The organism is Streptomyces sp. A01, assembly GCF_059026195.1.
Genome location: NZ_JBWLKN010000008.1, coordinates 113,500 through 339,610, shown reverse-complemented (window position 1 = coordinate 339,610; position 226,111 = coordinate 113,500). Strand labels below are relative to the sequence as shown.

Genomic DNA, 226,111 nt, shown 5'->3' with positions numbered 1-226,111 from the left:
CTCGGCCTTCGGCCGCCCCGTCCGTGCCATGAGACTAGCCTATACATCTGAACAGAGTTCCTGACTCAGAAGACTAGAACGAGACGTCGAAGTAGTCGATGTCGGTGAAGGCGACTTCGAGGTCACCGGCGCGGCGTCCACCGTCCTTGAAATAGATTTCCTGGAGCCCTTCGGCGACGATGGCGCGCATGTGCTGGTCACCGGCGCCCTGCTGGTGGGCCGTGAAGAGGCGGTCCGCGTACACGGGAGGCAGGTGCACAGTCAGGCGGCGCATCCGCCCATCGTCCGTGGTACCGACCGGGGCGGTGTAACCGAACCGGGCCCGGGTCTCCACCGTGATCCCGGTACTGGACGCGGCCTGCTCACGGCGGCGCTTGCGGACCTGGGGCTGCCAGCGGGCGCGGACGGCCGCCTCGATGCGGTCGGCGATGTTCTTCGGCGGATGCTTCCGCTCGCCTGTGCGGTAGCGCTCGACCGAGCGCTGGGTGACCCCGAGTTCCTGGGCCACGGCCTTGGTCGTCTTCAGCTTCCCCAGCAGGAAGTTGATACGGGCCTTCAGGCTCGTGGGCGGGTTGCGGGTGAAGGTCTCGCGGTCCGCGCGCTCCAGGGCGTCGTCGATGTCTCCCACCGGCCTACTCCCCCTCGTCGAGGACGGCGTCGCCGCCCTTGATATGGCGGGCGGGGTTCATGCCCTGCTCCATCAGGTCCACCGCCCACAGCATCTCCTGCACCCCTTCGACTTTCACCAGACCGGGTGTGGGGCCCAGCCGGAAGGTGCCGGGCAGCGGCTCGCCGGAGGGGGTGGTGGGCAGAAAGTCCAGCGGCGAGGGGCCGGGTGAGGCGTAGACGACGCAGTCGGACAGGACCGCGAGCGGGTACTGGCCGGTGGCCGCCGCCGTCTTGAGCAGCTTGCGGTGCAGGTTCACCCGCGCCTTGGCGATCACTGCCGCCCGGATGTCGGGGCGCCAGGTCGGGCGTTCCAGGGCTGCCCAGCGCTGCCCGTCGGTGTAGTGGCGGCCCTGGGGGCGCTCGCGGAGCTTGCCGACGCCGCCCTTGACGGTGGACTTGATCGCCGCGAGGACGGCGGCCAGGCCCGCGTCGTGGTGCTTGTGGTCTTCCATCGCGGCCAGGAACTGGTGGTCGTCCAGGTCCTTGGTGACGCCCAGGTCGGCCATGGTCTGGTTGTAGGCGGCCTTGAGGCGGTCGTGCCACGGGTCGAGGTAGGCGCCGGTCTCGCGGCGCAGGTACGCCTCGATCGGCTGGACGTCGTGGCCCAGTTCCACTGCGTAGGCCACGGTGTGGGTCTGGTACCAGGCCGGGCCCTGGGGGGGTTGGCCGGACGGGGTGAACGGTGAGGGCAGGCGCGGGTCCAGCTCGATGTGGGAGAGGTCGACGTACCAGGAGCCGGGGATCTTCTTGTCGAACACCGGGTGCTGGACGTACTGGGGCCCGCTCAGGCCGACGACCAGACGCGCGGCCGCGGCGAGGAAGGCGGTGTTGATGTCCAGGCCGATGGCGAAGGGCCGCAGGCACTCCTCATCGGTGAGCAGCTTCGGGTCGCGCACCCACTGGTAGGCCTCCTCATCGAGGAAGCCGCCCTCCCAGCCCTGTGCGACCGGGTGCTCGATGGGGGCCTCCGGCGGCGCAGGGTCGACCGGCTGCGTACCGAGGGAGCCCGGGTTGTAGCCGGGCACCCACGCACCGGTCCGCTCGTCTTTCACGGCGCGGGTGGGGGGGCGCAGCGCGGTCATCAGCTCCAGGCCGTTGACGGCTGTGGAGCCGCGCGGGGTGATGACGCGGGTGGCGTACACGCCCAGGACGCGGGCGAGTTCGGGTGGGGGCAGGTGGCTGGCGTGGGGCCAGGCGCGGGAGTCCAGCGCGTCCCAGGGCAGGATGGCCAGTTGGACGCACTGGCGCTGGCCGGCCGTGGCGGGGCGGTAGATCCTCGCCCAGGGGCCGAAGCCGCGCTGGGTCAGTTTCCACTTGGCGCGGGTGAGCTGCTTGATGACCGGGTGGTCGTCGTCCAGGCGCAGTGAGCGGCGGGCCTGGAAGCCCTCCAGCCGTGGGGGCAGGCCGAGCTTCTCAGCCGCCGACGCGGTCAGCACGATCAGCGGATCGGAGTCCTTGCCGTTGCGGTGCAGGCGGGGCGCGCCGATCCCGGACTCCCTCAGGGCCCACTCGACCAGGTGCGCGATGGTCGTCGCCGGGCACTCCAGCAGCATGCCGTCCGGGCAGTACGCGGTGCCGTCGCCGTCCAGGACGGCGAGGGGGCCGTGGGGGAAGCGCGGGTCGGTGGCGGTCTGCTTGTTCGGGGCGGTGTTCCTCGCGGCCGGGCGGCGGGGCGTCGACGTCGCGGCGATGCTCGCCGGGCGGGCGGGGGCCGCAGCCGCCGACGCGGTCGCGGCGACTGCGGTCGCGATGGCCTTTGTCGCGGCGGCGGGTTGGGCGGGAACCTGCGGCACCGACGCGGGTGCGGGTGCGGTCGGCTCGGAGACCGTGGCGGGCGCGGCGGGTGTCGTCGACGCGGAGTCCGTGGCCGTGGCCGTGTCGGGTGCGGCGGTGTTGGCCGGGAACCGGTCCGCGAGTCCTTCCAGGAGCCGGGCGTACGCGGCGCGCTTGGGCGGCCGGGGCTCGCTGCGGCCGGATTCCCAGTTCCCGACCGACTCGCGCCGGCTCTTGAGGGCCTTGGCGATCTGATCCTGGCTCAGCCCGGCCGCCTCCCGCAGCCGCTTGCGTTCGGCGGGCGGCGGCAGCGGGTCCTGCGCGACCTGTTCCAGCAGGGCGTCGACCGCACTGAACAGCGTCTGTTCATCATGGGGCACAGAGGTCACCTCCGGACCCATATGCTACCTGAATCGCTCGTTGTTTCCGCACGGATTCAGCGTGGATGACTCACACGGTGTGCGGCTCCGGGCCGGGAAGCCGCCGTGGACGAGGGTGTCGTGGCAGGTCCCGCGGTGCTCACTACAGTCGCGGGATGGCCATACGCGACGAGCTCCTCATCGATCTGATCAACCGTACCGAGATGGAGGACGGCGGTCCGCGCATCACGGTCGTGGCCCAGGGCGTGGTGATCACGGGCCGCCTCGCGGCGCACCGGCACTGGGCGACCCGCGTCGCGGGCCGGCTCGACGACGCCGCTGTGCCCGACGAACGCTTCGCCGAGGACTTCGCGCGCGAGGCGGAGGAACCCCTGGCGTATCCGCCGGCGTTCCTCCACCTCCAGGGCTGCCAGCTGATCTCCGGCGCCAGCAGCCTTCCCGCCGCGCTGGGCGAGTTCTTCCGCATACCGCTGTCCGCGGTGAGCGCATGGAGCGTGCGGTGAGCGCGTAGCGGCCCGGGCCGCTACGCGCTCACCGGCCAGGAATCTTTCGCGGTGCCCCCGGTGGCGCCGCCGCCCGCGGGCGGGCATCGCCTGGTCACCACCGCGCCGCAGGTCGCGCGCGCCGGCCCGGTGCCCCACCACGCGGCGTGTGTTCCTGCGGCCTGTCAGGCCTTGGCGAGTTCCGCGGCGCCGAAGGAGACATTGAAGCGGTCGCACCAGATGCTCACGCTCGTGTACTGGGAGAGGTTCACATCCGCGGGAAGGACATAGTTCTGGTCGCCCCTGTTGCCCTTGAGCTTGCCCAGGCTGACGTACTTGCCGTCGTCGAAGACTCCCCAGCCCCCCTTGCCCTTCTTCACCGGCGCGTCGGTGAGCCACACGTGCAGGTCGGGGCCGTTGCTGGTGTCGAGGTTCTCCAGCCGCAGCGTGTGCGAACCATCCGCCAGACGCAGCATCTTCACCGTGCCCCTCGTGCTGTGCTCATGGCTGATCAGCTGCCCCATGGAGACCGTCTGGAGGTCCGCGGGCGCGGTCGGCGCCGTACCCGTACCCGGCTCGGCCGGCGCGGTGGCCGTTGCGGAAGGCAGCGCCTCGCGCACGGTCTCGTCCTGCCAGGCTTTCCAGGGCCGAAACAGGTACATGCCCACGCTGACCACCGCGACCGCGACCACCGCGACCGTGAGAACGACCGGTCTGCTCGCTATCCGTCCACGCCCCATGTACTGACTCCCCCTTGCGCCTTTGCGCCCTTGCGTGCGCATCCCCGCCCGAGAACAGCCTCGTGGCATGGGCGTTGTTGCTCGCTCAACGACCAACGGCACACAGCAGTGCCCGGGCGAACCGGGACGGCAGAAAGCCGCTGGCCGCTGGTCTCACACTGGCCAGGAACCGGCCGGATCATCAACCCACGCGCTGCGCCCTTCCGCCGTAACGGTGAGCCCGAAGCGGTCGTAGCCGGGCTTCCCCTTCTGCGCCCACCACCGGAAAGCCGATTCGGCTTCGTCCCAGAGTTGGCGGGGGTCGGACTGCCACACCTGCGCCTCCTCCCCATCGCGGAACACCACGCACGCCCATGAACGGTCAGTGAGTCCGTAGAACCACACGGGCCGCTCGCTGTCGCGCTTGTCAGCCACGACGTGAACGCAATCGCGGAGCTTGAGCCCCATGGCGAACCGCTGGGGACTGAACCGCTCCCCCAGGAAGTCGTCTTCCGTGATCGGTGTGGACGACCTCTGACGGTCGGCCGTACTGCCGCTGACGTACTCGCGGTGCACGACGGGGGTAGGCGCTGGGCTCGCACCTTCATGAACTCCACCGGCCCTGTGAACGGCCCTGTGGCGCTCTGCCCGTCGTCTGCGACGACCAACCGGGCTACGGCGTCACCATTGCCGTAATGAGTCCCCCACGGGGCCACGATGATCCCGCCCGGTCGGCACTGCTCCACCCACGCGAAGGGGATGGACCGAAAACCGCACGTGGCAATGATCCGGTCGTACGGTCCCCCATCCGGGTAGCCCTTGAGCCCGTCGCGGTTGATGACCCGTACGGGAAGCCCGAAGAGATTGAACGCCGTGCGTGCCTGTGCCGCAACGACGGAATCCAGTTCCACCGTGACGACGTTCTCAGTCCTCAACCGGTGTGCCAGCCGCTCCTGGCCGGCGTCGGTGCTCACTGGCAGACAGCCTTGGGCGGGTTGGGAACGCCGGGGCCACCGTCCGGGGTGGGCGGGGGCGGCGGGGTGCGGGCTCGCCGGGCAATCCGTCTCCGCCGCCGGCCTCAACGATGCTGATCACTGTCTCCTCCTACGTAAGGCTTCGCTGGAACCATCCGGCTGTCACGCAAGCAGCCGAACAGGCTGGCCCGCCCCTGCCCGGATACCCATTCGGTTGCGTCCGGCGGACGGAGTCTGTTGATCGCGCTGAGTGGTGGAGTCCTCGTGAGGCTGCTGGGTCAGCTGGTCAGCAAGTCGCCGGGCGCTCGCAAGGCTTCCAGCGAGCACCCACGCCGGAGCGTGGAAAACAGCGGTCCCCGGAAAACAAGGCCCCGCGAATCCGGATCACCTGCCACCCGGAAAGTGTCGTGCACTACTCGCAGATGACCACCGACCAGTACCATGTCGCCCCGCCTCACGGTCAGCGGATGCACCGTGATGCGGTCGTGTGGGCGCCGCTTCCCGCCGGTCACTCGTCCACCTCGTCCGTCACGGGAGCCCGCCGGACGAGAGCGGTGAGCCGCTTCACCACGTCAGGGGCCCCCGACGCCCGTTGCGTCGGCAACATCCGTCAGGTACCGCCGGTAGCGGGTGTGCGCGCCCCCGGTCTCATCGAGATGCGAACGCATCCACGTTTCGCAGGGATCAGGCGTCAGCCCCTCATCGGAGTCAGCTCCGCACTCGACGTCAGCGGCGCCCAAGCAGACGGCGCTGTAGGAGAGTTCGGCGTCCGCGGCGCGAGGGATCGTGTGCCCGAGGAGGTTCGGGTCGCTCACCGGTCACTCACCCTCTCGCGACTGTGGTCGTCGCCGGGCAGCGGAACGTCGTCGGCTCGCTGGTCTTCGCGCGCGAGCAGCGCGGCGAGCTTTGCGTCAGCCGGTTCGGGAGCAGGGGGCCAATGGTCGGGGCAGGGGGTGGGGGGCTTGGGGGGCATGCTCTTGCGAGGTAAGGTCGATCGACTCCTCTCGCTCCGTAGCGATACCGCTACCGAGGCGGTTCAGCGTGGCCTACGGTTGGGCGGTCTTCCACTTGCACAGAGTGAATGGAGAGTTGGGCGGCAACCGTTTGAACCGTAAAGAGTTGAACCCGGAGAGTTCACCAGTGGCAGCGTTCGGGGAGCATCTCCGCAGGCTGCGGGACGAGAGGGGTTGGACGCAGGATGAGCTAGGCGAAGGCATGGGGTATTCGGGAACGCACATCTCCGCCATCGAAACTGGTCGGCGCTCTCCAACTCCCCGCTTCGCGGCAAGTGCTGACAAGGCACTCGGGACAGGTGATCGATTTCGAGCGGCAGAGCCAGGCAGTGCGGCACACCGCACTACTTGAGGGGTTTCCGCACTATGTAGGGCACGAGGCGCGCGCCACAGAAATCCGGCTGTATGAGATGGGCGTCATCCCTGGTCTGCTACAGACAACACCGGACTACGCGCGGGTACTTGCCGGGAGTGCCGTGAAGCGGGGAGCGATCACGCACGAGCAGGCAGAAGAGCGCGTCACGCTCATTGCGAAACGGCAAGCCTCTCTCATCCGGGAACCTTCGCCGTTGGTCCTGGTGGTGCTGGACGAATGTTGCATTCGTCGTCCCATCGGCGACTCGGCAACCATGGACGCTCAGTTGGCATGGCTGGTGGAGTTCGCCGAGCAGCCGAACACCGTTCTCCAGGTCGCCCCGCGTTCGACATGGGGGCTCGCCGACCGTTCAGCCTGCCGATCACGGTGCCGACCATGGCCGGCCGCTCTCTCATGTCCTACGCGGAGTCCGCCCAGCGTGGTCACTTGGAGAGGGAAAGCACGTGCGTACTCCCGACGCTTACGGCCTACCATCAGCTACAGGCCGAAGCCCAACCTCAAGCGGCTTCCGTGGCCATGATCAGCCAGTTACGAAAGGGCGCCCCGTGACGACCGACAGCCCCCGCTGGATCACGTCCTCGCACAGCGAAAACGGTGGCCAGTGCGTTGAGGTCGACGCCAACCTCGCTGCACACGGCGTCGTCCCCGTGCGCGACTCCAAGGACCCCCACGGCCCGGCGCTGACCTTCGAAGCGTCGGCCTGGTCGTCGTTCGTGGCGGCCGTCAAGGGCGGAGAGTTCCCCACCGCCTAGGCCAACGACATAGCCCCCGACGCTCTCACTCTGGAGAGTGCCGGGGGCTTCGTTCGGTCTCGCAGGGGAGGGCGACTGGCCCGTACCAGGGGCGCCCTGCGCCGGGGGCCGCGGATGAGGTGGATACGTGCGCGGAGCGGGGGCCCGGCCGGGCGCCCGCCCGCCGCGCGGGTGCGGTGGACGGGGCGGGGGGCGGGGCGGGGGCGGGGTGTGGGAAGGGCAGTGGTCAGGGGCGGGTGGGGCGGGGGGTCAGCGGCCGAGGCGGACGCGGTGCAGTTGGTCTTGGCCCTCGGGGCCGGAGCGGGACTTGTCGGTCACGTAGGCGGTGCCGTTGCGGGTGACCTCGACATGGTTGGGGTTGGCGCCGACGCTCACGCTCTCCACCACGGCCCCCTTGCGCGGGTCGACGACCGTGACGTTGCCGGCCGTGCGGTTGGCGACCAGGACGCGGTCCGTGCGCGGGTCGGTGGCGACGGACAGGGCGCCCGCACCGGTCGGCACGGTCTTGGTGACCGCGCCCTTGCGCAGGTCGACGACCGAGAGGCCACCCGCGGCCTGGTCGGCGGTGTAGGCGGTGCGGCCGTCACGGGAGAGCGCGACGGAGATGGGGCCGTCACCGGTGGGGATCAGCCGGGGGCTCGTGGCCTTCGGGGCGATCTCGATGATCCGGTCGCCCGCGAGGTCGGCGGCGTAGACGGCGCCTGACCTCTCGTTGACCACAAGGCCGGTCGGGGTGGAGCCCGCAACCGTGACGCGCTTCTTCTCCTGGTAGGTGCGGGTGTCGAAGGCGACGAGGGTGCCGTCGCCGAAGCCGCTCGCCCAGGCCAGGTTGTGCCGCTCGTCGACGACCTCACGGGCGTGGGCCACACCCGGCAGCGTGGCCAGGTGCTTGCCGTCGCGCTGGCTGTAGACGGCTACGGAGTTGTCGCGGGTGTTCGTCGTCCAGACGGTGTTGTGCTCGTCGTCGACGGCGACACCGTAGACGGCCCCGACCGCTCCGGTCTCCGGGTTGGTGACCGCTGGCTTGTACGTCGCCGTGACGGCCAGCGTGCGCGGATCGACCTTCATCAGGCTGGAGTTGGTGACCGGAGGACGGCCCACGGCGGAGGTGGCCCACAGCACGTGGTTCCGCTCGGAGTACGAGGTCTGGTACAAACCGGCCGCGACCGGCGCGGACGTGACGGCCGAACCGGACGTGGGGCCCGCGTGCGCGGTGGCGGTGGCGGTGCCGACCGGGGCCAGGGCGATGCCGGTGGCGAGGGCCGCGACGGCCACAGCGGCAGTGCGGAAACGGCGGGTGGGTGAGGTCATGCTGCGTCAGCCTCCTTGTTGATGCGCCGCCTCAGCGAAGCGACCACCGACAACATAGCTTAGCCTTACCTAACTTCGCGGACTCCGGGTGTCCTGCCCGCTCGCCGACGGCGGTGGCCGGCGATCCGCCGAGCCGCACCCTCATGAGCGGGAGGCGAGTGGGAGGGCCGCCCGCGTACCGTCCAGCGACGTGGACGGCTGGCCGGATCTGGGGGCTGTGGCTCAAGGCCGAGGTCCTGACGCTGAGCGCGGGGCCGCGGCCGGAGGAAGCGCCGAGCAGAGAACGCGGCCAAAGGAGCTGAGTGGCGGGCTGGAGCCGGGAACCGGAACCGGAACCGGAAAAACCCTCGGCCGTGCGTGACCTGTGACGCGGGTGGCTGTGTGACTTGTCGTGAATGTCGTTTCGAGGTGAGTTCGGGGGTCACCGTCACCGCTGCGGCAGGCCGTCAGGGCTGCCGCAGCGCTCCCTCTCCCCGGAGCTACTTCTCCCGGGCCTCCAGCGGGACCCACAACCGACGGCATCCAGCCATCTCCACCAGCGACACGAGTGGACCAACCAGCCCCGTTTCTCCCGCCGCCAAACGATCGCGCTCGGAATACGAATGGCTTCAAACCGGAAATCATTGCACCGGTATGCCCGTGCGATAAGGTCCGCCGGCAGAGGGAGCAAGGCAATCGGCCAGGGGTGGCGACGATGGTGGAGGACTTCGGCCGTCAGATCGAGCCGTACCGGCAGGAACTGCTCGCCCACTGCTACCGCATCCTGGGGTCGGTTCACGACGCCGAGGACCTGGTTCAGGAGACCTACCTGCGGGCTTGGCGGGCGCGGGACCGTTACGACCGGACCCGCAGCTCGCTGCGGACCTGGCTGTACGCGATCGCGACCAACGCCTGCCTGACCGCCCTGGAAACCCGGAGCCGCAGACCGCTGCCATCAGGAACGGTCGCCGACAGTCAGGCGCTCGATCCCCTGGTTAACGGGGGAGAGGTCACCTGGCTGCAGCCGATGCCCGACTCGCTGCGGCACCTCGGGGACCCCGGCGGCGCGGCCATCGACCGCGGCAGCCTGCGCCTGGCCTTCGTCGCCGCGGTTCAGCACCTCTCCCCGCGTCAGCGCGCCGCGCTGATCCTGTGCGAGGTACTCGCCTTCTCCGCCGCCGAGACCGCGGACATCCTCAGTACGTCGATCGCCTCGGTCAACAGTTCGCTGCAGCGGGCGCGCGCACGACTGAACCGGGCAGGCGTCCTGGAGGACCACGTCGCAGAGCCCTCACAGGCAGAACAGCGGGCCTGCGTCGAGCGCTACATGAAGGCATTCGAGAACGCCGACATCGACGGACTCAAGCGGCTCCTCGCCCAAGACGTCCTCATGGAGATGCCGCCGATGCTCAATTGGTTCGTCGGCCGCGACAACTACAGCCAGTTCATGGGCTGGGTCTTCGCCAAGGCGGGCACCAGGTGGCGTCTGGTTCCCGTCGCGGCGAACGGCCAGCCGGGCTTCGCCGCCTATAACCTCGGCGACAGCGGCGCTTTCGAACTGCACACGCTCCAGGTGCTCACCGTCACCGCCTCCGGTATCAGCAGGAACACCGTGTTCCAGGACGCCGAGGTGTTCGCGAGGTTCGGCCTGGCCCCCAGGATCGAAATCTGACAGCTGCCCGGGTCCGCTGCGAGCCCGCACCGGGACCGGCTTGAGGAGTGTGGTCCGCAGGGAAGCCGGAGCCCGGCGCCGCACACCAGATGCGGGAGGTGTCATCGGTCCGCATCGCCACCGGACACGGATGTGTGCCCCTTCCCGTCGTGCCCCCGCGCGGTCTGCTGCTCGCGCCGTGGTCGTACTCCGCCGGCTTCGGGGCGGAAACGCGGCCGGGCCCCCCGCATATCGCCGCTGGTGCGGGGTGCTACCGCGGCCGTCGGGAAAAGTGTGCGCCGACGCGATGAGTTCGGGCCCCGCCGCCGGTATGTATCCGTGGAGCCGCACACGACTCCCGGTGCGTCGCAGACCGCGGCAATCCGCAGCAGTACGACCAAGCGAGGGAAACCGTGACTGCGAACCAGACGCATACTGCGGACGAGACCGCCATCCTCCAGGTACTCCAGGGCGTCTACGACGCATGGGAGGCGCACGACGCCGACGCGTTCGTGGCCGACTACACCGAGGACGCCAGCGCGATCCTGCCCGGGTCCTACCGCACGTCACGCGATGCGGTACGGCAGGGCATGCAGGCCGGGTTCAGCAGCTTCCTGAAAGGCTCGACCACCACCAACAAGGTGCTGGACATCCGCTTCCTCAACGACGACGCCGCCGTGGTGGTCAGCGAGACGAACATCCTCTTCCCGGGCGAGACCGAAGTGCCGGCCGACCGTACCGCGATCGCGACCTGGGTCCTGACCCGGCAGGACGGCAGGTGGCTGCTCGCGGCCTACCAGAACTCCCCCGCCATCGCGGACATGGGCTGAGGCCGCTGCCGGCCCGGCCCAGCCACCGGGCAGGCGAGCCTCGATCACGGGTCAGGCCCGGACACCACCCTCCAGTCCGCGGCCACGGCGCACACCGGGAGCCGCCAGCACCCTGAAGCCCCCCAACTGTCACGAACACCAAGGACCAGTTGCCTCTGCCGGGCGCGTGACGGGGATGGTCGCGGCATCGTGCGCCGCATCGACTTCCTCGGGGGGCAGGTACGATCCCCCTCTCTCCACGGCCGTCCGTGCGCGGCTCACCGGACACAGCACGCTACGAATCACGATCTGCAGCTGCCGGCAGTGGTGCGGGGAGGTGGTCACCCGCTGCCGCTTACAGGAGACAATCCCGTGCGATGGTGATCTCGCCGCGCTCGTGAGGCCCCGCACCGGTCCGCCGGTGCGGGGCCGTCGATCGCGAACTCGGCCAGCTGGTGACTCCCCCAGTCACTCACAAGCGACTCCCCAACTGGCGTTCAGCACCACCCGGGCGGAGGCAGGAGCAGCACTGCTGCTCGGCTACGTGTTCGGACGTGCCCGCTCGTTCTCCAGCGCGGGAAGGCCGGCCAAGCCGGTGTCGAGCATGATGCGGTCAAGGGTCGCGGTGAGGGCGCTGTCGGCGCCGATGACGGTCTCCATCCCGCCGGGCAGCAGATCCAGCGGCCGGTACCAGCAGCGCAGCTCCCTCGCGCCGTATGCGGTCGCCTGGGGCTTGGTGGCGTGACGGCGCAGCGTTTCGTCGAAGTCGACGTCGAGGTAGTAGCAGTGGGTGGGTCCGCGGTGGTCGGCGTTCAGCTGCTGGAGCATCTCGCCGTAGTGGTCGGCGTACAGGATTCCTTCGAGTACGACGTGGTATCCGGCATCGAGGCAGTAGCGAGCGACGTTGTCGAGTAGGCCGATGTTCGCTGCGCCGGGCCGGTCGCGCTCGCGCAGAACGACCCGGCGCAGATGGTCCTGGCCGACCAGCGCCAGGCCGTGGCCGAACCGCTCCCGGAGGCCGGCCGCGACCGCTGACTTCCCCGAGGCGCTGTTGCCGCGCACGATGACCAGCCGGGTCTCTACGGTGCCCACCCTCACCCGGTCCACGCTACCGGCGGGTTGCCGTGTGCGGCGGTAGAAAAGCCGGAGCGCGGCAAGAGGCGCTACGAGGCGGACTCCGAGCCAGCCTGCACCAGTTCGCCCACGACGTCCACGACCCACTGGCCGAACCCCGTCGGGGCGATCAGCACCCCCAGCACCAGCACAATGACCACGGTCAGCTGCTCGTCGGACCGGCTCCTGGCCTGTGTCCGACGACGCAACCGCAGAACAACGATGACAGCGAGCAACACCGCCACGTCGATGGTCAGCACCACCGGCCACCCTCCCGTCCAGCACGCACCGCCTCCATCCCTCTTGTGTAGAGCGAACGCGGCGACTCGGCAGCGTGGTTACCTGTTGTTGGCGGCGCACAGCGCTTCTCTGGCCGAATTCCTCACAGGCGCGAGCAGCGGGCAGGGGGCGCACCCACCGAGTTCGCACCACCGCTCCCCCGCACCACCTGCGCATCAGGCGCGGTGTGCGTCAGGCGCGGTGTGCTCAGGCGCGCCCGCACCTTGCGCACCCGTATCGGGTGCGCAAGGTGCATTTCGTGTGGCCGGCCGGGGGTGCGTCGGTGTTCGACTGCCCAGTGCGGACCACGCAGGAAGAACCGTTGTTCGGTCGCGTGGCGCCGGGTTCCTCCGGCCCGTTGACCGTGCGGGCTACAGGTTGTCGAGGATGACGTAGACCGCAATGATCAAAAGCACCGCAAGGGCCGCGCAGCCGCTCCGGAGGGCAGGGCTTCGGCGTAGTCGTAGGACGTCCAGTTCGTGACGATCTGCCAGCTCAGCGGTCAGCCGAGAACAGTGCCTCTGCGTTCTCGTGAGGTGAGACGGGCGGCGGGGCGAGCTGCGGTGACCCGTGGCGAGGCGGCGGGTAGCAGATCCTGATCGACGCGCTGATGCGCCAGTGCGAGGACGTCGTGCTGCCCGGCCCGGTCGAGGAGTTGCCGGGCCTGCCGACGCTGGTGCAGGCCCTGGTCCAGGTGCCGGACCACCGCTCGCGCTCGGGCCGGCGCTACGGCCGGGTGAAGGTCATGTGCGTCACGCCGCTGGGGGTTGTTACGGACTCGACCTGAAAGCGTTTCTCGAGTCCTTCGAGTCCGGCCCACAGGCGCTCGCCACGGCCCAGGACGACCGGGACGACGGCGATGTGCAGGTGATCGATGAGGTCTTCGGCGAGGAACTGGCGGATCGTGGTCGGCCCGCCGCCGATCCTCACATCCAGGCCGCCTGCGGCCTCGCGCGCCTGACGGAGCGCCTCCTGCGGCGTGGCATCGATGAAGTGGAACGTGGTGCCGCCTTCCATCTCCACCGAGGGACGGGGATGGTGGGTCAGTACGAACACTGGGGTATGGAAGGGCGGGTTGGGCCCCCACCAGCCGTTCCACTCATGGTTTCCCCACGGCCCGCGTTGGGGACCGAACTTGTTGCGGCCCATGATCTCCGCCCCGATGCCGGCATCCCAGGTGCGGGCGATAGCCTCGTCGACCCCGGTGCTCCCGTCCGGCTTGCCCTGCATCTGCTGGCAGGTCCTGGTCGGGAAGAACCACTCGTGGAGTCGATGGCCGGCGTGGCCGAACGGAGCATCGAGACTCTGTCCTTCACCCGTGGCGAAGCCGTCGATGGAGACGGAGAAGTTGTGGACCCTCACACGGGACATGGCGTGGCCTCCTACCCTCGATGGACATGATTGCGAACTGCAATCACCTGCGGGGATGAGCGTAGGCTTGGTGGTGGCAGAATGCAATCACTGGAGGTGGGCATGCGAGACGAACCGCGGTCCGGGTGTGCGATCAACGCGGCAGTGGAGGCACTCGGGGACCAGTGGAGTCTCATCGTCCTGCGCGATGTGATCTTCGGTGGGCGCCGCCACTTCCGCGAGCTGCTCACTCACTCCAAGGAGGGAATCGCGTCGAACATCCTCAGCAGCCGCCTCAAGGCCCTCCTCGCCGGCGGTCTCCTCACGCAGGAGGAGACCGGGCGAGGACGACGCGCGACCTACAGCCTCACCGAGGCGGGCATCCAGACCGTCCCCATCATGGTCGCGCTCGGTTCCTGGGGAATGCGGCACCGCCCCACGACACCCGAACTGGCCGTCCGCGCACGACTGCTGGAGGAGGGTGGGCCATCTCTCTGGGAAGACCTGATGGACGAACTCCGCGAGGTGCACCTGGGCACCCCCCGCCCGCGCCCCGACCGCCCGCTGGCCTCAACAGTCCTCCAGGCGGCCTACGAACGCGCCCTCGCGGAGGCGTCCTGATCGCCAAGGGGCGCCTTCCTCTTGAAGCAGAGCGAACACCTGGCACAAATCTGGCACGACAGACAGCCGAGAACGTGACAGGCACGGCCTCCCAAGATCATGGAGTTCTCGACGCCCCATGATCCGAGTGGAAGACCGTGCCTGCCGACGCATCATCGCCGATCTCGCCCGCTCTTGACCAACTCCGCGACCACCCGCAGGTCGCACCCGGAGAAGTACCGGGCCTGCTGGAACGGCTGGCTGAGGTGCCTGACCCGCGTGATCCGCGCGGAGTGCGGCACACTCTGGTGGTCGCGCTCGCCCTGACCGCGTGCGCGGTACTGGCCGGGGCGAGATCGCTGCTGGCGGTCGGCGAGTGGATCGCCGACGCTCCGCCCCAGGTGCTCCAAGCTGTTGGCGCGCGTGCCGATCCACTGTGTCCGAAGCGGCTGCTGCCTGCGGAATCGACGGTTCGCCGACTCCTGGCCCGGATCGATGGCGACGCCTTGGACCAGGCCGTGGGCCGCTGGCTTGCCGACCGCCGCCCCCACAGAGCAGACGGACTGCACGGTCTGGCCGTGGACGGCAAGAGCCTGCGCGGGGCGGCCAAGGCCAAGGGCCGGAAAATCCACCTGCTCGCCGCCCTGGACCACACTACCGGCCTGGTCCTGGCCCAGCTCGACGTGCAGGAGAAGACGAATGAGATCACCTGCTTCCAGCCTCTGCTTCAGGCCGTCGCCGACCTGGCCGATGTGGTGGTCATCAGCGACGCGATGCACACCCAGCGCGAGCACGCTACGTATCTACTGGGCCGCGGCGCCCAGTACATCGTGATCGTCAAGGGCAACCAGAAGAAGCTGCGCAAGCAGCTGAAGTCCCTGCCCTGGCAGCAGATCCCGCTCCAAGGGCGCACCCGGGACAGCGGCCACGGACGCACCGAAATCCGCCGGATCAAGGTGGCCAGGGTGAACAACCTGCTCTTCCCCGGCGCCCGCCAAGCCGTCCAGATCAAGCGCCGCCGCACCGACCGCAAGACCGGTAAGACCACCGTGAAGACCGTCTACGCCGTCACCAGCCTCACCGCCGACCAGGCGACACCCGCACAGCTGGCAGCACTGGTGCGCGAGCACTGGAAGGTGGAGGCCCTGCACCACGTCCGGGACACCACCTTCGCCGAGGACGCCTCACAAATGCGGACCGGCAACACGCCCCGAGCGATGGCGACCTGGCGCAACCTGGCCATCGGAGCCCTGCGGCTGACTGGCGTCACGAACATCGCGGCCAGCCTGCGTCGCAACGCCCGCGACGCGCGACGCCCGCTCACCCTCCTGGGGCTTACATGATCACGAAATGGACATCACGCGACTACGCCGAAGCCCTGGGCGGGCAGAGCCTGCTGCAGCGCACCCTACGTCGATCCCCCAGGCACCCGACAGCCTGACGATCGTCAGCGCCGACCTGGAGAGCGGCGCGTACACGCAGCATTACTACGACTCCCGCGGTGTGGCGCGCCTGTATGCGATGAGCCTTTCCGACCGGGAGTGGACGCTCACGCGGGAATCGCCCGACTTCACGCCTTTGGATTTCGGGCAGCGTTTCACCAGCACGTTCAGTCAGGACGCGAACGCCCTCACCGGCGCCTGGCACACGCGCCGGGACGGCGGCACATGGGAGCACGACGTCGCCCTGACCTACCGCAGGATGGGGCTGACATGAACGCCGGCGCCCCCGCCGCGCAGACCGTACGGGAGATCATTGAGGCACATCCACGTGCCGCTCACCTGACCCCGCGCCGCAGTGCGCTGCCTAAGGAGGGTCGGAGTGCGGAACGTCGGAGCGTACGGACGAAAGTCGCCGCGAGAGGTCCTACCGCGCCCGGCCATCTGCTCCGGCGGCACCGTGATCGACGGCGACGCGGGGGGGGCGACGCGAGAAGGCCGGCGAGACACTCATGGACATCACGCCCTGCCTGCCCGGGACGGACAACTTCCAGCACTGGCCGCCGTGGCGGCCGCTCGTCGTAGAGACCGCCCCTGCTATGCGGGCACCGGTGTGCTGGTTTGGCGCGGCTGGGTGCCTGCTGCGTTCCGGCGCCCCGGAACGCAGCAGGCATTGACCTCACTTGTAGTAGTAGGCCTTGGCCTCGACGGTGTGCGCCCTGGTGAGGTAGATGCGCGTGTAGTACGCGGTGCCGGACTTCGCCGCGGCCTTCGCGGTCATCCACTTGCCGGTGCAGTACCCCCAACCGCCCTTCTTGACGACCTCCTTGTCAGAGGTGCGCACCATGTCGATCTTGTACTTGGTGCCGTCCCCGCCGTTCCAGCAGCGCGCGTTCACCCCGAGCGTGGTGTTGCGCGGGACGAAGTCGGGCGTGGCCCAGTCCTTCGTGGGCTTGTGCTTCCGGGGGCCCCAGATCAGATGCCAGCTCGCCTTGGCGGACGAGGCGGCGTCGGTCCGTGCGGCCGCGGACTGCGCGGACTGCTTGGCCGGAGCCGCCTGATGTACTGGCTGAGCCTGCGCGGCGGGCGCGGCCATCGCGACGGCGCCCCCCGGCGCCGCCGTGGCCGTTGCGAGAGCGAGGCTTTGACGTACCTGCATGACGTACCTTTCCCTTCCGCGCTGCGGGCCGGGTCCCGCCTGGGCGCCTCGTGGCACCCGCAGCTGTCCAGGCGCCGTTGTGGTCAGCCGGGCGCCGTGGCCTTGAACCAGGACGCTCAGGGCCGCACAGGACGTGCGGCATCCAGCAGCGGGTTGAAGGCCCTGGTCAACCTGGGGAGCAGGTGGTCGGTTCCTGAAGCATGGGTTGTACTCGACGCTTGTCAGTCAGCGGTACGAGTCGACCCGGCGTGAGCGGCACCACCGGGTAGGTCAGCGTAGGTCAGCAGGGCAGCGTAGGTCAGCCCAGGTTTCTGCCACACCTGCACCGGCCATGGGACGACGGACGCATATCATCGGGCGTCAGTCTCGGCTGCGGGCCGCCGCTTGGGCGGTCAGGGCCATCAGTACGACGGTGGCTCCGCCCGTGATCAGGCCCAGTTGGGCCAGGGAGACCAGCGGCGGGGAAGAACGCGGCGTCATCTTCCCCTCAGGGTCCTCGTAGACCCAGATGCGGTCCCCTACCTGGGTGTCCGCGTCGCACTGACCGTGCCGGAAAAGTCCCTCGCTTGAGGTGAGCACCACCGATGTGCCGTCGGGGCGCAGGAGTTCGCAGCGGGAGTTCGTCGTCGCGGGTGCGCCCTGCTTCTTGGTGATGTGCTGGGTGACCACGGCCTTGGTGGTCTGGCCCCGCCAGTCCAGGACGGCGTCGGCCATGAGGTCGCCCAGCGTCAGGAGGAAGAGGGAGGCGACAACCAGGGCCGCTCTGCTGTGCCATGAGGGCCAGTCGCCTGCGCTGGCGAGCCCGATCAGGCCGATCGCGGCGAACAGCAACACCAACCACGTCAGGTTTCGCACGCCCTGACCGTCGCCGCGCACGGCGAACGCCAGCACCGCCACACCGGTGATCAGCGCAGACGCCGCGAACCCCAAGGCCGCCCCGGCCAGCCGCAGGCGGGCCGGGGACCAGGCCACCGCTCGGGCTCTCTCCCGCACTCGCGCCACCCGATCCCCCCATCCCCCACCCGCATGCGCAGCGCCGCGCGCGTACGGATGCTCCCGGCCTCCAGGCTAGGGACAATGTCCGGCACCGCACCCGGTGCGCGCCGCCCCCGACGCGGGTGGCGCCGACATTTCCTGCGGCCTGCCCGCCGTGCCCCCGCGCGGTCCGTGCCCCGGGTGCGGGCGCCTGCGGCGCGCGGAAGACCGCGTTGCCATTACGGCAACAGCAGTTGTCGCCCCAGCCGCGGTGGTCGCACTCTGGGGCCCGGCCAAAGGGCCCTCGACCACCATCAGGAGGCCACACCATGACTACCCGTGACGGCGCCCGCAGTACACCGGACACCGGCGAGAGCGCGCCGCTGGGCAACCGCGTCCACCATGTTCGCTCCGGCGAGCTGGACGGCTACGCCGCCATCAGCGGCGGCACCGTCGGCTCGAAGAAGCTGTGGATGGGCCTGGTGGAGAACCCGCCGTTGAGCACGACGGACAACCACCATCACGGCGCCTCGGAGGCGGGCGTCTACGTGGTCAGCGGTCACCCCGTCTTCGTCTACCACGACGGCACACAGGAGGTGCGGATCGCCGCCGGTCCCGGCGACTTCCTCCTGGTTCCCCCGTTCGTCCCCCACCGGGAGGAGAACCCCGACCCGAACCAGCCCGCGGTCGTGGTGATCGCACGGACCACCCAAGAGCCGATCAAGGTCTCCCTGCCCGAGCTGTACCAACTCCAGGACACGCACACGCCGTAGGGCCAACAGCGCCGGCCGGCTGAGCGGGGGGCACTCCGCTCAGCCCGCGTGGGGATCTCCGGTGGGCATGGGCCTGCCGGCTGCGCCACAGGCGTGGGCGGCGCGTAGTACCGGGGAGCAGCAGGTGGCATCGGGGAGCGGCGGGGAGGGGTGCGCGTCCGCGTAGCGCCGCGGGTGATCCCAGAGGGGCGTCAGCCTTGTTGTTCCTTGTCGACGTAGGAGCGGGCGCCGGGGGCCTCGGCCGCCTCCTCCACCAGCACCGTGCCGCCCACCGCCTCTTTGTCGGGCTTGATCACATACGTATCGAAGCTCGCGGGCCAGTCGGCGTTGGTAAAGTCCTGCGGTGTGCCCAGACCGGTGTCCGCCTCCTTCTGCGCGCGGTGGGCCTTGACCACGCCTTCCCTGGACAGGTCCTCGGCCTCGCACGCGGCCTTCAGGTCACGGACCATCAAAATCGCCGCGTTGTAGCCGGAGAGCACACCGGAGTCCAGCAGCTGCCCGGGGTACTTCTTCCGATAGTCGATAACCATCTTCTGCACCGCCGGCAGGTCGGAGCTCAGCGGCGGCGCGGCGTTGACGATGTGGAGCATGGCCACCAGAGCCGGGGCGGCCGGGGTCTTGAGCAGCTGCGGGGCGTAGCCGGGGGCGCTGGTGACCACCGGCACCTTGAAGCCCTGCGCGGCGGCGACGCCGACCAGGGAAGCGGTCTGGGTCGGGCCCGCGCTGATGAGCACGGCCTTGACCCCCGCGCTGCGCAACGCCGCGACCTGTGCCGTCAGATCGTTGTCGGTGGCCTTGATCTTCTTGGCCACGATCTTTACGCCGGCCTTCTTGGCGGCGTACCGGGAGCCTTCCAGGGCGTTGCTTCCGTAGTCGCCCTCGAAGTAGACATGGCCGATCGCATCACCCTTGCCGATGCCCTGTTCGCGGGTCAGGAAGTCCACGGCCCGGATCATGTCGATGTCGTAGGTGGTGCCCAGGACCTGGATGGCGTCCTTGCCCAGCATGGAGGCGGCCCACGCCTGCGGGAAGGTGAGGAGCTTGTCGGCTTCCAGGTCGTCGGCCAAAGCGGTGACGATGGGAGAGCCGATGACCTGGGGCAGGGCGGCCACGTCCGGGGAGACCTCGCGGTAGGCGGCGACCGCCTTCTGGACGTCGTAGCCGTGGTCCTTCGTCACGATCTTGAGCTTGCGGCCGCAGACGCCGCCCTTGGCGTTGACCTCGTCGATGTGCATCTGCTGCGCCTGGGTGATGCTCTTGCCCAAGGTGGCGTACGGGCCGGTCAGGTCGGTCAGCGCGCCGAGTTTGATGGTCGTGTCCGTGACGCCGGGTCCGGTACGTACCCCGTCGGCACTGGAACGGTCCGCGTCGTCCTGGGCCTTGGTGCTGCAGCCCGCGGCGAGCAGGGCGAGCGCGGCGAGGACGGCCGCCGCAGCCGGTCTTTTGATGATGTTCACTTAAGTGCGCTCCTTGGCAGACTGGGCGGACGGGTCAGACTGGTCAGGCGGGGGGCTGGTGGCGGCCTCGGCGGCGTGGGTGGTGTTGGTGGTCGCGGTGGGGTTGGCGGTCGCGGTGGGGTTGGTGGTCTGGGGTGCCTCGGCGGCCTTGAGCGCTTTGGCGGCTTGGGTGTTCTGAGTGGCCTCGGCGGTGTTGGTTGTTTTGGTGGTTTTGGTGGCCTGCGAGCGGCGGCGGACGATGCTGCTCAGGCCGCCGGGTGCGTACATCAGGACCAGGACGAGCGCGGCGCCGTAGAGATAGCGCGCGGCCTCGGTGGGGCCCACCGCGTGGCCGGAGGTCCCGGGGGCCGCGACGAACGGGAGCTGGTCGGCGTAGTGAGCCATGACCAGCGGCAGCGCGGTGACGAACAGTGCGCCGACGACCGCGCCGGCCACCGAGCCGAGACCGCCCAGGACGATCATCGCGAGGTATTCGATGGACAGCGCCAGACCGAAGTAGTCCGGGACCAGACGGCGGAAGGCCAGGGCGAGCAGCGCCCCGGCCAGCCCCGCGTACATCGAGGAGGCCACGAAGGCGGCCGACCGGTAGCGGGCGACGGGCACGCCCATCACCGAGGCGGCGACCTCGCTGTCGCGCACCGCCGACAGCGCCCGCCCGGGGCGGCCGCGTAGCAGGTTGCGGGCCGTGAACATGGCGACGATCAGCAGCGCGAGGCCGAGGTACCACAGGCGTTCGGCAGCGCCGAAGGGGACGCCGAGCACCGTCAGATAGGGATCGGTGTCGGTGAAGGAGAACCCGGCGATGTCCAGCGGCGCCACGGCGCGGCCGTTGAAACCGCCGGTCACCGTCTCGGCGTTGAGCATCACATGATGGCCGAGGAAGACCAGGGCCAAGGTGGCCACGCCGAGGTAGACCCCCCGCACCCGGCCCGCGATGGGGCTGAACATCCCGCCCGCGACGCCCGTCAGGCAGACGGCGAGGACGAGCGCGAAGGGGGTCGGCAGACCAGGGCCCGGCTCCCCCGCCAGCCAGACATAGCCGTAGGCGCCGACAGCGAGGAAGAACGCATGGCCCAGGGAGAGTTGCCCGGCGGTGCCGGTGAGCAGGCTCAGGCCGATCGCGCCGATGGCCGCGGCCATCGAGAACAGCCCCACCTGGAGCCAGAAGGCATCCAGGTAGAAGGGCAGCGCGCACAGCAGGGGCACCAGGACGATCGCGGCCTGCACCGGGCGCGGCACCCGGGCGAGGGAGGCGGCGAGCGTACGCGGCCACACGAGCCAGCGCGCGGGCCGGTGGGCGGCACGCACGGACCGGGGCGAACTGGACCCGGTGGGACTGGACCCGGTGGGACTGGATGCGGGTGCGCTGGGCTCGGGTGCGCTGGGTGTGGGTGGGCTGGGCTCGGGTGCGCTGGATGCGGGTGCGCTGGATGCGGGAGGTTCGGACTCGGGGGGTTCTGGCGTGGCGTGGCGGGGGGTGGGAGGGCTAGACACGGGTGGACTCCTTTGCGCCCAGCAGCCCACCGGGCCGCACCAGCAGGACGAGCACCATCACGGCGTAGGGGGCCACATCCGCGAACCCGCCGCCCAGGACGGACAGTTCGGTCTCGTATCCGGCGACCAGCGCTTCGGTGACGCCGATCAGCAGGCTGCCGAGCAGGGCGCCCGCCGGGGAGGTCATGCCGCCCAGTACCGCCGCCGGGAATGCCTTGAGGGCGATCTGCCCCGTCGTACGCTCCAGTCCCGGTGCGGGGAACGCCGCGAGGAAGACCGCGGCGAGCGCGGCCAGTGCTCCCGCCAGGCACCAGGCCAGGGTCCGGTCGCGGTCCAGCCGGATGCCCATCAGCGCCGCGGCCTCCCGGTCCTCGGAGGCCGCGCGGAGCGACAGGCCCCAGGAGGTGTGGCGGAAGACGGCGAATACGGCGCCGATCACCAGCAGCGAGACGGTGATCGCGGCGATCCGGCTGTGGGCGACGGTGACGCCGCCGAGGGTGGCCACCTCGCCGCCCCAGGGGTCGCCCAGCGTCAGCAGGTCGCCGCCGATACGCCGGGCCAGCTCGGTCATCAGCAGGATGTCCACGCCGATGGTGATGATCGTCAAGACGTGGGCGGCGTGCGGGTCCAGGCGCCGCAGCAGCACGCGGTCCACCGCACCCGCCACCACAGCGGTCACCACGACGGCGGCGATCAGGGCTCCCGCGAAGCCGAGCGTGCCGTGCCAGAGGGCGGTGAGGTAGCCGCCCAGGAGCAGCAGCGAGCCCTGAGCGAAGTTCATCACCCCGGAGGCCTTGAAAATGATGACGAAGCCGAGGGCGACCAGGGCGTAGACCGACCCGAGGGCAAGCCCGTTGAGGATGATGTCCACCGCGGTGCTCATCCGGCACACTCCTTGCCCGCCGCATCCGTCGCATCCGCCGCATCCGCCGCGTCCGCCGTCTTCGCTACGTCCGCCGAGTCCGCTACGTCCGCCGTGTTCGCCGCGTCGGCTGTGTTCGCCGCGTCGGCCGCCGCGCTGCCCAGGTAGGCGCGCAGCACGTGGGGGTCCTGGCGGACGTGTTCGGGCCGCCCTCCGGCGATCTTGCGGCCGAAGTCGAGGACGGTGACCTCGTCGGCGAGCCGCATGACCAGGCCCATGTCGTGCTCGACCAGGACGATGGAGATGCCGAGTTCGGCGCGGAGATGGCTGATGGTCTCGGCCGTGCGGGCCCGTTCGGAGGCGTTCATCCCGGCGACCGGTTCGTCCAGGAGCACCACGCGCGGCTCCAGGCACAGGGCGCGGGCCAACTCCACGCGTTTGCGGTCCCCGTAGGACAGGAGGGCGACGGGGGTCTCGAACAGTGCACCCAGGACGGTGAGTTCGGCGATCTCGCGGGCCCGTGCGCGGTGTACGCGCTGTTCGCGTACGGCGTGTGGCAGGCGCAGGGCGGTGGCGGTAAAGCCCGCGCGGGTGAGCAGGTGGCGGCCGAGCATCAGGTTGTCGGCGACGGTGCCGCTGGTCATGACGATGTTCTGGAAGGTGCGGGCGATGCCCAGGGCGGCGATGCGGTGCGGGGCGAGGCGGGTGAGTTCGCTCTCGCCGAGGCGGACGCTGCCCGAGATGGGCCGGCAGATGCCGGACAGCACGTTGAAGCAGGTGGACTTGCCCGCTCCGTTGGGGCCGATCACCGCGTGCACACTGCCGGGGCGGACCTGGAGGCTGACCTCGTCCAGGGCTACCAGCCCGGCGAACCGTACCGTGACCCGCTCCAGCCGCAGCGGCGGAACGGCGACCGGGGTGGCCTGGGTGGGGGTGGAGATGGTGGCGGGGGTGGTGGTCATCGGGCGGACCGCCGTTCATCACTGGCCGGGGCGGCGGTGCCCGCTTCGGCGAGGTCGGGCAGGGGGCCGGTGCCGGGCGTCTCCCCGAGGTAGAGGCGGCGTACCTCGTCGGTACGGGACAGTTCCGCCGAGGGCCCCGACAGCCGTACCTGCCCCACGTCCAGGACGTAGGCGTGGTCGGACAGGGCCAGCGCCATGGCCGCGTTCTGCTCGACGAGCAGCACGGAGGTGCCCTGGGTGTTGATCTGCTCGATGACCTCGGCGATGCGCTCGACCATGCGCGGGGCCAGTCCCAGCGAGGGCTCGTCGAGCAGCAGCAGGCGCGGTTCGGCCATCAGGGCCCGGCCGATGGCGAGCATCTGCTGTTCGCCGCCGGAGAGCAGGCCGGCGCGTTGGGTGGTGCGCTGGGCGAGCGGGGGGAAGAGGTCGAAGACGCGGTCGCGGGCGGTACGCAGGCGGGTGGAGCGGTGGCCGGCGGCCAGCCCCAGCGTGCCGGCCTTGAGGTTCTCCTCGACCGTGAGACCGCCGAAGACCCGGCGCCCTTCGGGTACCTGCACCACTCCGGCGCGCACCGCGGCCACCGGGTCGCCGCCGTTCAGTTCCTGGCCGTCGTAGCGGATACCGCCGGCGGTGATCGCCGCGCTGTGCATGCGCAGGGTGCCGGAGACGGCGCGCAGCAGGGTGGATTTGCCCGCCCCGTTGGCGCCGAGGAGGGCGACCACCGCGCCCGGTGGGACGCTCAGGCCGACGCCGCGCAGGGCGACCACCGCCCGCCCGTAGGCCACGTCGAGATCCTGGATGTGCAGGGCGCCCGGTGGTGCGTCCGGAGGCGGTTCGAACATTGGCGTCTCCTCAACGTGCGCGCGGCACGGTACGGCGAGAGAGGGGGGAAGAGACGGCTACGACAACACGTCCTCCGCGGCGCGTACAGGCCCTGCGGCGCAGGCCGGGACGTGCGCCCAATGTCCGTGCCGACCCGCTGTGCGGGTGCCCAGTGAGGGAACGCGCGGCCGGGCATGGGGCGACGGCGGCCGGGCACGCGGCGGGGGGGGCCGGGCGTGGGGCGGGATGGCCAGGCACGGACCACGGACGGAGTGACCGGGCGTGGGGCAGGTGACTGGGCGTGGGACGGGTGGGGACAGCTCGGTCGGTGGTGAGGGCACGGTGGGTGGGGACATCCCCGGTGGGTGAGGACGGCCCGGTGGACGGCCCCGGTGGGGGCGGGGGGTGTGGTCAGGTGGTCAGGAGTCGGCGTGCGGCCAGGGCCAGGGACAGTTCGACGACCACGCCGGGTCGGTTCAGTGATCGTCCGGTCAGTTGCTCGCAGCGGCGCAGCCGGTTCAAGACGGTGTTGCGGTGGCAGTACAGGCGGGTGCCCGCGCGCAGTGCGGAGCCGTCGCAGTCCAGCCAGGCGGTGAGGGTGTCGAGCATCAGGTCGCGGTCGGCCGGTTCCAGCCGCAGCAGCGGTCCCAGCGCCCGGTCCACCAGGGCGGTGGCCAGGTCGGGCGAGGAGATGGCCAGGGCGGCCGGGAGGTGGTCTTCCAGCAGGGCCGTACCGCCGCTGTGGGGGCAGCAGCGCAGTGCGGTCTCGGCGAGGCGGCGGGCGTCTCCGATGGCCGCCAGTCCCTCGACCAGGACGCTGATCCCGATACGGCTGCCGGGCGGGCCTTTGATGCCCTGGGCCAGCTCGGCAAGGCTCGTAAGGTTCGTGTCGTTGGCGGAGTTGACGGAGATGATGCCCTGGTCGGTGTGGGTGCCGCAGTGCCACAGCGCGCGGATGCCGGCCGGGAGGAGGGGGTGGAGCGCGAGTCGTTCGCTGTCGCGGGCGGCGCGGTCACCGCCGGCGACCAGGACGACCACGTACCGGCCCTGTTCGGGCAAATCCAGCGCGGCGGCGACGTCGGGCAGGTCGGTGATGCGGGTAGTGCCCTCCAGGAGGGACTCGGTCATCAGCCGCAGCCGGTTCTCCCGCTGCCAGGCCAGACGCCGCTCCACGCGCCGGTAGGCGTCGGCGACCAGGCTGCAGTGCTCGTCGACGAAGTACCACACGTCAGCGGCGACATGGACCAGCAGGGACACGTCCGCGGGGCCGCGCCGCTCGGCCTGGACCACCAGGCTCTGCCAGACCATGGCGCCGCCCAGCCGGAAGGCGTGCAGCAGCGCGTCCAGCGGTATGCCCTGCTCGGCGCGGCGGGCACCGATCTCCCAGGAGCAGCGCCGGGCGGCCTCGCGGGACTTGCCGGGGCTGATCAGGGAGCCGACGTTGTGCCACAGCGAGCGGTGCACCTCCTGCCAGACGCCGTCGGCGTCGGTGTCCATCGCGGCGCGGTAGGCGGGCTCTTGTTCGCACAGTGCCAGCAGCAGTTGGTCGGTCAGGCGCGGCAGCCGGCCCATCAGCGCGCGTGCGGCGCGGTGGAGTGCGGCGATGGCATCGGCGCTCGCCTGGGATCTGCGGGGAGGCGCGGCGGCGGGCAGCCCGGGCAACTCCCCGGGCGGCGCGGGCGCCGCGGCCGCGGCGGAGGGAGAGGTGGGAGAGGTGGGCGTGGGCGGCTGGGCTCTGACACGGGGCCGTAGGGCGTGGTGCATCGTGTTCCTCCACCGGGTGCGGGCGCCAGGGCGGCTCGTTCCCGCGCACGCGAGGCGGCTGACCGCCCCCGCGCGCCGGAGTGGCGTGGCATGCGTGGCGTGGGCAGAATGGCATACCGTCTGGTCGGTTCCTAGCGGTGTGCGGAATTCCGTTCCGCCCAGTCCGCCCTGCGGGCCGACGCAACCGCCGCCCTCACCTTAGGGTTGTCCCGTAAATGATCTACGACGTGTTCGCTGACCTGCTTGTTCCTTCGTCACCCGGCGAGGGTGAGGTTGTTCAGGCGGGCGATGCCGGGCATGGCGTGGTGGACGCCGTCGCCTTGGAGGCGGCAGTCGCGGAGGATCTTCCACCTCTTCATTCGGACGAAGGTGTGCTCGACGCGAGCGAGGACCTTGCGGTGGGAGGTGTTGTGTTCCTCTTTCCGCGCCTTGAGTTCGCTCTGGCCGCGTTCGCGGCGGTGCGGGATGACCAGGCCAGTGCCTCGGTAGCCGCCGTCCGCGCTCACGGTTGCCGTGTCGACGGCGTCCTTGGCGCCGGACAGCTCCCATGCCTTGCAGTCGTTGCGGGTTGCAGGGCAGCGGTCGGCCGACGGCAACGATCAGCCGGGTGCCGGCGTCGATGACGACCTGGTGGCTGGTGGAGTAACGGTAGTTCTTCGACCGCTCGGCGACGCTGTGGTCACGGGTGGGGACCAAGGTGCCGTCCACGATCAGCACGGTGTCCTCGCGGAACCGCTTGTAGGCGCAGCGCCGGGGCACCACTCCCGCAGCCGGCACCCAGCACCCGCTGATCGGTGGTCACCCGGATGCGCTCGATCACGTGGCCGTCATGCGTGCGATGGCGGCCAGCGAGTCTTTCTCGGAGCCGTCCCCAGTACCCGAAATGCAGATTCGCATCGTACGATTCGCCCAATACTTCTGAAGCGATGTCATAAAGCTGCGCTACCGGGCTTTTGAAATTATCGGAACGTAACCATGTGTCTGCCTTTCGGGCGGGAGGCAGGAGCGAACCCCTGTCGTGTCAGATGCGTGTGGAGCGACCACCACGGGAGTGAGCGGATGGGGTGGAAAATTTCCACCGAATGGCCCATCCGGGTGGTGGGGACTCCCGACCTATGTTGCAATTCCTGACAGGCGGCAGAATTGGGAATCTTTGTAGGGGCTGGTTGTAAAAGGGTATCGATGCCCGTGCACCGAAGTGGTCGAGATCTGACTGTCCCTTCCAAAACTCACCCGTCCGCCACCGTCGGGCAGTTCTCCGTCGCCCCGGCATCTGAAAACTGTCGTCGTGTGTACGAGCAGGGACGCCATATTGTCGTCGGGGTCAGTCACGGCAACAGCTATTTCAGTGTCGACCTGCTCACCAGCCTGCTGCGCTGGAGCCATCAGAGGTTCGACCGGGTAGACGCCGTGATTCCCGATCTGGCGTTTCGGGAGAACCTGCTGGCACTGGGACGGTCGCCGGAGTACGCGGATCGAAAGTCACGACAGGAGACCAACGCGGTGCGCAATCGCGTGCTACGGGCGGAATCAGCCGCACGCGTGCCAGGATCGAAGGAGACGCGCATCCACCTGTTGTCCAGCCTGTCGGGTGACACCGCCTATCGCACCCTGCGTGAACGGGCCCAGCAGGCCGTGTACCAGGACGACGAACTGCGCCGGGCCTGCCTGAGCATGAGCCGTCTCGCGCTGGCAACATACCTGGGCGGTGCTATGCCGACGGAAAGCCAGGTCCGTGCGGGCATCGCCTATCCACTCGCCGAACTCCCCTTCTTCCTCGGCTCCGCCGAGATATTCGACGTACCTTCGTCGCTGTGCTTCTATCACAAGCCCATCCCATTGGCCGAAATCCTCTTCTCTCGGAGAGGGCACCTGGCTGCTTCGCCGCGCCAGGGATACGCGGTCATCCGCCCGTCACGCCGCACGATATCCCCGCCTCAGGAGGGCACATGCAATTCCGTGAGCTGACAGCCGCCGGTCTACGCGACAGGCATCTTATTGAGGCTTACGCCTGCTGTGGCCGGTACCTGTCCCTGAAAAATTCAGCCGCCTATCCGGTGGCACGGCTGCTTCTTCCCCCCGAGAAACGTCCCTTCTATGATGTCATGCTAGCTTTTTGCGGTTACGCAGACGAACTCCTGGATAATCCGGCAACACCGGTGGGCGAGCGGGCGAACACGTACGACGCCTGGGTAGCGGAATTCTTTCATAGTCCTCGCCGCACTGAGAACATAACATTAGCCCTTCTGAAATCACGCCGGTCGAGCAGCGCGGTCGGTTGATCTCCCAGGCATTTCAGCACTGCACCACCACCTGGGGCATCGATCTGAAAAGCGTTCGCGATTTTCTCCTCACCATCCGCTGGGATCTCCACACCGCAAACTATTCGACCTATAGCGATCTTCACCAGTACATGAGCGGGGTCAGCGGCGTAGCTGGCCAATGGGTCAACATCCTGCTGGAACCGCGCCATGACGACACATCGCGCATGGCCACCTCGCTCAGCTACGGTGTGTATTTGCTGGACTTCCTCGCCGACCTCCGAGAAGACCTCGAACTGGGTCGCGTCTACCTCCCGTTGGAAGACCTCCACCGCTTCGGACTCGACCGCACCGAATTTGAGCAGACCGTTTCACTCGGCGTCATGACACCACCCCTGCGCGAACTCGTCCGCTACGAAACGGCCCGGGTGGGCCAGTATTTCGACGCAGCCGACGAGTGGTGGCGCCACGTCCACCCCTCCTCCCGCGAGTTGCCCCGCCAATACCTCGCCCTCGGGCGCCACACCCTGCGGCAGCTGATCCGTTCCGACTACGACGTCTTCCGCAGCCGTCCCCGAGGCTGGCTCCTTGGCACCGCCCGCGCCCACGGCAGTACCGGGTTGTCCTACCTGCGGGCACGCCGGAACCACCGCAGGTACACCCCCCGAACAATCCTCCCGGCATAGCCCTCGGGCTCCTTGGACGCCCCGCTCTACGAGAAGCCAGGGTGACCGTCTGCGGCAGGTACAGCCGGGTGCCCATTCAGCCCGACGAGGCGTACCAGCAGCAGGAAACGGCAGGCCCCAAAGCCTCTCCGAAGCTACCGGCGGGTTACCTGCTCCCTGGTGTCCGAGCTAGGACTCCAGCTGTGGTTCGTGGTGACCCGTGGGGCAGAGTAGGGCCCATGTCTACGTACGAGACGATGTCGTTCCACCTTGAGACCAAGCGGCTGATACTGCGGCCGTGGGCCGAGTCGGCCGGCCTGTGACCAGCTACCAGGTCGTCATCGAGACCGTCGCCGCCACAACCACCCTCACCGGGCCGCGGATCGGCGCCGTGCTGGACGCGGGCAAATAGAAGCCACCCACAACAGACCAGCGGCTCTCAAAACAGCCCGCACACCCACAGGTCAGCACCACGCACGCCACCAAGAACAGTTCTCAACCCGCCACCAACGCACCAGCTCACACCCCACCCCACACACCAACCAGCACCCCCTGGTCGACACTTCGGGAGCCGCAGGTGGGGCGGGGGTACCGCCCCACCTGCGGCAATGGCCTCAGCCGTGCCGTGTGTCCACGACGGCCCGCAGCTTGCCGCTGGTGGCCGTACGGTCGAACGCGGCGCCGTCCACGGCCTCCACGACGAGGTCGAGCAGCCGGTCGTCGACGGCCGACCGCAGCTCCTCGTAGCCCGCGAGGAAGGCCGCCCGCAGCTCCTGCGGTCCGGCCGTGTCCGCGCTCTCGACGCGGACGGTGAGCTGTTCGCGGACGCCCGGGCGGCTGAGCAGTACCTGCAGCTCACCGCTGTAGCCGCGGTCCTGCCCGGCGATGGCCACCAAGCGGCGGTAGTTGAGGAAGTACGACGCCACGCGCATCACGTCGCCGCCCCTGCCGAGCAGTTCGAAGCGCGGCGCCTGGTTGCCGCAGGGGCAGGGGCCGGGCAGGGCGCGGCCGAGGTCGCCGATGACGTACCGGCTCAGGTTCTGTCCGCGCCGGGCGTGGGTGGAGAACACCAGCCGGCCGGTCTCGCCGGGTGCCACCGGCACGTCGGCGTCGGTCTCCAGGATCTCCATCGTGTGCAGGTCGGTGTGCAGGTGGTGGACGCCGCCGGTGGACTCGGCGCACTGGTAGCCGAGGGGGCCGAGGTCGGTGCTGCCGTAGGTGATGGAGCGGATGGTCTCGATGCCGAAGGTGTCGGTCAGGACGCGGCGCTGCTCCGCGGTGACGTGCTCGCCCCCGTAGAAGATCTTGCGGATGCCGCCGTAGGAGCGCAGCAGGTCCGCCTGCTCGTGCAGGAGCTGCCACAGGTAGGAGGGCATGCCGAAGAGGGTGTCAGCCTGGTGGGCGACCAGCATCTCGGCCGTGACCCGGTGGTCGGGGCCGGCCGCCATCGGCAGCTGGGTGCCGCCCAGCCGCTCCAGGACGGAGAAGAAGCTGATGAAGCCGCCGTACATGCCGCCGCAGAAGAAGAGGTTGGCGGTGCGGTCGCGCGCCGGGTCGTAGCCGGCGGCGAGCAGGCCCCGGCCGGCGGCGCGCATCTGGGTGTCGTAGTCCTGGTAGGAGAACAGGGACAGGGCGGGCTTGCCGGTGCTTCCGCCGCTGCGGAAGTACAGCTCGGCGTCGCGCCGGTCGACGCTCTGGTTGAGCTCCTGGACGGCGGCCTTGTCGAGCAGCGGTCCGGTGGGCGCCGGGAAGGTGAGGGGGCGGGTCAGGTCGTCGAGGCAGGCGGTGGTGGCGAAGCGTTCGTCGGTCTGGACGGCCACGCGGCGGCTGTAGCGCTGGAGGGCGTAGACGCCGTCGTGCGGCTCGCCGGAGTAGCCGCCCAGCATCCGGCCGAGCGGCGTGACGCGGGTGGCACCGGCGGCCAGGGCGAGGCGGGAGAGCTCCGCGATGTCCGTGCGGCTGCCGGCGATGCCGACGGTCTGCAGGTAGCGGCGCATGGGGCGCAGGGTGGCGAGGAGGTTCTTGCGGGGCAGGGGCTTGACCCACACGCTGCGGTGCAGCGGGGAGGCCGTGAGGGCCGGCCGGGTGTCGGCCATGACGCGCCAGGAGCCGTCCGGGGCGGCGATGACGCGGGTCAGACCCAGGTGCTCCTCAAGGCGGGCGATCAGTTCGGTGGTGGTGAGCTCGGCCGCCTCGGCGGGCCCCAGGTCGTCCCCACCCGTGGCGGGGGGCATCTGGGCGAGGGCGGCGGCGAAGCGCTCCGCGAAGGCGAAGACCTCCCCGTCGTCCTCGGTGTCGAGGTAGACCACCTGGGGGCTGGAGCACGCCTGCTGTTCGTGCAGGCACACGTCAGCCGCCAGGGCCTTGAGCGTGCCGGCCTCCTGCCAGGCGTCGCAGGTCAGGTAGGCGAAGGAGATCTTGTGTCCCCACTCCACCAGACGGCAGCCGGGCGGCACATGGGCGGCCACTGCCTCGACGGCCGCCTCGCCGCCCCACACCGCGACGGCGTCGGCGGGGGCGCACATCAGGCTCAGCCAGTCCTGCCGCGAGGAGGAGAAGCGCAGCACGATGACGCGCTCGGCGATGGCTCCCGTGGGGTCCAGGGCGGCGAGTTCGGCGAGCAGGTGCGGGGCGAGGAGGGTGTCGGCGCTGCTGGTCTTGAGGACGTTGACGTTCCCGGCCAGCAGGCCCTCGATGAGGCTGAGGGGCGCGACGGTGGCGGCGTTGCCCGGGGCGATGTGCGCGACCAGGCCGACCGGCGCCCACGCCTCGTAGACGATCTCCTTGGCGTCGGGGCGGGTGAGCCGCTGCGGGGCGGTGCCGCCGAGCTCCCGGTGGAGCTTGCGGGTGAGTTCGGGCCGGCTGAGGAAGGCGGCCAGTTCGGTGAGGACGGCCTCGTCCTCGCCCTCGGCCAGGTGCCCGGCCAGCCGCACGCGGGTCGGGTGGGCCGGGTCGAGCAGGGCGGCCGCGAGCTGTTCGCAGGCGGCCAGGACGGTCTCGGTGTCCAGCGGCTCGGCCAGTACCGCCTCGACGGCGGCTGGCAGGCCGGCCAGGCGGCGGCCCGCCTCCGCGTCATCGATGAACGCGCCCTGCCAGTAGTGGTGCTGCACGCTTTCGGTCATCACGACATGCCCTTCATCAGTTCGGCGGCGGCCACCGCACAGCTCTTGTTGCGGCTCACTCCGGCGCGGCCGTGGAGGGTGAACCAGGGGGTGTTCAGCTCGCAGGCGCACTCCTGGCCCGGGTACAGCGTGGCGAGGTCGCCCATGACGACGCTCTGCGCCGGTACGGAGGTGATGTAAGGCGAGACGAGGTGCAGATAGCCTGCCTCGCCGTACGGGAGCGGTTCGAGCGTGCGGGTGGAGCGGATGAACACCCGGGACCAGACGGGGGCGTGCAGGCGGTGGTGGTCGCACTCGATGTAGGGGACGCAGTGCTCGACCGAGCCGAAGGTGTCGCGGATACGCTCGGAGGGGACGCCCAGCTGCTCGGTGGCACGCGCGTACAGCTCGTCCTTGCCGATCCGCTTGTCGGAGTGGCCCTTCCAGCCGCCGCCCATGACGATCAGGGAGCCCTCGGGCAGCCGCAGGGGCGGCAGCCCCATGGCGCGCATCCGCTCCAGGGTGAACCAGAGGAACGCCGGGAAGCCCAGGATGCGTACGGGCGCGTCGTCCTGCTCGAAGCGGCGCAGCGCGGCGATGCTGCCGAAGGGGTCGAATTCGTGCCCGTTGCCGGTGTCGCGCAGGGCGTACTCGACCTGCCGGGCGGGGGCGAAGTCGCACAGGTAGTTGTCGGTGAAGGAGGTGCCCAGCTTCAGATCGCGGGCGGGTTCGTAGCTGTAGAGCAGGTAGTTGACCTGCTGGTCGGGGGTGATCCAGCCGTTGCGCTCGAAGATGCGGGCGACCATGCGCTGGGCCGAGCGGATCGTCCACTGGTCGAAGAACATCTGCGACTTCTGGCCGGTGGTGCCGGAGGAGGTCAGGTGCAGGTGGACGTCGTCAGAGGGGATGGACAGGATCTCGTGGCGCTTGAAGAAGTTCGCGTGCACCAGGGGGGTGCGGAACGTCCCGGCCTGGGCGGTGCTCTCGTGGAGCTCGCGGAAGAACGGGGAGCGCTCGGTGTGCCAGGCGTTGATCTCGGCCATGGCGGCGGCGAACAGCTCGTCCTCGGCGGGGCCGCAGGCGTAGGGGTCGCTCAGGTCGCACAGTTCCTGGACCCGGGGCAGCAGCCGCGGGTCGGGAACCTCGACGGGAGCGAGGTGGGGGTTCATCGGATTCATCAGGCAACCTCAAGTGTGGGCAGGTAGGTCGACGCCCAGGCCGACACATAGGCGTCCAGGTAGGGCTGGAGCGGTTCGTCGACGACCACGTCGCGGAAGTCGATCTGTTCGGTGGTGCGGGACATCACGACGTAGTCGTGGAAGCCCTCGCCGCCGCTGTCCGGTCGCATCGCCGGGTAGAGGGCGCTGGGGATGAAGCCCTGGGCGAGGAAGGCGGAGAGCAGGCCGTGCTGCGACAGCGGCAGCAGGGCCTCGACGTAGCCCGCGCCGGCGCGGGTGAGGGTGCGGGTGATCGGTTCCAGGTAGGCGGCGGTGGTGGCCGGGTCGGGGTGGGCGGCGACCAGGGCGCAGTAGCGGCCGGTCCGGTTGAGGCAGGCGTACACCTCGAAGGCGCCGTCGTCGGCCACCAGCAGGGTGTTGGGCGCGTGCAGGGGGTAGAACCACTGCGCGGCGTCGGGGAAGCGGTCGCGGAAGCGGCGGCGGACGAACGCCGGTGCCTCGACGGTCTCCAGCCGCGCGGTCACGGGGTGCTTCGGTGCCAGCAGCGGGGCGGTGACGCGGGTCTGTCCGAAGTTGATGCCCAGGGCCTGCTCGACGGTGCGCAGGAGCGGTGCGAGCGGAGTGGGCACCTCGGGGACGGGGATGCGGCGCTCCAGCACTCCGGCGCTGTGGCGCGCGTAGAGCGCGAGGCTTTCGCGGTTGCTGAGGTCCACGGCGTTGGGCAGGATGCCCACCGGCCGGAAGCCGTTGCGGGAGACGACGCGCTGCGGGCCGGCGCTGACGGTACGGACGGTGGCGTACACCGAGTCCAGCCGCCCGGTGCCGAGCATCCGCGCGCACAGTTCCTCGGTCAGGGCTCCGGCCAGTCCGGCCGCCCGGTGGTCGGGGTGGACGGCGAGGCCCTCAAGGCGGCCGGTGCGGCTGCCGGGCTCGCCGCGGATCGCCGCGGACGCGGCGAGGTTCCCGGTGCGGCGGCAGCGGGCGACGAGCCAGAGGGTGTGCGGGTCCTGGATGAGCCGGGACATCTCGGCGGGGTCGGTGCCCAGGGCCGTGGGGTAGTGCGGGCCGTAGAGGGCGTAGTACAGCTGGCGCAGGTCGGCGATGTCGGCAGGGGTCGCCTGACCGATCGTGGCCTCGGTCATCTCTTGCCTCCCGCGCCCACGAGCTCGGACGCGTCCGCCTCCGCCGCGGCGGCGGGCGCGGCGTCGCCCGTACGGTCGCGCAGCAGGGCCAGCGCGCAGGCGGCGGGCACCAGACCGGCGGCCTGGAGCAGGCACAGGGTCTGCGCGGAGAGGTGGTCGCCGAGCAGGCCGAACAGGAGCGAGGCGAGCGGGAAGGTGGCGCCGAGCACGGCCTGCATGACGGCGAAGAAGCCCGGCTTGTCGGCCGCCGGGACGAGCCGCTGGAACAGCGCCACGAAGCGGACCCCGATGACACCGACGCACCAGCCGGCCACGACCAGGCAGCCCGCGATGACGAACCGTTCGGCGACCAGGCCGGGGACGGCGAGCACGACGGCCATCACACCGAGGAGCCAGGAGCCCAGGACGGTGGGCCGGCCGGGCACGCGGGCACCGGTGAAGGAGCCGATCAGCGTGCCGGTGCCGAGCGATGCCTCAAGCAGGGCGACGGTGCCGCCGCCGCCGTGGAGCACCGACTGGGTGTAGAGCGGGATGACGATGAAGACGGCGGTGGTGAAGAGGTTGGCCGCGGTGAAGCAGAGCAAGATCCTGCGGACGAAGGGCAGGTCGGCGAGGATGCGGCGCAGTGTGCGCCGCTGCTCGTCGGCGGCCTCGGCTCCCTTGTCGCCGGGCGGCGTCGCGGTGGGCCGGAACCTGACGGGGGTGATGAGCACCGCGGCCGTCAGGTAGGCGGCCGCGCAGCCGACGGCCAGGCCCGCGACTCCGGCGCCGTCGACGATCAGGGCGCCCAGCAGCGCCCCGCCGAGGCCGGCCAGCGACTGGGTGGACATCTCGAAGCCGGTGGCGGCCTCGATGTCCTCGTCGTCGACGAGGTCGGGCACGGAGGTGGTCAGGCACGGGTCGAAGAAGGCCTGGCCCGCGGCGAGGGCCAGCGTCGCGGCATAGGCGGCGGCGAGCGGCAGTTCGCTCGCGTACGCCCATACGGCGAGGCCCGCCGCGGCCGTTCCCGCGCCGGCGGCCGCGGCGCGCAGCACCGAGCGGTGCGCGAAGCGGGCGACGGTCCGGGCGACCACGGGGGCCAGGGCGACGGCGGGCAGGGTGCTGACCGCCATGAACAGCCCGGACGCCAGTCCGCGGCCGCCGCTGACGGCGTAGGCGATGAGCCACCAGGACATACCGACCTGGAACATGCGGACCGCGGCCTGGGAGAGTACCTGGGCGAGCCATACGGTGCCGAAGGCACGGTTGCGCAGGACGAGCGGCAGTCGGCGCCCCTCGTCCACCGGGGTGGCGGTCATGCGGTCGGCCTCTCGTCGATGACGCGTACGAGCTTGCCTGAGCGGGAGTTGACGACCAGGTCGCTGTGGCGCGTCCACTCCACGGTCAGGGGGTGTACGTATCCGGCGTGGACGCTGTCGGGGTACAGCGGCCGGGCGGTGTTCAGCTCCGTGACGACCGCCTTGGCGAGGACCTCGAGCGAGGCCGGGTCGTCGTCGCCGGGGGCGGTGGCCAGGCGCAGGACGAGTCCGTCGCGGCCGTCCCAGCGGCGTACGACGAGCTGGGTGCCCATGACGCGGCCGTCGGTGTCCGCCTCGGTGACGGCGGCGAGGGCGTCCTGGGAGTACAGCGATACGGGGCCGACGCGCACACCTTCCTCGGCCCGGCCGAGGATGCGGAAGTGGCCCGCTTCGGGGTCGGTCCACTCGCCGCGGTCGCCCGCGGGGTAGCGGATGACAGGCATGAGGCGGCGGAACAGCTGGGTCACCAGGATGCGCCCGGCCCGGCCCGGTACGTGGATGGGCTCGCCGGTCGTCTCGTCGACGATCTCGACGATCGTGTGCGGGGTGAAGGCCCGGTGCACGCGCGGGTCGGGGCCGGGTACGGGGGCGCCGAGGAGCCCGGCGTCGACGCTGGCGTAACCCAGGGAGCGCGGCTCGGCGTAGGGGAAGGCGGCGGCGAGCAGGCGCCGCTGGTCGGAGAAGAGCGCCTCACCACCGAAGAACAGCAGTTCCACCGCGGGCAGCTGACGGCCGGTCGCCATCAGATGCTCGGCGAGCCGGCACAGGGTGGTGGGGGTGCCCGCGACCACCTGGGCGCCGAAGTCCTCAAGTGTGGGGACCGTCGTCTCCAGCGGCGCGGCGCCCCCGATGGGCAGGCGCACATTGTCGACGGGAGCGTGGGCGAGCGAGTCGAGGACGAAGAGGAAGCTGGCGTAAAGCTCGCCGGCGTAGAACAGGTCCGCCACCCGGTGGCCGGGGCGCAGCCCGGCTTCGACGAGTCCCTGGCCGAAGGCGGTGACGAATTCCCGCCATTCCTCGCGGGTGTAGCAGGAGAACTTCGGTGCTCCGGTGGTGCCGCCGGTCTTGTAGACGACTGCTTCGCCGAGCGGTGCGGTCAGCACGCGGTTGTCGTGGAGGGTGTTGGCCTTCCAGAAGTCGCCCTGGTCGACGGCCGGAAGGTCGGCGAGACGCTCCACGACCGGCGGCAGGTCCGCGTAGAGGTCCGCGTAGAAGGGAGAGTTATGGCGGCTGAAACGTATGAGGTCCGAGAGCTGATGGACGGGCATGCGGCCTTTGCCTAGGTGAAACGGTACGGGGCAGGAGACTTCTGCGGCACGACGATGCGCGACGGGACCCAGTGGGCTCGCCGGAGGCATACCTGTGCTGTGCGTTCCGCGAGGTGCGTTCGCATCGCACACTCGACGTCGTTCCGGCGTCGCGTAGGACGCACGATCACGAGGGAACGCCGTAGAAGATATCGCAATGTCACCCTCATCCTGACCACATGTCAGGCAGTAGTGACCGAAAACCTTCGTTTCTTAACATCCCGCTCGTCTCAGACCCCAGACCCGCGTCACGCGCCGCAGCACGGGCCCGCACCCGGCCGTCGCATCACAGCCTGCCGAGGGCCCGGCCCACGACAGGCCGAACCTCACGGAAGGGGTGGCTCACCGAGCCGGCGAACCAACAGATACCGCGAGGCGTTCCCCAGGCCACCCAGGCCCGCGAGAAGGACAGCCGCAACCGGAGGCCCGTCAGGAACAACGACCCAAAACCACGCTTCCGCCGGACGAAGACCACGGACGAGAACCCCGAACACGTCACCTGCCCTCTGAACACCATTCCCGACTCAGCAGACCAGCGTGCCCACCGGCTCACCCCGTACAGCCAGGAACGTGCCCACAGAAGCTCGCGCTGTACGGCCAGGAGCGGGTCCGCACAGCTCGCCACATCGCCTGGCGCCGGGTCAGCACGCACGCCGCCCCACCGGCCCCCGACTTTCGGGCCGCCTGCTCACCGTTGAGCCACTCGCTCGATCCGTAGGCGGACCCGTCGTCATCCGGCGTCCCAGCGCACACGTCCAAGCTCGCCCCGGCGAAGGGAAGTTCAGCGCCTCGCCGGTGCTGATTTCGTACGTGCCGGTGAAGCGATGGGCCCGCTCGCCCGGTTCCCGGTGCGGCTCGCTGACGGTCACCTTCGGCCCGCCCCGCACGTTGCGGCAGGGCCGTGGGGCCGTGAGTGCCCTTTTGGGCACTATGGGGAAGTGTCGCGACACGGCCGGGCGACGGCACGCATCTGGGCACCGCCTCCGGTGCGGGCTTCTTGGGTGATGCGGAAGTCGCGGACGGAGAAGTCTTGCCGACCGATCACATGCCCGTCGTGGGTGACGGCGAGTAAGTGCCTGACTCTGCCGGGAATCTTGAGGAACACGGAGTTGGCAGCGTGATGGCTGTGGTCTCCTGTGTGTGTCCAGCGAGCCGTCTGCGCTGTTCAGTGGCTTGACGTAGCGGATTACGGGTTGCTCGTATCGCTCTTTCGAACGCCGCTGTGGAGGCGTAAGGGATCGGTGAGCCTTCTGGGATGTGGTCGCACGTCCGTCACCCTGGCTCACTCGTGCGCGGCGGCCCGCCGTGGAGAGAGCCGCGCCGAGCCGCGGGTTGGGCTGAGGGGTCATGCGGCCGAGGGTGGACGCCCACGGCGTGGACGGGGCACGGGCGTCACTGTCTGGCGACTCGCCGCGAACGCGACATCTGCCGGCCGTACGGGGGCCTCAGTCGTCCGTTTCGTCGGCCAGCACCCGCGCCCGCGGCCCGTGCTCCGTGCAGCGGATCTCGTACGCCAGGTCGTCGCGCTCGTCGTCGTCGCTGGGCTCGGCCTCCAGGCGGGCCGCCGCGTCCGGGCCCCGGGTGACGTCCTCGTCGATGTGGTAGCCGTCGGCCGGGCTCCAGGAGACCAGGTACACCGTGCCGTCGGGGCGGCATTCGGCGGTCGCGGTCCCGCCGGTGAAGCGGACGGTGGAGCGCTCGGGGCGGGCGGTCGGCTTGTCCGGGCCCAAGGGGTCCGTACGTGCCGGGGCCGGGTCGGAGGTCGCCGGGCTGGAAGCCGTCGGCCCTGACGGCGTGCCGGACCCCGGTCCCTCGGGCGATCCCGGCGCCGCAGCCGACGTCTCCGTCAGCGCCCGTCGCACCGCCCCCTCGTCCAGCGGCCTACTGTGCGCCGCACCCCCGCCGTCCGCGCTCGCCAACTGCCAGGCGCCGAGCGCCCCGGCGGCCGTGCCGACCGCCACCCACGCCGCCGTACCCGCGGCACTCCACCACTTGCCCACCTCCACACCCTCCCCCATCATTCCCTAACGTCCGGTTAAAAGCCCGGTTAAGGATTTCCCCCACCTGCCGCCCGGCGTGAACCGGTGGTGAATTCACGGCGAACCGCTGGCTACCGTGCCCCCCATGGCTCACCTGCTCGTCGTGGAGGACGACCCCCAGCTGCGCGGCGCCCTCGTACGTGCCCTGCGCGACAAGGGGCACGCCGTCGCGACCGCGCCCACCGGCATGTCGGGGCTCGACGCTGCCGTGACCCACCGGCCCGACCTGGTCGTGCTCGATCTCGGGCTGCCCGACGTGGACGGGGCGCGGGTGCTCCGGATGCTGCGGGCGGTCAGCGACGTGCCCGTCATCGTGGCGACCGCGCGCGACGAGGAGCCGGAGATGGTGGCCCTCCTGGGCGACGGGGCGGACGACTACATCGTGAAGCCGTTCGGCGCCGCGCAGCTGGACGCCCGGGTGAAGGCGGTGCTGCGGCGGCTCGGTGCGGGCGAGGTGGAGGAACCGCTGCGGGTGGGTGGCCTCACCGTCGACCCCGCCGCCCGCGAGGTCGCCCTCGACGGGACCCCGGTCGACCTCACGCCCCGCGAGTTCGACCTGCTCGCCCACCTCGCCCGCCGCGCGGGCCAGGTCGTCTCCCGCCGCGAACTCCTCGCGGAGGTCTGGCACCAGCCGCTCGGGGGCGCCGACAAGACGGTCGACGTCCATCTCTCGTGGCTGCGCAGGAAGCTGGGCGAGACCGCGCAGGCCCCGCGCTACCTGCACACGGTCCGCACGGTCGGGGTCAAGCTGACGGCACCGGACACGCCGGACACTCCGGACACCCCGGACACTCAGGGGGCTCCGGCGTCTCCGGGCGCGCCCGCCGCCCCGGAAGCGCCCACCGGGCCCGCCTGATGCGCCGCCGTCTCCTCCTGCTCACCGCCGCCACGACCGCCCTCGTCCTCACCGCCCTGCTCGTCCCGCTCGCCCTCCTCACCCGCAGTCACGCCGCCGACCGCGCCACCGCCGAGGCCACCGCCCGGGCGCAGTGGGTGGCGCACGCGATCGGGCCCGTGCTCGCGTCGGACGGGGAGCGGCCGACCGCCGAACAGACCGTCGCCAGTGTCAACGGGAACGGGCTGCCCCGTACCTCGCTCATCCTCGGCGACGGCACCGTCCTGGGCCCCGGCGCGGGGGCCCGTCCGGGCGGGGGTGTCCGGGCGCACGTCTCCGACACGATCCGCCTCGCCCGTACCGGGCGTGCTTTCACCTACGAGCCCTCGACCGGTGGCCGTCAGGTCCTGGTGCCCGTGCACGGTGCGGCCGACGGCACCGCCGTCGTCCAGGTCACACTCAGCGAGCGGCAGTTGTACGCGGGGACGCTGACGTCGTGGCTCGTGCTCGCCGGGATCGGCGCGGGGCTCGTCCTGCTCGGGCTGCTGCTCGCCGACCGGCTCGGGGCACGGCTCGTGGGGGCGACACGTTCCCTGGCCCGCACGGCCGACCGGCTCGCCGCGGGCGACCTGACGGCCCGTGCCGTTCCCGATGGGCCGCCCGAGCTGCGGCTCATCGCCGCCGAGTTGAACCGGCTGGCCGGGCGCATCGACGAGCTCCTCACCACCGAGCGTGAGAACGCCCGGGAGAACGCCGCCGATCTCGCTCACCGGCTGCGTACCCCCGTCGCCGCGTTGCGGCTGGACGCCGAGACGCTGCGGAATCCCGGGGAGGCCCGGCGGATCGCCGAGGATGTGTCCGCGCTGGAGCGCAGTGTGGATGACGTCATCCGGCGGGCGCGCGCGCCGTTGCGGGCGGTGCCGCGGGCGGATCTGGCCGCGGTGGCCCGGGAGCGGGCGGACTTCTGGCTGCCGTTGGCGGAGGACCAGGGGCGTGCGCTTGAGGTCCGCACAGGAGGGACGGGTCAGCCCGAGCAGCGATCACACCACCGGCCTCGGCTGGTCCCCGTCCCCCCGGACGAACTCGCCGCCGCCCTGGACGCGCTCATCGGGAACGTCCTCGATCACACCCCTGTGGGCACCGGCTTCCATGTCGTCGTGGACACCCCTGCGGAAGGGCACGCCCGGCTGACTGTCGCCGATGACGGGCCGGGATTCCCGCAGGCGTACGCGCCGGACGGGGGCGAGGCAGGGCCCGGCTCGGCCGCCGCCCGGGGAGCCAGTGGAGGCGGGTCCACCGGTCTCGGGCTCGACATCGCGCGCCGTACGGCCCAGGACGCGGGCGGCACGTTCGCGATCGCGGCCGGGCCGACCCGCGTGACGCTCACCTTCCCGCTCGCGGAAACACCGCCCGCACCGCCCGGGCCCACCGGTTGATGCCCAGCTCCGGCCGCACAGCCGCGAACCCGCCGCTGTACTTGGTGAATTCGGCGGGCCGCAGTCCGTACCGGTGCAGCACCCGGTCGGCCTCGGTCAGCCGGCCCCGGGTCTTCGTCTCGACCAGGACGAGCCCGCCGTCGGCCGCGGCCGTGCGGCCCGTCGCCACGTCCCGCACCACCAGCTCCGCGTCGCACGTCACGCGCTGCCCGTCGGCGACGAACGTGGCGCGGCGGTAGTCGGTGACCAGGGACGGCATGAGGCCGTCGGGCGCCTCGATGCCGTACGACGCCCTCAGCACCCCGGCGAGGAAGTCGCGCCGGGCGCCGTCGAGGGCGTGGTCGGCACCCGCCATCCGCTGCCGGTGCTTGACGGTCTCGCCCCGCCCGGTCTTCAGCTTGATCTCGAACTGCCGCTCACCGCTGTCCTGATAGACCCGCTCGCGCACGCGGTAGCGCAGCCTGCGGCCCTGCCGGTGGTCGTGGTACGTACGCAGGGCCGGGGTGTCGTAGTACGTCGAGTGGTAGCCGAACGAGCGGCGGCCGCCGATGCTCAGCGCCCGGAACGCCCCGCCCGGCCGGCGCGGGTCGGTGAGCAGCGCCGCGAAGTCCTGGAAGATCTCCACCGGGACCAGATAGCTGTTGTCGAAGCGGGCGAGCAGCTCCGCGCGGGCGTTCAGTTCGTCAAGCGTGACGGGGTGGGCCCCGAGCACGGCGCGGCTCAGGGCCCCTACGGCGGGTTTCACGCGGCCTCCTTGGCATACGGCGCGGTCACCGCTGTGAACTCCCCGTCGTATCGCATCGGTTCCGGCTGCCGGAAGCGGACCTCCAGCACCATGAGGTCCCGTACGTAGTCGACTTCCTGGACGGTCCACAAGAGCGGTTCGCCGAGCCGCCGGGCCAGTTCCGCGCGCAGCGCGTCCTCGTCGCGGTACACGGCGTCGAGGGTGACGACCGCGCGCCGGTCACGCGCGAACAGGCGCGGGTGGTCGGCGGCGTACACCACGAGCAGCAGCACCGCGGCGAGCGCCGCGGCCGCGCCGAGCGGGAGGCCTGGCAGCCCGCAGAGCAGACCGAGGACGAGGGTGATGAAGTAGTACGCCACCTCACTGTGGCGCAGCGCGTCCGAACGCAGCCGCACGATCGAGAGCACTCCGAAGAGCCCGAAGCCGAGGGCGAGCCCGCCGCCGCTCTTCACCTCCCCGAGCGCCGCCACGACCGAGAACAACGCGACGTTCAGGGCGAGATACGCGGGCACCAGCTCGCGCCTGCGGTGGCGGGGATAGAAGACGGCGAAGGTCAGCAGCGCCACGGCGAGCAGATCGAGGCCGAGGTGGGCCGCCAGGTTCAGGGGATGTGTGCTGTCCATGACCGGAACGCTAGGCAGGGGCGGGTTAAAGGGACTGCCGGTGGGCGTTAAGGGCGGCGCCGCGTCCTCACGGGCCCGCCACTGGACGGTTGCCTCCGGCCGGTCCAGGACTCCTCTGGCTGACCCAGGAGCATTGACAGCATGTTGTCGAAATGGCAGCATGCTTACATACGCCATCGAGTGGAGGTCACCATGAGCACCCAGGACACGCACGACGACCGGCACCCCCGGATCGTCCACCTCGCCGTCTACGACGTCCTCGCCGACTGGGAACCCGGCTACGCCACCGCGTACCTGGCCCGCACAGGCCACGAGATCCGCACCGTCGCCGCCACCCGCGAGCCCGTCACCACCATCGGCGGCGTCCGCATCCAGCCGGACCTGACCCTTGACGAACTGCGCGCCGCCGACAGCGAACTGCTGATCCTGCCGGGCGGCGACCTGTGGGACACCGGCGACTCGCTCGCCCCCTTCGCACGCACGGCCCGCGCCTTCCTCGACGCCGGTGTGCCGGTGGCCGCGATCTGCGGCGCCACGGCCGGACTCGCCCGCGAGGGCCTGCTCGACGACCGCGCGCACACGAGCGCGGCACGGATGTACCTGGAAGCGACGGGCTACAAGGGCGCGGACCGGTACGTCGAGACCGACGCCGTCACCGACGGCGACCTGATCACGGCGGGACCCACCGAGCCCGTCGCGTTCGCGCGCGAGATCCTCCAGCGCGCGGGCGCGTTCGAGGGCGAGAAGCTGGACGCCTGGTACCGCCTCTTCCACGACTCGGACCCGGCGGCGTACGAGACGCTGAACTCATGAGCGGCGAGAACCCGCCCCCGGCCGGGGGCGCCCCGTCCCAGCCGAGTGACGCACGCCCACCGGCCGGGGAGCGAGCCGCGCAGGACCTGCTCAGCCGCACCGCGCTGACCGTCTTCCGGCTCAACGGCCAGTTCCTCTCCATCTCGGAGGAACTGGCCCGCCCGGCCGGGCTCACCGCCGCCTGGTGGCAGGTCCTCGGCGCGGTCCTGCGCGAACCGCTGCCCGTCGCGGGGATCGCCCGCACCATGGGCATCACCCGGCAGAGCGTGCAGCGCGTCGCCGACCTCCTCGTACGGCGCGGCCTCGCCGAGTACGTACCCAACCCGGCACACCGCCGCGCCAAACTCCTTCGCCCCACCGACGACGGACGCGCCGCCGTGGCGAAAATCGACCCCGGGCACGCGGAGCTCGCCGCGCGACTGAGAAACGCACTCGGAGAGGAACAGTTCGCGCGAACGGCCCAGGTGTTGGAGCGGCTCTCCGAAACTCTCGCGGGTCTGGAGCCCGCCGTTACGGAACCGTAGAAGCAGGCCGGGGCCGCCCGCCCCTGCCACCACGGCACCATCCTCGGCCCGCTGCACGGTGGCGTACGCACAGGCACCCCACCACGGCGGCGGGAAACAGGAGAGAAGTCGGCCCCGAAGGCCATGCCGGGACCCAGCCCCGCGGAACGACAGCAGATCGGCGCCTACCGGCTGCTCGCGCGCCTCGACCCGGACAGCGAGAGCCAGGTCCACCTGGCACGCACCGACCGCGACTTTCGTCATGGTTCTCGCCGGTCAGGCTTCGATGGCACCTACCCGGAGTGGGACCGAGGCGGCAGCCGCCCGGTTGGGGCTTTCCGGAGGCCGCGTAGGGAAGTTTGACGACCATCCTGTTCGTCTGATCGAAGTTCGATCCCCGCCTGGGGTGGCTCGTGGATCAGGCCGCGTACGCTCGGCTCCGTGCCCCGCAATCCGAGGAAGCCCCGCCGGTTGGTCGCCGACGGGCGCGCGTACCTGTGGACACTTCGCCACAGCCACCGCGTGCTGGACAGCGGCCGATCCGTGGACTGCCGCGAGACCCTCACGCTGTACCCACAGCCTCCCGGCACCGGCGGCCTGCTGCGCATCGTCTTCGCCGATGGCCCGGGCCGGTACGTCCCGGGCGGGTTCCCCATGGGCTCCGGGGACGTGGGACACGTACGGGGCGGCTCCCTGAATCTGCACGAACCGGGAGCCGTCCGGGCCCTGCTCGACGCGGCGTCGGCCCGCGGGTGGCAGCCGGAGAAGCAGCGAGCAGTGGAGGTCGACGGCTGGCCCCTGCTGGAGGCGGCGGCCGTCGCACGAGCAGGGAACGCCGACTCCTCAGGCCCGTGAGGGTGGCTGCGAGCTCGCCTGCGAGCTCGCCGACCTCGCCGACCTCGCCGATCAGGACTGTAACGAGGATGTTCGCAGTTGGGGTTGGGGCGTGTTGGCCTGGCGGGTTGTCGGGTGGGTGATCAGCGGTGGGCCGCCCGATCGGAGGCCAGGGACGCGACGGCATCGATGGTCTGGGCCAGGTGCTCACGCTTGCCGTGGTAGCGCTTGAGGACTCTCCAGGTTTTGATCTCGGCGATGGCCTTGGTCACGGTGCACCGGTCGACGTCGAACAGCTCGGCCAGGGCCGCGTGGGTGAGGTCCAGCCGCAGGTGCGCGAGGGTGACCAGGACCCGGTCTACGAAGACCAGCCCGTGCCGACGGCCCGCACCTGCGGCCCGAAGGCGTTCACCGTGGCGTCGCTCGTGCAGTCGGCTCTCGCGTTGAGCTGACCAAGGCGCGACCAACTCCTCGATCAAGTTGCCGAGATGTGCACGCGACAGGCCCGTGAAGGCAGAATGAGACAGGGCCGTACGGGCCCATTCAGACGACACATCCAATGAACCCTACGGCCCTGTTCACGTTACGGCGCCGACGCCTCGCTGATCGCGCGCAACCGACGACGAGCTGGACATCGCCACTGTGATAGTCCTGGGGATCAGGTCGAGTGCCTGCGGGTAGCCACTCATGCCTCGGGGTCGCGCAGGCCGACGCAGTCAAAGGCCCAAAAGACCTCTGAGTAGACGAACGTGCCCGTCATCCACGGCTCGTGAGCGGACAACCGGGCGACCTGGAACGCGGCTTCAGGGATACGCAGTGACGGCGAACGGAAGCCCACCGCGCCGGCACCCTCGAAGCCGCGCGTGCCGTAGTAGTACGGCGAACCCTCCAGGAATACCAGCGGCACACCCTGGCTGTCGGCCGCCGCGAGGGCGTACGCGATGAGCTGAGTACCGATGCCCTGACACTGGAACTCCGGGACCACACCCAGCGGTGACAGCGACAGGACGTCCACGATCCGGCGCGGAGCGTCCAACCGCGTCGCGCTCAGCAGAACATGCCCGACGACCCGGTCATCAACGGTGGCGACGAAGGACATCGGCGCCAACGCAGCCTCCGCAACGCGAAGTGCCTCCACGAGCCCGGGCACCCGCTCGCTGTCACCGAAAGCGCGCGTATGAACCTCGCGCACATCTCGGTGATCGTCAGCGGTCTCTCGCCGGATCACCAGCCCGGCACCACCGGGAGCGATCCGGGAGCCCTCAGGCGCATCGTGTGACGTCATGGCCGCGAGGGTAGATCGCGGGGCGGCTCATGCGCGAGGCAATTGCGCACCAGGCCGTAAGAAACAGCGTTCCGAACAGCATCAACTACGCTGACACCAGCCGCATAACCCGTGTCCAGGATTCGGGGTCAAGGCCCGGTGGGGTGGGATACCGCCCCGCGTTGCACCGCGGTCGCGTCGAGGGGGAGCTTCATCACTCCATAGACCGTGGCCGGCTCAGGCGAAGTCTGCTGCGGTGATGCCGTCGGGATGTCCGGACGGCCACTCCACCAACTCGATCCGGTAACCATCCGGGTCCGTGAGCCACGACGTCTTCGGGCCGTGGGGGCCGCCCGGGTACTGGAGGGGTTCGGGCCCCAGGCCGGCTTCGGTCAGCCTCTCCAGGGTGGTGGTGAGCGTTTCCACCTGGATCGCGAGGTGGTCGAAACCGCTGCCCACGTCGACTGGTCCGTCGCCGGGGCGGTGGACCAGTTCGAGCGAGGCCGCCGGTTCGTCGGGGAACTTGAGGATCACGAGGCGTGCCCCGTCGCCGCCCTCGACTCTGCCCAGTTCGACGTAGCCCAAGGCGGTGTAGAAACCGAGCGAGCGGTCCAGGTCGGTGACGCGGTAGGCGACGAAGAGCGTCTTCACGCGGCCCCCTCGGGCCGACGTACCCGGTAGCGGAGGTGCGTGACGTCTCGATCCTCGAGCCGTCGGACGAGGTCGAGTTCGACGTGATCACTACCCAGGTGGTCGAACAACCGTCGGCCGTCCCCGAGGAGGACCGGAATCAGGTGGATCTCCATCTCGTCCACCTGCCCGGATCGGAGAAGTGCTTGGGCCGCCCCCGCCCCATGGACCATGACCGGCCGGTCCCCTGCGGCTGCGCGAGCCTGACGGGCGCAGTCCTCGACATCGGTGACGAAACGCGCGTGGCCGGGTGGCACGTCCCCGTCATCCACCTGGTGGGTGAGGACGAAGATCGGCACGCCGTCGTGGTGGTCGCCCTGCCAGCGCCCGGCGAGTTCGAAAGTCCGACGGCCGGAGATCACCGCGCCGGTCGCCATCGCTTCGCGGAAGACCTGGCCGCTCGGACCGTCGGACTCCCGGTCGTCGAGCCAGTTGAAGAGCCGTCCACCGTCGCGTCCGAGCTCCTGCCCCGGCCGATCGTCCGGGCCGGCGATATAGCCGTCGAGCGACATCGACATGTACAGCCGAATCGGATTGTTCATCCTGGCCTCCATCTCTCCTCCATGACACCGGGATTGATCCGGCGTTTCCTGATCCGCCGACGGCGGCGGGTACGTCACAAGGAAGACTGCAGGCAACCGGCAAACTCATCGGCCCGACACGCTGGCCCCGCTGCCGGGCCTCTGAGGGGGTCTGGCCGCAGGCTGCGGTGGATACGCCGGTTGTAAGAGCCATGACCTGTGGATCATCTGCGGTCGTCCAGGCCGCGTGGCTCTCGGAGCGTTCGGCAAGGTGGCCGCGCTCGAAGCGGGCTCCGGCACGGACCAGGGCGACGAGGTGGGGTGCGTTCACGGCCCGCCACCGCTGCTGGGCGGACTCGACGAGCTTGAAGACCATGGCCAGGGCGGCGACCGCGCTGCCGGCGCCCCCGGTGACCTTGGTCCGCAGCCGGACGGTGGCGAAAGTCGGCTCAATCGGGTTCGTGGTGCGCAAGTCGATGCAGTGCTCGGCGGGGAAGCCGTAGAAGGCCAGCAGCTCGTCCACGTCGTCGGTGCTCTTCTTGACGGCCTTGGGGAACTTCGCGCCGCAGGTCTTGGCGAACGCGGCCACGGCCCTTTGTGCGTGGTCCGCGACTTCGTCGAGACCTCCGACACACAGGGCGGATGGATGCCATCGAGAAGGCGCTGGAAGGGCTCGCCCGAGCGAGGCTGCCCGAGGGCGGGGCCGGCCGAGAGCGGGACCCGCCGTCACTCCGCCCGTGCGGAGCGGCAACGGGCCCACCCGCCCTGCCCTCACCCGCCACCCGTGGCGGCCGACACGGCACGCGGGCGGACGGCCAGCACGCACAGCCCCCGCCGCAGGCGGCGGAACCACCCGGGACGTCATCGCCTTCCCAGGGAGGCCGGTCGTTACACCCCGGCGAACCGCCCTGTCGACGGCAGGGGAAGCCGGCGGCCGGCACCACGCCAATATCTCCACGTCTCCACGTGGGGCGACTCAGCCGCCTGCTCCGCCCGGCACATCCGCCTGAGAACGTGCCGGATAAGGCTGTAGGCGAGATAAGGAAAACGCCCGCAAACCACCTTCGGGCACACCACAGGACACGAATGCACGTATCCGCGGATTCCCTGCAAGATCAACCGGGTGCCCGCTGAAGGGACCCGCAGGCACCGTGGCGTGTCAGCGACCGGCTCCGAGGAGACGGTCACAGCCGCCTCACACCGTCCCGGAGAACGTCCAGGGCGGCCGGAGACCCTCATCACCGGACCGGGACGCGGGTCCCCGCGGCGGCGGCCCGGGACCTTCGCCCCTGTCCGAGGGACGAAAGACCTCTCTTTCGGAAATCTCGTTTTCCCCGCCGGTGGCACGGAGAACACACCCGTGACGCCTGTCCGGTGTGGGAAGGCCCCGGACAGGCTCATGGACGACGGCGCCGGGCCGGCGAGATGGTCCTGGCGCTCCGTAAACCTCCGCGTGCGCTGCTCCAGCGCTTCGGGAGCGGAGCATGAGAGGCAACAGACACGGACATGACCTTGATCAAGCGGCGCACGGCGAACCTGTGCCGGTCGGTGCCCGCGATCTCACGAGACCGGCTCGCAGCGCATACGACCAGACGCGCGGCGAGGGCCACGGCGGCGGCCGGGCTGGCGTGGGGGATGTGCGGCCTGGTACTGGGCGAGCAGCGCCCCTATCCGGCGGCGTTGGCCGCGCTGCTGATCGCCGAGTCCACGGTGCTCCGCTCCTGCGTGGCGGGGGCGCAGTACGCGGTCGGCTGCGCGATCGGCGTGCTGATCGGGCTCCCCGCCACCGTCCTCGTAGACCCGGCCTGGCTGGGCCTGTGCGTCGTGGTGTTCCTGTCCGTGGTGGCCGCGGAGCACGACCAGCTCGGTCACCACGGCGTCCACGTCCCGATCACCGCCCTCTTCGCCTTCGTCGTCGGCCGCGACCACCTGGGCGACCAAGTCGTACCGCACGTGCTGGAGATCGCCGTCGGCATCGCCGTCGGCATCGCCTTCAACGCCGTGCTCCTTCCGCCGCTGCGGCTGCGCCCCGCCGAACAGGCGCTGGACGCCCTGCGGACGCGGCTGGCGGGCGTCCTGGAAGGTCTCGCGACCTCCGCAGGGGAAGGGCGGCGGCCAGAGGCCGTCCTGGGGCCGCAGTGGAGCACCGCGCTGGAGGAAGCCGCCGCGCACGCACGCCGCGCCCTCGCGGAAGCACACGAGAGCACGCGGTGGAACGTGCGCCCGGCCGCCCGCCGGGCACTGTGGCACCTGGACCACACCGTCCTCGCCGCCCTCGACGAGGTAGCGGACCGGGCACAGGCCCTCGGGTCGCTGCTGGACCAAGCTCCCCCACCGGCGGCCGGCCCCGGCAAGCCGTACGAGACGACGAGCGACCAGGTGCGCGCCCCCTGCGCACGCCTGCTGCGGAGCACGGCGCTGTGCGTGTACGCGTGCCGGGGCGGACGCCCGCATCCCGTACTCCCGGCGGCGCAGCGGGCCTGCCGGCGCCTGGAGAACCGCGTCGCCGCCGGCGTCGAGCGGCCGGCCGCCCCCGACGTCGACCGCCGCCTGGTAGCGCACCTGGAACAAGCTCTGGCCTGTCTGAGCAGCACAGCAGGCCCCACCCGGACCACCCTCCCCAGCCCCACGGAAGAAGACGACCATGCACGAACCCGCACCCGTCGGCACCGGTAGGACCACGGCCGAACGGGCACGAGCGGTCGTGCCACCGCTCGTCCTCCTCATCGCCGTCGCGGTCGCCGACCTCACCACGCCAGACCGGCTGCACGTACTGCCGGTCATGGCCGCCGTGCCCGTACTGGCCGCGGCCACCAACGCGGTAGGCGTCACCGCGGCCATCGCCAGCGCCTCCCTCGGTGCCACCGTGCTCCTCCAGATCCAGCAGGGCCTGTGGGGACGGCCGGACTCCGACGTGTCCGTCCTGACGACCATCGTCATCTCGCTGGCCAGCCTCCTGGCGTGCTCGGTACGCCAACGCCGCGAACAGGAACTACGACAGGTCCGCTCGGTAGCAGAAGCCGCCCAGCGCGCTCTGCTCAGGCCCCTGCCCCACCAGATCCACTCCCTCGCACTACGCGGCACCTACCTGGCAGCCGAGTCGGAGGCCAGGATCGGCGGTGACTTCTACGAGGCACTGCACACCCCCCACGGAACCCGCATCCTCATCGGAGACGTACGAGGCAAAGGGCTGCCCGCCGTGGGCGCCTCCGCCGCACTGCTCGGCTCCTTCCGAGAAGCCGCCTACCAGGAGAAATCACTGACCGCCGTCGCCCAGCGCCTGGAGGAGAGCGCCAACCGGCAGATCGAGACGGTGCACGGAGAACTGTTCACCGAGCGCTTCGCCACCGCCCTGCTCGTCGAAATCCCACCGGCCGAACCCCTGGCCCGGGTCGTGCACTGCGGCCACCCCGAACCACTGACCATCCACGCCGGCCAGGTCAAGACCCACTTCCCCGAGCCACCAGGCGCCCCCATCGGGCTGGCCCACCTGGTGGACGCCGACCCCGTCATCCAGTGCGTTCCCTTCGACGAGGGCGACCGGATGCTGCTCTGCACCGACGGATTCATCGAAACCCGTGACCGGGCCGGCCACTTCTACGACCTTGCCGACCACGCCCAGGCACGCAGCACGCAACCCCTCGACGACCTCGTGGACGGCCTGCGGAACGACCTGCTCCACCACGCCCGCGGAGACCTGGAGGACGACGCCGCACTCCTCGCCATCGAACGCACCACCCCCTGACCACACGCACCCCTCCCCACGAAGACGATCGACGGACCACGCACGATCACGACCAGGCCCCGGGTGCGGGTCCGCGAAAGGTGCTTGGGGCCCGGCAACTCGTTGTCTCGCTCACCGCGGTGAGAGCGGCGTCGGACCCTCCAGGAGAAGCGATGTGAAGAAACCGCCCGCGAGCAACCCCGGCAGCTGCTGTGATCAGCAGCATGGATGTGACACCGCCAGACTGGCGTCACTGCGGGATCGGGGCCGTCGAAGACGACCCGGTCGGCTGCCGAGGAGTGGGGATCAGCGGCAGCGGCAGATGCCTGAGACACGCCAACGGTCCGGCTCGCGACGCATACCTGGAGACTCTTTCACCTGGCGCGGATGTCGACATGCGGGGAACGGCACTTGACGCCGCATTGCTGGAGTTGCTGCTCACGGCCGTACGTGACCAGGACACAGGACGTCCCAGCGTGGGCAGAGCCGACTTCCTCGCAGCCGAGTTCAACGGGGACGCGAGGCTTGACGGGGTCACCTTCAACGGGGATGCCGACTTCAGCCGGACTCACTTCCATCATGGAGTCGCACGCTTTGATGGCGCGTCATTTCAGGCGGATGCCGTCTTCGACGGAGTGACGTTCGAAGGAAACACCACCTTCACCAGCGTCGCCTTCGGTGAACACGTCAGCTTCAATCGGGCAGAATTCGGCGCCGACGTCCGGTTCGGCAGATCCCGGTTCAGCGGGATCGCCGGCTTCAGTGCGGCGGAGTTCTGTGGGTACACCGGCTTCGAGGATGTTTCCTTCCGGTCGACCGCCCGGTTCGAAGGCGCCGTCTTCAGAAAGTACGCCCGGTTCGATGCCGCAGAATTCGATGATGCGGCAGAGTTCTGTAATGCCGAGTTCCATCTTGGCGCGTGGTTCGGGAAAGGCACGTTCCAAGGAACCGTGAATTTCGACGGCAGTGCGTTCCGTGGAAGTATCCGGTTCGACGAGGCGTCATTCGGTGTAGGGCCCTGGTTCATGTTCGCTGACGGGATCGAGAAACTCGACATGAAAGGCGCCACTGTAACGAAGCCAACCGTTACGCGGGTGGCAGCGGACAGGATCAATCTCCGTGAGGCCCGCCTGGAAGCTCCCGTGACCATCAAGGTCAGCAGGGCTGTGGTTGACCTGACGAATGCCGTCCTTATCGACCGCTGCACGATAACTTCGGTGCATCACCATGTCGCTCAGGCAGGCATACCCACATTGCCGGACGTCTTGAGTCGCCGTCCCTCAGTGGCCTCCGTCTCCGGAGTGGACGCCTCCATGCTGGTGCTCTTCGATGTCGACTTGTCATCCTGCGCCTTCACCGGCGCTCATCACCTGGATCAGTTGCACGTTGAAGGTTCGTGCACTTTCGGGACACCGCCAGGCGGACCGCGGTGGACACACCGCTGGATCATCGCGGAGGAAGCACGGTGGCGAGGATGGCGTACAGATGGACCCATCCCCAGTCCGGCAACACTGGCCGACACCTACCGCCAACTGCGCAAGGCGCGCGAGGACGCCAAAGACGAGCCGGGTGCCGCGGATTTCTACTACGGCGAGATGGAAATGCGCCGCCACAGCCACAATTGGCGTAAGGCCGAACGCTGGCTCCTCCAAGCGTACTGGCTGCTGTCCGGCTACGGATTACGCGCGTCCAGAGCCCTGGGCTGGCTCGCCCTCACCATGACGGCCACCATCGCCCTGATGATGGGCTACGGCCTGCCCGACACGTCTCCGAGGCAGGAGATCACCAGGGAAAAGGTCAACGGCGAGTGGATGACCGTCATGAGCAAGCCTGACCCGAAGAACCCCACGGGCGACCGCTTCACAGGTAAGCGGTTCGAGAAGGCACTCAACGTCACGTTGAACTCGGTTGTGTTCCGCTCCAGCGGCCAGGACCTCACCACGGCCGGTACGTATATCGAGATGGCATCGCGATTCTCCGAGCCGGTGCTATCAGGTCTCGCAGCACTCGCCATCCGGGGACGTGTGAAGAGAGGGAGTTGATCCCCACGGGCTGGAACAGCCGCTGCCAGCGAGGGCGAAAGCGATCCGGGCCAGCACCTCCGCACCGAGGCGTCGGCCTTCCCGCCATCCGCTGGTGGTGGGACATGCCGTAGGACTGAGTGGCCTCGGGGACGGGTGGGTGCGGCGCTTCGGCGATCAGATGTCAGGCGCGGCGCGGACCGGGCGTACCTCGACACCGCCGTGGGGCACCGGGATCTGCTTGGCCACCTCAAGCGCCGCGTCCAGGTCTTCCGCCTCGATCAGGAAGTAGCCCGCGACGACCTCCTTGGACTCGATGAAGGCGCCGTCGGTGACGCGCACACCGCCGTCGGGTTCGCGGCGGACCGAACTGGCCGTGGAGGCCGGGTACAGCCGCTGGCCACGCCGCACCGTTGTCTGGTTGCGCGCTATGAACTCCTGGAACTGGTCCACGAGCGCGGCGTCGGCCGCCGGCTCAAGCCCGGCAGTCCGCCCCTCATCCTCATAGATGAGCACTAGGTACTCCGCCACCGCCCGATGCCCTCCTTCTGGAACCCGCCACCCCCCCCCACTGACAGGGCGGCTTTGCACGGCTCATGACGTCGAGGCGTCCGCGGGGGCCGGTTATGTGAGGTCTTCGCCCCGCCCCGGCCTCCAAGATCATTCATGGGCCACGGGGAACGCTACAACTTCCGCCCCGCCGCTGTCGACGGGACCAGACCGGTACCGGACTGGCCCCGTCCGGCACCGGAGTCGCGGTGCTCGTGGACCGACACCGTACCGCCGGCGGGAACCGGCTGCCCGTGAGACGGCATGCCGACGGCTGCGCGCGGAAACGCGGGCGGGCCCCGAACCGCCTGGGAGAGGCGGTTCGGGGCCCGGCGGTCCGGTCGGCGGGCGCGGCCGCGGCGGAACGCCGCTTGCCTCAGGGTGAGATGCTGCTCTCGGTCTGGCCCTTGCCGACCTGGACCGGCTCGGGTGCGGGCGCCTTGGGGGCCGGGGGTGCCTCCTCGGTGAGACCGATGCGCTCGTGCAGCCGCCGCAGAGGGGCGGGTGCCCACCAGTTGAACCTGCCCATCAGCCGCATCATCGCCGGGACCAGCAGACACCGGACGATGACGGCGTCCACGAGCACGGTCAGGGCGAGGCCCAGGCCGAAGAGCTGCATGAACGACACCTTCGAGATGCCCATACCGGTCAGCACGATGGCCATGATCAGGGCTGCCGCCGTGACGATGCGGCCCGTGCGGGCGACTCCCATCGCCACAGCGTGGGTGTTGGCCTCGGCGGTGCGGTCCGAGGCGAGCCATTCCTCACGGATGCGGGACAGCAGGAACACCTCGTAGTCCATGGACAGACCGAAGGCGAGGCAGAACATCAGTACCGGAATGTTCGCCACGAGGTATCCGGTCGCGGTGAAGTCCAGGAGACCGGAGAGATGTCCTTCCTGGAACACCCACACCGTCATGCCGAACGCCGCGCCGAGCGACAGCGTGTTCATGAGCAGTGCCTTGATCGGCAGCACCACGCTGCCGGTGAAGAGGAACAGCAGCACGAACATGGTGAGCGCGATCAGCGCGATGGCGTACGGCATCGGTTCCGAGAGCGCTTCGAGCACGTCCTGCTTCTCCGCGATGGCCCCCGCGAACAGAGCGTCGCCGGAGCCTTCCACGTCGCGCAGCCTTTCCAGCATCCGCTCGGCCTTGTCGGAGTACGGGTCGAGCGCGGTGCCCACGCGCACCATCGCGCCCGCGTCGTTGACCAGTCCGTCGTCCGCGGGTCCGACCCGCGCCCCGTCGACGAACGTGCCGGCCGCGCTTGCCACGTTGGACACGCCGTCGACCTGGGACAGCTTGCTCGCGTACGTGGCGATGTCCTCGCTGTCACCCTTGAAGCCGGGCAGCACGACCGTCGACGAGGCGGCCACGTCCTGCTCGAACTTCTCGCGCACCAGGTCGCCCACCTGGCGGCTCTCCGACGCGGAGGCGGTGATCACGCGGTCGTCGGGGTGACCCCACTTCGACGACAGGAACGGCAGTCCGACGGAGACCAGGACGACGGTGGTCACGATCGCGATCGGTACGGCGCGGCGAGTGACGGCGACCACCATGCGGTACCAGCCGCTGTGCTCCGGTGCGACCACCCGCGGGGGGCCCATCCGGAACCAACGGCGCAGTGGGATACGGATGTCGAGCTTGTCGACGCGCTTGCCGAGCAGGGTCAGCATCGCGGGGAGCACCAGGACCGCCGCGAGCGCGGCGGCCAGCACGACGGCGACCCCCACGTAGGCGAACGACCTGAGGAAGAACATCGGGAAGACGATCAGCGCGGCCAGCGCGAGGGCGACGGTCAGCGCCGAGAACACCACGGTGCGTCCGGCCGTCTGGACCGAGCGCACTACGGCGTCCTTCACGTCGAGCCCGTCGCGGAGCTCTTCGCGGTACCTGCTGACCAGCAGCAGGCTGTAGTCGATTCCCAGCGCGAGTCCGAGCACGGTCGTCATGTTGAGGGCGTAGATCGACACATCGGCGAACAGTGTCACCAGGCGCAGGATCGCCAGTGTCGCCATGATGGAGACCGCGCCGATGACCAGCGGCAGACCCGCCGCGATGAGGCTGCCGAAGACCACCATCAGCACGATGAGCGAGATGGGGAAGGCCACGGCCTCGCCGATGGCGGCGTCCCGGCTCACCTGGCTGTTGAGTTCGGCCATCAACGTGCCGTAACCGCCGACGCGGACCTTCACGCCGTCCGGCCGGGGAACGTCGTCCTTGATCTCCTGGCCGACCTTGGGGAGATCGGTCTCCCCCACGTCGATCCGGGCCGTGACCAGACCGCTGGCGCCGTCCTTGCTGCGCAGCGCCGAACCGAGTTCCGGTCCGGCGGTCCAGTAGGACCGCAGGTTCTCGACATCGCTGTGCGACTTCAGCCAGTCCGTGACGTCCGCGCCGGCTTCCCGTGCCGCCTTGCTGTCAACGCCGTCATTCGTGGTGATCGCGATGATGAGATTCGGCTGAGCACCGCTGAAGTGTTCGTCGACAATCTTCGTAGCGCGGGTTGATTCGGCATCCGGCGCGGTATATCCACCAGCTTTGAGATGGTCCATCACCGATGCGCCGAGCACGCCGCACGCAATCACGAAGAGAAGCGCGCTGACGAGGACCGCTTTTGGCCGGTTGACCGCAAGATGAGCAAAACGGGTCAACAATTTCCGTATCCCTTACCGTGTGTCCCCTGCTTGCTGACTGTTATATCAATCGCACCTAGAGTAGTGGGCTGTCGAGCCCGTCGCTATTGCTGCGTCGCCGCACACAAAAGGCGCGCGTGAGATGCGGCGCCACCGCCCTGAGCACGAGCCAACCGTGGGGCGCGGCCGCCCGCAGAGGCAGTTTCGGTGCGTCAACCACCCCGAACACTCCTCGCTTTTACCGGCAATGCGGACAATCGACTGGTGATCTCGCGGCGGTTGTCGATTCCGGGCCTCGCTCATCCGACGAACAGGCGAAGGGTCTCGCCAAGAGGCCGAAGTCTTCGGGGGAACAGTGACGAGATCAGGGAAGGCCATGGTGCGGAGCGGAACGGGGAACCTCGTGTGCGACCACCCGGCGGCTTCGCCTCCGCAAGGGTGGGCAGCGGCGTCTGTGCGCCCGCGTTCGGCGCGAGAGCACCGCGCGGCTCCCCCGGAGCGGGCCGCCGGGACCCCGGCCGTCCCGACGGCGGGCCCACGCGCCGAGCGTGCCGCGACGCTCGCCGAGCGCAGGGCGCTGACCAGCGCGTACGCCACCCGTTACGCCCAGGCTGGCAAGCAGGAGAAGACACGCGTCCTCGACGAGGTGTGCGCGGCGACCGGTTGGCACCGCAGCCACGCCCGTAAGGCGCTGGTGAAGGCCGCACGCCCGAAGCCCGCCAGGCCCGCGTACGGCGGGTACGCCAAGTACGACGCGGAAGTCGTCGCCGCGCTGGCGCTGTGCTGGACCATCCTCGACCGGCCGACGGGCAAGCGACTGGCGCCCGTGCTCGCGGAGTTGGTGCCGGTGCTGCGCCGCCACAACGAGCTGACCATCGACGACCGGAGCGCGGAGCTGCTGACGGGGATGTCGGCGGCGACGATCGACCGCCGCCTGGGACCGCACCGGCAGCAGCCCGGCACGGCGCCCCGCCTGAGGCCCGGTTCCCGGCTGCGCGGCGAACTCCCGCTCGCCACGTGGGCGGAGTGGGACCACAGCCGCCCCGGGTTCTTCCAGATCGCGGTCGTACGCCACGACGGCGATGCGGCGACCGGTGACTGCGCGCGGACGGTCGCCGCCACCGACATCGCCACCGGCTGGACCGAGAACCGCACGGTCCGGGACATCGGCCAGCTCCCCTTGGCGCTGAACGAGATCGCCGGGAACCTTCCCTTCCCGATGCTCGGGCTCGACTGCGGAAGCCACGGCGCGGAGACCGACGAGGTCCTGCTGCGCTGGTGCCGACAGCGCAGGGTGACGTTCACCCACGCGCGCCCCGGCGGTCGCGGCAGTCATCACGTCGGCCAGAAGAACTGGAGCATGCTCCACGCCATCACGGGCGGGAACCGTTACGACACGTCCGCTGAGCTGTCGCTCCTCAACGAGATCTGGGCCGCGTTGTCACGGCTCACGAACTACTTCTACCCGCAGCAGCACGCGCTTCCCGGCGGCGAGCGCGAGGACCGGCGCCGGAAGGAGTACGAGACGGCCACTCCCTGTCGCCGCACCGCACGCCACAGCCGCGTGACCCCGGAGGACAAGGCGATCCTCGCCGACACCTACGAGTGCCTCAACCCTGCCGAACTGCACCGGCGAGTCCGGGCGATGACCGACCGCCTGCGTACGATCGTGAAGAGCGAGGCCACTTCGACGCCGCGCGGCCCCGCACAGCCGGGCGCCCGGCAGCGCGTCACGACGAACGGCTCGCCCTCGCGTGGACGCACCCCGTACGAGCCGTGCGCCGCACCGCCCGTACGGGGTGCGGCACCGGCGCGGCTCGCGGCCGCGCCGGTGACCGGCGTGACCGGCATGACCGGCCAGTGCGACCAGCCGGTACGGTCCGCCGGTCCCCCGCGGCACGGAACGCTCCCCTCCGTCAGCGGGGAAGGACCACTGGCGCGGTTCCCCGTACCCGGCGTGGCCGACCGGCCGTCGGCGCTCGATCGCTTCGCGGTGCGCCGCGACCCGCGGGTGGGCGCGGTCACCGGGGGCGCTGTTCCCGGTGAAGAGCCCGGCGGCGCTGCCGGGGCCGTAGCCGGGGACGCCGGTCGTCCGGCTCCTCGGAGCGCCGTCCACGTCGGGCGGCCGGACGACCGGCCCGGGGCGCGGCGACGCGGTGCGGCGGCGCCCGGCACGGCGTCCCGGGCAGCGGTGTACGGCACGGCGTCGCGGGCGGTGGTGGACTGGATGGAACGGGTGGTTCTAGGCGACCCGTGGGGTGGTCTCGCGTTCCAGGTGGAGGTGGGCGCGCATGAGTTCGCCCGGGTTGGTCTGCGCCGCCATCAGGGACAGCTCACCGCAGAGCACCGTGGCGGCACAGATGACGGCGAGCCGCCGGGCGTTCTCCCCCGGCTCGCGCTCGTCCCGGCAGCCGAGCCGCGTCAGGTTCTCCTCGACGAAGCCGAGGCCCTTGCCGTTGCCGACGGTGCCCACGATCAGGTTCGGCAGCGTGCAGGAGAAGTAGAGGTCCCCGTCGCGGTCTTCGGCCATCGTCACTCCCTGGGAGCCTTCGACGATGTTGGCCGCGTCCTGGCCTGTCGCCAGGTAGAAGCCGAGCAGCATGTTCGCGAAGTGCGCGTTCGCCGAGCGTATCCCCCCGGCGAGCAGCGTTCCGACCAGGTTCTTGCGCACGTTCAGGGTGGCTATCCGGGCGGCCGTCGTGTGCAGCCTGTCCTCGACCACGGTGCGCGGGACGAGCAGTTCCGTGACGACGTTCTTGCCGCGACCGAGGATGCCGTTGATCGCGGTCGCCTTCTTGTCGGTGCAGTAGTTCCCCGAGATCGACCCGTAGGAGAGTCCAGGAACGGTCTGCAGGATGTGGGCCAGCAGCGCGTCGGCCGCGAGCGTGGCCATGTTGTGCCCGGACGCGTCGCCGGTGGTGAACTCGAACCGGATGAACAGCAGGTTGGCCGCGATCTCGTGCCGGACGGCGACGAGTTCGGCGAACCTGCTGCAGCCGCGTACCACTTTGCACAGATCGTCGAAGCGCATGTCGAGGTGCTGTACGGCCGCGTACGCGGTCTGGGCGTCCTCGGCCTCGACGAGCACCGAACGCGTCATCCGGTCGTCGACGAGGGTGGCGACGATTCCGCGCTCGGTCAGCATGGAGATCTTGGCGCCACGGCCGACGGAGGGCCACAGCGGCGATTCGTAGGTGGCCAGCGGGACTTCGGTCTCGGTGGTCGCGACGTTCCCCGAGATCCTCATCGGCCCCACCCACCTCATCGGGACCCCGGCGGTTTCCTTGCTGTCGCTCATCGTGTGCTTCCCGTCGTCGGGTCGGGGGTGTGGAGGGAAGGCGAGCGTGTGCTCAGCGGCCGGGTCTCGATTCCCCGCTCGGCGCAGAACGCGCGCAGATCGCCCTGGATCAGTACGTCGCAGTGGGCCAGGTCAGCCGGGGTCCGGGCCCCGAGTGCGGTCATCAGTGCCGCCACGTGGTCGAGCCACGTGGAGATCTGGGTGGTCAGCGCCTCGACACCGCCGTCGAGCAGGGTGCGGAGGAAGCCACCGGACGCGCCGACGGCGCACGCGCCGAGCGCCAGGGAGCGGACGACGTCGAGCGGATGACGGACACCGCCGGAGGCGAGCACCGGGATTCCGGCACCCCGCGCGTCCAGCAGGCAGGCCGGAGTGGACTGCCCCCAGTCGTTGAGGTACGCGTAGTCGGCCACCTCGCGGCGGTCGTTCTCCACGCGGGCGAAGTTCGTGCCGCCGCGACCGCCGACGTCCGCGACGCGCACGCCCAGTTCCCGCAACACCATGACGGTCTCGCGGCTCAGGCCGAAGCCGACCTCCTTGACGATCACCGGGACCTCGGCACCGGCCACGATCTTCTCGATCTGCGGCGCCCAGGACGAGAACGAGCGGTCGCCCTCCGGCATCGCCGTCTCCTGGATGACGTTCAGGTGGATCTGGAGGGCGTTGGCCTCCAGCAGGTCGACGGCCCGCCGCGCGTTGTCGACGGACGCCGTCGCGTTGATGTTCGCCATGACGAAGCCGTCCGGGTTCTCACGGCGCAGCACGCTGAACGTTCCCGCTGACGACTCGTCCTTGAAATAGGCGCTCATGGAGCCCGAGGCGATCGCCACGCCGGTCTCCCGCGCGGCGATGGCGAGGTCCCGGTTGATGACGCCGGTGTTGACGCTGCCGCCGGTCATCGCGTTGATGTAGAGGGGGGCCTGCCAGTCGATGCCGGCGAAGCGGGTGCCCAGGGACACATCGGACCGGTCGATGCCGGCCAGGGCGTGATGAACGAACGTGACGTCGTCGAACTCGTTCTGCCCGCTGTGCCGGCGCTGCTGTTCGACGGTGAGCCGAACGTGGTCGTCCTTGCGTTCAGCGATCATTGCGCGACATTCCTCTCCATTGTTCTTTCCTCGGCGAATCGCATCGGCAGATGCCTCACCCCTGCGGCGGCCCATCGGGTCCGCAACTGCCGTATCTCCGGCTCCGCTTCGGCGGGCAGCAGGGCGATACCGCAGTCACCGCCTCCCGCCCCGGACGGCTTCGCCGCGCCTCCCAGTGCCTCGGCGGCCTCGCAGAGCGCGGTCAGCCTGCTGGTGAAGACACCCAGCCGCACGTCGTCGTCGAGGTCGGCGAGCGTGTGACGGGCGGCTCGGATCTGGTGCAGCAGTTCGTGGCGGTCCCCGTGCTCAAGAGCGCGGATCGACGCGCGCACGCAGTCGGTGGTGCGCTCGACGAAGCGCTGGTGCGCCGCGCTCCCGCGCCACTGCCGCGCGTTGAGGCCCGACACGAGCGAGGCGGTGGAAGCGGGTGTTCCGGTCCAGCCGATCTCCGTCGTCAGTCCGGCGGGCGGCGGGAGCCGCCGCACCTCCATGTCAGGCCACGGCGCGCGCGTCGTCTCCTCGATGCCCTGGCGCTGCGCCATGGCGACGACGGCGGCCCGGTCCGGCGCGCGGTAGGCGATCCAGCCGCCCCACGTGCTGGCGGCGAGATCACCACCGGAGGAGCTGGTTCCGATGCGCGCCGTAGCGAGCAGTGCGAGCCGGAACCGGGCATGCAGCGAGAGTTCCATGCCGTAGTACGCCGCCAGGGCGGCGACCGTCGCCACCGTGACGGCGCCACTCGATCCGAGGCCGAACTTCGTTCCGCCGTCGTGGAGTCGGCTGCTGACCGAGAGGTGTATCCCGGGTGCGGGCAGCCCGCGCTCCGCCAGCAGCCCGTCCATCACCTCGATGACCGACAGGATGTGGGCCAGGCCGCCGCGTGCGCTCTCGCCGTCGTCCGCGCCGCACCAGGTGAGTCCGCCCCCGTGCCGCCGGAACCGCGCTTCCCCCGGCAGGAGATCGGAGACGATCACGACGTCGGCGCCGTGGGGCTCGGACACGGTGACGCCGATGTGCCGGTCGACGGCCATGAGGATCGCGGGGGTTCCTGGCTCGATCACGGCGTACTCACCGGCGATGAACAGTTTGCCCGGCGCGTGCCGCGTCACCGCTCGCTGCGAAGGCATTACCGGGCCTCGGTGAGCAAGCGGGCGCCCGGCCCGGGCCCGGCGATGACCACCGAGCCGCGCGGCATGACGGCCCGCACCGCCTCGGCCACCAGGTCCGCGTCCGCACGGTGGCAGAGCACCTTGACGTTCGGACCCGCGTCCATGGTGACGTACGCGGACACGCCGTCCTGCCGCAGCTGGAGCACACCGTCGAGTACCGACACGGTGGCCGGTGACAGGTAGCGCACCGCGGGGCGCGCGGCCAGCATGGTCGCGTGCATGCCCAGCGCGTTGCGTTCGGCGATCTCCCCCACCGCGTCGAGGTCGCCCCGGCCCAGCGCGACCCGCATGTCGGCCAGGTCGGTTTCGCTCGAATCCGCCCAGGCTCTGTAGAGCGGCGAGGTCTCGACGGTCCGCCGCATGGCCGCGCGGCTGGACACCGCCTTGGGACCGGCGTCGACCAGCGCGATCACCAGGGCGGGGTCGAGATCCCCGGCGGGCACGGGCTCCGCGTACGAGCTGAGGTCGGCGTCCGGTTCCCGGCCCGCGTGCCAGAGCGCGAAGCCACCGAAGACCGACCGGGAGGCCGACCCCGAGCCGCGCCGTGCCAGACGCGAGAGCGCGGTGGCGTCGAGACGGAGACCGTACGCGGCCGCGGCGGCGACGGCCAGGGCGGCGAACCCGCTCGCCGACGAGGCGACACCCGCCCCGGTGGGGGCCGTGTTGCGGGTGTCGACCACCGCCCGGTCGGCACGCCCGGCCATGCCCCGGACCAGGTCGAGGAACGTGATGACGCGCCGCAGGGCCTCGCCCGTCGCGGGCGCGCCGCCCAGCGCCACGCTGTCCGTCCCGGCCTCGGGGGCGAGCCGGACGCTGGTGGTCGTCGGGAAGACGTCCAGGGTCATCGACAGGCTGCTCGTCCACGGGATGACCAGGCGCTCGTCGCGCTTCCCCCAGTACTTGATCAGCGCGATGTTCGGATGGGCGACAGCCGTCGCGCCATCCGCGAGGACCGGCGTACGCGGGGAGGACGGGCGCGTCGGGGAATCGTCAGCTCGCATGGTCGGTGCTCCTCGTCAGTGGCGCGATCCAGGTCCGCACCGCGCCCGCGTCGTGCAGCCGGGCCGCGATCTCCCGCGCCTGGGCCGCTTCGCCCGCCAGCGCGATCATGCAGCCGCCCAGCCCGCCGCCGCTGATCTTGGCACCGAGGCCGCCGGCCGTGAGCGCCGCGTCGACCAGGGCGTCGATCCGTTCCGTGCTCAGGCCCGCTCCGCTGAGGAGTTCGTGGTAGTCGGTGAGCCGACTGCCGAGGTCACCCGCCCGGCCCGCGGCGAGATCGCGCACAGCCGACCCGATCAGCTCCGACGCGCGGCGCACGAACTCCTCCCGCGCGCCGGGTTCGCGTACGAACGCGGACCGCAGCAGTTCCACCGCCTCCTTGGTCCCGCCCGCCGCGCCGCTGTCCGCGATGACGAAGCAGCCGTCGAAGCCGACGCGCGCTTCCTGGGCCGCCCCGGCGGAGAAGAAGATGGGAGCCGGGGCGCCCGTGGCGAGTGCGTCCACGCCGCTCGCCCGCCCGTGTGCCACGTTCTCCGCGATCTGCACGAGATCGAAGACCGCCCTGTCGTCGAGCTCGCGATCGAAGAGATCGGCCAAGCCCAGGACGATCGCCCTCGCGGACGCCGCGCTGGAGCCGAGACCACGCCCCAGCGGGATGGCGCAGTCGACGACCACCTCGATGTGGGCGTCGTCAGTGACTCCCGTGGACTTCTTGAACTCCTCCACGAGACGCTGGAGGCCGTCGGTCGCCCGCATCGCCACCGGGCCGGACACGGAGCCGGTCACCGTGAAGGAGACCTCGCCGAGACCGCCGGTGGCGTACGGGAGTTGCGCGACGCTCGCCGTCACCGGCAATCGCGGAACCGGAACGGCGAGTGCCGGAGCGCCGTAGACGGCCGCGTGTTCCCCGATCAAGATGACCTTGCCGTGGGCGCGCCCGGTTCCGGTGCGGCGTGTGCCGCGGTCGCCCGGCAGCCCCTGTGCCGAGGTCGGCGAAGTCAACGCACTCAACCCCCTAGTTGTTTCCCGCGTCGGATTTCATGAGTCGGATTTCACGATGGGCTCGCGCCGAGCGCGGCCACTGAGACGCCCGCACCCCCGTGCGACCGTCCCGCCGTGCCCCTGTCAGGGCGGCGCGGGCAGCGGTTCGCGTGCCGCGTGGGCGCGCGGCACCGCCGGGGCGGCTGAACCGGGCCGGTCATCACCAGCACCGGTCCAGCCGATACGGTCACATCCGCTTATCGGTCGATGAGGACCGCGAGCCCCACCAGCACCGTCATGCTGCTCATCAGCATGCTGAGGTACGGGCCGACGAGCGACTTCTTACGCACCTTGGTGACCGCGCTTTCGATCGGGGCTCGTACGTCCCTGGCGATGGCGAACATGAACGTCTGGCACACCAGCCAGGCGGCGATGAAGAAGATCATCGCCCAGTTGAAGCCCGAGTTGTGGTACACCGAGCCGACGATCAGCAGGGAACCGACGCAGAGGATCACGGACTGCACGCTCAGAGTCCGGGAGATGCCGAGCGCGCGGACATAGGTCCGGACGCCGAACTCCTCGTCGTCGAAGTAGTCCTCGACCTGGTTCGTGGTGAACAGGGCGACCAGCACGACGGTCAGGGCCGCCGTGGCGACGACGTTGGTCCACTCCAGGTCGTTCTCGTAGGAACGCAGCACGAACAGCTGAGGAATGAACACCCACAGATACAGACCGAACAGCTGGCCGACACCAGCGCTCTTGAGGTGCCACGGAGGAAGCGAGTACTGGGCGCCCACGACCCAGCCTGCCAGCACGATCAGCAACAGGTCCCAGTGTCCGGTCCGGATGGCCAGGAAGACGGCCATGCCGAAGTAGAGGACACTGGTGAGGATGATGTCGGTGACGACACGCGGGACCCCGAGACCGTAGACGGCCGTGGACAACCGGGATTTGTTCGCCGCGTCCTCCTCCCGGTCGGCCAGGGCGTTGATCTGGTCCGCGAGCTGCATGTTGACGATCGCGAACAGCAGGGCCACCAACGCGTTCAGCGACAGCAACTCGTCCCGGCTCGTCGCGCCCAGCATCAACGGCGCGAGACCGATGAGGATGTGGCCCGGCAGGAACTCGGGTCGGCGGATGAAGAAGTAGTACTTGACGCTGGTTCCCAGTGGTGGCCTGACGGGGTCATCAGCGCTGGTATCTGTGAGGATCTTAGTCAACCTGGCGCGGGCTGAAGTATCGGTGGTTGACAAGGGGTTGCCTTTCGTTCTCTTCGTTGTGCGGCGCAGCGGGATCTGCGGGGCCGGGGGCCGGGGGCCCGGGCCACAGGAGGGGAGCCCGCTGCGCTCTGTCAGGGACGGGTGGTCGACGTCTGTGAGCCTTCGACGACCGCGCGGTAGCCACGTGTGATGGTCTCCAGCTTGCCCGCCACATCACCGCCGGGGCCTCCGGCCACGGCTCGTTCGGAGCGGTCCATGGTGCGGTTGGCGCGCACGATCGCGCTGGTGGCCGGGAGGCGGACGCTCTCGTATCGGGAGAGCGCGGCCGCGACGTCGCCGCCGTCGGCGAGTTCCGCCGCCAGGGTGACGCCGTCGAGGATGGCCTGTGTGCCGCCGTTGGCCCCTATCGGGTACATCGGGTGTGCCGCGTCACCGAGAAGCGTGACCCGGTTCTCGCCCCAGGAGGACAGCGGGTCGCGGTCCGCCATCACGTGGTGCATGATCTGCGGGCTCGCCGCCAGGGTCGAGCGGATGTCGAACCAGCCGAAGTCCCAGTGCGCGAAGTGCGGCAGGAGGTCCTCGAACGTGCCCGGGCCGAGCGGCACGTCGCCGTGCCAGTCCGGGTCCGCGGCCAGGGCCACCCAGTTGAGCAACGCGGTGCCGCGCTCGGCGTGCTGCCGCGAACACGGGTACGCCACGATCCGGTTGGCCCGGTCGTCGGACGCGATGATCATCGTCTTCCCGTCGATGAACCCGGGCACCTCGGTGAGGCCGCGCCACATCCGTACCGGAGTCGGACGCAGCGGCGGCCCGTCGGGATGCAGCTGCGCCCGGATGGCCGAGTGCACCCCGTCCGCACCGATCAGCGCGTCGGCTTCGAGGATCGACTCGCCGCCGGACGGCGTACCCACGCGCACCCGCACCCCGTCTCCGGCCTGCTCGAACCCGCGCGCCGGGGTCCCCGTGCGTATCGCGTCAGGGCCGAGGCGGGAGCGCACCGCGTCGAGGAGTGTCATCTGCAGTTCGCCGCGCTGAATCGAGTACTGCGGAGCCTCGTGGCCCGCGGCGATGCCTCGCGGCTCTGACCACAAGGTGGCGCCCTTGTGGTCCAGGTAGCGGTGCTCGCGGGTGGCGATGCCCGTGGCCGCCAGCTCCTCCCCCAGACCGAGGGCGGTCAGCTCCGCGATCGCCGCGGGCTGGATGTTGATTCCGACACCGAGCGGCCGGATGTCGGGCGCCTCCTCCAGCAGGGTCACGCGCAGTCCTCGGGCGTGGAGGGCCAGCGCGGCCGTCAGCCCTCCGATCCCGGCCCCGGCGATGACGATGCCGGCGGAAGCTACCTCGGTCATGACGGCTGTCGCCTTTCTGTACGGATGAGCGATGGGAAGTCAGGAGCCGGTGACAACCGAGACCACCGAGTACACGCCCGGCGCGGGCTTTCCGAGGGCGGCTGCCTTCTTCCCGTATTCCTGCGCGGCGGGATCGGCAAGGGTGGCCTGGATGTCCGCCGGGCTGCGCCACTGCGCGTAGTTGACGACCTTGGTTCCGTCCTTGCTGGCGTGAATCGTCACCGACACGAATCCGGGGCGGTGCCGGATGACCTTTTCCGTGCCCTCGTTGAGGACATTGATGAGTTCCTCCTGCTTCTCCGGTTCGGTTTCGAAGACGTTGATCAGGGTGGCAAGGCCGTCAGCTTCGCGAATCACGGTTTCAGTCATGCCGCAGAAGCTAGCAACCGCCTTATTTTCCGGACCACACATCCATTGACTCACCGAAGTGCACGCGCCGGGTGGGAATTCGGGGGCGGTGGGAAGCAGCTGACCGGCAGGGAAAAGAAGCCTTACGCCGGGAATGCGGGACGACGAAGCTCCGGGGTATCGGGCAGTCATTCCGGTGGCGCGTGGGTGGGCAAGACCGGGCGCACGGCTGGGCAAGACCTGGCGCATGAGTGCGCGAGGCCGGGCCTACGATCGCGTGCGTACGCTTGAGGGCGCACGCCGAACGGGTCCGTCTCCTCATCGGGAAGCACCGCGAGCGCCGCGGCCGACGGCGAGGGATCAGCGGTCGGCCGCGGCGTCCGGGGATCGTCCGGTTACACCGGGGTCAGCGAAGGCTCGCCGTCGAGAGTGAAACCGTCGTAGTCGGCGGCGACGATCTCACGCAGCCTCTCCCGGTACGCGGCGATGCCGCCGAAGTAGAAGAGGGTGCGCCTCTTCTTACCGGCGATGTTCGAGCCGAAGATCCATGAATCGGTCTGCGCGAACAGGCTGTGTTCCGCCATCTCCCGGCACATGGCGGTCCAATCCGCCTCGGCTGCGGCGGTGGCCTCGATACGGGTGATCCCGCGCTGGCGGGTCGCGCCGATCATCTCCGCGATCCACTCGACCTGCGTTTCGAGGGCGGGCGGCAGGTTGGAGAACACACTGTTGGGGCCGAAAACCGTGAAGAGGTTCGGGAATCCGGTCGTGGCGACGCCGAGGTAGCTGCTCGGGGCTTCGCCCCAGTGCTCCTTGAGCGTCACTCCGCCACGGCCCCGGATCTCGATCCGGTTGTAGCTCCCCTCCATGGCCTCATAACCCGTCGCGAACACCAGCACATCCAGCTCGTGCTCGGTGCCGTCCTCGGTCATCACGCCGGCCGGTGTGACGCGGACTATGGGATTTTCCTTGGTCGAGACCAGCGTGACATTATCGCGGTTGTAGGTCTCGTAGTACCCGGAGTTGCAGATCGGCCGCTTGGCGTAGAAGTCGGTGGGCATGAGCTTGCGCGCGGTTTCCGGGTCGCGCACGATGTCCTTGATCTTCGCCTTGATGAATGAGGTGGCGGCCTCGTTGGCCGCCGGGTCGAAGGCGATGTCGGAGAACGTGCCGAACATGAAGCGGAACCCGTTGCCCGCGTCCCAGCTTTCCTGGAAGACGCGCTCGCGCTCGGCAGGGGAGACGCTCATCGCAGCGATCTCACTCTCCTGGAAACCGCAGGCGACGCGGGAGCTGAAGACCTGCTCCCAGAAGGGCTCCTGGTTCTCGCGGTAGTCGTCCAGGAACTCGTCACTGAGCGGCCCGTCGCCGGCCGGGACGACGTACTGCGGGGAACGCTGGAAGACCGTGAGGTGCTCCGCCGTCTTGGCGGCGGCACAGACGAACTGGGTACCGGTCGACCCGGTTCCGATGATCCCGACACGCTTGCCCGTGATGTCGAGGTCCGCCGGCCAGGCGCCCGTATGCGCCTGCGGGCCCGCGAAGCTGTCCCGCCCCTCGATGTCGGGGAAGTTCACGGTCGACAGCGGTCCGAGCGCACCGACGACGTAGCGGGCGGTGAACTCCTCGCCCTGGTCGGTCCGCACGGTCCACAGACCATCCGCCTCGTCGAACGTCAGCGACTCGACCGTGGTGCTGAGCTGGATGTCCTGGCGCAGGTCGTACCGGTCGACGACGTGCTCCAGATAGGCGAGGATCTCGGGCTGCGTCGCGTAGCGGGTCTTCCAGTTCCACTCCCGCGACAGCTCGCGGTCGAAGGAGTAGCGGTACACGATGCTGTCGACATCCGCGGCCGCCCCCGGATATCGGTTCCAGTACCAGGTGCCACCGATTCCGGCGCCCCTGTCGAAAGCCCGCACGGTGAGACCGAGTTCGTTGCGCAGCTTGTGCAGCATGTAGATACCGGCTATTCCGGCGCCTATGACGATCGAGTCTAGGTGGGTCGGTTTCGTGGTCATGTCGGCCTTTCGGCTCGTGTGGTCGCAGGAGAGGCGACGGTCACGGCTGGGGTTACGGCTGGAGTTACGGCTGGAGCTTGAGGACATGCCATCCGGTGGCCTGCTTCTCGTAACGCAACCGCCGGTGCAGCCGGGTCTTGGCGGCGGACCAGAACTCGACGTCGTGCGGGGTGAGGCGGTATCCGGCGAACCGCTGCGGCCGGGGCAGCGGAGCGCCCGCGGACGCGTGGCCGTCCGCTTCGTCCAGCAGCCGCTGGGGGTCGTCGAGCGGCTCGCTCTGCCAGGACGCCGTCGTCATCGAATGCAGACCCGGTTCCCGGGCGGCCCACAACCGGTCGTTCTCCGCGTCGTCGAGCTGCACGACCGGGCCGGACACGCACAGCTGCTGAGCCGTCTCCCGCCAGTAGAACAGGCCGGAGGCCCATCCGGTCTCGGCGATCTCGCGGCCCTTGCGGCTGGTGCTGTGCGTGGTGAACAGCAGGCCGTCGCCGGACACCTCGACGACCTGGACGACGCGGTTGGAGATGCGGCCGCCGCTGTCGGCCGTGGCCAGGGACAGTGCCATGGGTTCGCGCACGCCGCTCTCGACGGCCGCCGCCGTCCACTGCTGGGCCAGCGGCATGGGCTCCGGTGGCGGCGCGTCGTATTCGGGGAAGGAGCGACCGACCTTTCCGGTCAGGCTTTCGAGGATGCTGCTCATGTGACTCCCGTCAGACGTGGATGGTGCCTTCGGCGGCGATCGTGCCGTGGCCGCTCACCCGTACGAGGTCGATCTCGCCGCTGTCCGTAACGGTGGCCTCCGCGAACATGACCGAGCACCGGCCGAGTTGGACGCCCTGGTGGATCTCCACGGTCTTCCCGTACTCCACGAGCCCGTGCCGCGCGAGGTGGATGGCCAGGGGACCCGCGGCGGAACCCGTGGCCGCGTCCTCGACGACGCCGTAGGCGGGCGAGAACATCCGCGTCTGCCACCGCTCGCCGTCCGGGGCGAAGCAGTTGGCGGCCATGTCGGGGAAGGCGGCGAGCGCCCGGTGATCAGGGTGCAGCGCGGCCAGCGCTTCGGCGTCCGGCAATCCGACGAAGACGTGCCGGGGGCCGTTGCGGTAGATCTCCACCGGCAGGGTGGAGGACGTGATGCCGAGCGCCTCCAGCAGCGCGTCGGCGTGCTCGTAGGGCTCCCAGACCGGAATCGGCTGTTCCATGGAGGCGTACGCCACGCCCTCGCCGTAACGGGCCGCGGGCGTGCGGTCGATGTCGAAGGGAACGACGCCCATCGCCGTCTCGAAGCGCAGCCGGTCCGTACGGCGGTCCAGTGCGACCGCCACGGAGGTGCCCAGGAGCGGATGCCCGGCGAACGGGAGCTCGTTCACGGGTGTGAAGATCCTGACGCGCACGTCCGCGTCGCCGGTGGGTGGCAGCAGGAACGTCACCTCGGACAGGTTCATCTCCTTGGCGACGCGCTGCATCTGCGTGGCCGTCAGGTCCGCCGCGTCGAAGAAGACCGCGACCGGATTGCCGCGCAGCGGCTCGGTGGCGAAGGCGTCGACGACGACGTACCGGTGGGTGGAGTTCCCGGTGCGGAGGGTGCCCGACCCCCGCACGGCGGCCTGCACCTCGAACCGGTCCCGGTGCGTGACCGGGTAGCCGATCAGATCGGCGGCCAGGTTCTCGGGCAGCTTCTCGGGGCGCTCGTCGTCCCAGACCATGACCGCGCCCCAGCGGTTGCCGGCCCGGTCGGCGACCCAGTACTTCTCCCGCAGGCCCTGGGTGGCCTGCCAGTTCTCGACGACACCGTCCTCGCTCAGGTGCCGCGCGAGGCTGTCCACGGTGGCGGGTGAGCCGGTCAGGTCCCACCAGGCGATTTCCATCTTCATTGCGTCAGCACCCATTCGAACATGTCAGTGAGGATGTGTGGCCCGTCAACGGTGAGCAGCGACTCCGCGTGGAACTGCAAGGACGCGAACCGGTGTCCGCGCAGTGCGTGGACCTCGTTCGTGGCAGGGTCGCGGCTGACGTCCACCTGCTCGCCATCGCTGGATTGCCAGCGGTCGGTGGCGCTGCGGGCCTCGAAGGTGTTGTAGAAACCGACACGCTCGGGCGAGCCGAACAAGTCGATCTGCCGCTGTGTGCCCTGATTCGGGCGTTCGCGCCGCACCAGGGGCAGGCCGAGCCTCCGGCACAGCACCTGATGGCTCAGACAGACGGCCACGAACGGGCGGCGCTCCGCCAGGAGTCCGCCGATGACCCGGTCCAGGGAGGCGATCTTCGGGTCTTCGGTGGCGCAGGGGTCGCCGGGACCAGGGCCGACCAGGACGACGTCGTGGTCATGGGTCTCGAAGGGCGCGTCGAAGCGCCGCACGGTGACGGACAGTCCGAGCGCGCGGAGCTGGTGGTCGAGCATCGAGGTGAACGCGTCCTCGGCGTCGATCACCAGGGCCTTGCGTCCGACCAGCAGCTTGGACGTCGCCTCACGGTCGGCGTCCCGCGCGGTCCAGAAGCCGGCGATGCCGTCGTTGCGGCGCTTCAGGGAGTCCAGCACGTGCGGGTCCTGCGCCAGCGTGCTGCTGGAGGCCCGCTCGCCGAAGGCCTCCAGCAGCGCGGTCGCCTTCGCCCTGGTCTCCGCGACCTCGCTCAGCGGATCGGAGTGGCGTACCAGCGTGGAGCCGACCGAGATGGCCACGCGCCCGGAGGGTTCGATGACGGCCGTACGGATGAGGATGGCCGAATCCAGCGTTCGCCGACCGGTCTCGTCGGTACCGGCGAGGCCGATGATGCCGCTGTAGTAGCCGCGCCCACCCGGCTCGTAGCGCTGGATGACCCGGGCCGCGCTCTCCACCGGGCTTCCGGTGACCGTGGGCGCGAACATGGTGGCGCGCAGCACCTCGGGGATGTCGCTGCTGGACGATCCGGAGATGTGGTACTCGGTGTGCGCGACCTTGGCCATCTCCTTGAGATACGGGCCGCTCACCTCCACGGTGCCGGGTTCGCAGATCCGGCACATCATCTTCAGTTCCTCGTCGACCACCATGTACAGCTCCTCGGCCTCCTTGCGGTCGGCGAGGAACTCACTCACACCGGCCAGCGTCGGGCCGGTGCCCGGGTACCGGTAGGTGCCGCTGATCGGGTTCATCGTGGCGACGCCGCCGGCCAGGCCGACATGGCGTTCCGGTGAGGCGCCCACCAGCGTCACCTCCCGCGTCCGCACCAGGAACGTCCAGTACGCGCCACGCTCGTTGGCCAGCAGCTCGCGGAACACCGAGAGCGCGATGGCCGGGCTGTAGCCGGTGATGTCGGCGACATAGGTGCGCTTGATGACGAAGTTGGCGCCCTGGCCGGTGCCGATCTCGTCGGCGAGCACGGCCTTGACCGTCTCGGCGTACGCCGCGTCGTCGGCGTCGAAGTGACCATCGGTCAGCCGCACGGTGTGGCGGGGCAGCCTGGCCAGCAGCGAGGACACCGGGTGGTGCTCCTCGCCGGTCACCGCCATGGCGATGAGCGGCGTGTCGTCCTCGGGCACCGGATAGCCACGCTCGGAGAGCTGCCGGTAGGGGACGACGACCAGCACATCGCCGCTCGTGGAGCCCGCGGCCCCGGCGCGTCCGAGGCCGATCGCGTCGAGCGACTCGGGATGGCTGACCTCGCCCCTGACGACCTGCACGCGGCGGCCGTGTTCACCGCCCCGGCAGATCAGCGCGAAGTCGCCGGCAGTGTCGTCGAGGACGGCCTCCAGCAGATCGTTCTCCCCGGTCATGACAGCAGCCCGTCCACGTCCGTGACCTTCGCGCAGCAACTCGCGGCGTACTCCAGGGTCAGCTGGTGCTTCGCGGCGGAGAAGTCGCCGATGGCGTCCCCCACCAGGAAGACCCGCACGTCGTTGCTGTAGGCCTCAAGCGCGGTCGTGAGAATGCCGATGTGCCCGTACACGCCGACGACCACCAGCTGGTCGCGGCCCTCGGCGCGCATGCGCGCGAGCAGGTCGGTGCGGAAGAACGCGCTGTAACGCCATTTCACCAGCGTCCAGTCCGCGGCGTCCGGGGTCAGCTCCGGGGTGATCGCGCGGTCCTCTTCCGAGCTGGTCATGCCCGGGCCCCAGAAGTCGCGGAGCAGACCGCGGTCCTCCCGCGTCATCCGGCCCGGCTGGGCGGTATAGGCGATGCGCATCCCCCGGTCCGCGCAGCGCTTGCGCAGCGCGGCCACGTTGCCGACCAGTCGGGCGCGCATCTCCTGTCCCAACGGCGTCAGGAAGTAGGACTGCATGTCGTGGATGAGCAGGACCGCCCGGTCCGGACTCACGCGCCAGTCGACGACACCGGCCGGCATGTCGTGCTTGCTGGGAAGGTCGTACGGTTCGACGCGAAGAGTTGTGGTCACGACCTGTACCCCTTGCTGAGAGCGGGCGCTGCGGGCGCGGCGCGGACAGTCGACCATGCCGAGACGACTTCTGCGGCCTGGTCCGGATCGAGCCGCGGATCGCACAGAGTCGGCGTGACCGCGGCCGGTGTGGTGGCGGGCGTCGAGCGCGGCGTTGAGCCTCCGAAGCATTCGCCGACGGCGTACGGGCTCGCCTCAAGGTGCAGTCCGTGCGCTCGTACGCCCGCCTCACTCAGGCACGCGAGGAACCGCCGCACCTCGGCGGCGACCGTCGCGACGTCACGGCTCTTCGTCCCGTCCGCCAGCTTGACCGTGTTGCCGTGCATGGGGTCGCTGAGCCACAGCACCGGATGGCCGTCGTCACGGACCGCGCGGGCGAGGGGTGGCAGCCGGTCGCCGATCACGTCAGCGCCCATACGTACGATGAGCGACAGCCGACCGGGCTCGCGGTGCGGGTCCAGCCGCCGGCACAAGTCGAGCAGCTCATCGGGCGTCATGGTCGGCCCGACCTTGCAGGCGACCGGGTTGACGACCTTGGAGAGCATCTCCACATGGGCGCCGTCCACCTGCCGGGTCCGCTCACCGATCCAGGGCCAGTGGGTCGAACCGAGCATCAAGCGGCCGCCGTCGAGCGTGCGGACCTGCGGCTGCTCGTAATCCATGAGCAGGGCCTCGTGGCTGGTCCACACACGGTCCTCGGGGGCACGCCCGGCCCAGTCGTCGCCGTCGTCGCCTCCCCGCCAGCCGAGGTGCTGCAGCGCTTCGCGGGCGGCCATGAAGCACACGAGCATCCGCAGCGGGTCAGGCCGCCTGCTGCGCGCGTCAGGCTCGGGGGCGTTGACGATGTGGCCGCGGTAGACGGGAAGAACGGTGCCGCCGATCTCTTCGGCGGGCTGCGAGCGCGGTTTCGCGAACTGTCCGGCGATACGGCCGACGCGGAGGACCGGAAGTCCGGCCGTGGCGCCGAGCAGGTCGGCGAGCTGGTGGATCAGCGCGGTCTTCGCGGCGATGTGCGGCTCGCCGCACTCGTCCGGGTGCTCGGCACAGTCACCGGCCTGCACGACCAGCGCCTCGCCCTTGGCTACCTCCTCCAGCGACTGCCGCAGCGCGAGGATCTGCTCAGGGCTGACAGAGGAATCGGTTGCCGACAGTGTGTCGCGGACCTGGGCGAGCTGGTGCGGATTCTCCCAGTCCGGCTGTTGGGCAGCGGGCACCCGCAGACTTAAGAAGCCTGAATTGTTCACGTGAATTCTTCCCCCGTAGAAGCACGAATGACGAGCCGCTCGACTGCCGGCCCAGCTATGTCGGTATTCCGTCGCGCACCACCCGCGGCACCTCGATACCGAGCGCGCGGAACTGCTGGCACGGGTTCATGAATTCCCGCTGCAGCTTGATCTTGCCGTTTTCGAAACGGAAGTAGTGGATGAAGTGGTTCTCGTAGTGGCCTTCGGGGTAACCCGGGAAGCGGATCTTGCCGGCGCCGTTGCACTCCACCCAGAACAGGTCCGGGTCCTGGGTGTCGAAGATCTCGATATCGGTCCACGCCCAGTCCGGAAAGCACTGCAGGGACCACACCGCGTGCTCGGCCAGCCTGTCCCGGCCGTTGATGACGATGGGCTCGCCGGTCTCCGTGGTCCAGAGACCGCCCTTGCCATCCTCGGTGAACAATTCATGACGCCGCAGCCGGTCCTGCCCGCGGGTGTTCATGTACTGGTCGACTATCCGTCGATTCTCGTCGCGATTGCCGTTGCTTGCGTCAGTCGACGCAGGTGCGCTCATATCCGTAACTCCCCACCCTCTTGGAACTTTGGTCAAGCCACTGTGGACACGCGTTCGGCCATGGACAGATCTTCGAGGTGCCGAGAACTTACCGACGCACAGTCAGCAGTCGCAAATATCCGTTGCCTCATCAGGATGCGCGCGTCACAGCCGTCGCACCGATTCCACCTCCCCTCCCTCCAGCATTTCGACATCTACGGGACGATAAAGGACATCTGCAAAGACAAGAGGCAAGATCACTCCATATCCCGGGCAGCCTCGGCCGCCGACGATCGGGCGCGGCCCGACGAAAGAGACGACGGAACAGACGATGAAACAGCGCGGGACGAGCCGTGGACCGCCGCGGCCGCGCACGCGGCCGCCGCGCACGACGCGCGCGCCGCGTTCGGGACCGCGGGCCAGTGGGGTGGTGCCACGACACGGCGCGGACATGACGTGCGCCCGACGGGGCGGCCGACGAACTCCGGGCGGCGCCGTAGGTCACCGGGGCCGCCCGGGCAGGTACCCGGTGGTGCGTGCTCAACCATCGGGCGCGGCGCGGGGTTTCGTGCTCCCTACCGACGAAGTCGCCTGAGAAGTGGTCTTCCTGGCGCGATGAAGGCCACGCGCCCAGCCCGGGCGGCGGAAGCGACACGACCACGGCCCCGGCTCATGCGGTGCCGAGCCGGGACTTCCTGGCGGGCTGCGTGGGATCACCCCAACCCGGTCTGGTTCAGGCTTGCTTCGGTGCCTGGCACTGCCACATGGGGAAGGGGGCGGAGCGTGGGGCCGGTTGTACGGACTGCCGTACGACAAGGTGACAAGGTCGGGGGCTCCCCCGCGGATCGGCCTCTGAGGATGCTCTCCCGGGGCGGCCTCAAGAATGTTTGGCTGCTGTCTGACGGTTCCGCTGCCGGTACAACGCCGCGCTGGTGCGCGCCGCGTGACGTCTTGCGCGGACGGCCCATGGAACCCGGGAGCCCGTGCGCTTGCGAGCACTGGAGCGGTCGCGCGAACTTGTCTGCTCGGAGCGGGAGTTCACCAGCCGCCGAGGGCGTCCTCCGCCTGATCGCGTGCTCCGGGTTGGACGGCGGGCTCAACCGGGTCCGGTTCATCACAGGCTCGACGCACACCCTCCAGCCTTCGCACCATCATCGGCCCCCTGCATCAGTCACCTTCGTGTGGCTCCCCCGCCGGTCCCGAACGCCCGGAGGCCTGTCCCCTCTTCCCTCATCTCCCTCCCCCTCCTCCCCGCAGCAAGGGCCGCAGCGCGCCGATGCCGCGACGACGTGCTGGAAGAGCGCCCGGTGTGGCGGTCGCCCCAGGTCCCTCCGGTCACGGTGCTCTCCCGGTCGCCCTTCATGGGCAGCCGGGTCTCACCCTTCCCGCGCCCAGGGCGGATGGCCAGGCAGAGGCGGCCGGAGCATCCGGTCGAGTCGCGAGCGCCGGAGCATCCGGTCGAGGGCGAGCGGCGGTGCGTGGCTGCCGGGGACCAGCCGGGCCGGGCGCTGCCCCCTGCCGCGCACGGGCCCCCTCCGCCGGGCGACGACAGGCCTCGCGGGCGGGATATCAAGTGATCATTCCGGATATGTCCGTGCTTGAGCGATATTCACCTCCCCCAGTGGCCGTACCGAAGAGCCGAAATGGAATTGACAGAAGCCACCGGGACGCGCGCATTTTCGTGAGGCAACCGATAATTGAAGGCTTGGGTACGCGTTGATATGGTCCGGTCTACGTCGAACGGGCATTCACAGCAGAGAGCCGCAGTAGACAGGGGAATTGCCGAACATGAGCACATACGCACCGGCTGAGGAAACAGTCCGGAATCGCGACCACAACCGTAAAGTGGTCGAGCAGTACATGAACACGCGTGGACAAGACCGCTTGCGGCGTCATGAATTGTTCACCGAGGATGGCAAGGGCGGTCTCTGGACCACGGAGACCGGCGAGCCCATCGTCATCAACGGCCGGGACAGGCTGGCCGAGCACGCGGTGTGGTCCCTGCAGTGCTTTCCGGACTGGGCGTGGACCGATATCGAGATCTTCGACACCCAGGACCCGGACCTGTTCTGGGTGGAGTGCAACGGCGCCGGCAAGATCCGCTTCCCGGGTTACCCCGAAGGCCACTACGAGAACCACTTCATCCACTACTTCCGTTTCGAAAACGGCAAGATCAAGCTGCAGCGGGAATTCATGAACCCGTGCCAGCAGTTCCGCGCGCTCGGTATCGAGGTGCCGCACGTCGTGCGGGAGGGAATACCGACCTGAACCAGCGGACGCGCGACATGTCGGCATTCTGGCGACCACGCTTGAGGACTACGCCAACGACGTGCGGGGCTTCCTGGCCGGGGACACCATCGGTGACTTCTCCACCGCGAAACATCAGCTGATCCTGCCGTACGCCGCGATGCGCCGCGCCAAGGTCACCGCCGCCGACAAGCCGCTCTCGCGGCACAGGCTGTCGTGGCCCAGGTGTCGTGGCCCAGGACGTGCTCGGCACCGTCCTGGGTGGCACCGCACCGCCGACCAGTTCGCCCTGATTCGCCGGACAAGCGGGCACGGCCAGCACCGTGCGGGTGATCACCGGCCGGGTCAGCCACCCGCGTCGCTCGGCGCGATCGGCCTCAGCCGGCACCGGACCACCGGCGCCGCAGGCAGCGACGTGCTGGTGGTGATCCCCTGCCGCCCGCCCGCCGAGCGCGGTTGTCCCGCGCCCGACGACCACACCACCGCATCGCTATGACCATGACGATGGCCGACGAGGAACACCAGCCGGTCTCCTCGGACCTGTCCGGCTGTCGCAGCGCGCGGTGCGGCTGACTGGCGGGCATGTCGACGCCAACGACGCCGCGTGCGCACGGACGGTCAAGGTGGTGCTCGCCGATGAGATCGGTACCGGCCAGAGCGCCGACTTCGTCATCGATCGCACCTACGTCGCCGGCGTCACCGGCCACAGCCCGGCCCTGGCCTTGTCGGTCCTCCGCGAGCTGCTGGTCGACGTCACCGCCTTCCCCGACCTGGCCGCCAACTACTTCGCCCTGGACGGTGAGCGGCGGCGGACGCGGAGGTTGTCGCCCGCCTACGGCGTCGTGGAGGACGCGGCCACCGGGAACGGTCGCCGGTCCGCTGGCCATCCACCTCGCCCAGCACGGGCACGCCACGTACGGGAAGCCCAACGAGATCCACCAGGTGTTCGTACTCGGCAGGCGCCCGGTCATGTTCGCCGAAGCGACTCGTCAGCGACGGCGGCGAGCTCACCCGCGTGCGGGTGAGCGGCCACGGCACCATCGCCGCCGAGGGCGCCCTCCACATCTGAGGGAGACAGACGTGAGCAGCGCGTTCGTGAGCGTGACCGGCATCCTCGGTCCCGCCTCTCCCCCGTCTCTCCCGAAGGTGACACGCCGCCCGGAGCCCATGCCGCCGGTGCGGAAAGGGGCGACATCCGCCATCCCGGGCGGCGTACGCGAACCACGGCCACGGTCGTCGGCCCAGCGGGCCGCGGTGGGTCGCCGGACACCTTCTCCAGCCGCACACCTGCGGCAGAACTCGCCGACGGCGGCGACATCGCGGACGCGCTCCGCCGCTACGAGAGCGTCCGCCCGAGCGGGCCCTGGCCGGACGACCGGGCGGTGACGTGTCAGGCGAGCTGCTAGCCATCACACGCGGCTACCGCGCGGAGCGTGGAGCGTGGACCGTTCGCCGCCTCGTAGCCGCCCGCTCCCCCGCGTGGAATCCTCCCTTCTGACTCTTCTCCCGACCTCCCTACCGACTTCTCTTCCGACCTCCCTACCGACCAGACAGACGGGGAACGATCCATGTCGAGCACAGGCACCGCATCACTCGGTGCGCAACTCACCGCCATCCTGACCGACCCTCAAGGTGGCTCAGGCGAACGTCCCGGGCTGGCCACCCGCGTACGCTACGCGTGTGTCATCCGGCGATTCGAATTCCTGCCGGTCATCCTCACCGTGGCTCTCGCACCAGCCCTGCTGGGCGCGCATTCCTGGGATGACCTCTTTTCGTTCAACACGCTGGTGGCCGTACTCTTCGCCATCTCCGGCATGCAGGTCGGCAACATGACCAACGCCCTGGCCGACCGTGAACAGGACGCCCTGTACAAATCTCGGCAGTCGGAGGCCATTTACGGACTCGGGGTCTCGCGGGTCGTCGTCCATATCGCCGTGTCGACGGCCATCTGCTGCGCCATGGCCGTCTTCCTGGCCGTGCGGACAGAGCACTGGGACCTCCTGCCGCTGGCAGTCGTGGCCGGACTCCTCGGCTTCCAGTACTCCGTCCCTCCGCTGAAACTGAAGAGCGCCGGCGGCTGGCAGCTGCCGACGCTTCAGCTCGACCTGGTATTCCTGCCCGGCGTGTTCGTCCTGCGTTCCTACGGACACGAGGTGGAATGGGGCAGCGTCCTGGCCCTGGCGGGCTTCGCCCTGACACTGGTGTCGCTGTTCGTCACCAGTCACGCGGAGGACTACCTGGAAGACGAGCAGTTCGGGGTCAGGACGTACACCTGCGCCTGGGGGCTGACCAAGACGATGTACGTGCAGTCCACGATGCTGTTCGTGGGCGCGCTGCTGTTCATCGGCTCGGTGTACGCGACGTTCGGGTTCTCCTGGGCGTTCATCCCGTGGATCGCCGCCTGGCTGGCGAGCCAGCGGTTCCTGTTCACCGTGATACGGGACGTACGCGGCAACACGCTCGACGCGGCGATCGAGGCGCTGCACAAGAAGTCGCTCATCGGTCCTTACCACGCCGCGCTGATGGGCTGGGCGACGGTCGCCCTGGCGGTCTTCGTCCTGATCGGGCGGTGAACGGCTGTCGGCGTCGCCTGCCCGCGAGGACTCGGGGCAGGCGACGCCGACGGCGCCGTGTCCCGGCAAGTCCCTCTCCGGCAGACCTCCTTCCGCCCCCGGCTCCCGGGAACGGCAGAAGGCCGTCAGCGCCCGGGATCTTCTGGCGCACCGGGTCTCACGACGCGGCCGCGGGGTCCTGCCCGAGTCCACAGGGCGTGCCCGGACGCGACGTCACCGCTTTGCCCGTCGCCATCATGTGCAGACGGCTGGTCATCACCTTGATCTGCCGGTGCAGGTCGGCCGGGTTGGTGCAGGCGTACGTATCGGCGAGTATCGCCTTGTCCTCGGCGGTGACGCCGCTGTGCCGTTCGGTGCGGCGGTAGGGCGTGGCCGTGTCGTATTCCTTGCGGCGCCGGCCATGGTCCCCGTTGGTCGACACCGCGTGCTGCTGCGGATAGAAGTAGTTCGTGAGCCTGGACAGCGCCAGCCAGACCTTGTTGAGCAGCAGGAGTTCCGCGGGCGTGTCGTAGCGGTACTCATCAGCGACGGTGCGCACCAGACACCAGTTCTTCTGGCCGACATGGTGATTGCCGCTGGAGGCGGGGCGCGCGCGGGTGAACGTCACCTTGCGTTGCTCGCACCAGTGCAGTAACACCTCGTCGGTCTCCGCGCCGTGGTTGCCGGAATCTATCCCGAGGACCGGGAACGGGAGAACACCCGCGATCTCGTCCAGCGCGAAAGGCACCCGGTTGATGGCGCGGACCGTGCGGTTCTCGGTCCATCCGGTGGCGATGTCCGTGGCGGACACCGTCCGCGCGTGGTCACCCGCTGCCGTACCGCCGTCGTGGCAGACGACCGTGATCTCCATGAAGCCCGGCTTCGTGTGGTCCCATTCCGCCCAGGTGAGAAGCGGGAGTTCGTTGCGCAGGAGCGAACCGGGCCTCATGCGCGTTGCCGCGCTGGACCGCTGCCGCAGCGGTGCCAGGCGGCGGTCGATCGTCGCCGCCGACATCCCCATCAGCAGTTGCGCGGTGTCCTCATCGATGGCCAGCTCGTTGTGGCGGCGCAGCACCGGCACCAGCTCGCGCAGCGCCGGCGCCAGCCGCTTACCCGCGGGCATGTCCAGTATCCGCCAGCAGAACGTCAGGGCGGCGACCACCTCGGCGTCGTACTTGACGTACCCGCTGGGCAGGAGCTTGGCCGACTCGGGACGCGTGGCCCGCAGCAGCGCCTTGCGGGCATGGCTGCGGTGCCATCCGGTCGCCGCGCACACCCGGTCGAGGATGTGCGTCTTCTCCTGCTTGCCCGCCTGGGCGTAGCGAGCGGCGAAGGCGCGCGTCAGGGCCCTGCGCTCTGCGAGCGTCGCGATCGGCGCGTCGGCCGGCACCCCAGCGGCCTGCACGGTCGGCGCGCCGCCCTCATGCCGGACGGAACGCAGCAGCACCCGTGGCGGGACGCGTGGTGATGCCGGTGGTGGTGGCGGGCGGCGGTGTGCGGGGTCCCCCGTCTCGATCCGGGCCGTGCCTGTGGCCAAGCTGGTCAACGTTCCCCCATACGGCTTCGGCCTCCATCTGAGGCCCCTTACCTGTTCGTCGGATGAGCGGTGGCCCGGATCGACAACCTCCGCTGGAGGATGGGTCCGGGTTTTGGAGTGGCGTGAGGTGATCAGCGGGCGTGGAGCCCGCGTACCGGTGGTCCGGTGGTCGGGCCGCTGCGGGGCAGCGGGTGGCCGGCATGGTCTCGGCGTTGGTCACCGGGCGGCACCCGGGTTCCCCGGGGCGGCGCACTTGTGCGCCTCACGCGTCCAGTTCCTTCAGCCGCCAGAGGAGGAAGTCGCGTTCGACGGCGTTCTCGGTCATCACCAGCGCGTCGCGATAGGCCGCCCTGGCCTCGTCGGTGCGGCGCAGACGCCGCAGGAAGTCCGCGCGGGCGGCCGCGTAGTACTGGTAACTCGCCAACTGCGGCTCGGTGGCCAGTTCGTCAAGAGCCTCCAGACCGGCGGCCGGGCCGCGCGCCTGACCGATCGCGATGGCCCGGTTCAGCGCCACCACAGGCGACGGCCAGATCCGCAGCATCGTGGCGTAGAGGTCGACGATGGTCTGCCAGTCGGTGGACTCCCAGTCCGGGGCCTGCGCGTGCACGGCCGCGATGGCCGCCATGAGCACGTACCGGGTGGGCGGCTGGTGGCGCATGGCGGCTGTGACCAGCCGCAGCCCCTCCCCGGTGTCGGCGGTGTCCCACAAGGTGCGGTCCTGTTCGGACAGCAGCGCGAGCGAACCGTCGGGCCTCGTGCGGGCGTGCCGACGCGCGTCGGTGAGGAGGATGAGCGCCAGCAGCCCGACCGGGCCGGGCTGGGCGGGCAGTAGCCGGTGCAGCACACGCGCCAAGTGCACGGCGCGCTCGATCAGATCGCGGCGTTGCAGCTGGACGCCGGACGGCGCGGTGTGCCCGGTGCTGAAGACCAGGTGCACGACGTCCAGGACGGCTTCCACCCGGGCGGGCAGTTCCTCGGGCGGTGGTTCCCGGTACGGAATCCGGGCCGCCTTGATCTTCTTCTTGCCGCGCGTGATCCGCGCCGCCATGGCCGGTTCGGAGACGAGCAGGGCACGGGCGACCTCGGCCGTCGATAAGCCGCATACCAGCCGTAACGTGAGGCCGACGCGCGTGTCGACGTCCAGCAGGGGATGACAGCAGGTGAAGATCAGCCGAAGCCGGTCGTCCGGGATGTCCTCGTCGGCGATGCCCTGGTCGGCAGGTGGGGCGGTGTCGTCCCCGGCGAGCAACGGCAGCTTGTCGCGAAAGGTGTCGTGCCGGCGGATCACGTCCATCGCGCGGCGCCGCGCGACCGTGGTCAGCCATGCCTCAGGACGGCGGGGCACGCCCTCTTCCGCCCACTGGGTGAACGCCTGGGTGTAGGCGTCCTGCACACATTCCTCGGCCAGGTCGAGATCGCGGGTGATGCGCACGGTGGCGGCGAGCACGAAGCCCCACTGCCCGCGGTGCGCTTGTGCGACTGCGGCCGCGACGGTGTCGTCCATCAGCAGACGCTGTGGTCAGGCGACCGGCGCGGGACGGACCGGGCGGCCCCCCTCGACGCCCCCGAGCGGCACTGGGAGGCGCCAGGTGCCGCGGAGCGCCTGGTTCCGATTCTCGGTCTCGGCCTGGGTCCGGGTCTCGGTCAGGAAGTGACCGTCACCGGCGACGGCCTTTCGGGACTGAGGGAATGCCCCGCCACTGATCCGTACCACGCTCTTGTCGCGCGCCATGAACCGCTGACGCCCCTTCACCAGCGCGGACACGGCCACCGGCTCCAGCGCACTGGTCAGCACCCCATCCCCGTAGACGCACAGCATGTAGTCCCCCACCGCTTCGTGTCCCCCCTGCCCCCGGACCCCGCCTGCTCACAGTGCGACGCCACTCGTACTCATCGTTCCCCGCCGCACGGTGAGCAAGCCCCCTTGTTCCCTCACCGCTGACTCTCACCTGGCGGCGGACCTGCGACAACGGGTCCGCAGAGCCTCCGTCACTGATCGTTTCGTGCTGGCGAGAACGCATGGTACAGCTTCCTCCGGCAGCTGTGGACAGGTACGTCCCGGGCCACTGTCCCCCCCTTCGCCGCTGGCGAAGCCGTCACTTCCCAAAGCGGCGGAAGAGTTTTCTACGAACGTGCTTGAGGTCAGCACTGAGGAGGTCGGCACACCGTCGCTGACGCAAGGTCGGCACCTCGCTGACAACGCAGCAAGGCCGCCCGCGCCCGGGGTGGGCAGGTGGGTGCGGGCGGCCTCGCCGAACATGCCGTCGCGTGGCCCGGTGCCGACCCCTTGCTTACGGTCGGCACCGGACCACGCGAGTGCGGCAGAGTCAGTCGGTCGCCCAGAAGCGGTTGTTGGCCTCTCGCGCTGACGGGAGCGGGAGTCCGGGGCGGTCAGGGTGGGGTGACAGACGCCGACTGGGAGTCAACAGCCCGTTGCCTGGTTCTTCAGCCGCTCCCGCAGCTCCTCGACATCGGCGAGGAACCACGTCTGCGACCCGCGGTTGCCTTCGCGGACGAAGTCCCGCAGCGCCGAACTGGCCTCCGTGTGGCGGGAGATGTCACCGAGGACGACCAGGCTCATCCGGTAGTTGGCGAACTTCTGGACGATCTCGCCAGCGACACGGGTCCGCAGCTGGAAGAACGCCTCGTCGAATCGCCCGGCGGGGATGACGACCCACCGGGCACCCTGGTGGTAGGCATCGCCTATGACATCCAGGGCGTCGCTTTCGCCGCGGATGGGATCGCCTTCGGAGGCGCACATCAGGACAGGCACGTCATGGATTGTCTGCAGGGTGCTCATGAGGGTCGAGGCTAATCGGAGCACACGGCCGCGGTCGACGTAATTCTTCAGACGGTGTCCTGTGGGACAGAGGATCAACAGGACACCGCCTGGGCCCGGCGGTCAGGTCAGTTCGAGTCCGCCGTCGATGGTGAGGACCTGTCCGGTGAGCCAGGCGGAGTGGGCGTCGGCGAGTCGCAGTATCCACGTGGCGACTTCGGCGGGATCTCCTCGGCGGCCGAGCGGGATACGCGTCGCCTCCTCCGCTTTGATCTGATCGACCACGGCGTCAGGGAGGCCCGCGGCGGTCAGGGCCTCGCTCTCGGTGGGGCCGGGGGCGAGGGCGTTGACCCGGATGCGCTCTGGTGCCAGCTCCAGCGCCCAGCTGCGGGTCAGCTGCTCCAGTGCGGCTTTGGAGGCCCCGTAGTGGCTGGCTCCGGCTGCTGGGCGGTGCCCGAATGTGCTGGATATATTGACAATCGCCCCGCTTGAGGCCTTCAGGTAGGGCAACGCCGCCCTCGCCAGCAGGCTCGGCGCGGTGACGTTGGTGGCCAGCACCTGGGTGATCCGGGCAGCGGTCGCCTGCCCCAGCGGCATCGCGGCGAACACCCCGGCGTTGTTGACCAGGACGTCGAGGCGGCCCCACCGGTCGACGGCGGCCTGGATGATGCCCTCCGGCCCGCCGTCGTCGCAGATATCGGCAGGAAGTGGCGTGATCGCCGGATGCAGCGCCGCGGTGTCTGCGAGGGCGTCCGCCCGGCGGCCCACCCCCAGGACGCGGGCGCCCGCCCCGGCGAACGCCGCCGCGGCGGCTCGTCCGATCCCCGAACCGGCTCCGGTCACGATCACGACCTGGTCGGCGAACTGGCTGGTCGTCGGCTCTGTCACGGTTACCCCCAACGTTCGATATTCATAGAACATCGAAACGTTAACATGGTGCCATGAAAGAGCCGCAGCATCCCGACCTCGGCGAGGTCACGCTCACCCGGGTGCTGGCCGCGCTCAGTGACCCGATCCGGCTCGGACTCGTGAGGCTCCTGGCCGACGGTCAGGAACGCGGATGGGGCGAACTGCGGGCGCCGGTCGCCAAGTCCACCTTGAGCCACCATCTGAAAGTCCTGCGGGACGCGGGCATCACCCGGACCCGCCAGGAAGGCACCCGCTGCTTCGTACGACTGCGCCGGGACGACCTCGACATGCGATTTCCCCGGCTGATGGCGACGCTGCTGGCCGTCGCGAGTGCCGACGGCGTCGGCGAGGACGTCACGGTGGTGAGGTGAGGGCCGGGCCACCCGGAACCGCGCTCCGGACGTCCGGGCCTCACCTCACCGGCCTCACCAGGCGATGACGGCCAGCGCCATGGCGGCCAGCGCGACCGTTGCCAGTACGAGAGCGACGCAGACGCGGATCAGCCGCCGGCGCAGTTCTTCGTAGCGGGCGGTGTACTCGGCGTTGAGTTCATGACAGCGGTCGCGAAAGCGTTGCAGGGTCCGCCGGGTGAGGACGAGCCGGTCCTCGGTGTAGAGACGCACGACGTCGTCGCGTTCGGCCGGGCCGAGCCAGGGCAGGCGGCCCGCGAACACCTCGCCGTCGGCCCGGGCCTGGTCCCTTTCGGCTTGCAGCAGCAGGTAGCCCTCCAGATGCGCGATGCCGGAAGCGGCTTGCCGGGCCTCCTGGTCGTGGTCCATGACGGAGGGTCGCCTCACTCAGTCCTTGTCCCCGGACAGCGGTGCCGCCCCTCCCTTGCCGACGTCGACCATGTCCCGCCGTCCGACGTTCTGCTCCTGGTCGAGTAGGGCGATGTCGGGGTGGTGCAGGTCGAAGGCCGGCGACTCGGAACGAATGCGCGGGAGGGTGACGAAGTTATGCCGGGGCGGTGGGCAGGACGTCGCCCATTCCAGCGAACGGCCGTATCCCCATGGGTCGTCGACCTGGACTCTCGGCGCGTATTTAGCGGTCTTCCATACGTTGTAGATGAACGGCAGGGTGGACAGCCCCAGCAGGAAGGCGCCGAGGGAAGAGATGGTGTTGAGCGTGGTGAAGCCGTCGGCGGCGAGATAGTCGGCGTACCGGCGGGGCATGCCTTCGACGGCGACCCAGTGCTGGACGAGAAACGTGGTGTGGAATCCGATGAACAGCGTCCAGAAGTGGATTTTGCCCAGCCGCTCGTCGAGCATGGTCCCGGTGAACTTCGGCCACCAGAAGTGGAATCCGGCGAACATGGCGAAGACCACCGTACCGAAGACCACGTAGTGGAAGTGGGCGACGACGAAGTAGCTGTCGGTGACGTGCCAGTCCAGTGGTGGTGATGCCAGGATGACGCCGGTCAGGCCGCCGAACAGGAAGGTGACGAGGAATCCGATGGACCACAGCATCGGTGTCTCGAAGGAGAGGGACCCGTTCCACATGGTGCCGAGCCAGTTGAAGAACTTCACTCCGGTCGGGACGGCGATGAGGAAGGACATGAAGGAGAAGAAGGGCAGCAGCACCGCACCGGTGGGGAACATGTGGTGTGCCCACACGGTCACCGACAAGCCGGTGATCGCGATGGTGGCGGCGACCAGTCCGATGTATCCGAAGATCGGCTTTCGGCTGAAGACCGGGAGGATTTCGCTGATGACCCCGAAGAACGGCAGGGCGATGATGTAGACCTCGGGGTGGCCGAAGAACCAGAAGAGGTGCTGCCACAACAGGGCGCCGCCGTTGGCCGGGTCGAAGATGTGGGCGCCGAACTTCCGGTCCACCTCCAGGGCGAACAAGCTGGCGGCCAGCACCGGGAAGGCGAGCAGCACCAGCACGCTGGTGAGCAGGACGTTCCAGGAGAAGATCGGCATCCGGAACATCGTCATGCCCGGGGCGCGCATGCAGATGATCGTGGTGACGAAGTTGACCGCGCCGAGGATCGTGCCGAACCCGGACAGCGCCAGGCCGAGAATCCACATATCACCGCCCATGGCCGGGGTGTGCACCTGGTCGGAGAGCGGGGTGTAGGCGAACCAGCCGAAGTCGGCCGCGCCGCCGGGGGTGAGAAAGGCACCTACCGCGATGAGCGATCCGAAGAGGTAGAACCAGTACGCCAGCATGTTCAGCCGTGGAAAGGCCACATCGGGCGCGCCGATCTGCAAGGGCATGATCGCATTGGCGAAACCCGCGAAAAGCGGGGTCGCGAACATCAGCATCATGATCGTGCCATGCATGGTGAACGCCTGGTTGTACTGCTCGTTCGACACGATCTGGGTGCCCGGCCGGGCCAGTTCGGCCCGCATGACCATCGCCATCAGGCCGCCGAGCGTGAAGAAGGCGAAAGAGGTCACCATATACAGGGAACCGATTGTCTTATGGTCCGTGGTCGTCAGCCACGCGACTGCCGCCTGTCCCGGGGTGCTTTTTCTGACGATCGGTTCATTCTCGGTTTCTGACGCGGTCACCCTCTGGTCCTTCCGCTGACGGCTACTCAAGGCCAGGGCCGTTCAAGCCCGAAGAGTGCCCACACCAAAGCTGTCGATTCACCGCCCTTAATAGCGCGATACAGCGTGGCAGTGCCAGTTACTTCCCAGTTGGGCGTGTGGCTGGGCCCGCGTGCGCCCGCCGGGTAATCCGCCCACAGAATGGAGGATCGGTATCGGGATCTCGGCGCCGATTGCCACAATGAGTCCACCATTCGTGGGACAAGACGAGCACGGTGGGTGTGTCGGGATACAAACGCATCCGTGAACCCCATGGGTCCGCTATGGCCCGATGGCCGTCCGGTGAGGGGAAAGCGGCAGCACGCGTACGCACCGCTGGGCGGCCATGCCCCTGACACGCCTGGCCGTCTCGGGCGTATCCAGTACCACCGCGTTCGCCACCGGTGCCGGGTCCGCCGCGACCGGCGCCACCCGCCGTACCGGCGCGACCGGGGTGGTGGGCGCCCGGTGGGAGCACCTCGTGGTCTGCGGCGTGCCCGAGGGGCACGGCTGACGCCCCTCAGCCGTGCCCCTCGCCACGGTGCTGCCGCCCGCCGGGCGGGCTACGCCGCGTCGCTGCCCACTGATCGGCCGGAAGCCATGACGTGACCGCGCCAGCCGGTGTCCGTAGCCATTCGGCGTAGTCGGCGGCTTTCACGTTCTCCCAGCTCGCGCGGGGTCTTCGCCCGCCATCCCCCGGCGGACCGCGGGGAAACGCCGGTACGCGTGCCCGGGCGGGCGATTCCCGGGTGATGCGGCGATGTCATGCCGGGGACCGCAGGGGCTGCTTATCCTCTGTGCCCACGGCCCCCGGCTTTTTCACGGCGTACGCCGGCGTCGACGGGACCGGCACGGCCGGGAGACGCGGGCGGCTCGCGCGGGCGGTGCGGCGGCTCCAGGCGCGGGGCGCCGCCGGAGGCGGTGGTCCGGAAGCTGCGGGGTCTGCCGAGGTGGAGAGACGATGGGTAACGCCCCGGCAACCGGTGGGGTGCGGGCGCGACCAGCACGGCCGTGTCGTGACAGCGGCGGAAGGAGCAGCTGGGGATGGGCAGCACCGATGCGTTCTCCGCCGAGCTGGGCCCGGTCGGTCAGGTGGAGGCAGGGCCCGCCGCGCCCGGCGGGCTGCTGGACGTCCTGGGAGTGGCGGCGGTGGTGCTCGACGCGGACGGGCGGGTCGTGCTCTGGAGCCCGCAGGCCGAGCAGCTGCTGGGGTACACCGCCGAGGAGGCGCTGGGCCAGTACGCGGCGCAGCTGCTGGTCGCCGAGGAACATCTCGATCTTGTGCTCAACCTGTTCGCGCAGGTCATGAGCAGCGGCGAGAGCTGGGCCGGGGTTTTCCCCATCCGCAACAGAGACGGCGGCACCAAGCTGCTCGAATTCCGCAACATGCGGTTGCTGGACGACCGCGGTGACTTCTACGCCCTCGGGCTGGCCACCGACCAGGCGACGCTGCGCCGGGTGGAGCGGGATCTGGCCCTCTCGGTGCGCCTGGTGGACCAGTCGCCGATCGGGCTGGCCGTCATGGACACCGATCTGCGCTACGTCGCCGTCAACCCGGCCCTGGAGAGGATCGACGGCCTGCCCGCCGAGCAGCACCTGGGACGGCGGGTCGGCGACATGCTGCCGTTTCTGGACGCCCCCACCATGGAGGCCGACATGCGCAAGGTCCTGGACACCGGGACGCCGGTGCTGGGCCGGAACGTGCTCGGCCACACCCCGGCCGCACCGGATGACGAGCGGGCCTGGTCGATCTCGCTGTACCGGCTCGACGACCCCGGGGGCCGGGTCCTGGGGCTGGCCACCTCGGTGGTGGATGTCACCGACCAGCACCGGGCGGACCAGGAGGCCAAGCGGGCCCGGCACCGGCTGGCTCTGGTCGCCGACGCTTCGGTGCGTGTCGGCACCACCCTCGACCTGGAGCAGACGGCCCGGGAGCTGGCCGATGTCGCCGTTCCCGAGCTCGCCGACGTCGCCGCGGTGGACGTCCTGGACGCCGTCCTCAAGGAGCGCCGCGCACCGGTGCCGGCCGACGGCCCGGCGGACTTCCGGGCCCTCGCCGTCGACGCGGCCTACCCCACCGCCGCCGTCCAGGCGGCCGACCCTCCCGGTGAACTCGCCCGTTACGACGCCGACCGCCTGGTCACCCGGTGTGTGCGGACCGGCCGGCCGGTCGTGGTGCCCCACGTGGACGAGACGGACCTGCGGCGCATCGCCCGCGACAGCGCCGCCGCCGCGCTGCTGGCCCGGGCAGGGGTGCACTCCTACCTGGCCGTGCCCTTGATCGCCCGCGGTGAGGTGCTGGGCGCGCTGGACCTCAAACGAGCCCGTAACCCGCGCGCCTTCGACTCCGACGATGTCCTGCTGGCCACCGAGCTGGCGGCCCGTGCCGCGGTGAGCATCGACAACGCCCGCTGGTACGAGCAGCAGCGCAACACCGCGCTCACCCTCCAGCGGAGCCTGCTGCCCCAGCACCCGCCGCCCCTGGTCGGCCTGGAGGCGGCCTCGCGCTATCAGCCGGCCGGGTCCGCCAACGAGGTCGGCGGCGACTGGTTCGACATCCTCCCGCTGGCCGACGACAAAACCGCCCTGGTGGTGGGCGACGTGATGGGCAGCGGCATCAACGCCGCCACGGCCATGGGGCGGCTGCGTACCGCCACCCAGACCCTGGCCGGGCTCGACCTTGAACCGGCGGAGGTCCTGAGCCATCTCGATACGATCACCGCCAAACTGGACCCCTACTTCGCCACCTGCGTATACGCCGTGTACGACCCGCACCGGGCCCAGTGCTGCATCTCCGTCGCCGGTCACCTGCCCCCGGTCCTGGTGCGGCCCGGCCACTTCCCGCGCCTGCTGGACCTGCCCACCGGCGCCCCGCTGGGAGTCGGCGGCGTGCCCTTCCTCTCCGTCGCCATCGACCTCGTCCCCGGTGACCAGCTCGTCCTCTACACCGACGGCCTGGTCGAAACCCGCGACCAGGACATCGACACCAGTCTGGAGAGCCTGCTCGCCCTGCTCGACGTCCCGCACCGAAGCCTGGAGGAGACCTGCGACCAGCTCCTCGACGCCCTGCGGCACCCGGGCGACCACGATGACGTCGCGCTGCTCATCGCGCGTATCCGGGGCCTGTGACGCCTCCCGGCCCAGCCGGGACGCGGGCACGTCGCCTCTTCGGTCCGGCGGGGCGGGTTCAGTCGCGTTCGTCGGCGAACTTGCGGGCGAGTTCGGTGCGTGAGCGCAGACCGAGCTTCCGGTAGACCTGGGTGAGGTGCATTTCCACCGTCTTGGTGCTCAGGAACAGCGCGGCGGCGGCTTCCCGGTTGCTGGCCCCGTTCGACACGGCGAGCGCGACCTGCATCTCCTGCGGAGTCAGCGGCTGTACGGGCTGCCCGGTGGCGGGGAGGTACTTGGCTCCGGTGGCGCGCAGTTCGGTCAGTGCGCGCCCGGCCCACAGCCGTGCGCCCATCGCTTCCAGGCTCGCGTGCGCCGCGCGCAGCCGGGTGCGGGCTGGCGAGAGCTTGCCGTGGCGTCGCAGCCGTTGCCCCCAGGACAGCTGGGTGCGGGCCGCCTCCAGGCGGAGACCGGTTTGCGTGTAGCCGTCCACCGCGCGGCCGAACAGGTCGTCGGCCTCGTCCGCGTCGGCGGTGGCCAGGGCGCGCAGCCGGGCCAGTCCGGCTGCCTGGCCCGGCAGTTCGGCCGCGATGTCCTCGGCGAGGGTTCTTTCGAGCGCGTCAGCCAGCGCGTGCGGCAGTTGCCGTACGCCGCGCGCGTGGACCTCGGCCACGTCCATAGCGCCCGGCCAGGTCAGCAGGAGCCCCGAGGAGCAGTTGCGGAAGTAGCCGACGTTGGCGACGTGGCCCAGGGCGGCGGCCGGGTCGCCGAGCCCGAATTCCAGGGCGGCGAGCGCCTCGTCGATATACCGGGCCGATGTGGTACGCAGTTGTGCGCCCAGCTGCCGGGCTTCTGCGGCGCTGTGCCGGCAGTCGGCCTCCTCGCCGCGGGTGGCCTGCACGTACGCGAGGACCGCCGTGCCGCGGTAGTGCCACAGCGGGTTGCCGGTCTCGCGCGCCAGCCGGGTCGACTCCGAGGCCGCCGCGTAGGCCGCGTTCAACTGCCCCGAGCGCACCTCGGCGACGGCGGCGATGTGCAGGGCGTACGGCAGCATGCCGAGTTCGGCGTCGGCGCGCAGATTCTCCACCAGCGGGTCGAGCAGGCGCTTGGCCGCCATCGGCAGCCCGACCCGTACGAGCTCGTGTGCGGCGTGCACGACGTGCTGGCCGCTCAGCCCCTGGCCGTGTACGAGTTCCGGGGTGCGGACCGCGTCGCTGATCAGGCGCGCGCCCAGGGCCGGGTCGTCCCGGGCGAGCACGCTGACCCCCGCGAGGAGCTGCGCGAGCCCGGTCAGGGCCTTGTTGCCGGAACCCCACCGAGCGGCGGCCAGGGCGAGTTCGGCGGCCATGGCGAAGTCGTTGCCTACATAGGCGGCGAGCACGGCGTCGAGCTGGCGCCGCACCGCCACCTCCACGGCGCTCGCGCGGTGCAGCGCCGCTGAATCGGCGAGGAGGCGCATGGCCCGCCCGGGGTGCCCGAGGAACAGCTCGATCCCGCCGAGTACGTACTGCGCCTCCGGGGTCCAGACGGCGTCCAGCTCATCGACGGTCGCCTCGGCCACCAGGTCGCGGGCGCGGTGGAACTGCCCGGCGAACCACGCCGACGCGGCGGCCTGGAACCGGCAGCGCGCATAACGCGTACGGTCGGCCGCGAGTTCCACGGCGCGTTCGTAGCTCGCCGACGCGACCTGGTAGGCCCGCTTGTCCCGCATCCGGTCGGCCATCCGCTCCAGCTCGGCGGCGACCTCTTCGTCGCGGCCGAGCACCGAGGCGGCCAGGTGCCAGGCTCTGCGGTCGATGTGCTCGGGGCCGGTCAGGGCACGGGCCAGCGCGCCGTGGGCGGTGCGCAGTTGCGCGGGGGTGGACACCTCGACGACGGCGGAGCGGATCAACGGGTGGGCGAAGGTGATCCGCATGGACTCGATGGTCACCAGGCCGTCGTCGTCCATCTCGGTGACCGCTTCGGCGGGCAGGCCGAGAGCGCGGGCCGCTTCGGCCACGGTGTCCACGTCGGTGTCGGTCAGTGCCGCGAGCAGCAGCGCGGAGCGCCGGTCGGCGCTGACGGCGGCCAGCCGGGGGGCGAACAGCGCGGTCGTGGCCCTGCCGACCGGGAGCGGCAGTGGCAGCGGGACCTTGCCGGTGAGGTGTTCGGTGTCGAGCAGGCGGGCGAGCTCGATGAGGGCCAGCGGGTTGCCGCCGGTGTCGCGCACCAGGCTTCCGGCCACCTCGGCGGAGACCGGACCGCCGCGGTGTTCGGCCATGAGCTCGGCGGCGGCCGCCGCGTCCAGGCCCGCGAGTTCGATGGCCTCCCACTCCGGTGGCGGCACCCGCGCGCCGATGACGACGGCGATGCCCTCGCGGTCGAGCCTGCGGGCCGCGAAGAGCACCGCCTCCGCCGAGGCGTCGTCCATCCGGTGGAAGTCGTCCAGCGCCAGCAGCATCGGCTGCCGTTCGGCGACCGCGGTCAGCAGGCCGAGGGTCGCGGCGGCGACGGCGAACCGGTCGCCACCCACCGCCGGACCCAGCGCGAGCGCGCCTTTGAGCGCGGCCGCCTGCACCGGCGGCAACTGATCGATCTCGGATACCCACGGGTGCAGCAGAGCGGAGAGCCCGGCGAACGGCAGGCCCTGCTCGGTCTCCGCCGCCCTGATCTGCCGGACCCGCAGTCCGGTCGCCGCGCTGACGGCGAGATCCACCAACGCCGTTTTGCCCACGCCTGGTTCACCGCACAGCACCAGGACTCCGCTGCGCCCCCGACGAGCCTCGTCAAGGAGCTGGGTCAGTCGTTCACGTTCGGCCGTTCTCCCCCGTAACACACCGCTGAGGTTATCGGCCCCAGCGGTGCCGTACCGGTGAATTACGCCATTGCGCTCATACGGCAGTACTGAGACAGCGTACGGAAAAGTCCACCAAGATCACCCACAAGCGGCAAGGAACGCTTTCAGGGCAGTGGAGTCGGCCGGTATTCCAGGCATTCCGGTGGAAGGCGGACACCGGCCAGCCGCATCGTGGCGGTCCGGGTGTGGAAGGCGGCGCCGCGCAGCAGGTGGTACGCCACATCCGCGACCCGCCGGTTCCCCGGATCTGCCAGGTAGCTGTCCCTGGCCCAGTCGTTGAAGCTGCCCAGTGCGGGGCCGGCCCATATCTGGTAGTCGGCGGCGCGCTCCGCGTCCCCGTTCAGCGCCCACCGTGAGGACCGTCCGAGGTACCAGCGGAACACCAGGGCCATGCGCCGTTTCGGGTCGTCGGCGGCCCGGGTGATCTGGTCCGGGTCGCGGGCCGTGAAGAAGCTGACCACCTCGGCCCAGATCTCGTCGAGCGACGTGCGGAGCAGCTGGCCCTCCAGCCAGGCGAGGTCGCGCGGTGACAGCTCCTCCAGGCTGCCGTGGCTCTCGTACAGGTGACGCAGCCGGCGGGCGCGCTGCGGGAACATGGTGCCCTTGCGCAGCACTTGGACCTGCGCTCCGAGTTCGAACATGTAGCCAGAGGGCGCCATGTCGAAATCGCTGATCTCCGCGGTCGCCAGCAGACGCCTCGTCCGCTCGGCGGTACCGGCCTCCACGCAGCTCTGGTTGACCGAGCCGGTCACCACGTAGTCGGCGCCCATCGCGAAGGCCCCGGCCACCGCCCGCGGGGTGCCGATGCCGCCCGCCGCGCCGAGCCGTACCGGCGGCAGCCATGGGTGCCGCCGGTGCGCCTCGTCGCGCTGGCGGGTCAGGACGGGCAGCAGCGCGGACAGCGGGCGGCGGTCGGTGTGGCCCGCCGAGTCCGCCTCCGCCGTGAGGTCGTCGGCCATGGGCACGGCCCTGGCCAGTTCGGCCTGGTCCGCGGTGATCAGCCCGCGCGCGAGGAGGCCGCTGACCATCTCCTCGGGCGGCGGCAGGAAGAAGTGCCTGCACACCTCGGGCCGGGACGCCTTCGCGATCACGCGGTTCTCCGCGTACGGCCGCCCGTCGGCGCCCCGGCGCAGTCCGCTGACCCGGTAGCGCACCAGATGCGGGGTCAGCTCCAGGTACGCGGAGGCTTCCACGCACCGGACCCTGTGCCGCAGGCACAGCTCGACCACGGCGCGTTCCAGCGCCTGCTCGTTCGGCGTGTGCAGCAGGTTGACCGCGTAGGGGAGGGCGGGAATCCGCGCGGCGAGGCGGACCAGCGCGTCCTCGACCACGGTGGCGGGGAGGCCGCCCGCGCCGAAGACGGCGAGGAAGCCGGCTCGCGCCGCGGCGGTGACCAGGTCGGCGGAGGCGACCCCGTTGGCCATGCCTCCCGCCATGTAGGCCGTCCGCACCCCGTGCGCGGCCCGGAATCCCGCTGAGCCGAGGGCCTCGGGGAGGACCGGTTCGAGGGAGGTGATGAGGCGTCGGCCGGGTTCGGCGGCCAGGCTGATACCGGGCCCGGTGTCCGTGGCGACCACGTGTACGGTCCGGTCGAGGTGAGCCAGCCGGTGCCGTATCCGGTCCGGATCGGTCATGAGGGCGTCGGCGTCCCTGCCCGTATCGGGCGCGGTGCGGGGCGTGGTGTGCTGGCTGTGCGGGCTTCTCATCGCTCTCCCTGGCGGATTCCGACGGCGAGGTCGGTGAACTCGTAGATGCGCAGCGGCCCGTTCCACACACTGCCGTCCGCGATGACGAGCGAGGTCTCCTCGGGCCCCGCGGACGGGGCGTCCCTGATCTCCTTGATGTGCAGATCGAGCGTCAGCTCGTGGTCGTCCGGCAGGATCTGTCCCCGGTAGCGCCAGGTCATCGGCGCCCCGACGGGCAGTGTGAAAACCGCCCCCGGCCGGTCGGCGAGCGGGGTGTGCAGGACGAACGCCCGCAGGGCCTGCATCGCGCTCTCCACGCCGAGGGAGCCGGGCATCACCGGGTCGCGGTGGAAGTGGAACGGGAAGTACCAGTCATCGGCGCTGATCCGGCGGCGTGCCTGTACGTAACCGAGTCCGTGGCGGCCGCCGTCGGGGACGATGTCCACATGGTCGATCAGCCGGAGACGGCCGCCGGCCAGCCGCAACCCCGAGCCGGGCCGCGGGGCCGACAGGTCGCCGTCCCCGGTGATCGCCCGGCTGCGGGGGGTGGCGCCGGAGTCCGTGAGCCACGGCGGCACGTGCGTGCCGCCGTCCATCCCCGACTGCTTGGCGAGCGTCGTCGCGTCGAAGTAGCCGAACAGCGACTCGCCCTGGTAGAAGACCTCACCGTCGACGGAGAGCCGGTAGCGGAAGCTTTGCAGCGTCGCGCCGAGGGCCTGCTGTGTGGACAGCAGCTCGGATTCCTGGCGGATGGTCCGTCCGCGCGGGTCGATGTCGCGCAGCAGCACCGCGGAACCGTCGAGATTGCGGATGACCAGGTCCTCATCCGGCGTCAGCAGGCTCCCGCCCAGGTAGTAGCCGGTCAGCACCGCCGACTGCAGTGACGTCTCCTTCAGCACGCAGTACGGCATGCCGGGAAACGCGTTGTCCGCGTAGTACCAGGCGTCCGGCGGCGAGTCGTACTCGGTGACCATGCGCGCGCCACTCAACTTCCCCCGTTCGCCGGTGAACTCCATGATCCGGTCCAGGAACCGGAAGTCCCCGTTGGGGAGGCGCGGCGCGAGGCGGCCTTCGTAGACGGCGAACTCCGGGCCCATGGCCATGCTGAGGTCGCCCTTGGCCAGGTGCGCCAGGTGCAGCTCGTTCGCCAGCGCCGGCTCGCCCGCGCTGTTGCGGCGGCCCAGGAACCGTGCGGGGCGGCCGCCTTCCTCGGGCCGGCACGGCGTCCCGGGCCTCTCCCGTACCTGAAGGGCGAGGTCACGCAGGCTGAGGATGGGTTTGCCGCCGTCGTACACCATGACGTCGGCGACGACCGTGGGCCTGGGCAGCATGGTGATCTCGGTGATCTCCACGGTGTACCGCAGCTCCCGGGTGCCGGGGCCGACCTGGCCGCGCAGCGTGCAGTGGGTGCGCCGGCCCGGTGGCGGCTGGAACTCGGCGTCCGGGAGGACCAGATGCAGCCCCAGGTACATGGCGTACACCTGAAGCAGCTGCGCGGCTCCCTCCATCATCAAGGTGCCGGGCATGACCGGATCATCAGGGAAGTGGCACCGGAAGAACCAGTCCTCCGGTGTGATGTGGCGGGTCGCGGTCAGCCTGCCGAGTCCCCGCGGGCCGCCGGTACGGTCGATCCCGGTCACCGCGTCCAGCATCAGCGCCTGTCCGGCGGGCAGCCGGACCGACGGGTTGAGCCCGTCGGCCGACTGGTCCCACCTGGCGCCGAACACCGATGCCAGGTCTCCGGCCGTGAGGAGTTCCACGTCGGCGGGCGACAGCGCGGTGCGCTCCGTGCGGGCCAGCGGGGTGAACGTGGCGGGGGTCATGAGCCGCCGCCGCTGGTCGCCCATCCTGGTCGGCACGATGCCCAGCGGCTCGGCCAGTTCGTCGTCGGTGAAGAAGCCCGCGCAGTTGTCCCGCATCTCCAGGAACAGGGTGTCCCCCCGGTACCCCCGGCACTCGAAGAAGAACACCAGCTTGTCGCCCTGCCAGACCAGTCTGCTGATCTCCAGCTCGTAGCGGAGGGTCTCCCCGGCCCGTGGCAGATCGCCGTGGAAGACGCTGCTGCCGCCCAGCAGCCGGTATTTCCGCTTCCCCCGGTTGTGCAGGTCGATGCCCATGGAGCCGATCAGCACCACGCTGGCCTGGGCCGCCTCCAGTGCGGTGCCGAACAACGCCCGCCCGTCCACCGTGAAGGCGTCATCGGGAACGTCGTACTCGACGGTGATGCCCGCGGGCTCGTACACGCCGGTGGTGGCCCGCAGTGCGGTGACCCGGGAGAGCACCAGATACGGCGGGCCGGGCAGTCGCAGCCGTCGCGGGAACTCGTCGGCCTCCGCGAAGTCAGGTCCGAACACCTCGGCGACCCGGCCGGTGGCCAGCTTCAGCAGGTCCGCCCGGTCCCACACCACGGACGCGCGGGCAGGGGGTGCGGGCCGGTCGACCAACTCCACGTCGCGCAGTTCGGCCAGGGTCTCCCCGTCGGCGCCGGTGGCGACCACCGAGCACCGGCCGCCGCTCGGCGTGCGCCGCACATCCGTAACGGACACGGCGAACGGCTCTCCGTCCGGCAGCGGTCCGTACTGGACGAGCCGTCCGATCCGGCTCGGCAGGACCCGCACGCCCAGCCGCCGGTGCGTCCACACCAGAGGTGCCTGAAGCAGCAGGTCGGTGAGGACGGGGCAGTACCGGGCCGTCGCGTAGCCGCCACCGCCGAGGACGGAGTCGGCCAGCGCGCACTGGAAGGTCATGTCCTGCCCGTCGTCGGCGAGCAGCCGGTGGACACCGCGCAGGCGCGGGCCGTGGAAGAGCGCCCCGTCCGCGTACGGGTCGATCGGCTCGCCGCCCTCCAGCGCGGGCGCCGCGGACGGGCGCGGCGCGGGCGGGGGCGGAGTCCCGGTGTCGAGCACCGCCCGGTAGCGGGGCCGGTCCCGGTCGTCGCGGACCAGGACCCGCACACCGCCCTCGGCGTGCTCGGTGATCTCGAAACGCAGCACCGTGGGCGCGTCCTCGTCGAAGACGACGCCCTTGAAGACGGTGACGTCCCAGGCGCCCGTCACGACGGCGGTCGGCAGCACCTGTTCGACCACGTCCGACATCGCCCCCAGCACGGCCGTCAAGGGCAGGACCGGAACGCCGTCGACACGGTGGTCGGCCACCACGGGGTCATCGAGCAGCGGGCGCAGCGCGCGCCGCACCGTCACTCCGCCGTCCGGCGGTTCCCGGCGGGGTGAGGGGGCCGGGGACAGCGGTGTGGGCGGGCCGAGCACGCACACGGTGTCCTCCCCGCGCTCCGGCTCGAACTGCTCAGCGAACAGCCTGGCGCCGGTCTCCGGGGGGATCAGCGCGACCCCGCGTTCGGTGAACATCCGGGCCAGCTCGGGGGTGACCATGCCGCCCTCCCACGCTCCCCAGTTCAGCGCGGTGACCCGGATGGCGGGGCGCGTGGCCTTCAGGGCGACCGCCAGGTGGTTGAGCGCCTCGTTGGCCATCGCGTAGTCGGCCTGCCCCCGGTTGCCGAAGAAGCCGGCGACCGAGGTGAACAGCACGACGTGCCGAAGCCGGTCGGCGTCGACGGCGGCCAGCACCGACCGCAGCCCCAGGAGTTTCGGGCCGAGTACCCGGTCGATGTCCTCGGCGTGCTTGGCGGTGATGAGCTGGTCGGCGAGGGCACCGGCGCCGTGCACCACGCCGGTGATCCGCTCGCGGTGGGGCCGTAACGCGGCGCCGACCGCCTCGGCGTCGGTGACGTCGACCGGCAGGTAGGCGACCTCCGCGCCCGTCCGCCGGAGAGCCAGCAAGGTGGCCGACACCTCGCGCTGGGCGAGGATCTCCCGGTACTCGCGCTCCACCTCACGCGGCAGCGGCGTGGCCCCCGCTGCGCGCAGCCGGTCGGCGACAGCGGCGCGCAGCACACCGGCGGGCACCTCCGCGGCCCAGTCGTACTCCCCGGTGAGCGGGGTGCGGCCGAGCAGCAGCAGCCCCGGTCGCCGCCGCCGTGCCAGTTCGATGACGCAGGCGGCTGTCACTCCCCTGCCCCCGCCGGTCACCACCAGCAGGTCGTCAGGGCCGAGCCCGGGGGCCTGCGGCCCAGCGGCCGGTTCCCGGTCGGTGAGGACGGTCCGGTGCCGGGCACCGGCGGCGTCGTAGCCGACCTGGGTGAGAGCGGCCCGGGGGTCGTGCAGTTCGGCGAGGACCAGCCCGGCGGCGGCGCCCTCATCGAGGGCGCCGCCCAGTTCGACCGCGCGGCAGTACAGGGTGGGCGCCTCGATCGCGAGGGTCTTCACCAGCCCGGCGAGCCCGCCGAGCGCGGCGGCCGCCGGTTGTTCCGAGTTCCTGACGACGGTGACGAAGGCGGCCCTGCCGTGCCGGGCCGCGGCCTCCAGCAACGGCTGGGTGCGCCCTGCGAGCAGCAGGGCCTCACGCAGCTGCCCGGCCGCCTCGTCGAGGTCGCGGACGTGGCCTGGCGCGTAGAGCACCAGGTCCAGGGCGGTGACGTCCGCCGGTACGTCGAGTCCATGCTGGACGGTCCAGCCTTCCGCGGTCAGTTTCCCGCCCAGCGCCGCGGTCAGTTCCTGGGCGCCGCCCGCCAGCAGCGCGACCGGCTGCCGGCGGTAGGCCGCGTCGAGACGGTCGGCGGGCGACAGCGGGCTCAGCCGCGCGTGGTGACGCGCGACGCCGAGCCCGCTCTCAGCTTTTGGGTGGCCGCCCGCCTCCCCCGAGGCCACCACGAAGCTCACGATGTCGTGCAGCGAGCGCAGTTCGGCCAGTGTCTCCGCGTCGGCTGCCGCCGTTGCGGGGAACCGCTCGCGCAGCGCGCCCATGATCTCGACCCGCTTGATCGAGTCGATGCCGAGGTCGGCTTCGATCTCCATGCCGACATCGAGCATCTCGACCGGGTATCCGGTCTTCCCCGCGACGATGTCCAGCAGCTGCTCGCTCACCTCCCTGGTGCCGAGGCCCCCGGAAGCCGGTGCGGGCGTCGTGCGGGCGGCGGGAGCCGGAGCCGGTACGGGAGTCACGACGGGGGCTGGGGCCGCGCCCGGAGGCTGCTCGGCAGGCGGAGGCTGCGGTGCCTCCACCGCCGGTGGTGCCTGCGGCGGCGCCGGTACGGCAGCCGGTTCGGCGACGGCGGTGAGCGCCGGACGCGGTCGCACCGCGGTCACCGGTTCCCTCACGGCCGAGGGCTCCGTGGCGGTTTCGGGCAGGGCCGTGCCGGAATCGAGGCGGGCCAGGCTGCGGAACGCCTCTCCGTGGCTGCGGCTGATCGCGGTGCTGTGCTCGACGATCACGCTGATGGCGTCGAGCACGGACTCCCGCATGCCGTTACGCGCCTCCTCTTGCAGCACCGCGCTCATCCGCTCGGCGATCTGGAGCTGCCCGTCGAGGAACGTCCGGTGCAGGGCGAGGTGCTCGCTGGTGGGCGGGTCCGCCGGTCCGGCCGCCGCCCGCACGGGCTCCATGCGCACGGTAGGGCCGTTCTCCAGCGCCTGCTGATACTCGCGCCGACGCTCGGCCGGTACGTGATTGGTACCGCTCAACGGGATCGCCATTCCTTTCCTGGGCGCTTCCGCGTCCGTCATGCCAGTGGGTGGGGTGAACCCCTTGAGTGGCAGGCCCAGCACGGCCAGGCGGGCCACGAGTTGTTTGAGTGCCACATCCCCGTCCCGCCCGGGACCGGGGTCCGCGTGCAGCACGGTCACATCGGGCCGGTCGCCGAGGGTCCGCCGCGCCAGCCCGGCCAGCACCGACCTCGGGCCGAACTCCACGAAGATCCGGAATCCGTCGGCGTAGAGCTGCCGGAGACGGGGCTCGAAGTGCACCGGTTTCGTCAGCTGCTCGGTGAGCACCCCGCGATTGGCCGCGGCGTCGACGCCGTACGCCGCGCCTTCGGTGTTCGCGTACACCGGGAAGCGGGGTGGTGCGATCTCCACGGTGGAGAGGGCTTCGGCGAACTCCTCGGCGGCGTGCGCGACGTAGCGGGTGTGGAACGCCGCGGCGACCGGGAGCGGCTGGGCGCGCACCCCCTCGGCGGCGCAGTGCGCGACGAACGCCCGCACCTCCTCGCTGCCGCCTCCGACGACGGTCTGCCCGGGCGCGTTGAGGTTGCACACCACCACGTCCGGGTGGCCGGTGAGCAGCTCCGCCACCCGCGCCTGGCCGGCGTGCACCGCGGCCATCGTGCCGGGGTCGGGCAGGTCCGCGGGGCGCCGTGCCATCGCCCTGCCGCGTGCGCCCGCCAGCCGGTGGACGTCCGCGTCGCTGATGCTGCCCGCCGCCCACAGCGCGGTCAGCTCCCCGAAGCTGTGCCCCAGTGCCGCGTCCGCACCGAACCCGAGTCCTGCCAGATAGCGGTACTGGCCCGTGGACAGCGCGCCGATCGCCGGTTGTGCGTAATCCGTGCGGCGCAGGGCGCTCTCCTGCTCGGCCCGGCCCGCGGTGTCGAAGGCCGGCGGCGGGAAGACCACAGGCCCCAGCGGGTCAGCCTGGCCGCACTCGGCCGCGGCCGCGTCGAACGCGGCGCGCACCTGCGGCACTCCCAGCGCGGTCTGGGCGCCCATCGCGGGGTACTGGCTTCCCTGCCCGGCGAACAGCGCGGCGACCTTGCCCGCCGGAACGCCGGAGCGGCGGTAGTAGACGCCGTCGGCCGACTCGAAGGACTCCGCCGAGGGGTCGGCGCGCAGCCGGTCGAGCGCGTCGGCGCACAGCCTGGCCAGTTCCTCCGCCGTCCCGGCGACGATCGCCAACCTGGCGCGGTGCGGGGTGACGGCGTCCTCGCACGGCGGTCCCGCGAGGGCGGTCAGGAGCTCATCGGGAGAGTCGGCGTGCCACAGGTGGACCTGTGCCGCCGCGTGCCGGGGAGCCGGCTCACCGGCGGAGCGCGGGTGCTCCTCCAGTACGCAGTGGAAGTTGGTGCCGCCGAACCCGAAGGAGGACACCGCCGCCCGGCGCACCGGGCGCAGCGGCTCGGTGATCCACGGCCGGCATTCGGTGTTGACGTAGAACGGCCCGTCGTCGAAGCCGAGTGCGGCCCTGGGCCGGGTCACGTTGATCGTCGGCGGCAGCACCTTGTGGTGCAGGCTCAGCGCCAGCTTGATCAGCCCGGCCGCGCCCGCCGCGCCCTTGGTGTGGCCGATCTGGGACTTCACGCTGCCGATCGCGACGCTGTGCCTGCCCGCGGCGGCCCGCTCGTAGACACCGCGCAGCGCGGTCAGCTCGGTCAGGTCGCCGACCGGGGTACCGGTGCCGTGCGCCTCCAGGAGACCGACCTGGTCGGGCCCGAAACCCGTCTCGGCGTAGGCGCGTTCCAGGGCGACCATCTGGCCTTCCCCGCGCGGGGCGTAGATGCTCTTGTGCCTGCCGTCGCTGGAGGCACCGAGGCCGCGGAGCACCGCGTAGATCCGGTTCCCGTCGCGTTCGGCGTCGGCCAGCCGCCGCAGGGCGAGCATGCCGATGCCCTCACCGATCATCGTGCCGTCGCCGTCCTCGTCGAACGGCCTGATGCTGCCCTTCCTGGAGAGGGCGGGCGTCTTGGAGAAGCAGAGGTACATCAGGATGCTGTTGTCCGCGTCGCAGCCACCGGTCAGCATCAGGTCAGCGCGGCCGGAGACCAGCTCGTCGGTCGCCATCCGCACGGCGGCGAGCGAGCTGGCGCACGCCGCGTCCACCGTGCAGTTGACGCCGCCCAGGTCGAACCGGTTGGCTATCCGCCCTGCGACGACGTTGCCGAGCAGGCCGGGGAACGCGTTCTCCTCCCACGGCACGAACGCCTTGGTGAACCTGTCCGCGATCTCCTCGGCGTCCTCCTCCGTCAGGCCGCAGCTGCGCACCACGCGCTTGAGCACCGGGGTCTGGAGCCTGGTCGACAGCGGCTGGATGATCGAGTTGGCGCCGGTGACCCCGAGGACGACGCCGGTGCGGGTGGTGTCGAACCAGTCCGCTTCGCCGCAGCCCGCGTCGGCCAGTGTCTCCCTGGCCACGAGCAGGCTCAGCAGTTGCAGGACGTCGGTGAACTCCAGGGTCTTCGGCGGCAGCCCGAACTCCATCGGATCGAAGGGCACTTCGGGGATGAACCCGCCGCGTCTGGCGTAGGTCTTGTCCGGCGCGCCGGGGTCGGGGTCGTAGTGGTCGGCGACCGACCAGTGGGTGTCGGGGACGTCGCGGAGGCTGTCCACGCCGCGGACGATGTTGTCCCAGAACTGTCCGATGTTCGCGGCCCCCGGGTACAGCCCCCCGAGGCCGATGATCGCGATCGCTGTGCTGTCTGATGCCGTGGATACGGGCATCGGTTTCCCCCTAGTCGAACTGACTGAACGGGTCGAACTGACTGAACGGTTCGAACTGACTGAACGGGTCGAACTGGTCGCACGCGTTGACTGGTTGGACTGGTCGGAAAACGGTGGGGCGGTCAGCTGAGGAGGCCGTGGGCCTCCGCGACTTCTCGCACGGCTTCCAGCGCGTGGTCGATGTCGTGAGGTTCCATCGCCGCGGTCACCGTGAGCCGGAACCGCGCGGTGCCCGGGGGCACGGCGGGGAACATCGCGGTGAAGACGTACACACCCCGTGCGAGCAGGTCCTTGGCCATGCGGAGGGCGGTCGTCTCATCGCCGACGTGGACGGGCACGATCGGTGTCCGGGTGCCCATGACATCGAAGCCGAGCGCGACCAGGCCGGTGCGGAACCGTTCGGTGTTCTCCCACAGCCGCTTCCTGCGCCATGGTTCGCGCTGCGTCAGGTCCAGGGCCTTCAGCACCCCGGCCACGGTGACCGCGGGCAGGCTGGCGTTGAAGGTGTAGGTGTGGGAGGTGTGCCGGATGTACTCGATGACGTCGCGACCACCCGCGACGAAGCCGCCCACTCCGGCCAGCGACTTGCTGAAAGTGCCCATCAGCAGGTCCGGGACGGCGCCGAAGTGCTCGGCGGCGCCACGGCCGCCCGGCCCCATGACGCCGAGCGCGTGCGCCTCGTCGACCATCATCATCGCGTCGTGACGACGGGTCAGCTCGGCGATCTCGGCCAGTGGCGCCAGGTCACCGTCCATGGAGTAGACGCCGTCGACCACGACGAAGCGCTTCGCCGCGTCGGCGTTGCGCTCCAGGATGTACTCCAGCTTGGGCACACTGTTGTGCGAGAAGATCTTGATACGGCTCTCCGCCAGCCGGCAGCCGTCCATGATGCTCATGTGGTTGAGCTGGTCGGTGACGATGACCGTCTCCGAGTCGCACATCGCCGAGATGGCGCCCAGGTTCGCCATGTAGCCCGAGCTGAAGGTCAGCGCCGCCTCGGTGCCCAGCCAGTCCGCGAGCCGTGCCTCCAGCTCCTGGTGGAGCGTCGTGGTGCCGTTGACGAGCCGGGCACCGCAACTGCCGGAACCGAAGCGGTCCAGCGCCGACTTCATCGCCTCGGTGATCTCCGGATGCCCGGCGAGCCCGAGATAGTTGCTGGTGCTCAGTACGAGCACATCGTCGCCGTCCAGCTCGGTCCGCACGTCCTGACCCGCGGCGAAGGCCGGTTCGAACGGGTAGAGACCGCGGTCCCTCACGTCCCGCACCAGATCCAGCATGGGTGCCATCGTTTTCCCGTATGCCTGCGAAATCATGTGACGCAGACTGCCGGGCGCGCACCGCCCACCACTACGGGAAGAACCCTGGGATGTGCCGATCCCAGGGTCCTCCTGACACACCCTGGCTCGGCGGGGAGACCTGCTGTGCCGCCGACCTGCTGTGCCGCGCATGCGGAGCGACTTGATCCCAGCCGACGCAGGCGGCCAGTCACGTCTCCGCCAGCCACCGGAACGCCCGGCGGGCAGGGATCACCTCTGGCTGGTTCCGCCGCTCCTGGCGCGGCGGTGGAACCGGAGCGCGCGGGTGTTCCTACGCGACCCAGTGCGGCCGCCGGGTGGCGGACGGGGCCGGGAGGCCGTCGCATCTGGGCCACCCCCACCACCGGCCGTCCGTACCAGCACGGAGAAGCCACCCGGGCCCGCTTGCCGCAGGCGGCGCCGACGGGGAAGCCCGGTCAATGAGGCAGCGGGGAGCCCGGTGGTCGAGCGGTGCTGGCGCGAACGATGAGCTCTGGTTCGACGGTGAGGTGGGTCGCCTCCGTCGTGCGGCCCTCGATGTGCTCCAGCAGCAGGGCGATACTGCCGCGGCCGATCGCGGCGAAGTCCTGCCGGACGGTGGTCAGGGGCGGAGGGAAGAAAGCGGCCTCCGGAATGTCGTCGAATCCGGCCACCGCCACGTCGGCGGGAGTGCTCATGCCCGCTTCACGCAAGGCGCGCAGGACCCCGAGGGCCATCTGGTCGTTCGCGACGAACACCGCTGTCAGCCGGGCACGCGGCGTGACCCGCGAGTTGCCGGCCCGCGTGGTAGCCGGAAAGAGGGCTCCAGTCGCCCCGCGGGAGCGGCGGAACCTCCGCTCCCGCCGCCCGCAGGGAGTCCTCCCACCCGCGGGCGCGTGCCTCGCTCTCCAGCCAGTCCGGCGGACCGGCGACGTGCCATACCGTGCGGTGTCCCGCGGCGAGCAGGTGCTCGGTGACCATACGGGCGCCGAGGGCCTGGTCGAGGGAGACGCCAGGCAGCTCAAGGCGGTGCCCGCCTTCCACCGTGACCACAGGGAAGGCGGTCCGCGTCGTCGCGAGAGCCCGCACCATCTCGCGCTGCGGGGTGATGGCGATGACGCCTTCGACCCCCCACGCGGTGAGGTGCTCCATCGCCTGGCCGAGCCCTGCTCGCGTAGCGGTACGAAGGGTGACGGTCGACACCAGATAACCCTGGTCGCGGGCCGCTAACCCTGGTCGCGGGCCGCTTCCTGCACCCCGGCGAGCGTGCTCGCCGGCCCGTGGAGGGTGGTGTTGACGGCGATGACGCCGAGGGTGTGCGTACGCCGGGTGACCAGCGCGCGGGCAGCGGAGTTGCGACGGTAGCCCAGCCGTGCGATGGCCTGGTTGACCTGCGCACGCGTCACTTCCCGCACGTTGGGATGGTCGCTGAGCACGCGCGACACCGTCTGATGTGACACGCCTGCCACCCGGGCGACGTCCGCCATGGTCGGCGGTTTCGTGGCGTCAGAGGGCGGGGGCACGCGTCTTCCTTCCCTGTGACCTGGCTGGTGGGCTACGCGCCACACGGTACCCGCCCGGCCGAAAGCCCCGCCGATGTGTCCGGCCGCTCATAGCGCGGCTGCGATGCCGCGCGGCCACCGGCGCCGCGGCTACGGGCGGGCTTCGAGGCGCCAGCCGGTGACGAGGTCGGCTGCCAGCTTCGGCCAGCGTACGGCCAGGCGCTGGCGCGCGATCCGGTCGCGTACGGGACTCGCGACGATCTGCCGCGCCAGTGCCGGATGCTCGCGCAGCAGGCGCTGGTAGGCGGGGAGGGTGTCGTGGGTGATGTAGTCCCAGCGCCGTACGCGGTCCGCGAGGTTGAAGCTCGGCAGCGGGGTGGTGAGCCGGACGTGGGGGATGCCGGCTCCTGTCCAGGTGCTGACGACGAGCGGCGAGTACTGGGCGGGGGTGCGGGCGCCGGGCAGGGAGACACCACCGGCGACGGTGATGGCGTAGGTGACCAGCCCCCCGAGAGGTCCGCGGTGCTCGCGCGTCTGGTCCCACTGGTCGGCGATGATCTGGTTCTGCTCACGGGACAGCAGCTGAGTGTTGGCGGCGTCGACCTCGGTCGGCCGTCCGGTGGCGATGCTGCGCCACGAAGCGGCTGCCTCGTCGTCGATCAGCCCGGCCGCCAGCATCTCGTCGGTCGCCGCCGTCCCTCCGTACAGATACGCGGCATGCATGGACGCCTGGTCCATGTAGATGTGCTTGTGCATGGCGAGCAGCTTGACGGCGAACCACCGCAGGTCGGCGGCCGTCAGGTCGGCGCCGTCCCGCGCGAGGTCCGTGACCTCGCGCGGCAGCCGGTCCTGGAGCTCCGGCGGCAGCGTGCTGATCTTCCGCGCGAGAAGAGGCGCGAGCCTGGGCAGTGCGTCGAGGTCCAGGAAACCGGCAGCGAACGACGGGCCGATGATGTTCGCCATGCCTGCCCAGCGCAGCTCCGGGTGGCGCAGGAACATCCTTCCGTAGTGGGTGTAGGCGGCCACCACGATGTGCCTGTTGGCCTCGGCGCCGCCTGCCGGTGCCCAGCCGCGCAGGTCGATGCCCGCGTCGTCGACCGCCCGCACGAGCCAGTACTGCCAGAGCAGCGCCCGGTAGCGGGCGGGGGCGATGCCCGCGGCGCGCACGGCGGCCAGCGCGGCCTCCAGCGGCGCCGCCTCCGAAGGCAGCGAGGGATGCACGCCGCCGATGTGTTCACCGTCCGCGTTGGCCAGCGGCAGGTCGAGATAGCGCGAGGCGAGGTCGCGGGCCGCGGTGTCGTGCGCGGTTCCCCGTACGACGCCGGGCGGCCGCGCGGTGGCGACCGCGGTCCCCGCACTGGCCATGTCACCCAGGAGAGCCAACGACACCGCGATCAGGGCCCACGCGGGTCTGCCGCCCCTGGCCCGCCCGTACCGGGCACCGGCCGCCCGGTCGCGCGAGGCGGACATCGTGCGCTTCATGGTGTTCCGCATGCCCAGGGCAACGAGCGTCCGACGCCAACGACACGACGCGGGGCGGCACTTGCGGCGGTGTGCCGCGGCGCCGCGCCGGGTTCGGCGCGTACGGACCCCCGCCCCGTGGCAGGGAGCCGCTTGTGCCGGGTGGACGTCGCGCCGGCCGCCGGTATCGAGGGCCAGGTTCTGTCCCGTACGGGCCTGCCCGTCCTGCCCGTCCTGGCCGTCCTGGCCGACCGACCGGCCGGGCTTCGGCCGAGCCCGACCCGGTGGGACCGTGGCCCCCGCGGCCACCGCAATTCCCCGAAGGAGAAGACGTGTTGCTGTGCGGCTCAGTACGGTGACGCGGTGCACTCGGCAGCTCCCCCTCGTCAGACACCACTGCCCGCGACTCATCGACCTGGGCCGCGACGCTGAGTGCTTGCCCCGGTGAACCGGACGTCAACCCCAGCCTCCCGCGTTCACACGATCGAGCCAGCGCGCGCCACATGCTCCACCGGGTCGCGCGAGGAAGACAGCCGCCCGGGTGAGGACCACCGGCGCACCGCTTCGGGGATACCTCCATCCGGTCCGCGGTACGCGCCACCCGTATCCCCACCGGGGGCCTGCCGACGACCAGCAAGCGATCAGCAAGCGATCAGCGAGGAGTACGCGTGCGGCAGAGACTGACCCACGGCCGGCGACGGGCGGTGTCGTGATGCGACGCGCGTACCGCGGGAAACCGGGGGCCGGTGCCACAACGCCGGAAGACGGTGTCTCCGACGCCGAGCGGGAACTGTTCGGCGGCAAGCTGCGCTACGACCAGTCTTTCGTACGCCACGAGCAGCCTCTGCTGAGTGTGAGCGTCTGGACCATGGCGGCCGCCCTTCCGCGTATGGTCGCCCTCGTCGTGCGCGCCGCGTGGGCCGCGGACCGGCGGGCGCTGTGCGGGCTCGTGACCGCCGAGCTGGGCCAGGGCATGGCCGGGGCCTTCGCTCTGGTCGCCGCGAACCGCGTCCTGACCCAGCTGTTCGCCCAGGGGCCCACGCCGGAGCGCCTTCGTACGGCCCTGCCCGCGCTGTTGGTGATGGCCGCGGTGACCATGTGCACGGCTGTCCTTGCCGCGTGGTCGGTGGCGATGTCGGGCCGTCTGGAGCCCCAGGTCGAACGTGCGGTCTCCGCCCGCTACTACGCGGCGACCACCCGCGTGGAGCTGCGTGCCACTGAGGAGCCCGCCGTCCAACGGGTCCTGGAAGCCGGAAAGTTCGGCACCGACTCCGCACGCCGCATGATCGGCTCGTCGGTGGCGGTCGCCAACGCCCTGCTCGGGCTGGCGGCCGCGGGGGCCGTACTGGTCACTCTCAATCCCCTGCTGCTGCCGCTGCTGGTGCTCGTCGCCGTGCCCAAAGGCTGGGGCGCTGTGCGCTCCGCCCGGCGCGAGTACGCCTCGCGCCGGCACTGGATCGACCACCGGCGTGCCATCTCCACGCTGGTGCAGTATCTGACGATGCCGCACGCCGGTCCGGAGATCCGGGCGCACGGCGCCGGTCGGCTGCTGCTGCGGGCGTACGAGGAGATGTCCGCCTCCATGGAAGCCGAGCAGCGCCGGCTCGCGCGGGCCCAGGCGGGCACGCAGCTGATCGCGGCGTCCCTGTCCGGTGTGGCGGCGCTCGGCGTGTACGGAGTGCTCTGGCTGCTGCTGACCACGGGCGGCATGCCGCTGGCTGTCGGCGGCACAGCGGTGATCGCCATCCGCACGTCCACCGGCAGGCTCACCGCCCTGGTCATGCAGCTGAACAGGACCTACGAGGAATCGCTGTGTCTCAGCGACACCCACGAGGCGTGTGCTGTGGCCGACCGGAACGCCATCCCCTCCACCGGTCAGCAGGTGCCTGCCACGGTCGACCGGATTCGGCTGGAGAAGGTCTCCTTCACCTATCCCGGCGCGACGGTTCCGTCCCTCGCCGCGGTCAGCCTGACCGTGCCGCGCGGCTCGGTGGTCGCCCTGGTCGGCATGAACGGCTCAGGCAAGACGACCCTCAGCAAGATCCTCGCCGGTCTGCTGCTGCCCACGTCAGGGCACGTGTGGTGGGAGGGTGACGGCGCGGACGGCGCCACACGGGTGGACCTGCGCGAAGCGGACCGGGCGCAGATCTTCAGCCGGGTGGCTCTGCTCGGCCAGGACTTTCCGCGCTGGCAGATGTCCGCCCGTACGAATGTCACCATCGGCGACGCGCGCCGCCCACCCGACCAGCAGCGGCTGGAAGCAGCCGCCGAGAGCGCCGATGCCCGCGCCATCATCGACACACTCCCCCACGGCTGGGACTCCATCGTCGTCAAGGGCTACGAGCGCGGAACGCAGATCTCCGGCGGCCAGTGGCAGAAGCTGGCCAACGCCCGCATCCGCTACCGGGCCGCTCCCTTCGTCATCGTCGACGAGCCGACCTCCGCCCTCGACCCGCACGCCGAAATCGAAGCCTTCGACGGGCTGCGCCGTATGACCGATGACGGCACGACCGTCGTACTGATCACCCACCGGCTGGCCGCCACCGCGGCGGCCGACCACATCTACGTCCTCGACCACGGCCGCCTCGCCGAGGAGGGCGACCACGCGGCGCTGATGCGGCACACTCGCGGCCTGTACCGCGGCATGTACCGAGCGCAGGCGGCTCAGTACGGCCACATTCCCGCGCAGACCGGCTCCGCGCCTGTCGCCCCGGACCAGGACCGCGCCGGTGACCCGGCCGGCGGAGACGGCACTGCCCGGTGAGGACGGCCGGAACCAGTGGTCCCCCGGTGGCTGGTCCAACGGGGGTGATCACGGGGGTTGATACCGTCCGGCCATGTCTGAAGCACATGAGTCAAGCGATCCCGTCACCGCGGCCGACGTCGAGTATGCCGTCCGCCAGGCGGTCACAGCCCTGCGCGCGGCGCGGTCACCGGACTGGGACGCCAAGGCGGGCTCCCTGGAGTGGAACTGCTGGGAGACCGTCGAGCACCTCGCCGACGATCTGTTCGCCTACGCCGCCCAACTCGGCCTGGAGGACCCGCCGCTGGACTCGCACATCCCGTTCGCTGTGACCCGTACCAGGCCCGGCGGCCCGGCGAACACCATCTCCGCGAAGCGCGACGCCGGTCCTGCCGGTCTGTTGCGGGTACTGGAAGCCAGCGGTGCGCTGTTGACGGCCATGGTGCGTACCGCCCCGCCGACGACCCTGTCCCACCATGTCTTCGGCGCGGCCGACCCCGAGGGCTTCGCCGCCATGGGTGTCGTCGAGACGCTGGTGCACATGCACGACATCGCCGGGGGTCTTGGCATCGAGTGGGAGCCGGACGCCGACCTGTGCGGCCGGGTGCTGGCCCGGCTCTTCCCCGACGCCCCGGCGGACACCGACCGCTGGACGACGCTGCTGTGGGCGACCGGCCGGGCGGAGCTCCCCGGTCGGCCACGTCTCACACAGTGGCGCTGGCACGGCACGCCCCGGGGCGACGTCAGGCCGTAGGCGGCGCGCCGGACCGGTGGGCACGGGCCCAGCCGGGGCCGTGGCGTTCCTGGCCGACCGGCCGAACGCGGCCCGTACGTCGCTCAGACCGGGTCCCTCAGCATGGCGAGCTCTTCGCCGGTGAGGGTCAGGTCGGCCGCCGCGGCGGAGTCGCGGATGGACTCGGGGCGGCTGGCGCCGGGGATGGGGATGACGCGGGGCGACGCGGCGAGGTGCCAGGCAAGGCAGATCCGCTGGGGGCTCACACCGCGTTGGCGGGCGATGGTGTGGAAGGGCGTCCGCGCTGCCGGCCCTTCGGTGTCCAAGGCGCTGCGGGAGATGCCACCGAGCGGGCTCCAGGGCAGGAAGGCGATGCCGAGTCCGTCGCAGAGCCGCAGCTGCGGTGCGCTGTCCCTGACAGCTGGGGAGTAGCGGTTCTGGACGGTCGCGAGACGATCGCCGAGCAGGTGGTGTGCCTGGCGGATCTGGTCGGAGTCGACGTTGGAGAGGCCCGCCAGCCGGATCTTGCCTTCGTCGAGCAGGTCGCGCAGCGCTCCGACGGATTCGGCGAAGGGGACCTGGGGGTCGGGCTTGTGCAGCTGGTACAGCCCGATGGCGTCGGTGCCCAGGCGCTTCAGTGACGCCTCGCAGGCCCTGCGCAGATGGTCCGGGTCCCCGTTGACCGACCAGGTGCCGTCTCCGGGGCGGCCGCGGCCGCCCTTGGTGGCGACGAGGACTGCGGAGGTGTCACCGCCGTAGGCGGCGAGGGCGCGCGCGATCAGCTGTTCGTTGTGCCCTGTCTCGCCGGCGTGCCAGTGGTAGGAGTCGGCGGTGTCGATGAGGGTGACGCCCGCGTCGAGTGCGGCGTGGATCGTGGCGACCGCCCTGGTCCCGTCGGGCCGGCCTTCGATGGACAGGGGCATCGCGCCGAGGCCGATGGGGCCCACGGGCGTGTCTCCGATCAGGCGGACGCGCATGCCAGCGCCTCCTTCGCGACGTGCGGCAGCCAGTCGGCGGTGTGCGAGAAGCGGAAGCCGAGTTCGGTGGCGCGGGTGTTGTCCACGGTGTAGCAGCGGTCGAAGGAGAAGGGCGAGGTCTCGGAGCCGACCGCGAACACGGGCTCTCCGAGGGCCTGGGCCAGCTGCCGTACGTCCAGTGGTCCGTGGGACGCGGCGTTGACGGGGCCGGTGAAGTCCCCTTGTGCCGCCCAGGCCAGGAACCGCGCGATCTCCTGGTCGTGGATGAAGGACGCGGGCCGCGGGTTCTGGTGGGTGATCACGGGGAGACCCCGCTGGATGCGGCTGATGTAGGAGGCGAGACGTCCGGTGAAGTCCTCACCGCCCAGGACATGCGCTGTCCGCACGCTGACGAACTCGAAAGCGGCGTCTCGCGTGAAGACGGCTTCCGCCTGGCGCTTGCCCTCTCCGTAGTGGGCGGCGCGGAAGTCCGGGTCCTGCCACGGCAGGTCCACGCGGACCGGCCAGGTCGCGGGATCGACGGCGTCTTCCGGGAGCGGCGCGCCGTCGAGTCCGGCGTACACCTCGACCGTCGAGGTCATGACGTAGCGCCGGGTCGTCCCCCCGAAGACGCGGCGGGCCACCGCTGCTTGCCGGGGTGTGTAGCAGACCTGGTCGAGCACGGTGTCGAAGGTGTGCCCGGCCACCGCGTCGCGCAGGGCGTTCTCGTCGTCGCGGTCGGCCCGCAGGTGCCGCACGCCTCCCGGCGCGGGTGCGGAGCCCCGGTTGATGATGGTGACCGCCAGTCCGGCGTCCCGCAGGTTCTCGATCAGCCGTCTGCCGAAGTACCGGCTGCCGCCGATGACGGCTATCTCTTTCGCGTTCATGGCAGTCAGCCTGCCCGCGTATCGTCATCAGCGGTAGTGGTGATCTCCTTACCTGGCTTTAAGGAAAACTGATGATCGATGTGCGTCGGCTCGGCATCCTCCGCGAGGTGGCCCGGCACGGAAGCTTCAACCGTGCCGCTGCGGCCCTGCGCCTGACACCCTCGGCCGTCTCGCAGCAGATAGCCGCCCTCGAACGGGGCCTCGGCTCGCCCGTGGTGGACCGCAGCACCCGGGGAGTGAGCCTCACCGAGGCAGGCCGCATGCTCGTGGAGGCCGCCGACGCCATCGCCGCCGAACTCACCGACGCCCAGGAGCGCGTCAACCGGCTGACGACGGACTGCACCGAGCTGACCATCGCCACCTTCGCCAGCGGCGGCCGCAGTCTGCTGCCGCCCGCGCTCACCCGTTTCGCCGCCCAGCACCCGGAAGTCGATGTGATGTTCCTTGAGCGTGAACCGGAGGACAGCCTCCCGCTGATCCGCGAGGGCCGGGCCGATATCGCCCTGGCCTACCACCTGGACGGCCCGCCGCCCTCCCGCCCCGGCGACCGGTCGGGCATGGACTGGACGCCGCTGACCACCGACCCGCTGCACGTCGTCCTTCCCCGCGCGCACCCCCACGCCGACCGCCCCAGCCTCCACCTCGCCGAACTCGCGGACGAGCGCTGGGTCCTCGGCTGCCTCAAGACCGCCGACCTCCTCGGCCACTACGCCGGACTCGCCGGATTCCACCCGCGTATCACCTGTAGCGCCACCGACTACTTCTTCGCCCAGGCCCTGGTCGCCGCGGGGGTGGGCATCGCTCTCATCCCCGCTGTCGCCCTGGCGCCCGAACCCGCGCTGGTCGCCCTCCCCCTGGAGGCGCCCAGCCCGTCCCGCTACATCGGTGTCGCGACCTCCCGCCGCCACCGCGGTCCCGCCCAGCCCTACGTCGAGGCACTGCGCGCTCTCCTGCTGGACACGCGCCCTGGTCACCACGCCACGGACGCCGGAGCTTCGCCTGTGTCCGGCTGAGGGACTCCCACGCGGGGCGGCCGTTATGGACCGGTCGGGGCGGTCGCCATTGGACCTGTTCAGCAAGCCATTGCGGCATGAGAGTGGGGGCATGAACACCGAGTTCCTGCTGACGTCCCTCATCGTCGTCGCCACACCCGGCACAGGCGTGCTCTACACGGTGGCGGCCGGCCTCTCCCACGGTGCCCGCGCGAGCGCCATCGCCGCCGCCGGGTGCACGCTCGGCACCCTGCCCCACATGGTCGCGGCGATCACCGGACTCGCCGGACTGCTGCACACCAGCGCCACGGCGTTCCAGGTCCTGAAGTACCTGGGTGTCGCCTATCTCCTCTACATGGCGTGGAGCACTCTCAGGGACAAGGACGCGCTCACCGGGGAGACGGAGGCCACTCCCCGTTCGGCGGCGAAGATGGTCACCACCGGTGTCCTCATCAATATCCTCAACCCGAAACTCACGATCTTCTTCTTCGCCTTCCTGCCGCAGTTCGTGAGTCCCGGCGAGCCGAACGTCCTGTTGCGCATGACCGAGTTGAGCGCGGTCTTCATCGCGCTGACCTTCCTGGTCTTCATCGCCTACGGACGGTTCGCCGCCGCGATGCGCGACCACGTCCTGTCCCGCCCGCGCGTACTGACCTGGCTGCGCAAGATCTTCGCGGGCGCCTTCGTCGTCCTCGGCGCCCGGCTCGCGTTCCTCTGATCCACGCCCGGCCCCTTTTCCCTGCCCCGTTCATGGAAAGCAGAAATCATGCACTTCCAGCATTCCGCCGAGATCTGGCAGAACTTCCCTGACCTCGCTCCCGGTGTGCTCCTTGTCGGCGGAATCACCAGCGACGTTCCCGTGGACCACCGGCTCACCGCTTACCACTCGGTCGCGGCAACCCGGCTCGCGGGCACACCGGAGGGGCAACTGCCGGAGATCCAGGCCTGGCGGCGCGCCTTCTCGACGATGGGTCTCAAGCCGACGCGGTACCGCTGCGCCTCCGAGTCGCTGCTCCGGCGCTTGAGGAAGGAGGGGCAGCTGCCCCGGACCCATCCGCTGATCGACATCTGCAATGCCGTCTCGGTCGCGTTCGCCCTCCCGGTGGGCGTCTTCGACCTCTCCGCCGTAGCGGAGCACATGGAAGTCCGTTACGCGGAGGGGGACGAGACGTATGTGACGTTCTCCGGCGAGAAGGAGACTCCCGCGGCGCGTGAAGTGATCTTCGCGGACGGGGCGGGCCAAGCGCACGCCCGGCGGTGGTCCAACCGGCAGAGCGGCCTGTCGGCGGTACGGGACGCCACCAGCAGCGTGCTGATCGTCGCCGAGGCGATGCACGGTTCGGGCGTCGAGGACGTCGCGCGGCTCACGCACACTCTCGCCGAGGAGCTGGCAGCCCTGTGGTCCGTGACCCCGAGGACCGCGGCCCTGAGCCAGGCGTCACCGCGCTTCGAGTTCTGAGCCACCGCTGAGACACCGATGAGACACCGCTGAGCCACCGCGGCAGTGAGAGAGCCCCGGCCCCTCGTACGCCCGGCGCGGGTCGCCGACGAGCAGACCTTGACCGACTTCCCCATCTGAGTCCCTATCTGGCCAGGAAGACGTCTCCCGCTTCGTTCGTGTCGCCCGGCACCAGGTCCGCGGCCCAGGAGGTGAAGGCGATACGCCGGGCTCGCGCGTCGGCGGAGGGAATCTCCCAGGGCCATGCGCCGCCGGTCAGGACTGGCCGCGTGGCGCCGGTGCGCACATCGCGCACGCTCAGGCCCTCGCCGTCACTGAAGGCCAGCTGGCGGCCGTCGCCGCTGAAGACCCCGGACGCGGTGCTCTCGCCGGTGGCCGTCGCGTCCTGCCGCCATGTCGTCGCGGCGCGCACATCGCGGACGAAGACGTTGAGCTTCTTGTTGGTGTCGCCCGGAGTGATCTTGTCGGACAGTGTCTGGAAGACGACGCTCCGGCCGTCGGGGCTGATCCCGGTGAGGTGGGAGCGCCGGTCCGACGGGCCCGCGCCGTCGTACGGGACATCCACCTGTCGCGTCCTGCCGGTCCGGCGGTCCGTGACGTAGACATCGTTCACCGGTGGCCCGGACACCTTGGAGTGGTTCATCCCGTACGCGACGAAGCGGCCGTCCGCGCTGATCTTCGGCGCGGTCGCCTCCCGCGCGAAGTCGGGCGGCGGCGCGCTCACCCGCTGGGTGACGCCCTTCCTCACGTCCCGTACGTACACGCGCACCTCATCGCGTGGGGACAGCGGATACCACGGCTCGTCGTCCGCCACGAAGGCGACGTAGCGGCCGTTGGCGCTGATGGACGGGTTACGGGAGACGATGCCGTATCCCTCGTCCAGGCCCACGCTGACCTTCTCGGTGCGGCCGGTGCGTACCTCGCGTACGTACACGTCGGCGATCTGACCCGGCGGGCCCGAACCCGGGGCGAAGCGCGAGACGGAAGCGAAGGCCAAGTGGCGGCCGTCCGCGCTCAGGGACGGCTCCTCCGTCCAGGCGCCCTCGGGTGCGCCCGCGCCGTGAGCGCTCACCTTGGTCACAGCGGCCGTCCGCAGGTTCTTCAGGTAGACGTGGGAGCGGCCGGGAACGCTGCCAGGGCTGAGGTTCGCGGCCTGGGAGGAGAAGGCGACGAGTCGGCCGTCGGCGCTGATGGAGGGGGCGGTGGAGGGCCCGTCGCCCTGCGTGCCGTCCGCCGCCGCGCTGATCCGCTCCACGCGCGGCGGCGCGACGGGCCCCGCGAACGTTCCGGTCGCCATCGCCATCAGGGCCGACACCGTCAGCACCGGCACCACGGCGCCCTTCGCCGCCCTCAAGGCTCCCGCTGCCGACGCCGCGACGCCTCTCGCCGCCGTGCGGTCACGCATGTCCATGGTGCTCCCCCGAACGCGTCTCTCCCCTGCTCTTCGCCGGGGCCTCCAAGGATGCAACGCCTTGCCTGATGACGGTCAATCAGCTCTTTTCCGTACAACCAGGCAGCCCGGCCAAGCGTCCGTGAGACCGCCATCCCGCGAGCCGGTGGGGCCATGACCTGGTGACGTCCGGCGGGTGGGCGGACGGGCGGCCCCGTGTGCCCCGCTTCCCCTGGGAGCCGGGATTCGGGGCCGACCGGCGGGGGTTGATGATGGTGGGTATGACGCGACCACGCAGAAGAGCGGAAATGTTTGTCAGCGCCGAGCACGATCGCCGGTTGAGCGCGCGCACGACAGGAGACGAGCGCGGCATGCTCGTCGACTTCCTGGCGGCCCAGCGGGCGACGCTGGAGATGAAGTGCGCGGGGCTGGACGCCGAGTTGTCCCGGCGGTCCGTGGAACCCTCCACGCTCTCGCTGCTCGGCCTCGTCCGGCACCTCGCCGATGTGGAGCGCCGCTGGTTCCGGCAGGTGATGGCCGGGCAGGACGCACCGCCCCGCTTCTCCTCGGCGGAGGACCCGGACCGGGACTTCGACGGCGCGGCGGCCGACCCCGCGGTCGCCGCCGGGGCGTGGGAAGCCTGGCGTGCCGAAGTGGCGTTCGCCGATGGCTTTGTCGCCGAAGCGGCCTGCCTCGACATCGTGGGCGACGACGCGTGGCGCGGGACCGTCTCGCTGCGCTGGGTTCTGATCCACATGGTCGAGGAGTACGCCCGCCACAACGGACACGCGGACCTGCTCCGGGAGCGGATCGACGGCGCCATAGGAGTGTGAGGGCAAGCGGCTCACGGCGGCCACCGCCGCCGCGCCCCGGTGGCCGCCGGTGGGTCGCCCCGTGCGTCGACGTTTCCGCGTCCGGTCGCCACGGCGGCACTCCCGGCGCCGCGTGAACCGGTGGCGCGTGAACCGGTGGCGCGAAGGCGGGACCGCGGCATGCCGGGGGCGCCAATTGATGGGTGCCGGGCGCGCGTTGCTGTCTTGTGTCCCCGGCGGCGGGGGGCCGGGGGCGAGCCCATGACGAGGGACCGCGGGTGGCTCGTGCCGCGCCGGGGCGCCAGTCTCGGCCGCGCGCGGGTGGTGCGCCGGCGCCCGATGGCGCGGCCCGCGCCGGGGCCGGGGGCGGGCGGGACCGCCTCGCTCGCATGGAGATCCTTCGCCGGCCGAGGCCCGTTGGCCTGCGGACAACAGGCGGTCGCGCTGCGGCGAGTCGGCACGCCGCGTGCGGAGGCGGGCGGCCGCGCGCCGCGCCAGGGCTGTGTGGCGGTGTGTCCAGGCGATCGGATGGCCGCCCTGAAACTGTCGGAAAGCAGGCCCCTCGGTGTCTTGCCAGTGCCCACCGGCCGTACTTACTCTCTAGTAAGCCCAATGGCATTGGCATGTCTTGGTCAAACTCGCCCTGGCGTTCAGCCGAGCCGCTCAAGCCGCCACGCGCCCGCTCCCCCCACGTACTCCACAGCGCCCCACCTCACTCGCCTGAAGGGGATATATCGCCATGAGGGATGCGCAAGGCAGACATATTATGGGTCGTGTGCGTTGGCGAAGATTCGCCGTGCTCTGCGTCCCTGGTCTCACCGCTACGGCCGCGCTGGCCATAGCCCTCGCCAACGGTGCGATCGCCGCGTCTTTCGCCGTCTCGGGCCAGCAGTTCAAGGTGGCCGCCGACGACCTCAGCGGAGACGGCTTCGCCCAGTACGGCAGCGTGGACACCAACGCCCGCGGCGACCTGCTGCCCGTCGCGGTCACGGCCATCAAGAAGGCCGAGATCAAGAACCTGTGCCAGTCGGTGGTCACCAGACTGCCGGTACTCGGCAGCATCTCCCTGAAGATCTCGGCGGGTACGGGCTCCAAGCCGGTTCAGGCCACGGACCTCTACATGGACGCCACCGAGATATCCGGCGACGCGAGCTTCAACGACATCGAGATCGGCCGGGACGCCTCCACGCTCGACAAGGGCCCTGACGGCGCCCAGGGGATGCAGGACATGTTCTCCCAGCAGGCCGATGACATCCGCATCTCCAAGCTCCGCACCGTCGCCTGGGCGACCACCGCCGGCACCTTCAAGCTCAACGGACTGAGCCTGAAGATCAGCAAGGGCAAGAAGGAATGCTTCTGAGCTTCCGGCGGTGGCGTCGGGGCCGGCCGTTCTGGGGCGGCCTGATCACCATCGTCGCGGGCGCGGAGATCGCCGCCATTCCCCTGGCCCCGATGAAGGTCATGGTGTTGCAGGGCGTGACCGGCGTCGTCTCGGTGCTGCTGGGGCTCGTGCTGGTCCTGATGGGACTGAGTGCCTGGTTCGCGCCCTACTACCGGGGGCTCGCGGGCGTACTCGCCGTGATGGTCGCCGCGGCCTCGCTCGTCCTGTCCAATCTCGGCGGATTCTTCTTCGGCACCATCACCGGCGTCATCGGCGGCAGTCTCCTCTTCGGCTGGCAGCCGCTACCGCCGCCGGAAGAACACGTGGACCCGGGTGACCGGCACACCGGCGCCGGCTCCCCGGAAGCGGAGCACGCGGACGACACCGACCCGGCCTGTGCGCGGGGGCACACGGCCGAGTCACCACCGCGGCAGAGCTGAGCCGCCGCCGCTGCCCGACTCCACCCCACAGCCCCACCCATCACCTCCACCTCCAAGGAGCCGCACCATGTCCAAGTCCTTATCCCCCCGCGCCCTGGTGGCAGCGGGCGCCGGGCTCGCCACCGCGGCCGCCCTGTCCCTCACCGGCACGGCGCAAGCCCAGCCCACCACCGCCGCCGCCGGGCCCACGACGGTCAGCCCCGCAGGCCACTACTTCAAGGCCACGCTGTCCGGCAAGGCCACCTTCAAGGCCGGTTCTGTGACGGTGACCTGCTCCGTCTCCACCTCTCAGCCCACCGACCCGGCCGGCACCGACGCCGCCAACCAGGTACCGGCCGCGCCGGGCAACACCAATCCCGCCGGGTCCGTCGGCGGCCCGCTCAACCCGCCCACATACAGCTCCTGCACCGCCAGCCTGGCCGGGGTCACCGCGACCGTCGTCACCAGCGGAACGTGGGGCGTCGCCGTCCAGCACGGCGAGCAGGTGAGCGCGAGCCTCACCATTCCCACCGGTGGCTTCGTCCTCAAGACCAGCGGTCTGGCGTCCTGCACGGTGACCGCGGCCCCCACCGCGCCCGCGACGGTCTCCGGCTCGTGGACGAACGGCGCGCCCTCCAAGCTCGCCTTCACAGGCGCCTCGGTGCCCATCCAGGTAGTCGGCGGCTTCGGCTGCCCGACCAGCTCCACGGCCTCCACGTTCAACGTCGCGTACGACGTCACCGACGTCACCGACCCCGCGTCCCAGATCACCGTGACGGGCTGACCGCCTCCGCGTCACCCCTGCCACGGTTCTCCCGCCACCGGCTCCGGTGGCGGGAGAACCGTTCCCGGGCGGGCCACCGGGAGGTGGCCGCCGGGGCCGGAAGGCGCTCGCGTGCCACTCCCCCAGTGCCGCGAGGGCGTTGTTGCGCCGATGCGGTGAGACATACGGGTACCGGGACGCGTCGGCCAGGGGCCCGGCGCGTCGGCGGGTGATAGTTCCGGGGGTGACCACGCCCTCGCCATGCCCGGTGCCGCTTCGAGAACGCGGCGGACCAGCCACCCGCGCGGTGCGGCGCCCGCCAGGAACGAGCAGGAGGGCACCCACGGCGCGACCGTGGCGCGGTCACCAGCCGACGCCCCTCCGCTGAAGGCGCACCCGTGGACTGGTACCCGCTGCGGCTGACCACTCCGGTCAAACAGCATGTGTTCGGCGGCCGGGCCATCCCCGACCGGCTGGGCCGCACGGACATGCCCGCGGGCCCGGTCGCGGAGACCTGGGAGGTCAGCGACGTCGAGGGAGACGGCTCCCACGTCACCAACGGTGCGCTGGCCGGCCGTTCCCTGCGCGAGCTGACGAGGGATCACCCCGGGGAACTGGTCGGGCGCGGCCACCCGGGCGGGCCCCGGTTCCCACTGCTGACGAAGTTCATCGACGCCCGCCACGCACTGCCGGTGCATCTGCATCCCGACGACGCGGCGGCCCGCCGTCTGGAGGGCGAACCGAACGGCAAGACGGAGGCGTGGCACATCCTGGACGCCGCGCCGGGGGCCACCGCCCTGGCCGGAGTGCGCGAGGGTGTGGACCGCGCGGAGCTGCGGCGGGCGCTGCTGGCACAGGACTTCGACTCCGTCATGCGCCGACTGCCCGTCCGGGCCGGGCAGACCCTCTACGTACCGGCCGGGACCCTGCACAGCTTCGGCCCCGGCACGCTGGTCTACGAGATCGAGCAGACCTCCGACCTGCAACAGCACGCGATGCGGTACCGGATGGAGGACGGCACGGCGATCGACGACGGCCAGTGGCACGCCAACATCGAAGCCCTGCTGGACGAGTGGCACGCCGCGCCGAGACCGGAGTTCACCGACGGCATCGAGGTCGCGGCCCATGACGGTGTGCGGCGAAGGGTGCTGAGCGCGGGCCCGTACTTCGCCCTGGAGCGGTGGTGCGCGGAGAAAGCGGGGGAAGCGGGGGAAGCGGAGGAAGACGTGCGCCTGGTCCACTGCTTCGACACGGCCGTCGTGCTCAGCAACGCCGGGGCGGCGGCCACCGTGACCTGCGGGGCGTGGAGCGAACGCCTCGACCGGGGTACGACACTGCTGCTTCCGGCGGCCCTGGGCCGGGTCGAGGTCCAGGCTCCCGCCGACGTACTCCTCGGCTATCTGCCCGACCTCGAACGTGACATCCGGCAGCCGCTGCTGGCCGCCGGTCACCCGGCGGCCGCCGTCGCCGCCCTGGGAGCGGGCCCCAGGTGACCTGCCCCGGCGGCGGAGGCGGTGAACGTCGCGAACCTTCGGCGCGGGGCGGGCGCCTCCCCCGGCCGGTTCGCCTCCGCTCGCCCGGGGGCCTGGAGTCCGCGCCCTAGACCGAGTCGGCCTTGAGGCGGCTGACGGCGCCGCCGTCGTCCAGGGGGGTGATGCGGCGCAGCGCGGTGAACGCGGCGGCCGGGTAGCGCGGATCGGGCCGCAGGGCGTACTCGCGCAGGCATGCCTCGGTGAACTTGATGACGTGCTCGTCACCGTGCTCGGCGGCTCGCGCACCCAGTTCCTCCACCGAGGGCAGCTCCGGGATGTGCGACCGCCAGGCCGTCGTGCCCTCCTCGCGCCGGTCGGAGGTGAAGGCGAGCAGGAACGCCGTGTGCATCTGCCACAGCCGGGCCAGCGTCGGTTCGTGCTGCTCGTACGGCAGATGCGGGAGCACGATGCGTACGGCGGCGGGCGCGGTGACGCCGTGGATGAGCGGGACGGGGAACACCTCGGGGTGGCCGAGGTAGACATCGGCGAACTGCAGCGTCATCTCGCTCAGCAGCCGGGGTGCCTGCTCCGGGGCCAGCCACTCCAGGGCGTCGTTGTACCCGGGCAGGTCCGTGAGGGTGTCCAGGCGGAGGCGGGCGGCGCTCGGGCCCCTGGGACCGTCCTGCGGCACCCGGGGGAGCTCGGCGACCGCGACCGGCAGCTCGTAGCGGCCGCTCAGGCGGGGGTGGCCGGGGAGCTCGGTGTAGCGGGCGGCCCAGTACGCGAGGCCGCGTGCCAGCTCGTGCAGCTGGAGGCGCGTCGGCTTGTCGGCCGCGGCGTACAGGCCGCGCACCGCGTGCGCGGTGCGGATGAGGCCGTGGGTCAGCCCGGCGAACAGCCCCGGAATCAGGCGCGGCCACCAGCGGGCGAGGACATCGCGCCAGTGCGCCTCGGCGAGTTCGCGGACGAACAGGCTCTCCCAGTCCCCGGCCCGGTCGAAGGCGCCGAGGGCGGGGCGCCAGGAGGACTCGTCCGCGGGGTCGAGAGGGAAACGCGCGGCGGGCGGCTCATGGTGTTCCATCGCGCGGCGGTAGCGCCGCACCCAGCGGGCGACCTCGTCCTCGTGCCCGAGCAGGGCAAGCGCCTCGGCGCCCATCGGGCCGTGATTGGCAAGGTCCACCCCCTCCCCGCGCTCGTACCCGAGATCGTCCATCCGTTCCAGGGCGTCGTTGAGCGCATCGCTGTAGCTGATCGACGGCATGCGGAGTCACACCTTTCGGATATCCGAACGGTTTGGAAATCCAAACCATTACACTCGCAGTATGCCGCACACGCACAAGCCCGGGAAGGCGCCCCGGCTGCCCACCCCCGACGAGGTCAAAGTCGTCGGTCTCGTACCGCTGCTGGAGCCGTTCTTCCGTGGGTCGGTGGTGCGGGATCTCATGCCCAACCCGTTGCGCGACGCGATGGACACCAGCGGGCTGACGCCGCGCCACGGCGCCGTGCTGCCGCAGCTGCTGGCCGGGGAGCCGCTGACCGTCAGTGAGATCGCCCGGCGGCTTCATGTGTCGGTGCCCACCGCCAGCGAGCTGGTCGGCGGCCTGAGCCGGGCCGGGATCGTGGTGCGCGCCGAGGACCTGGCGAACCGCCGCCGCGTCCTGGTGTCACTGGCCGAGGAGTACCGCCCCTCGCTCGAAATCTTCATAGCCCGGCGGACCGAGCCGCTGCTGCGCGCCTTGGACGGTCTGACGCCCGGCGAGCGTGCGGGATTTCTGGCGGGGCTCACGGGCTGGGTCCGCGAGGTGCAGAGCTAGGGGCGGAGCCCAGGGGCACGGCGCTGGAACCCCGATGCTGGTCCGCTCGCCTCCACGGTGGCGCGACGCGGCCGAAAGCCGGCGAGGGCCGACAAGGGCCCGGCGAAGGCCGACGAGGAGAGCCCGCCGGCGGCTCGCGGGGGAATAACTCCTGTCCCCGAAGCGGCTGTCGTGATTCACCGGAGGTCTGAGACGCAGCCTCTGCGGGGGGTGCCGTCGGCAGCGTCGCGGCATCGCCCGCCGCGTCCGCGCACCGCCGCGGTGCGCGGAGCCGAGCCAGGGAGAACCGCCGTGCTGAAGGCATTCGCCGACCTGTCCACGCCGCTGGTGGCCGACGCCTGTGTCCGCTGTGACGTGCCGCTACGCGCCGCGCCGCCCGGCATCGGCGCCCTCGCCCCCGGACACCGGGTAGCGGGACGAGCGCTGCCCGTGCGGCACTACGGCAGCGTGGACGTCTTCTTGGAGGCGTTCAGCGCGGCAGCGGAGGGCGACGTGCTCGTCATCGACAACGGCGGGCGGACGGACGAGGCGTGCGTCGGCGACCTGGCGGTACTGGAAGCCCAGGCGGCGAGGGTGGCGGGCCTGGTGATCTGGGGGCTGCACCGGGACACACCGGAACTGACGGAGATCGGCCTTCCCGTGTTCAGTTACGGCAGCTGCCCGCCCGGCCCGGTGCGGCTCGACGAGCGGGAACCCGAGGCGCTGGCCACCGCGCGGTTCGGGTCGCATCTGGTGAGCGGCGATGACATGGTCTTCGGCGACGCGGACGGCGTGCTGTTCGTCGCCGCCGAGCACGCCGAGGACGTGCTGACGACGGCGCACCAGATCTGGCAGACCGAACGCGAACAGGCCCGCAAGATCCGCGCGGGCGAGACACTGCGCCGGCAGACCGCCTTCGACGACTACCTGGCACGGCGCGCCGCCGACCCGTCGTACACCTTCCGGCAGCATCTGCGGCGAATCGGCGGAGCCATCGAGGAGTAGGGCGGAGAGTCGGTCCGGCGCCGCGGGGCCCGCCGACCCCGGTCACGCGCCACGGCGAGACGGCGGCACCGCGACACGGCAACACGGCGGCACAGTTACGTCGTGACGTGCCGCCGGTCGCCTGATGTGCCGGCGGTCGCCTGGCGTGCCGCCGTGCGCCTGATGTGCTGCCGAGCGTCTGGCGTGCGGCCGGGTGCCCGAACGTACGGCGCTGGCCGCCTGACGTCCTGTCGGACCGCTGCCGTACCGCCGCCGGTTGTCTCACCGCGCGGCGGGGGCGCCTGCCTCGTCGGAGGCGGGTGCCCCTGAAGCCGCCGTCGTCGTGTCGGCCCAGGCGGTCGCGTAGTACTTCACCCGGTCGTCCTCCGCGACCAGCCGCATGCCGACCGCTGTCATGACCCGTTGTGAGGCGATGTTGTCGTGGTCGGCGTCGCCCTTCACGCAGGCGATGCCGTGCGCCCGCGCGAGCAGAAGCAGTTCACGGAGGGCTTCCGAGGCGTATCCCATGCCGCGTACGGACGGGATCAGGCCATAGCCGATCGTGACGCTGCGGTCCTCGTCCGGTGGCCTGTTGAAACCCAGGCTGCCGATGACCAGCCCGTCTTCCCGCCGGCGGATCTCGTAGTCCCCGAACGGCTGCGGGTTGCCGGTGGCCGCGCAGTGGTTCAGGAAGTCCGCGGCCGATTCCACATCACCGTCAGTGGGGTAACCGGGCGCCCACCGGGAGCCGTCCGCCGGTTCCCTCGCAACGACCCGCCGGGCCTCGTCGACGCTCATCGGACGCAGCTCAAGGCGCGCGGTCACACGTGTCTCCCTACGCATCTCCATGCAGAGCGGATTATCACGCGCGACGGCCGGACCGCATGCGGATAACCCGGCACGGTGCCGCCTCGCGGCCACGGACGGCCGGAGTGCCCCCGGGCCCCTGGGCACCCACGAGGGCGGAAGTCACTCACCGGCCGATGAACCTGGCCATGTCATCGCCGGTCAGCTGGGGCGGACCGCTCTCCGCCCCCGTGCCCAGCGACTGCTCGACGGCACCGCGCATACGCCTGATCTTGAGGCGGACCAGGACAAGGGAGGACCGCTCATCGACGATGACGGCGAGGATCGCGCGCTGGGCCACGACCGTCATGTGCAGCTGCTCCTGCCCCTCCCCGGGGCGGGGCGCCGAGAACTCCCCCTCCGCGAGCAGCTTCGCCAGACCGTCCGCGGCCGCGGCGCTGCCCGCCGTCAGGTCGGTGAGCGATGCGGTGTCAGCCTGGCCGTCCTCGCGCGCCGAGGCGAGCTGCTGACCGTCCTTGCCGAACAGGTAGACGGCCTTGGCGCGGGCATCCGCCCGCAGCCGCGCCAGGGCGTTCTGCGAAGCGAGCGCGGATTCCTCTGAGCTGGGTCCGGCCATGGACATGGCGCAACCTCCTGAGCGGGCAGTGATACGTCGGACAGCGAGCCACATCCCGACTCTGGTAGTCCGGATCGTAGCTGTTCCGCGCCGCGGTGACGGGCGGGCCGGGGACGGGGGCGGCTCTCGCGGAGCCCGGCCGTCGCGCTCCCTTCCCTTCCTGCGCAGGGCGGGCTCAGGTCCTGGAGCGCCGGTCGGCCGGGCGGCCGCTCAGCCCGTGTCCGGCGGATCGTGCTGGGGACGGGAGGCACAGTCTGCGCATCGCGGACCGCGGCTGCGTCGTGGCTGGTCGCACAGTTCCCCGCGCCCCTGACGGGGCACGCCCCTTGGCTGTGCCGGAGCGTGCTTCCCCTGGGGCTGGCGGCCTGCGAGGCCCCATGCGCGACCCCGATGCCGGGCGCGTGTGATCCGCCGGACACCCTTAGGCGCCGCGACGCGGCGGTTACGACGCCGCCCGCTGTCCGCCGTCCGCGCCGCTGGTGAGGGCCCGCACCAGTTCCTCGCGGCTCATCTTCGAACGGCCGGGGACATCCTGGTCCGTCGCTCGCTGGTAGAGGTCCTTCTTGCTGAGCGCTTCCAGGTCCTCGCCCTTCCCTTTCCCGCTGGGGCGTTCGCCTTTCCTCTTTCCTGCTCCGCTCTCCGGCTCGCCGCCGCGGCTCTTACCGCGCTGACGGCTTTGATCGCTCTTGCCGCTCTTGCCGCTCTTGCCGCCCGAGCGGCTGCCGCGTGCCTCGGAGAGCCGCCGCGGCTCCCCCGCCCGCGTGTCCTGTCGCGTGTCCTGCGTACGGGCCTCGGAGACGCTGCGCTTGAGGACGTCCATCAGGTCGACCACGTTGGTCGCGTCCGGCGGTCCGGCCTCGCTCACGATCTCCTCGCCCCGCTGTTTGGCGTCGACCAGCTCGCGGACGCGTTCCTCGTAGGTGTCGTGATAGTCCTCGGGCCGCCAGTCGATGCTGAGGGCGTCGATCAACTGCCGGGCGGCGGCCAGCTCCCGCTTCGTGGCGCTGACGTGCTCCGGCGCCACCTCCATCTCCTGCCGGGGGTCCCGGACCTCGTCCACGTAGTGCATGGTGTGGAGCACCAGGACCTCCTCCTGCGCCCGCAGCGCCGTCAGATACTGCTTGCCGCGCATGGTGAAGGTGGCGATGCCCGCCTTGCCCGACTCCGCCAGCGCGGCGTGCAGCAGCGCGTAGACCTTCTGGTACTCCTTGCCCTTGGGGCCCAGGTAATAGGTGCGGTCGAAGAAGACGGGTTCGATCTGGTCCAGTTCGACAAAGCCGTTGATGTCGATGATCTGCGACTTGCCGGGGGGCGACCTCGTCGAGCTCCGCGGGCTCCACGACGACGTACTCTCCCCCGCCCAGGTCGTAGCCCTTGACGATGTCACTGGTGTCGACTTCTTTTCCCGTGCGTTCGTTGACCCGTCTGTAGCGGATACGGTCGCTGGTGCCACGCTGCAACTGGTGGAAGTGGACCGTGTGGTCCTCGGTGGCCGTGAACAGTCTCACGGGCACCGTCACCAGGCCGAACGTGAGGACGCCCGACCAGATCGGCCGTGCCATCACCCACTCACCTCGCTCTCAGGGCCGTCGTCCTCGCGCCGGTCATCTGTCGCCGGTCGCCAGCTCTTCCGCGCGTGACGCCGCCGTGTCCGCGCGCTGCCTGGCCTGCCGCGCGGCGCGCTCCGCGGTCCGCAGCCGGTCCTGCTCCTGATGGACGCCGACCTCAGTGGCACACTGCCGCTCTTCGGCCTCCTTGAGCTGCCTGGCCAGGTCTGCCGCCCGTTCGCGGTCCTGCCCGAGGCGGCTCTCGGCCTCCTCCAGCTGCCGTGCGCGCTCCTCCACCTCCTCCTCGCGGGCACGAGCCGCACGCTCGGCTTCCCGCGCTTCGCGCCGGGCGTGAGCGAGTTCGTCGCGCCGTTCCCGCTCCCGCCGCCGTTGACGGGCCTGGTCCAGATCCACGAGCGACGCGCCGCCGGGCTCCCGGCTCGCCGTCTTCCGCTGGGACGTCTTCCGCTCGGCCGTCTTGCCGGTGGACCGGGCGGACGGCGGGCCCGGCGAGTCGTCGCCTGAGGGCGCCGGGGTGAATCCGGTCGGTGCGCTCAGCGGCTTGGCCAGTCGTCCCGCCGCCCACTCTCGCGCCGCCCTGGGGTCCGCCAGCACCGCGTGCAGGGTCTCGGCGACCTCCCGCCGCACGCCCTCGCCGACCGGGTGACCGGCGTCAGCGGCCAGCTGCCTCGCCTGCCGGGACAGGGCGCCGACCAGGGTCCGCTGCTGCCGGGTGAGGTCGCGCAGCTGCTGCCCGTCCAGGTCCCGGTGCGCCTGGCGCAGGCTTTCCCCTAGGTCCACCAGCGGCTCGACCTCCTGGGGCTGCTCGCGGACGAGGAGGTTGCTCACCCAGGCCGACAGGGTCGGGCGGCGCAGGGCGCGCAGCTGGTCGGCGAGCTGCCGGTCTCCGGCCTTGCGTGCCTCCGCGACCCGCTCGTCGCGGGCCGCGGTGAAGTCCTCCGGCCGCAGCCCGTACAGTTCCCCGGCCACCGTCTCCAGATCCACGGACCTTCCCCTCGACACCCACCGACCGCGTCGATTTTCCCACCTTTTACCCGTTTGTGCGGTCCCGTGGTCCCCCACATGCGCCGCCCTCCGCCCACGCGGGCACGTCGCGTCGCTCAGCGGCGGGCTCGTACGGGCCCGCCGCTGTTCAGCACAGGCCGCTGAGATCGGGCGGGGGCCGCGGACCCGCTCCGGGCCCGCCCGGCGGTCACTTCCGGCAGCGTTCCAGGCCCTCGGGGGTGTAGCACGGCAGGTGGCCATGGGCTTCCAGCACGTCCTGGCCGCTTCCCCTGGTCATGTACGTCAGGAAACTGGAGGCGAGGGAGCCGGTGGGCGGGCGGCCGTAGGAGTAGGCGTACTCGATCTCGGTGAACGGGTACGTGCTGTCGCCGATGGCCTCGACGGATGGCGCCCGGCCGTTGAGGCGGACCGTGTGCAGGCCCTTGGACGTGGTGGCCGCGCGCAGCTCGCTGTAGCCGACAGCGCCTGGCAGCCCGGCCACGGTGCGCAGGACCTGCTCGGTGCTGCCCAGTTCGCATCTGGTGACCTTGTCCCGCGCCGAGTTCCTGTCCTCGCAGTTGCGCGAGGTGAACCCGGGCTCTCCGTCGCCGCCGAGGACCCGCCGCCGGAAGAGTTCGCGCGTGCCGGAGTCGGCGTCCCGGCTGACGAGCAGGATGGGCAGGTCAGGGCCGCCGAGCGCCTTCCAGTTGGTGATGTCTCCGCGATAGATGCCGCGTATCTGGTCCGTCGTCAGGTCATCGATGCCGACCTTGTCGTTCACCACGAGCGCGAACGTGGACACGGCGACCGTCTCTCCGGTCAGCCGCGGACGCCCCTTCGGCTTGGGGCCGTCGGACAGGGCGATCAGCGCAGGGGGCTTCCCGCTGGCGTCCGCGCCCGCTTCCGCCAGTTCCCGCACGCCCTCGTCGCTGCCGTGCGGGTCCACGACGATGTCCGCGTCCGGGCAGTCGGACTCATACCGCTTGGCGAGCTCGACCATGACGGGCTGGAAGGCCGTGGAACCGGTCAGGGTGAGCTTTCCGGTGGCGCAGCCGATGGGGGGCGGCGTGTCCTCGCGTACGACGATCATGCCCGCCAGGGTGATGACGCACAGGGTGAGCAGCATGGTGATCAGCCGGGCGGGCTTGCTGAACAGCGGCGGCTTGTCGTCGACGGTCGTGCTCCGGTTGGGTGCGACCGCGCCGTCCCTGATGCCGCCCGTGACCCGGATGTCACAGCCGACCCGGCCGCCCTTGAGCAGCACCAGCAGCTTGTAGTGCTGGCCCCGGTTCAGTGAGACGCGCGGAAGGCGGATCGTGTGGTCGTTGTGCTGTAGCCCGCCCAGGCCCCCGGCCGGGACGAAATGGTCCATCAGGTGCTCGGCGTCGGAATGCGTGACGGCGATACCCCTGACCACCCGGTCGGTGAAGGCGACCGTCAGACCACGGAAGGGGTCGCGGTCGGTGTAGTCGGTGTCGGCGATGCTGTCCGCCCCGTCGTTTTCGATACGGAGCAGCACAAGCGTCGCGTCGGACATGTCGGGGAGGTCGTTGAACAACCCCAGCCGTACATTCGGCTGGCCGTACCCGTTGCCGTCGTCGCTGCCGATGGGTGTGTCCATCTGCACGCGGTATCCGATGCGTTTTCGGCGCGGGACCCGGCGCTCGTACCAGACCACACCGACGGATACCGCGAGACCGAGCAGCGCGGTGAGTACCGCCACGACGCTGTCAGCGCTCAGCCAGTCCACGTGTCCCTCGCCCCCGTGCGTACCACCCGGACCGCTGTGAGAGCCCGGTCTCCGTATGAGGCCACGCCGGGGGCTGTGGGGGACGCTGTTCCACGGTCCGGACGTCAGATGTTGGCCCGGGGTTCGCCTCCGCCGTCCGCCGGGGGCGCCTTGGCCCGCGAGGACCGAGCGGGGCGCTGGGGGCGGCGTGCGGCGAAGGGGCCGCCCGGCGCGGGGGCGGCCTGTTGGCGAACCTGCCGGTCGGGCAGACAGCGGCGGGAGTTGTCGGCTGCCCGAGGTACGCGAAACCAGCAGCGGCCGGCACCGAACAAGCGGGAAGGACCACGGCGTGCGCGACTCACGGGCGATTCCGGCGGCTGTCTCCGGCCGGAGCTCGCCCTGGCCGACCGTCGCCGCCCAGCGCACGGTGCTCGGAGTCGTGCACAACATCACCTCGGCTACCCGCCTGCTGGACCTGCTCACCGTTTTCGAGGGCGACCGCCGCGTTCAGACCGTCTTCACCTGTACGGGATCGTCGGCATTCCCGGAGGGAATCCCCGAATTCTTCGCCGAGCGCGGGCTGTTGCATATTCCCTGGGAAGCCGCCAAAGCCCATGGATTCGACCTCGCGATCGCGACCAGCCGCGGCGGGGATCTGCATGAGCTCGGCAGTCCGCTGATTGGCGCACCGCACGGCGCCGGATACAATAAGAGGCTTGCCGAGCCGAGCCGAGCCGAGCCGAGCCGAGCCGAGCCGAGCCGAGCCGAGCCGGAGCCCAGCGCTTTCGGGCTGACGGCGGAGTGGCTGGTGCGCGACGGGCGTGTCGTGCCCTCGGTGGTGGTGCTGTCCCACGACGAGCAGCTCGAACGCCTGCGGCACAGCTGTCCGGAGGCGGTGCCGGTGAGCGTGGTGGCCGGGGATCTGTGTGCCGACCGACTTCGGGCCAGTGCGCCCTACCGTGAGTCCTACCGGCGGGCGCTGGGGGTCATGCCGCATCAGCGGCTGGTCGTCGTGTCCTCGACATGGGGCGGCGAGTCCGTGCTCGGCGCGACGGACACCGACATCATGCGGCGGGTGCTCGCCGAATCGCTGGCCGACGAATTCCGCACGCTGGCCGCGATCCACCCCAATGCCTGGTACGGGCACAGTTCCTGGCAGACACAGAACTGGCTGGCGCCGCTCACCGAAGACGGCCTGCTGCTCCCCGTCCCCGATACCGAGACCTGGAAAGCGGCCCTGCTGGCGGCCGATTATCTGATCGGTGATCACGGGTCACCGACGCTGTACGGGACGGCCCTGAAGGTCCCCACGGTGCTGGGCTCGTTCGGCACCGACACGGTCGCGCCGGGCTCGCCGATGGAACGGCTGGGCAAACTGCTCCCCCGGCTGCGTCCCGGCGCTCCCCTGCCCGGTCAGCTGACGGCGGCGGCCGCGTATCAGCGGCAAGACCCCGAGATGACGGTGCTGAGCGAGATGGTGACCTCGCGGCCCGGTGAGTCGGCGGCGTTGTTGCGCGGTCTGTTCTACGTGTGGCTGCGGCTGCCGGAGCCACCGGCGCCCGCGACGACACCGCTGGTACCGGTCCCCGGCCCTGTCTCGCCGCCGAGGCAGCCGCCGGGGCTGCGGCCCATGCATGTGTCGGTGTCCTGCCGCCCGGCCGACGGGGAAGCGGACGGGCTGGCCACGGTGCGCCGGTATCCCGCGCGTCGGCAGCCCACCGCGCCCGGGGAGTGGATCGCGTCGGCGCATCTCGCCGCTGACGCCGACGAACCGGATAGTCGTACGCCACGTCGAGCGTGCCGGAGAAGAACCCCTCATCCATCATGGTCATCGCCTCCAGCCTGGTCGCCCGGTCTTCGAACTGGCCCGCTATCCCGGCCAGCTCGGCGGGGCCCATCGTCGCCAGGTGGGCCCCGATGACCCGTACGGCGAGCGGGATGCCGCCGCAGGCGCGGACCACGGGCTTCCGGGCGGTGCGGGTCTCTTCGGCGAGGGCTCCGACCCGTCGCAGCAAGTCGTCGCTGTGCCGGTCGTCCAGCGGTTCGACGGGCAGGGTCTGGACATCGCAGTGGCTGACCAGGCCGGGCAGCCGGATGTGACTGGTGGTCAGGACGACGCTCTCCTGGGAGCCGGGGAGCAGCGGGGTGACCTGGCTCGCCGTGACCGCGTTGTCGATGTGCACGACGATGGGGCCGCTGCTGGTCCAGGACCGGAAGAAGGAGGCCAGCCCGGCCGGGTCACCGGGGCGGTCGTCCTTCGGCGCGCCGAGGATGCCCAGCCAGTGTTCGAGGACGGCCACCGGGTCCGCGGGGCGGCCCGAGCTGTCGCGGCCGAGTACGGCGTGCAGTTGGGCGCCGCGGAAGTCGTCGTCGTGCCTGCGCAGCCACTGGCGGGCGGCGGCCGTCGCCCCGATGCCGGGGACTCCGGTGAGACGGGCCCGCGCACGTCTCCGCCGCTGACATTGTTGTGCACGGGCCCGTGAGCGGTGAACGGCGGGGCTGGCGGGGGCGCTTGCCGCAGCGCGCGGAGGCGATCGGCCGCCCCGGAGTCCTCCCGCAGCAGCAGCTCCAGCCGGGCCCGCCAGCTCTCCTCCATGTCCGCAGCGGCGATGTCCGGTGCGGCGATGTCCGGCGCGGCCGGTGAGCCGCCCGCCGTCCGGTCGCTGAGCAGCCGACGGCCACTACCGTGGCCCGCTCCGGGCGGTGGCGGCTGAACAATGCCACCAGCCGCTCCTTGTCCTCTGGCCACGAGTCAGACACCATCAGCCCCATCAGCGCCGTCGCACCCCATGCGGCCAGCGCTGCCGACTCCGCTTCCACCCCCTGACGTCGTGCACCCACCGTAGAAAGATTCCGGGCCCGATTGACAGCACCTGCCGGAACCCCGGCTGCCGGGTGCCCCCTGGTGGGCACCGGCCGTGTCCGCGCGCACCGCGGCCGACGCGGCGGCCCGGAACACCCGCCCGCGACATGATCAGCGTCGTCACAGCCTGCCAGGCCGACCCCTCACAGGAGACAGAACCCCATGGCGAGAACAACCCTGGCCAGCGCCCTGGCCCTTGCTCTGGTCGCCACCGGCGGCACCGTCCTGGCCTACTCGGCGAGCGCGTCACCCGACGCCGCCGACCGCGTGGCCCCGCTGCGCGGTGTCGGCGCCGACACCGTCGACGGCCGCTACATCGTCGTCCTCAAAGAGCCGGGCATGGACGGCATGCCCTCGTCCGTGCGGAAGGCGCTGGCGGGCCCGCTCGCCACCGCGCGGACCGCGGGCGGCACCGTACGCGAGGAGTACACCGCCGCGCTGCGCGGCTTCTCGGCCGATCTCCCCGAGGCGGCGCTGGCGGACGTCCGCCGTGACCCGGCGGTGGACTACGTACAGCCTGTCCGGGTGCACCGCCAGGAAGGCCCCGCGGCCGCCCCGGTATCCGCGCAGGGGGCGCAGTCCCGCGCGCCGTGGCATCTGGACCGGATCGACCAGCGCCAACTGCCGCTGGACACCACGTACGAGTACGCGGCGGACGGGTCGGGCGTGAACGTCTACGTGCTGGACTCGGGTATCCGCGCGAGCCACAAGGAGTTCCAAGGGCGCGCGTCCGGGGTGTACTCCTCCATCGACGACGGCAAGGGCACCAACGACTGCGCCAACCACGGCACGTTCGTCGCCAGCCATATCGCGGGGAAGACCTTCGGGGTGGCGAAGAAGGCGAAGCTGCGTGCGGTGCGCATTCTGCGCTGCGACAACAGCGCGACCACCGAGGAGATCCTGGACGGCATGAACTGGACGGCGAAGAACGCGCCCAAGTCGTCCGTGGTGAACATGAGCATCCAGAGCGCCGACGGTGTCACCGATCACGCCATGGACGACGCCGCCAAGAAGATGATCGACCGGGGGCTGATCGTCGTCTTCATCGCGGGCAACTTCGGCAAGGGCGACTGCGAGAACTCCCCCAAGGACCCGCGGGCCATCACCATGGGCGCCTCGACCAGGACCGACGCCCGCAACACCGGACACAACCCGTCCAGCTACGGCGCGTGCCTGACGGCGTTCGCGCCGGGCGCCGGGGTGCGCGGCGCGGGCAAGGACAGCGACACGCACGTCCTCAAGGACTGGAACGGCACGTCCTTCGCCGCGCCACTGGCGACGGGCACCATCGCCCTCGCCCTCCAGCGGAATCCGCACCTGACGATGGCGGAGGCCAAGAAGCTCATCGTGTCCACGGCGACGAAGGGCGCGCTGACCGACATCGGCAGGGGCTCGCCCAACCGGCTGCTGTACACCGGTGGCGCGGAGCCCGCACGGACCGGCGCGCGACCGGGCGCCTAGTCGGCGCCGCCTCGGGCGGGCACGCGCACGCGCGGCGCGCGCGAGGGCGGCCGGTGGCACGTACGCGCGCGGGCGCGGGAGGGCTGATCGCCCTTCCGCGCCCCCGCTGGGCCGTCTTGTGGCTAGCGGGTGTCCGGCGGTTCACGCGTGCCCGGCATCGGCTGCGCAAGGAGCCTCCTCAGGCCGCCAGGCCCAGAGGAGCAGCCTGGCACAGCGAAGGGGCGAGCTGTCGGCGCGGGGAACCGCGCGACCAGCCACGACGCACCCGCGGTCCGCGACACACGGTCAGGGGCACCCTCTCCCTGACATGACCCGCCGGACACGGCCTACTCCTTGTCGGCAGCGGCCCGCTCGCGGTCGCCCGGCGAGCCGCCACCGGCGTGGCCCAGCCTGCTCTCGCCCTCGTGCAGGCCGATCTTGGCGTGCAGCGCGCGCAGGGGCCCCGGCGCCCACCAGTTGGCGCGGCCCGCGAGCCGCATGAAGGCGGGCACGAGGGCGCCGCGGACCAGCGTGGCGTCCATCACCACGGCGATCGCCAGCCCCACGCCGATCGCCTTGAGATAGACGATGCCGGAGATGATGAAACCGAGGAAGACGATCGCGATCAGCAGCGCGGCGGCCGTGACCGTCGAGCCGGTGCGCTCCAGGCCCCGGGCCACCGCCTGCGTGTTGTCTCCCGTGAGGTCGTGTTCCTCCTTGATACGGGACAGCAGGAAGACCTCGTAGTCCATCGACAGGCCGAAGGCGATGCAGAAGAGCAGCACGGGGACGGTCCACGTGATGGAGTCCGTGACGACGAAGTCGCCGACCAGCCCCTCAAGGTGGCCGTCCTGGAAGCCCCACACCAGGACGCCCAGCGTGGCGCTGAGGCTGAGGCAGTTCAGGACGAGGGCCTTCAGCGGCAGCAGCAGGCTTCCGGTGAACAGGAACAGCACGATGAACGAGCTGATCGCGATGACCGCGAGCGCCAGTGGCAGCCGGTCGTTCATCGAGTCGATGGAGTCCTTGAGTTCGGCGGCGGGCCCGCCGACTTCCACGTCGTACGGCGCGTCGATGGCCCGGATGTCCTTGACCAGCTCCCGTCCCTTCTCGGACAGCGACTGGCTCTTGGGGACGACGGAGAGGTAGGTCGCGTCGGCGATGCCGAAGCGGGCGGACGACGCGCTGGCGGGGGCGACCTGCTTCCCCCCGGCGAAGGTGCCGCTCTCGGTGTCGACCCGGGCAACGTTCGGCAGGCTGGACAGCCGCTCGGCGTAGCCGGTGATGTTCCGCTCGCCCTTGGCGGGCGCGTTCTGCAGGACGACGTTGAGCGCCTGGGTCTCCTGCGCGCTGAAGTCCTCCCGGAGGATCTCGCCGACCTCGCGCGACTGCGTACTGGCCGGGAGCACGCGCTCGTCGGCGAGGCTCATCTTCAGGTCGAGGAACGGCGCGCCGAGGAAGAGCAGCAGGCCGATGACAGCGGCGGCGACGGGCACCGGGAACCGCATGACGGTGACGGCCAGGCGGTGCCAGAAGCCCTCGCCGATCGGCTTCGGTGCCGTCGCCTGCTTGCGGCCGAGGATCTTGCCCTTGTCGATGCGCGGGCCGAGCGCCTTGAGCAGGGCGGGCAGGAACGTCACCGAGACCACGGCGGCGATCAGCGCGGTGGGGATGCCCGCGTAGGCGAAGGAGCGCAGGAAGTAGAAGGGGAACACCAGCAGCGCGGCGAGCGCCAGAGCGACGGTCACGGCGGAGAACACGACGGTGCGGCCCGCCGTGCGCAGCGCGATGGCGATGGCGCCGTCGGTATCGGTGCCGGCGGCCAGTTCCTCCCGGTACCGCTTGATGAGAATGAGGCTGTAGTCGATGGCGAGGCCGAGGCCGAGGCCGGTCGCGACGTTCGTGGCGAGTACGGAGACGTCCGAGAAGAGCGTCAGGATACGCAGCGTCAGCAGCACCGAGACGATCGTCAGTCCGCTGACCAGCAACGGCACCAGGGCCGCCACGAGGCTGCGGAAGACGAACAGCATCACGATCAGGAGAATCGGGAAGGTCACCATCTCGATCTTGAGAAGGTCCTTCTCGGTGGTCTCGACGATCTCCTTGTTCGCGAGGGCGGTGCCGCCCAGCTCGACGTCGACGCCTTCGGTCTCACCGTCGTAGCGGGATTCCAGCTTGTCGAAGTGGTCCTGGATCTTGTCCTCGTCGCCGGAGATACGGGCGAGCACCAGGGCCCGGTCGCCGCCCTCGCCGCGCAGCGACTCCGCCTTGCCCAGCGACCAGTACGAGACGGCCTGTTCGACGCCGTCCTCCTGGGCGAGGCGTTCGGTGATGTCCCGGCCCGCCCTGGCGACCTCGGGGGCGTCCACGCCCCGCTTGTCGGTGATGAGCAGCGTCAGGTTGGGGGCGCCCGCCTTGAACCGCTCGTCCATGACCTCGGCGGTCTTGGCCGACTCCGTTGAGCTGTCGATGAACCCGCCGGCCGACAGTTTCGGGATGACTCCTCCGCCCAGCGCCCCCGCGATGACGAAGAGGACTCCTGAGAGATACAGAACCAGTCGGCTGCGACCGGAGGTGAACCGGGCCAGGGAGGCAAACATCTGACGTAACCCTTCATTCGGGGCGCGTTCAGCGGGGTTGCGCGTGGAAGGGTCACGCTACATCGCATGCCGGAGAGCAAGGCTGTTTGTCGGCCATGGCAAGAGTCTGCTCACCAACTCTTGTCCCTTGCCTGCTATTCCTCCCTCCACAGTGCGGACTTTACGTTTTCCGAGAGCTCGGTTCCGAACCTGTTCTGTGGAGGTGCGACACGCATGGCTCAACCCAAGAGGACGGCCGTCGTCGGCGGTGGGATGGCTGGCTGCGCGGCTGCCAAGGAGCTGTTGAAAAACGGACGGGAGGTGGTCATCTACGAGACCACCGCCGGTCTGGGCGGTCGTGCGCGGTCCTGGCACCGTCCGGAGATTGAGCCCGACGTCGGTGTGAACCTGTGGTTCACGAGCTTCTATAAGCTCATGTTCGAGCGCATCCGCGAGTACGGCCTTGAGGGCGAGCTCACGGAAATGTCGAACAACGTCATCGTGGTCGACAACGGAAAGCCCGCGGAGCTGCTCTCGGACTCGATGAAGAGCCTCTTCACTTTCCCCCACGTAAAACTGTCGGACCGCATCGGGTTTCTCACCGCGACGCTGAAGGAGACCCTGAAGCGCAAGGAACTCGACATTTTCGACCCGCTGAAACTCGCCAAGTTCGACGACGGAACCAACGCGGCGGACTACGCGCTCAAGAGCCTGTCGCAGCGCGGCTTCGACAACCTGCTCCGGCCTGAGATCGAGTCGTTCTGGCTGTGGCGCTGCGAGGACATCTCCGCCGCCCACGTACGGGCCATGCAGGCGCAGGTGGCGGGCGCCAAGTTCTATGTGTTCAGGAACGGCATGGAGATCATCGCCGAGAAGAACGCCGAGGGCGCCGAGATCCGCCTGGAGAACGAGGTCACCGACCTCCAGGTCAACGACGGCCAGGTGCGTATCACCGCCCGCGCGGCCGACGGCACGCTGAGCGAGGACGTCTACGACGACGTCGTCGTGGCCACTCCCGCGCCCTCCGCCGCGAAGCTCACGGCCGCCCTGCCGCGCCAGATCGTCGGCGAGGACACCCGCGACTTCCTGGCCACGCAGAAGTACGAGCCCGCCCTGTCGGTGTCGTACCTGGTGGATCTGAGCAGCATGCCGTCCGAGGCGCACATCGTCGCCGCGGGCGCCGAGGACCCGCCGGTCAAGACGATCATCACGTTCCCCCGCCAGGTGCGTGATGAGAAGGGCCGCCCGGTCGACAAGCACCTCGCCTTCGTCTACCCGGGCCGGGCAGCGACTCGCAGGCTGCTCAAGCTCTCCACCGAGGAGCAGTTCGCCGAGACCTCGCGCCTGGTCACCGAGCTGTGGCCGGACTTCCCCTCCGAAGCGGAGCCGTTCGAGATCGCGGAGCGCCCGCTGGCCATGCCGGTCCCCGAGCCCGGCCGCTACCGCAAGTCGGCCCGTGTCATCCGGCTCCAGCACGCGCCGGTCGTCTTCGCGGGCGACTACTTCGCCTCGCCCATCTCCGAGGCCGCGATGCTCTCCGGTATCCGGGCGGCCGACAAGCTGCTCACGGTCGGCTGAGGCGCGGCGGGCCGTACATGAATGCGATCACCGCAGCCGGGGCCCGGCGCGCGGACGGCGCGCCGACCGGCCCCGGCCCGCAGGCTCAGGGGTTCGCCTCGCGTCTGTCGGCCTTCGCCCGCCTGGCCAAGTTCGAGTTCGTCCTCGACTACTACCTCAGTGTGCTGGTGGTCGTCTCGGCGCTCGCCGCGAGCACCCGGTTCGCCGGGGACAGCCTGCTGACGCTCGGTCTGTTCCTGCTGGGAGAGATCGGCGTCGTCTCGGCTGTCATGGCCTTCGACGACGTCAACGGGCTGAACGACGGCAGTGACGCGGCGAACTACCTGAGCGAGGACGGCACCGAGCTGCGCCCCGTCCAGCGCAAGCCGCTGCTGACCGGGGCGCTGACGCTGCGGCAGGCGCGGTGGTTCGGGTATCTCTCACTGGCCTGGGGTGTGCTGTTCTGGACCGTCTCGGCCGTCACCGCCGAGCACCAGCCGGTGTGGGCGCTCGTCGTGACCGCCGCCGTGCTGCTGTCCAGCTGGCAGTACTCGTGGGGGCTGAAGCTCAGCTACAAGGGGCTTGGTGAACTGCTCATCGCGGGCTGCCCGATGGCCATCGTCATCGCGCCGTACGGGTTCGTCTCCGGTGATCTGCCGGCGCTGGTGCTCGTCGAGGGCGTGCTGTTCGGGCTGTGGCAGATCCTCGTCTCCGCGTATTCCAACACCAAGGACATCAGCGGCGACGCCGCTGTCGGGCGCAGCACGGTCGCCGTGCGGGCCTCCGAGCGTGGCAACCGGCGTTTCATCGGCGCCCTCAGCGCCGTGGACGTCGCTCTGGCCGCGACGGCGGCGGCGGCCGGCTGGGCGCCGTGGTGGTTCGTGCTCGCGATGCTGCCGCTGACGGCCCTGCGGGTGCGCCAGTACGTGTCCTTCGTACGCGGCGGGGACTCACTGCTGGCACGCAGGCGAGGGGTGGTGGCGTTCCGGACCGGCGTCGCCTGCCTGATCCTGGTCAACCTCATTCACTGACGGGAGAGTCATGAGTGGCAAGAACAGGCCGTCCGGCTTGGGTTCGCTCTTCGAAAGCCACGCGGAACGGGGTCGGCGCACCCGCTTCCATCTGAGCAGGCCGTTCGACATCGCCCCTGAGCTGGGCTGCGAGCACACCGTGCAGCAGCTGGCCGACCTCGTGGCCGAGGCGTCGGCGTGGCTGTACGAGGCGGGGGCGCGGCCCGGTGGCCGGGTCGCCATCGCCAAGGACAACCACTGGGACTATCTGCTGCTGGCCGCGGCCGCCGTGCGGATCGGCGCGCTTCCGGTGCTCATCGCCGGTTCGCTGCCGCCGGACACGCTCCAGACCGTCGTCAAGCGTGCTGACGCCCGGGTGCTCGTCAGCACGCGGCAGATCCTGGAGAACGCCGCGAAGGCGGGTGTGGACCTGGCCGCTTTCGCCGGGCGCACCGTCTCCATCGACGGGCCCGCGGACGGCGCGGTGGCGGTCGACGAACTGCGCGGGGCGCGGGTGCCCGGCACGGTGATCGGCGCCTCGTACGAGCCGATGGTCGCCACGCACACGTCGGGTACGACGGGTGTGCCCAAGCTGGTGGTGCACTCCGCAGACACGATCATGGGGCACCTCAGCCGCACCGAATCGCTGCCGTGGCCCATCGTCGGCATGAAGCACCGGGACACGGTGGCCACGGCCATCGCGTACAACCACATGCGGATGATCACGTGGAGTGCGGGCACGCTGCGGCTGGAGCCGAAGGACGCCCTGATCGTCACGGACTCCGACCCGGCGACCGCCGAGCGGATGTTCCGCCGGCACCGTCCCAACTACCTGGAGGCGCTGCCCTCCACGTACATCGGGTGGGAGGAGCTGACGGAGAAGCCGAACCACGTCTTCACCGATGTCCGGGTGTATGTGAGCACGTTCGACGCGATGCACCCGCCGACGGTGCGCAAGTTCCTGCGGGCGAGTGAGCGGCGCTTCCCGACCTGGCTGCAGGGCTGGGGCCAGTCCGAGACCGGGCCGATGACGTTCCGCCTGCTGGCCCGCCGCGACCTGGAGAGCCAGGGCGACCGCCATCCCACCATCCGCGATGTCGGCCGTCCCATCCCCGGTTTCACCGGGATGAAGGTCGTCGACCCGCAGACGATGCGGCCGGTGCCCGACGGCACGCCCGGTGTGGTGCTCTCCCGGACCCATGGGCGCTGCGTCGGCTACCTCGGCGAGGAGGAGCGCTGGCACATCAAGGCCGAGGGCAAGTGGTGGAACACCGGCGACTGGGCGGTGCGCGGCAAGACCGGTGCCTTCAAGCTGCTGGACCGCGAGGTCGATGTCATCCCCGGCATGAGCTGCATCGAGATCGAGGATGTGCTCGCCGACCGGCTGCCGCAGCTCACCGAGGCCGCGGTGATCGGTGTTCCGGGGCAGCTGCCGCTGCCGGTGGTGTGCACCCGGGACGGCTCATGGGACCAGGACGCGTGGCAGCGGGCGACCGCCGACCTGCCGCGCCTCGCTGACCCGCGGCTGCTGGCGTGGGAGGAGATCCCGCGTACCAGCACCGGCAAGGTACGGCGCATGGAGCTGAGGGAGCGCCTGCTCGGCGACGCCGCCGCGTACGGCACCGGACGCTGGACCTGAGACAGGCTAGGGAAGGGAAAACACCAGCATGGCGCAGGACCTGGCCGATGTGGACATCGCCGTCGTGGGTGCGGGGATCTCCGGGCTCACCGCGGCCCACAGGTTGCGGGAGGCCGGCCGCCGCCCCGTCGTCTTCGAAGCCGAGCAGGCGGTCGGCGGGCGGATGAAGGCCCGTCGCGTCGACGGCTGGATCGTGGAGGAGGGCACCGAGACGCTCGCGTCGGCCGGTTACGACGCGACCTGGCGGCTCATCAAGTCCGTGGGCCTGGACCGGGACGGCGGGGTGCAGAAGGTGACCAGTCTCGCCGGGGTGTGGCGGGACGGCCGCGCGCACGCCGGTACGGGGCACTGGGTGGGGGCGCTCACCGGCTCGGGGCTTTCGCTCGGCGGGCGGATGGCGCTCAGCTCGCTCGTCGGCGAGATAGCCAAGTCCGCCTCCGGGTTCGACACCCGGCACCCGGGCAGCACCCCGCTGGGGTCCCGGACGGTGGCGAGCCTGGCCGCGGGCCGCGACCGGGAGCTGTACGACTACGTGCTGCAGCCCGCGGTCGCCACGGCCTGGGCGTGGGACCCGCACCGCTCGTGTGCGGGCCCGCTGGTCTCCACCATGCTCTCCACCCGCGGCCTGCTCGGTTGGCGTACCTACCGGGACGGAATGGACTCGCTGGCCCGCAGGGTCGCCGAGGGGCTCGACGTGCGCACCGGGCACGCGGTGACGGAGGTCAAGGACACCGACGCCGGGGTGCGCCTGGTCTTCGCCGACGGACAGGTGGTCACCGCGCGGGAGGCCGTACTGGCCGTGCCCGCCCCGCTCGCCGCGCGCCTGCGGCCCGCCGCCCCGGCGGACGAGTCGCCGTTCCTGCGGGCCGCTTCGTACACACCGATGATGCGTGTCACGTGTCTGGTGGACCGGCCGCTCACCGCCCCGCAGCGCCGGGGCACGCCCTCGGTGTACGCGGTGCTGGTGCCCGAGGTGGAGGACGGCTATGTCAGCGGTGTGACATTCGAGCACGCCAAGGCGGCCAACCGGGCCCCGCGGGGCCGGGGTCTGGTCAGCATCCTCACCTCGCAGCGGGCGACGCGGGAGCTGATGGACAAGCCGGATGAGGAGGTCACGGCGTCCCTGATCCCGCGGGCGGAGCGGTACGCGCCGGGGCTCGGCGGCGCGCTGTACCAGGCGTTCGTGCACCGCTTCCCGCACGCCTCACCCGAGGCGTCGCCGCTGGCGCTGCGCTTGCAGAGCGCGTTCCTCGGGCGCGCGGCGCGACGGGTGGAGTACGCGGGCGACTGGGTGTACCAGCGGCCCTCCAGCGAGGCCGCGGTGCAGTCGGGAGAGCTGGCGGCCGAACGCCTGCTCTCGCGCGAGGACTGACGGGGCGGCGGGCGACCGCGCCGCTCCCCTGCCTTTACCGCCGGTAAAGGCAGTCGGCGGCCGCGGCGAGCGAACCACGCTCGCCGCGGCCGCCGCCGGCTCCGCGCGTCCGGGTGGGCACCCCCCGCCGCAGGCCCCTGAACAGCACGGTGTATGCTGCTCAAGGCTTCGGTCATGGTCATCAACTGGCGTGGACCAGTTGAGCACGACGCGAACGGCAGGCGAACGGCGCCTGTCGCGGGAGCAGTCGTTCACCTGCGCGTTTCACGTGCCTTGACCGTTCTTTTGCCACCTCCTGAAACCGTTGACGAACCAGCGTGGAAGTCCCCGCGGGCCCAACGGAAGGAGCCGCATGGTGCAGGCAGGCACTCACACGCAGCAGGATGGTTTCACTCCGGAACCAGCTGTGGCTGGTTCCTGCCACCGACCCCTTTCTCCGCTCGTGGGCCGGGACGACGAACTGGCCCGGTTGAGGGTCCAGGTGCTGGCCAGGGACACGCAGGTACTCACGCTGACCGGGCCGACCGGTGTGGGCAAGACCCGGCTGGCCACCGCGCTCTCCGACGACGTGGTCGGCGCCTTCCGGGACGGCGGCCGCTATCTGGACCTTGAGGCTCTGGGGCGGCAGAGCCCGGCCGAAGCGGTGCGGGCCGCGCTCAGCGGCGTCCGCGAAGACCGAAACGACCTCGACTTCCTCCTCGTCCTCGACTGCGGCTCCCGACCCCCTCAGGACGTCACCGCCCTGGTGGCCGAACTCGCGGGCGCCGCGCCCAGGTTGTGCGTCCTGACGGTCGCCACCCAGGTACTCGGCGTCTACGGGGAGCGCCGCATCCAGCTCGCTCCGCTGGCCGTGCCAGGAGCGGCCCGCGCCGCAGGCCCGGTCGCCGAGGTGACCTCGGTGCGGCTGCTGGTGCAGCGCACCCGCGCGGTGCGGCCCGGCTTCAAGCTGACCGAGGAGAACCGGGACGCCGTCGCCCAGCTGTGCGGCCGCCTCGACGGGCTGCCGCTCGCGCTCGAACTGGCCGCCGCGCGGCTGAAGGTCTCCTCGCCCCTGGCGCTCCTCGGCGAACTCGACCGCTCCTACGGCGTGTTGCGCGGTACGGCGGCGGACACCATGTCCCGGCACCTGAGCGTGTACGACGCCATCGAGCACAGCTGGACCGCGCTCACCCCCGCCCGCCGGCAGCTGCTGAAGCGGCTCGCTGTGTTCGCCTCGGCCTTCGACGGTCCCGAGGCGGGCGAGGTACTCGGGCTGTCCGTCCACGACGCCCGGTCCGCCCTGGAGGAGTTCGTCGACCGCAGCCTGCTGCTCCCGCAGGAACAGCCCGACGGCAGCATCCGGTTCCGCATGCTGCGCCCCGCGCGGGCGTACGCGCTGGAGCAACTGGCCGACGAGGACGACCTGCGCCGCATCAGGGACCGGCACGCCGCGTACGTGCTGCGCCAGGCGCACGCGACGCTTCCCCAGCTCACCGACCCCGGTCAGGCGGCCGCCCTCCACCGGCTCGGCCACGCCCACCAGGACACCCTGGCGGCCCTCACCCACCTGATCGGCACCGGCGACGGTGACGCGGCGGGTGAGCTGGCCACGGCGGCCCTGCCGTACTGGCTGATCCGCGGCGAGTCCCGCGAGGCGGCGGCCCGGCTGGCGGCGGCGGGGACGGCGGGTGCCGCGTCCGGCCGGGTTCGCGCGGGGCTGCGGGCGGCGCTGGCCGAGGCGCAGTTGCTGGACGGGCGGCACGGCCAGGCGCGGGAGGAGCTGCGGACGGCACTGAGCGGGTACGAGAGCGAGGGTGACCAGGCGGGCGTCGCGCGGGTCACCGAGCTGCTGGCGCGCCTCGCGCACGCGGAGGGCGATCTCACCGGCGCCAGGTCGCTGCTGGAAGAGGCCATCACGGACTACCGGCGGCTGGGCGACGACCACGGCCGGGCCTCGGCGACGGGCAGGCTCGCCGAGGTCTGCCGGGACCTGGGCGAGGCGGCGGTCGCGGCGCAGCACGGGCAGGAGTCCGTGCGCCGGTTCGACGACCTCGGTGACGCGCGCCGCGCGGCACTGGGCAAGCTGCTGCTGGCGGGCATCCAGGTGGACGGTGAGGTGCCGGTCGGCGCCGAACGGGTCGCCAGGCAGGCGCTGTTGTTCCTGCATGAGCTGGGTGATCTGCCCGCGCTGGCTTCGGCGCTCCAGGTGGTCGCCGACCTGCTGGTGCGCAGGCACGGCCGGACCACGGGAGCTTGGGAGCGGGCGGCCCGGCTGCTCGCGGCGGCCAGGGCCTTCGAGGAGGGCACGGGCGGGCTTCCGCTACGGCTGCCGCCCGCCACCCGGCAGAGCCTGCTCACCCAGGCCGGGAAGCGGCTGGGCGACGCCGCCTTCGAGGAGCACACGGCGTCCGGTGCGCTGCTGACCGCGCACGACGCGGCGACGCTGGCCGTCGCGCCGCTCGCGCCCGCCCCCGCCGCCCCGCAGGCGCCCCCGGCGGCGGACACGCTCACGCGCCGCGAGCAGGAGGTGGCGGCGCTGGTCGCCGAGGGCCTGACCAACCGCGAGGTCGCACGGCGGCTCGGCACCGCCGAGTGGACGGCGGTGAACATCCTGCGCAAGGTGATGCGGAAACTCGACTGCAGCTCGCGGGTGCAGGTCGCCAACCGGGTGCTCAGCGCCCGGGCGACGGCCGATGGCGAACTCGCCGCCCCGGGGCTGCCGCGCGTGGTGTGACCGGCCGGCCGGACAGAGGGCCGGTCAGAGTCCACGGGGCGGCGCCGCGGTCGCACGGCGCCGCCTCCGGCGTGCGGCGGTGCCACGGGGCGTGTGCCGCGCGGTGGCGCTGCGGCGGCGCTCCGCCGCCTGGCCGACCGCGTACCCGGTGACAGCTCTCGGTGGCGTGAGACCCGTGAGGTGTGTGAGGCGTCCGCGTACGCGTCGCGGCTACGCGTCCCGGTACGCCACGGCCGCTGCCAGCGCCGCCAGTTCGTCCCGCCACTCCTGGGCGACCGGCGCCGCCGCCAGCGCCTCGCGTGCCTGGTCCACGAGGGTGTCGATGCGGCGCTCCACCTCCGCCCTCACGTCGGCCGCCGCCAGTTCCTCGCTCAGCACGGCCTCGTCCCAGCTGCCGCCGGAGACCAGGTCACGTACGCGTTCGCTGCGCTGCACGGCAAGGCTCATCAGCAGCGTCATCTTGTGGTTCCCGGCGTCGGCGCCCACCGGCTTGCCCGCCACCTCCGCGTCGCCGAAGGCGTCGATGAGGTCGTCACGCAGCTGGAACGCCTCGCCGAGCGCCGTACCGTACGCCTCGAACGTCCCGGCCAGGCCGGTGTTCCCGGCGATGGCGGCGCCCAGCTCCAGCGGGCGGCGGATGCTGTAGCGGCCGGACTTGGCGTTGGCGATGTACTCCGCCAGCCGGGGGTCGGCGACCGCCTCGGCGGCGACCGCCACATCCAGGTGCTGGCCCGCGATCATCTCGGTGATCAGGTCGCCCCACACGCGGCGGGCCTCGCTGGGCAGTTCCTGGGCGAGCCTGGCCGCGTAGGAGAACGCGAGGTCTCCGGCGAGCACGGCGACGCCCTCGCCGAATCGGCGCGCCTCGCCCCGCCAGCCGCGCGCACGATGCTCCTCTGCGGCGCGCGCGTGGGCGGTGAGTCGGCCCCGGCGCAGTGCGGAGCCGTCCATGACGTCGTCGTGGAGGAGGGCGAAGGCGTGCAGCAGCTCGATGGCGGCGGCCGCCTCCACCACGTACGGGTTCGCCGGGTCTCCCCCAGCCGCGAGGAACCCCGCGGCGCAGAAGGCGGGACGCAGCCGTTTGCCGCCCGCCCGCACCAGTCGGCCGACGCTGTCGACGGGGGCGGCCGCCCGCGCGTCAACGCCCTCCCACAGCCCGCGTTCCGCGGTGAGCAGGGCATCCAGGCGGGCTTCCGTGCGGCTGAGGATGTCGGCCCTTGACCGCGCGGCGCGGCCGGTGGCCACGGGCGCGAGCGGTGACATGGTCATGGATTGCGGTTCCTCTCTGCGGTCACCGGCATGGCCGGGCGGCGGCATGGCGCGGGCGCCCGCCGATCGCGACGCGGGGATGGCGGCCATCGCGCTCCGGTGGCGCCGCCCGCGAAGCCCTCATGCCAGGCCGGCGACCCCGTTGGGCCGACGCGTGGCCGCGCATTCGGCCGCGCCGTCAATTCCCGGCGGTCTTCTGGGAATCAGCGAAGACAGCTCCACGCCTTTTTACGCGCCGCCGACGCATTTGACGAATGGGCTTCCGTGATCCACCCGGACGCGGGCCGCCGACTGCCCTTGGCGCTTTTGCCCATGCCGGTAACCCGTCGCACGCCGCTGTGCTGACCCGTGGCCCGGTAAAAGACAGGCCCTCTTCGCCTGGCCATTTTCGGAATGCTCCCTCGGATGGCTGCCGGAATCGTTGTCCACCATCAGTCGTCGCCAACGGCCCGGTCAAGGCGGCCTGGCCGACAACAAATGAGCGTTCTGGGAAACCGCAGGACTCTGCCCCGCCATGTCATGTGGAGAACCGAATCTGTCATGTCATTGCCTGCCGATTGCTATCCCCGCGTACCGCCTGCTCCGCCTACTTTCGACATCGGGTACTACGAATGGAGAGACATGGGCAGGAGAGTGACGGAAAGCATTCCCGACAGCCCCGGGGCTGTGGCACCAGCCGGAGTCCCGTTCTTCACCCAAGCAGCCTCGTTCGAGCAGCTGTGGCCATCCGTGAGTCGTCATGTCGAGGAGGTCCTGGACTCGGGGGTCTACTCGAACGGACCCAAGACCGCGGAATTCGAGGCTTCGCTGCGTGCCTACACCGGTGCCCGGCACGCCATCGCGGTGAGCAACGGCACCGACGCCCTCGTCCTGCTGCTCCGCGCGGCGGGCATCGGGCCCGGCGACGAGGTCGTGGTCCCGGCGTTCACCTTCGCCGCGTCGGCGACCTCCGTGGCGCTGACCGGGGCGCGCCCCGTCTTCGCCGACATCGACCCCGTCACCTACGGCGTCGACCCGGCGTCGCTGGAGAAGGCGATCACGCCGCGCACCAAGGCCGTCATGCCGGTGCATCTGTTCTGCCAGCCCGCGGACATGGCCGAGGTGCTGGACATCGCCGCCCGGCACGACGTGCTGGTACTGGAGGACAGCGCCGAGGGCATCGGCATGCGCTTCAACGGCGTCCACACCGGTCTCGTCGGCGCGGGCGGCGTGCTGTCGTTCTTCCCGACCAAGACGCTGGGGGCGCTCGGGGACGCGGGCATGGTCCTCACCTCCGATGACGAGCTGGGGGCCCGTGTCCGCGCGCTGCGGGACCACGGGCGCACCGCGCCGCCACCGCCGCCCGCCAAGGGCGACGCCACGGCCGAGGTCGCCCGGCAGGGCGAACTCGTCGGAACCAACGGCAAGATGGACGATGTGCAGTCCGCGGTACTGCTCGCCAAGCTGGCCCGGCTCGACACGGACATCCAGCGCCGGGCCGAACTCGCCGATGCCTACACGCGGCGGCTGAGCGGGGTGCCCGGGGTGCGGCGGCTGCCGGTGGTCGTCCAGGGCCCGCGCGCCTCCGTAGACCCCGTCTTCTACGTGTATCTGATCGAGGCCGACGACCGGGACGGCCTCGTCGCCCATCTGGCCGCGCGCGGCATCGGCACCGAGACGTACTACCCGCGCCCCCTCCATCAGCAGCCCTGCTTCGCCGGCCACGGTCACCAGGAGGGCGACTTCCCGCACGCGGAGGAAGCGGCCCGGCACACCGTCGCGCTGCCGCTCTACCCGGACCTGACGCTCGGCCAGGTCGATGACGTGTGCGCCGCCATCCGTTCCTTCTTCCCGGAAGGTGCCGCCTGATGAGTGTCCTGGACTCAACGCCCGCGGTCGGCACGGCTCCCGTGCCGTACTGTCATCCGCTGCTCGACCCCGGCGCCCGAGAGCTGCTGCTGCGCACCGTGCGGGAGGTGGCGACCGACCCGGAGCAGAAGTTCATCCTCGGCCGCCGCACGGCCGAACTGGAGAAGCGGTTGCGCCGCCGCACGGGGGTGGGCGATGTCATCGCCTGCGCCAGCGGCACAGCGGCGCTCACCCTCGCCCTGCGCGCGACCCTCATCGGTCCGGGCGACGAGGTGATCGTGCCCGCGTTCGGCGCCGAGCCACTGGCGGCCGCTGTCCTCGGCGTGGGCGCCGTGCCGGTGTTCGCCGACACCGACCCGGAGACCATGGTCATCGACGTGGCCGACGCCGCGCGCCGGGTCACCGCGCGCAGCCGGGCGATCGTGCCCGCGCACACCTTCACCGCGCTGGCCGACATGCCGGCCCTGGCCGAACTGGCCACCGCGCACCGGTTGACGGTCATCGAGGACGCGGCGGTGGCGCAGGACGCGATGCTGCACGGGCGCCCCGCGGGCACCTGGGGTGACGTTGGCTTGTATTCGTTCTTCCCGGCGAAGCCGTTCGGGATGCCGGGCGAGGGTGCCGTCGTACTGAGCGACAACCCCGAACTCGCCCGGGCCGTTCGGATGCTCCGCAACCACGGCCAGGACGGCGTGAACCGCTTCCTGCATCACGAGATCGGCCTCAACAGCCGGTTCGACGAGATACAGGCCGGGTTCCAGCTGGCTCGGCTCGCCTCGCAGCACGAGCGCGTCGCCCGGCGCGCCGCGACCGCCGCGCACTACAGCGAGCGCTTCGCCCCCTTGCGTGAACACGGCCTCCTCGCACCCCGGCCGGGTGCGGGCGACCGCTGCCACTACGTCTACGCGGTGCAAGCCGAGCGCCGCGATGAGCTCGCCGGTCATCTCGCCGCGCTCGGCATCGGCACCCGGGTCTACTACCCGGTGCCCCTGCCCCACCTGGCCGCGTTCGCCCCTCATGCCACGGACGGCCCGGGCTGGCCGGGCGCCGAACAGGCCAGCGCGCGGCACCTCGCCCTCCCGCTCCACCCGCAACTGACCCAGGCACAGGTGAACCGCATCGCGGACGCCGTCTGCGCCTTCTTCGGCTGACAGCCGCCCGTCGGCACACACCGCCGTCCACAGGAGGATCGATCCGTGAGCAGCAAGATCGCGATACTGGGGCAGGGCTACGTGGGCCTGCCCCTGGCCGTACGGGCAGCCCGGGCCGGGCACAGCGTCGTCGGATACGACATCGACACCGACCGCATCAAACGGCTCGCCGCCGGTGAGTCGTACGTCGAGGACGTGCCCAGCGAGGAGCTGGCCGCGCTGCTCGACAGCGGCAGTTATTTGCCGACTGCCGACGTGGACGAGCTGGACGGCTTCGATGTCGCCATCATCACCGTCCCGACGCCGCTGCGGGAGGGCGTGCCCAATCTGAGTTACGTCGAGGACGCCGCCCGCGCCCTCGCGCTGCGGCTGCGGCCGGGGGTGACCGTCGTCCTGGAGTCGACGACCTATCCGGGCACCACGGGCGAACTCGTCGCGCCGCTGCTTGAGGACGGCTCCGGGCTGGTGGCGGGTGAGGACTTCTTCCTCGGCTACAGCCCCGAGCGCATCGACCCGGGCAACGCCGTATGGCATCTGGGCAATACGCCGAAAGTGGTGTCCGGCGTCAACGAGGCGTCACTGGCGGCGGTGCGCGCGTTCTACGACTCGGTCACCGAGACGACGGTTCCCGTGCGCACCCCGGAGGTCGCCGAGCTGTCCAAGCTGGTGGAGAACACCTTCCGGCATGTGAACATCGCCCTGGTCAACGAGATCGCGATGTACGCCCACGAGCTGGGCATCGATGTGTGGGAGGCGCTGGACGCCGCCTCGTCCAAGCCGTTCGGCTTCATGCGGTTCACCCCGGGGCCCGGTGTCGGCGGACACTGCCTGCCCGTCGACCCCGAGTATCTGTCGTGGCGTGTGCACCGTACGCTCGGCCGCCGCTTCCGCTTCGTGGAGCTGGCCAACCACATCAACAACCACATGCCCGACCATGTGGTGCAGCGCCTGCTGCTGGCCTTCAACGCCCGCCGCCGCCCGCTGGCCGGGTCGCGGGTGCTGCTGCTCGGTCTCGCGTACAAGGCCAACACGGGCGACGCCCGCGAGTCGCCCGCGCTGCGGGTCGCCGAGCTGCTCATCGGGCTGGGCGCTGAGGTGCGCGCCGCCGACCCGCATGTCGTGGAGTCGGTGACCGTCAACAGCACCGTGCACCGCGTCGACTTCGGCGTCGATGAGCTGCGGGCGGCGGACGCGGTGATCCTGCTGACGGACCACGACGCGTTCGACTACGGGATCATCCCCGAGCACGCCAGGTACGTACTCGACTGCCGCCGCAAGCTCGCGCCCAGCGAGAAGGTGGACATCCTCTGACTCCTCCGACTCTGACCGTGCCCGCCGTCGCTCTCATGTTTCCCGTACGCGGAGCGGGCGCGGTGCGGCAACGGAGGCCGCACCGCGCGAGCGTGGCCGCGTTACGTCGTTGCATCGTTACCTCGTTGCATCGGTACCGCGTTATCTCGTTGCACCGGCACCCCGTTACGTCCGGTTTCGTTCCGCTCTGCGATGTGATGGCTCCCCCTACAGGCTGAGGGGCCACCCCCGCCATGCGGTGCCCCCGCTCCTCCTGCGGTGCCAACTTGCTCTGTGCTCTCAACCTGTCACGCGTGGTCGTCCTCTTCTCACTCGGCAACCGAACACGAGAAGAGGCGCACTGTGCGTATGAGCCTTTCGGGACGGACTGTCCTCGCCCTCACGCTGGCGGGAGCGGCCGTTGTGCCCGTGGCACCCGCGTTCGCGGCGGAGCAGCCACGCGCTGACCTCCGCGCGGACGTGAACCGCGACGGGACGGTCGATGTGACCGGCACGACGGACAACGCCGGGGAGAACACCTGGTCCACTCGGCGGGGAGCGGTCTTCCTGCCCAATATCGACGATGACTCCCGCAGGTGCCCCACCACGGGGCCCGGCGGCAAACCACTGCCCGACAAGCGACTGGCCGCGTGCAACGACGCCACTGACGGCAAGGTCAACGGAACTGCCGACGCGGCCGACCTGGCCCGGCTGCGGACCGTGCCGGTCAAGGACCTCGCCGGGGACGCGCACGGCACCGTACGGCTGACCGGGGCGGGCGCCAAGCACGCCCGGCTGTTCGTGCACCGCGCGGACGGCGGCTGGACGCCCGTCACTTCCAGGACCCGGCTGACAGCGGCCGAACTGCGCGGCGGGGTGGAACTGGGCATCGAGGGCAGGGACGTGGTGCGGGACACCAAGGTGTGGGACGGCCGCGCCGTGGCCAGGCTGACGGTGACCTCGGGCGGCAAGAGCGCGTCCGACGACGTCACGCTACGCGTCGCCCCGCTCCTCACTCACCACCATCTGCAGAAGGCGCAGCAGGTCCTGGTCACCAAGATCAGCGGGGCCGGTGAATACGGCCGCCAGCAGCGGAAGTTCGTCAAGGATCTGGGAACGGAGGTGCGGCGGGCGGGCATCAGCAAGCCGCTGGTCACCTTCACCAAGTACCAGGACCCCTGGGCACAGGACTTCGTCGAGCCGGGTTACGTCAGCATGGCCGCGTCCGGCGGGCGCCAGCACGCCATGCGGGTCATGCTGCGGTCGGCCCAGCCCACCCGTGAGGCGGGCCGGGAGCTGTTCGAGAAGCTGCGCGGCCGTGACACGGGCGTCGTCCAGGTCACCAAGGTCCGCGACTCCGAGGAGGAGACGCTGAACTCCACGGGGAACATGGAGACGATCCCCCCGTACGAGCACGGGGGGCGGTCCTACCCGGCAGGTCGCGTGATCATGGGCCAGCGCGTGGACAGCGGCTCCAAGCCGGCGGCCGCGATGCGCACCCTGCTGTCCTCGCAGGGCCTTCAGGACCCGCTGCTGCTCGACACGTCCTGGCTGCATGTGGGACACGTCGACGAGTTCGTGCAGTTCCTGCCCGCCGACACCCCGCGCGGCTGGCGCATCGGCGTGGCCGACCCGAAGGCCGGACTGAAGCTGCTGCGGGACGCCAAGCGGGACGGGCACGGCTCGACCCGGATGTTCTCCGTGCCCAACGCGAAGGGCACGCCCGCGCCGAAGGAGACCATCGCGCAGGCGCTCGCGTCGAAGCACCTGCGCGCCGACAACGAACTCGCCGCCCAGCGGATCGCCGCCAACCTCAAGATCCTCCAGCGCGAGACCGGCGTCACCGACGCGGAGGTCGTCCGGGTCCCCGCGCTGTACACCCGGGGCACCGAGGAAGGCGCCCAGAACCGGCGCATGCCCAGGCTCCAGCGGATGGGTTCCTCCGTCACTCCGCCCGACGCTGTCAGCGAGTTCGGCCAGCAGGCGACGCTGGGCGAGGACGGGGCACGTAAGCCGCGGCCTTCAGGGGCAGCGGACAAGACCGGAGCTGATGCCCACCAGACCACGATGACCAGCGCGTACATACCGGGCGCTGTCAACGGCGTGGTGCTGAGCCCGGACCGTTATCTCGCCCCGAAGCAGTGGGGGCCGGTCATCGGCGGCAAGGACATCTTCACCAAGGCCGTCAACGCCGCCTACGCCAAGGCGGACATGAAGGTCGCGTACATCGACGACTGGTACACCTACCACCTCGGGATGGGCGAGGTGCACTGCGGCACCAACACCCTCAGGGACATCTCCGCCCCCTGGTGGAAGGGCTCCGGCGGCCGCGGCTGACAGCGGTAGTGCTCCGGCTCCCGGCGGCCACCGCCGGGAGCCGGAGCCTCCGCGCTCCCGTGAACCTCCGGCGACGCCGCGCTGACGCCCCACGCGTCGCCCGCTGAACACGTGGTGGGCGGCGGAGACGAGGCCCCGTGCGGGCCCGGGCGCGGAGCGGTGGGGCAAGAACATAGGGGTGGTCACCGCGACGGGGCCGGTGGTAGACGTGATCGACGATGCCGGGGCACGGCCTGCCCGGCACCGTGCGTGCTGATCGCTCTGCTTCCACGGTCCCCTCAAAGGAGTAGCCCGATGCGCCACAGACGCATGCCCTCCCTCCTGGTCACCCTGGCCACCGCCCTTCTCGCGATAGCCGGACTCACCAGCGCTCCAGCCCAGGCCCAGCCCCAGCCCCAGCCCGGCGAAGGCTCCCGGCTCGCGGGCCCGAACTTCAAGGCGCCCTTCCCCTGCGGCCAAAAGTGGACCTTCAGCCACCACTCCGCCGAGGTGCGCCGCGCCCTCGACTTCGTACGCGCCGACGGAGGCTCGACCGCCGGAACCCCCGTGCTCGCCTCCGCCGCCGGAACGGCCACGCGGATGTCCCAGCCCGGTGGCGCGGGGAACTACATCGTCATCGACCACGGTGGCGGCTGGAAGACGTACTACTTCCACCTCGCCTCGTACGCGGTGCCCAGCCGCGCGTCGGTGGCCCAGGGGCAGCGGATCGGTGCCACCGGCAGCAGCGGCAACTCCTCCGGCGCGCACATCCACTACGAGCAGCTGCTCAACGGCGCGGGTCAGAACATCGTCATCAACGGGTCGGGGCTGCCCTATCCCTCCCAGTACCACCAGTCCTACCTGACCAGCGACAACGGCTGCGGTGGCGGCGGCAACTTCCGCACCTGGGGCTCGGACATCCGGGTCAGGTCCGACGCCTACCTCACCTCACCGGTCGTGGGGGTCCTCCCCGGGCCGACCAACGTCACGGTGATCTGCCAGAAGCAGGGCAGCACCGTCACCGCCGAGGGCCACACCAACAACTGGTGGAGCAAGCTCCGCGACCAGGGCGGCTTCATCTCCAACATCTACATCGACCACCCGGCGGCCCAGTTGCCCGGCGTCCCTGTCTGCTGATCCCGGCAGACCGCCCTGTCCCGAATCTCCGCGCGTAGCCGGGAGCCCGCCGCGGTGCGCGGGACCGGCGGGCTTCCGCCGGTCGCGCGCGTGGCCGGTCGTCCCAGCAGCAGTTGATGCCGCGTCACGTCCCACTTGTACGCTTGTACGATCGCTCTGCCACACGCCTCAGCAAGCCGCGAGCCGCGAGCCGCAAGGCAGCGTCAGCCCTGTGATCAGCCGGGCGGCCGGGTCCACCGCACTTCGCCGTCCTGCCACTGGCCGGTCGGTGCGAGCCCCGCGGCGGACGCGACGGCGGCCGACGCCAGGTGATCCGGGTGGATGTGCGCGATCACGCGCTGGGCGTGGTCGGGCATGAGCCAGCCGACCAGGGCCCGCGCGGCTTCCGTCGCCAGACCCCGGCCCTGCCAGGGGGTGCCCACCACCCAGGAGACCTCGGCTACGGTGCCCCCGGCGGCGGCGCTGACGGTGGCCTGGACGGTGCCCACCAGGCAGTCATCGGCGTGGAGCCGAATGACCCAGTTCCACCAGCGGACAGCCGGGTCGGGCGAACCGGCGACCAGCCGCTCATAGCGGGCCCGCAGCGCCTCAGGAGTGTGCGGGGAGCCGCCGGTGAAGGCGTGCAGCCCCGGGTCGGCGAGCACCGACGCCATCGGGGCGGCGTGCTCCACCCGGAGCGGCACCAGATCGAGGCAGTCGGCCACGACCCGCTCAGGCTCGGACCCGCTCATGCCGCCACCCCCGCCCGCCACAAGGGACGCGTGAAGCACACGCCGCCGGCTCCCGCCGGGCGGCGGCTGCCCGCCCGTGGGACCTCAGGCCCGGCCCCTCCTCGCGTGGAAAGCCCGCCTTCAGCAGCACCGCTGGTTCCTCCCCGTACGTGAGCCACGGCCGTCCCGCGACCCGCCCATGATCACCCATCAGCCTCCGCAGCGCACCGCGCGGACGCCCACCGCCGCAGGCCAGGGCCCCACCGCCCCCGGCGGGGAGCCCGCTAACCTGACACGATGCGAACTACCAGGCGTGCGGCACGCATCGCGATACTCGACCCCGACGACGCGGTCTTCCTCTTCCGTTACGAGAACGAGGAGGTCGGTGTCCACTGGGCCATGCCAGGCGGCGGTTGTGAGCCCGGCGAGAACCCGCGCGAAGCGGCGGTACGCGAAACACTGGAAGAGACCGGCTGGACCGACGTCCGGCCGGGAGACCTGCTGTGCACCTGGGAGCACGACTTCACCCGGGCCGGGGTCCCCGTGCGCCAGTTCGAGCACATCTACCTCTCCCGGGGCCCGCGGCGCGAACCGGCCGGGGATGTGGCCGCCGCGCACGCCGCCGACCGGATCTCGCGCTGGCGGTGGTGGTCTCCGGCCGAACTCGCCGCCTCCCCCGACGCGCTGTGGCCGCCGGCCCTCCCCGTCCTGCTGGCACCGCTGTACGGCGCGCCGCAGGTCGCCCCCGACCCCGTCGATCTCGGCTTCGTCCCGAACGAGGGCTCGCCCGCGGTCTGAGGGAGTCACTGTCCCCGCCGACCTGGGAGTGGGGTCGCCCTCCGGCCAGGTGCGGGAGCGAGCGGTCAGTCGGTGGACGGGCGCAGCCGGAGCCCGGCCATGCCGCCGTCGACGGCGAGCGAGGTGCCGGTGACCGAACCGGCCGCCGGACTCGCCAGATAGGCCACAGCGGCCGCCACGTCCTCGGCGCTGACCAGCCGCCCCGTGGGCTGCCGGGCCATCAGGGCGCGGCGTTCGGCCGCCGGATCATCCGCGGCGTCCAGCAGCCGCGCCACCCACGGGGTGTCCGCGGTGCCGGGGTTGACGCAGTTGACGCGGATGCCCTCACGCACGTGGTCAGCGGCCATCGCGAGCGTCAGGGACAGGACGGCTCCCTTACTCGCCGCGTACAGGGCCCGCTGGGGCAGCCCCGCCGTGGCCGCGATCGAGCACATGTTGACGATGGCGGGATGCGGTGAACGCCGCAGATAGGGCAGGGCGGCGCGTGAGACACGGGCCATGCCCAGGACGTTGACGTCGAGCACCCTGAGCCATTCCTCGTCCATGTTGTCCTCGACGGTCCCCGCAGCTCCGATGCCCGCGTTGTTCACCAGGACGTCGATGCGGCCACCGCCCAGTTCTTCGCCCGCTTCCGTGATGGCCGCCCGGACCTCCCCGTCGTCGGCGACGTCCGCCCGTATACCGTGCAACGGCTTCTCGGCAGCCTCCGGGGCGAGGTCGAGGACCGCCACGCGCGCGCCACGCGCATTCAGGAGCCGTGCCGTTGCCAGCCCGATGCCGGAGCCGCCCCCGGTGACGACGGCGGTGAGTCCCTCGAAGTCCGTCATGCTGTCGCCTCTCGCCGAGCCGGGTTCTTCCGTCGGGAAGCCGTCCGGGTCCCGGCGCCGGTGCCAACCGGAGCCTGGCGGGCACACGCTGAGGCAGCAGGCAGCAGGCACGACAGCGATCAGCGAAGAGATCCGGCGATGCTTCACAGCGATCCGGACTCTACGGACCAGCCCACGCCCACACAAGAAGACATCGGAGGTATTTCTGCCCGGGCAACCGGCACCCCGACGGCGCACGGCTCGCAGGGGGGAGCTCAGCAGCAGATCAGCAGCGGTTCAACCGTAGTTGAGCGGTAGTTGAGCAGGAGACCGGGCTCGCGGGGGCCGACGGGCCGCGCGGTCGTGATCGCCCCCTGGTAGGCGGCGGGCTGAGGTTGGACCGGTTCGCGGCCCGGCTATCGGGGCTGTCGCCAAGGGCGCTCGCGGCGGCCCAGTCCACCAGGCCGTGGCGAACAGGCGCGGCCCCGCCTCCGGGCGAGAGGAGGCGGGGCCGCAGGAGGTGCGTCAGCGCCAGCCGTCGTGGCCGAAGCCGAAGCCGTCGTCGCAGCCGTTGTGGTGGCCGTGGCCATGACCGTGGCCGTGGCCGTGGCCGTGACGGCGCTCGATGGAGCCGGCGCCCTCGGTGACGCCGTAGGGGCCGCCGACGTTGAACCCGGTGAACGAGGTCTCCGAGTCGCCGTCGTGGCGGTCGTTCTCGTAGTCGGCAGGGTCGTTGTCGTAGCCACACGAGCCGGAGCCCCCGGTGACACCGTGGGGGCCGCCGACGTTGAGCCCGGTGAACGAGGCCTCCCACCCGTTGTGGTGGCCGTGGCCGTGGCCGTGGCCGTGGCCAGGGCCGGACGCGAGCGCGGTGCCGGCGCCGCCCAGCACGGTGGCAGCGGCGAGGGCGGTAGCGGCGAGAGCAGTACGGATGCGCATGTTCACTCTTTTCTGTTCCTGTGGTCCTAGTCGTGGACGGCTAGGACCTGCCCCACTTAACGCCCCTACAGGCACATTCGGCACCAAATACCCCCTAATGGGCCAATTCGGGTTGCGTTGAGCAGCCCGACCTGCCTAGGGCATACCGATCATCACAAGATGGTCGGCCGTCACGCCCCAAGTCGACGGGGGCCATGGCTCCTGCGCCGTATCTCGCCGGGGAGTTGAGCACTTCCCCGCAGCCACTCCGGGCCTCCCCGGCGCCCTGGAGCCCTTTCCTCCGATGAATCGCCCTCTGTCCGCTTCCATCCCCCGCCCCTCGCCTGCTTCCTGTCAGCGCACGCGACGGCGCCCGGGATAGCCGGACCTGTCCGGGGAGGGTGGTCGCTGGTCGCCGAGCCTCCCGCGGTGCGGGGAACGCGCCTCGAAGCCGACCCGCAGCCGCCGCAGCCGCCGTCCAGGTGACGCCCCTCAGTGGACTGGCCTACGCTGTCGCCCAGTTACGCGCACACGTGCCCATGCGGACGGCCAGCCAGGGGTTTCGGCCCGCTGGTAAACACCCACTTTTTTGTCAGTACTTGATCGGTTCTCCGGCAGGCGCAAGCATCGGCATCACGCGCCGGCAGTGCGGGGGCGACCTGACGGAGAAGGGCACACCAGGATGGACGTCGAACCGGATCGCGGCGCCGGGTGGTGGCGGGTCCACGATGACCCGGTGCCGGACGCGGCCGGAGTGGTCGCGCTCGTCCTGCACCGGGACGACTGCCCGGTCGCCCGGGAGGGCTCCGACCTGGTGACGACCGAGGCCGCCCACGCGTTGCTCGGCACACCGGGCACGGTGGCGTGCCGAGCGTGCCGGCCGCAGACGACGCTGAACGCCCCGGGTGGCGACCGGCTGGCGGAAGCCGGGACCTCCGCGCAGGAACCGGCCGGCCCCTGACCACCCCGACACCCGAGCAGGGCGGGCCTCCCGCACCGGCGGCTGTGCCGCCGACGGGGAAGCCCGCCCTGCTCAGCCGGGCGTGGGTCAGCCCAGGCCGCGCCCGAACTCCAGGCCGCTGGTGGGGGCCGGGAGGTTCAGGCTCGCGGCGCCGAAGCCGGTTCCGCTGACAGCGCCGTCGCCGGTGACGCCGCTCAGCGACCAGACCCGGCCGTCGCGCTCGTCCTCGCCGGTCGCCGCGACGTGCAGTTCCGCCACGCCGTCGCCGTTGGCATCGCGCAGCACCACCTTCGCGCCGAAGGCGTCCTTCGTCTCGTTGCCACCGGGCACGCCGGGCGTCCCCTGGTTGACCGCCCGTGAGCCGTCGGCGGTGACGCCGGTGCGAGAGCCGTGCAGCAATGTGGCACTGCCCGCGTCGTTGGCGGCGTTGATGGCTTCCCCGGGGGCGCCGACGGCGAGATCCGCATAGCCGTCGGCGTCGGCGTCGGCCGCCGAGACCGCGTCGCCGAAGTCGTCGTTGAGCTCGGACGCTCCGGCGCCGCTGCCGGGCACACCCGGGGTCTCCTGGCTGAAGTCCGCGGGCGCCCGGCTCCCCGCGGGTCCCTGCGGGCCCCCGTACAGCACGCGGACGGTGCCGCCGACGCCGTGCTGGATCGGGTACTTCGGCTTCCAGTCGTCGTCATCGGGACCGACGCTGATCGCGTTGCCCATCGCGAGGTCGGTGTAGCCGTCGTGGTCGAAGTCACCGGCTGCCGTGGAGTGTCCGCCGGTCTCCCGGTACCAGCCGGTCTCCCGCACCAGGCCGTCGGCGGTGCCCCGCAGCAACGCTGTGCCGTTCCCTTCCTGCCCGAACCACGGGGCCGCCACGTCGGCGCGGCCGTCGCCGTCGAAGTCACCGACGGCCAGTCCGGCGACATTGGAGAAGTGGCTGATGCCGGAGTCGGCGACCCGGGTCAGCGGCCCGGGCGTGGTGCCGGGCGCGAACGGTCCGCGGGCCAGCGAGAGGGTGTCCGCCTCCTCCCCGTCGTTGGCCGTGACGATGTCCAGGTCGCCGTCGCCGTCGATGTCGGCCACGGCGAGGCCGTGGCCGCCCGCCCCGCCGTAGGCGCCTTCACCGGGCAGGTCGGTCGCGCCGGTGCTCCCCGAAGCGCCGCCCCACAGAATGGTGACCCGGCCCATGTCCTCGGCCGTGCTGTCCTCGCCGGGAGTGGCGACGACCAGGTCCGCGTAACCGTCCCGGTTGAGGTCGCCGCTGGCGTGCCGGGCGCCGAACTCGTCGTACCGTTCCGGGGAGCCGGGCACCCCGGCGGTGGCCTGGCTGACCGTCCACCGCTTCGCGGTCGCCGGTCCCGTGGCGGAGCCGGGTATGACGGCGAGATGGCCCGCGCCCGCCTGCCCGCCCACGGTGCCGCCCGGCACGCCGACGACCAGGTCCCCGTGTCCGTCACCGTTGAGGTCGTAGGGCTGGGCCGGGGCCCGGGGTGCAGCGTGCGCGGTGGGAACGGTCAGGGCTGTGGCGGCGGCGGCCGCGGCGACGGCGGCTGCCAGCGCCAGTGAGCGTTTGTGCACGAAGATCCTCCGTTGGTTGGTGGGGCGCGTGGTCAACCACCGGTCGTTCAGCCAGTGTTGGCCTCAGCATGGGGCGCGGTTCCAGCAGTGATCACGTAAAGAAGGACCACCGCCGTGCGTACGGGGTTGTACGGGCACGCGCTCTTTCCCCAGCCGGGTGCTCCTACCGCCCATGCCTGCCTGCCGGAACAGTCATCAGAACGGTCAGTTCCAGCCACTTACCGGGCCGGGCCCCCGCCCCGGGGGCCCGGAGAGGGGAGCGGGCATGATGGAGGCATGCGGACCCAACCTGTACTGGTCTATGACGGAGACTGCGCCTTTTGCACGAGCGCGGTTATCTTCGTCGAGCGCCGAATCCGACCTCGTTGCGAGGTGACCGCGTGGCAGTTCGCCGACCTCGACACACTGGGCACCACGCGGGCCAGGGCGGAGCACGAGCTGTTGTGGATCACGCCGACCGGTCGCGTCTACGGCGGGGTACGGGCGGTCGCCAAGCTGCTGCTGCGCGCGGGGCGCGGCTGGGCGCCGCTCGGCGCGCTCCTCAGCCTCCCGCCGCTGCGCTGGCTCGGCCACGGGGTCTACCGGCTCGTGGCCGACAACCGGCAGCGGATGCCGGGCGGCACGGCGGCCTGCGCGGTACCGGCCCGCCGCGGCTAGGCTGTGTCCGGCCGGTCATGCTGGGGGGAGCCCCTGTCCGTGCGTCGCGGACTGCGAGTGTGCTGCGGCTGGGCGCGCGGTTCCCCGCGCCCCTGACGGAGCCCGCCCCCCGCGCTGTGCCAGGGCTGCTGCTTCCTCTGGGCCTGGCGGCCGGGAGGCCCCATGCGCGGCCCGATGCCGGGCGCGCGTGATGTGGCCGGAGACCCTTTTTGGGGCGGACGCGGCAACGGGAGGACGCCCGTCATCCCCCGAGACGGGCGTCCGGCCTTTCGGCGGAAAGCGGGCCGGTACCGGCACCGCCTCGCGCGTCAGGGCTTGCGCCCCACCGCCCCGTAGAGGGAGACGTCGGCGTCGGTGACACCGGAGTCGGTCTCGCTGTCGGGCCGCCACCGGTGGGGCACCTCAACGCCCGGCTCGACCAGGTCGAGTCCGGTGAAGAACCGCTCGACCTCCGCGCGGGAGCGCGTCTGCGCGGGGATGCCGCCCTGGTGGTAGACATCGACGACCTTGGCCCAGGTCGTGGGGTCGAAGTCCGCGGTGCAGTGGGATATCACCAGGTAGCTGCCCGAGGGCAGGTCGCTGACCAGCCGCTCGACGATCTCGTACGCGTGGAACTCGTCGGGCACGAAGTGGAGCAGCGCGTTGAGGGAGAGCGCGATCGGCTGGCTCATGTCGAGCGTTTCGCGCAGTTCGGGGGCGGTGAGGATGTGCTCCGGTTCCCGGACGTCCGCGTGGATGTACGCGGTCCGGCCCTGCGCGCTGCTGCGCAGCAGCGCCTGAGCGTGGGTCAGCACGATCGGGTCGTTGTCGGTGTAGACGACCCGCGCGTCGGGGGCCTCGCTCTGAGCGATCTGGTGCAGATTCGGCTCGGTGGGAATACCCGTGCCGATGTCGAGGAACTGGCGGACGCCCACGCCGGTCAGGTAGCGGGTGGCACGGTGCATGAACTTCCGGTTGGTCCGCGCGCAGGTCCTGATGCCGGGATACAGGTCCATGACGGTCTGCGCGGCCAGCTGGTCCACCTCGTAGTTGTCCTTGCCACCGAGGTAGTAGTCGTACATGCGCGCCGGGTGCGGCTTGCTGGTGTCGATCTGGCCCGCGATGAGACGCTGTTCGGCCATGTGGTCCTCCGGTTCCTCTGCTGTCGCCGCCGCGGGGTGGTCGCATACCGTGCGGGGCGCGTGGGTCACGTGTGGTGCTGGCGCTGCTGACAGTGCTGGGGCTGGGGATCAGGCGAGGAGGAAGTCCGCTTGGCCGCCCTTGGCGCCATGGAGGAACTGTTCGATCTCGCGGGGGGTGTAGATCAGTGCCGGGCCGTCGGGGTCGGTCGACTGGCGCAGGGCGACCCGGCCGTCGGAGAGCTTCATGGCCTCGACGCAGCTGCCCCCGTTGGGGCCGCTCCAGGGCTTGCGCCAGCCCTCGGTGCCCAGGGCGCTGGCAGGCATGCCGTTATAGACGTGGTCAGTGACTGTCACGGTTTTGTTCACGGTCACAGCTCCTTGCGAAGATCACCGAGAAACGCCTCGGTGCGTGGTGCTGGGACGGCCTGGGTGCCCATGCGGTCGAGAGCTTCGAGGTAGGCCGCCACATCGGCGCGTTCGTCGAGGTACGAGGCGCTGGTCAGGCTCTCGCAGTAGACGACGTCGGGCAGTTCTGGAACCCGGAACCTGAAGAGCTGGAACGGCCCGAACATGCCCGGGTGCGGACCGGCGGAGAAGGGGACTACTTGCAGGGTCACGTTCGGCAGGGCGATGGCCTCGATCAGCCGGTCGATCTGCGCGCGCATCACCGCCGCGTCTCCCACGGGGCGGCGCAGTACCGTCTCGTCGATGATGGCCCACAGCCGTGGCGCCTCGGGCCCTGTGAGCAGGCGCTGACGCTCCATCCGCAGGTCGACGCGGAGGTCGGTCTCGGCGCTGGGCGCGTGAGGGAAGCCGACCGTGAGCAACGCGCGTGCGTAGTCGGGGGTCTGCAACAGGCCCGGGACGAAGTGCGGTTCGTAGGCGCGGATGAGGCTGGCCGCCCCCTCCAGGCTGACGTAGAGGCTGAACCAGTCCGGGAGGACGTCGCGGAACCGGTGCCACCAGCCCGGCCGGTTGGCCTCCTCGGCCAGCCCCAGGAAGGCGGTGACCTCTTCCTCCGGGATGCCGTACGTACGCAGCAGCTTTTCCACGTACGGGAGTTTCAGCCCGACTTCGGCCTTTTCCATCCGGCGCACGGTGGTCTGGTTGACGTGCAGGGCCTTCGCCGCTTGCTCGTAGGAGACCCCGGCCTTCTCCCGCAGGTCGCGCAGCCGCATGCCGAGGACTATCTGCCCGACCGTCGGGGCTGACCGCGCCTCACCCACATCCCACCTCCGCATATGGCTTGTTCACAGCAGTGTGCCACGGTTCTGCTGACACGAACAGACTGCTCTCGCTATTCTGCATTTCGCACAATGCCCCTTGCTGACCGAGTGAGGCAGCGATCATAGAGACAATGGCCACCCCCACCGTCCCGACCGCGGCTCGCAGACATCCCAGAGCCCCAGACGTCCTGTGTTCCTCCCCCGCAACGCCCAGCCCCCCGCAGGCACATGGAAGGCGAACGGCTGTGATCGCTCCTGAGACAACGCCCCTCTCGTCGCCCACCGACGGACTCGGCGGCCACTACCACGAGGCGTTCCGGCTCCCCGCCGAACCCACGGCGGTCTCCGACGCACGGCGCCGCGTACGGCACTGGCTGACCTGCCAACAGGTATCCCAAGACGCCAGCGACATGGCGCAGTTGGTCATATCCGAGCTGGTGACCAACGCCGTCGTGCACACCAGCAGCACCACGATCGCCTGCGTTCTGCAGTCCGTGCGGGGGCAGTTGCGCATCGAGGTACACGACCAGGGCAGCGGGTCCTCCCGGCCCATGCCGCGCGACGCCGCCGCCGGGGACGAGAACGGGCGGGGGCTGCTGCTCGTGGAGACCGTGGCCGACACCTGGGGCGTCGACTTCGGCGCGCAGGGCGGCGGCCGCACCGTGTGGGCGGCGCTGCGAGCGGCGTCCGCGTGAGGCCGCCCCTGCCCGGCCGGTGGCGGGAACCGGGCCGCACCCGGCCGCCCTACGGGCCGAGCACCTGCCCCAGGTCGTAGTTCACCGGCTCCTCCAGCTGCGCGTAACCGCACTCGCGCGGCTCCCGGTCGGGGCGCCATCTGCGGAACTGCGTCGTGTGCCGGAAGCGGTCGCCCTCCATGTGGTCGTACGCCACCTCGCACACCCGCTCCGGCCGCAGCGGGACCCACGTGAGGTCCTTGCCGCTGTTCCAGCGGCTCGGCGCGCCGGGCATCCGGTTCTCCTCGTGCGCCTGCCCGCTGCCCCAGTCCGCCCACGGATGCCCTTCGGCGGACTCCATCCGCAGCGGGGCCAGCTCGGTCATCAGCGACTCCCGCGCGCGCATCGGGAACGAGGCGCAGACCCCCACGTGCTGGAGCCGCCCGTCGGCGTCGTAGAGCCCGAGCAGCAGGGAACCGACGACCGGGCCGCTCTTGTGCGGCCGGATACCGGCCACGACGCAGTCCGCCGTGCGCTCGTGCTTGACCTTGACCATGGCCCGCTCACCCTGGCGGTACGGCAGATCAGGCCGTTTCGCGACGACCCCGTCGAGCCCCGCGCCCTCGAACTGCTCAAACCACTCCCTGGCCAGCGCCAGGTCCTCGGTGAAGGGTGCGATGTGCACGCGTCCGGAGGCGTCGCGCAGGGCTTCGGTGAGCGCCGCACGGCGGTCCCGTTGCGGGGCCCGCTCCAGCGAGGTGTCGCCCAGTGCCAGCAGGTCGAAGGCGACATAGCTGGCGGGGACCGTCCTCGCGAGCAGGGCGACCCGCGAGTCGGCGGGATGGACGCGGGTGAGCAGGGCCTCGAAGTCCAGGCGGCCCTCGCGCGCGATCACGATCTCGCCGTCGAGTACGCAGCGCGGCGGGAGGTTCTCGCGCAACGCGTCGACCAGTTCGGGGAAGTAGCGGGTCAGCGGTTTGCCGGAGCGGCTGCCGAGCTCGACCTCGTCGCCGTCCCGGAAGGCGATGGCCCGGAAGCCGTCCCACTTGGCCTCGTAGATCATGCCCGGCGGGATCTTCGACGCGGCCTTGGCCAGCATCGGCTTCACGGGCGGCATCACCGGGAGGTCCATGATCCTGATTGTGCGGCGGGCCCCGGGAGCCCGCCCGCCGAGAGGCGCGCGGGAGCGCCCCGGCCTAGCGTGGCCGCATGGCAGACGCGGTGGAGCTCACGGTCGGTGAGCGGACGGTCCGGCTGTCCCACCCGGACAAGGTGTATTTCCCCGAGCGGGGATTCACCAAGCTCGACGTGGCCCAGTACTACCTCGCGGTCGCCGGCGGGGTGCTGCGGGCCCTGCGGGACCGGCCGACGACGCTGGAGCGCTACCCCGAAGGGGTGACCGGGGAGTCGTTCTACCAAAAGCGCGCGCCGAAGAACCTGCCGGACTGGATTCCGACCGGCCGGATCGCCTTCCCCAGCGGCCGGTACGCGGACGAGATCTGCCCGACGGAGGAGGCGGCCGTGCTGTGGGCGGCGAACCTGGGCACCCTCACCTTCCATCCGTGGCCGGTGCGCCGGTCGCGCCCGGACCATCCCGACGAGCTGAGGATCGATCTGGACCCGCAGCCTGGCACGGACTACGAGGACGCGCTGCGGGCCGCGTTGGAGCTGCGGGACGTGCTGGACGGGCTGGGGCTGCGTGGCTGGCCCAAGACCTCCGGTGGCCGGGGGCTGCACGTCTTCGTCCCTATCGCGGCGTCCTGGACGTTCACCCAGGTCAGGCGGAGCGCCATCGCCATCGCGCGGGAGCTGGAGCGGCGCGCGCCGGAGCGCGTCACCACGTCCTGGTGGAAGGAGGAGCGCGGCGAGAAGATCTTCGTGGACTACAACCAGACCGCGCGGGACCGGACCATCGCGAGCGCCTACTCCGTACGCCCGAAACCGCACGCCCCGGTCTCGGCCCCGCTGCGCTGGGACGAGCTGCGTGACGCCAGGCCCGAGGACTTCGACATCGCGTCGATGCCCGCCCGGTACGCGGAGCTCGGTGACCTCCACGCGGACCTGGATGAGCACGCGTACGGGCTGGAGGCGGCGCTCGAACTGGCCGCACGGGACGAACGCGACCACGACCTGCGCGACCTGCCCTACCCGCCCGATCACCCGAAGATGGAGGGCGAGCCCAAGCGGGTGCAGCCGAGCCGGGCCAAGCACTGAGCGAGGCGGCACGGACGGGACTCGCGCGAGATGAGGCGGAAGGGAGGCGGCGGTGGACCCCGTGACGGCACTGGACCGGATCGCGTTCCTGCTGGAGCGCGCACAGGCGGGGACGTACCGGGTGCGCGCGTTCCGTACGGCGTCCTCGGTGCTCACCGAGCTGGGGCGCGAGGAGGTGGCCCGCAAGGCGAAGGCCCGCTCGCTGACGTCGGTGAAGGGCCTCGGGCCCAAGACCGTCGCCGTGGTCGAGGAGGCGCTGAAGGGCGGGGTTCCCGGCTATCTGGAGAAGCTTGAGGCGGAGGCGGCGGACCCGCCGGCCGAGGGCGGCGCGGAGCTGCGGGCCGCGCTGCGCGGCGACTGCCATCTGCATTCCGACTGGTCGGACGGCGGCAGCCCGATCGAGGTCATGGCACGTACCGCGGCGGATCTGGGGCACGACTGGGCGGTGCTGACCGATCACTCGCCCCGGCTGACGATCGCCCGCGGCCTCACGGCGGAGCGGCTGCGGCAGCAGCTGGAGGTGGTGGCCGGGCTGAAGGAGCGGCTGGCTCCGTTCCGGCTGCTGACCGGCATCGAGTGCGACATCCTGGACGACGGTTCCCTCGACCAGGACCGTGAGCTGCTCGACGAGCTCGATCTGGTGGTCGCCTCGGTCCACTCCAAACTGCGGATGGACGCCCCGGCCATGACCCGGCGGATGGTGGCGGCGGTGCGCGACCCGCTGGTCGATGTGCTCGGGCACTGCACGGGGCGGCTGCTCACGGGGCGGGGACGCCCGCCGTCGGCGTTCGACGCCGACGCCGTGTTCGCCGCGTGCGCCGAGTCCGGTACGGCGGTGGAGATCAACTGCCGGCCTGAGCGGCTCGACCCGCCGCGCGCGCTGTTGCGCAAGGCGGTCGCCGCCGGGGTGTTCTTCGCCATCGACACCGACGCGCACGCACCCGGCCAGCTCGACTGGCAGCCGTACGGATGCGCCCGCGCGGCCGAGTGCGGGGTGCCCGCGGAACGGGTGATCAACACCTGGACGGCCGCACAGCTGCGGTCGTGGACGCGCACCCGCAAACCGCCCGCACGCGCTGCCAAGAGACGGACCCCCACTTAAGGTGGATATTCCACCAGAAGGGGCAAACGCATGCGCTCTATGTGGAAAGGTGCCATCGGCTTCGGCCTGGTGTCGATCCAGGTGAAGCTCTACCCGGCCACCGAGGAACACGGGACCAAGCTGCACCAGGTCCACGCCGCCGATGGCGGCCGCATCCGCATGCGGCGCACCTGCGAGGTATGCGGCGAGCAGATCGACTACGCCGACATCGCCAAGGGCTACCAGGACATCGAGGGCCGCACGGCGGTCCTGACCGACGAGGACCTGGCGGAGCTGCCGCTGCCGAGCAAGCAGCTCATCGACGTGCTGGCGTTCATCGACGCCGACGAGATCGATCCGCTGCGGCTGTCCCGCGCGTACTACGTGGGCGCCGACTCGGCGGGAGCGGCCAAGCCGTACGTGCTGCTGCGCGAGGCGCTGCTGAGCAGCGGGCAGGTCGCGGTGGCCAAGGTCGCGCTGCGCACCCGCGAGTCGCTGGCCCTGCTGCGCGTCCACGATGACGTGCTGGTGCTGCACACCATGCACTGGCCCGACGAGGTGCGCGCCGCCACCGGGCTCGCCCCCTCGGAGAAGGTGACCGTGCGGCAGCAAGAGCTGAAGATGGCCACCTCGCTGATGGACACCCTGTCGGAGGACTTCGATCTCGACGCGCTGCACGACGACTACCGGGCGGCGCTGGACGAGCTGGTCGCCGCCCGGCTCGACGGCAAGGCCGCCCCGTCCGCGGAGGAGGCGGCACCGGCGCCGGACAACGTGGTGGACCTGATGTCCGCGTTGCGGGCGTCGATCGACGCCCGCGCGGAGGGCGGCGGGGAGCGGCGTACGGCGAGGAAGGCACCGGCGAAGAAGAGCGCGGCGGGCAAGAAGAGCACCGCGGCGAAGAGCGGCGCCCGGGGGGCGGTCAAGAGCACGTCGAAGACGTCTGCGAAGACGTCGGCGAAGAAGAGCGCCGCGAGCAAGACGACGGAGAAGCAGGCCAGCCGCCAGCGCCGGGCGTGAGCCGGTGCCGTGAGGCCCCGGCCCTGGACAGGTCGGGGGAACCCGGCCAGGGCCTCTTTACGGGGATTCTAATTGAACCATGAACGAACTAGTGGTTGATCCCACCCCCGTCCCACGCGGTGGCTACTTGGCGAACCACTCCCCCAGCGCGGCGCCCGCCTCCGGGGCACCCAGCGCGCCGGGGCCGTAGGAGACGGCGCCGTCGGCGGTCAGCCCGCCACGCGTACCGCGCAGCACCCAGGCGGCCCCGGTGCGGCTGGCCGCACCGCTCTCGCCGGGGGCACCGGCCGCCAGCTCCGCCGCACCGTCGCCGTTGGTGTCCAGCAGCGCCACGGCGGCGCCGAACCGGTCTGCGGCCTCCGCCTTGCCGGGGACGCCCGCCGTGTTCTGGTGGAAGGACTGGGCGCCGCTCCCGCTCAGCCCCGTCGCGCTGCCATAGAGCTGGACGGTGCCGCCCGCGTCCTTGCCGCCGTCGGTGAGGTCCTCGTACGGGACGCCGACCGCGACGTCCGCGTATCCGTCACCGTCGACGTCACCGGAGCTGAGCGCGTAGCCGAACTGGTCGCCGTCCTCCCCCGCACCTGGCACCCCGGCGGTGTCCTGGTCGATGACCATCGTGCGCTGGGAGAGCCCGTTCGCGGCACCGTAGATGACCTTGAGCGAGCCCTCGTCGTAGGGCAGGTTCTCCACGACCCCGCCGGGGACGGTGCGGATCACGACGTCCCCGTAGCCGTCCTTGTCGACGTCGGCGATGGTCCCGGCCGCAGCGTCGTCGAAGTCGTCGGGTCCCTGGCCGAGACCGCTGTTCGCGTCCCCGAGCCAGAACTCGCTCGACTCGGACATCTCCTCGAAGGCGTGGAAGCTCAGCAGGTCGTCCGCGCCGTCACCGGTGACATCGCCGACCACGAGGTCGGTCGCCGGGTCGATCTTGCCCGTGTCGAGCGCGGTGCTGTCGCTCGGCGCGCCCGCCCGGGTGAACGGCCCGTACAGCACGCGCAGTCCGGCGCCGTCCTGCGCCGAGGAGCGGTTCGCGATCAGGTCCTGCCTGCCGTCGGCGTTGAAGTCACCGGCGGCCAGGTTGCCGCCGCTTGTGTCGGCGCCCGCCGGCAGCGTCGTACCGCCGCTCAGCCCCTGCCCGGAGCCCCAGAGCAGCGTCACCGACTGGGTGCCGGCGGCGTGGACGGCCAGGTCGGTGTAGCCGTCGTGATCGAAGTCGCGCGCGACCGTGCGGTCGCCGAACCGTCCCGATACCGCGGGGTCGCCCGGCACGTCCTCGGTGGCCTGGCTGATGACCTGGCGCTTCGCGGTGTCGGAGCCGGCAGCCGAGCCGTGGACGACGGTCACGTAACCGGCGCCCGCCCGCCCGCCGACGGTGCCGCCCGGCGCCGAGGCGGCCACGTCGGCGAAACCGTCCTTGTTGAAGTCGGCCTTGGGCGCGACCCCCGCCGGGGCCACCGCTGACGTGGTCTCCGCTCGCGGGGCGGCGCCGGCCGGAGCGGCCAGCAGAGCGGGAGCGGTCAGGGCGGCGGCCACGGCCGCGCGGCGTGCGGCGGTGGCGATGGAGCGTTGGCTCACGAATCCTCCTGCTGATGGTGGTCTTGAGGCCAAGAGATGACATGAACGCCCGGCGACCGCCCAAATGCCCCAGAGTGGAGGCCGGGTTGATTTCCCCCGCACCCCACTGGACCCACGGGCCCGCCAGAGGGTTGCACGAGAACGTGTGCGCGCTTTCGCGCCGCCCGGCCGCGCGGGAGGTGACGGCCGTCCTGGCGCGCCCTACGGCACCACGACGATCTTGCGGCCCTGGCCCGCCTGGAACCGTTCCAGCGCCTGCGGGTACTGCTCCAGCGGCATCCGGTCGCTGATGAAGACCTGCGGGTCGAGCACGCCGGAGGCGAAGAGGCCCGCCGCCCGCTCGTAGCTGTGCAGCACCGCCATCGAACCGGTGATGGTGATCTCGTGGTTGTAGATGCGGTACGGGTCGATCGTCGCGGTCGTCGCGTAGTCGGCGACTCCGAACTGCAGGTACGTGCCCGCCTTCGCGACCCGCCGCAGACCGTCCTGGATGGCGGCGGGGTGGCCGGTGGCGTCGATGACCACGTCCCAGCCCCGAGGCTGCTCCAGCTCCTCGGAGGCGGCGGCCGACCGCGAGCAGCCGAGCGAGCGGGCCGTGGCCAGCCGCTCCGGGTTGATGTCGAGGACGTCCACGCTGGCGGCGCCCGTGCGCTTGGCCAGCTCCAGCATCATCAGGCCCATGGTCCCGCTGCCGTAGATGAGCACTTCGGCGCCGAGGTGGCTGCCCAGCACGTCGTAGCCGCGCACGGCACACGACAGGGGCTCGATGAGCGCCGCGTCCTGCAGTCCCACATGGTCAGGCAGCCGTACGCAGTTGGCGACCGGCGCCAGCGCGTACTCGGCGGCGCCTCCGGCGACCGACACCCCGATCGCGGCCCAGTTGTCGCACAGGTTGCCGCGCCCGACGCGGCAGTAGCGGCACTCGTGGCAGTGCAGCGAGGGGTCGACGGCCACCCGGTCGCCGATGGCCAGTTCGGTGACCGCCGACCCGAGGCCCACCACCTCACCGGCGAACTCATGGCCGGGGATGACCGGCAGGGCGGGGGCGAACTCGCCCTGGAGGATGTGCAGATCGGTACCGCACAGACCGCAGGCGGCCACGTCCACCACGACCTCGCGCGGGCCCGGGGTGGGGTCGGGCATCGTGGTCACGGTGACTTTGCCGGGGGCTTCGATGAGTGCGGTCTTCACTTGACTGCTCCTAGGGACAGGCCCTGGACCAGCTTGTCCTGGGCGGCGAAACCGGCGGCGAGCACCGGCAGGGAGATGACGACGGAGGCGGCGCAGACCTTGGCGAGGAACAGGCCCTGGCTGGTGATGAAGCTGGTGAGGAAGACCGGCGCGGTCTGCGCCCTGACACCGGTCAGCACCCGGGCGAACAGCATCTCGTTCCAGCTGAAGATGAAGCAGATCAGCGAGGTGGCCGCGATCCCCGGTCCGGCGATCGGCGCCACCACCCGGGCGAGGATGGTGCGCAGCGAAGCGCCGTCGATCTGGGCGGCCTCGATGATGGACACCGGTATGTCGGCCAGGAACGACTGCATCATCCACACGGCGATCGGCAGGTTCATCGAGGTGTAGAGGATGACGAGCAGCCAGATGTTGTCGAGCAGGCCGGCGTTCTTCGCGAACAGGTAGACCGGCAGCAGACCGGCGACGACCGGAAGCATCTTGGTGGACAGGAAGAAGAAGAGCACATCGGTCCACTTGCGCACCGGCCTGATGGACAGCGCGTAGGCGGCGGGCAGCGCGAGCACGAGGACCAGCAGCGTCGAACAGACGCTGGCGGTCAGCGAGTTGATCAGGGGCGGCCAGGGGCTGGCGCCTCCCCCGGCGCCGAAGAACTCGCGGTAGCCGTCCCACGTCAGGGAGGCGCCCAGGGAGGGCGGGTTGGTGGCGGCGTCCGTCTCCGAGTGCAGGGACGTCAGGACCATCCATGCCACAGGGAGGAAGAACACGATCCCGCTCAGCCAGGCCAGCAGGCCGAGGGAGGCGCTCCGCCGCCGGGCACGGGCCTCGGAGCCGGTACGGGTGGAGGCGGGCGAGGTGCGGTCGCGGGCCGTGGGCGGCGTAAGGGCCTGTGTCGCGTGGGTCATGAGCGGGACGCCTCCTCGGAGAACAACGACGAGACCACGCGCAGGGCGAAGGTGGCGATGATGATCGAGCCGATCACCACGAGCACCCCGGCCGCGGACGCCTGTCCGTACTCGTGCGCTTGGTAGAACGTCTGGTAGATGGTGTAGGGGAGGTTGGCGGTGTCCAGGCCGCCGGAGGTGATGGTGAAGACGGCGTCGAAGTTCTGCACGATGTAGACGGAGCCGAGCAGTACACCGAGTTCGAGGTAGCGCCGCAGGTGCGGCAGGGTCAGATAGCGGAAGATCTGCCAGTTGCCCGCGCCGTCCAGGCGTGCGGCCTCCACCAGGTCCAGTGGGCGGCTCTGCAGTCCGGCCAGCAGGATCAGCATCATGAACGGCGTCCACTGCCACACCAGCGACGCCTCCACAGCGAGCAGCGGCATCTCCGAGACCCAGTCGGGCTGCGGGGGCGTGTCGTCCCCGAACAGCTCGGCCACCCATGTCAGCGCGCCGTTCAGCAGCCCGTACTCCGGGTTGTACAGGGCGTGCTTCCACAGCAGCGCGGCGGCGACGGGCACCACGAGAAAGGGGGCGATGAGGAGGGTGCGGACGATGCCCCGGCCGCGGAACTGCCGGTCGAGGAGCAGGGCGAGCAGCAGCCCCAGCACGACCGTGGTGAGCACCACGGTCGCGGTGAGCGCGGCGGTGGTGAGCACGGACTCGCGCAGCTCGGCGTCCCTGGCGGCGTCGGCGTAGTTGCTCAGCCCGGTGAAGTGCCGCTCGTCCGGGTCGAGGGAGTTCCAGTCGAACAGGGAGATGACCAAGGTGGCCACGAAGGGCAGCTGGGTGACGGCGATGAGGAAGACCAGGGCGGGCATCAGCGGGGCGCGGGTCGCCCATGCCTTGACGGCTCCGGGGGCACGGCGGCGTGCGCGCGGTGAGGGTGTGCGGCGGGTCGGCCGCGCGGAAGTGGTGGTCACAGAGGGTGTCATCAGTCCTGGTACTCCTTGCCGACCCGCTGGGCCAGTTTCTGAGACTTCTTCAAGGCGTCGCCCACGGACTGCCGTCCGGCGATGGCGGAGCTGATCTCCTGGGAGACCTTGGTGCCGAGGTCGGTGAACTCCGGGATGTCGACGAACTGGATGCCGATGGTGGGCCGGGGCTGCACTCCCGGGTCGCGGGGCCTCGCGCCCGCGATGGAGCGGCGCGTCACCTCGGCGAACGCCTTCGCCGCGGCGCGGTACTCGGGCCTGGCGTAGGTGGAGGCCCGCTTGCCGGCGGGAACGTTGGCCCAGCCGGTCTCCTCGCCGACCAGGGCCTCGTACTTCTTGCTGGAGGCCCACGAGATGAACTTCCACGCGTCGCCCGACTTCTTGGACGCCTTCTGCATCCCCCAGGCCCAGGTGTAGAGCCAGCCGGAGTCCGGCGTGTTGACGACCGGGGCCTTCACGTAACCGATCTTGCCTTTGACCGGGGACTTCGCCGCCTCCAGCGACCCCGCGGCAGCGGTCGCGTCGTACCACATGGCGGCCTTGCCCTGGCTCAGGTTGTTCAGGCATTCCGCGTACCCGGACTGGGCCGCGCCCAGCTGGCCGTGTTCGCGCAGCAGGCCGACGTAGAACCGGGTCGCCTTGACGAACTCCGGTGCGGTCAGCCGCGCTTCCCAGTCCTTGGTGAACCAGGTCCCGCCGAAGGTGTTCACGACGGTGGTCAGCGGCGCCGTCAGCTCGCCCCAGCCGGGCAGCCCGCGCAGGCAGATGCCCTTCATGCCGGGCCGGGCTCCGTCGGCCTTGGCCGCGAGGTCGGCGACCTGCTGCCAGGTGGGTGACGCGGGCATCGTCAGGCCCCGCTGGGCGAAGACGTCCTCGCGGTACATCAGGAAGGACGACTCGCCGTAGAAGGGCTCGCCGTAGACCTTGCCGTCGTCGGCGGTCAGCGACTCCCGGACGGGCGCGAGGATGTCGCCCTGGTCGAACGCCTTGTCCTTGGCCAGGTAGGGGCCGAGGTCGCGCAGCCAGCCGTTCTCGGCGAAGAACGGCACCTCGAAGTTGCTGATGGTGGCGACGTCGTACTGTCCGGCCTGGTTGGAGAAGTCCTGACTGATCTTGTCCCTGACGTCGTTCTCCGGCAGCACCGTGAAGTTGACCTTGATGCCGGTCTTCTTGGTGAAGTGCTCCTTGGTGAGCTTCTGCAACTCCGTCATCTGCGGGTTGTTCACCATGAGGACGTTGACGGCGTCACCGCCGAAGAGCGATGAGCCGCCCGCTCCGACGTACCCCTCGCACCCGGCGCAACCGGCGAGGAGCACCCCCGTGGTGGCGGCCGCGACCAGCGCGCGAGGGCCGCTTCGTGTGTGGCTGGGCATAACGGGTCTCCCCATGAGTCGGTCGAGTGCGACGGGCGTGGCGGATGGCGGGCAAGGCCCCGGGCAGGCGTGGCTGGCGGGTGCGGACGCGGGCATGCCTGACCTGCCCCGGGGCGGCGGACTGGCTGCGGAGTGGGGGATGGGGAGTACGGGATGTGAAGCGTGGGATGTGAAGTGCGGTCGCGGGCCGGGGGTTGTGGTGGGAGGTGATGCGGGCGGGTGCCGCTGTCGTGGGGTGGCCGCACGGGGCGAACTCCCGTGGCGCCCCGCCCCGGTCAGCGGCGGTCCGGGGCGCCGCTCACCCGGTCACACGCGCAGCACTTGAGGGCCGAGCAGGGAATACCGCTGCGCCTCGGCGAGCGGCAGGCCCATGTCGGTGACGATGGCTTCGAAGTCGTGGACGTCGGCGAAGCGGCAGAAGCTGACGGCACCGAATTTGGTGTGCGCCCCGGCGAAGACCCGGCGCCGGGCCACCCTCATCACCTGCGACTTGACCTCACTGACGGCCGGGTCGGGCGTGGTCAGCCCGTACTCCCGGGAAATGCCGTTGGCACCGATGAACGCCAGGTCGATGACGAAGCCGCTGAGCATGTGCGTGGCCCAGTGATCGACTGTGGCCAGTGTGCCGCCTCTGACCCGGCCGCCGAGCAGCAGCACGGTGACCTGGTCGCTGACCGCCAGCGCGCCGGCGGTGGCCAGCGAGGACGTGATCACGGTCAGCGGGCGGTCGCGGGGCAGCGCCTGAGCGATCAGCTGCGGCGTGAACCCCTCATCGACGTACACGGTCTCGGCGTCCGCGACGAGTTCGGCCGCGACGGCCGCGATCCGCGACTTCTCCGGGACGTGCATGGTGGTGCGGAACGCCAGCGTCGTCTCGTACCCCGCGCTCTCCACGGGGTACGCGCCGCCGTGCGTGCGCCGTACCAGTCCGTGCTCCTCCATGGCGTGCAAGTCGCGCCGTACGGTCTCTTTGGACACCCCGAGCTTCGCGGCCAGCTCGGCGACCACGACGGACCCGGTCTGCCGGGCCAGGTCCAGCATCGTGCGTCGGCGTTCGTCGGCGTCCACGGCGCCATCTCCTGTTCCGCTCTTGCTTGCGCGGGGATCGATGCCCGTTCGGGCGTCTGGAGAGATTTCTACAAGGACGCACCCGCCGTGGCCAGGCTGAGCGCACCACGTGTGCTGACCGTATGTGCCCGTTTCACCGTCGGGAACCTCGCAGGCAGCGGCGCCACGCGCGGCGGACGCCGCTCACGGCGACGCCCGTTCCGGGCTGCCGCGCGGCCCGTTTCCTGCCCGCTTCTCCGTCGGGTGTGCGGCGCGGCCAAGGACCGAGACTGCCGTATGGGTCGTATGCGCCATTTCGCACCCTCCGGCGCGCGCCGACGGGTGCGCCGGAGTGCGTTCGGACGCCCGGCGACCCACTGGGCGCCCCGGAAGTGGCCCGCGCATCGGTGCCTCCTCTGCCGTGTGCGGGTCCCTGTGTCCACCACACTCCGCTGCGGGGCCTGGAGCGGATACGGTTCTGCCATGGGAAGCAACGGGGCAGGAGCGGCGAAGGAGTCGGGATACGCCCTGCTCATCGCGGCGGGACCGACAGGCAAGCAACGGGCGATGGACGCGGCCGCCGCGCTCCCGGCGCTCGCGGCCGTGCCACCGGCTGTCCTGCTGGGGACGTCCGGCGGTGCGCATGTGGTGCAGCTCGTCGACCCGGACGACCCGCACACGGTGCTGGCGCATCTGCGGACGGCGGCCGCGCACCGCGGACCGGTCCTCATCTACCTCGTCGGGCAGTTGACGCTGGATGCCAAGCAGCAGCTGCCGCACCTGGCGCTGGCACGTACGTCGGCGAAGACGGCCCGCTACACCGCCCTCCCCTGGCACTGGCTGATCTCCGAACTCGCGCCCCGGCAGCCGGGCAGCACCACCGTCATCGCCGACCTGATCGCCGACGCCGCCGCTTGGCCGCAGCTGACCGCCGCGCGGCTGACAACGGGGCTCACGCTGTACGGATGTGTCGCTCCGGCGCCGCCCCGACGCCAGTTGGGCACTCCGCTCTACAGCCGGGCCCTGGCCGCGGCGCTGCGCGGAGCGGACCACCGCCCACCGCTCGGCCGGCTGCATCAGCAGGCGATCGAACAGGCCGGACTCGGTGCCGGGCCCGGCCTGCTGCTGAGCCCGCCCGGCGGGCCGGACGCCCGGACGGGCCCGCTGCCGCGCCCCACGCAGCCGGAGGCCGCGCCGGTTCCGGCGCCCCGCACGTCAGCCCCGACCGCGACGACGCCGATGACGCCGACGACGACGCCAGCCGCTCACGATGCCCAGCCCGGGTCCGCGCCCGGCGCTGAGGCCGGGCCCGCGCCCGCCTCCCCACCGGCTCCGGTTCCCGCGTCCCTCGCCCCGCCCGCCGAGCTCGCCGCCCCGACGGCCGCGACCGGACCTGGGGCTGACGGGGCCGCGCACGCCGGGGCGCCCGCGCCGGTCGCGCCGTACGCCGAGAACGCCTCGGAGACCGGCTCGGCGGCTGTTCCACGGCGGGCTGCCGACCCGGGGCCGCCGCCCGCCCACGCGCCGGACCGCTCCCCGGCCGCGGCCCCCCACGATCCGCACGGGGCGATACTGGAGGCCGCGCACGCCGGGCGGCACAGTGAGGCCGCCGCGATGGCGGCGGCCTGGGAACAGGAGGCGTTCCGGTCCTCCGGGCCCAACTCCCCGCAGGCGCTGCACTGGCTGGAGGTACGTGCCGACCTGGCCCGGCTCGCGGGTCAGTCGGCGCGCGCGTGTGAACTGTGGATGGCCGCCGCCACGACCCGCCTGACCGCCGGTGAGACGGCCGACCAGCCGGACGTGGAGAGCGCGGTGGACCGCGCCCACCACCAGTGGCAGCACGTGACGGACCCGGCGCGGGCCGAGGCGCTCGCGGAGGAGCTGGTCGCGCTGCGCGCCCGCGTTCCCGGACGCAGACCTGGTGCGTTGCAGGCGGTCCGGACGAGACTGGAGAGCCTGCGGGCCGTGCGAGCGAGCTGAGTCGCCTCAAGCGCAAACCAGCGTTTCCCGACGGAGGTTCCCGCCGTGTTCGTCGATCTCCCCCTTGATGAACTCCATACCTACCGGCCGCCGCTCCCCGAGCCCGAGGGTTTCGACGCCTTCTGGGCCCGTACGCTCGCCGAGGCGCGCAGCTTCGCGCTCGACGCCGACTTCGCCGAGCATGACGCGGGCCTCGCCCTGATGGACACCTACGACGTGACATTCTCCGGTTTCGGCGGGCACCGGATTCGCGGCTGGCTGCTGACGCCCCGGGGAACGGCGGAAGGAGGGGAGCCGCTGCCCTGCGTGGTGCGGTACATCGGCTACGGCGGAGGTCGCACCCTCCCGCACGACTGGCTGCTGTGGCCCGCCGCCGGGTACGCCACGCTGGTCATGGACACCCGGGGCCAGGCGGGCGCCGGGCGGCCTGGAGACACCCCGGACCCGGTGGGTGCGGACGGGCCCGCCGTTGCGGGAATGGTGACGAAGGGCGTCCTCGACCCGGACGACTACTACTACCGGCGGCTGTACACCGACGCCGTACGAGCCGTCGAAGCCGCGCGAGCCCACCCGGCCGTGGACCCGGCCCGCATCGTCGTCGCCGGTCACAGCCAGGGCGGCGTGCTGGCGCTGGTGGCGGCCGCGCTGGCTCCCGGCGTGGCCGCCGCACTGGTGGATACGCCGTTCATGACGCATATCCGCAGGGCCGTCGAGATCACGGACGCCGAGCCGTACGGTGAGCTGGCGCGGTACTGCGCGGGGCAGCGGGACCAGGTGGAGCGGGTGCTGCACACCCTTGACCACTTCGACGGGCTCAACTTCGCCGCCCGGGCCACCGTTCCCGCGCTGCTGTCCACCGCCCTGCGTGACGAGAAGACGCCCGCCTCGACGGGGTTCGCCGCCCACCACCACTACGCGGGAGAGAAGCGGCTGAGCGTCTGGCGGTTCAACGGCCATGAGGGCGGCGGCCTCCACCAGGAAGCCGAGCAGATCCGGTTCCTGCGGAAGCTCTTCGGCTGACGGGGCCGAGCCCGCCTCCGCTGGCCGCGCCCCTCCGCCTCCGCCATGTGCCGCGTTCACCGGCACCCTGGGGGCGCCGCACGCGGCGGATCTGCCGCGTTCGCCGTCAGGGCCGGGGTTCTTCCCGGCAGGCTCATGCCGGGAGCGTCACACCGCGGGGACCGGAGCCGGCAGCCGGGCGTCCCGGCGCACCAGCTTGGCGTACCGGCCCTGCTTCAGCATGAGTTCGTCATGGGTGCCGTGCTCGGTGATGCGCCCGCCGTCGAGCACCACGATCTGGTCCGCGTCCCTGACGGTGGAGAGCCGGTGCGCGATCGTGATCGTCGTGCGGTTGGCGGAGAGGGCGTCGATGGCCTGCTGAACCGCGTGCTCGGTGCGGTTGTCGAGGGCGCTGGTCGCCTCGTCGAGGATGAGCACGGGCGGGTCGCGGAGGATGGTCCTGGCGATGGCCAGCCGCTGCTTCTCGCCACCGGAGAACCGGTAGCCGCGCTCGCCGACCAGGGTGTCGTAGCCGTCGGGGAGGGCCGCGATGTGGTGGTGGATCTGGGCCGCCTCCGCTGCCGCGCGTATCTCGTCATCGGTCGCGTCGGGCTTGGCGAAGCGCAGGTTCGCCGCGATGGAGGCGTGGAAGAGATACGTCTCCTGGGAGACCACGCCCACCGTGCGCGCGAGCGTGTCGAAGCTCAGGTCCCTGACGTCGGCGCCGTCGATGAGCACCCGGCCGCCGGTCACGTCGTACAACCGGGGCACCAGGTAGCTCAGGGTGCTCTTGCCCGAGCCTGTCGGCCCGACCACGGCCAGGCTGCCACCGGCGGGGACCGTGAGGTCGATGCCGCTGAGCGCGCGCTCACCGCTCTCGGGATCGTAGGAGAAGTCCACCTGGTCGAAGCGGACTTCGCCACGCACCTTCTCCAGGGACACCGGCCGGGCCGGTTCGTCGATGTCCACCGGCAGGTCGAGGTATTCGAAGATGCGGTGGAAGAGCGCGAGCGAGGCCTGGAGCTGCACGCCCGTCGACAGCAGACTCACCGTGGGGCGGAACAGGCCCTGTTGCAGGGAGACGAAGGCGACGAGGGTGCCGATGGACACGGCGGGGCCGCCCGTCTGCAGGGCCATCCCGGCGGTCCAGTAGATGACCGCGGGCATGGCGGCCATGACGATGCCTATCGTCGACATCCGCCAGCGGCCGGCCATGCTGGACCGCACCTCAAGGTCGACAAGGCGCTCCGACTCGCGGCTGAACTCCTTGGTCAGCGAGTCCGCCCGGCCCATGGTGCGCCCCAGCAGAATGCCGCTGACCGACAGCGACTCGGTGACGAGGGCGGCCATCGATGCCATCTGCTTCTGCCGCTGCGAGGTGATCTTCTTGCGCTCCCTGCCGACCCGGCGGCTGATCCAGACGAACACCGGCAGCAGACAGAGCGAGACCACGGTCAGCCGCCAGTCCAGCGCGAGCATCGCGACGATGCTCGCGATCACGCTGGTGAGGTTGGAGACGAGCGAGGTCGCGGTGGAGGTGACGGTCGCCTGCATGCCGCCGATGTCGTTGGCGATGCGCGACTGCACTTCCCCCGTGCGGGTGCGGGTGAAGAACGCCAGCGGCATCCGCTGCAACCGCTCGTAGACGGCGGAGCGCAGGTCGTGCATGACGCGCTGGCCGACGGTGGTGGAGATCAGGGTCTGCAGGACACCGAAGACGCTGGTGACGACCGCGGCGGCGATCATGCCGCAGACCAGTGCCGTCAGCAGTCCCGAGCGGCCCTCGGGAATGGCGGTGTCGAGCACCTCGCGGAGCATGAACGGCGAGGCCACCGAGACAAGCGAGGAGGCGGCCACCAGGAGGCCGACCAGCGCGAGGCGGCCGCGGTAGGGGCGGAAGAGGCGGACGATACGTCTCAGTTGGGCAGGTTGCTCGGGGTCGGCGGGTGGTGGGGTCCATTCTGGTTCGTCGCTGCGCATGGGCTCCTTCTGGGGTGAGTGGTCTCGGGGCGGTCTCAGGACAGGGAGCGGCTCGGGGGCACGCCGGGTCCGCGCCCGGGCTGGGGCTCCGGCCGGAACGTCATGGCGTCCACGAGGCGGCCGCCAAGATTTCCGAGCATAGCCCATTGTTACCTATGCTCACAATGAACTACGTCCTGGTAGCCTCGGTCCATGCCCGCCACCGATACCTCCGGTCAGCTCGCCGAACAGCTGCTGCGCCTCACCCGCAGGCTGCACCGCGCCCAGAAGCGCTATCTGGAGCCACTGGGCATCACCCCCGCCCAGGCCCGGCTTCTGCGTACCGTCGCGACGTACGACGAGCCGCCGCGCATGGCCGACCTGGCGGAGCGCCTTGAGGTCGTCCCGCGCGCCGTGACCACGCTGGTGGACGCTCTGGAGGCCGGCGACATCGTGCGCCGCGCGCCCGACCCGCTCAACCGGCGGGTCGTGCGGATCGAGCTGACGGACGCCGGGCGGGCCGCCCTCCGCGCGCTGCGCCACGCACGGCGGTCCGCGGCGGAGGACATCCTGGCGCCGCTGACCGAGGAGCAGCGCGAACTCCTCGGCGGACTGCTGGGCACCCTCGCCGGCTGCACCGACCGCGGCGAGCCCTGCTGAGCCGGATGGAGCTCAGCAGGGCTCGCCGCGAGCGCGGTGCGGGGGGGCTCAGCTCCTGGCTCCGACGTGCAGCGCGAGAGCGGACTTCGCCGCGACGGTGGCCTGGACCGTGCCGTCCTCGTCCACGGTCACCGTGCTGCCCGCGCAGTCGCCGGGCGCGGCCTCGGCGACATCGCAGTAGGTGCCCGCGGGCAGCGACGTCGTGAAGCTCTCCCGCAGTGCGTCATCGCCGTTGTTGAGGGCGACGAATCCCTTGTCCCCGCGCCCGAAGGCGATGGCCGTGCCGCCGTTGTCCCACCAGTCACGCTGTTCCGCTCCGGCCACGGCGTTGCGGAAGCCGACCATGCCCACGATCTCCGGCTTGGCGTGGTTGCAGGTCCAGCCGTCGGCGCCGCAGACGGCCGCTCCGCCCCCGGGAGGCCCCGCGTCCTTGTCGGACCACTCGTAGCCGGAGAAGACGTTCGGTGAGCCGTACTCGGCGGCCAGCAGATAGACGTTGGCCAGCGTGTAGGCCGCGCCGTCCCTGTAGGTCAGCGAGGAGCCGTTCCGCTCGGTGTCCCAGTTGTCGACGAAGGTCCGCGCCGACCGCCCGGGCAGCTTGCCTTCGCCGACGGAGCGCAGCCCGGCGAGCGACCCGCCCTGGAAGGCCGTCTTGAGGTGTCCGCCGAACCGGAACTCGTCGACGTCGCCCAGGCCCGTGTACTCGTCCGCCGTGACGGCCTCACCGCCGTGGTCGATGACCTCCGAGATCCAGTGCCCGGGGTCCGCCATCTTCGCCTTGATGGCCGCCAGGTCACCGGCCGCCATGTGCTTGGCCCCGTCGATCCGGAAGCCGTCGACGCCCAGCGACCGCAGGTCCGACAGATAGCGGGCGATGGCCGTACGGGCGGTGTCAGAGCCGGTGTCGATGTCGGCCAGGCCGACCAGCTCGCAGTTCTGGACGTTCTCGCGGTCGCGGTAGTCGCTGACGTCCTCGCGGCAGCCGTGGAAGTCACGGTCCTGGTAGGTGCCCGGGTAGTCGTACTTGGTGTAGGCGGTGCCGCCGGTGCCCGTCCCCGACCCGGCGGACATGTGGTTGACGACCGCGTCGGCGATCACCTTCACGCCCGCCTCGTGGCAGGCGCCCACCATCGCCTTGAAGGCGTCGCGGTCCCCGAGCCGCCCGGCGATGCGGTAGCTCACCGGCTGGTACGAGGTCCACCACTGCGCCCCCTCGATGTGTTCGGTGGCCGGGGAGACCTCCACATAGCCGTAGCCCGCGGGCCCGAGCGAGTCGGTGCAGGCCCTGGCGACGGCGTCGTACTTCCACTCGAAGAGCGTGGCGGTCACGGTCTTCTCGCCGGGCGGTGCCGCGTGCGACTGCGCGGGGGCGAGAGCGGCCGACCCGGTCGCGGTGAGGATGACGGCCAGCGTTCCGCCGAGCATTCGGGGTGAACAGCGCACAGAGCGGCTCCTTCGACATGCGGGCACCCATCCAGGTGCCGTTCGAAGGCAGCCACGCGCCAGGCCGCCGGGTGGGGGGAGGCGAGGTCGCCCGCCGCGCGGCGGCGACCTCGCAGTGGAGCGTGCCTGCCGTGCGATGAGCACGTCAAGAGGCGAGTAAGAATTTCCATGAACTTTCAGAAACTCCTTGCCACCGGTGCCTGCCCGCCTGGCGCCCGCCCCCGGCTGATCCTCGGCTGGCATCCGGCTGACACAGAAGTCCAACTCCTCGCCCCAAGAGTCCAATTCCGCTCTCTTGTGTCACACGCCGCGCACGAGCCAGGGTCCAGACACGGCTTCCGTACGCCACGCGCCGTCAGCTCTCCAGGAGGCTCGATGAACGAGGCAACACCCCCCAACCCGACCGATCCGGCCAGCACAGATACCCCCGACGGCCCCTCCCCCAGCCGCCGTTCGGTGCTGTGGACCGCGGGCGTCGCCGGAGCCGGGCTCGGCCTGGGCGCCCTGGGTACGGGTGCCGCCGGCGCGGCAGGCACCGAGGAGGCGCCCGCGGAGGCCGCCGCCGCGCCCAAGCAGCGCGGCAAGACCATGATCGGCGTGCCGTTCGAGGGACGGGCCACCGTACGGGTGGGCATCATCGGCCTCGGCGAGCGCGGCGGCAGCATGATCGACCTGTTCCTGGCGCTGCCGGGCGTCAGGGTCGTCGCGCTGTGCGACCCGGTGCGGGAGAAGACCGAGAAGGCCGCCAAGAAGGTCACGGCCGCCGGTCAGCCCGCCCCGGCTGTCTACACCAAGAACGACCACGACTTCGAGAATCTGTGCAAGCGCTCCGACCTCGACTTCGTCTATGTGGCGACGCCGTGGGACTGGCACTACGAGATGGCCAAGTCGGCGATGCTCAACGGAAAGCATGTTGGCGTGGAGTGTCCCCTGGCTATGGAAATGCGCCAGTTGTGGGAGCTGGTCGATCTTTCGGAGCGGACCCGGCGGCATTGTTTGCAGCTGGAGAACTGCGCGTACGGCAGGAACGAGATGCGCGTGCTGCGGATGGCGCACGCGGGCCTGTTCGGCGATCTGCTGCACGGCGCCGGAGCGTACATTCACGACCTGCGCGGGCTGATGTTCTCACCCACGTATTACGAGGGTCCATGGCGGCGGCTGTGGCACACCCGGCTGCGCGGCGACCTCTACCCGAACCACGGTTTCGGGCCCGTCGCCAACTACATGGACGTCAACCGCGGTGACCGTGCCGTCCGCATCAGCACCTTCGGCTCTCCCTCGCTGGGGCTGGCCGCCTACCGGGAGCAGAACATGCCGCCGGGCGACCCGAGCTGGAAGGAGTCGTACATCGAGAGCGACATGTCGATCAGCCTCGTGCAGACGGCGAAGGGTCGCGTGATCCGGCTGGAGCACTGCGTCTCCAATCCTCATCCGTACAGCCGCCTCAACATCCTCGGCGGCACGAAGGGCGTCTTCGAGGACTATCCGGAACGGATCTACCTCGAACCGGATATGAACGACGACGAGTGGGGCGACTTCTCGAAATACGCGAAGTGGGACCACTGGCTCTGGAAGGAGCACGCCAATCCCCCGGGCGGGCACGGCGGAATGGACTACATCATGCTGTTCCGGCTGATCCAGTGCATGCGGCTCGGACTGGTGCCGGACTTCGACGTGTACGACGCGGCCACGTGGACCGCCCCGGTGCCGCTCAGCAACGCGTCCATCAGGGCCAAGGGCGCCCCGCAGGAAATCCCCGACTTCACGCGCGGGCTGTGGAAGAAACCGCGTCCTGGCATCGATTCGGAGAAGCCCGCCGCGTAACGCGCGACGCCTCCGGCATGAGCCCGTGCCGGAGGCGTGCCACGAGCGGCTGACCGGGCGGGCGGGGCCTCCTCGTGACCGGGGAGTCTCCGCCCGCTGGCGGGCACGAGCACGCGGATGAGCACACCCGTCCACCTGCCGGTCCGTTCGCGACCGACCGCCCGCCCGCCCGCCCGGGGAAGTGTTACGGCGCGGCCGCCGGGAAGCCCGTCACTTCGCCAGGTTGGCCTCGTCGCCCATCACCACGACCGGGTGGCGCGCCGGGTCGAGCGTCTTGAGCAGGTACTTCATTCCTGCCTTCGGCAGGCTGACGCATCCCGAGGTGCCGCTTCCATGGTCGAGATGCAGCCAGATGCTGCCGCCCTTCCGCTGCCCCTGGGGGCGGGTCGGGTCCAGCGGTGAGACGCCCTTGACGCGGTTGTAGTCGACTGCGACGACGTAGTCGAAGTCGTTCCAGTGCGTCTTGGGCCAGTAGTGCGGCGCGGCGAACGCCGCCCCCTGGTGGTACGGCAACCGGGCGCCGGGATCGGGCAGCACGCCTCCCGCGTCGCTGAGCGAGAACACACCGACCGGGCTGCGTTTGTCGTTCTCGCGGTGGTCGGTCGTCCAACCGCGCCTCCCGTTGTGGGCGGGCCAGGCGCGGTCCCGCTTCCAGGAGTCGCCGTGCTTGGCGTAGAACACGACGGTGGCGTCCTCATCGTTCACTCCGTCGCCGTACACCGCGACCACCTGCCGGGTCCGGCTGGGGATCTTGGCCGCCAGCTTGTCCCCCACGTCGGGGATACGCCGCGGATCATCCGCACGGGGCGCCGACCCCTTGGTGGCGCCGTCCCGCTTCCCGCTGCTGTCCTTGACGCCGTCACAGCCGACCAGCAGGCCGGCCACCACCACGGCCAGGGCCGCCCCACGCACAGTGCCGCTTATCCGCATGAGCCCCATCGTCGCACCCCGCGCGCGGGCACGCGGCCCAGGTACCGGCCCGGACCGCCGACGGGCTCGGCCGCGTAGCGAGGGAGCCTTGCCGCCCCCTTGTCACGGGAAACGCACCGACCGCCGTGGCCCACGCGGGCGTGCGCGAGTGCGCGGGGCGTGACCCGGCACAGGTCACGCCTCAACGGCGGAAAATGTCAGAGGAAACCGAGAGCCCCGAGGCCGCCCACGCCGCCGAGGAGCATGAAGACCGGCATCAGCACCTTCAACTCGATCCAGCTGCCCGCGCGGAAGCGCATCACCCTGGGCGGGCCGATCGGATACCACCGCTTGCGGCCGACCGGTATCGGCCACAGGATCGGGCAGCCGGACACGGTCAGAGCGTCACCGATGTCGTGGACGAGCGCGCCCAGCACGATGGGCAGCCCCAGCCAGAGGTACTCCTGGCCGTCTCCGGTGAACAGCCAGTCCGATCCGTTGCCCGGCTTGTTGAGCACGTCGGCGAGAATCCAGGCGCTGGTCGCCCCGAGCAGCCAGACCAGTACGTCGCTGGAGACCCTGGCCATCCGCCACAGCAGGCCCTCCACAGCGAGCACCATGTGCACGAACAGGATGCCGAGCACCGCCCAGCGGCCGCCGGTCAGGGCGAGCACCGAGGTGCCGCCGCCGATCATCACCGCCCAGAGCCAGGTGTGGGTGAGGGTCCGGTGACCTCCCGTACGACGAGGGTCGCCCGCTTTCCTGGTCGCCGTGTACACCGCGTGCGAGAGCTTGTCGATCACTTCGCACAGGCCGCGGGAGATGGGTCCGAAGGCGCGGGATATCGTCGCGGACCTGTGGTCGAGGTCCGGTGCGAGCGCGGCTCCGGCGCAGATCAGCGCCCCGACGACCAGCACCGGCCAGGGCATCGGATGACCAGCGGCCCCGGTCGCCGCCCCCACCCCCAGCCAGGCTGCCGCTCCGGACAGCGAATGCGCCGGTCCCATCATCGTCGTTCCCCGCCCCTGCTCGCCCGCGCCTTGACGGGTGTTGGTCTGTTCGGCTCGGCACAGCCTAGCGGCGGACGATCTTGTTCCGTACGGCCGGTTCCCAGCCCCTGGGGAAAACCAGGCAGTATGGGGGCGTGACTCTTATCGATCAGCTGCCGAGCAACGCCGACCCTGATGCCCTGTTCGAGGCGTTCTCGACCTGGGTGGAGGAGCGGGGTATCTCGCTGTATCCCGCCCAGGAAGAGGCGCTGATCGAAGTGGTCTCCGGGGCGAACGTGATCTTGTCCACGCCGACCGGCTCCGGGAAGAGCCTGGTCGCGGCAGGGGCGCATTTCGCGGCTCTGGCGCGCGACGAGGTCACCTTCTACACCGCGCCGATCAAGGCACTCGTCTCGGAGAAGTTCTTCGAGCTGTGCAAGATGTTCGGCACGGAGAACGTCGGCATGCTCACCGGTGACGCGTCCGTCAACGGTGACGCCCCCATCATCTGCTGCACGGCCGAGGTCCTGGCGTCGATCGCGCTGCGGGACGGCGAGAACGCGGATGTCGGCCAGGTGGTGATGGACGAGTTCCATTTCTACGCCGAGCCGGACCGGGGCTGGGCCTGGCAGATTCCGCTGCTGGAACTCACGCGCGCGCAGTTCGTGCTGATGTCGGCGACCCTGGGCGACGTCAAGCGGTTCGAGGAGGACCTCGCCCGCCGCACAGGCCGGTCCACCGCCGTGGTGCGGTCGGCCACCCGGCCCGTGCCGCTGAGCTATGAGTACCGCACGACGCCCATGACCGAGACGCTGACGGAGCTGCTGGACACGCGCCAGGCGCCCGTCTACATCGTGCACTTCACGCAAGCCGCCGCCGTGGAGCGGGCGCAGGCGCTGATGAGCATCAACATGTGTACGCGTACCGAGAAGGACGAGATCGCGGCGCTGATCGGAAATTTCCGCTTCACGACCAAGTTCGGCCGCAATCTCTCGCGCTACGTCCGGCACGGGATCGGCGTGCACCACGCGGGGATGCTGCCCAAGTACCGGCGGCTGGTGGAGCGGCTGGCGCAGGCCGGGCTGCTCAAGGTCATCTGCGGTACGGACACGCTGGGTGTCGGCGTCAACGTCCCCATCAGGACCGTGCTGTTCACGGCGCTCACGAAGTACGACGGGCAGCGGGTGCGGACGCTGCGGGCCCGCGAGTTCCACCAGATCGCGGGCCGCGCGGGGCGGGCCGGGTTCGACACGGCGGGGCTCGTCGTCGCGCAGGCGCCGGAGCACGTCGTGGAGAACGAGAAGGCGCTGGCGAAGGCCGGGGACGACCCGAAGAAGCGCCGCAAGGTGGTCCGCAAGAAGGCCCCGGAAGGCTTTGTGAACTGGGGGCAGAACACCTTCGAGAAGCTGATCGGGGCCGATCCTGAGCCGCTCACCTCCCGGTTCAGGGTCACGCACGCCATGCTGCTGTCGGTCATCGCCCGGCCGGGGAACGCCTTCGACGCGATGCGTCGGCTGCTTGAGGACAACCACGAGCCGCGCAAGAACCAGCTGCGCCACATCCGCCGCGCGCTCGCGATCTACCGTTCGCTGCTGGACGGCGGCGTGGTCGAACGGCTGCCGGAGCCGGACGCCGAGGGGCGGATCGTACGACTGACGGTGGACCTTCAGTCGGACTTCGCACTGAACCAGCCGCTGTCGACGTTCGCGCTCGCCGCCTTCGAGCTCCTGGACCCGGAGTCCCCTTCGTACGCGCTGGACATGGTCTCGGTCGTCGAGTCGACGCTGGATGACCCACGGCAGATCCTGGCGGCCCAGCAGAACAAGGCCCGTGGCGAGGCCGTCTCGGAGATGAAGGCGAACGGCGTCGAGTACGAGGAGCGGATGGAGCTGCTTCAGGACGTCACCTACCCGCGACCGCTGGACGAGCTGCTCTCGCACGCCTACGGGCTGTACCGCACGAGCCACCCGTGGGTCGGCGACCACCCGCTGTCGCCCAAGTCCGTGATCCGCGACATGTACGAACGCGCCATGACGTTCACCGAGTTCACCGCCTTCTACGATCTGGCCAGGACCGAGGGCATCGTGCTGCGCTACCTCGCCAGCGCGTACAAGGCCCTGGACCACACCGTCCCCGACGACCTGAAGTCGGACGACTTCGAGGACCTGATCGCCTGGCTCGGCGAGATGGTGCGGCAGGTCGACTCCAGCCTCCTCGACGAGTGGGAGCAGCTCGCCAACCCCGAGGTGGAGTCCGCGGAGGAGGCCCAGGAGCGGGCCGATCAGGTCAGGCCCGTCACCACGAACGCCCGAGCCTTCCGGGTCCTGGTGCGGAACGCGCTGTTCCGCCGGGTGGAGCTCGCCGCTCTGGACAACGTCAGGGAGCTGGGCGAGATGGACGCCGACTCGGGCTGGGACGCGGACGCCTGGGGTGCGGCGCTCGACGCGTACTGGGAGGAGTACGACGAGCTGGGCACCGGCCCCGACGCGCGCGGCCCGAAGCTGCTGAGCATCGAGGAGCAGCCGGAGCACGGCCTGTGGCGGGTGCGCCAGACGTTCGCCGACCCCAACGGCGACCACGACTGGGGCATCTCCGCCGAGGTGGACCTGGCGGCTTCCGACGAGGAGAGCCGCGCGGTGGTACGCGTGACCGACGTGGGCCAGTTGTAGCCTCCCAGGCGCCGTCCGCGTACGGCAGCTGAGCACCGGGGCGCAGCCCTGCCGACAAAGGAGCACCCTCTATGACCAACCCGGCCGAGCGCCTGGTCGACCTCCTCGACCTGGAGCGGATCGAAGCCAATATCTTCCGTGGCCGCAGCCCCGACGAGTCGCTTCAGCGGGTCTTCGGCGGGCAGGTGGCGGGCCAGGCGCTGGTGGCGGCCGGACGGACGACGGACGGCGACCGTCCCGTGCACTCCCTGCACGCGTACTTCCTGCGTCCCGGCATCCCCGGGGTGCCGATCGTGTACCAGGTGGAGCGGGTACGGGATGGGCGCTCCTTCACGACGCGGCGGGTCGTCGCCGTCCAGCAGGGCCGGACGATCTTCAACCTGACGGCCTCGTTCCATCAGCCGGAACCGGGTTTCGACCACCAGGTGCCCATGCCGGAGGTCCCCGCCCCTGAAACTCTCCCGCGACTCGGGGACGCGATCCGCGAGCACCTGGGCGAACTCCCCGAAGCGCTGCGCCGCATGGAGCGGCGCCAGGCGTTCGACATCCGGTACGTCGAGCCGCTGCGCTGGACGCCGGAGGACCTGGAGAACGCGGAGCCGCGCAGCGGGGTGTGGATGCGGGCGGTGGGGCCGCTCGGGGACGACCCGCTCGTGCACACCTGCGCCCTGACGTACGCCAGCGACATGACACTGCTCGACGCGGTGCGCCTGCCGGTCGAGCCGCTGTGGGGACCCCGTGGCTTCGACATGGCGTCACTGGACCACGCCATGTGGTTCCACCGGCCCTTCCGTGCCGACGAGTGGTTCCTGTACCAGCAGGAGTCCCCCATCGCGACGGGCGCGAGAGGTCTGGCACGCGGGCAGATCTTCGACCGCGAGGGCAAGCTGCTGGTCTCCGTGGTACAGGAGGGGCTTTTCCGCAAGCACGCCTGACCCGTTCGCAGGCGGCCACCGCGCCGACCGGCGGCGTCTCGCGGCGTCCCGTTGCCGGAGAGGCGCCGCCGTGTGGCACTCCGCCGCACGGCGGCCTGCTACTCCTTCTCCAGGTGCTCGATCAGGAGGGCGAGGGTCTGCTCGACGGTCTGCCGCCGGACTTCCTCACGTGTGGTGCCGGTGCTCTTGAACTCGTGGCTCTCCGTGCGCTGTCCGTCCGCTACGCCGATGAACACGAGGCCCACGGGCTTGCCGTCCTGACCGGTCGGGCCTGCGACGCCGGTGGTGGAGACGGCGAGGGAACTCCCGAAGAGAAGACGGGCGCCGTTCGCCATCTGCTCGGCTGTCGCGGGGCTGACCGGTCCCTCGGTGGCGAGGACCGTCTCCGCTACGGAGAGGATGCGGGCCTTCGACTCGGTGGCGTAGGTGATGGCTCCCCCGACGTAGTAGTCGGACGCTCCCGCGGTGCTGGTGATGACCGCTCCGAGCATCCCGCCGGTCAGGGACTCCGCCGTACTGATCGAAAGGCTGCGGGCACGAAGCAGAGCACCCAGTCGCGCGGAGCTTTCTTGCTGAGACACAAAGGACTCCTAGTCGAAGAGTGAACTCTTGTTCGCTTCAATGTCGCGCAAGATATTATCGATCGCCAAGTACTTGTAATTCTTGCAGCGAGGAAAGTCGGTGCTGTATTGCGCGGCTTGCCGCAGCATGAACGGAAGTGGCGCGTCCTCGTGGTGGTAGTAGATGGACGGCTTGCGCAGGGCGAGCGCGTACCCCGCTTCCACATAGCAACTCGTCACGAGCGGCAGCGGCATGACCAACAGGAATCTCGCGCTGTCACGTAACGCCGCCGCGTCTCGTTGCGCGCCGATGTCCGGCTGCTGGAAGCTGCCCTGATCAGGCAGGTGCAGGCCAGCGTAGTAGACCGTGAACTGGCAGTTCCGCTCCAGCGCCTCGATGACCCGGCGGATCTGCCGACGGTGTGCTTCGTATTGCTCATTGGAGGAGAAGGACGCCATGGGACTGGAAAGAAAGACATCATATTTGGTGCCCGAGGGCGACGCCTCACCGCTCCCGGATCTCATCACGAACATGAGAAACCAGGCGACACCGAGGATGGCTACGAAAATGGCGCTGAACACCAGGAACGCCTGGTTGCTGTCGCTCTCTCGGGCGGCGAGGGCGATAAGGACCGACGCTGTGGCGCTCAGCCCGGCACTGAGAAAAGTAAGAGCACTCTGAAACCCTTGCGACGCTCGGTCTTCCACCCCCGGGACCCCTCCCGCATCCGGAAGCCATTATCCGCTCGCGCACGCGGCCGGTGTCAAGGACGCCGTATCCGCGCGAATGCCATCGCCTCATCAGCGCGCGGCGCGCTGCCGCCTCCGGTAGGGACCAGGGTGATGAACCGCGATCGACCGGCGCTTTTCGCCCCACTAGTAACTCTCCGCGCAACTCTCCGCATGGCTTGTCCGCCGCCGTCAGCGCGGCAGCAGCGGGCCGAGGAGCGACGGGGCGCCGCGTCGCCAGCGGCTCAGTACGTACCCGGCGAACCGGCTGTCCAGGAAGTTCGTGGCCTGGATGCCGAACACCACCTCGCCGCGCAGCTCCGGCTCGGCCTCCAGCAGCCCGCCGATCACCTCGCGGCGCATCAGCTGCTCGTGCACGGCGTCCGCCTCGACGTGCTCGCTGTAGAAGTGCCGGCAGGCGGCCGGAGCGTCGAACCTGTCGAGCGCCTGGAGCATCCGTTTCGCGCCGGGGGCCGAGGTGATCTCCCCGGTGGCGAAGTGGCCGACCATGGCGCCGCGCCGTGCGCGGTGCAGCCCCAGGTAGGACATCAGGTTGACCACGGCGAGCGTGGGGGCCGGTACGAGGTCCACGTACCCGCCGTACCGTGCGTCGAGGTCCGCCGCGGCCATCAGGTCCGCGAAGAGCTGGGAGTGCACCCGCTCCGCCCGGCCCGCTCCGAACTCGTCGAACTCGACCGCCACCAACGCGGCCTTCGCCCGCCCGGACAGCCGTGGAATCACCCACGCCTGGGGATCGGCCTCCTTGAGCTGGTAGATGGAACGGTGCACGAAAAGCTCCCGTACCTGCTCCCACGTGCCCTCGCGGCGCAGATGGTGGGAGAGCCCGGAGCCGTCCACCGGTTCGACGAGCAGCGCGTCGAGTTCCGCGTCGAGGTCGGTGCCGCCCGCGACCTCGTCGCGTACGCGGTGGTAGAAGGCCCGTTCCAGCTCTCCGCGCAGCCGCAGCAGGTCCGGCTGCCACTCCCAGTCAGGGTCGACGCCGTCGTAGCCGCGGTAGTGCAGCTCGTAGCACGTGTGCAGGGCCAGGTGCAGATCATCGCCGAGCGGATCGGCGCGGACGACCTCACGCGACGCCGCCTCGGCCGCGTCACCGCACCCGCCATCGGCCGGTCCGGCCAGCACCGCGTTGACGAGTTCGGACAGCGCCCCGCGCGCGGCGGGCACCGCGGCCGGCGGCCTCGGTGCCGGTGCTCCGCGTTCGACGGTCCTGAGAGTCATGGGCATCCTTCCGCTCCGGGCTGTTCCGTGTGCGCGTGCCCGGGCGGCTGAGCGGCCACAGCGGTCATCGTCCGACCGGGGCCGCCGGCCGCCCGTGCGGCGCGGTCACCATCAGCGAGTGCCCCGAAGACGGGTGTCCACGCGCGACAGGCGGTGATCGCCCGGCTCCCCAGCGTCCTGACTGGCGCCCGCCACCGCCCCGCTGTCCCATGGAGGCAGCGCATCACCTCTGAAGGCGGCGCACCGCCTTCCGGTTACTCCGCGCGCCGCGACAGAGCGGGCGCCGCGGGGAAGGGTGAGGCGATGGGGAGGCGATGGGCAGCAGCGGAGGAGAGCGGATCATGGACGCGGCGCCGGACAGCGGATGGATACCCACGGTGGGCGTCGAGGAGGAGTATTTCCTGGTACGCCCCGACAGCCGGGCCGTGGAACCCGCCGGGCCGCGGGTGGTCGCACGCGCCGCTTCGGCGCTGGGTGACCTGGTCTCCGGGGAGTTCACGGATTACCAGATCGAGACCAAGACGCCGCCGTGCGCGACGCCCGCGAGGCTGCACGAGGAACTGGTGCGGCTGCGGGCGGGTGTCGCGGCGGCCGCAGCGGTCGAGGGACTGCGGGTCTGCCCGTCGGGCACGCCTGTCATCGGGGGTGCGGGTCCCGTGCCCGTAGGCGATCATCCGAGGTACCGGACGAGTGTGGACCTGTTCCGCACGATGATCGACGACTACGCCATCTCCGCACTCCACGTCCATGTGCACCTGCCCGACCGCGAGGTCGCCACCCTGGTCGGCAACCATCTCAGGCCGTGGCTGCCGCTGCTGGTGGAGATGAGTGCGAACTCGCCCTTCCACGGGGGCCGGGACACGGGGTACGCGAGCTGGCGCTCGGTGATCCGGGTCCGGTTTCCCTGTCTCGGGCCGCCTCCGTACGCCGAGTCCTTCGACCACTACCAGCGGAACGCGGCCGCCATGGGAGAAGCGGGCGCGATGCCGTACGCGGATCTGCCGTTCTGGGACATCCGCCCGCATCCCCGGCTGCCGACCCTGGAAATCCGCTGCATGGACGTCCCCGCCGACGCGGCGGACTCCGCGGCACTCGCAGCGGTCGTCAGAGGGCTCGTGACGACCGCGACCGAGCGGGTGCGGGCCGGGGACCCCGGCCCGCGCTCGTGCGGCGAACTGCTGCGCTCCGCCTACTGGTTCGCGACCCGCGACGGCTGGCCGGGCCGGGGCGCCGACGCGCTCTCCGGCGACATCCTGCCCGCGCCAGAGCGGGGCGGGCGGCTGCTCGCACACATCCGCCCGGCACTCGAAGAGCACGGGGACGAGGAGGTGGTCACGGCGTTCCTCAAACGACTGGACGTGCGGGGCTCGGGGGCACACCGCCAGCGCGCGGCGGCGGGCGTCGGCGGCCTCACCGGGGTGGTGGACGACCTGACGGGCCTGATGACCACCCCTGGTCCCGCCCTCGCGCCCGGCTGTGTCCCGCCCGGGGGCGCGGTGCAGGGGGGCACGACGCATGGGGTCGCCGCGCCCCAGGTCAGCGCCTCGCAGTCACCGGGATGGCGGTCCCGTCAGGACGTTCCTTGAGCGGTGTGTGAGCCTATGGGGAGGGAATGGGGGTACCGGGGAGATCCAAGGAGACATCACCCGAATCCTTGGGGGCGCTGGGAGGCACTCATGGAGGACACCCCGTCCGTACGCAGTCTGACGACCACCCGCGACACGGCCACCGACCCGGGCGACCTCCGAAGCCTCGGTTTCACCCGCTACCAGGCGCGGGACCTCGGCCTGAGCCCGACCGCACCCACCGGGGACCTGGCGCAGATCACCGACGCCTTCGCCCAGCTGCCACCGGACCCCTACGCCCCGGCGACCCACAGGTTCCGCAGATACTCACACGCCGTGTACCTGCCGTGGACCCGGGAGCTGTCCTTCATTCCCGGCACCCCGGACACCGAGCACGGCACAGTGACCGAGTACTGGCAGGACGGCCACAACCCGGAATACCCGGACATGCGGCGCCGACTGCCCGACATCCCCGAAGCGCTCAGGGCCAACTCGCTGCTCCTGCACCTCATCCACCGCGACATCGACCGGACGCTGTGGCTGGATGAGCTGCACCGGGCCCCGTTGTACATCGGCGTCCACATGATCAAGCTGGCCGTGCGCGACCGCGCGGAGGTCGCCGTCTCCTCCCCTGACTGCCTGCACCAGGACGGCGGTTCGTCCGCGACCTTCACCTTCGCCCACCTGGTCGGCTGCGACAACATCAGCGGCGGCGAGAACGTCATCGCCACGCCGGAGAGCGCCGGACAGCAGCCCGACGACCTGCCTCCCGACGCCATCCACGCACGGTTCACCCTGACCGACCCCCTGGACGGCTACGCCGTACACGACCACCGGGTCAGCCACTACGTCGGCCCGGTTCGCCTCGGCGAGGGCACGGGACACGGCGAGCGTTCCATCCTCATCATCGGCATGGCGCCCTACGCCCCCAAGCTCTGAGCCGCGGTGCGGTGCGGCGGGGGGCAGTGCGGCGGGTGCGGTGCGGTGCGCGAGCCTGCCCGTTCGAGGCAAGCTGCTCTCGCTCTGGAGAACAGCGGCCGTCGGCGGAGCGGTTTCGGCTTGGGCTTGGGGTGGGGTTGGGCCTGTGTCAGACCCTCCTCCCATGCTTGCTGAGCAAGATCGAAGGGGGTGGGCAGAAGGGGCAGCGGCAAGAGCAAGGGCACAGGTGCGGAGCGAGCGTCACCGGGTCGGGGAGGCGGCAGCCGCGCGGCGCCCCGGCTAGAGTGGATCAACTGTGCGAGCCGGAGAAGCAGCGACGACCGGCCCGGGGGCCCTGCCGGTCTGCGCGGGCCGCGAACGACGGGACGCGGCGGCCGCTCCGCCACCCCGCTATCCAGCACTGGACCATGCTCGCCACATTGCCAGACTCGCCGACGTCCTCGACACGGCGTTTTCCTGACGCCGCTGAGTACGCCGGAGGGTTGTCCCATGCCAGATCAGCACAGTGTTCGTGAGAGGCGTGTCCGCGCGCAGGCCATCGGTGGCGGAGTGAGGGAGGACTCGGCGGAGGCAGTCGTACGACGCGTCTTCGCCGTGCAGGCACAGGACACCACCGCGGCGGACCTGGGCATCCGGGTCCGCGGGCGGGACATCAGCGCGCAACACGTCCGCGCCGCGCACGAGGACGACCGGAGCATCGTCCGCGGCTGGTTCCTGCGCGGCACTCTCCACACCATCCCCAGTACGGACGCCCGCTGGGTCCTGCGACTCCTCGGCCCCCGCGTCCTGTCCGGGACCGGCACCAGATACCGCCAACTCGGCCTGGACGAGGCACTGCGCGAGCGCGCCGACCGTCTCATCCGGCGGTCCCTGAGCGAGCACGGCCCGCTCACCCGGCCCGAACTGACCGAACGTCTCACCACTCTCGGAGTCGAACCGAAGGGGCAGGCGGCGTTCCACCTGATCCGGCACGCGGCGCTCATGGGCATCCTCTGCTACGGCCCACAGCGCGCGAACGAGACGACGTACGTCCTGCTGGACGACTGGCTGCCGAACACGGCCGCGGATTCCCAGTGGGAGGGCGACGCCGCCGTCACCGAACTCGCCCGCCGCTATCTGAACGCGCATGCCCCGGCCGGGGTGGAGGACTTCGCGGTCTGGTCGGGCCTGCCGCTCACCTTCGCCCGCAAAGCCTGGAAGGCACTGGCCGACTGCGGCGCGCTCACCGCCTGCGGTGCGCTGTCCGTGCTCACCGGCCATGCGGAAGCCCCTCTGGACCCGCGCGACGCGCCCGCGGCGCCCGATGTGCGCATGCTTCCCTCTTACGACGATTACCTCGTGGGATACCGCACCCGCGAGCTGTCCGTACCCGCCCCGTACCAGCACCACGTCTGGCCGGGTGGCGGCCTCATCCGCCCGACGGTCATCGCCGACGGGCTGGCCGTCGCCACCTGGGCCCGCGCCGCCGGACGCGCGCCACAGGTCGCCCCGTTCGAGCCGCTGTCGTCGCAGGTCCAGGCCGGGGTCGACGCGGAATGCGCTGCCATCCTGCGGTTTTGCCACCCGCAGGGCTGAGGAGGGGCTGTCCTTGACGGACGGGCCCAGTCCCGTGCCCGTACGGGCCGTCGGCCAGGACACGCGTCCCGCCAGGAAAGGGAGCCCCGATGGGGCCCCGCCCCCACCCCCTCCCCCGCCCCCGTCTTCGCCTGGTCTTCCGGTACCCACCGTGCCTGCCCTGCGGGGTCCACCGTGCCCGCCTCGCGGAGTCAGCAAGGCCCCGCTGTGCCCACGGTGTCCTGCGGTGTCCCCCGCACCGTTTCGCTGCGGGCTTCGGCGCGTTCGGTCGTGCCGGTCTCCGGTGGGCGGCAAGTCCGGGGCCTCCAAGGACCCGGGTTGCCGCCCACCGTCATGCCGCGCGTGAGAAGCCGACGGCCGACCGGCCGCTGCCACCCGGCCTACGGACCACCCGGCGTCAGCCGGGCGGTGCCGCCATGCCGTACGGCCACGCGGGCACCGTCAGGTGCGGTAGGCGTAGTAGAGCGCACGCGGGTTGGACGCCACGATGCTCGCCACCGACTTACGGTAGGTGTTGACCGAGTGGTAGGTCAGGTACGGGACGCCGCTCGCGCTCCGGTACGTGGTCATCATGGTGTGGTCCTTGGACCCGTCCCTGTCGAAGTCCATCTGCATGACGTCCCCGACACCCATGTAGTAGACGTTGGCCAGGTTGGACGTCCGCTTGGTGTGCAGCGCGAACCACGACCACTCGTTGGCGCCCACCCACGACAGGGACTGATACGAGGAGTCGTACCACCAGTTGCGGTAGTCCGAGTACAAGCCGGAATCGTGCTTCCAGCCGCCCGCCTTCAGGGCCTGGCTGATGAAATTGGTGCAGTCCCCACCGGCGTCGTTGAACTTCCGGTAGGCCGGGTTGTAGTTCTTCCAGTACTTCTCCGCATAGGACGCCATGGTCGCGTAGTTGTAAGCACCAGCAGGCTTCTTCTGCGGCCTGACAGGCCGCGACGTAGAAGCGGGCTTCGCAGCGGGAACTGCTTCGGCAGCGGCCACCGACGGCGTCGTGCCGGGCTCGTTGACCGCCCTGGGGCCGTCGTCCGTGGGCCTGATGCCCGTCAGCTCCCACCTGCCGTCTGGTGTGGCAGCGAAGCTCAGCTCGTGATGTGCCTGGAAACCGGTTGTCGGCGGCTCGTCGCCACGGATCTTCTTGTAGGTGAGCGTCGTGGTCTCCGTGACGGAGACCGTGGCGCGCCCGTTCTTCACGCGGGTCTTTCCCACGGTCGTCTGAGTGTCGGCGGCGGTGTACGCCTCGCCCAGAGCGGCAAGCCGTGCCTTACGGGTCCGGAGCGAGGACAGCGAGGTGTCCTCCGCACGCGCGAGGCGCGCCGAGACGCCTGCCTTCTTGTCGGACAGCGGCGCTATTCGGCGGGTCGACCGCGTGTCCAGCAGCGCCGCCGTGCGCTCGGTCAGGACGGCGTCGGCTATGCGGCCGAAGGCCGCGGTGGTGGCACTGTCCACCGTACGGGGCTCCGAAGCCGCGGCGCTCGCGGCCGTGGCAGGCAGGAGCACAGCTGACAGAGCCACCGTCAGTACCGCCCCCACGGCGGATCTGAGCCTGGTTGGATTCACAATGTTTCCCCTTGTCCCCCAGCCCGGACGGGCCAGGGCACGGAATCTTCGCACGATCTCCCGGTTACCGGGAATATGCACGGAATTCGCGGACAAACGACGAGGTCAGCTCACTGAGGGCGGCAACTCGGTCCCAGCCCAGCTCTCTGGGATGATGTCCAGGCGGGCGGTCGGTGCTTGGACTTGGCGGCGGCGCCGCCGACCACGCTCCCCCGGCCGGTCTGATCGTCTGCCGCCTGCCGTCTTCCCGCATGCTCAGCCCTCTGTGAGCGAGCCCCGGGCTCTGCCTTCCCGCACGGCGGTGAGGTCAGCCGGTCAGTCCGTCGCGGGGTGTCCCCCTGCGCCTGGGGCGGCGCCGCCCTGCTCGCCGGAGCAGGGCGTGTTGCGGAGACGGCCAGTGGTCCGCCCTCCTCCTGCACCCTGCGAACGCCCGGTGCCGCGGGAACGCCCGGTGTCGTGCGGGCGTGCGGCGCCGTGGGGGCGTCCGGTGCTGTGAGGGCGCCCGGAATCATGGGCGCGCCTGGCTACCGCGGTGCGCGTCAGCCACTCCCAGACGCCGCGCGGCCGGGCGCGGGCCGAGCACTCCTCGGTGTGTCCGCGCACCGTCTTCACAGCGGCCGCGTCACGCGCCGTGCAGGGCGGGACGTCGGCATCGTCGCGGCGGGGTGCGCGGCGGATCGGCCGGGCCTCTTCGAGCGCCGTTGCCAGACCGATCTGATGCCAGATCACTTCGTCGGGCTCGTCCGCCGTCAGCACCTGGCCGAGGACTTCGCGCAGGAGCGGTGACTCGGCGCGCACCGGGCTCAGCGGTGGGTCGAGTTCGCGCAGGTATGTCCGCTCGGCCGCGTCGGGCACGGTCTCAGCGAGGTCCTCAGGGCCGAGCACGGCCGCTGAGACGGCGGCCCGCTCCCAGGGGTCAGCGCTCTGCGTGAGCAGCTGGCCGACCCTGCGGGCGCGCCAGTTCCGGCCTCGCCAGTCGACTCCCGCGCTCAGCGCCGCCCGGAGCCGCTCCGGGGTGCGGGCGGCCCTGAGCCCCGGCTCCCGCGCGGCGAACTCCGTCAGCTCCGCGGCCAGGTAGAGCCACACGACGGCCCGGTACCGGTTGACGTAGAAGTGGGCCGGACTGAAGCAACCGCCCCGGGCGAGGCGGGTGAAGCGGCCGGGGCTGATGCCCATCAGGTCCGCCGCCTCGGCTGTGCCGACCAGCCGCAGCCGCGCGCGCAGCGCCTCGGCCTCACGGCTGTCGGCCGCGAGCCGTTCGATCTCCGCGCGCACCGCCCGGCGCCGCCAGGACGCGCCCGGCGTCGGCGCCGGGTCAGGCGGGCTACCGGCCGCTGTCGGGCGGCGCCTGGTCGCCGCGTCGCCACTGGTCGAGCGCACCTCGCCCAGCCGCACGGCCAGCTCCATCTCGCGCCGCTTCCAGCCCAGCTCGCGTGCGGCGCTGCCGAGCGCGACCGTCGCCCCTGCCGTCATCCGCTCGCTCCTTGCCCCTGCCGCCATGATGCCCTCCCCCAGCCGGTCCCTCACTGACAGTGACGACCATAGCTGCGGGAAGGCATCGCGTGGGGAGCCTGTGGATAACTCTGGGCGGCCGGGCCTCCGGTGGTCTACACCCCGCCCGTGGCGCCGCTCTGCTGGCGTACCTCGACGCCCAGATGCTCGCCGACGCGATTGACCAACAGGGCCATCTCGTAGGCGATCTGCCCGACGTCCGCCTCTTCGTGACTGAGTACGCACAGACAACTGCCGTCGCCCGCCGCCGTCACGAACAGCACGCCTTCTTCGAACTCGATCATCACCTGACGGACCCGACCTGTCCGAAAATGGTGGCCCGAACCCTTGGCGAGGCTGTGCAGGCCCGATGAGACAGCGGCCAGATGCTCTGCGTCCTCGCGGACGAGCGACGCACTCGCTCCGGTCACCAGGCCGTCGTTCGACAACACCAACGCGTGACGTATGTGCTCAATCCGCTTGGTCAAGTCGTCCAGCAGCCAGTCGAGCCCTTTGGTCAGTGCCATGCCCCTCGCCTCCCCGTCCGGCATTCCCCGTAACTGCCGTGCCAGCCTTGCTCACCGTCGGCTTCTCGGCAACCCAGCCTTGGCTTTGACATGCCGTTGTTCTCGCCTTGGCACACGATGCGGACATGGCTGAGCCGATGACGACAGTCCTGTGGCGAGCCGATATCCAGTCACGTACCCACACGGGGAAGATCCCGACCGTCCACCCGGACGGCAGCCCGCCTGCCACGCCAGTGTGGTGCCCTCTCCGCGGCGGCGATGTCCTCTTCACCACGGGAGGGACCTCCATGAAGGGGCGCAATCCGGCTCGCGACAGCCGGGCCGTGTCCGCCACAGCGACGACATGCTGCCTTTCGCGTCGCGGTGACGCACGGAAAACGTCACCTTGAGTGATGATCCGGTCGAATCGCGAACATGGGCGGTCAAGTTCGTCATCAGCCGCCAGTGCCCGCCCGCTCGGCTCACCGGGCCCGTCCTAGGCGTGCGCGCCGACCGTCACCTCACCGACCGTCAGTATCGGCTCAGCCTCAAGGAACTGTCCGACGCGTGCCACCTGATCGTCGAGTGCGCGGAGGCCGGTGGCGGACAGCTGGTCGAGCGGTTCGACCGTGACGTGGAGGCGGCGCCCGGACCGGCGCTGGTGCCACACCCCGGCGGTGACGCCGTCGATGAGCAGCACGGCGAAGTTGCCCGCCTGCCCGGTGCGGCTCAGCGCACGCTCGGCGGCCCGGCCGGGAAACAGGAGTGTGCGCGGGTGACAGCCCACGGTGTACGCGTCGAAGTAGGGGAGCAGCCGCAGGCCCTGCGGCGGTTGCGCCGGGGCCGCGAGGTCGTCGGCCGCCAGCCACCCGGTGGTGCCGTCCACGTCGACCTGGCGCAGCTGTCCGGACAGGGAGTCGAACAGCTCGGCCGCCCAGCGCCGGGGGGCGTTCAGCCACTGCGCGAAGTGCGCGGGCGTCGCGGGTCCGTACGCGCGCAGATAGCGCAGGACGAGCTCGGCGAGCGCGGTCGGGCCGTCAGCGGGCTGGAAGCCGGGCAGCCACCGCTCGGGGTGGGTGAAGGTGACCTTGCGGCCGCGGCCAGCGCCGAAGCACAGCGCTCCTCTGTTCGCCGCGGCGGTGATGGCCTGGCGCCAGCGTGGCCACATGCCCTGGAAGGCGGGTATGACGAGATCTCCGGCCCACGGGCCGGTGGCGGAGATGACGGTATCGCTGAGCTCGTCGATGGTCAGCTCCGTGTCGAGCAGCGCGTCAGCGATGGCGGCGATGATCTCTTCGGTCTGCTCGGGAGTCAGCCGTGCGTGCTGGGGCAGCGGGTTCGACGGCTGGGGGACGGCGCCCAGTGCGCCGGTCCACAGCGGCAGGTCCCTGGCGGGCAGCAGATGCACCGTTCCGCGCGGCCCGTACGTCTTGACGAGGGTGCGTTCGCTCCTGAGCGCGGCGCGCACGTCCGCGCGCGTACCGCCGTCGAGTCGCAGGCCGATGCTGAGCTCGGCCGCGCTCAGCACCTGGGCGTGCGCGCCGCACATGGCGGCTGCGATGTCGGCGGGCTGGGTGCCCTGGGCCGCCGGCGCGGCGAGGTGATGCCTGCCCAGCCGCATGGCGCACACCTCACTCCACGTCATGCTCAGAGCGTCGGGCGCGTGAAGGGTCATCGGTGCGGGCTCCCCAGGTGCGGCGATGGACTCGGCTCGACGGCGGACGCGCCCCTGGCCGAGGCCGGGAACGCGTACGTCGAGGAGAAGTTGATAGGAGAGTACGAGGTATTCAGGACAGGTCCCGTCCGCTTTCGCAGCGCATCGCTGGCATCCTGAGCACCATGACTGACACTCCGGGGCGCCTTTTGCGCCTGCTGTCTCTCCTCCAGACGCCCCGCGAGTGGCCTGGCAGCGAACTCGCCGAACGGCTGGAGGTCAGTGCCCGCACCATCCGCCGCGACGTGGAGCGGCTGCGCGAACTCGGCTATCCGGTGCGGGCCACGATGGGCTCGGTCGGCGGCTACCGGTTGGTCGCCGGGGCGGCCATGCCACCGCTGCTGCTCGACGACGAGGAGGCGGTGGCCATCGCCGTCGGGCTGCGCGGCACCGCGGGACAGGCGGTGAACGGCATCGAGGAGGCGTCCTTGCGCGCGCTGGCCAAGCTCGAACAGGTGCTGCCGTCCCGGCTGCGGCACCGGGTCGGCGCGCTCAACGCCGCCACCGTCCCGCTGCGCCTCCCCGACGGCCCCGGCGTCGATCCCCAGACGCTCAGTGTGCTCGCCGCCGCGGTGACGGGTCATGAGCGGTTGCGCTTCCGCTACCGCGCGGTGTGGGGCCGCACCGCGGCCCAGGCCGGGGACGCGGCGGAGAGCGACCGGCTGGTGGAGCCGCACCGGCTCGTGGCGGCCGCCCGCCGGTGGTACCTCGTCGCGTACGACAACGACCGGGACGACTGGCGCGTCTTCCGGGTCGACCGGATACGGGAGCCGCGCCCCACGGGCGTACGGACCCCGCCCCGTCAGCTGCCGACCGGTGACGCCGCCAGTTACGTGACCGGCAAGTTGCACGGTCTCGCCCCCACCTACCGGGCGATCGTCACTTTCCACGCGCCCCTGGAGGAGGTGAACGGACGGCTGGGTGACGCGCCGGGAGACCTGAGCGCGTTGGACGAGCACAGCTGCCGACTGCACAGCGCGGCCGATTCACTGGAGTGGCTGGCACTGCGGCTGGCGACGGCGGGCATCGAGTTCCAGGTCCACGAGCCGCCGGAGCTCGTGGAGTATCTGCGGGCCCTGGGCGCCCGCGTCACGCGGGCGACGGAGGCCGCTACCGGGCGCCCGCCCGCCGGACCGGCCGGACCAGTGGAGCCAGCACGTCGGATACCAGACCGGCGTCGGCCGTAGCGGTGGTCAGCGCCTCGGCACGACCCGGCGGGCCCCTGGCGATCGCCGGTACACGCCTCCGCAGACCGCGCGCTGACACGGCACGCGGACCATGCCGTACGGGCCCACGCGCATCAACATGCGGCGGGCACCCGCGCGCGTGCGCGCGCCCGCCGAGCAAGAGACGCCGAACAGAGACAGGGAAGGTAAGGACCTCATGAGCGATCAGCAGCCCCGCTCTCTCGCGCACACCCGGGAGTTCTTCACTGAGCGAGCCGACAACTGGGACGCCCGGTTCCCCGACGACGGCCCCGCCTACGAGGCGGCCGTACGGCTCCTCGCGCCGCGCCCGGGAGCGGCGGTGCTCGACGCGGGGTGCGGGACGGGCCGCGCGCTGCCCGCCCTGCGGGCCGCCGTGGGCTCCGAAGGGCTGGTCATCGGCGCCGATGTCACCCCGGCGATGCTGTCGGCCGCCATGCGCGCCAACCGTGACGCCTGCGGGGCGCTCGCGGTCGCGGACGTCTGCGCGTTGCCGCTGCGGGACGGCGCCTTGGACGCCGTGTTCGCGGCCGGACTCCTCTCCCATCTGCCGGACGCCGCCTCGGGTCTGCGCGAACTCGCCCGCGTGACCCGCCCGGGCGGGCGGCTCGCGCTGTTCCATCCGATCGGGCGGGCCGCGCTCGCCGCGCGGCAGGGCCGGTCGCTGACCCCCGGGGACCAGCGGGCGGAGCCCCAGCTGCGCCCGCTGCTCGCCCGTTGCGGCTGGCGGCTTGAGTCGTACGAGGACACGGACGAGCGCTATCTCGTGCTCGCGTCGCGCACCGCTTGAGCACTACGCGCGCACCCGCGCGCGAGGGTGCGCGTGGCCCGGCGGCCGACCGCGTACGGCGGAGAGGTTGCGCCCCCGTCGCGGCGTCCTGTGCGAACTTCCCTCGCGGCACCCGGATGCCCCCGGATACGGCAGAGGGCCGGGCGCGGTGCACGCGGAAGGTCACGCGGCGCGGGAACTGGGGCGCGCCGTGGCCCGTGCGACTGGCCACGTACGGCCGAGGACCGGCGGCTCGTTGCCGCCCTTTTCGGAGGGCGTCAGCGGGGACGCGGCGAGGGGGCCACCGGGCAGCCGGGGTGGGTGCCGCGCCGCGCGCCGCGTGCCCGCCGCTCGGCGGGGAACGTACCGAGGTCAGCGATCAGGTAGCCGTGGGGGTATCCCTTGATCTCCCAGTTCTGCCTGGCGTAGTGGGGTCGGCGGCGCGGTGGCAGCAGACGGACGGCCTTGCCGCGCAGCCGCAGCGCGCCGCGCACCGCTGAGGTGGCCAGCGGGCTCGGCGGCTCGTAGCGGAAGGCGCGGCGCAGCGGGGTGTCGAGGACGGCGAGGGTGGCCCCGCGCACGAGGGCGGCGACTGGGCGCGGGTACCAGGAGGACATGAGTTCGCGGGTGGCGTCGGCGACCTTCCGCGCGTCCTCGTCCCAGCCGAAGTGCGCGTCCTCGTAGGCGTCGAGATACCGCTCGAAGCCGAGATAGGTCTCGGGGATGTCCGTGATCCCCATGTGCGCGCCGAGGGTCCGGAAGTACATCGCGGAGGCGCGCTTCTCGTGATCCGACAGCCTCCGCCAGCCGTACGCGTCCAGCCAGCGCTTGGGCATGACGACGAAGGTGCTCAGTACGTAGCGCATGTCGTCGTCGCTGATGTCGTGGGCGTGGTGCATCTGGTTGATCCGGCGGATGGCGGTGCGGCCCTCTGCGCTCGTGAAACCGTGCTCGACGACGGTGTCGAGCAGCAGTGCCGTGTCGTCGTAGCGCTTTTGCGTGCGCTCGGTGAACTCCGAGGTCGCGGCCAGCAGACGGCCGATGCTCGGCACGGCGTAGGTGCGGTACAAGGCGAGTTCGAGGGCGCGTGTGAGGTCCCAGGGGAATTCGTGCGTCACGGTGATGCGGTAGATCTGGAGGAAGTCACGCTCGGGATCGAGCTGCCGGATCTCTCGCAGCCAGTCGTATCGCCGCATGTCGCTGGCGTCCCTTCGGTATCCGTCAGGCACCTCGTCTGAACAGTCAACTCTAGGGGCGGCAAGGCAGACTTGACAGACGCACACGACTCGCAGGGAGGAGTGACGCAATATGTTCCGTAACTTGCGCCGGCTCATCAACGAGGTATGGCTGGCGCCACGGCCCCCGAGGCCTCCACGGCAGCAGAAGGGGACGCACAACCTGTTCGAGGCGGCCGCCGTGCACGTGGCGGCCGCGGCTGACGACGACGACCGGCTCAGCGCGGAGGCGGCGAGCTGGGTCTCACCCGAGGCGATGGCCTTCGGGGTGCACGAACTGGCCCGCCGCGCCCTGGTCACTCTCGCCCGGGAACGTGGTGTGACGCCGCAGGAGATGGCGCGGTCCCTGCTCGGCCTGCCCGCCGTCTGAAGGGGGTCTCCGGCGGCCGTCCCTGTGCTGACGCCCGGACGCGGGCGGTGGGAGCGCTTGCACACCTCTCGCGGCCACAAAGGGGGTGGTCAGGGTATCGACGCCGAGGTTACTGGCTGGTTAGGGTGCGCCGGACAAGGCAACGGAAAGGGGAGGCCGGGGTGCCCACAACGGATGAGACCAGCGACGACGCGCTGTATGTGCTGACCGCGGTGCTGCTCACGCCGGCTCAGTTTCCCAGCGTCCTCGGCGACGACTACCCGCAGGTGTGCGGGGTCCTCGGCCTGGAACCGTACAGCGGCGGGTACGGGCTGGTGCTCGGCCAGGACGGCGACGGCGCGCGCTGGACGGTGGTCACCGATGACGTCTCGCTCGTCGCGTGCGCCATCGCCGCCTGGGACTGCGGCATGGCCTACGACCTCTCGCCCGGCGAACGGACCATCGTGGCCGCCCTGCCCGGCTGGCCGCTGGCGGTGGCCGTCGCCGCCCCCGGGCTGCCCGCGCCGCATGATCCCCCGCCAGGCAGCGGCCCTGGCGCGCTGACCCAGCCGCCGCTCAGCCCGCCGGACTGCGAGAGGTGGGGTCCGGCGCAGCGGCGGCTCGGTGCGGATGAGATCGCGCTGCGGTGGGCTGTCTGGCGGCAGCAGGTCGACGACGACGTGGTCTTCACATCCCCCGGGAGTGACGGCGGGGCGGCCGCCAGTTCGTCATCGGAGGAGTCGGCCGAGGGCGCGGGTTCCGGCCACGGGGGCGTGCGCCGTGTGTTGCGTGAGGCGCACGGTTACATGGACACTCCCCCGCCACCGGGCCGGGTCCGCTCCGCCTTCGCCTCGGGGACCGCGCGGACGCTGCGCGCCGACGGTCCCGGCTGGAGCATGGTGGCCAGGACAGACGACATCGCGTTCGTACTGCTCGACGACGAACCGGGAGAGGTCCTCCCGGTCGGCCGGGGGCCCGGGTTGCCCGCGCTGCTTGCCGGTCTTGACGCGCTGGCGGTGCGGCCCGAGTAGCCGCACGTCCGTCCGGGACGGCGGGCCCGCTGCCGAAGGGGACGCGCGTCGCCTTCACGCGCGTGTGGTGGACAGCCTGCCGGGGGTGAGTCGCGCGCCCCGGCATGGCGGACAGATCGCCCGGTGTCCGCCGTGCCCCTGCGCGAGCGGGCGCGGGCCCGTTGGACGGGGCCCGTCAGACGCGGGCGAGCGGCCGGTGCGGGCCGGCCGGAAGCACCACCCGGATCGCGTCGCCAGGGCGGACGGCGCCGTCCTGGCGCACCACGCCCATGATCCCCGCCTTGCGCACGATGCCGCCGTCCTCGTCCCGGCCCACCACCTGCTTCAGCAGTCCGTCGGCGAAGGCGTCGATCTGGAGGCAGGGATTGCGCAGCCCCGTCACCTCGACGACGGCGTCGGCCCCGAGACGCAGCAGGGCGCCTGTGGGCAGGCCCAGCAGGTCGACGCCGTGCGTGGTGATGTTCTCGCCCAGCTCGCCCGGCTCCACCTGGAAGCCCGCCTCGGCCACTTCGGCGAACAGTTCCTCGTGGATGAGGTGGACCTGGCGGAGGTTGGGCTTGGTGGGGTCCTGGGCGATCCGCGACAGGTGCTGGACGGTGACGCCGAGATGCGCGTCACCTTCCACGCCGAGTCCTGTCAGCAGCCTGATGTGGTCTCTGGCCGGTTTGCTGAATTCGTGCTCGGCGTTGCTGCACACCGCTATGACCATTCCGCCCATGCGCGGATCTCCCTCCCGTACGTACCACCGGCACGCCTGGCTCCTCGCGTGCCGGGCACTGCGGGGGCCCGCGGGCCCCCGGGTCCTGCACCGCCTGGGCCGGTCAGCGCCCCAGTTGCTTGCGGGAGACCCTGCGCAGCCTGCCGCGCTGCGAGGAGTCAAGCAGCAGATACGCGCCGACCGGAACCCCGATCATGACGAGCAGCGCTATCCAGTTCGGCAGCAGCCACAGCAGCACCACTCCTGTGACCACTCCACCGACGGCGACCTTCGCACGGTTCGACATCGCTTCTTGCCTCCTCAAACGGCGTGTGCCGCTTCTTACTCCTCAACGCGTGCGGGGCGTGCCCAGTTCCACGCCCGAGCGCAGCGGGGCGCCGACCGCGTGCATATGCCCCAGTGCCTGGCTGTAGGAGTCGATGAGTCCAGTCTCCGCGTACGGGAGGCCGTGCGCGAGGCAGTGGGCGCGGACGAGCGGCTGGGCGAGGGGCAGGTGGGGGCGCGGCATGCTGGGGAAGAGGTGGTGCTCGATCTGGTAGTTCAGACCGCCGAGCATCCAGTCGGTGACGGCGCCGCCCCGCACATTGCGTGAGGTCAGCACCTGGCGCTTGAGATGGCCCCAGCGGTCGCCGTCGGGGTCGGGGTCGGGCATTTCCATGCCCTTGTGGTTGGGGGCGAAGGCCATGCCGAGGTGGAGCCCGAAGAGCGCGTGGTGGACGAGCGCGAAGACGGCCGCCTTGCCGGGGCTCATCACGGTCAGCAGGAGGCCGAGGTATCCGGCGTAGTGCAAAGCCAGCAGCGTGCCTTCCACGGCGCGTTCGCGCGGCTGCTGCCTGCGCAGGTCCCGGATTCCGGAGACCTTCAGGTTGAGCCCTTCGAGCAGCAGCATCGGGAAGAACAGGCGGGCCTGGTGCCGGGTGAGCCAGCGGGTGAAGCCCTGCCGCAGCACGGCTTGGTGCTGGGTCCACACGAGGGCGCCGACGCCGACGTCGGGGTCTTTCTCTATGTGGTTGGGGTTGGCGTGGTGCCGGTTGTGCTTGTCGTTCCACCAGGCGCGGCTCATGCCGAGCAGCAGGTTGCCGTGGATGAGGCCGATCACCGCGCTGGCGCGGCGGTTGGATGTGATCTGCGCGTGCCCGGCGTCGTGTCCGACGAAGGAGGTGCGGGCCCAGAACACGGCCGCCGGTATGGTCAGGGCCAGCGTCCACCAGGAGTCACCGATCATGACGAGCGCGGTCCCGATGGCGATGAGGACGGCCGCGTTGAGGGTGATGCCGGCGGCGTACCAGAGGGTGCGGCGCCTGAGCATGCCCGCTGCTCGTATCTCGCGCAGCAGTGGCGCGAAGTCACTGCCCGTCGGGGGTGCGGAGGTGGCTACAGCGGTGGCTTGGGGCATGGCGTCTCCGATGGCGGGTGGCGGGTGTGCTGCGCACGTAACGGCCTTACCTGTGGAAACGTAGGCCCGAGTGACCATGCGGGGCCATGATGTCACCACCCCGAACAGGCGGGTGCCAGATCCCGGTGCCGACGGGGGGCTAGCTACACCCACGGGCCCCGGGAAGTGATGGGCGTCACACGGCGAAGTCGTCCGCCCGGCGCGACTGTCCGCTACCCTCGGCCGTTCCGGCGTTCACTAGTCAAATTTGAGGAATGCGTCAGCCTGTGTCATCCCCCTCCTGCCCCGCGACTCCCGCGGAGATCACTCAGCTCGGCCGCAGCACCGCCGTCTTCGTGCCCGGCGATCCCGCGCGCACCGGCCGGGTCGCCTTCTGGCGCCCCGGTGAGGAGCCGCCGCCCGGACCCGGCCCCGTCGAGGACGTGACCGTCGTCGTGCCGGACGGCCCGGGCGTGCGGGCCGTTTCCGTACGCGCCCGCGTGCTGCCCGTACGTGTCGCGCTGCCCGCGCTCACGCGCGCCCGCGCCGCGCGTGCCGACGCCACCGCCGCCTTCTGGGGCGCCGCGGCCGTACTCGGCCTGCAACTCGCGGCGCGCGGGCGGCTGCTGCCTGGTCTCAGCGTCACCGACCATGACGCGTGGCGTGTGGGTCCGCTCGAACCGGGTGACCTGCAACGGATACGGGAGCTTGCCGCCGCCATGCCCCCGGCCGCGCACGCGGCGCCGCTCGCGGCCGAGGACGAGGACGGGCCCCCCGGGGACCCGGGCGCGCTGCTGCTCGCCGAGCCGGAGTACCTGCTGCGCTCCTTCCTCGACGCGGTCGCCGACGGGCTGCCGCGCTCGCCCGCGGCCGCCCTCGCCGCGGGCGGCCCCGCGTTCGCGGCGCAGGCTCCGCAGCGGCTGCCCGAGCAGCGCGGCTGGGCGGCGGGCGTCGCCGCCGGGCACGACGCGGGCGTACGGCTGTCGCTGCGGGTGGAAGTCCTGGGACTGACCGCGACGGAGGCCGCCTCGCAGGACGCCGGAGAGGCGGGGCGGCCGGGGCCGGAGTTCCGCGCCGTGCTCCAGCTGCACAGCGTCACGGACCCCGCGCTCGTCGCCGACGCCGCCCAGGTGTGGGCGGGCGGTTCGGCGGTGGCCGCGGCGCTGGGCCCACGGGTCCGGATGGACGCTCTGCTGGCGTTGCGCCGGGCCGCCCGCGCCTGGGCGGCGCTGGCGCCGCTGCTGTCCGCCGCCGTACCGGACGCGGTCAGCCTCACCGACGAGGAGGTCGGCGAGCTGCTCGGCCCCGCGGGGGCCGCGCTTGAGGCCGCCGGAGTACGGGTGCACTGGCCGAGGGAGCTGGCGCGCGAGTTGACCGCCCGCGCCGTGGTCGGCCCCGCCGATGACGAGCTGCCTCAGGACGGCTCCGCGCTGCCCGCCTTCCTGTCCGCCGAGGCGCTGCTCGCCTTCAGCTGGCGGTTCGCGGTCGGCGACATGGAACTGACCCGGCAGGAACTGGACAGGCTGGCGGAGGCCAGCCGCCCCGTGGTCCGGTTGCGCGATCAGTGGGTGCTCGTCGACCCCGCCGCCGTGCGCCGCGCCCACGACCGGCGCGAGAGCAAGGTGACCCCGGTGACCGCGCTCGGCGCCGCCCTCACCGGCCGCGCCGACGCGGACGGCACCGAGGTGGCGGTGCAGGCCACCGGCTGGCTGGCGGCGCTGCGCGACCGCCTCGCCACGCCCGAGCCGGTGGACGGAGCGGGCGGCCCGCCGCCCGTCGGCCAGCCCGCCGCGCTCGCCGCGACCCTGCGCGACTACCAGCTGCGGGGACTGAGCTGGCTGCACCAGATGACCTCGCTCGGCCTCGGCGGCTGCCTCGCCGACGACATGGGTCTCGGCAAGACCATCACGCTGATCGCGTTGCATCTGCACCGGCAGACGGCGCCGGAGGCGGCCGGTCCGACCCTCGTCGTCTGCCCGACGTCGCTGCTGGGCAACTGGCAGCGGGAAATCGAGAAGTTCGCCCCGGGGACTCCGGTGCGCCGCTTCCACGGAGCGGCGCGCGATCTGGAGACCCTCGGCGACGGCGAGTTCGTCCTCACCACGTACGGCACGATGCGCCGGGACGCCGCCCGGCTGGCCACGACCGGCTGGGGCATGGTGGTCGCCGACGAGGCGCAGCACGTGAAGAATCCGCACTCAGCGACCGCGAAACAGCTCCGCACCATCGGCGCCAAGGGGCGCGTCGCGCTGACCGGCACCCCGGTGGAGAACAACCTCTCCGAGCTGTGGGCGATCCTCGACTGGACGACACCGGGTCTGCTCGGCCCGCTCAGCACCTTCCGCAGCCGCTACGCGCAGGCGGTCGAGGGCGGTGTCGACCCCACGGCGGCCGACCGCCTCGGCAAGCTCGTCCGGCCGTTCCTGCTGCGCCGCCGCAAGTGCGATCCGGGCATCGCGCCCGAGCTGCCACCGAAGACCGAGACCGACCGCGCGGTGGCACTGACGAAGGAACAGGCCGGGCTGTACGAGGCGGTGGTGCGCGAGACGCTGGCGGAGATCGCGGGCGCGGACGCCTTCGCGCGGCGTGGCCTGGTGCTCAAGCTGCTGACGGCGCTCAAGCAGATCTGCAACCACCCGGCGCAGTACCTCAAGGAGGAAGAGCCCGCCATCCCGGGCCGTTCGGGCAAGCTGGAGCTCCTCGACGAGCTGCTCGACACGGTCCTCGCCGAGGGGGCGAGCGTGCTGGTCTTCACCCAGTACGTGGCGATGGCGCGGCTGCTTGAGCGGCATCTGGCCGCGCGCGGCGTCCCGACGCAGTTCCTGCACGGCGGTACGCCGGTCCCCCGGCGCGAGGAGATGGTGCGCCGCTTCCAGGACGGCGAGGCACCGGTGTTCCTGCTGTCGCTGAAGGCCGCGGGCACGGGCCTGAACCTGACCCGCGCCGAGCATGTCGTGCATTACGACCGGTGGTGGAATCCGGCTGTTGAGGCGCAGGCCACCGACCGCGCGTACCGCATCGGGCAGACCCAGCCGGTGCAGGTGCACCGCATCATCGCCGAAGGCACGGTCGAGGACCGGATCGCCGCCATGCTGGACCGCAAACGGGAGTTGGCGGACGCGGTGCTGGGCTCGGGCGAGGCCGCCCTGACCGAACTGTCCGACGCCGAACTGAGCGATCTCGTCGCGCTGCGGCCGTCCGGCCAGAAGGGGGACAACTGATGTCCGACGCGTATGAGGACCTGTACGGAAGCGCTGACGACCGCGCGTACGCGTACGACGACACCGGGGACGCCGGGGCGGGGGAAGAGGCCGCGCCGGGGAGCCCCGGCGGCGGTCAGGGGGCCGAGCGTGTCTTCGAGGCGCTGCCACCCGCGCACGGGCGCGGGTTCGCCGAGAGCTGGTGGGGCCAGGCGTGGCTGAAGGCCCTTGAGGACACCGCCCTCGACGGCCAGCAGCTCAAGAAGGGCCGCAAGCACGCCAGGGAGGGCGCGGTCGGCGCGGTCAGCGTACGACCCGGCCGGATCACCGCCGTGGTGCGCGGCCGGGACCGCACGCCCTACCGTTCCGACGTCCTGCTGCGGGAGTTCACCGAAGCCGAGTGGGACCGGCTGCTGGACATGGTCGCCGACCGGTCCGGTCACATCGCCGCGCTCCTCGACCGCGACATGCCACCGCACCTGGTGCAGGACGCGGCGTCCGCGGGCGTGGACCTGCTGCCCGGGATCGGCGACTTGGAGCCGGAGTGCGCCTGCGAGGCGTGGGATCACTGCCCGCACACGGCGGCCCTGTGCTACCAGCTGGCACGGCTGCTCGACCAGGACCCGTTCGTGCTGCTCCTGATGCGCGGCCGGGGCGAACGCGAGCTGCTCGACGACCTCCAGGCGCGCAGCGCCGCGCGCGCCGGCATATCCACCCCGGAGCGCACGGACGCCCAGCGGGCGCCGCGCACCGTCCCCGCGGCGGAGGCATTCGCGGCGGGAGCGGTCATACCGCCGCTGCCCGCACCACCGCCCCTGGTGGACGAGGCGGGGCGGCCACCCCGGCTGACCGGCGAACAGGAACCGTCCCCGGCGGGGGCCGGCCTCGACGTCGCCGCGCTGGAGTTCCTCGCGGCTGACGCCGCGGCGCGGGCACGGCGGATGCTGACCGCCGCGCTGGCGACCGGTCACGAGGACACCCCGGTCCCTCCTGGTCTGACGCTGTGGCAGGACGCCGTACGACTCGCCGCCGTCGGTCCCGAGCCGCACATCGCCGCCCGCCTCGCCGCGGGCGGCGGCAGGGACAACGCCGCCGACGCCGACGACCTCGAACGGGCTGTTCGCGCCTGGGAACTCGGCGGCGTCGACGCGCTGACCGTCCTTGAGGCGGAGTGGACCCCGGACGCGGAAGCCCTCGCCAGGGCCACGGCGCAGCTCGCCACCGCGTGGGAGGAGGCCGCGCCGCCCCGGCTGCGGGCCACCGGCAACCGGTGGACGGTGGTGGACGGGAACGCTCAGCTGCGCTACGGGCAGGACGGCCGGTGGTGGCCGTACCGCAAGGAGCGCGGCCGGTGGTGGCCGGCGGGGTCCGCCGCGGCGGACCCGGCTGCCGCGCTGTCGGATCTGCTCTGCGAGAGCTGACCGGTTTGCGGAAGCGATGGGGGCGTTGAGAGGTCTTGTCCGGAGTGCTGACACAATGCGGTGGTCTCACCATGAACCAACCGCTACTCCAGAAAGGCCCCCGGGAATGGCTTTCGCCCTGCTGCGCCGCCGCCATCGCGTCACGCGGAGGGAGGCCGCGCCGTTGCCGCGCGGTTCCGGCGCACTGGAATGCGTGGTCCTCGACCCGGTGCGGCTCCCCCTGCACCGGGCCGAGGTGTGCGTACGCGACGCCGACGGGCGCGAGGTGCTGCGCGGGCAGACCGACCCGAACGGGCGGTTCGCCGCGACCGTGCCACCCGGCGCGTACAGCCTCGCCGTGACCTCCGAGGGATACCAGCCCGTACGCCGCGAGTGCGCGACCACCGACGGCGTACGCACGGCCCTGCAACCGCTCACGATGGACCTCGCCCCGCAACCTTCGCTGCCCTCCCCGGGGGTATGGCGGATCGACCCCGACCACAGTGCGGTGCGCTTCATCGCCCGGCATATCGGACTCGCGGAGGTACACGGCCGGTTCAGCCGGTTCGAGGGAACGATGGAGATCGCCGAGCGCATGGAGGACTCGCGCGTCGAGGTGGTGATCGAGGCGTCGAGCATCGACACCCATGTGCGGCGGCGGGACGAGCACCTGCGCTCGGCGGACTTCCTGAACGCCGACCACTACCCGTATCTCCAGTTCGTCAGCGAGCGGTTCGTCCACCGGGGCGGTTCCCGCTGGTCGGTCCAGGGCGTACTGAACCTGCACGGCGTGAACCGCAGCATCGCGCTCGACACCCGCTACCTCGGTCTCGGCACCGGTGTGACGGGGGAGCCACGCGCCGCCTGCGCCGCGTCGGCCGAGCTGCACCGGGACGACTTCACCCTCGACTGGCGCACCATGCTCTCGCGCGGCATCGCGGTGGTCGGCGCGACGATCCGCGTCGAACTCGACATCCAGGCCGTCCAGGCCGCATAGGCAGGCTGCGGGCCGTAGGCCGTGCAGCCCGTCACAGGCCGGTCCGTCGTCGTCATGGGCCGGTCCGTCGAGAGCGGCCCGAGCCACGGCCCCGCCCGCGCGCGCGTGCTGCGGATGTCCGCCGGTCGGCAGCACGTCAGCCGATGTCCCCGGCACGCGCGTGCGCGCGCTCCTCGCACCAGCGGTGGGTGGCCGGTGTACGCCCGGCGCGGCGCGGCGCGACCGCGGCGGGGCTGTTTCGCCACCGCCGTCGGCGAACTACGATGCGCGATCATCGGGCGGGTATCCGCCGACGCACACGGTCGGGCCGAAGGAGAGCGCATGTGCGCAGCCGCCGTACCGGAAGGGCCGCTCGTCATCGGAGTGGACAGTTCCACCCAGTCGACCAAGGTGCTCGCGGTCGACGCGGCCAGCGGCGCGGTCCTCGCGCGCGGTCAGGCACCGCACGTGGTCAGCGCGGGAGAGGCCAGGGAGAGCGATCCCCGGCAGTGGTGGGCGGCCCTGTGCGAAGCGCTGGAGCAGTGCGGCCCGTACGCGCGGCAGGCGACGGCGATCTCCGTCGGCGGCCAGCAGCACGGGCTGGTCACGCTGGACGCGGCGGGTCAGCCGGTGCGGCCCGCGCTGCTGTGGAACGACCTGCGTTCCGCTCCGCAGCGCGACCGGCTGCTGGCCGAACTCGGCGGCCCCACGGCGTGGGCCGAGCGTGTCGGCAGCGTGCCGGCTCCGGCGTTCACCGTGACCAAGTGGGCGTGGCTGCGCGCGCACGAACCCGAGTCGGCCCGGGCCACCGCGGCGGTCCGGCTGCCGCACGACTACCTCACCGAACGGCTCACCGGCCAGGGCGTCACCGACCGCGGTGACGCGTCGGGCACCGGCTGGTGGGCCACCGCGAGCGAGGCGTACGACGAGGAGATCCTGGAGCACGTCGGGCTGCCTCGCGACCATCTCCCCCGTGTGCTGCGGCCTGGTGAGGCGGCCGGGACCGTGCGGCCGCTGCCGGAGCTGCCGATCTCTCCCGGCGTGCTCGTCGCCACGGGGACCGGCGACAACATGGCGGCCGCTCTCGGCATGGGACTGCGCGTGCGGCAACCGGTGCTCAGCCTCGGCACGTCCGGCACCGTCTACGCCGTCTCCGCCGAGCGCCCGGCCGACCCCACGGGCATGGTCGCCGGGTTCGCCGATGCCCGTGACGCCTGGCTGCCGCTGGCCTGCACCCTCAACTGCACGCTCGCCGTCGACCGGTTCGCGGCCCTGCTGGGCCGTGACCGCGAGTCCGTGGAGCCGGGCGGCACCGTCACCGTTCTGCCGTTCCTCGACGGCGAACGCACCCCGCACCTGCCGAACGCCGGCGGGCTCCTGCACGGCCTGCGCCACGACACGAGCGGGGGCCAGGTCCTGCAGGCGGCGTACGACGGCGCGGTGTTCGCCCTGCTCTCCGCGCTGGACCGGGTTCTCGGCCCGGAGGCCGGAGCCCAAGCCCCGCTGATGCTGATCGGTGGCGGCGCGCGGGGCACCGCGTGGCGCGAGACCGTGCGCAGGCTCAGCAGCCGCCCCGTGGTCGTGCCGCGCGCCCAGGAACTGGTCGCGCTGGGCGCCGCCGCGCAGGCCGCCGGGCTGCTGCTCGGCGAGGACCCGGCCGCCGTGGCCCGCCGCTGGGCGACGGCTGACGGACCGTCCTACGATCCCGTCCCCCGTGACGATGCGGCGCTGGAGCGCATCACCGCGACGCTCTCGCACGCCGACGGGCTGCTCCGCTCCCGCTGACGGGCCCGGCGGCCCGCTGCCCCCGAACTGCCCCTGACCCGTTCCCGGTCCACGCGGACGGGGACCGGTCGGGGCGGCCGGGGCGTGCGCGGTCAGAGCAGGCGGTGCATGATGTGCAGCCCGACGTAGCCCTTGGTGGCGTGCAGATAGCCCTCGGGCAGCGTGCCGATGACCTCGAAGCCCAGTGCGCGCCACAGCGCGACGGCCCGGGTGTTGGTCTCGACGACCGCGTTGAACTGCATCGCCCGGTAGCCCTCGGAGCGGGCCCAGTCCAGGACGTACTCACCCAGGGCGCGGCCCACGCCTTGCCCGGAGCGCTCGGGGTCGACCATGAAGCTCGCGCTGGCGATGTGCGACGCCGGTCCCATGTGGTTGGGGTTCATCTTGGCCGTGCCGAGCACCGTCCGGTCGGAATCGACGGCGACGACCGTACGGCTCGGCGGCGCGAGCATCCACATCTCGCGCGCCCGCTCCTCCCTGGTGTCCCGGTCCCAGGTGTACGTCTCGCCCGCGGCGACGATCGTGCGCAGGAAGGGCCAGATGGCGGGCCAGTCATCGGCGGTGGCGGTTCTGATCAGCATGGCGGCCAGCATGTGGGACCAGGCGCCAGAACGCGACTGCCTTCATGGCGTTCGGCACGTGGGAAACGGGAGTGCGCGGGCGGCGACGCGCGCGAATCGATCTTTCCCGCGTAATTAAATCCGTTGATAGTACTGTTTGTCGGTGGCTACAGAGAGCTCCGGCAGAGATGGCACTGCGACGAAGACCACAGCGGCCCGGCTGCTCCCGGGACGCGGCGGCGGCGAGGTGGTGGGCGTTCCGCCGCGCGCCGCGCCCGGTGCGGCCTGAGCACGCGGCGTACGGGCGCACGCCGTGGCGGGGCCTGGGTCCGCGTCCCGTCAGCCGCGCGCGGTCCTCAGCGGTTCGCGCGCAGGAACGCCTCAAGACCGGCGAGATCGTCCGTGTTGAGGTGATCGACACCCGCGGCTACGAGTTCGCGCCAGACCGCCTCGCGGGCGGGGCCCGGCAGATCGGGCGTGGCCCAGAAGCGCACCCGCTGCCGGTCGGCGTGGGCGGTGTCCACGACCTGCCGCAGCAACGCCCGCTCGTTCATCGGCATCGCGCCGACGCCCTGCCAGGTGAAGCTGTGCGTCCAGTTGCTGCTGACGAGCGGCATGAAGGAGGCGGGCACGCCGACGCCGAGGTCACTCAGGCGCCCGTCGTAGAAGGCGTAGCGCACCCGCTCGGCCTCCATGGGAGCCCGAGCGGCCCGGTCACCGGAGATGACCGGGGTCACCGCGCCCCGGAACACCTTGCCGCCCGCGGTGACACTGAGCATCGAGCGGTAGCGGCGCAGCCGCTTGGACAGGGCGAGGTAGGTGGGCTCCCCCAGGTTCTTGATGTCGATCAGGAGTTGCAGGGAGAGGTCGTGGCCACGGTAGACACGGCCGTGGTTGGCGCGTACGCGGCGCAGCAGCGGGTCGAGGTAGAGCCGTTCCAGCGTGCGGGCGGGGTCGAGGTCCACCTCGTCGTGCGCGACCAGCAGCCGGCCGTCCACCAGCCAGATGTCCGCCTCCACGCTGCCGAAGCCGTGGGAGAGCGCGTCGAACAGCGGGCGGGGGTGCTCGTAGTCGTTGTGGGCGTGCGCCTGGCGCAGCGGGGGTTTACCCGTGCGGGAGGCCGGTGGCAGGGCGCGGGACTCGGCGTACGCGGGGGCTGCCATGCCACCGGCGACGGCGGCTCCGAGGGTGACGACGAAGGCTCTGCGGGTGTGGACCATGGGGGCCTCCTGGCTCTCGTCCCGGCGTGCGGCCGGGTGTGCACGGCGGACGCCAGTGAGTATCGGGCGCGCCGGGGCTCTTGGGCAGGGACGCGCGCAGAGTTTCGTAGGTGGACGTCAGCCATTTCCCTGCCGTTCTGGGTGGTCGGCGCGGTGTGCGGGAAAACCATTCGTGGCGAGTGGCGAGTGGCGCGATGCCTGGAGGAAACGTGTCTCGACGGGTAAGCCGCGCACGCGCGGCACTTGGTGTACTGGCGGCGTGGGCGGCACTGGCCGGCGGCGGTCTGGTCGCGGCTCCCACGGCGAGTGGCGCGGATACCGGGCCGCGGTTCACCGAGCGCACGGACATCGCGCCGGGTGTGGAGTACCGGGCGTTCTCGGTGCCGTCCTCCCATGGCATGGCGTACGGGCATCTGGTGTCGGTCGATCTGGACAACCGGCGGACCTCCCTCGACCTGGTCCACCCGGGCGCGGTCGGGGCCCGTGCGCCCCTGTCGGAACTCGCGGGCAGGCGAGGAGCGGTGGCCGCCGTCAACGGTGACTTCTTCAACATCTCCGAGGCCCAGCACCCCGGTGTCGAGGCGACGGGCGCCCCGGTGGGGCCCGCCATCGCCGCGGGGCACCGGCTCAAGGGCGCGGTGCCGCAGGGGCAGCGCTTCGGCCCTGAACTGCCGCCGGGCACGAGCACCGAGGACGTCATCGGCGTGGGCACCAACCACACCGCGCGGCTCGACCGGCTCCGGCTGCGGGGGTCGGTGTCGACACCGGACGGCACGCTCGCGCTGCGCGGCCTGAACCAGTACGCGCTGGCCGAGGGCGGCATCGGCGCGTTCACGAAGGAGTGGGGCGTGACCTCACGCGTGCGCGCGACGTGCGGCACGGACACCGACCGGGCGGCACCGTGCAGCACGGAGACGCACGAGGTGACGGTCCGCAAGGGCAGGGTGGCGGCGGTGTCCGGGACACCGGGTCGCGGCCCGGTCGCCGCGGACTCGGTGGTCCTGGTGGGCCGCGAGGCGGGCGCGCGGGCGCTGCGTGAGCTGGAGCCGGGCGACCGCGTACGGGTGCGGCACCAGCTGGCCGCCAGCCGACCGGGCCCGCTGGCGTTCGCCGTGGGCGGGTACCCGATCGTGCGCGGGAGCCGTCCCCTGGACGGCCTGGACACCGACACGTCCGCCGTGCGCTCGGCGGCGGGCATCGGCGACGGGGGCCACCGGCTGTACTTGCTGTCACTGGACGGCCGCCCGGAGTACCGCAAGGGGCTGACCATCGCGGAGCTGGCCGACCTCATGCGGGAGCTGGGGGCGGAGGACGCGATGAATCTGGACGGCGGCGGTTCCTCGACGCTGGTGACACGGAACCCCGACAGCCCCCAGACAGTTGTGCGAAACAACCCTTCCGGGGGTACGGAGCGAGCTATTCCCAATGGGATCGGTGTATTTACCTGACCTTAACTCATCCATTTATGCCACCCATTTGAGTGAATGCACCCCCCTTACCGCGCTGCTACCTTCGAGGGTGCTGAGCGGTATTCATCCGCAAGTCCGCAGTCCGGGGATGGGTGAGCATTCACTATGACGACGTCAGTGGACCCGAGTTCGGCCGACGGCGAAGGCCAGCAGCAGCTGAGTCTGGGTACGGCCGCGGCGCGACAACTCGCCACGACGACCAAAACGGTTCCTCAGATGCAGGGCATCACCTCCCGGTGGCTGTTGCGCGTACTGCCGTGGGTGCCGGTATCCAGTGGCACATACCGGGTCAACCGGCGGCTGAGCTATACGGTCGGAGACGGCCGGGTCACCTTTGCCGCGACCGGGGCCGAGGTCAGAGTGATCCCGCCCGAGCTCCGCGAATTGCCCTTGCTCCGCGCGTTCACCGACGACGACGCCCTCACGACCCTCGCGGACAGGTTCGCGCAGCGCGACTTCAGGCCGGGCGAGGTGCTGGTGGAAGCCGGTCAGCCCGCGGACCAGGCCATACTGATCGCCCACGGCAAGCTGAGCCGGATCGGCACGGGGAAGTACGGCGCGGAGACCGCGCTGGGCACGATCGCCGCGGGTGACCACTTCGGTGGGCATGCGCTGGCGGGGCCAGAGCAGACCTGGCCCTATACGGTCAAAGCCGTCACCAGCGGCACGGTGCTGACGCTCTCACGCCACACCTTCCAGCGTCTCGCCGCCCGCAACCCGACGCTCAGCGCTCACGTCGAGCGGTATCTGCGCGACGAGCGGCTGCCACGCAACGCTCAGGGCGAGGCGGCGATCGAGGTGGCCGCGGGGCATGCGGGCGAGCCGGTGCTGGCGGGCACCTTCGCCGATTACGAGCTGTCGCCCCGCGAGTACGAGATGAGCGTCGCCCAGACCATCCTGCGCGTCCACACCCGGGTCGCCGACCTCTACAACGACCCCATGAGCCAGGTCGAGGAACAACTCCGGCTCACCGTCGAAGCACTCCGCGAGCGCCAAGAACACGAACTGGTCAACAACCGCGACTTCGGCCTGCTGCACAACGCCGACCTCGGCCAGCGCATCCACACCCGCGGCGGGCCGCCCACCCCCGACGACCTCGACGACCTTTTGGCCGCCGTATGGAAAGAGCCCAGCGTCATCCTCGCCCATCCGCGCGCTATCGCCGCAATGGCCCGCGAATTCAACCACCGGGGCATCTATCCGCAGAACATCGACCATTTCGGCCACTCAGTCCCGGCTTGGCGGGGCGTTCCCGTACTTCCCTGCAACAAGATCGGCGTGAGTGAAAGCGGTACGACGTCCATTCTCGCGCTGCGTACCGGCGAGGAGAGACAAGGCGTTGTCGGGCTTCAGCCAACGGCGGTGCCCGATGAATTCCAGCCCGGCTTGTCCGTCCGCTTTATGGGGATCAACGAACAGGCCATCACTTCCTATCTGGTCAGCGCGTATTACTCCGCCGCCGTTCTCGTACCCGACGCCCTCGGAATCCTCGAAGACGTCGAAACCGGCTGTTGACCTCCGCACGGACTCACCACAGCGATACGTCACCCATTCCGGCAACAGGGCAACAGGGCATATCCCGTCCGGCTCGTCGCGCCGAGGCCGCTCACGGGCGGATACCCGCCACGAAGGCAGCCCCTTCCAGAGTCAGCCGCTCCAGCTCGGGGCGAACGGCTCGGCAGCGCCACGCCGTTCCACTGACCGAACGTTTCGCCGGCCACGACCGCGGCGGACAGCACAAGGGCCGCGTCACCCCGACCGGGAGGCGTCCACGGCGGTCGGCGGCCCCAGCGCGGTGAACTCCCCCGGCCCGGCAGCCCCTCGGGCGGGGGCGTGAGAGAAGCCGACTGGCCGGTCCGTGCCGACCGGGACCGTACGCGGGCCCTCCCCGCTTTTTCTTTCTTATCTCAGCTCTTATCTCAGCAAGGTTTTCCAGAAGGGTTGTGTCAGGCATGACGACTTCCGTGGAATCAGGTCAGGCTTCCGAAGGCGAGCAGGCGCTCAGCCTGGGCACCGCGGCCGCACGCAATCTGGCGACGACGACCAAGTCCGTCCCGCAGATGCAGGGCATCTCCTCCCGGTGGCTGCTGAAGGTGCTGCCCTGGGTGCAGGTGTCGGCCGGTACCTACCGGGTGAACCGGCGGCTCACGTACACCGTCGGTGACGGCCGGGTCGAGTTCACCACGACCGGCGCCGAGGTGCGGGTCATCCCGCCGGAGCTGGGTGAACTGCCCCTGCTGCGCGGCTTCGCCGACACGGAGGCGCTGGAGGCGCTCGCCGGTGGTTTCGTACAGCGGGAGTTCGACGCGGGCAGCGTGCTCGTCGAGGCGGGCCGGAACGCCGACCAGATCGTGCTGATCGCCCACGGCAAGCTCAACAAGATCGGCACGGGCAAGTACGGCGATGAGACCATCCTCGGTGTCCTCGCCGATGGTGACTACTTCGGCGAACGCACACCGCTGGAGCCGGACGCGGTCTGGGAGTACACGGTCAAGGCGGTCACCCGGTGCACGGTGCTGACACTGCCCCGCGACTCCTACCAGTTCTTCGCCGACCGCCATGAGTCCCTGAGCGCCCACACCTCTGAGTTCGCCCAGCGCCCCGGCCTGCCGACGAACAAGCGCGGTGAGGCGGACATCGCGGTGGCCTCAGGGCACAACGGCGAGCCGGTGCTGACCGGCACCTTCGCCGACTACGAAGTGTCGCCCCGCGAGTACGAACTGAGCGTCGCGCAAACCGTCCTGCGCGTCCACAGCCGGGTCGCCGACCTCTACAACGAGCCGATGAACCAGGTCGAGGAACAGCTCCGGCTGACCGTCGAAGCACTCCGCGAGCGCCAAGAACACGAACTGGTCAACAACCGCGAGTTCGGACTGCTGCACAACGCCGACCTCAGCCAGCGCATCCACACCCGCACCGGCCCGCCCACCCCCGACGACCTCGACGAACTGCTCTCGCGGCGGCGCAAGACGCAGTATCTGCTGGCCCATCCGCGCACCATCGCCGCGTTCGGCAGGGAATGCAGCAGCCGGGGCCTGTACCCGCAGGGCATCGACTTCATGGGCGCCTCCGTGCGCGCCTGGCGCGGAGTGCCGCTGCTGCCCTGCAACAAGATCCCGATCAGCGACACGGGCACCAGCGCCGTTCTCGCGATGCGCACCGGGGAGGCGGACCAGGGAGTGGTGGGCCTGCACCAGACCGGCATCCCCGACGAGTACCAGCCCAGCCTCAATGTCCGGTTCATGGGCATCAACGAACAGGCGATCCTGTCGTATCTCGTCAGTGCCTACTACTCCGCGGCGGTCCTCGTCCCGGATGCGCTCGGCATTCTTGAGGACGTCGAGATCGACCGCTGAGGCGGCACCGCCGGGCACGTGGTGCCGGGCGGCCGTGGCGGGACCGGTCCGGAGCGGCCCGGCCGTTCCCGCCACGGCCGGTTGCCGCCACCTCGTATCACGCCCGTGAGCCGCTGGCCCGTCCGACGCACCGACACGCCGACGGGCAGGTGAGCAGGCTGGGCAGGCAGTCATCGCTCTACGGCTGCACTCCGTTGACGAACTCGGCGGTGGAGGTCAGGCCGCTGCTGATGGCCGGCGCGGCACTGCTGCTCGCGAGATAGAAGCCCAACAGGGCGCAGACGATGGCGTGCGAGAGGCGCAGTGAACCACTGCGTACGAAGACCACTGCCAGGATGACGAGCAGCAGGAGCACGGAAATCGAGATGACCACGGCGAACCTCCAGGCCGTGTCGGCACATCGGCTGACCGGCGGGACGCCGATCAGCCGATAGTTTCCCCTATGCCTGTTGTGTCCGCTGAAATACCAGTGTGCTCCATACGGGTGCCGATCTCCGGTTCGACCCTGCACCTCGCGCTCACCGGGGTGTGACGAAAACCGGTGGACTCGGCTGTGACGGCCAGGTCAGTCTGGGTCTGAGCGGCCGGACAGCGACCGGACTCCTCCAGACCCAGAAGAGAAACCTAGAGCAATTAGGTTTTTGCCTTCTACCCCTAGGCGCTGTTAGCGTCCGCTCCATGAAGGCAGTCAGTGAGCAGGCAATACGCGCGTCGTTCGTCAATTGCTCCAAGGGAGAGGCCAAGCGCCTGGCCGTGCCGCGCGACATCGCGGAGCGCCCCTGGGAGGATCTGGACTTCCTGGGCTGGCGCGATCCCGGGGCGCCCGACCGCAGCTACTTCGTCGCGGAACGCGATGAGCGGCTCATCGGCGTAACGCTGCGCTTCCCCTCCCAGCAGCGCGGCTTCCTGCACCGCAGCATGTGCTCGCTGTGTCTGACGGTCCACCCGGGAAACGGCGTTTCCCTGATGACGGCCCGCAAGGCGGGCCGCGCGGGGCGCGAGGGCAACTCGGCCGGCCTGTATATGTGCACCGATCTCGCCTGCTCCCTGTATGTGCGCGGCAAGAAGGAGCCGGAGGCCGGGGGGCGCTTCAAGGAGTCCTTGTCGGTGGCGGAACAGATTGAGCGCACCAGGAAGAACCTGTTCGCCTTCATCGACAAGCTCTACGAGTGACGAGCCCCATGAGTGAGCCCTGCTCCCCGCGAGCGAGCAGAAGTACAGGCCCTCGTCCCGCCTCCGAGCACATGGGGGAGCACATGGGGGCCTACCTGGCGGAGCCGCCGTCCGTCACCCGCCGGTGCGCGGCGCCGCCTCCGTCTCGGCGGCCAGCCGCCCGGCCTGCTCGCGGCCGAGGTCGGCGACCCCGCGGAAGTACGTACGGATGATGGCCAGCTCCTCGTCGCCGAAGCTCGCCAGCAGCTCGCCGTACGCCGCCCCCGGCGTCTCCCAGGTGGCCCCGAGCCCTTCCAGCGCCCCGGGCACCAGCGTCACCAGCGCGCGGCGGCGGTCGGCCGGGTCGGCCCGCCGTTCGACCATCCCGGCCTTGACCAGACGGTCCACGAGGCGGGTGGCGGAGCCTGGGGTCAGGCCGGTCAGTGCGGCGATCTGCCCGGTGCTCAGCGGCTCGGGCTCCAGATCGAGCAGGTTGAGGCACTGCACATCGGTGGGGTGCAGGCCCAGCCGGTCCGCCATCTTCTGGTTGAACAGCGTCCACGACGCGTAATGCCGGCGGGCCTCGTCGGCCACCTGCTCGATCAGCTTCGTACGGTCCGGCATCCACCCTCTCCGTTCAATCATTTGCGTGACGCACATATTGTGTCGCACACTATGTGCGTTGAGCCTCCAGTCTAGGGGCTCCCTCCGCGCACGCCTGCCTCCAGCGATGGCAGGCGGAGCCGTGCTCGCGTCCGTACGGGTCCCCCGTCCGGCATCCGCCGCTGACCCGCGGCATCCCTTGGTCGTCGAAAGGCACTCTCATGACCGTTCTCGTCACCGGCGGCCGCGGCCGCGTCGCCCGCGCCCTCATCGGCCTGCTCCACGACCGCGGGCTGCCCGTGCGCGCCGCCTCCAGCGACCCCGGGGCGCTGAGCGTCCCGCCGGGAGTCCCCACCGCGCGCTGCACCCTCAGCGATCCGGACACCTTCCCCGCCGCGCTGGCCGACGTGACGTCCGTCTTCCTCTACGCGGCGCACTCCCACGCCGATGTCTTCGCTGAGCAGGCCGACAAGGCGGGGGTCCGGCACATCGTGCTGCTGTCCTCCTCGTCGGTCCTGGCCCCTGGTGCGTCCGAGGACCCGGTCGCCGGGCACCACGTCTCGGCCGAACAGGCCCTGGCCGCCTCCCCCGCCACGTCCACCTTTCTCCGGCCGGGGGCTTTCGCGAGCAACGCCCTCCCCTGGTCGTGGGCGCTGAAGAGCACCGGTATGGTCAACCTCCCGTATCCGCAGGCCCACACCGACCCGCTCCACGAGTCGGACCTCGCCGAGGCCGCGCTCGCCGTCCTCACCGAACCGGATCGGTTCGGTGGCCGGGCACACCACCTCACCGGCCCCGAGTCCCTCACCTTCCGCGAGCAGATCGACCGGCTCGCCGCCGCCACCGGGCAGCCCTTCGGCGTCAACCCGGTCAGCCGTGACGCGTGGAAGGAGGAGGTGGCCGCCTACGTTCCCGGCCACTTCGCGGACGCGTTGCTCGACTGGTGGCAGTCGCACGACGACACCCCGGTGCGTACGACCCGCACGGTCGAGGAACTCACCGGCCACCCGGCTCGTCCGTTCGCCGTGTGGGCCGAGGATCACGCCGCCGACTTCGGCGCCGCGTAGGCCGTGTCCGGCCGGATCATTCCGGGGCGCCCTGTCCGCGCGTCGCGGACCGCGGGGGCCTTGTCACTGCTCGCGCAGTTCCCCGCGCCCCTGACGGGGCGCATTTCTTCGCTGTGCGCGCGTGATCCGCCGGGCGCCCCCTGACATCCGCTGGCGGCGCCGGGGCTGTCGCAGGGTCAGGCGCTGAGGTCAGTCCAGCCGACCGTGCGGTCGCACCAGCGGCGGAGCAGTGTGCGGTCATGGCCGACAGCGAGCAGCCCGGCGCCGGTTTCGCCGCGGTAGTCCTCGACGACGTGGACGAGCGCGGCGGTGGTCGACGCGTCGAGCATCGCCGTCATCTCGTCGCAGACCAGCCAGCGGGGGCGCAGGGCGAGCGCCCTGGCGAGGCAGGCGCGCTGCAACTGGCCGTCGCTGACCTCGTGCGGGCGGCGGCCCAGCAAGTCGGGGCCGAGGCCCACCCGTTCGGCCAGCTCCACTGTGCGGGCGGCTGCCTCCGTGCCGCGCCCGGCGGCGCGCAGCGGCTCGGCGATGAGGTCATGGAGCCGTAGCCGGGGGTCTGCGGACAGCCGGGGCTGCTGGAAGATGACGCCGTACGCGGTGCGCTGCGCGCGGGGGGCACGGTGCCGCCAGCCGCGAGCGGACTCACCGTCGAGGATCACCCGTCCCGCGTCGGGCCGGTGGAGCAGGGCGGCGACCCGGGCCAGGGTCGACTTGCCGCAGCCGCTGGGCCCGAGGAGTCCGACGGCCTCGCCGTTCTCGATGCGGAGCGAGACGCCGCGTACGACGGGGTCGCGGCGGTCATAACCGGCGGTGATGTCACGCAACTCAAGCACGGCGGGCCTCCTTCGCCGCCGGTGTGGGGGCGGGCGTGCGTGACGCCGGGGCGGCGCACGCGGCTTCCGGGGGTGGCGGGGCGTGGTGGCAGGCGGTGCCGTCGAGGAGCGGCGGGAGGGTGCCGCACGCGTTCGTCGCCTGGTCGCAGCGCGGGGCGAAGGCGCAGCCGGGCGGCAGGTCGCCCAGTTCGGGCGGCATGCCGGGAATGGGGGTGAAGGAGCGTTCGGGCAGGGCGTCGAGCAGTCGGCGGGCGTAGGGGTGCCGGGGTCCCGGCGTACCGAAGAAGTCGCGGGCTTCGGCGAGTTCGACGATGCGGCCCGCGTACATCACGGCCACCCGGTCGGCGACGCGTTCGGCTGCCGCCAGGTCATGGGTGATCATCAGCAGCGCGCGGGCGGGGTGCGGCGCCGAGTCGGTCGCGGCCCGGTCCGGTGCGCCCACCCGCGCGTGCCGGTCTTCCGTGCCGGTCCCCTCCGCCGTGCGCTCACCGCTGCCGGGCCGGTCGGTGGCTGCCTTGTCCGCGGAGTCCGGGTCAGGGGCGGCGGGACGGGGGCCTACGTGGCGGCGCAGTTCGTCGACCGTGCGGTCGACCAAGTCGCGGTCAAGGCCCGTGGTCGGCTCGTCGGCGAGCA

Annotated in this window: 188 protein-coding genes and 8 pseudogenes (1 of these 196 cut by a window edge); 82 read left to right on the top strand and 114 right to left on the bottom strand. The window is 71.0% G+C overall.

The features are described 5' to 3' along the window. Nucleotides 1-73 precede the first annotated feature (73 nt). Both tpg and tap read right to left on the bottom strand, forming a co-directional pair. Nucleotides 74-628: a telomere-protecting terminal protein Tpg gene (gene tpg / locus AC5P1B_RS14100; RefSeq protein ID WP_493887341.1), complete on the bottom strand. Its 555-nt coding sequence runs from the start codon at nucleotides 626-628 to the stop codon at nucleotides 74-76. Nucleotides 629-632: 4 nt separating this feature from the next. Continuing rightward, entirely contained in the window at nucleotides 633-2,843 is a 2,211-nt protein-coding gene (gene tap / locus AC5P1B_RS14095; protein ID WP_493887339.1) for a telomere-associated protein Tap, read from the bottom strand. Nucleotides 2,844-2,977: 134 nt separating this feature from the next. Here tap and AC5P1B_RS14090 point away from each other — a divergent pair, with 134 nt between their 5' ends. After that, nucleotides 2,978-3,325, top strand: coding sequence for a GvpU-like protein (locus AC5P1B_RS14090; RefSeq protein WP_493887337.1), 348 nt, complete (start codon nucleotides 2,978-2,980; stop codon nucleotides 3,323-3,325). Between the two features lie 164 nt (nucleotides 3,326-3,489). On the opposite strand, the gene AC5P1B_RS14085 is transcribed toward AC5P1B_RS14090, so the two are convergent. From AC5P1B_RS14085 to AC5P1B_RS14065, 5 genes and pseudogenes are all read right to left on the bottom strand, one after another. Beyond that, nucleotides 3,490-4,044, bottom strand: a complete 555-nt coding sequence (locus tag AC5P1B_RS14085) for a DM13 domain-containing protein (RefSeq protein WP_493887336.1) — start codon at nucleotides 4,042-4,044, stop codon at nucleotides 3,490-3,492. 153 nt (nucleotides 4,045-4,197) lie between these two features. After that, a complete protein-coding gene (locus AC5P1B_RS14080) occupies nucleotides 4,198-4,458 on the bottom strand; it encodes a hypothetical protein (protein WP_493887371.1) in 261 nt (86 codons plus the stop codon). A 314-nt stretch (nucleotides 4,459-4,772) separates the two neighbouring features. After that, nucleotides 4,773-4,934 (bottom strand): annotated as a pseudogene (locus tag AC5P1B_RS14075) (methyltransferase domain-containing protein); the annotation flags it as partial. A 635-nt stretch (nucleotides 4,935-5,569) separates the two neighbouring features. Continuing rightward, nucleotides 5,570-5,812 (bottom strand): DUF7848 domain-containing protein, encoded by a 243-nt coding sequence (locus AC5P1B_RS14070; RefSeq protein ID WP_493887335.1) that lies wholly within the window; start codon nucleotides 5,810-5,812, stop codon nucleotides 5,570-5,572. Then, nucleotides 5,809-5,970 (bottom strand): hypothetical protein, encoded by a 162-nt coding sequence (locus AC5P1B_RS14065; RefSeq protein WP_493887334.1) that lies wholly within the window; start codon nucleotides 5,968-5,970, stop codon nucleotides 5,809-5,811. The genes AC5P1B_RS14070 and AC5P1B_RS14065 overlap by 4 nt, the downstream gene beginning before the upstream one ends. A 131-nt stretch (nucleotides 5,971-6,101) precedes the next feature. On the opposite strand from AC5P1B_RS14065, the pseudogene AC5P1B_RS14060 reads away from it, so the two are divergent. After that, nucleotides 6,102-6,935 (top strand): annotated as a pseudogene (locus tag AC5P1B_RS14060) (helix-turn-helix domain-containing protein). After that, nucleotides 6,932-7,138: a DUF397 domain-containing protein gene (locus tag AC5P1B_RS14055; protein WP_493887333.1), complete on the top strand. Its 207-nt coding sequence runs from the start codon at nucleotides 6,932-6,934 to the stop codon at nucleotides 7,136-7,138. The pseudogene AC5P1B_RS14060 and the gene AC5P1B_RS14055 overlap by 4 nt, the downstream one beginning before the upstream one ends. A 249-nt stretch (nucleotides 7,139-7,387) precedes the next feature. On the opposite strand, the gene AC5P1B_RS14050 is transcribed toward AC5P1B_RS14055, so the two are convergent. Beyond that, a complete protein-coding gene (locus AC5P1B_RS14050) occupies nucleotides 7,388-8,449 on the bottom strand; it encodes a YVTN family beta-propeller repeat protein (protein WP_493887332.1) in 1,062 nt (353 codons plus the stop codon). Between the two features lie 685 nt (nucleotides 8,450-9,134). On the opposite strand from AC5P1B_RS14050, the gene AC5P1B_RS14045 reads away from it, so the two are divergent. Continuing rightward, complete coding sequence (locus AC5P1B_RS14045) at nucleotides 9,135-10,100, top strand: sigma-70 family RNA polymerase sigma factor (RefSeq protein WP_493887331.1); 966 nt, start codon at nucleotides 9,135-9,137, stop codon at nucleotides 10,098-10,100. 392 nt (nucleotides 10,101-10,492) lie between these two features. Beyond that, nucleotides 10,493-10,909, top strand: a complete 417-nt coding sequence (locus tag AC5P1B_RS14040) for an SgcJ/EcaC family oxidoreductase (RefSeq protein ID WP_493887330.1) — start codon at nucleotides 10,493-10,495, stop codon at nucleotides 10,907-10,909. Between the two features lie 519 nt (nucleotides 10,910-11,428). On the opposite strand, the gene AC5P1B_RS14035 is transcribed toward AC5P1B_RS14040, so the two are convergent. From AC5P1B_RS14035 to AC5P1B_RS14020, 4 genes are all read right to left on the bottom strand, one after another. After that, nucleotides 11,429-11,995 carry an AAA family ATPase gene (locus AC5P1B_RS14035; RefSeq protein WP_493887329.1) on the bottom strand — a complete coding sequence of 189 codons (567 nt, stop codon included), beginning with the start codon at nucleotides 11,993-11,995 and terminating at the stop codon, nucleotides 11,429-11,431. Between the two features lie 56 nt (nucleotides 11,996-12,051). Beyond that, nucleotides 12,052-12,264, bottom strand: a complete 213-nt coding sequence (locus tag AC5P1B_RS14030; RefSeq protein WP_493887328.1) for a hypothetical protein — start codon at nucleotides 12,262-12,264, stop codon at nucleotides 12,052-12,054. Nucleotides 12,265-12,782: 518 nt separating this feature from the next. After that, nucleotides 12,783-12,986, bottom strand: a complete 204-nt coding sequence (locus tag AC5P1B_RS14025) for a hypothetical protein (RefSeq protein ID WP_493887327.1) — start codon at nucleotides 12,984-12,986, stop codon at nucleotides 12,783-12,785. Between the two features lie 20 nt (nucleotides 12,987-13,006). Beyond that, complete coding sequence (locus tag AC5P1B_RS14020; RefSeq protein WP_398984947.1) at nucleotides 13,007-13,651, bottom strand: dihydrofolate reductase family protein; 645 nt, start codon at nucleotides 13,649-13,651, stop codon at nucleotides 13,007-13,009. A gap of 102 nt (nucleotides 13,652-13,753) precedes the next feature. On the opposite strand from AC5P1B_RS14020, the gene AC5P1B_RS14015 reads away from it, so the two are divergent. The 4 genes and pseudogenes from AC5P1B_RS14015 to AC5P1B_RS14000 all read left to right on the top strand — a co-directional run. Beyond that, complete coding sequence (locus AC5P1B_RS14015) at nucleotides 13,754-14,251, top strand: winged helix-turn-helix transcriptional regulator (protein WP_493887326.1); 498 nt, start codon at nucleotides 13,754-13,756, stop codon at nucleotides 14,249-14,251. Between the two features lie 137 nt (nucleotides 14,252-14,388). Beyond that, nucleotides 14,389-15,573, top strand: a complete 1,185-nt coding sequence (locus AC5P1B_RS14010; protein WP_493887325.1) for an ISAs1 family transposase — start codon at nucleotides 14,389-14,391, stop codon at nucleotides 15,571-15,573. Nucleotides 15,574-15,580: 7 nt separating this feature from the next. Then, on the top strand, nucleotides 15,581-15,946 hold the full coding sequence (locus AC5P1B_RS14005) for a hypothetical protein (protein ID WP_493887324.1): 366 nt from the start codon (nucleotides 15,581-15,583) through the stop codon (nucleotides 15,944-15,946). Between the two features lie 235 nt (nucleotides 15,947-16,181). Then, nucleotides 16,182-16,262: pseudogene (locus AC5P1B_RS14000) on the top strand (ATP-binding protein); the annotation flags it as partial. A gap of 86 nt (nucleotides 16,263-16,348) precedes the next feature. On the opposite strand, the gene AC5P1B_RS13995 reads toward AC5P1B_RS14000, so the two are convergent. Both AC5P1B_RS13995 and AC5P1B_RS13990 read right to left on the bottom strand, forming a co-directional pair. Then, the gene (locus tag AC5P1B_RS13995; RefSeq protein ID WP_493887323.1) at nucleotides 16,349-16,828 is read right to left on the bottom strand and encodes a hypothetical protein; all 480 of its coding nucleotides are present in this window, start codon (nucleotides 16,826-16,828) and stop codon (nucleotides 16,349-16,351) included. 360 nt (nucleotides 16,829-17,188) lie between these two features. After that, a complete protein-coding gene (locus AC5P1B_RS13990; protein WP_493887322.1) occupies nucleotides 17,189-17,800 on the bottom strand; it encodes a hypothetical protein in 612 nt (203 codons plus the stop codon). Nucleotides 17,801-18,132: 332 nt separating this feature from the next. Here AC5P1B_RS13990 and AC5P1B_RS13985 point away from each other — a divergent pair, with 332 nt between their 5' ends. Beyond that, nucleotides 18,133-18,576: a cupin domain-containing protein gene (locus AC5P1B_RS13985; RefSeq protein ID WP_493887321.1), complete on the top strand. Its 444-nt coding sequence runs from the start codon at nucleotides 18,133-18,135 to the stop codon at nucleotides 18,574-18,576. 191 nt (nucleotides 18,577-18,767) lie between these two features. Here AC5P1B_RS13985 and AC5P1B_RS13980 read toward each other — a convergent pair whose 3' ends face one another. From AC5P1B_RS13980 to AC5P1B_RS13950, 7 genes and pseudogenes are all read right to left on the bottom strand, one after another. Then, complete coding sequence (locus AC5P1B_RS13980; RefSeq protein ID WP_493887320.1) at nucleotides 18,768-20,033, bottom strand: ABC transporter substrate-binding protein; 1,266 nt, start codon at nucleotides 20,031-20,033, stop codon at nucleotides 18,768-18,770. Continuing rightward, entirely contained in the window at nucleotides 20,034-21,272 is a 1,239-nt protein-coding gene (locus AC5P1B_RS13975) for a branched-chain amino acid ABC transporter permease (RefSeq protein WP_493887370.1), read from the bottom strand. A gap of 247 nt (nucleotides 21,273-21,519) precedes the next feature. Further along, nucleotides 21,520-22,410, bottom strand: coding sequence for a branched-chain amino acid ABC transporter permease (locus tag AC5P1B_RS13970; protein ID WP_493887319.1), 891 nt, complete (start codon nucleotides 22,408-22,410; stop codon nucleotides 21,520-21,522). Further along, nucleotides 22,407-23,351 carry an ABC transporter ATP-binding protein gene (locus tag AC5P1B_RS13965; protein WP_493887318.1) on the bottom strand — a complete coding sequence of 315 codons (945 nt, stop codon included), beginning with the start codon at nucleotides 23,349-23,351 and terminating at the stop codon, nucleotides 22,407-22,409. Before AC5P1B_RS13965 ends, AC5P1B_RS13970 begins: the two co-directional genes overlap by 4 nt. Continuing rightward, nucleotides 23,348-24,193: an ABC transporter ATP-binding protein gene (locus tag AC5P1B_RS13960; protein WP_493887317.1), complete on the bottom strand. Its 846-nt coding sequence runs from the start codon at nucleotides 24,191-24,193 to the stop codon at nucleotides 23,348-23,350. The genes AC5P1B_RS13965 and AC5P1B_RS13960 overlap by 4 nt, the downstream gene beginning before the upstream one ends. Nucleotides 24,194-24,584: 391 nt before the next feature. Continuing rightward, a complete protein-coding gene (locus AC5P1B_RS13955) occupies nucleotides 24,585-25,937 on the bottom strand; it encodes a PucR family transcriptional regulator (RefSeq protein WP_493887316.1) in 1,353 nt (450 codons plus the stop codon). A 254-nt stretch (nucleotides 25,938-26,191) separates the two neighbouring features. Continuing rightward, nucleotides 26,192-26,675 (bottom strand): annotated as a pseudogene (locus AC5P1B_RS13950) (transposase); the annotation flags it as partial. Between the two features lie 471 nt (nucleotides 26,676-27,146). Between AC5P1B_RS13950 and AC5P1B_RS13945 the strand changes: the two are divergent. The 3 genes and pseudogenes from AC5P1B_RS13945 to AC5P1B_RS13935 all read left to right on the top strand — a co-directional run. After that, complete coding sequence (locus AC5P1B_RS13945; protein WP_493887368.1) at nucleotides 27,147-27,905, top strand: tRNA-dependent cyclodipeptide synthase; 759 nt, start codon at nucleotides 27,147-27,149, stop codon at nucleotides 27,903-27,905. A gap of 310 nt (nucleotides 27,906-28,215) precedes the next feature. Beyond that, nucleotides 28,216-28,884: a phytoene/squalene synthase family protein gene (locus tag AC5P1B_RS13940; RefSeq protein ID WP_493887314.1), complete on the top strand. Its 669-nt coding sequence runs from the start codon at nucleotides 28,216-28,218 to the stop codon at nucleotides 28,882-28,884. A gap of 218 nt (nucleotides 28,885-29,102) precedes the next feature. Beyond that, nucleotides 29,103-29,174: pseudogene (locus AC5P1B_RS13935) on the top strand (GNAT family N-acetyltransferase); the annotation flags it as partial. A 303-nt stretch (nucleotides 29,175-29,477) separates the two neighbouring features. Here AC5P1B_RS13935 and AC5P1B_RS13930 read toward each other — a convergent pair. The 6 genes from AC5P1B_RS13930 to AC5P1B_RS13905 form a co-directional block, all read right to left on the bottom strand. Further along, on the bottom strand, nucleotides 29,478-31,985 hold the full coding sequence (locus tag AC5P1B_RS13930; protein ID WP_493887312.1) for an acyl-CoA reductase: 2,508 nt from the start codon (nucleotides 31,983-31,985) through the stop codon (nucleotides 29,478-29,480). Further along, the gene (locus tag AC5P1B_RS13925; RefSeq protein WP_493887367.1) at nucleotides 31,985-33,133 is read right to left on the bottom strand and encodes a LuxE/PaaK family acyltransferase; all 1,149 of its coding nucleotides are present in this window, start codon (nucleotides 33,131-33,133) and stop codon (nucleotides 31,985-31,987) included. Before AC5P1B_RS13925 ends, AC5P1B_RS13930 begins: the two co-directional genes overlap by 1 nt. A gap of 8 nt (nucleotides 33,134-33,141) precedes the next feature. Beyond that, nucleotides 33,142-34,284: a GNAT family N-acetyltransferase gene (locus AC5P1B_RS13920; protein WP_493887311.1), complete on the bottom strand. Its 1,143-nt coding sequence runs from the start codon at nucleotides 34,282-34,284 to the stop codon at nucleotides 33,142-33,144. Then, the gene (locus AC5P1B_RS13915; RefSeq protein WP_493887310.1) at nucleotides 34,281-35,582 is read right to left on the bottom strand and encodes an MFS transporter; all 1,302 of its coding nucleotides are present in this window, start codon (nucleotides 35,580-35,582) and stop codon (nucleotides 34,281-34,283) included. The genes AC5P1B_RS13920 and AC5P1B_RS13915 overlap by 4 nt, the downstream gene beginning before the upstream one ends. Beyond that, the gene (locus AC5P1B_RS13910; RefSeq protein ID WP_493887309.1) at nucleotides 35,579-36,850 is read right to left on the bottom strand and encodes a phenylacetate--CoA ligase family protein; all 1,272 of its coding nucleotides are present in this window, start codon (nucleotides 36,848-36,850) and stop codon (nucleotides 35,579-35,581) included. Before AC5P1B_RS13910 ends, AC5P1B_RS13915 begins: the two co-directional genes overlap by 4 nt. Before the next feature lie 1,484 nt (nucleotides 36,851-38,334). After that, nucleotides 38,335-38,907, bottom strand: a complete 573-nt coding sequence (locus tag AC5P1B_RS13905; protein WP_493887308.1) for a hypothetical protein — start codon at nucleotides 38,905-38,907, stop codon at nucleotides 38,335-38,337. Nucleotides 38,908-39,013: 106 nt separating this feature from the next. Here AC5P1B_RS13905 and AC5P1B_RS13900 point away from each other — a divergent pair, with 106 nt between their 5' ends. Then, nucleotides 39,014-39,784 (top strand): response regulator transcription factor, encoded by a 771-nt coding sequence (locus tag AC5P1B_RS13900; RefSeq protein ID WP_493887307.1) that lies wholly within the window; start codon nucleotides 39,014-39,016, stop codon nucleotides 39,782-39,784. Beyond that, a complete protein-coding gene (locus AC5P1B_RS13895; RefSeq protein ID WP_493887306.1) occupies nucleotides 39,784-41,199 on the top strand; it encodes an ATP-binding protein in 1,416 nt (471 codons plus the stop codon). Before AC5P1B_RS13900 ends, AC5P1B_RS13895 begins: the two co-directional genes overlap by 1 nt. Here the strand turns inward: AC5P1B_RS13895 and AC5P1B_RS13890 are convergent. Both AC5P1B_RS13890 and AC5P1B_RS13885 read right to left on the bottom strand, forming a co-directional pair. Further along, nucleotides 41,147-41,944, bottom strand: a complete 798-nt coding sequence (locus AC5P1B_RS13890; protein WP_493887305.1) for a VTC domain-containing protein — start codon at nucleotides 41,942-41,944, stop codon at nucleotides 41,147-41,149. The two genes, AC5P1B_RS13895 and AC5P1B_RS13890, sit on opposite strands and share 53 nt — an antisense overlap. After that, the gene (locus tag AC5P1B_RS13885) at nucleotides 41,941-42,567 is read right to left on the bottom strand and encodes a DUF4956 domain-containing protein (RefSeq protein WP_493887304.1); all 627 of its coding nucleotides are present in this window, start codon (nucleotides 42,565-42,567) and stop codon (nucleotides 41,941-41,943) included. Before AC5P1B_RS13885 ends, AC5P1B_RS13890 begins: the two co-directional genes overlap by 4 nt. A gap of 192 nt (nucleotides 42,568-42,759) precedes the next feature. Here AC5P1B_RS13885 and AC5P1B_RS13880 point away from each other — a divergent pair, with 192 nt between their 5' ends. The 3 genes from AC5P1B_RS13880 (at nucleotide 42,760) to AC5P1B_RS13870 (ending at nucleotide 44,738) form a co-directional block, all read left to right on the top strand. Then, on the top strand, nucleotides 42,760-43,380 hold the full coding sequence (locus tag AC5P1B_RS13880) for a DJ-1/PfpI family protein (protein ID WP_493887303.1): 621 nt from the start codon (nucleotides 42,760-42,762) through the stop codon (nucleotides 43,378-43,380). After that, nucleotides 43,377-43,904 carry a MarR family winged helix-turn-helix transcriptional regulator gene (locus AC5P1B_RS13875; RefSeq protein ID WP_493887302.1) on the top strand — a complete coding sequence of 176 codons (528 nt, stop codon included), beginning with the start codon at nucleotides 43,377-43,379 and terminating at the stop codon, nucleotides 43,902-43,904. Before AC5P1B_RS13880 ends, AC5P1B_RS13875 begins: the two co-directional genes overlap by 4 nt. Before the next feature lie 420 nt (nucleotides 43,905-44,324). Continuing rightward, complete coding sequence (locus tag AC5P1B_RS13870; RefSeq protein WP_493887301.1) at nucleotides 44,325-44,738, top strand: hypothetical protein; 414 nt, start codon at nucleotides 44,325-44,327, stop codon at nucleotides 44,736-44,738. Between the two features lie 122 nt (nucleotides 44,739-44,860). Here the strand turns inward: AC5P1B_RS13870 and AC5P1B_RS13865 are convergent, their stop codons facing one another. From AC5P1B_RS13865 to AC5P1B_RS13845, 5 genes and pseudogenes are all read right to left on the bottom strand, one after another. After that, nucleotides 44,861-45,196 carry a transposase family protein gene (locus tag AC5P1B_RS13865; RefSeq protein ID WP_493887299.1) on the bottom strand — a complete coding sequence of 112 codons (336 nt, stop codon included), beginning with the start codon at nucleotides 45,194-45,196 and terminating at the stop codon, nucleotides 44,861-44,863. 206 nt (nucleotides 45,197-45,402) lie between these two features. After that, nucleotides 45,403-45,945 carry a GNAT family N-acetyltransferase gene (locus AC5P1B_RS13860; RefSeq protein ID WP_493887365.1) on the bottom strand — a complete coding sequence of 181 codons (543 nt, stop codon included), beginning with the start codon at nucleotides 45,943-45,945 and terminating at the stop codon, nucleotides 45,403-45,405. Nucleotides 45,946-46,218: 273 nt separating this feature from the next. Then, complete coding sequence (locus AC5P1B_RS13855) at nucleotides 46,219-46,632, bottom strand: VOC family protein (protein ID WP_493887298.1); 414 nt, start codon at nucleotides 46,630-46,632, stop codon at nucleotides 46,219-46,221. Next, nucleotides 46,629-47,213, bottom strand: a complete 585-nt coding sequence (locus AC5P1B_RS13850; protein WP_493887364.1) for a dihydrofolate reductase family protein — start codon at nucleotides 47,211-47,213, stop codon at nucleotides 46,629-46,631. Before AC5P1B_RS13850 ends, AC5P1B_RS13855 begins: the two co-directional genes overlap by 4 nt. A 238-nt stretch (nucleotides 47,214-47,451) precedes the next feature. Then, a pseudogene (locus tag AC5P1B_RS13845) lies at nucleotides 47,452-47,853 on the bottom strand (transposase); the annotation flags it as partial. Between the two features lie 845 nt (nucleotides 47,854-48,698). Here AC5P1B_RS13845 and AC5P1B_RS13840 point away from each other — a divergent pair. The 3 genes from AC5P1B_RS13840 to AC5P1B_RS13830 all read left to right on the top strand — a co-directional run bounded on the left by AC5P1B_RS13840 (nucleotide 48,699) and on the right by AC5P1B_RS13830 (nucleotide 52,958). After that, complete coding sequence (locus AC5P1B_RS13840; protein ID WP_493887296.1) at nucleotides 48,699-49,868, top strand: FUSC family protein; 1,170 nt, start codon at nucleotides 48,699-48,701, stop codon at nucleotides 49,866-49,868. Continuing rightward, complete coding sequence (locus tag AC5P1B_RS13835) at nucleotides 49,837-50,937, top strand: PP2C family protein-serine/threonine phosphatase (RefSeq protein ID WP_493887295.1); 1,101 nt, start codon at nucleotides 49,837-49,839, stop codon at nucleotides 50,935-50,937. The genes AC5P1B_RS13840 and AC5P1B_RS13835 overlap by 32 nt, the downstream gene beginning before the upstream one ends. Nucleotides 50,938-51,140: 203 nt before the next feature. Then, a complete protein-coding gene (locus tag AC5P1B_RS13830; RefSeq protein WP_493887293.1) occupies nucleotides 51,141-52,958 on the top strand; it encodes a pentapeptide repeat-containing protein in 1,818 nt (605 codons plus the stop codon). Between the two features lie 156 nt (nucleotides 52,959-53,114). Here the strand turns inward: AC5P1B_RS13830 and AC5P1B_RS13825 are convergent, their stop codons facing one another. From AC5P1B_RS13825 to AC5P1B_RS13740, 18 genes are all read right to left on the bottom strand, one after another. Continuing rightward, a complete protein-coding gene (locus AC5P1B_RS13825; protein WP_493887292.1) occupies nucleotides 53,115-53,468 on the bottom strand; it encodes a YciI family protein in 354 nt (117 codons plus the stop codon). Between the two features lie 394 nt (nucleotides 53,469-53,862). After that, a complete protein-coding gene (locus AC5P1B_RS13820) occupies nucleotides 53,863-56,061 on the bottom strand; it encodes an MMPL family transporter (protein ID WP_493887290.1) in 2,199 nt (732 codons plus the stop codon). A gap of 663 nt (nucleotides 56,062-56,724) precedes the next feature. Continuing rightward, entirely contained in the window at nucleotides 56,725-57,291 is a 567-nt protein-coding gene (locus AC5P1B_RS13815; RefSeq protein WP_493887289.1) for a hypothetical protein, read from the bottom strand. A gap of 1,075 nt (nucleotides 57,292-58,366) precedes the next feature. Beyond that, complete coding sequence (locus tag AC5P1B_RS13810; protein WP_493887362.1) at nucleotides 58,367-59,389, bottom strand: hydroxymethylglutaryl-coenzyme A reductase family protein; 1,023 nt, start codon at nucleotides 59,387-59,389, stop codon at nucleotides 58,367-58,369. A gap of 29 nt (nucleotides 59,390-59,418) precedes the next feature. Beyond that, nucleotides 59,419-60,510: a type 2 isopentenyl-diphosphate Delta-isomerase gene (fni, locus tag AC5P1B_RS13805; RefSeq protein WP_493887288.1), complete on the bottom strand. Its 1,092-nt coding sequence runs from the start codon at nucleotides 60,508-60,510 to the stop codon at nucleotides 59,419-59,421. Next, a complete protein-coding gene (locus AC5P1B_RS13800) occupies nucleotides 60,507-61,637 on the bottom strand; it encodes a phosphomevalonate kinase (RefSeq protein ID WP_493887287.1) in 1,131 nt (376 codons plus the stop codon). The genes fni and AC5P1B_RS13800 overlap by 4 nt, the downstream gene beginning before the upstream one ends. Next, nucleotides 61,637-62,680, bottom strand: coding sequence for a diphosphomevalonate decarboxylase (gene mvaD / locus AC5P1B_RS13795; RefSeq protein ID WP_493887286.1), 1,044 nt, complete (start codon nucleotides 62,678-62,680; stop codon nucleotides 61,637-61,639). The genes AC5P1B_RS13800 and mvaD overlap by 1 nt, the downstream gene beginning before the upstream one ends. Next, complete coding sequence (gene mvk, locus AC5P1B_RS13790; RefSeq protein ID WP_493887285.1) at nucleotides 62,670-63,680, bottom strand: mevalonate kinase; 1,011 nt, start codon at nucleotides 63,678-63,680, stop codon at nucleotides 62,670-62,672. The genes mvaD and mvk overlap by 11 nt, the downstream gene beginning before the upstream one ends. Before the next feature lie 236 nt (nucleotides 63,681-63,916). Beyond that, nucleotides 63,917-64,879: a UbiA family prenyltransferase gene (locus AC5P1B_RS13785; protein WP_493887284.1), complete on the bottom strand. Its 963-nt coding sequence runs from the start codon at nucleotides 64,877-64,879 to the stop codon at nucleotides 63,917-63,919. 131 nt (nucleotides 64,880-65,010) lie between these two features. Continuing rightward, nucleotides 65,011-66,228 (bottom strand): FAD-dependent monooxygenase, encoded by a 1,218-nt coding sequence (locus tag AC5P1B_RS13780; protein ID WP_493887283.1) that lies wholly within the window; start codon nucleotides 66,226-66,228, stop codon nucleotides 65,011-65,013. A gap of 39 nt (nucleotides 66,229-66,267) precedes the next feature. After that, on the bottom strand, nucleotides 66,268-66,597 hold the full coding sequence (locus tag AC5P1B_RS13775; protein ID WP_493887282.1) for an antibiotic biosynthesis monooxygenase: 330 nt from the start codon (nucleotides 66,595-66,597) through the stop codon (nucleotides 66,268-66,270). Nucleotides 66,598-66,971: 374 nt separating this feature from the next. Then, nucleotides 66,972-68,594 carry a flavin-containing monooxygenase gene (locus AC5P1B_RS13770; RefSeq protein WP_493887281.1) on the bottom strand — a complete coding sequence of 541 codons (1,623 nt, stop codon included), beginning with the start codon at nucleotides 68,592-68,594 and terminating at the stop codon, nucleotides 66,972-66,974. A gap of 64 nt (nucleotides 68,595-68,658) precedes the next feature. Further along, entirely contained in the window at nucleotides 68,659-69,294 is a 636-nt protein-coding gene (gene phzG, locus AC5P1B_RS13765; protein ID WP_493887280.1) for a phenazine biosynthesis FMN-dependent oxidase PhzG, read from the bottom strand. Nucleotides 69,295-69,304: 10 nt separating this feature from the next. Continuing rightward, nucleotides 69,305-70,483 (bottom strand): PhzF family phenazine biosynthesis protein, encoded by a 1,179-nt coding sequence (locus AC5P1B_RS13760; protein WP_493887279.1) that lies wholly within the window; start codon nucleotides 70,481-70,483, stop codon nucleotides 69,305-69,307. Then, a complete protein-coding gene (locus tag AC5P1B_RS13755) occupies nucleotides 70,465-72,345 on the bottom strand; it encodes an anthranilate synthase family protein (RefSeq protein WP_493887278.1) in 1,881 nt (626 codons plus the stop codon). Before AC5P1B_RS13755 ends, AC5P1B_RS13760 begins: the two co-directional genes overlap by 19 nt. Continuing rightward, nucleotides 72,342-72,914: an isochorismatase family protein gene (locus tag AC5P1B_RS13750; protein ID WP_493887361.1), complete on the bottom strand. Its 573-nt coding sequence runs from the start codon at nucleotides 72,912-72,914 to the stop codon at nucleotides 72,342-72,344. Before AC5P1B_RS13750 ends, AC5P1B_RS13755 begins: the two co-directional genes overlap by 4 nt. Before the next feature lie 47 nt (nucleotides 72,915-72,961). Then, nucleotides 72,962-74,209: a 3-deoxy-7-phosphoheptulonate synthase gene (locus AC5P1B_RS13745; RefSeq protein ID WP_493887277.1), complete on the bottom strand. Its 1,248-nt coding sequence runs from the start codon at nucleotides 74,207-74,209 to the stop codon at nucleotides 72,962-72,964. Between the two features lie 55 nt (nucleotides 74,210-74,264). Next, nucleotides 74,265-74,744, bottom strand: a complete 480-nt coding sequence (locus tag AC5P1B_RS13740; protein WP_493887276.1) for a PhzA/PhzB family protein — start codon at nucleotides 74,742-74,744, stop codon at nucleotides 74,265-74,267. A 1,767-nt stretch (nucleotides 74,745-76,511) separates the two neighbouring features. Between AC5P1B_RS13740 and AC5P1B_RS13735 the strand changes: the two genes are divergently transcribed. The 4 genes from AC5P1B_RS13735 (at nucleotide 76,512) to AC5P1B_RS13720 (ending at nucleotide 79,543) form a co-directional block, all read left to right on the top strand. Then, nucleotides 76,512-76,991 carry a PhzA/PhzB family protein gene (locus tag AC5P1B_RS13735; RefSeq protein ID WP_493887275.1) on the top strand — a complete coding sequence of 160 codons (480 nt, stop codon included), beginning with the start codon at nucleotides 76,512-76,514 and terminating at the stop codon, nucleotides 76,989-76,991. A 61-nt stretch (nucleotides 76,992-77,052) separates the two neighbouring features. Further along, complete coding sequence (locus AC5P1B_RS13730) at nucleotides 77,053-77,466, top strand: hypothetical protein (RefSeq protein ID WP_493887274.1); 414 nt, start codon at nucleotides 77,053-77,055, stop codon at nucleotides 77,464-77,466. A gap of 67 nt (nucleotides 77,467-77,533) precedes the next feature. Next, complete coding sequence (locus tag AC5P1B_RS13725) at nucleotides 77,534-77,995, top strand: hypothetical protein (protein ID WP_493887273.1); 462 nt, start codon at nucleotides 77,534-77,536, stop codon at nucleotides 77,993-77,995. A gap of 543 nt (nucleotides 77,996-78,538) precedes the next feature. Then, nucleotides 78,539-79,543, top strand: coding sequence for a UbiA family prenyltransferase (locus AC5P1B_RS13720; RefSeq protein ID WP_493887272.1), 1,005 nt, complete (start codon nucleotides 78,539-78,541; stop codon nucleotides 79,541-79,543). Nucleotides 79,544-79,700: 157 nt separating this feature from the next. Here AC5P1B_RS13720 and AC5P1B_RS13715 read toward each other — a convergent pair whose 3' ends face one another. The 5 genes from AC5P1B_RS13715 to AC5P1B_RS13695 form a co-directional block, all read right to left on the bottom strand. Continuing rightward, nucleotides 79,701-81,059: a hypothetical protein gene (locus AC5P1B_RS13715; RefSeq protein WP_493887271.1), complete on the bottom strand. Its 1,359-nt coding sequence runs from the start codon at nucleotides 81,057-81,059 to the stop codon at nucleotides 79,701-79,703. A 262-nt stretch (nucleotides 81,060-81,321) separates the two neighbouring features. Next, a complete protein-coding gene (locus tag AC5P1B_RS13710) occupies nucleotides 81,322-82,563 on the bottom strand; it encodes an RNA polymerase sigma factor (protein ID WP_493887269.1) in 1,242 nt (413 codons plus the stop codon). A gap of 15 nt (nucleotides 82,564-82,578) precedes the next feature. Further along, entirely contained in the window at nucleotides 82,579-82,890 is a 312-nt protein-coding gene (locus tag AC5P1B_RS13705; RefSeq protein ID WP_493887268.1) for a hypothetical protein, read from the bottom strand. Between the two features lie 591 nt (nucleotides 82,891-83,481). Further along, nucleotides 83,482-83,859, bottom strand: coding sequence for a DUF4180 domain-containing protein (locus tag AC5P1B_RS13700; RefSeq protein WP_493887266.1), 378 nt, complete (start codon nucleotides 83,857-83,859; stop codon nucleotides 83,482-83,484). 102 nt (nucleotides 83,860-83,961) lie between these two features. Next, nucleotides 83,962-84,726 (bottom strand): SDR family NAD(P)-dependent oxidoreductase, encoded by a 765-nt coding sequence (locus AC5P1B_RS13695; RefSeq protein ID WP_493887265.1) that lies wholly within the window; start codon nucleotides 84,724-84,726, stop codon nucleotides 83,962-83,964. Nucleotides 84,727-84,779: 53 nt separating this feature from the next. On the opposite strand from AC5P1B_RS13695, the gene AC5P1B_RS13690 reads away from it, so the two are divergent. Next, a complete protein-coding gene (locus AC5P1B_RS13690) occupies nucleotides 84,780-85,118 on the top strand; it encodes an ArsR/SmtB family transcription factor (protein WP_493887264.1) in 339 nt (112 codons plus the stop codon). A 54-nt stretch (nucleotides 85,119-85,172) separates the two neighbouring features. Here AC5P1B_RS13690 and AC5P1B_RS13685 read toward each other — a convergent pair whose 3' ends face one another. Together AC5P1B_RS13685 and ctaD are read right to left on the bottom strand one after the other, a co-directional pair. Then, nucleotides 85,173-85,526 carry a hypothetical protein gene (locus AC5P1B_RS13685; protein WP_493887263.1) on the bottom strand — a complete coding sequence of 118 codons (354 nt, stop codon included), beginning with the start codon at nucleotides 85,524-85,526 and terminating at the stop codon, nucleotides 85,173-85,175. An 18-nt stretch (nucleotides 85,527-85,544) separates the two neighbouring features. Continuing rightward, nucleotides 85,545-87,266 carry an aa3-type cytochrome oxidase subunit I gene (ctaD, locus tag AC5P1B_RS13680; protein WP_493887262.1) on the bottom strand — a complete coding sequence of 574 codons (1,722 nt, stop codon included), beginning with the start codon at nucleotides 87,264-87,266 and terminating at the stop codon, nucleotides 85,545-85,547. 364 nt (nucleotides 87,267-87,630) lie between these two features. On the opposite strand from ctaD, the gene AC5P1B_RS13675 reads away from it, so the two are divergent. After that, on the top strand, nucleotides 87,631-87,798 hold the full coding sequence (locus AC5P1B_RS13675; protein ID WP_493887261.1) for a hypothetical protein: 168 nt from the start codon (nucleotides 87,631-87,633) through the stop codon (nucleotides 87,796-87,798). Nucleotides 87,799-88,328: 530 nt separating this feature from the next. Further along, nucleotides 88,329-90,413 carry a SpoIIE family protein phosphatase gene (locus tag AC5P1B_RS13670; RefSeq protein ID WP_493887260.1) on the top strand — a complete coding sequence of 695 codons (2,085 nt, stop codon included), beginning with the start codon at nucleotides 88,329-88,331 and terminating at the stop codon, nucleotides 90,411-90,413. A 58-nt stretch (nucleotides 90,414-90,471) separates the two neighbouring features. Here the strand turns inward: AC5P1B_RS13670 and AC5P1B_RS13665 are convergent, their stop codons facing one another. The 8 genes and pseudogenes from AC5P1B_RS13665 to AC5P1B_RS13630 form a co-directional block, all read right to left on the bottom strand. Further along, nucleotides 90,472-93,207 carry a helix-turn-helix transcriptional regulator gene (locus tag AC5P1B_RS13665; protein WP_493887259.1) on the bottom strand — a complete coding sequence of 912 codons (2,736 nt, stop codon included), beginning with the start codon at nucleotides 93,205-93,207 and terminating at the stop codon, nucleotides 90,472-90,474. Between the two features lie 125 nt (nucleotides 93,208-93,332). Then, on the bottom strand, nucleotides 93,333-94,934 hold the full coding sequence (locus tag AC5P1B_RS13660) for a PfaD family polyunsaturated fatty acid/polyketide biosynthesis protein (protein WP_493887258.1): 1,602 nt from the start codon (nucleotides 94,932-94,934) through the stop codon (nucleotides 93,333-93,335). Further along, nucleotides 94,931-103,195 carry an SDR family NAD(P)-dependent oxidoreductase gene (locus AC5P1B_RS13655; protein ID WP_493887257.1) on the bottom strand — a complete coding sequence of 2,755 codons (8,265 nt, stop codon included), beginning with the start codon at nucleotides 103,193-103,195 and terminating at the stop codon, nucleotides 94,931-94,933. The genes AC5P1B_RS13660 and AC5P1B_RS13655 overlap by 4 nt, the downstream gene beginning before the upstream one ends. Before the next feature lie 122 nt (nucleotides 103,196-103,317). Continuing rightward, the gene (locus AC5P1B_RS13650; RefSeq protein ID WP_493887256.1) at nucleotides 103,318-104,472 is read right to left on the bottom strand and encodes an aminotransferase class I/II-fold pyridoxal phosphate-dependent enzyme; all 1,155 of its coding nucleotides are present in this window, start codon (nucleotides 104,470-104,472) and stop codon (nucleotides 103,318-103,320) included. A gap of 455 nt (nucleotides 104,473-104,927) precedes the next feature. Further along, nucleotides 104,928-105,494 (bottom strand): substrate-binding domain-containing protein, encoded by a 567-nt coding sequence (locus AC5P1B_RS13645; RefSeq protein WP_493887255.1) that lies wholly within the window; start codon nucleotides 105,492-105,494, stop codon nucleotides 104,928-104,930. Continuing rightward, nucleotides 105,379-105,672: pseudogene (locus AC5P1B_RS13640) on the bottom strand (type 1 periplasmic-binding domain-containing protein); the annotation flags it as partial. The gene AC5P1B_RS13645 and the pseudogene AC5P1B_RS13640, both read right to left, overlap by 116 nt. A 23-nt stretch (nucleotides 105,673-105,695) precedes the next feature. Continuing rightward, complete coding sequence (locus AC5P1B_RS13635) at nucleotides 105,696-105,992, bottom strand: LacI family DNA-binding transcriptional regulator (RefSeq protein WP_493887254.1); 297 nt, start codon at nucleotides 105,990-105,992, stop codon at nucleotides 105,696-105,698. Nucleotides 105,993-106,121: 129 nt separating this feature from the next. Beyond that, the gene (locus AC5P1B_RS13630) at nucleotides 106,122-107,453 is read right to left on the bottom strand and encodes a hypothetical protein (protein ID WP_493887253.1); all 1,332 of its coding nucleotides are present in this window, start codon (nucleotides 107,451-107,453) and stop codon (nucleotides 106,122-106,124) included. Nucleotides 107,454-108,144: 691 nt separating this feature from the next. On the opposite strand from AC5P1B_RS13630, the gene AC5P1B_RS13625 reads away from it, so the two are divergent. Both AC5P1B_RS13625 and AC5P1B_RS13620 read left to right on the top strand, forming a co-directional pair. Continuing rightward, nucleotides 108,145-110,196, top strand: coding sequence for an ATP-binding cassette domain-containing protein (locus AC5P1B_RS13625; protein WP_493887251.1), 2,052 nt, complete (start codon nucleotides 108,145-108,147; stop codon nucleotides 110,194-110,196). 73 nt (nucleotides 110,197-110,269) lie between these two features. After that, complete coding sequence (locus AC5P1B_RS13620; protein WP_493887250.1) at nucleotides 110,270-110,929, top strand: hypothetical protein; 660 nt, start codon at nucleotides 110,270-110,272, stop codon at nucleotides 110,927-110,929. Nucleotides 110,930-111,012: 83 nt separating this feature from the next. Here AC5P1B_RS13620 and AC5P1B_RS13615 read toward each other — a convergent pair whose 3' ends face one another. Both AC5P1B_RS13615 and AC5P1B_RS13610 read right to left on the bottom strand, forming a co-directional pair. Then, nucleotides 111,013-111,885, bottom strand: a complete 873-nt coding sequence (locus AC5P1B_RS13615; RefSeq protein WP_493887249.1) for an aldo/keto reductase — start codon at nucleotides 111,883-111,885, stop codon at nucleotides 111,013-111,015. After that, the gene (locus AC5P1B_RS13610; RefSeq protein ID WP_493887248.1) at nucleotides 111,870-112,751 is read right to left on the bottom strand and encodes an NAD-dependent epimerase/dehydratase family protein; all 882 of its coding nucleotides are present in this window, start codon (nucleotides 112,749-112,751) and stop codon (nucleotides 111,870-111,872) included. The genes AC5P1B_RS13615 and AC5P1B_RS13610 overlap by 16 nt, the downstream gene beginning before the upstream one ends. A gap of 71 nt (nucleotides 112,752-112,822) precedes the next feature. Between AC5P1B_RS13610 and AC5P1B_RS13605 the strand changes: the two genes are divergently transcribed. The 3 genes from AC5P1B_RS13605 (at nucleotide 112,823) to AC5P1B_RS13595 (ending at nucleotide 115,202) form a co-directional block, all read left to right on the top strand. Beyond that, on the top strand, nucleotides 112,823-113,764 hold the full coding sequence (locus AC5P1B_RS13605; protein WP_493887247.1) for a LysR family transcriptional regulator: 942 nt from the start codon (nucleotides 112,823-112,825) through the stop codon (nucleotides 113,762-113,764). 91 nt (nucleotides 113,765-113,855) lie between these two features. Then, a complete protein-coding gene (locus AC5P1B_RS13600) occupies nucleotides 113,856-114,461 on the top strand; it encodes a LysE family translocator (protein WP_493887246.1) in 606 nt (201 codons plus the stop codon). Nucleotides 114,462-114,509: 48 nt separating this feature from the next. Further along, nucleotides 114,510-115,202 (top strand): B3/B4 domain-containing protein, encoded by a 693-nt coding sequence (locus AC5P1B_RS13595; protein WP_493887245.1) that lies wholly within the window; start codon nucleotides 114,510-114,512, stop codon nucleotides 115,200-115,202. A gap of 124 nt (nucleotides 115,203-115,326) precedes the next feature. On the opposite strand, the gene AC5P1B_RS13590 is transcribed toward AC5P1B_RS13595, so the two are convergent. After that, nucleotides 115,327-116,613, bottom strand: a complete 1,287-nt coding sequence (locus AC5P1B_RS13590) for a TolB family protein (protein WP_493887244.1) — start codon at nucleotides 116,611-116,613, stop codon at nucleotides 115,327-115,329. 260 nt (nucleotides 116,614-116,873) lie between these two features. On the opposite strand from AC5P1B_RS13590, the gene AC5P1B_RS13585 reads away from it, so the two are divergent. The 5 genes from AC5P1B_RS13585 to AC5P1B_RS13565 all read left to right on the top strand — a co-directional run bounded on the left by AC5P1B_RS13585 (nucleotide 116,874) and on the right by AC5P1B_RS13565 (nucleotide 121,460). Then, nucleotides 116,874-117,425, top strand: a complete 552-nt coding sequence (locus AC5P1B_RS13585; RefSeq protein ID WP_493887243.1) for a DinB family protein — start codon at nucleotides 116,874-116,876, stop codon at nucleotides 117,423-117,425. A gap of 718 nt (nucleotides 117,426-118,143) precedes the next feature. Then, nucleotides 118,144-118,764 (top strand): DUF6230 family protein, encoded by a 621-nt coding sequence (locus AC5P1B_RS13580; RefSeq protein WP_493887241.1) that lies wholly within the window; start codon nucleotides 118,144-118,146, stop codon nucleotides 118,762-118,764. Next, a complete protein-coding gene (locus AC5P1B_RS13575) occupies nucleotides 118,755-119,225 on the top strand; it encodes a DUF6114 domain-containing protein (RefSeq protein ID WP_493887240.1) in 471 nt (156 codons plus the stop codon). The genes AC5P1B_RS13580 and AC5P1B_RS13575 overlap by 10 nt, the downstream gene beginning before the upstream one ends. A gap of 67 nt (nucleotides 119,226-119,292) precedes the next feature. Continuing rightward, nucleotides 119,293-119,988: a hypothetical protein gene (locus tag AC5P1B_RS13570; RefSeq protein ID WP_493887239.1), complete on the top strand. Its 696-nt coding sequence runs from the start codon at nucleotides 119,293-119,295 to the stop codon at nucleotides 119,986-119,988. Nucleotides 119,989-120,365: 377 nt separating this feature from the next. Further along, nucleotides 120,366-121,460 carry a type I phosphomannose isomerase catalytic subunit gene (locus AC5P1B_RS13565; protein WP_493887238.1) on the top strand — a complete coding sequence of 365 codons (1,095 nt, stop codon included), beginning with the start codon at nucleotides 120,366-120,368 and terminating at the stop codon, nucleotides 121,458-121,460. A gap of 106 nt (nucleotides 121,461-121,566) precedes the next feature. On the opposite strand, the gene AC5P1B_RS13560 is transcribed toward AC5P1B_RS13565, so the two are convergent. After that, the gene (locus AC5P1B_RS13560) at nucleotides 121,567-122,700 is read right to left on the bottom strand and encodes a questin oxidase family protein (RefSeq protein ID WP_493887237.1); all 1,134 of its coding nucleotides are present in this window, start codon (nucleotides 122,698-122,700) and stop codon (nucleotides 121,567-121,569) included. Nucleotides 122,701-122,761: 61 nt separating this feature from the next. Between AC5P1B_RS13560 and AC5P1B_RS13555 the strand changes: the two genes are divergently transcribed. Continuing rightward, nucleotides 122,762-123,253 (top strand): MarR family winged helix-turn-helix transcriptional regulator, encoded by a 492-nt coding sequence (locus AC5P1B_RS13555; RefSeq protein WP_493887236.1) that lies wholly within the window; start codon nucleotides 122,762-122,764, stop codon nucleotides 123,251-123,253. A gap of 291 nt (nucleotides 123,254-123,544) precedes the next feature. Continuing rightward, complete coding sequence (locus AC5P1B_RS13550; RefSeq protein WP_493887235.1) at nucleotides 123,545-124,237, top strand: RraA family protein; 693 nt, start codon at nucleotides 123,545-123,547, stop codon at nucleotides 124,235-124,237. A gap of 261 nt (nucleotides 124,238-124,498) precedes the next feature. Here the strand turns inward: AC5P1B_RS13550 and AC5P1B_RS13545 are convergent, their stop codons facing one another. The 6 genes and pseudogenes from AC5P1B_RS13545 to AC5P1B_RS13520 all read right to left on the bottom strand — a co-directional run bounded on the left by AC5P1B_RS13545 (nucleotide 124,499) and on the right by AC5P1B_RS13520 (nucleotide 129,941). Beyond that, nucleotides 124,499-125,041, bottom strand: coding sequence for a GNAT family N-acetyltransferase (locus AC5P1B_RS13545; RefSeq protein ID WP_493887234.1), 543 nt, complete (start codon nucleotides 125,039-125,041; stop codon nucleotides 124,499-124,501). Between the two features lie 148 nt (nucleotides 125,042-125,189). Beyond that, nucleotides 125,190-125,645, bottom strand: coding sequence for a roadblock/LC7 domain-containing protein (locus AC5P1B_RS13540; protein ID WP_493887232.1), 456 nt, complete (start codon nucleotides 125,643-125,645; stop codon nucleotides 125,190-125,192). A gap of 436 nt (nucleotides 125,646-126,081) precedes the next feature. Beyond that, complete coding sequence (gene ku / locus AC5P1B_RS13535; RefSeq protein ID WP_493887230.1) at nucleotides 126,082-127,026, bottom strand: non-homologous end joining protein Ku; 945 nt, start codon at nucleotides 127,024-127,026, stop codon at nucleotides 126,082-126,084. Further along, nucleotides 127,007-127,201 (bottom strand): annotated as a pseudogene (locus AC5P1B_RS13530) (Ku protein); the annotation flags it as partial. The gene ku (AC5P1B_RS13535) and the pseudogene AC5P1B_RS13530, both read right to left, overlap by 20 nt. Nucleotides 127,202-127,243: 42 nt before the next feature. Further along, entirely contained in the window at nucleotides 127,244-128,191 is a 948-nt protein-coding gene (locus AC5P1B_RS13525) for a hypothetical protein (RefSeq protein ID WP_493887229.1), read from the bottom strand. 208 nt (nucleotides 128,192-128,399) lie between these two features. Continuing rightward, on the bottom strand, nucleotides 128,400-129,941 hold the full coding sequence (locus tag AC5P1B_RS13520; protein ID WP_493887228.1) for a substrate-binding domain-containing protein: 1,542 nt from the start codon (nucleotides 129,939-129,941) through the stop codon (nucleotides 128,400-128,402). A gap of 328 nt (nucleotides 129,942-130,269) precedes the next feature. On the opposite strand from AC5P1B_RS13520, the gene AC5P1B_RS13515 reads away from it, so the two are divergent. The 3 genes from AC5P1B_RS13515 (at nucleotide 130,270) to AC5P1B_RS13505 (ending at nucleotide 134,244) form a co-directional block, all read left to right on the top strand. Then, nucleotides 130,270-131,841, top strand: a complete 1,572-nt coding sequence (locus tag AC5P1B_RS13515; protein ID WP_493887227.1) for a hypothetical protein — start codon at nucleotides 130,270-130,272, stop codon at nucleotides 131,839-131,841. Then, nucleotides 131,828-132,403 carry a hypothetical protein gene (locus AC5P1B_RS13510; RefSeq protein WP_493887226.1) on the top strand — a complete coding sequence of 192 codons (576 nt, stop codon included), beginning with the start codon at nucleotides 131,828-131,830 and terminating at the stop codon, nucleotides 132,401-132,403. The genes AC5P1B_RS13515 and AC5P1B_RS13510 overlap by 14 nt, the downstream gene beginning before the upstream one ends. A gap of 542 nt (nucleotides 132,404-132,945) precedes the next feature. Next, entirely contained in the window at nucleotides 132,946-134,244 is a 1,299-nt protein-coding gene (locus tag AC5P1B_RS13505) for a S8 family peptidase (RefSeq protein ID WP_493887225.1), read from the top strand. A gap of 326 nt (nucleotides 134,245-134,570) precedes the next feature. On the opposite strand, the gene AC5P1B_RS13500 is transcribed toward AC5P1B_RS13505, so the two are convergent. Continuing rightward, nucleotides 134,571-136,823, bottom strand: coding sequence for an MMPL family transporter (locus tag AC5P1B_RS13500; protein ID WP_493887224.1), 2,253 nt, complete (start codon nucleotides 136,821-136,823; stop codon nucleotides 134,571-134,573). Between the two features lie 213 nt (nucleotides 136,824-137,036). On the opposite strand from AC5P1B_RS13500, the gene AC5P1B_RS13495 reads away from it, so the two are divergent. From AC5P1B_RS13495 to AC5P1B_RS13475, 5 genes are all read left to right on the top strand, one after another. Further along, nucleotides 137,037-138,380, top strand: a complete 1,344-nt coding sequence (locus tag AC5P1B_RS13495) for an FAD-dependent oxidoreductase (protein WP_493887223.1) — start codon at nucleotides 137,037-137,039, stop codon at nucleotides 138,378-138,380. Nucleotides 138,381-138,397: 17 nt separating this feature from the next. Beyond that, nucleotides 138,398-139,390, top strand: coding sequence for a UbiA family prenyltransferase (locus AC5P1B_RS13490; RefSeq protein WP_493887222.1), 993 nt, complete (start codon nucleotides 138,398-138,400; stop codon nucleotides 139,388-139,390). Between the two features lie 10 nt (nucleotides 139,391-139,400). Further along, the gene (locus AC5P1B_RS13485) at nucleotides 139,401-141,008 is read left to right on the top strand and encodes a class I adenylate-forming enzyme family protein (protein WP_493887221.1); all 1,608 of its coding nucleotides are present in this window, start codon (nucleotides 139,401-139,403) and stop codon (nucleotides 141,006-141,008) included. Nucleotides 141,009-141,036: 28 nt separating this feature from the next. Beyond that, nucleotides 141,037-142,380 (top strand): protoporphyrinogen/coproporphyrinogen oxidase, encoded by a 1,344-nt coding sequence (locus tag AC5P1B_RS13480; RefSeq protein ID WP_493887220.1) that lies wholly within the window; start codon nucleotides 141,037-141,039, stop codon nucleotides 142,378-142,380. Between the two features lie 442 nt (nucleotides 142,381-142,822). Then, a complete protein-coding gene (locus AC5P1B_RS13475; protein WP_493887219.1) occupies nucleotides 142,823-145,093 on the top strand; it encodes an ATP-binding protein in 2,271 nt (756 codons plus the stop codon). A gap of 210 nt (nucleotides 145,094-145,303) precedes the next feature. Here AC5P1B_RS13475 and AC5P1B_RS13470 read toward each other — a convergent pair whose 3' ends face one another. Beyond that, nucleotides 145,304-146,362: a polyprenyl synthetase family protein gene (locus AC5P1B_RS13470; protein WP_493887218.1), complete on the bottom strand. Its 1,059-nt coding sequence runs from the start codon at nucleotides 146,360-146,362 to the stop codon at nucleotides 145,304-145,306. A 729-nt stretch (nucleotides 146,363-147,091) separates the two neighbouring features. Here AC5P1B_RS13470 and AC5P1B_RS13465 point away from each other — a divergent pair. From AC5P1B_RS13465 to AC5P1B_RS13445, 5 genes are all read left to right on the top strand, one after another. After that, on the top strand, nucleotides 147,092-148,210 hold the full coding sequence (locus AC5P1B_RS13465; protein WP_493887217.1) for a DegT/DnrJ/EryC1/StrS family aminotransferase: 1,119 nt from the start codon (nucleotides 147,092-147,094) through the stop codon (nucleotides 148,208-148,210). After that, complete coding sequence (locus AC5P1B_RS13460) at nucleotides 148,210-149,361, top strand: DegT/DnrJ/EryC1/StrS family aminotransferase (RefSeq protein ID WP_493887216.1); 1,152 nt, start codon at nucleotides 148,210-148,212, stop codon at nucleotides 149,359-149,361. The genes AC5P1B_RS13465 and AC5P1B_RS13460 overlap by 1 nt, the downstream gene beginning before the upstream one ends. 45 nt (nucleotides 149,362-149,406) lie before the next feature. Continuing rightward, nucleotides 149,407-150,672: a nucleotide sugar dehydrogenase gene (locus AC5P1B_RS13455; protein ID WP_493887215.1), complete on the top strand. Its 1,266-nt coding sequence runs from the start codon at nucleotides 149,407-149,409 to the stop codon at nucleotides 150,670-150,672. A gap of 348 nt (nucleotides 150,673-151,020) precedes the next feature. Beyond that, nucleotides 151,021-152,988 (top strand): protein-arginine deiminase domain-containing protein, encoded by a 1,968-nt coding sequence (locus tag AC5P1B_RS13450; RefSeq protein WP_493887214.1) that lies wholly within the window; start codon nucleotides 151,021-151,023, stop codon nucleotides 152,986-152,988. A gap of 294 nt (nucleotides 152,989-153,282) precedes the next feature. Next, on the top strand, nucleotides 153,283-154,104 hold the full coding sequence (locus tag AC5P1B_RS13445; protein WP_493887213.1) for a M23 family metallopeptidase: 822 nt from the start codon (nucleotides 153,283-153,285) through the stop codon (nucleotides 154,102-154,104). Between the two features lie 215 nt (nucleotides 154,105-154,319). Here AC5P1B_RS13445 and AC5P1B_RS13440 read toward each other — a convergent pair whose 3' ends face one another. Continuing rightward, nucleotides 154,320-154,835 (bottom strand): GNAT family N-acetyltransferase, encoded by a 516-nt coding sequence (locus tag AC5P1B_RS13440; RefSeq protein WP_493887212.1) that lies wholly within the window; start codon nucleotides 154,833-154,835, stop codon nucleotides 154,320-154,322. Between the two features lie 276 nt (nucleotides 154,836-155,111). On the opposite strand from AC5P1B_RS13440, the gene AC5P1B_RS13435 reads away from it, so the two are divergent. Beyond that, on the top strand, nucleotides 155,112-155,612 hold the full coding sequence (locus AC5P1B_RS13435; RefSeq protein ID WP_493887211.1) for an NUDIX hydrolase: 501 nt from the start codon (nucleotides 155,112-155,114) through the stop codon (nucleotides 155,610-155,612). Nucleotides 155,613-155,677: 65 nt separating this feature from the next. Here the strand turns inward: AC5P1B_RS13435 and AC5P1B_RS13430 are convergent, their stop codons facing one another. Together AC5P1B_RS13430 and AC5P1B_RS13425 are read right to left on the bottom strand one after the other, a co-directional pair. Then, nucleotides 155,678-156,439 carry an SDR family NAD(P)-dependent oxidoreductase gene (locus tag AC5P1B_RS13430; protein WP_493887210.1) on the bottom strand — a complete coding sequence of 254 codons (762 nt, stop codon included), beginning with the start codon at nucleotides 156,437-156,439 and terminating at the stop codon, nucleotides 155,678-155,680. A 504-nt stretch (nucleotides 156,440-156,943) separates the two neighbouring features. Continuing rightward, nucleotides 156,944-157,357 (bottom strand): hypothetical protein, encoded by a 414-nt coding sequence (locus AC5P1B_RS13425; protein ID WP_493887209.1) that lies wholly within the window; start codon nucleotides 157,355-157,357, stop codon nucleotides 156,944-156,946. A gap of 661 nt (nucleotides 157,358-158,018) precedes the next feature. Between AC5P1B_RS13425 and AC5P1B_RS13420 the strand changes: the two genes are divergently transcribed. Continuing rightward, nucleotides 158,019-158,297 carry a DUF6233 domain-containing protein gene (locus AC5P1B_RS13420; protein ID WP_493887208.1) on the top strand — a complete coding sequence of 93 codons (279 nt, stop codon included), beginning with the start codon at nucleotides 158,019-158,021 and terminating at the stop codon, nucleotides 158,295-158,297. 87 nt (nucleotides 158,298-158,384) lie between these two features. Here the strand turns inward: AC5P1B_RS13420 and AC5P1B_RS13415 are convergent, their stop codons facing one another. Then, nucleotides 158,385-159,866: an FG-GAP-like repeat-containing protein gene (locus tag AC5P1B_RS13415; protein ID WP_493887207.1), complete on the bottom strand. Its 1,482-nt coding sequence runs from the start codon at nucleotides 159,864-159,866 to the stop codon at nucleotides 158,385-158,387. A gap of 276 nt (nucleotides 159,867-160,142) precedes the next feature. On the opposite strand from AC5P1B_RS13415, the gene AC5P1B_RS13410 reads away from it, so the two are divergent. Beyond that, complete coding sequence (locus AC5P1B_RS13410; protein WP_493887205.1) at nucleotides 160,143-160,523, top strand: thiol-disulfide oxidoreductase DCC family protein; 381 nt, start codon at nucleotides 160,143-160,145, stop codon at nucleotides 160,521-160,523. A gap of 308 nt (nucleotides 160,524-160,831) precedes the next feature. Here AC5P1B_RS13410 and AC5P1B_RS13405 read toward each other — a convergent pair whose 3' ends face one another. The 3 genes from AC5P1B_RS13405 to AC5P1B_RS13395 form a co-directional block, all read right to left on the bottom strand. Then, on the bottom strand, nucleotides 160,832-161,644 hold the full coding sequence (locus AC5P1B_RS13405) for an SAM-dependent methyltransferase (RefSeq protein ID WP_493887204.1): 813 nt from the start codon (nucleotides 161,642-161,644) through the stop codon (nucleotides 160,832-160,834). A gap of 108 nt (nucleotides 161,645-161,752) precedes the next feature. After that, nucleotides 161,753-161,968 (bottom strand): DUF397 domain-containing protein, encoded by a 216-nt coding sequence (locus tag AC5P1B_RS13400; RefSeq protein WP_493887360.1) that lies wholly within the window; start codon nucleotides 161,966-161,968, stop codon nucleotides 161,753-161,755. Nucleotides 161,969-162,012: 44 nt separating this feature from the next. Then, nucleotides 162,013-162,870, bottom strand: coding sequence for a Sco1979 family transcriptional regulator (locus tag AC5P1B_RS13395; RefSeq protein ID WP_493887203.1), 858 nt, complete (start codon nucleotides 162,868-162,870; stop codon nucleotides 162,013-162,015). A 245-nt stretch (nucleotides 162,871-163,115) separates the two neighbouring features. Here AC5P1B_RS13395 and AC5P1B_RS13390 point away from each other — a divergent pair, with 245 nt between their 5' ends. After that, nucleotides 163,116-163,565 carry an ATP-binding protein gene (locus AC5P1B_RS13390; RefSeq protein ID WP_493887202.1) on the top strand — a complete coding sequence of 150 codons (450 nt, stop codon included), beginning with the start codon at nucleotides 163,116-163,118 and terminating at the stop codon, nucleotides 163,563-163,565. Between the two features lie 49 nt (nucleotides 163,566-163,614). Here the strand turns inward: AC5P1B_RS13390 and AC5P1B_RS13385 are convergent, their stop codons facing one another. Next, nucleotides 163,615-164,676 (bottom strand): ATP-dependent DNA ligase, encoded by a 1,062-nt coding sequence (locus tag AC5P1B_RS13385; RefSeq protein ID WP_493887201.1) that lies wholly within the window; start codon nucleotides 164,674-164,676, stop codon nucleotides 163,615-163,617. 77 nt (nucleotides 164,677-164,753) lie between these two features. Here AC5P1B_RS13385 and ligD point away from each other — a divergent pair, with 77 nt between their 5' ends. Genes ligD through ku (AC5P1B_RS13370) form a run of 3 tightly spaced genes read left to right on the top strand, consistent with a single transcriptional unit; the run spans nucleotide 164,754 to nucleotide 167,859 of the window. Then, a complete protein-coding gene (ligD, locus tag AC5P1B_RS13380; protein WP_493887200.1) occupies nucleotides 164,754-165,758 on the top strand; it encodes a non-homologous end-joining DNA ligase in 1,005 nt (334 codons plus the stop codon). Nucleotides 165,759-165,810: 52 nt separating this feature from the next. Beyond that, a complete protein-coding gene (locus AC5P1B_RS13375; protein ID WP_493887199.1) occupies nucleotides 165,811-166,860 on the top strand; it encodes a PHP domain-containing protein in 1,050 nt (349 codons plus the stop codon). Between the two features lie 30 nt (nucleotides 166,861-166,890). Next, nucleotides 166,891-167,859 (top strand): non-homologous end joining protein Ku, encoded by a 969-nt coding sequence (gene ku, locus AC5P1B_RS13370; RefSeq protein WP_493887198.1) that lies wholly within the window; start codon nucleotides 166,891-166,893, stop codon nucleotides 167,857-167,859. 123 nt (nucleotides 167,860-167,982) lie between these two features. Here ku (AC5P1B_RS13370) and AC5P1B_RS13365 read toward each other — a convergent pair whose 3' ends face one another. The 6 genes from AC5P1B_RS13365 to AC5P1B_RS13340 all read right to left on the bottom strand — a co-directional run bounded on the left by AC5P1B_RS13365 (nucleotide 167,983) and on the right by AC5P1B_RS13340 (nucleotide 174,915). Beyond that, nucleotides 167,983-169,434 (bottom strand): FG-GAP-like repeat-containing protein, encoded by a 1,452-nt coding sequence (locus tag AC5P1B_RS13365; protein WP_493887197.1) that lies wholly within the window; start codon nucleotides 169,432-169,434, stop codon nucleotides 167,983-167,985. Between the two features lie 201 nt (nucleotides 169,435-169,635). Then, the gene (locus tag AC5P1B_RS13360; protein WP_493887196.1) at nucleotides 169,636-170,625 is read right to left on the bottom strand and encodes a zinc-dependent alcohol dehydrogenase family protein; all 990 of its coding nucleotides are present in this window, start codon (nucleotides 170,623-170,625) and stop codon (nucleotides 169,636-169,638) included. After that, nucleotides 170,622-171,530, bottom strand: coding sequence for a carbohydrate ABC transporter permease (locus AC5P1B_RS13355; RefSeq protein WP_493887195.1), 909 nt, complete (start codon nucleotides 171,528-171,530; stop codon nucleotides 170,622-170,624). Before AC5P1B_RS13355 ends, AC5P1B_RS13360 begins: the two co-directional genes overlap by 4 nt. Continuing rightward, nucleotides 171,527-172,501 carry a carbohydrate ABC transporter permease gene (locus tag AC5P1B_RS13350; protein ID WP_493887194.1) on the bottom strand — a complete coding sequence of 325 codons (975 nt, stop codon included), beginning with the start codon at nucleotides 172,499-172,501 and terminating at the stop codon, nucleotides 171,527-171,529. Before AC5P1B_RS13350 ends, AC5P1B_RS13355 begins: the two co-directional genes overlap by 4 nt. Then, nucleotides 172,501-173,874 (bottom strand): ABC transporter substrate-binding protein, encoded by a 1,374-nt coding sequence (locus tag AC5P1B_RS13345; protein WP_493887193.1) that lies wholly within the window; start codon nucleotides 173,872-173,874, stop codon nucleotides 172,501-172,503. Before AC5P1B_RS13345 ends, AC5P1B_RS13350 begins: the two co-directional genes overlap by 1 nt. A 306-nt stretch (nucleotides 173,875-174,180) precedes the next feature. After that, on the bottom strand, nucleotides 174,181-174,915 hold the full coding sequence (locus AC5P1B_RS13340; RefSeq protein WP_493887359.1) for a DeoR/GlpR family DNA-binding transcription regulator: 735 nt from the start codon (nucleotides 174,913-174,915) through the stop codon (nucleotides 174,181-174,183). A gap of 489 nt (nucleotides 174,916-175,404) precedes the next feature. Here AC5P1B_RS13340 and AC5P1B_RS13335 point away from each other — a divergent pair, with 489 nt between their 5' ends. Both AC5P1B_RS13335 and AC5P1B_RS13330 read left to right on the top strand, forming a co-directional pair. Next, the gene (locus AC5P1B_RS13335) at nucleotides 175,405-176,901 is read left to right on the top strand and encodes a hypothetical protein (protein WP_493887192.1); all 1,497 of its coding nucleotides are present in this window, start codon (nucleotides 175,405-175,407) and stop codon (nucleotides 176,899-176,901) included. 45 nt (nucleotides 176,902-176,946) lie between these two features. After that, nucleotides 176,947-177,921 (top strand): acetylxylan esterase, encoded by a 975-nt coding sequence (locus AC5P1B_RS13330; RefSeq protein ID WP_493887191.1) that lies wholly within the window; start codon nucleotides 176,947-176,949, stop codon nucleotides 177,919-177,921. A 147-nt stretch (nucleotides 177,922-178,068) separates the two neighbouring features. Here AC5P1B_RS13330 and AC5P1B_RS13325 read toward each other — a convergent pair whose 3' ends face one another. After that, the gene (locus AC5P1B_RS13325) at nucleotides 178,069-179,880 is read right to left on the bottom strand and encodes an ABC transporter ATP-binding protein (protein WP_493887189.1); all 1,812 of its coding nucleotides are present in this window, start codon (nucleotides 179,878-179,880) and stop codon (nucleotides 178,069-178,071) included. Between the two features lie 192 nt (nucleotides 179,881-180,072). On the opposite strand from AC5P1B_RS13325, the gene AC5P1B_RS13320 reads away from it, so the two are divergent. Beyond that, entirely contained in the window at nucleotides 180,073-180,519 is a 447-nt protein-coding gene (locus AC5P1B_RS13320) for a MarR family winged helix-turn-helix transcriptional regulator (protein WP_493887188.1), read from the top strand. A 48-nt stretch (nucleotides 180,520-180,567) separates the two neighbouring features. Here AC5P1B_RS13320 and AC5P1B_RS13315 read toward each other — a convergent pair whose 3' ends face one another. Continuing rightward, on the bottom strand, nucleotides 180,568-181,944 hold the full coding sequence (locus tag AC5P1B_RS13315) for an alpha-amylase (RefSeq protein ID WP_493887358.1): 1,377 nt from the start codon (nucleotides 181,942-181,944) through the stop codon (nucleotides 180,568-180,570). Nucleotides 181,945-182,337: 393 nt separating this feature from the next. Here AC5P1B_RS13315 and AC5P1B_RS13310 point away from each other — a divergent pair, with 393 nt between their 5' ends. Continuing rightward, complete coding sequence (locus tag AC5P1B_RS13310; RefSeq protein ID WP_493887187.1) at nucleotides 182,338-183,786, top strand: Gfo/Idh/MocA family protein; 1,449 nt, start codon at nucleotides 182,338-182,340, stop codon at nucleotides 183,784-183,786. A gap of 210 nt (nucleotides 183,787-183,996) precedes the next feature. Here AC5P1B_RS13310 and AC5P1B_RS13305 read toward each other — a convergent pair whose 3' ends face one another. After that, nucleotides 183,997-184,716 (bottom strand): L,D-transpeptidase family protein, encoded by a 720-nt coding sequence (locus tag AC5P1B_RS13305; protein WP_493887186.1) that lies wholly within the window; start codon nucleotides 184,714-184,716, stop codon nucleotides 183,997-183,999. Between the two features lie 197 nt (nucleotides 184,717-184,913). Next, a complete protein-coding gene (locus tag AC5P1B_RS13300) occupies nucleotides 184,914-185,705 on the bottom strand; it encodes a metal-dependent hydrolase (RefSeq protein ID WP_493887185.1) in 792 nt (263 codons plus the stop codon). 134 nt (nucleotides 185,706-185,839) lie between these two features. Between AC5P1B_RS13300 and AC5P1B_RS13295 the strand changes: the two genes are divergently transcribed. Beyond that, on the top strand, nucleotides 185,840-188,353 hold the full coding sequence (locus tag AC5P1B_RS13295) for a DEAD/DEAH box helicase (RefSeq protein WP_493887183.1): 2,514 nt from the start codon (nucleotides 185,840-185,842) through the stop codon (nucleotides 188,351-188,353). Nucleotides 188,354-188,424: 71 nt separating this feature from the next. Next, the gene (locus AC5P1B_RS13290; RefSeq protein WP_493887182.1) at nucleotides 188,425-189,288 is read left to right on the top strand and encodes an acyl-CoA thioesterase; all 864 of its coding nucleotides are present in this window, start codon (nucleotides 188,425-188,427) and stop codon (nucleotides 189,286-189,288) included. 98 nt (nucleotides 189,289-189,386) lie between these two features. On the opposite strand, the gene AC5P1B_RS13285 is transcribed toward AC5P1B_RS13290, so the two are convergent. The 3 genes from AC5P1B_RS13285 to AC5P1B_RS13275 all read right to left on the bottom strand — a co-directional run bounded on the left by AC5P1B_RS13285 (nucleotide 189,387) and on the right by AC5P1B_RS13275 (nucleotide 191,816). After that, nucleotides 189,387-189,869 (bottom strand): CinA family protein, encoded by a 483-nt coding sequence (locus tag AC5P1B_RS13285; RefSeq protein ID WP_493887180.1) that lies wholly within the window; start codon nucleotides 189,867-189,869, stop codon nucleotides 189,387-189,389. A 9-nt stretch (nucleotides 189,870-189,878) separates the two neighbouring features. Next, the gene (locus AC5P1B_RS13280; RefSeq protein WP_493887178.1) at nucleotides 189,879-190,556 is read right to left on the bottom strand and encodes a hypothetical protein; all 678 of its coding nucleotides are present in this window, start codon (nucleotides 190,554-190,556) and stop codon (nucleotides 189,879-189,881) included. Between the two features lie 213 nt (nucleotides 190,557-190,769). Continuing rightward, the gene (locus AC5P1B_RS13275; RefSeq protein WP_493887176.1) at nucleotides 190,770-191,816 is read right to left on the bottom strand and encodes an iron-containing redox enzyme family protein; all 1,047 of its coding nucleotides are present in this window, start codon (nucleotides 191,814-191,816) and stop codon (nucleotides 190,770-190,772) included. A gap of 341 nt (nucleotides 191,817-192,157) precedes the next feature. Between AC5P1B_RS13275 and AC5P1B_RS13270 the strand changes: the two genes are divergently transcribed. From AC5P1B_RS13270 to AC5P1B_RS13260, 3 genes are all read left to right on the top strand, one after another. Then, nucleotides 192,158-193,402 carry a carboxylate-amine ligase gene (locus AC5P1B_RS13270; RefSeq protein WP_493887175.1) on the top strand — a complete coding sequence of 415 codons (1,245 nt, stop codon included), beginning with the start codon at nucleotides 192,158-192,160 and terminating at the stop codon, nucleotides 193,400-193,402. A gap of 90 nt (nucleotides 193,403-193,492) precedes the next feature. Further along, nucleotides 193,493-194,320: a 2OG-Fe dioxygenase family protein gene (locus AC5P1B_RS13265; protein WP_493887174.1), complete on the top strand. Its 828-nt coding sequence runs from the start codon at nucleotides 193,493-193,495 to the stop codon at nucleotides 194,318-194,320. Between the two features lie 489 nt (nucleotides 194,321-194,809). Further along, complete coding sequence (locus tag AC5P1B_RS13260) at nucleotides 194,810-195,895, top strand: winged helix DNA-binding domain-containing protein (RefSeq protein ID WP_493887173.1); 1,086 nt, start codon at nucleotides 194,810-194,812, stop codon at nucleotides 195,893-195,895. 441 nt (nucleotides 195,896-196,336) lie between these two features. Here the strand turns inward: AC5P1B_RS13260 and AC5P1B_RS13255 are convergent, their stop codons facing one another. From AC5P1B_RS13255 to AC5P1B_RS13240, 4 genes are all read right to left on the bottom strand, one after another. Beyond that, nucleotides 196,337-197,464, bottom strand: a complete 1,128-nt coding sequence (locus AC5P1B_RS13255) for an amidase domain-containing protein (RefSeq protein WP_493887172.1) — start codon at nucleotides 197,462-197,464, stop codon at nucleotides 196,337-196,339. A 315-nt stretch (nucleotides 197,465-197,779) separates the two neighbouring features. Then, on the bottom strand, nucleotides 197,780-198,937 hold the full coding sequence (locus tag AC5P1B_RS13250; RefSeq protein ID WP_493887171.1) for a DUF6397 family protein: 1,158 nt from the start codon (nucleotides 198,935-198,937) through the stop codon (nucleotides 197,780-197,782). A 134-nt stretch (nucleotides 198,938-199,071) separates the two neighbouring features. After that, complete coding sequence (locus tag AC5P1B_RS13245) at nucleotides 199,072-199,482, bottom strand: roadblock/LC7 domain-containing protein (RefSeq protein ID WP_493887170.1); 411 nt, start codon at nucleotides 199,480-199,482, stop codon at nucleotides 199,072-199,074. A gap of 475 nt (nucleotides 199,483-199,957) precedes the next feature. Beyond that, nucleotides 199,958-201,106 (bottom strand): winged helix DNA-binding domain-containing protein, encoded by a 1,149-nt coding sequence (locus AC5P1B_RS13240; RefSeq protein WP_493887169.1) that lies wholly within the window; start codon nucleotides 201,104-201,106, stop codon nucleotides 199,958-199,960. Between the two features lie 194 nt (nucleotides 201,107-201,300). On the opposite strand from AC5P1B_RS13240, the gene AC5P1B_RS13235 reads away from it, so the two are divergent. Then, nucleotides 201,301-202,362, top strand: a complete 1,062-nt coding sequence (locus AC5P1B_RS13235) for a helix-turn-helix transcriptional regulator (protein ID WP_493887168.1) — start codon at nucleotides 201,301-201,303, stop codon at nucleotides 202,360-202,362. 196 nt (nucleotides 202,363-202,558) lie between these two features. Next, nucleotides 202,559-203,170 carry a class I SAM-dependent methyltransferase gene (locus AC5P1B_RS13230; protein ID WP_493887167.1) on the top strand — a complete coding sequence of 204 codons (612 nt, stop codon included), beginning with the start codon at nucleotides 202,559-202,561 and terminating at the stop codon, nucleotides 203,168-203,170. A 257-nt stretch (nucleotides 203,171-203,427) separates the two neighbouring features. Here AC5P1B_RS13230 and AC5P1B_RS13225 read toward each other — a convergent pair whose 3' ends face one another. Beyond that, nucleotides 203,428-204,345 (bottom strand): oxygenase MpaB family protein, encoded by a 918-nt coding sequence (locus AC5P1B_RS13225; protein WP_493887166.1) that lies wholly within the window; start codon nucleotides 204,343-204,345, stop codon nucleotides 203,428-203,430. 112 nt (nucleotides 204,346-204,457) lie between these two features. Between AC5P1B_RS13225 and AC5P1B_RS13220 the strand changes: the two genes are divergently transcribed. Beyond that, a complete protein-coding gene (locus AC5P1B_RS13220) occupies nucleotides 204,458-204,754 on the top strand; it encodes a hypothetical protein (protein WP_493887165.1) in 297 nt (98 codons plus the stop codon). A gap of 161 nt (nucleotides 204,755-204,915) precedes the next feature. Then, nucleotides 204,916-205,764 (top strand): hypothetical protein, encoded by an 849-nt coding sequence (locus AC5P1B_RS13215; protein WP_493887164.1) that lies wholly within the window; start codon nucleotides 204,916-204,918, stop codon nucleotides 205,762-205,764. Nucleotides 205,765-205,939: 175 nt separating this feature from the next. Here the strand turns inward: AC5P1B_RS13215 and AC5P1B_RS13210 are convergent, their stop codons facing one another. The 3 genes from AC5P1B_RS13210 to AC5P1B_RS13200 form a co-directional block, all read right to left on the bottom strand. Continuing rightward, nucleotides 205,940-206,482, bottom strand: a complete 543-nt coding sequence (locus tag AC5P1B_RS13210) for an MOSC domain-containing protein (RefSeq protein ID WP_493887163.1) — start codon at nucleotides 206,480-206,482, stop codon at nucleotides 205,940-205,942. Nucleotides 206,483-206,585: 103 nt separating this feature from the next. Beyond that, complete coding sequence (locus tag AC5P1B_RS13205; RefSeq protein ID WP_493887162.1) at nucleotides 206,586-206,768, bottom strand: tail-anchor membrane protein; 183 nt, start codon at nucleotides 206,766-206,768, stop codon at nucleotides 206,586-206,588. Between the two features lie 42 nt (nucleotides 206,769-206,810). Next, on the bottom strand, nucleotides 206,811-207,878 hold the full coding sequence (locus AC5P1B_RS13200) for a fatty acid desaturase family protein (RefSeq protein ID WP_493887161.1): 1,068 nt from the start codon (nucleotides 207,876-207,878) through the stop codon (nucleotides 206,811-206,813). A 254-nt stretch (nucleotides 207,879-208,132) separates the two neighbouring features. Here AC5P1B_RS13200 and AC5P1B_RS13195 point away from each other — a divergent pair, with 254 nt between their 5' ends. The 4 genes from AC5P1B_RS13195 to xylB all read left to right on the top strand — a co-directional run bounded on the left by AC5P1B_RS13195 (nucleotide 208,133) and on the right by xylB (nucleotide 215,218). Continuing rightward, nucleotides 208,133-211,078 (top strand): SCO1167/SCO6262 family helicase, encoded by a 2,946-nt coding sequence (locus tag AC5P1B_RS13195; protein ID WP_493887160.1) that lies wholly within the window; start codon nucleotides 208,133-208,135, stop codon nucleotides 211,076-211,078. Further along, nucleotides 211,078-212,478, top strand: a complete 1,401-nt coding sequence (locus AC5P1B_RS13190; RefSeq protein WP_493887158.1) for an SWIM zinc finger family protein — start codon at nucleotides 211,078-211,080, stop codon at nucleotides 212,476-212,478. Before AC5P1B_RS13195 ends, AC5P1B_RS13190 begins: the two co-directional genes overlap by 1 nt. Before the next feature lie 106 nt (nucleotides 212,479-212,584). Further along, the gene (locus AC5P1B_RS13185; RefSeq protein WP_493887157.1) at nucleotides 212,585-213,454 is read left to right on the top strand and encodes a YceI family protein; all 870 of its coding nucleotides are present in this window, start codon (nucleotides 212,585-212,587) and stop codon (nucleotides 213,452-213,454) included. A gap of 321 nt (nucleotides 213,455-213,775) precedes the next feature. Further along, nucleotides 213,776-215,218 (top strand): xylulokinase, encoded by a 1,443-nt coding sequence (gene xylB / locus AC5P1B_RS13180; RefSeq protein ID WP_493887156.1) that lies wholly within the window; start codon nucleotides 213,776-213,778, stop codon nucleotides 215,216-215,218. Nucleotides 215,219-215,310: 92 nt separating this feature from the next. Here xylB and AC5P1B_RS13175 read toward each other — a convergent pair whose 3' ends face one another. Both AC5P1B_RS13175 and AC5P1B_RS13170 read right to left on the bottom strand, forming a co-directional pair. Further along, nucleotides 215,311-215,799, bottom strand: coding sequence for a GNAT family N-acetyltransferase (locus tag AC5P1B_RS13175; RefSeq protein WP_493887155.1), 489 nt, complete (start codon nucleotides 215,797-215,799; stop codon nucleotides 215,311-215,313). 335 nt (nucleotides 215,800-216,134) lie between these two features. Continuing rightward, complete coding sequence (locus AC5P1B_RS13170; RefSeq protein ID WP_493887154.1) at nucleotides 216,135-216,998, bottom strand: phosphatidylinositol-specific phospholipase C/glycerophosphodiester phosphodiesterase family protein; 864 nt, start codon at nucleotides 216,996-216,998, stop codon at nucleotides 216,135-216,137. A gap of 209 nt (nucleotides 216,999-217,207) precedes the next feature. Between AC5P1B_RS13170 and AC5P1B_RS13165 the strand changes: the two genes are divergently transcribed. The 3 genes from AC5P1B_RS13165 to AC5P1B_RS13155 all read left to right on the top strand — a co-directional run bounded on the left by AC5P1B_RS13165 (nucleotide 217,208) and on the right by AC5P1B_RS13155 (nucleotide 221,823). After that, nucleotides 217,208-218,446 carry a phosphodiester glycosidase family protein gene (locus AC5P1B_RS13165; protein ID WP_493887153.1) on the top strand — a complete coding sequence of 413 codons (1,239 nt, stop codon included), beginning with the start codon at nucleotides 217,208-217,210 and terminating at the stop codon, nucleotides 218,444-218,446. 126 nt (nucleotides 218,447-218,572) lie between these two features. Then, nucleotides 218,573-219,982, top strand: a complete 1,410-nt coding sequence (locus AC5P1B_RS13160) for a family 2B encapsulin nanocompartment shell protein (RefSeq protein ID WP_493887152.1) — start codon at nucleotides 218,573-218,575, stop codon at nucleotides 219,980-219,982. Between the two features lie 437 nt (nucleotides 219,983-220,419). Continuing rightward, the gene (locus AC5P1B_RS13155) at nucleotides 220,420-221,823 is read left to right on the top strand and encodes a family 2B encapsulin nanocompartment shell protein (protein ID WP_493887150.1); all 1,404 of its coding nucleotides are present in this window, start codon (nucleotides 220,420-220,422) and stop codon (nucleotides 221,821-221,823) included. A 178-nt stretch (nucleotides 221,824-222,001) separates the two neighbouring features. On the opposite strand, the gene AC5P1B_RS13150 is transcribed toward AC5P1B_RS13155, so the two are convergent. Beyond that, the gene (locus AC5P1B_RS13150; RefSeq protein ID WP_493887148.1) at nucleotides 222,002-222,196 is read right to left on the bottom strand and encodes a hypothetical protein; all 195 of its coding nucleotides are present in this window, start codon (nucleotides 222,194-222,196) and stop codon (nucleotides 222,002-222,004) included. A 305-nt stretch (nucleotides 222,197-222,501) separates the two neighbouring features. Here AC5P1B_RS13150 and AC5P1B_RS13145 point away from each other — a divergent pair, with 305 nt between their 5' ends. Further along, a complete protein-coding gene (locus AC5P1B_RS13145; protein WP_493887146.1) occupies nucleotides 222,502-222,996 on the top strand; it encodes an FBP domain-containing protein in 495 nt (164 codons plus the stop codon). Nucleotides 222,997-223,110: 114 nt separating this feature from the next. Here the strand turns inward: AC5P1B_RS13145 and AC5P1B_RS13140 are convergent, their stop codons facing one another. Then, nucleotides 223,111-223,599, bottom strand: coding sequence for a MarR family winged helix-turn-helix transcriptional regulator (locus AC5P1B_RS13140; protein WP_493887145.1), 489 nt, complete (start codon nucleotides 223,597-223,599; stop codon nucleotides 223,111-223,113). A 200-nt stretch (nucleotides 223,600-223,799) separates the two neighbouring features. Here AC5P1B_RS13140 and AC5P1B_RS13135 point away from each other — a divergent pair, with 200 nt between their 5' ends. Further along, nucleotides 223,800-224,645, top strand: coding sequence for an SDR family oxidoreductase (locus tag AC5P1B_RS13135; protein ID WP_493887144.1), 846 nt, complete (start codon nucleotides 223,800-223,802; stop codon nucleotides 224,643-224,645). Between the two features lie 176 nt (nucleotides 224,646-224,821). Here the strand turns inward: AC5P1B_RS13135 and AC5P1B_RS13130 are convergent, their stop codons facing one another. Next, nucleotides 224,822-225,478 (bottom strand): ABC transporter ATP-binding protein, encoded by a 657-nt coding sequence (locus tag AC5P1B_RS13130; protein WP_493887143.1) that lies wholly within the window; start codon nucleotides 225,476-225,478, stop codon nucleotides 224,822-224,824. Further along, on the bottom strand, nucleotides 225,471-226,111 hold the 3' portion of the coding sequence (locus tag AC5P1B_RS13125; protein WP_493887357.1) for an ABC transporter ATP-binding protein. The gene runs 496 nt beyond the window's last position; 641 of the gene's 1,137 nt are visible here — the last part of the coding sequence; its start codon lies beyond the right edge, outside the window; it ends in the stop codon at nucleotides 225,471-225,473. The genes AC5P1B_RS13130 and AC5P1B_RS13125 overlap by 8 nt, the downstream gene beginning before the upstream one ends.

What these genes read in the sequence shown, in the direction of transcription:
- AC5P1B_RS13450 (WP_493887214.1), top strand. Translation starts at nt 151,021, where the DNA reads ATGAGCCTTTCGGGACGGACTGTCCTCGCCCTCACGCTGGCGGGAGCG.
- AC5P1B_RS13555 (WP_493887236.1), top strand. Translation starts at nt 122,762, where the DNA reads ATGCCGCACACGCACAAGCCCGGGAAGGCGCCCCGGCTGCCCACCCCC.
- AC5P1B_RS13985 (WP_493887321.1), top strand. Translation starts at nt 18,133, where the DNA reads ATGACTACCCGTGACGGCGCCCGCAGTACACCGGACACCGGCGAGAGC.
- AC5P1B_RS13775 (WP_493887282.1), bottom strand. Translation starts at nt 66,597, where the DNA reads ATGACTGAAACCGTGATTCGCGAAGCTGACGGCCTTGCCACCCTGATC.
- AC5P1B_RS13230 (WP_493887167.1), top strand. Translation starts at nt 202,559, where the DNA reads ATGAGCGATCAGCAGCCCCGCTCTCTCGCGCACACCCGGGAGTTCTTC.
- AC5P1B_RS14020 (WP_398984947.1), bottom strand. Translation starts at nt 13,651, where the DNA reads ATGTCCCGTGTGAGGGTCCACAACTTCTCCGTCTCCATCGACGGCTTC.
- AC5P1B_RS13195 (WP_493887160.1), top strand. Translation starts at nt 208,133, where the DNA reads ATGCGTCAGCCTGTGTCATCCCCCTCCTGCCCCGCGACTCCCGCGGAG.
- AC5P1B_RS13300 (WP_493887185.1), bottom strand. Translation starts at nt 185,705, where the DNA reads ATGATGGGACCGGCGCATTCGCTGTCCGGAGCGGCAGCCTGGCTGGGG.
- AC5P1B_RS13460 (WP_493887216.1), top strand. Translation starts at nt 148,210, where the DNA reads ATGAGTGTCCTGGACTCAACGCCCGCGGTCGGCACGGCTCCCGTGCCG.
- AC5P1B_RS13955 (WP_493887316.1), bottom strand. Translation starts at nt 25,937, where the DNA reads ATGCACCACGCCCTACGGCCCCGTGTCAGAGCCCAGCCGCCCACGCCC.
- AC5P1B_RS13420 (WP_493887208.1), top strand. Translation starts at nt 158,019, where the DNA reads ATGGACGTCGAACCGGATCGCGGCGCCGGGTGGTGGCGGGTCCACGAT.
- AC5P1B_RS13425 (WP_493887209.1), bottom strand. Translation starts at nt 157,357, where the DNA reads ATGCGCATCCGTACTGCTCTCGCCGCTACCGCCCTCGCCGCTGCCACC.
- AC5P1B_RS13880 (WP_493887303.1), top strand. Translation starts at nt 42,760, where the DNA reads ATGAGCACCCAGGACACGCACGACGACCGGCACCCCCGGATCGTCCAC.
- AC5P1B_RS13320 (WP_493887188.1), top strand. Translation starts at nt 180,073, where the DNA reads ATGCCCGCCACCGATACCTCCGGTCAGCTCGCCGAACAGCTGCTGCGC.
- AC5P1B_RS13260 (WP_493887173.1), top strand. Translation starts at nt 194,810, where the DNA reads ATGCCAGATCAGCACAGTGTTCGTGAGAGGCGTGTCCGCGCGCAGGCC.
- AC5P1B_RS13900 (WP_493887307.1), top strand. Translation starts at nt 39,014, where the DNA reads ATGGCTCACCTGCTCGTCGTGGAGGACGACCCCCAGCTGCGCGGCGCC.
- ligD (WP_493887200.1), top strand. Translation starts at nt 164,754, where the DNA reads ATGGCAGACGCGGTGGAGCTCACGGTCGGTGAGCGGACGGTCCGGCTG.
- AC5P1B_RS13850 (WP_493887364.1), bottom strand. Translation starts at nt 47,213, where the DNA reads ATGAACAATCCGATTCGGCTGTACATGTCGATGTCGCTCGACGGCTAT.
- AC5P1B_RS13160 (WP_493887152.1), top strand. Translation starts at nt 218,573, where the DNA reads ATGACGACGTCAGTGGACCCGAGTTCGGCCGACGGCGAAGGCCAGCAG.
- AC5P1B_RS13605 (WP_493887247.1), top strand. Translation starts at nt 112,823, where the DNA reads ATGATCGATGTGCGTCGGCTCGGCATCCTCCGCGAGGTGGCCCGGCAC.
- AC5P1B_RS13135 (WP_493887144.1), top strand. Translation starts at nt 223,800, where the DNA reads ATGACCGTTCTCGTCACCGGCGGCCGCGGCCGCGTCGCCCGCGCCCTC.
- AC5P1B_RS13700 (WP_493887266.1), bottom strand. Translation starts at nt 83,859, where the DNA reads ATGAGCACCCTGCAGACAATCCATGACGTGCCTGTCCTGATGTGCGCC.
- AC5P1B_RS13610 (WP_493887248.1), bottom strand. Translation starts at nt 112,751, where the DNA reads ATGAACGCGAAAGAGATAGCCGTCATCGGCGGCAGCCGGTACTTCGGC.
- AC5P1B_RS14015 (WP_493887326.1), top strand. Translation starts at nt 13,754, where the DNA reads ATGCGAGACGAACCGCGGTCCGGGTGTGCGATCAACGCGGCAGTGGAG.
- AC5P1B_RS13485 (WP_493887221.1), top strand. Translation starts at nt 139,401, where the DNA reads ATGAGTGGCAAGAACAGGCCGTCCGGCTTGGGTTCGCTCTTCGAAAGC.
- AC5P1B_RS13235 (WP_493887168.1), top strand. Translation starts at nt 201,301, where the DNA reads ATGACTGACACTCCGGGGCGCCTTTTGCGCCTGCTGTCTCTCCTCCAG.
- AC5P1B_RS13685 (WP_493887263.1), bottom strand. Translation starts at nt 85,526, where the DNA reads ATGGACCACGACCAGGAGGCCCGGCAAGCCGCTTCCGGCATCGCGCAT.
- AC5P1B_RS13995 (WP_493887323.1), bottom strand. Translation starts at nt 16,828, where the DNA reads ATGCAGGTACGTCAAAGCCTCGCTCTCGCAACGGCCACGGCGGCGCCG.
- AC5P1B_RS13385 (WP_493887201.1), bottom strand. Translation starts at nt 164,676, where the DNA reads ATGGACCTCCCGGTGATGCCGCCCGTGAAGCCGATGCTGGCCAAGGCC.
- AC5P1B_RS13145 (WP_493887146.1), top strand. Translation starts at nt 222,502, where the DNA reads ATGAAGGCAGTCAGTGAGCAGGCAATACGCGCGTCGTTCGTCAATTGC.
- AC5P1B_RS13205 (WP_493887162.1), bottom strand. Translation starts at nt 206,768, where the DNA reads ATGTCGAACCGTGCGAAGGTCGCCGTCGGTGGAGTGGTCACAGGAGTG.
- AC5P1B_RS13750 (WP_493887361.1), bottom strand. Translation starts at nt 72,914, where the DNA reads ATGCCGGCCGGTGTCGTCGACTGGCGCGTGAGTCCGGACCGGGCGGTC.
- AC5P1B_RS13595 (WP_493887245.1), top strand. Translation starts at nt 114,510, where the DNA reads ATGCACTTCCAGCATTCCGCCGAGATCTGGCAGAACTTCCCTGACCTC.
- AC5P1B_RS13600 (WP_493887246.1), top strand. Translation starts at nt 113,856, where the DNA reads ATGAACACCGAGTTCCTGCTGACGTCCCTCATCGTCGTCGCCACACCC.
- AC5P1B_RS13305 (WP_493887186.1), bottom strand. Translation starts at nt 184,716, where the DNA reads ATGCGGATAAGCGGCACTGTGCGTGGGGCGGCCCTGGCCGTGGTGGTG.
- AC5P1B_RS13815 (WP_493887289.1), bottom strand. Translation starts at nt 57,291, where the DNA reads ATGTCCCGGACCGTGCGGTTCTCGGTCCAGCCGGTGGCGATGTCGGTG.
- AC5P1B_RS13315 (WP_493887358.1), bottom strand. Translation starts at nt 181,944, where the DNA reads ATGCTCGGCGGAACGCTGGCCGTCATCCTCACCGCGACCGGGTCGGCC.
- AC5P1B_RS13915 (WP_493887310.1), bottom strand. Translation starts at nt 35,582, where the DNA reads ATGACCGCCACCCCGGTGGACGAGGGGCGCCGACTGCCGCTCGTCCTG.
- AC5P1B_RS13575 (WP_493887240.1), top strand. Translation starts at nt 118,755, where the DNA reads ATGCTTCTGAGCTTCCGGCGGTGGCGTCGGGGCCGGCCGTTCTGGGGC.
- tap (WP_493887339.1), bottom strand. Translation starts at nt 2,843, where the DNA reads ATGGGTCCGGAGGTGACCTCTGTGCCCCATGATGAACAGACGCTGTTC.
- AC5P1B_RS13540 (WP_493887232.1), bottom strand. Translation starts at nt 125,645, where the DNA reads ATGTCCATGGCCGGACCCAGCTCAGAGGAATCCGCGCTCGCTTCGCAG.
- AC5P1B_RS13650 (WP_493887256.1), bottom strand. Translation starts at nt 104,472, where the DNA reads ATGCTGGATCTGGTGCGGGACGTGAGGGACCGCGGTCTCTACCCGTTC.
- AC5P1B_RS13250 (WP_493887171.1), bottom strand. Translation starts at nt 198,937, where the DNA reads ATGACGGCAGGGGCGACGGTCGCGCTCGGCAGCGCCGCACGCGAGCTG.
- AC5P1B_RS13925 (WP_493887367.1), bottom strand. Translation starts at nt 33,133, where the DNA reads ATGAACCCCCACCTCGCTCCCGTCGAGGTTCCCGACCCGCGGCTGCTG.
- AC5P1B_RS13200 (WP_493887161.1), bottom strand. Translation starts at nt 207,878, where the DNA reads ATGCCCCAAGCCACCGCTGTAGCCACCTCCGCACCCCCGACGGGCAGT.
- AC5P1B_RS13410 (WP_493887205.1), top strand. Translation starts at nt 160,143, where the DNA reads ATGCGGACCCAACCTGTACTGGTCTATGACGGAGACTGCGCCTTTTGC.
- AC5P1B_RS13760 (WP_493887279.1), bottom strand. Translation starts at nt 70,483, where the DNA reads ATGGGTGCTGACGCAATGAAGATGGAAATCGCCTGGTGGGACCTGACC.
- AC5P1B_RS13470 (WP_493887218.1), bottom strand. Translation starts at nt 146,362, where the DNA reads ATGACCATGTCACCGCTCGCGCCCGTGGCCACCGGCCGCGCCGCGCGG.
- AC5P1B_RS13490 (WP_493887222.1), top strand. Translation starts at nt 138,398, where the DNA reads ATGAATGCGATCACCGCAGCCGGGGCCCGGCGCGCGGACGGCGCGCCG.
- AC5P1B_RS13340 (WP_493887359.1), bottom strand. Translation starts at nt 174,915, where the DNA reads ATGCTGGACCTGGCCCGGCAGACCGGGTCCGTCGTGGTCGCCGAGCTG.
- xylB (WP_493887156.1), top strand. Translation starts at nt 213,776, where the DNA reads ATGTGCGCAGCCGCCGTACCGGAAGGGCCGCTCGTCATCGGAGTGGAC.
- AC5P1B_RS13875 (WP_493887302.1), top strand. Translation starts at nt 43,377, where the DNA reads ATGAGCGGCGAGAACCCGCCCCCGGCCGGGGGCGCCCCGTCCCAGCCG.
- AC5P1B_RS13400 (WP_493887360.1), bottom strand. Translation starts at nt 161,968, where the DNA reads ATGCCTGCCAGCGCCCTGGGCACCGAGGGCTGGCGCAAGCCCTGGAGC.
- AC5P1B_RS13810 (WP_493887362.1), bottom strand. Translation starts at nt 59,389, where the DNA reads ATGAGGTGGGTGGGGCCGATGAGGATCTCGGGGAACGTCGCGACCACC.
- AC5P1B_RS13580 (WP_493887241.1), top strand. Translation starts at nt 118,144, where the DNA reads ATGAGGGATGCGCAAGGCAGACATATTATGGGTCGTGTGCGTTGGCGA.
- mvaD (WP_493887286.1), bottom strand. Translation starts at nt 62,680, where the DNA reads ATGCGAGCTGACGATTCCCCGACGCGCCCGTCCTCCCCGCGTACGCCG.
- AC5P1B_RS13500 (WP_493887224.1), bottom strand. Translation starts at nt 136,823, where the DNA reads ATGTTTGCCTCCCTGGCCCGGTTCACCTCCGGTCGCAGCCGACTGGTT.
- AC5P1B_RS13885 (WP_493887304.1), bottom strand. Translation starts at nt 42,567, where the DNA reads ATGGACAGCACACATCCCCTGAACCTGGCGGCCCACCTCGGCCTCGAT.
- AC5P1B_RS13720 (WP_493887272.1), top strand. Translation starts at nt 78,539, where the DNA reads ATGTCGAGCACAGGCACCGCATCACTCGGTGCGCAACTCACCGCCATC.
- AC5P1B_RS13895 (WP_493887306.1), top strand. Translation starts at nt 39,784, where the DNA reads ATGCGCCGCCGTCTCCTCCTGCTCACCGCCGCCACGACCGCCCTCGTC.
- ku (WP_493887198.1), top strand. Translation starts at nt 166,891, where the DNA reads ATGCGCTCTATGTGGAAAGGTGCCATCGGCTTCGGCCTGGTGTCGATC.
- AC5P1B_RS14005 (WP_493887324.1), top strand. Translation starts at nt 15,581, where the DNA reads ATGGACATCACGCGACTACGCCGAAGCCCTGGGCGGGCAGAGCCTGCT.
- AC5P1B_RS13780 (WP_493887283.1), bottom strand. Translation starts at nt 66,228, where the DNA reads ATGACCGAGGTAGCTTCCGCCGGCATCGTCATCGCCGGGGCCGGGATC.
- AC5P1B_RS13185 (WP_493887157.1), top strand. Translation starts at nt 212,585, where the DNA reads ATGGCTTTCGCCCTGCTGCGCCGCCGCCATCGCGTCACGCGGAGGGAG.
- AC5P1B_RS13590 (WP_493887244.1), bottom strand. Translation starts at nt 116,613, where the DNA reads ATGGACATGCGTGACCGCACGGCGGCGAGAGGCGTCGCGGCGTCGGCA.
- AC5P1B_RS13210 (WP_493887163.1), bottom strand. Translation starts at nt 206,482, where the DNA reads ATGGGCGGAATGGTCATAGCGGTGTGCAGCAACGCCGAGCACGAATTC.
- AC5P1B_RS13335 (WP_493887192.1), top strand. Translation starts at nt 175,405, where the DNA reads ATGGGAAGCAACGGGGCAGGAGCGGCGAAGGAGTCGGGATACGCCCTG.
- AC5P1B_RS13440 (WP_493887212.1), bottom strand. Translation starts at nt 154,835, where the DNA reads ATGAGCGGGTCCGAGCCTGAGCGGGTCGTGGCCGACTGCCTCGATCTG.
- fni (WP_493887288.1), bottom strand. Translation starts at nt 60,510, where the DNA reads ATGATCGCTGAACGCAAGGACGACCACGTTCGGCTCACCGTCGAACAG.
- AC5P1B_RS13630 (WP_493887253.1), bottom strand. Translation starts at nt 107,453, where the DNA reads ATGAAGCGCACGATGTCCGCCTCGCGCGACCGGGCGGCCGGTGCCCGG.
- AC5P1B_RS13830 (WP_493887293.1), top strand. Translation starts at nt 51,141, where the DNA reads ATGGATGTGACACCGCCAGACTGGCGTCACTGCGGGATCGGGGCCGTC.
- AC5P1B_RS13240 (WP_493887169.1), bottom strand. Translation starts at nt 201,106, where the DNA reads ATGACGTGGAGTGAGGTGTGCGCCATGCGGCTGGGCAGGCATCACCTC.
- AC5P1B_RS13435 (WP_493887211.1), top strand. Translation starts at nt 155,112, where the DNA reads ATGCGAACTACCAGGCGTGCGGCACGCATCGCGATACTCGACCCCGAC.
- AC5P1B_RS13505 (WP_493887225.1), top strand. Translation starts at nt 132,946, where the DNA reads ATGGCGAGAACAACCCTGGCCAGCGCCCTGGCCCTTGCTCTGGTCGCC.
- AC5P1B_RS13310 (WP_493887187.1), top strand. Translation starts at nt 182,338, where the DNA reads ATGAACGAGGCAACACCCCCCAACCCGACCGATCCGGCCAGCACAGAT.
- AC5P1B_RS13930 (WP_493887312.1), bottom strand. Translation starts at nt 31,985, where the DNA reads ATGACCGAAAGCGTGCAGCACCACTACTGGCAGGGCGCGTTCATCGAT.
- AC5P1B_RS13800 (WP_493887287.1), bottom strand. Translation starts at nt 61,637, where the DNA reads ATGCCTTCGCAGCGAGCGGTGACGCGGCACGCGCCGGGCAAACTGTTC.
- AC5P1B_RS14050 (WP_493887332.1), bottom strand. Translation starts at nt 8,449, where the DNA reads ATGACCTCACCCACCCGCCGTTTCCGCACTGCCGCTGTGGCCGTCGCG.
- AC5P1B_RS13770 (WP_493887281.1), bottom strand. Translation starts at nt 68,594, where the DNA reads ATGACCACGAAACCGACCCACCTAGACTCGATCGTCATAGGCGCCGGA.
- AC5P1B_RS13675 (WP_493887261.1), top strand. Translation starts at nt 87,631, where the DNA reads ATGCCCCTGACACGCCTGGCCGTCTCGGGCGTATCCAGTACCACCGCG.
- AC5P1B_RS13835 (WP_493887295.1), top strand. Translation starts at nt 49,837, where the DNA reads ATGCACGAACCCGCACCCGTCGGCACCGGTAGGACCACGGCCGAACGG.
- AC5P1B_RS13355 (WP_493887195.1), bottom strand. Translation starts at nt 171,530, where the DNA reads ATGACCCACGCGACACAGGCCCTTACGCCGCCCACGGCCCGCGACCGC.
- AC5P1B_RS14090 (WP_493887337.1), top strand. Translation starts at nt 2,978, where the DNA reads ATGGCCATACGCGACGAGCTCCTCATCGATCTGATCAACCGTACCGAG.
- AC5P1B_RS13840 (WP_493887296.1), top strand. Translation starts at nt 48,699, where the DNA reads ATGACCTTGATCAAGCGGCGCACGGCGAACCTGTGCCGGTCGGTGCCC.
- AC5P1B_RS13445 (WP_493887213.1), top strand. Translation starts at nt 153,283, where the DNA reads ATGCGCCACAGACGCATGCCCTCCCTCCTGGTCACCCTGGCCACCGCC.
- AC5P1B_RS13615 (WP_493887249.1), bottom strand. Translation starts at nt 111,885, where the DNA reads ATGCGCGTCCGCCTGATCGGAGACACGCCCGTGGGCCCCATCGGCCTC.
- AC5P1B_RS13220 (WP_493887165.1), top strand. Translation starts at nt 204,458, where the DNA reads ATGTTCCGTAACTTGCGCCGGCTCATCAACGAGGTATGGCTGGCGCCA.
- AC5P1B_RS13225 (WP_493887166.1), bottom strand. Translation starts at nt 204,345, where the DNA reads ATGCGGCGATACGACTGGCTGCGAGAGATCCGGCAGCTCGATCCCGAG.
- AC5P1B_RS13480 (WP_493887220.1), top strand. Translation starts at nt 141,037, where the DNA reads ATGGCGCAGGACCTGGCCGATGTGGACATCGCCGTCGTGGGTGCGGGG.
- AC5P1B_RS13275 (WP_493887176.1), bottom strand. Translation starts at nt 191,816, where the DNA reads ATGACTCTCAGGACCGTCGAACGCGGAGCACCGGCACCGAGGCCGCCG.
- AC5P1B_RS13245 (WP_493887170.1), bottom strand. Translation starts at nt 199,482, where the DNA reads ATGGCACTGACCAAAGGGCTCGACTGGCTGCTGGACGACTTGACCAAG.
- AC5P1B_RS13290 (WP_493887182.1), top strand. Translation starts at nt 188,425, where the DNA reads ATGACCAACCCGGCCGAGCGCCTGGTCGACCTCCTCGACCTGGAGCGG.
- AC5P1B_RS13620 (WP_493887250.1), top strand. Translation starts at nt 110,270, where the DNA reads ATGTCTGAAGCACATGAGTCAAGCGATCCCGTCACCGCGGCCGACGTC.
- AC5P1B_RS13495 (WP_493887223.1), top strand. Translation starts at nt 137,037, where the DNA reads ATGGCTCAACCCAAGAGGACGGCCGTCGTCGGCGGTGGGATGGCTGGC.
- AC5P1B_RS13140 (WP_493887145.1), bottom strand. Translation starts at nt 223,599, where the DNA reads ATGCCGGACCGTACGAAGCTGATCGAGCAGGTGGCCGACGAGGCCCGC.
- AC5P1B_RS13265 (WP_493887174.1), top strand. Translation starts at nt 193,493, where the DNA reads ATGGAGGACACCCCGTCCGTACGCAGTCTGACGACCACCCGCGACACG.
- AC5P1B_RS13690 (WP_493887264.1), top strand. Translation starts at nt 84,780, where the DNA reads ATGAAAGAGCCGCAGCATCCCGACCTCGGCGAGGTCACGCTCACCCGG.
- AC5P1B_RS13920 (WP_493887311.1), bottom strand. Translation starts at nt 34,284, where the DNA reads ATGACCGAGGCCACGATCGGTCAGGCGACCCCTGCCGACATCGCCGAC.
- AC5P1B_RS13960 (WP_493887317.1), bottom strand. Translation starts at nt 24,193, where the DNA reads ATGTTCGAACCGCCTCCGGACGCACCACCGGGCGCCCTGCACATCCAG.
- AC5P1B_RS13175 (WP_493887155.1), bottom strand. Translation starts at nt 215,799, where the DNA reads ATGCTGATCAGAACCGCCACCGCCGATGACTGGCCCGCCATCTGGCCC.
- AC5P1B_RS13625 (WP_493887251.1), top strand. Translation starts at nt 108,145, where the DNA reads ATGCGACGCGCGTACCGCGGGAAACCGGGGGCCGGTGCCACAACGCCG.
- AC5P1B_RS13740 (WP_493887276.1), bottom strand. Translation starts at nt 74,744, where the DNA reads ATGAGCGCACCTGCGTCGACTGACGCAAGCAACGGCAATCGCGACGAG.
- AC5P1B_RS13735 (WP_493887275.1), top strand. Translation starts at nt 76,512, where the DNA reads ATGAGCACATACGCACCGGCTGAGGAAACAGTCCGGAATCGCGACCAC.
- AC5P1B_RS13170 (WP_493887154.1), bottom strand. Translation starts at nt 216,998, where the DNA reads ATGGTCCACACCCGCAGAGCCTTCGTCGTCACCCTCGGAGCCGCCGTC.
- AC5P1B_RS13965 (WP_493887318.1), bottom strand. Translation starts at nt 23,351, where the DNA reads ATGACCACCACCCCCGCCACCATCTCCACCCCCACCCAGGCCACCCCG.
- AC5P1B_RS13190 (WP_493887158.1), top strand. Translation starts at nt 211,078, where the DNA reads ATGTCCGACGCGTATGAGGACCTGTACGGAAGCGCTGACGACCGCGCG.
- AC5P1B_RS13155 (WP_493887150.1), top strand. Translation starts at nt 220,420, where the DNA reads ATGACGACTTCCGTGGAATCAGGTCAGGCTTCCGAAGGCGAGCAGGCG.
- phzG (WP_493887280.1), bottom strand. Translation starts at nt 69,294, where the DNA reads ATGAGCAGCATCCTCGAAAGCCTGACCGGAAAGGTCGGTCGCTCCTTC.
- AC5P1B_RS13655 (WP_493887257.1), bottom strand. Translation starts at nt 103,195, where the DNA reads ATGCCCGTATCCACGGCATCAGACAGCACAGCGATCGCGATCATCGGC.
- AC5P1B_RS13405 (WP_493887204.1), bottom strand. Translation starts at nt 161,644, where the DNA reads ATGGCCGAACAGCGTCTCATCGCGGGCCAGATCGACACCAGCAAGCCG.
- AC5P1B_RS13585 (WP_493887243.1), top strand. Translation starts at nt 116,874, where the DNA reads ATGACGCGACCACGCAGAAGAGCGGAAATGTTTGTCAGCGCCGAGCAC.
- AC5P1B_RS13345 (WP_493887193.1), bottom strand. Translation starts at nt 173,874, where the DNA reads ATGCCCAGCCACACACGAAGCGGCCCTCGCGCGCTGGTCGCGGCCGCC.
- AC5P1B_RS13755 (WP_493887278.1), bottom strand. Translation starts at nt 72,345, where the DNA reads ATGACCGGGGAGAACGATCTGCTGGAGGCCGTCCTCGACGACACTGCC.
- AC5P1B_RS13350 (WP_493887194.1), bottom strand. Translation starts at nt 172,501, where the DNA reads ATGACACCCTCTGTGACCACCACTTCCGCGCGGCCGACCCGCCGCACA.
- AC5P1B_RS13970 (WP_493887319.1), bottom strand. Translation starts at nt 22,410, where the DNA reads ATGAGCACCGCGGTGGACATCATCCTCAACGGGCTTGCCCTCGGGTCG.
- AC5P1B_RS13905 (WP_493887308.1), bottom strand. Translation starts at nt 38,907, where the DNA reads ATGGGGGAGGGTGTGGAGGTGGGCAAGTGGTGGAGTGCCGCGGGTACG.
- AC5P1B_RS13710 (WP_493887269.1), bottom strand. Translation starts at nt 82,563, where the DNA reads ATGGACGACACCGTCGCGGCCGCAGTCGCACAAGCGCACCGCGGGCAG.
- AC5P1B_RS13910 (WP_493887309.1), bottom strand. Translation starts at nt 36,850, where the DNA reads ATGCCCGTCCATCAGCTCTCGGACCTCATACGTTTCAGCCGCCATAAC.
- AC5P1B_RS14065 (WP_493887334.1), bottom strand. Translation starts at nt 5,970, where the DNA reads ATGCCCCCCAAGCCCCCCACCCCCTGCCCCGACCATTGGCCCCCTGCT.
- AC5P1B_RS13270 (WP_493887175.1), top strand. Translation starts at nt 192,158, where the DNA reads ATGGACGCGGCGCCGGACAGCGGATGGATACCCACGGTGGGCGTCGAG.
- AC5P1B_RS13670 (WP_493887260.1), top strand. Translation starts at nt 88,329, where the DNA reads ATGGGCAGCACCGATGCGTTCTCCGCCGAGCTGGGCCCGGTCGGTCAG.
- AC5P1B_RS13430 (WP_493887210.1), bottom strand. Translation starts at nt 156,439, where the DNA reads ATGACGGACTTCGAGGGACTCACCGCCGTCGTCACCGGGGGCGGCTCC.
- AC5P1B_RS14085 (WP_493887336.1), bottom strand. Translation starts at nt 4,044, where the DNA reads ATGGGGCGTGGACGGATAGCGAGCAGACCGGTCGTTCTCACGGTCGCG.
- AC5P1B_RS13325 (WP_493887189.1), bottom strand. Translation starts at nt 179,880, where the DNA reads ATGCGCAGCGACGAACCAGAATGGACCCCACCACCCGCCGACCCCGAG.
- AC5P1B_RS13570 (WP_493887239.1), top strand. Translation starts at nt 119,293, where the DNA reads ATGTCCAAGTCCTTATCCCCCCGCGCCCTGGTGGCAGCGGGCGCCGGG.
- AC5P1B_RS13660 (WP_493887258.1), bottom strand. Translation starts at nt 94,934, where the DNA reads ATGAGAAGCCCGCACAGCCAGCACACCACGCCCCGCACCGCGCCCGAT.
- AC5P1B_RS13560 (WP_493887237.1), bottom strand. Translation starts at nt 122,700, where the DNA reads ATGCCGTCGATCAGCTACAGCGATGCGCTCAACGACGCCCTGGAACGG.